The sequence below is a fragment of the Mesoterricola sp. JemC181 genome (assembly GCF_055384585.1).
Genome location: NZ_AP045076.1, coordinates 3,614,547 through 3,837,059, shown reverse-complemented (window position 1 = coordinate 3,837,059; position 222,513 = coordinate 3,614,547). Strand labels below are relative to the sequence as shown.

Sequence of the window (222,513 nt, the reverse complement as noted above, 5' to 3'; positions counted from 1 at the left end):
GGGCGGAGGCGTAGGTGGGGTGCCCCTCCCGCTCGTACTTCTCCCGGATGGGCCCGGCGATGGCCTCGGCGTCGGCGTCGCTGAAGGGGCGGCCCTCGCGGGAGAGCTGGTCCCGCTTGACGGTGGTGAGCACCTGGGCGGCCTGCTCCCCGCCCATGACGGAGATGCGCGAGGTGGGCCAGGTCCAGAGGAAGCGGGGACCGTAGGCGCGCCCGCACATGCCGTAGTTCCCCGCCCCGAAGCTGCCGCCCAGGATGAGCGTGATCTTGGGGACCTGGGCGGTGGCCACGGCGTGGACCATCTTGGCCCCGTCCTTGGCGATGCCGGCCCGCTCCACCTGGGCGCCCACCATGAAGCCCGTGATGTTCTGCAGGAAGACCAGGGGGATCTTCTGGGAGGTGCACAGTTCGATGAAGTGGGCGGCCTTGAGGGCGCTCTCCCCGAAGAGCACCCCGTTGTTGGCCACCAGGCCGCAGGGCATGCCCTCCACGTGGGCGAAGCCCGTCACCAGCGTCGTGGCGTAGCGCTCCTTGAACTCGAAGAGCCGGCTGCCGTCCACCACCCGCGCGATCACCTCCCGCACGTCGCTGCGCCGGCGCAGGTCCCGGGGCCAGGCGCCGAGGATCTCCAGCGGGTCGTAGGCGGGGGGCTCGGGGGTCCGCAGGGCCACGGAGGCCGCGGGAGAGGGGCCCAGGTGGCTCACCAGCTCGCGGAGGATCTGGATGGCCTGCTCGTCGCTCTCGGCGAAGTGGTCGGCCACCCCGGAGAGCTCGGTGTGGACCTTGGCGCCGCCCAGGAACTCCGCGGTCACGTCCTCGCCCGTGGCCGCCTTCACCAGGGGCGGGCCGCCCAGGAAGATGGTGCCGGTGCCGTTGACGATGATGGTCTGGTCGCTCATGGCGGGCACGTAGGCCCCGCCCGCGGTGCAGCTGCCCATGACCGCCGAGATCTGGGGGATGCCCGCGGCCGAGAGCACCGCCTGGTTGTAGAAGATCCGCCCGAAATGGTCCCGGTCCGGGAAGACCTCGGCCTGCAGGGGCAGGAAGGCCCCGCCGCTGTCCACCAGGTAGAGGCAGGGCAGGCGGTTCTCCAGGGCGATCTCCTGGGCGCGCAGATGCTTTTTCACGGTAAGCGGGTAGTATGTCCCGCCCTTCACCGTGGCGTCGTTGGCGATGATCATGCAGGGCCGGCCGTGGACCATGCCCACCCCCGTCACCAGCCCCGCCGCGGGCACCGGGTCGTCGTAGACCCCCGTGGCCGCGAACAGGCCCACCTCCAGGAAGGGCGAGGCCACGTCGCAGAGCAGCGCGATGCGGTCCCGCACGAAGAGCTTGCCCTGCGCGGCGTGGCGGGCACGGGCCTTGTCGTCCCCTCCCCGGCGCAGCCGCTCCTTCTCCTCTAGCAACGCCTCGCAAAGCGCCAGGTTGTGCGCGTGGTTCTGCCGGAAGGCCTCGGAGCCGGTCTTGAGGCGGCTGTGGATGAGCGTCACGCTCAATACTCCTTGACGAGGTGGCGGGCGATGACCATCCGCTGGATCTCGCTGGTGCCTTCCCCGATGGTGCACAGCTTGACGTCCCGGTAGAACTTCTCGACCGGGTAGTCCTTGATGAAGCCGTAGCCGCCGTGGATCTGCACGGCCTCCTCGGCAACCCTGCAGGCGACCTCCGAGGCGTGGAGCTTGGCCATGGCCGCGGCCTTGGCGTAGGGAAGCCCCTGGTCCTTGAGGGTCGCCGCCTTGTACACCAGCAGCCGCGCCGCCTCGATCCCCACCTGCATGTCGGCGAGCTTGAACTGGATGGCCTGGTGGTCGGCCAGGAACTTGCCGAAGGCCTTGCGGATGGTGGCGTACTTCACCGAGGCCTCGAAGGCCCCCTGGGCCATGCCCAGGGCCAGGGCGGCGATGCCGATGCGGCCGCCGTCCAGGGTCCTCATGGCCTGCTTGAAGCCCACGCCCTCCTCCCCCAGGAGGTTGGCCGCGGGGACCTTCACCTCCTCCAGGATGAGTTCCGAGGTGTCGCTTGCGCGCATGCCCAGCTTGTTTTCCTGCTTGCCGGCCCGGAATCCCGGCGTGTCCTTCTCCACGATGAAGGCGCTGATGCCGTCGGCGCCGGTCCCGCCCCGGGTGCGGGCCATGACCACGCAGATGCCGCCCACCGTGCCGTGGGTGGCGAAGTTCTTGGAGCCGTTGAGGACCCAGTGGTCCCCCTCCAGCCGGGCCGTGGTGCGCAGCGCCCCCGCGTCGCTGCCGGCCTCCGCCTCGGTGAGGGCCCAGGCCCCCAGCACCTTGCCCGCCGCCAGGGGCTTCAGGTACCTCTCCAGCTGGTCCGGGCTGCCCTGGGTGTAGATGTGGTTCGAGCACAGGCTGTTGTGGGCGGCCACGCTGAGCCCCACGGAGCCGTCCACCCGGGACAGTTCCTCCACCACCACGGCGTATTCCAGGTAGCCCATGCCCGCCCCGTCGAACTCCTCCGGGAAGAACACCCCCAGCATCCCCATCTCCCCCAGCCTGGCCAGGACCTCCGCCGGGAAGATCCTGTCCTCGTCCCAGGTCATGACGTGGGGACGGATCTCGTTCTGGGCGAACCTGCGCACCTCCTCCCGGAGGGCCTCCACGTGCTCGGGCAGGGTGAAATCCACGGCATCCCTCGCTGGCAATCGGTCGGTGTTGGGAAAACCGGGCATGGCCGATCCCGGTACCTTGGGGAAGGTACAGACACTATACCGACTGGCCGGGAAGGTTCCAGTGCGGATTGCAATCCCGTCTCAAAATCCTCCGGCTACCGCTCGAAGAGGGGCACGTAGTGGTTCAGCGTGGGCCCCTGGTAGACCTGGCGCGGGCGGTAGATGCGGCTGTCGCCGCTCTCGGCCACTTCCCGGTAGTTGGCGATCCACCCCGGCATGCGCCCGATGGCGAAGATGACGGTGAACATCTCGGTGGGGATGCCGATGGCGCGCATGATGATGCCGCTGTAGAAGTCCACGTTGGGGTAGAGCCGGCGCTCGATGAAGTAGGGATCGTTGAGGGCGGTCTCCTCGAGCTTCTTGGCGATGTCCAGCAGGGGGTCGCTGATGCCCATCTTGGAGAGGAGCTCGTCGCACTTGCGCTTGATGATGCGGGCCCGGGGGTCGTAGTTCTTGTACACCCGGTGGCCGAAGCCCATGAGCTTGGCGCCGTGGTTCTTGTGCTTGACCTTGTCCAGGAAGAGGGTGCCGTCGTCCTTGTCGGCCCGGATCTCCTTGAGCATCTCGATGACGGCCTGGTTGGCCCCGCCGTGCAGCGGGCCCCACAGGGCGCAGACGCCCGCGGAGGCCGAGGCGAACAGGTTGGCCTTGCTGGAGGCCACCATGCGCACCGTGGCGGTGGAGCAGTTCTGCTCGTGGTCGGCGTGCAGGAGGAAGATCAGGTCCAGGGCGTCCACCACGGCGGGGTCCAGCTCGTAGTCCTCGTCGGGCTCGGAGAACATCATGTGCAGGAAGTTCTCGGTGAACATGTACTTCTTCTTGGGATAGATGGAGGGCAGGCCCCGGGACTTGCGGAAGGCGTAGGCGGCCAGGGTGCGCACCTGGGAGAGGAGGTGGGCGGCCTGGATCTCGAACCGGTCGGCGTTGTATTCCTCGTTGAGCTCGGGGAGGAAGCACCCGGCGGCGTTGATCATGGCCGAAAGGATGGCCATGGGGTGGGCCGAGGAGGGGAAGCCCTCGAAGTGGAACTTCATGTCCTCGTGGATCATCTGGTACTTGGTCAGGAGGCCCGAGAAGCGCAGGCGCTCGGTCTCCGTGGGGAGCTTGCCGAAGATGATCAGGTAGGCGGCCTGCACGAACGTGGAACCCTCGGCCAGTTCCTCGATGGGGATCCCCCGGTAGCGGAGGATGCCCTTCTCGCCGTCGATGAAGGTGATGCGGCTCTGGCAGCTGCCGGTGTTCCCGTAGGACTCGTCGTAGGTGATATAGCCCGTCTTGGCGCGGAGATCCCGGATGTCGAGCGCCCGTTCGGCTTCTGTTCCCTCGATGACCGGAAGCTCGATCACCTTGCCGTCCAGTTCCAGTTTCGCCGTGTTGGTCATGAATTCCTCGCAGGTGGCTGTAGTGGAGCATTTTATACGGGAGATTGGGATTGCACGCTCCCGAATATTGGGCGGGCCGGATAAGGCAAGGCCCCGCGAGGGCACGGGGCCGGGTTGGCTACCTCCAAACTAGCTGAAGTTGCGCCTCTCTCGCAAGAAATGCTCAATGACTTTGAGATCCCGTCACAATGGAGCCCTGGCGGGCACCCCAATGTCGAGGAGCTGACCATGGGAACGAGGAACGCGGTACTGCTGGGGGTCATCCTTCTGGGCCTGGGCGCCCTGGGGGCCATGGGCCTGACCGGCGGCCGTCAGGTGGAAACCAAGGGAATGGAGGCACGTGTGGAAAGTGGCGGGAAGAAGACCAAGGCCGAGCTCAAGAAGACCCTGACCCCGGAGCAGTACCGGGTCACCCAGGAGGCCGGGACGGAGGCGCCTTTCACCGGGGAGTATTGGAACTCCAAGGGGGACGGCATCTACGTCGACGTGGTGTCCGGGGAGCCCCTCTTCTCCTCCAAGGACAAGTTCGACTCCGGCTGCGGTTGGCCCAGCTTCACCAAGCCCCTGGAACCCGGCGAGGTGGTGGAGCACAGGGACGTCAGCCACGGCATGGTGCGCACCGAGGTGCGCTCGAGGAACGCCGATTCCCACCTGGGCCACGTCTTCGACGACGGTCCGGCGCCCACGGGCCAGCGGTACTGCATCAACAGCGCCTCCCTGCGCTTCGTGCCCGTGGCGGACCTGGAGGCCCGGGGCTATGGCAAGTATCTGGCCCTGTTCGGCATGAAGCCATCCCCCAAGGAGGTGGCCACCCTCGCCGGGGGCTGCTTCTGGGGCATGGAGGACCTGGTCAGGGAGCGCCCCGGGGTCATCAAGACCATCGTGGGCTACACCGGCGGCACCACGCAGCACCCGGTGTACGAGGACGTCCATACCGGAACCACCGGCCACGCCGAGGCCATCGAGGTGACCTTCGACCCCTCGAAGACGACCTACGAGGCCCTCCTCAAATTCTTCTTCACCATCCACGACCCCACCACCGCCAACCGCCAGGGCAATGACATCGGCACCCAGTACCGGTCGGCCATCTTCTACCACGACGAGGCCCAGCGGAAGACCGCCGAAAAGGTCAAGGCCGAGGTGGAGGCCTCCGGGAAGTGGAAGCGCCCCATCACCACCCAGATCGCCGCCGCCGCGACCTTCTGGCCCGCCGAGGACTACCACCAGGACTACCTGAAGAAGCACCCCGGCGGCTACACCTGCCATTTCGTGCGGCCGTTCTCGTTCTAGCCGGGCCCCGCCTGGAGCTTCACCCCTCGATTGGAAAAATTCCTGTCAGTTGCGGCGCCTCCTGGCCCGGCCTGACCGGGAAATGGGTCAGCCTTGTGCAAATCCGGGCTTGTCGAGGGAACCGGAAGCCGACCTCAGCACCAGCAGGGTCAGTTCCTGCGGCACCAGGAACCGGTTGGGCGGGCCCCATACGCCCGTGCCCACACTGGTGTAGACCCACAGGCCGCCCTCCCTGGACAGCCCCTTGCCGTGCCTGTAGAGGGATGGCACCAGGAGGCTCCAGGGGAAGTACTGCCCGCCGTGGGTGTGTCCCGAAAGCTGCAGGCGCACCCCGGCCGCCGCCGCGGCACGGGTGCCGGTGGGCGGATGGAACAGCAGAATGGGGACCGCCTCCGGCGGGATGCCGGCCAAGGCCCGGGCCAAGTCCGGGCCCTGCCCGGTCTGGGCGGCGGTGGGATCGGGCATTCCGGCCACGGCGAGCCGGGCGCCGTCATGCTCCAGCACCGCATGGCCGTTGTCCAGGATCCGCCAACCCATGCCCCGGATCACCTGCAGCCATCGCCCGAGCCCGGAATAGTATTCATGGTTGCCGGTGACGAATGCTGCGCCGTGGCGCGCCCGGATGGCCCCCAGACGTTCCGCCTTGGGCCGCACCCCATCGGCCTCGGCGTCCACCAGGTCGCCGGTGACCGCCAGGAGGTCGGGCCGGAGGGCGTTGGCGGCTTTCACCAGGTGCTCCACCTGGTACCAGGGCGTCGTCGGACTGAGGTGCAGGTCCGAGATCTGGACGATGCGGAAGCCATCCAGGGCCGCCGGCAAGTGCGGGATGGGGATCTCCACCTTGCGGGTGCGCGCCGGCCGCAGGGCCGTGGCCAGGCCCAGCAGGGAGGTGCCCAGGGCCGCCGCCGAGGCCACGCCCAGGGCCCAGGGGCCCACGTGGATGCCCGTGGCCAGGCGTACCAGGGCCTGGACCAGGTCCGCCGCCCCAAGGTAGACCAGGAACGTGGAGACCAGGCCAAAGCAGCCGTGGCTCAGCCAGAGCAGGGCCCCCAGGCGGTGGCCCAGGACCGGGACCCGCTGAAGGAGCGTGATCAGCAACATGCCCGCCAGCATGGACGCGACGGTGAGGCGCACCAGGCCCGCATGGGCCGTCAGGGCCGGCCACAGGGCGATGGAACGTTCAGACAAGTATGTTCCGGCGCCGCCCAGCACCAGGAGCAGCACGGAAAGGAAGATCGCGAACCGTTTGAGCATTTCAATTCCAATCTGAAGGTTTGGGAACGGATTCAGCCGAGGGCGGGCTGCGCGTGCAGGCCGTACCACTCCTGGGTGAAGGGTCTTCGCAAAGGGGTGGATTCCGCCCGCAGGCGGGGCGCGATGAGCCGGGCCGCCTGGTTCGGAACGCAGTCGCGGTGGCGCAGGTAGCAGACCTGCTCCAACGGCTCGGCGCCGAGGGTGCTCTTGATCTCGCTGGCGGTGCGGCCGTAGTGGAGCTGGCGGCAGCCTCGGGCGATGGCGATGTGCAGGTAGTCGCAGAGCAGGCGCGGGTAGATGGACAGTTCGGGGTTGAGGGCGTAGTCCAGACCCACCAGATGGGCTTCCAGGATGCCCCCCCACACGAAACCCGTGAGGAAGCCCACCAGCACGCCTTCATGGAAGTAGCCGCGCAGGATGAATTCCGGCCCCAGGGTCCGGCGCAGGTTCAGGAAGGTGGCGAAGGTGGGCCTGCCGAGGCGGTTTTCAGCCCGCTGGTGGACAGCGTCGAACAGCTCCATCCAGCGATCCTGGAAACGGGGCAGGTCCTCGGCGGCGAGATCCCGCACCTGCAGGGCCTGGGACTTGGCATAGGCGCGCCGGGCCTTCACCCGGTACTTCGAGGCCAGGCAGCCCAGGTAGGCCTCGAAGCAATCCCAGGACGGATCCAGGCGCAGAACCATGGCGGGCTCCGGGCGCAGCCCCGCGAACGCGTGCCGGCCCAGGCTCTCGCCGAAGGGATTGGACGCCGCGTCCAGATCCTTGATGAGGACGCCGTCGAGGGTTCCGGTTCCGTCCAGTTCGCGCTGCACCACGGCCAGTGCGGCCAGGAGGGCTTCCATCGCCCGGCGGGGCTCGATGGCCGGGTCGAACCGGAAGCCGTGTTCCCCGGCCGCCATCGGGCTGCCGCAGACGAGCACCTGGAAGTCCAGGGGACGCTTGGCAAGGCGCAGGTTGCGGGCCAGGAAGGACAGTACGGGGCCCCCCTGGAACCGCTCCCCCAGCGGCCTCCCCTGGAAGCGGGTCCGCTGGAAGCAGGCCACCCCCACCAGCCGTTCGCCCTCGTGGAAGGTGGCGTAGCGCATGGCCTCCCCCGGCGGCAGCCCTCCCTCCACGGCCCGCAGATAGGGGCGCTGAAGGAACGGGCTCGCCGACGCCACCAGGGCGTCCCAGGCGGATCCCGCGGGGGCGTCGATGGAGTCCAGGACGCGGAATGCCAGGGTGGACCCGCTGAGGCAACCCTGCCGGAACAGGCATGCCTTTGGAGCGGTCGGAGGGGATGGGAGGTTGGGCATGGGAAAGGTTCCCTTCTTTGCGGCATCAGGAATGAGTGGGTGTCTAGTCAGTCATAAACTGCGCAAAAAAAAATCAGGCGAGCATCCGCCAGAAGGCCTCGAAGGCCGCCCTGCCGTGCGCGTCGGCATGATCCGGGTCCTGGATCGCAAAGTCGATGGTCGCGTCCGCCAGCGCGTTCATCAGGGATAGGACGAACGCCAGCGGAACCTCGCGCATGGGACCGGCCGCGCGGATCCCCTCCAGCAGGTCCAGGACCTTTGCGAACGACGCCCCGACGATCTGGCGGCTCGCGGGCGTGATCGCGTCCGACACGCACAGGTGCGCGAGCGCCCGGCGCTTCTCGGGGCAGGCTTCCGCCCACTCCAGCCAGTGGGTCCACAGATGCAGCACCTGGGTCCGGGGTTCGCTGCCGGAGGGAAGATCCGCCATCGCCGCGGAAGCCATTTCGACTTTGAGGTCCAGGTAGAGCTGGTCGAGCAGTTCGTGCTTCGTCTCGAAATAGGTGAACAGCGACCCGTTGGAGATCCCGGCCGCCTTGGCGATGGCGGCCGTCGGCGCCCCCAGCCCCTGGGCGGCAATGACCCGGGTGGCCGCCGCCAGGATGGCGCTGCGCTTGTCCTCGCTTTTCGGTCTGGCCATGGCCCCCACACTGTGTCTGGTTAACACGTTATACCTGATTGGCTAGTCAGTCAATCCGGGTTCCGCCGGCCCGGACTGCATGGTGCCAAACGCTGGCCCCCCGAGAGATCGGGTGAGCCAAGCCATCGGCTCGTAACGCAAGAACGCTCGCGTCACGCCGCTGCGACTCGAACCCTCCCAATCCGCAAACGCCAGGAATTGCGCCAGGGGTTTCAAGGGTGGTTTTCCGCACGCTCCTGGTTCTCGTTTTCACCTCTGATGGCTGTTTTGGCCGGCTTCAGGGGCGTTTTCTCACCGGCTGCCGAAACTCCCACCCGCCAGGCGGCGCGCCCACTCCGCCAGGCGTTCCTTGAGGGTCTCCTTCAGGACGAAGGGGGCCAGGTCCCCGGCAAGCACCTCCAGGATCACGTACTCGAAGGCCTCCGCCCCATGGTGGTCCCACGCGGCCTGCAGGCTGCGGTCCAGGTGCCGGCGGTCCTCCAGCACGTGCCAAAGGCCGTTGCGGGTGGTGTCCAGGTCCTTGGCGGCGCCGGCCCAGGCCCGGCCCGAGGCGATGTGCCGGACCGCGTAGATGCCGGGCCTGGGCTTGCGCTCCTTGTAGGCGCGCAGGGCCGCCTTGCGGTCAAATGCCGGATCCATCCTCGCCTCCTTGGGAATCGGGTCCGGGGCGCCCATCCCGGCCGAGGGCCGGTCCGGCCAGGAACAGCACGTGCCGGCGCACATCGGCGGGCCAGGGGGCGCTGTGCTCCCCGAACCGTTCGGCGTCCCCGGCGAACAGGGCCCGGGAGGCCTCCTCGAAGCCCGGTTGGTCGCCAGCCAGGGCCGACATGAACCGGTAGGCAGCCTCCTGGGCGGATCGCAACCGGTCCACGTCCTTGCGGGCGCGCCGGGCCTCCTCCACCAGCCGGCGCAGGGCCACGGAAGCGCCACCGGGCTGCGTGTTCAGCCACTCCCAGTGCCGGGGCAGCAGCGTCACCTCCCGGGGCACCACCCCGAGTCTGGGCCGGCCCCGGCCCCGCGGGGCCTCCGGCGGCGGCGCGAGCCGGGCCAGCAGGTCCGCTTCGGTGCCCCGGAGGTCCAGGTCGATGACCCGGCCGCCGGCGTCGTCGAACACCAGCGCCGACCCTTGGGGATCGGCCTCCAGGGCGCGCTTCACCGCCACGGCCACCGAGGCCAGGGACCCCGCGGCGAGCCGCCGCGAGCCCAGGAAGGCGGTGCATGAAAGGGGGAAGGGGGTTTCCATGGGGTGTCTCCGTTGACCAGAGACTATTTTATCCGGGTAAAAATTTGAGGCTAGTTATTTATCCGGATAAAAATCCCCTAGCGCCAGTGTTCGGCGATGGGGTAGGCGGTCATGACGATCTGAACCTCCTGGTCCTCCACGATGTGCCGCTCCGTGATCACCCGGAACCACCGGGTGGGGTGGACGCCCTGGCAGTCGCGGTAGGTGCCCACGATCTCCTGACTTTCGCAGGCGGTTTCAAAGCCTCCGTCGGGCGCGGTCACCTTGGCGATGGCCCCCGAAGCCAGCATGCCCCGGGCGATGAGGGCGGCCAGCGCCTGCGGGTTCGCGAAGGGCGCGGCCCATCGGCCATTGGCCTCCGAGGCGCCGCAATGGCGGGCCTGGCTGTGCCGGACCGCTCCGGGGGCCAGCAGCACCGCCTGTGTTTCCAACTGGTCCAGCAGGGCGTCCAGCTCGATCGAGGGGACTTCGGGGGCGGGCGTGGGCGGACCGGGGGGCGGTGCCGGCGCCTCCTTGGGCTCGAGGGCCTGGCGCGCCAGCAGGGCCTTCTCGGCGGCCTCCAGCCTGCGCTGGTGCAGGGCGTGGCGTTCCTCCCGGCTCGGGGTCTTCGCGACAGGAACCGGCCTGGGGTGGTAGACCGGAACCTCCCAGGAGGACGTGGTGGTGGAGGACGTGCTGGAGTCGCCGCCTGCTGGAAGGGCGGCGGCCTTGCGAGGGCCCTGCTTGGACTCGGCCGCTTCCCATGCCAGGCGATCGACGGGGCCAGGCGCCAGCCGCGTCGCCGGCCGGAGCGCCGCACGGATCGAGCCGATGGCGCTCCGGCCCTGCAGGGTGAAGAGCATGCGGCCGTCCGGTGCCGGGACGATCTCCTGGGGCCGGCTGCCCCGGGGCAGGGGGAACCAGGTGATCCGGCCGCCGGAAGCGATCCGTCCGATGCGCTCCCCGGCCGTGTCGGTGAACCACATGGAGCCGTCGGGCCCGGGGGCGATCCCGTGCGGCTGGGTGGCCGGGCCGTCCAGGAGGTGGACCTTGCACCCGCTGCCATTCACGCCGATCTCGCCGATCCCCGGCGGCCCGGCCTGTATGAACCAGAGCCGGCCGTCCTGCCCCGGCACCAGGCGCCGCGGCCGGCTTCCGGGGGGCAGGGCGAACGTGGACGGCGGTTGACCCTGTCCCCGGTGGAAGAACACCCTTTCCTGTTCGGGTACGGCGAAGGCGATGCCCGCTTCGTTCGAGCCGGACATCCCAAGGGTGCCGGCCGCCGGCCCCGCGCAACGGAAGGCCAGGTCCCGGAACCCGAACGTGTTGCTGGCAGGATCGTGGCTGATGCGGCAGACCCGTTCCGCCAGCGAGACCCAAAGGTCGCCGTTCGACCCTGCAACCACCTGATTCGGCCGGGCGGGAATTTCCATCTTCCAGGTACTGAATCGAATGGGTTCGCCGCTGATCGCCCGGCTCACGCTCGCCAAGCTGCAAATGCCGATCATGCGGTCGCCCACGCTCCACAGCCGGCCGCGGCTGTCGGCCACCAGGGCGTGAATGCGGGTATCCACCACGGGCGGCATGGCGTGGCGAACCCCGGTGACGGTCATGTTCTCGATGGCCGGATGGTCGCCTTGGGTCCAGAACAGGCGGCCATCGGGACCGGCCGCGAGGTTGCGCACCGGACCCCGCTCCTCGTTCCCGGGCCTGCCCAGGTTGAGCGTCTTGACGTGGCCGACGTCCTCGTCCTCGAGGATCTCGAAGAAGGGATGGAGCCGCGTATCGGACAGATCGAGGCCGATGGCGCCGCCGATGTCGGCGCAGAAAAGGCGGGCGCCTTCCAGCCTGGCGCCGGTGAGGTTGGCGCCCTCCAGCCTGGCCCGGGTGAGGTCCGCGCCGCGCAGATCCGCGCCGGCAAGGTCGAGGCGCCGGAGATCCGCGCCGCGGAGGTCGGCGCCCCGGAGACCGGCGCCGGCCCGCAGGTGCAGACCGCGCAGGGTCAGGTCGTGGAGGATCCCGCCCACGGCCGGAGCCTCCTTCTCCTTCCTGTCGTCAGGAAGGCCGAAGCCCTTCAGCTCGGCCAGCAGGGAGCGCATGAGCGCTTCGGTTTCGCCCCCGCCACCGGTCGCCGGGACGGGAGCTGTCCGGCCGGGCGGGACCGGATCCATGGCGGAAAGGGGCGCCAGCAGGACCGTCGCCAGCGCCGCCCGGCGCCACCGGTGAGCGTTTCCCCGGAGGGTCGAATGGCAAGTGTGCATGTTTTGAAGTCCTCGGGACAGGGCAAGGCCGCGCCCTGCGGGCTGCGGTCCGTGGGGTCCAGCAAGGATATGTGTCGTTCATTTGAATTGGGTTCCCCTGGAAACCGCGGGACTTCCTGAACAGATGAGGGGGGCGGTTCACGACATGAAGATCCCCATCCATCCCCTGGATCCGATTCATTGTATATTGCGGCCGGGGAAATGCAGGACTGGGCCGGCGAAAGCAGGTAGCCTGCGCGCCTTCTCATTCCTGCACCTGCCCTGCTGATACAGGGATGAACCGGATCCAGGGGAAAGGGCAGGAAAAGGTCTCACCGGTCCTTTCCTTGGGTCTCCCCTAGGGGTTCCGGCTGGTCTTGAAATCCTTTCCCAGCCATCCCCGGGCCAGGATCAGCATGACGGTCGTCAGCATGGAAACCATCCCGAAGATCAGCCACATGGTCCCGGTGCGCCCGGGGCCGCCCTCGGGGCACCAGGTGGCGAGGGCCGTGCCGGCGTAGAAGCTCACCAGCATCTTGGTGAGGAACCAGGGGAACTGCGCCACCCCCATGTAGGCGCCGGTGCGGCCCTCGGGGGCGATCTCCGCGGCGTACTGCAGGAACCGGGGCTGCCACATGGCCTCGCCCACGCTCATCAGGACGATGTAGGCCAAAAGGCCCAGGGCGGTGGGCCCCAGGGCCAGGATGAAGGTGGGGCTGGCCATGACGGCGGTGCCCAGGATCATCATGGTGTAGACCTTCACGCGGGTGGTGAGCGCGGCCACCACGGGGCAGAGCACGAAGACCAGGAGGGTGTTCAGGCTGCTGGCGGCCTCGAAGTGGGTGCCCACCCAGGTGCCCGCGAAGGCCCGGCTCACGTACGGTGCGAAGAGCAGCCAGTTGTAGGCGAACAGCGTCTGCACGGGGATCAGGCAGAAGATGAAGAAGGAGAATTTCGGATCGGCCAGGGGGTGGTTGCGCAGCCAGTGCATGAGCCCGCCCGAGGGCGCGGCGTCCGCGGGGGCCGGGGGCGCCTCCTGGGCCGCGAGGCCCGCGGCCAGGGCCTCCCTCTCGGTCTTCCGGCTCAGGAGGAGCATCAGGGCCGCCAGGCTCACGAGGGTGACGGCCGAGTAGAAGACGAAGGCGCCCCGGATGCCCCAGTGGGTGCGCACGGGCGTCATGAAGGTGGGCAGCCACCCGCCCAGGTTCATCACCGCATAGAGCATGGCGTAGCCCATGCCCGCGGTGGCCGGGGTGGTGAACTTGCGGATGGCCGCGTAGCCCGCGGGGTAGCACATGCCGTAGCCCGTCATGACGAACGTGATGGCCAGGGCTCCCGTCAGGGCGAAGGGCGTCAGGAAGCCGCCGCCCCGCAGGCCCAGGTAGGGCGCCAGGGCCAGCAGCGCGCGTCCGGCGAACATGATGCAGAGCGAGATGATGAAGGTCCTGCGCAGGCCCCAGGCGTCGGCGCGGCCCCCGAAGAAGAGCATGGAGATGGTGATGCCCCAGGTGAGGAAGCCCACCATGAGCCCCGCCTTGGGATCCGACAGGCCGCCGTACTGGTTGAAGTACATGTGGAGGTAGATGACCATCCCGAAGTAGACGAACCCCTCGAGGAAGCTCAGCAGGTTCACGGCCCACAGGGCCCTGGGCGCGTGCACCAGGTCGATGAAAGGCTGGACGATCTGGTTCAGGGGGGACTGTTCCACAGGGGGCGTGGCCACGGGCATCTCCGGACAAGGGGGTAGGGAACTGTACCACGCCGGAGAGTTGCGAATTCGACTGCCGGTGAGTCTCAGTCTGGTCTAGACTTGCCCCAGGAGTGCCCATGAAGCTGGTGACCTTTCTGCACAACGGACAGGAGCGCATCGGCGCCGTCACCGGCGGCGGGCGCATCCTCGACTTCCATGCGGGCGACAAGCGCCTGGCCGTGGACATGCTCACCCTCATCCGGAGGCAGGACACCCTCATGCCCCTGGCCCGGGCCCTGGCGGCCAAGGCCCCTGGCGCCGCCTTCCTGGACGCGGGGCAGGTGACGCTCCTGGCCCCCGTGCCCAGGCCCGTGTCCATGCGGGACGGCTACGCCTTCCGCCAGCACGTGGCCACCGCCCGGCGCAACCGCGGGCTGGAGATGATCCCCGAGTTCGACCACTTCCCCGTCACCTACTTCACGAACCACCAGGCGGTGACGGGCCCCGGCCCCGTGGAGGTGCTGGAGCACCACCTCAACCGCCTGGACTACGAGCTGGAGGTGGCCGTGGTCACCGGCCGCCCCCTGAAGAACGCCACCCTGGCCGAGGCCGACGAGGCCATCTTCGGCTTCATGGTCATGAACGACTGGAGCGCCCGCCACCTCCAGATGGAGGAGATGAAGCTCAGCCTGGGCCCCTGCAAGGGCAAGGACTTCGCCACGAGCCTGGGGCCCTGGCTGGTGACCTGCGACGAGCTTCCCCTGGAGCCCAGCCCCCAGGGACGGGTGCTCCGCGCGCGCATGACCGCCTCGGTGAACGGCCGCCTCCTGAGCGACGGCGAGGCCTCCTCCATGAACTGGACCTTCGCGCAGATCCTCCAGCGCACCTCCTACGGCGTGCAGGTGAACCCCGGCGAGGTGGTGGGCAGCGGCACCGTGGGCACCGGCTGCCTCCTGGAGCTCAACGGCTCCAAGGTCACCGAGGACCTGTGGCTGAAGGACGGGGATTTCGTGGTGCTGGAGGTCCAGGGCCTGGGCCGCCTGGAGAACAGCGTGGCCCGGGCCGAGGGCATCGCCCTCCCGCCCGAACTGGTGGCCATGGGGCCCCGGAGTCCGCTGCCGTGAAGACGATCCTGCCGGCGGACCTGGACCCCGCCGCCACCAACGCCCTGCTCACGGGCGGCGTGGGCCCCCGTCCCATCGCCCTGGCCAGCACCGTCTCGGCGAGGGGGGAGAGGAACCTTGCGCCCTTCAGCTTCTTCAACGCCTTCGGGAGCAACCCGCCCATGGTGGCCTTTGCCCCCAACCGCAGGGCCCGGGACGGGACGGTCAAGGACACCTACCTCAACGCCACTTCCACCCGCGAATTCGTCATCGCGGCCGTGAGCTTCGCCATGCTCCAGCAGGTGAACGTGGCCAGCGCCGAGTACCCCGGGGACGTGGACGAGTTCGTGAAGTCCGGCCTCACGCCCCTTCCGGCGCGGTTCGTGGCGCCGGCGCTGGTGGGCGAGTCGCCCTTCCAGATGGAATGCCGCCTGCACCGGGAGGTGGAACTGGGCTCGGGCCCCGGGTCGGGCCTGATGCTCATCGGCGAGGTCCTGGCCTTCCACGTGCGGGAGGACTGCCTGGACCTGCATCCGGACCGCCTGGACCTCGTAGGACGCAATGGCGGGGCCTTCTACACCCGGGCCTCAGGCCACGCGATCCTCCAGGTGGCCAAGCCCACGGGCCGCCCCATCGGCTACGACGCCCTGCCGGAGGCCCTGAAGCGCAGCCGGATCCTCACCGGCAACGACCTGGGGCGCCTGGCCAACTCCGCGGAGCTGCCCGACCCCGCCCAGGCCCCTGCCGTCCGGGACGACCCCGGGGATGCGGAGGGGTTGGAGCGGGCGATCCACGTGGCGCTGCAGCGCGAGGACCTCGCCGAGGCCTGGCGGCTCGCCGGGCGGCGGTCGATGCTTTAGATTCCCGTCAGGAACTGCTTGGCCTGCTGCCCCTGGGGGCTCTCCGGAGCGATCTCGACGATCTTCGCCCAGATCTTCCTCGCGGCGGCCTTGTCGTTGAGGTTCGTGGCGTACACGATGCCCATGTTCAGCATGCTGGGCAGGTGGTTGGGATCGAGCTTCCCGGCCTGCTTGAAGTTGGCCAGGGCCTTGTCGTAGGCCTTCAGCTCGCGGTACATGACGCCCTGGTCCGTGAGGATGTCGGGGGCCTTGGGGTTCTTGGGGTCGAGCGCCAGGGCCTTGGCGTAGGCGTCCACGCTGAGCTGGGGCTGGTGGGTGTCGAAATAGTCGTTGCCCAGCAGCACCAGGGCGTCGAAGTCCTTGGGGTTCTTTTCCAGGGCGGACTTGGTGGCGGCGATGCGGGCGAAGGCGTCCACCTGGCCCATGCCCATGGGGGGCATGCCGGCGGGGGGGGCGGCCGCGGCGGGCGGAGCCGGGGGGTGGTTGTGGCCGCTGGTGGTGGTGAAATAGACGCCCGTCCCGTAGCCCAGCAGGAAGCCTGCCACGAGCCCGGTCCCAAGACCGATCAGGATGTTACGGTTCTCCACGATGCCTCCAACCCGACAGAAATGAACGGATCGGAATTCTCTCATGAAGCGGTGGAACCTGCGAGCGGGTCCTATTTCCAGCTGGACCAGTAGGCCTCGTTCTCCACGGCGGCCGCCGCGGGCGTGGCTTCCAGGGGGTGGTAGGCGTCCACCATGACGGCCACTTCGTCCGTCCGGTCTTTCAGGCGGGAGGCGGGGATGGCCTTGGGGTGGGGGCCGTGGTGGATGCCCTGGGGATGCCAGGTGACCATCCCGGGACCGATCCCCTCCCGGCTGAAGAAGTTGCCGTCGGAGTAGAACAGGACCTCGTCGTAGTCGATGTTCGAGTGGTAGAAGGGCACCCGCATGGCCCCGGGCTCCTCCTCGAAGGGGCGGGGCAGGAAGGTGCAGATGACGAAGTTCCGCCCCAGGAAGGTGCTGTGGGCGCTGGGGGGGAGGTGGTAGCGGGGGCTCACCACCGGGCGGATGTCCTTGACGTTGATCCGCCACACCGTGAGGTCGCCCTTCCAGCCCACCACGTCGTTGGGATTGAAAGGGTAGTAGACGCGGGTGATGACGTTGCGGCGCTTGATGTGCACGGCCCACTCCCTTTCGGGTTCGGCGGGGGGCTCCAGCTCCGGCGTGTCGATCATGGCGGGATCGAAGATGGCGTTGGGACCCAGCTGGTTGCGGTCCGGGATGGTGATCTCCCCGGCGCTCTCGATGAGCAGGTAGGCCTGGGGCCCGGCCGAAGGCAGGAACCGGTAGGTCGTGCCCCGGGGCAGCACCAGGTAGTCGCCCCGGGCGTAGTCCAGCACCCCGAAGGTGGTCTCCAGGCGTCCGCCGCCCGCGTGGATGTAGTAGACGTCGTCCCCGTCGGCGTTGCGGTAGAAGAAATCCATGGTCCCGGCGGCCACCCAGTGCAGGGCCACGTCCTCGTTGCGCAGGAAGCACACCGGCTCGAAGGGGCCCGCGGGAGGGAGCCTGTTCAGGTCGTAGCTGCGGGGCCGCAGGGGCCCCTCGATGCGGGTCCAGGCGGTGGTGGGGTGGGTCCTGTATAAATGACTCGTGCGCCCGAAGAAGCCCTGCCGGGCGAACTCCTCCTCGAAGGTGCCCTCGGGCAGGTCCACGTGCGCCTGGCGGGTGATCCGGCCCTTGCGCAGGGGAAAGAGGCTGGATTCATTGGTCAATTTCATGGTTTCACCTGGGTGGGGGGGAATCGGACCCCAGAAGTGTAGCGCCGAAAAAACTCCGCGGCGAACCTGTCTCAATCTCTGCGCGGGCTGCTATGATCCTGGGTTCCTCCGAACGGAGTCATGAATGCCCAAGACCAGTTTCGCCCTTTCCACCCCCACGGGCCGGGCCGCCACGAACCCCCTGGGGATCGAGCGCATCGACCACTTCCAGATGACCGGGGTCCTGGACCGGCTCGAACCCCTCTACCGGCGCCTGGGCTTTTCACGGGTGGCCTCCGGCAAGGCCCCCTGGGGCCGGCTCGTGCACCTGCGCCAGAACCGCATGGACGTGCTCATCCTGGAGGCCGACGACACCCACTGGGCCGGACGCTATTTCCACACCCACGGCGAGGGCGTCTGCGCCCTGAACTTCCAGGTGGCCGACCTGGACCGCGCCCTGGCCACGGCCCGCCACAACGGCGCCAAGGTCATGCTCGAGCCCGAGACCCACCACCACGGCGGCGGCACCCTGCGCTTCGCGGCCATCAAGGGCGTGGGCGACGTGCTGAACTACCTGGTGGAGCGCTCCGGGGACGTGGAGCCCTTCTGGCCCTTCCTCCACCCCGATCCGGGCCTGCCCCTCTGTGAACCCGGCCTGGTGCGCGTGGACCACCTCACCAACAACGTCGGCCCGGGCGAGCTGGAGCCGCTGGTGGACTTCTACGAGCGGGTCTTCGGGTTCGCCGTGACGCGCACATTCAACATCCGCGGGCACCTGGGCACCGGGCTCAACTCGAAGGTCGTCCAGAGCGCCAACGGCCGGGTCATCATCCCCATCAACGAGCCCACCGACGGGAAGAGCCAGATCCAGGAGTTCGTCAACCGCCACCATGGCCAGGGCGTCCAGCACATCGCCATGTCCACCAACAACATCCAGGAGACCCTGGCCGTGCTCAGGGCCCAGGGCTTCCAGTTCCTCGCCGTTCCGCGCACCTACTACGAGCTCCTGCCCGGGCGCATCGAGAAGGGCGGCTACAAGGTCACCGAGGACCTCGGGGCCATCGAGGCCCTGGGCATCCAGATCGACGGCGACGCCTCCGGCTACCTGCTGCAGATCTTCAGCGAGGACCAGATCGGGCCGCTGTTCTTCGAGATCATCCAGCGCAGGGGGAACATGGGCTTCGGGGAAGGGAACTTCCAGGCCCTGTACGATTCCATCGAGCTGGACCAGCGGCGCCGCGGAGTGCTCTGAGCCCTACTTCCCAGGCTCTCCGCGGCGGGGCGGCGGGGGGCCGCCCAGGTCCTCCATCAGGGACCTCCGTGCTTCCATCTCCTTGCGCATGTTCTCGCGGATGCGGCGGGCCTTGGCCCGCTGTTCCGGGGTCAGGATGGCGTCGAGCTCCACGGCCAGGGCGTGGCGGTCCAGGAGCTCCCGGAGCCGGGCCTCGCCGGCGGCCGCGTGCAGGGCGCGCAGCTGCGCCTCGGTGGCGGCGGGGTCCTCGGCGGCGGCGCGCAGGGCCTCCTCGGCGTCGCGCCCGGCCCTGGGGGGCTTCTGACGCCTGTCCAGGACGGCCTTGACCGCCTTCTCCTGGCCGGGGGTGAGACCCAGGTTCCTGAACATCATCCCGGGGCCGGGGCGCCCCATGCCTTCGCCGCCGTGGAAGTCCTCCATGGGGCCCTGCGGCGGGGGCTGCTGGGCGCAGAGTCCGCCCGCGAGGGCGAGGGTCAGAAGGGTGGTGCGGATCATGGTGCCTCCTCCCATTCAAGGTGCGTCCCTGGAGCCGCCAGGTCACGCGTTCGCGGCCAATGGCGCGGGTCTGCCGCCCTGCGTCCCCGGTGCGCCGCCGGACGGGTCAGAGCCCCAGCCTTTCGCGCAGCCGCGGCGCGCCGCCCCGGCTCGCCTCGAGCTCCCCGCCCCCCGCCAGGCGGATGATGGCCCGCCCTCCCGAGGAGGGGCGCAGGCCGATGACGGCCTCGGGGCGCACCAGCAGGTGGCGGTGGATGCGCAGCATGCCCGCCGACGGGAAGGCCGCCTCCACCTCCCCCAGGCTCGTCCACTGGGTGCGCATGCGGGCGCCGGCATGGGCGTAGACCACCTCGTTGTCCACCTCGAAGTGGGTGGTCTTGCCCAGGTCCACCAGCACGATGCCCTCCCCGGCCTGCACCGGGTAGCGCAGGGGGCCGTGGTGCGGGACGGGGGAGGCCAGGGCGTGCACTTCGGAGCCCTTGCGGGCCTCGATGCGCTTCAGGGCCCGCTCCAGGCGCGAGGCGGTGATGGGCTTCAGGAGGTAGTCGGTGGCCTCGGAATCGAAGGCCTCCACGGCGTGCTCCGGGAAGGCGGTGGTGAGCACCGCGGGGATGCGACCCTCCACGGACCTGAGGATGGCCAGGCCGTCCAGGTTGGGCATGTGGATGTCCAGGAACAGGGCGTCCACGTCCTGGGGGCGCTTCAGCCACTGGGCGAGGCCCCCGCCCTCCGCGAACGTGGCCACCACTTCGCAGCCCGCCTCCTGGAGGAGCCGCACCAGGCGCTTGCTGCTCAGCGCCTCGTCCTCCGCCACGACCACACGCAGTCTGCTCATGCCTTCTCCCTCCACCGGACTTCCGCCACGGTCCATTGTTCGTCCTGGGCAAGGGTGAAGGCGCCGGCGCCCTCCATCCACAGTTCGAGCCGGGCCTCCAGGTTGGCCAGGCCCACGCCCTTGCGGGGCTCCGCGCCCAGGGCCATGCCGGTGTTGGCCACGCTCAGCGCCACGGACCCGCCCTCCCGGGCGCAGGAGATCCGCAGGTCCCCGCCCGCCTCGCAGGGGCTGATGCCGTGCTTGATGGCGTTCTCCACCAGGGGCTGGAGGAGGAGGGGCGGCAGGATCACCACGTCGGCCCAGGCCGGCCACTCCCATTCGACCCTGAGGCGCTCGCCCAGGCGCATCTCCTCCATGGCCAGGTAGGCCTCCACCAGGAGGCGCTCCTTCATGAGCGGCACGAAGTCGGCCTCGGAGTGATGGGTGAGCATGCGGTACAGGTCCGCGAGGCGCGCGATCATCTCCTCCGCCGCCAGGGGGTCCTCGTGCACCAGTTCGGAAAGGCCGTTGAGGGCGTTGTAGAGGACGTGGGGCTCGAGCTGGTTCTGGAGGGCCCGGGACCTCGACTGGCGCAGCAGGCCGGCCATGCTGCGTTCCCGGGCCTCGGTGGCCTCCTTGTCGGCGAAGACCCAGCCGAAGACCAGGGCGAAGGAGACGTTCACCAGGGCCAGGCCGACGATGGGCGAGGTCCTGCGCTCCCTGCCGGGCCCGCCGTGTTCCGGGGGCGGCCCCTCCGGGCCGGTCATGGGGGGAGGCTCGCGGAAGTCCCGGGGCCGCCGCGGGCCCGCCACCTGGGGGACGCTCAGGATGAGGGTCACCCAGAGGACGTTGAAGAGGAGGGACTGCACGATGCCCCGCCCCAGCCCGGTCATGGGCGCGTCGTCGCCGGTCCACTGCCAGGGCAGGGGGGCCAAGGCCAGGTGCCCCAGGAGCAGGACGAAGGGGAAGACGATCTCGGACACCGAGACCCCCGGCGGGCCGAGGGTGAAGCGGAACAGGCAGAACATTCCCCCGACCAGGAGGATGATGGCCAGGTTGGCGCGGCTGGAGACGCGCTTGAGGATGGTCGGGGTGATCAGTTCCTGCCGCATGGGTTTCCCTGGATTCGGGGCGATGGCACAGCATCCATGAAAACAGCGTATCGGGCAAACCGCTCGGCACGGCCGCCCAACGGCCGATCCGCCCCGCCGGATGTCACCCGGGTCCCGATGGGCGTTCCGGCACGGGGGACCCCCGGCGACCCGGCCGCCGGGAACACCCCTGCGGAAAGTGCCCTGTGTGCGTAAGTGTATATTTATAAGATTTTACCTTTTCAATCCCCCCCTCCCCGCCACGGCCCGCCGAAGACCCGCTTCGTTCGCCCCTCCCTGGGCGCGATCCGGCGGCGCGAACCAGCGATTGGCCGGAAACCCTTTCCCCTGGCTCATTTCCGGCCGAAACGTACTGGCGGGAGGATTGCATCGGGACACAACGGACTGTGTCCGCATCCACCAGGAGGGAACCATGAACATCTCCGCAACCGGGACGTCGAGCCTGTCGGCCCTGTACCTCCAGCAGCTGCTGGGTCTGACGGGGTCGTCCCCGGACGACTCCTCCGACACCGGCACCACCGCCACGGACCTCCTGACCCTCTCCGCCGCCGGCCAGCAGGCCGCGGCCTCCAAGGGCACGGATCCCTTCCAGGCCGACCTGACCTCGCTGGAGTCGAGCATCACGTCCGGGGACCTGGCCTCCGCCAGGAAGGCCTACCAGTCCATGGTGGAGAAGATGCAGAGGAACGGCGAGATCCCCGGCGACTTCGCGGCCATCGGCAAGGCCCTGGAGTCCGGCGACCTCACCGCCGCCTCCACCGCCCTGGAGGGAGTCCAGGCCAAGGCCGCCAAGGGCCCCCAGGGCGGCCCGCCCCCGCAGGGCTCCAACCCGCTCGAGGAGGACATGACGACCCTGGGCACCCTGATCCAGTCCGGGGACCTCAGCTCCGCGAAGACGCTCCTCGCCTCCATCCTCGCCAAGGCGAAGGGCCTGGGCACCGACGATTCCACCACGTCGGCCGCGAGCGCCCTCACCACCGCCCTGGACGCCTCGGACAGCTCCGCGTCCAGCAGCGCCTGGGAGGCCCTGCTGGTTAGGCTCCAGGCCGAGCAGGGCAGCACCGCCGCGTCCTATGCGAAGAGCCTGGAGTCCATGGCCGCTGCGGCCTACACCAGCAACGCCTCGGCATTGGGGTAGCTACTTCGCCCACTCCAGGCTGTCGCGCTTGGCGCGCCAGTGCGCGCCCAGGTCCAGGGCGATCGCCATCTCGCACAGCTCCAGGGCCCCATGGAAATCGGCCCGTTCCGTGCGGGCCTGCACGCCCCGCTCCAGGGCCGTGGTGGCCTCCAGGGCCCGGCGGTAGCCGTGGCCCAGGGCCGGCTCCATCTCGGGGAGGTTCTTCAGGAAACCCTGCAGGGCCTCCTCCACGCCCTCCCAGTCCTGCAGCATGGCCCGCGCCTCCGCCAGGAGATCGTAGGTCACGGCCTTGACGGCGTTGGGCAGGGACTGCTGGCCCTCCAGGGTGCGCGCGAGGTACTTCGCGGCGCCCGCGGGCCCGGTGATCGAGGCCTCCCGGTGGCCTTCCACGAGGTCCTCCAGGACCTCCTTCACGGACTTGTTCACGCGTTCGATGCGCTTGGCCATCAGGACCCCAACAGGATGCGTACGAGGGGGATCACCGCGAGGCTGCAGACGATCCCGGAATAGAAGGAGACGAGGGTGTAGGTCCGCCCGGAGTAGCGCTGCACGAAGGGCAGCATGACGTCCATGGAGGTGGCGCCCCCGATGTGGATGGGCAGGTAGGGCGAGATGCGCGCCGCCAGCGGCGCCGAGAGGATCGCGAAGAGCTCGCGGGTGACGTTGTGGATGAAGGCCAGGAGCGACATCACCACCAGGCCCTTCTGGGCGATCAGGACCGAGGAGAGGGAGTACCACCCCAGGCCGGAGTAGAGCAGCAGCCCCTGGCGCAGCGGCATTCCGCGCAGGAGGCTGAAGAGCGAGCCGCAGCCCAGGGACAGGACGATGTTGAGGAAGGGCATGAGCAGGATGGGCCAAGGCAGGTCCCTCAGCTTCAGCCGGTGGAGGTCGGCGCCCAGGTCGAAGCCGATGACCACGGCCAGGATGCGCAGGAGCCAGTCCGCGACGGCATCCAGGGGCAGGGCCGCGGCGGCCCGGTCCGGCAGGAGCAGGAAGGCCGCGGCCCCCAGGGCGATCCAGGCCACGTTCCAGAGCACCGCGGCCAGCTCGTGGCCGCTCCCGGAGGAGGGTCCCTCGGGGGCGCTCGCGGGCCCGCGCCTCACCTTGGATGCCGCCCAGAACACCAGGAAGAAGACCGCCACCAGCAGGAGGCTGCTCCCCACGGCGGCCGCCAGCACGCCCAGGTCCCGGGCGAAGAGCTCCCGGGAGCGGGCGAGGCGGGTCCCCATGATGAAGAGGAGGGATCCGATGGCGTAGCGCGTGGCCGCCCGGTTGAGAAGAATGGCCTTCTCATTGAGGCGTGAGGCATAGCCGGCCAGCGCGCCCGCGAACAGAAGCAACAGCAGGGCGAGCACGTTCATCCGGCCATCCTATCACCCATGGTACGCTTTCCCCATGAGCGACCTGGCTGCCTACGAACGGGACCCCTACCTCACTGAACTGGACACCGCCGTGCTGCGCGCGGGCGAGGACGGGCGCCCCTTCGCGGTGCTGGCGGACACCGTCCTCTATCCCGAGAGCGGCGGCCAGCCCCCGGACCACGGGACCCTGGGCGCGGCCGAAGTCCTGGACGTGCAGAAGCGCGACGGGGAGGTCCGCCACTACCTCTCGGCACCGGTGGCCCCGGGCCCCGTGAAGGTGCGCCTGGACTGGGGGCGCCGCTTCGACCACATGCAGCAGCACACCGGCCAGCACCTGCTCACCGCCGTGGCCCAGGACCGCTTCGGCTGGGAGACCAAGGCGTTCCACCTGGGGGAGGAGGTCTCTGACATCGAGCTGGGCGTGGCCGCCATCGGCGCCGCGGAGTTGCGCGCCCTGGAGGAGGCCGTGGCCGAAAGCATCCGCGCGGCGCGCCCCGTAACCGCCATGCGCGTGAAACCGGAGGACCTGCCGGGGCTCGGCGTGCGCTCCAGGGGCCTGCCCGAAGGCTTCACGGGCGACGTTCGCCTGGTCACCATCGAGGGAGTGGACACCAACACCTGCGGGGGCACCCACGTGCGCTCCACCGCCGAGCTGGAGGTGGTCAAGCTCCTGGGCACCGAGAGCCTGCGCGGGGGGACCCGCCTGTTCTACGTTGCCGGGGGCCGCGCCCGCCGCCGCTTCGAGGCCCATGAACGCCGCAACGGCACCCTGAGGTCCCTCCTGGGCGCGCCGGACCCGGGGCTCGTTCCGGCCCTGGAAGGCAGACTGGAGCAGACCCGGAACCTGGATCGAAAAGTCCGGGCCCTGGAGGAGGAACTGGCCGACCTGCTGGTCGAGGCCCTGGCCGCCCGCCCGGGTTCCCTGGCCGACCATCATTTCGAGGGACGGGACGCCGCATTCCTCCAGAAAACCGGTCGCCTGCTTGCTGCCGCAGCCCCGCACAAGGCCGTGTTCTTCACGTCCACCCTGGAGGGCCAGCACTACTTCCTGCTCACCGCGGGCGAAGCCTCCCCCCTGGATGTCCCCGCCCGCGGCCGGGAGCTGGCGGCCCTCCTGGAAGGGCGGGGCGGCGGTTCCGGCCGCCTCTTCCAGGGCAAGGCTCCCAGCCTGAAGGCCCGGGCCGCAGGCGCCGGCCTTCTGGGCTGATTGACCTGGTTTGTTCAAGTCATGGTTGAAAAGGGATAGACCGGTCCCTGCATGGGCCTGTTTTTGCCTGTTTTCCGGCATTTTCGCGGCGGCAGGAGCCTCCTGAGGCTGTGAGATAACCGCATGCCTCACGAGGTTTTAACGGCAACATTGCCGCCCGGCGCAAGGGCTTTCATGGCTCTTGTGACCAAGAACACTCCCAGGTCACGATTGAAGGACTGATACTTCCCGCATCTGGTTCCCTGATCAGGTCCCGCAGGGCAATCGGATCATTCACCAAAACATTGATGCGCAAACCGACGCATCCACGAACCATGACCCCCCGTTAGCCGGCCTTTGCCGGCGGGACGGGGAGTGGGAGTAATCATGCATGCAACCTTCTTGGCCGGAGGCCTGTACCGGGGCATCACCCGGCTCCGCTCCGCCTCCATCCTCAGCGCGGCCCTCAGCCTGACCCTTGTGGCGGGCGGACTCGTATCGTGCACCTCCACCCCGGCCGCCCAAAAAACGGCTTCCCTCACCCTCAGCCCGGCCGACGCCACCGTCACAGCCGGCGGCACCCTCGACTTCACTGCCACCGCGGATGGCATGGGCCAGGCGATCACCTGGTTCGTGGACGGGGTCGAAATGGGCAACGCCACCCTGGGCACGCTTGAACTCAAAGGCAGCGCCCTGAAGGTCACCTATGCAGCCCCGGCGGCCGCGGGCACTCACACCGTCAAGGTCGTGGGCGTCGACGCCCTCGGCAACCCCGTGACCCGTTCCAATAAGGTCACCGTCACGGGTTCCGCCACAACCCCGCCCCCGACGACGCCTCCCCCGACGACGCCTCCCCCGACGACGCCTCCCCCGACGACGCCTCCCCCGACGACGCCTCCCCCGACGACGCCTCCCCCGACGACGCCGCCCCCGACGACGCCGCCCCCGACGACGCCTCCTCCGACGACGCCTCCCCCGACGACGCCTCCCCCGACGACGCCTCCACCGACGACGCCGCCCCCGACGACGCCTCCTCCGACAACGCCTACCCCGACGGATCCTCCCCCGACTGGCAGCACCGTCGATCCGGGGCCCCTGGCGGCCTTCCCGGGTTGCGAAGGCATGGGCGGCGGCGCCACCGGCGGGCGCGGCGGCGCGGTCTACACCGTCAACACCCTCGAAGACACCGTCCACGCCAATGTCCCGGCCCAGAACGGCCCCAAGGGGGCGGTGTGCTCCCTGCGCGACGCCATGACGAAGACGGGACCGCGGACCATCGTCTTCTCCGTGGGCGGGACGATCACCCTGCACTCCACCATGTGGCCCGTGCCTCCCGGGCTCACCATCGCGGGCCAGACGGCCCCCGGCGGCGGCATCCAGGTCCGCGGCGACGGCACCTTCGGCACCGGCGGCGCCCTGCTCTGGTACAGCGGCAACACCATCATCCGCTACCTCCGGATCCGTCCGGGCAACGCGCCCGCAAACGCCTCCCAGCAGGGCCTCACGGGTCTGGCCACCAACGACGACCGCAGCGCCGACGTGGTGCTCGACCACAACTCCTTCGAATGGGACGGCAACAAGGCCGCGGCGTTCTGGTCGGCCCAGGGCGTGTTCCGCAGCACCTTCTCCTGGAACCTCGTGGCGGAGTGCATGGCGCCGCACAGCACGGGCCTCCTGGTGGGCGGCGATACCATGGGCCAGGCCAACATGAATGAGGCAAGCTGGGACGGGCACCACAACGTCCTCGCCACCATCGACCACCGCCTGCCCCAGACCTGGCTCAAGTACGGCCGCTGGATCAACAACTACGTGTCCGGCTACGGCTACGCCATGCTGATCCGGGGCGGCACCCAGTTCGACATCATCGGCAACGTCTGGGACGGCATCAACACGGGGCTCCCCGCCAACGCCGCCAAGAACGAGGTCCGCTGGGCCGACACCCCCGCCCACAACGAGAACCAGATCGTCTCCTCCGGCACCGCCCAGATCTACATGAGCAACAACTTCGGCCCCAAGAACCCCCTGGGGTCCTACGACAACTTCTCCACCATGCTCAGGCTCGCCAGCAACGAGAACGGCCAGCTCAACGACGCCCAGGTGGACACGAAGTACAAGGCCTCATCGCCGGTCATCCCCTCCGCCCTCAATGCCTGGCCCATCACCATCACGCCGCTGACCCGCAAGGAGGACCTGAAGGCCCTCCTCGCCCCCAAGGTCGGCGCGAACCGCCGGCTGGCCCCCGACGGCTCCTGGGTCGACAACCGGGATCCGGTCGATTCGCGGATCATCAACTACTTCCTGAACCCGGCCTCCAGCCCCACCTCCCTGGTCACCACCGCAGGTCCCTATCCGTCCCTGGCCGCCGGGACCCCCCCGGTGGACACCGATGGCGACGGCATGCCCGACGTCTGGGAGGACGCCCACGGCCTGGACAAGAACGACGCCTCCGACCGCAACGTCAAGAGGCCCAATGCCAGGGGCTACACGAACCTGGAGCTGTACCTCTCGGGGCTGTATCCCAACGGGACGCCCCTGCCTTAAGCCAACTATCGAACGAGCGGGCCCGGGTGAGCGATCACCCGGGCCCGCCCCGTTCTGCAGGACGTGAAATCCTGGTGATACCCACCGCCCGCCTGGAGGGACGGGATGCCCCGCCCCTTCAGGCGGGCGGCCTCGGATCGTGACCCTCCGGGCTGGTGAATAACCGTGTTGAAAAGTAGGATGCGGGTCCTGGTTCCTGCCGGGTTTTCCTCGTTTTCCGGCGTTTCCGCCGCGGGCAGATGCACCAGGGGATGCATTCCAAGTGGCCTGATGAAAGGCCTTAACGGTCATTTTCTCAACACCTGCAAGGGGTTTCCGGGCTCCTGTGATCGAAAACACTCCCCTGGCTCCATCCTGGGACCTATACTTCCCGCATCTGGTTCTCTGATCATTTTTCAGCAGAGCAATCGGGTCGTTCACCACCTCCAGGATGCGCAAGTCGGCGGCTTGATCTTTCCGATCGGCGCATCCACCAGCCATGACCCCTGGGTCCACCGGCATTCACCGGCGGGATCGGGGGACAGGAGCATCCATGCCTGCAACCCTTTTCGCCGGAGGCCTGTACCGGGGCATCACCCGGTTCCGTTCCGCCTCCATCCTCAGTGCGACCCTCGGCCTGACCCTTGTGGCAGGCGGGTTCGCACCCTGCACCCTCGCCGCGGCCACCGTCACGCCCGCCGTCCTCACCCTCAGTCCGGTCGACGCCACCGTCGCCAGCTCCGGCACCATCGCCTATTCCGGCACCGTCTCCAGCAGCGTGAAACAGAGGATCACCTGGTACGTGGACGGCATCACCATGGGTAACACCTCCGTGGGCACCCTCGCCCTCAACGGCAGCCACCTGAAGGTCCTGTACAAGGCCCCCGCGGCCGCTGGCAAGCACGTCGTCAAGATGCTTGCAACGGATCGCGCAGGCAACCGTGTGAGCCGGTCCAATTACGTTACCGTCCAGGCCGTCGTGGCGGCGCCTGCTCCGGTGCCCGGGGTCCTCAGCCTCAACCCCGCCGCCGCCACGGTCGCGGCCGGAAGCTCCCTCGCCTATACCGCCACCGTGAATAGCAGTATGAGCCAGCCCATCACCTGGTTCGTGGACGGTGTCGAAATGGGCAACGCCACCCTTGGCACGCTCGTGCTCAACGGCAGCACCCTGAAGGTCAACTACGCCGCCCCAGCGGCCTCCGGCACCCACATCGTCAAGGCCGTGGGCACCGACGCAGGCGGTAACCAGGTGACCGGCTCCAGCAGCGTCACCGTCACGGCTTCCTCCCCGACCCCGCCCCCCCCGACCGCCGGCACCGTCGACCCGGGGCCCCTGGCGGCCTTCCCGGGTTGCGAAGGCATGGGCGGCGGCGCCACCGGCGGGCGCGGCGGCGCGGTCTACACCGTCAACACCCTCGAAGACACCGTCCACGCCAATGTCCCGGCCCAGAACGGCCCCAAGGGAGCGGTGTGCTCCCTGCGCGACGCCATGACGAAGACGGGACCGCGGACCATCGTCTTCTCCGTGGGTGGGACGATCACCCTGCACTCCACCATGTGGCCCGTGCCTCCCGGGCTCACCATCGCGGGCCAGACGGCCCCCGGCGGCGGCATCCAGGTCCGCGGCGACGGCACCTTCGGCACCGGCGGCGCCCTGCTCTGGTACAGCGGCAACACCATCATCCGCTACCTCCGGATCCGTCCGGGCAACGCGCCCTTGAACGCCTCCCAGCAGGGCCTCACCGGTCTGGCCACCAACGACGACCGCAGCGCCGACGTGGTGCTCGACCACAACTCCTTCGAATGGGACGGCAACAAGGCCGCGTCCTACTGGTCGGCGCAGGGCGTGTTCCGCAGCACCTTCTCCTGGAACCTCGTGGCCGAGTGCATGGCGCCGCACAGCACGGGCCTCCTGGTGGGCGGCGATACCATGGGCCAGGCCAACATGGATGAGGCAAGCTGGGACGGGCACCACAACGTCCTGGCCACCATCGACCACCGCCTGCCCCAGACCTGGCTCAAGTACGGCCGCTGGATCAACAACTACGTATCCGGCTACGGCTACGCCATGCTGATCCGGGGCGGCACCCAGTTCGACATCATCGGCAACGTCTGGGACGGCATCAACACGGGGCTCCCCGCCAACGCCGCCAAGAACGAGGTCCGCTGGGCCGATACCTCCGCCCACAACGAGAACCAGATCGTCTCCTCCGGCACCGCCCAGATCTACATGAGCAACAACTTCGGCCCCAAGAACCCCCTGGGGTCCTACGACAACTTCTCCACCATGCTCAGGCTCGCCAGCAACGAGAACGGCCAGCTCAACGACGCCCAGGTGGACACGAAGTACAAGGCCTCATCGCCGGTCATCCCCTCCGCCCTCAACGCCTGGCCCATCACCATCACGCCGCTGACCCGCAAGGAGGACCTGAAGGCCCTCCTCGCCCCCAAGGTCGGCGCGAACCGCCGGCTGGCCCCCGACGGCTCCTGGGTCGACAACCGCGATCTGGCCGATGAGCGGATCATCAACTACTTCCTGAACCCGGCCTCCAGTCCCACCTCCCTGGTCACCACCGCAGGTCCCTATCCGTCCCTGGCCGCCGGGACCTCCCCGGTGGACACCGATGGCGACGGCATGCCCGACGTCTGGGAGGACGCCCACGGCCTGGACAAGAACGACGCCTCCGACCGCAATGTCAAGAGGCCCAATGCCAGGGGCTACACGAACCTGGAGCTGTACCTCTCGGGGCTGTATCCCAACGGGACGCCCCTGCCTTAAGCCAACTATCGAACGAGCGGGCTCGGGTGAGCGATCACCCGGGCCCGCCCCGTTGCGCGGGAAGCCAGACGTGCCCTTATGGCTTGAAAATTCTGGCATTTGGCACTATAATCCTCCCATCTGGTCCTCCGATAACGTTGGGCGGAGCGCTCGGATCGCCACCAAACCCCATATCGGTTAAGCTTTTCCCCCGCGGGGCCCGGAGTCCGTCCGGGCCGACGTGGCTGAGCCCTACGGTGGCCTTTCCCTGGGATCCCCCATGGCCGAGGAACCGCTTCTCACCAAGACGATCCAGTGCCCCGCCTGCGAGCAGAAGGTGCCCCTGCGCCTGGCCAATCCCAGGCTGTACACCGTGGCCAGCCGCGAGTCGGACCGCCACGTCACCGCCTACCGCTGGCTCCGGGGCCTCGTCACCGACGTGGTGCCCCATCACCACCGGGTCTGGCAGTGCCCGAGATGCCTCTTCGCGGACCTGGCCGAGCGGGTGGACAAGGATCAGCCGGACGGCAGCCACGACGAGGCCCGGTCCCTCTTCATCGACATCTCCATCGAGAAGCGCGTGGTGCTGGATTCCCTGCGCAAGCTGGTCCCCCAGGGGGACCTGGACGCCCGGGGGGCGGTGGCCATCCACCTGGCCGCCCTCCTCATCGCCCTGTTGCCGGGCAAGCGCATGGACCACGGCAAGCTGGCCCGCCTCGCCATCCGGCTCGGCTGGCTTTACCGCGAGATGGACGGCCCCGCCGCGCCCCCGCCCGAGCCCGAAAGCCGCACCGCCCTGGATCTGGCCGAGGCCACCGAACGGCTGGACCGGCTCCTCAAGGAGGCCGCCGCCGCGCTGGAGGCCATCCAGGGCAAGGGCCGCCTCCGGGGCGCGGAACTGCGCCTGCCCTCCGATGCGAACCCCTACCTCGCCCACGGCGAGCTCATCGAGGTGCGGCTCCGCACGGTCCAGGCCGAGGTGTCCACCCTCCAGATGGCCGTCCTCCAGGACCAGCAGGGGCGCCTGGCGCCGCCCCCCCCGCCCGAGGCGGACCCCGGCGGCACCCTGGCCGCCTCCCTCCAGGGCATCCTCCCCCTCTGGCCCACCCTTCCCAGGAACGAGCGGCAGTGCATGCTCCTGGCCCTGGAGGCCCTGGAATACAGCTACCAGCACGAGCGCGGCAGCGAGAGCGAGGACGAGGGCCTGGCCCAGGTGAACCTCATCCTCGACCTGCTGATCCGCCTGGGCTTCCTGGAGCGGGCCCTGGACTGGACCTCCCAGATCTCCAAGTACGCCACCGACAACGTCGAGGAGCTCCAGAACCGCATCGCCAAGGGCCGGGGCACCAAGAACATGACCGCCTTCGACGAGACCGTGATCAACCGGAAGATCGCCGCCATGGGCCTGACGCGGCAGAAAGCGGGCGAACGTAGGCGGGATGTCCTGGAGCTGATGCTGCTGCGGGACCGGGAGGCGATCGACGCCTCCCTGGCCGCTACGGCGGCCAAGCCTACGACGGAGCGGGTGAAGGCTCTCCTGGACCTGGGCATCCACCAAGGCGTGGTGGCCCTGCTCGGCAAGGAACTGGCCGACAAGGCCAAGGACAACCCGGGCTGGTTCAAGAACCTGTTGAACAAGCCATGAGGCGCCGCCTGTCCATCCTGCTTCTCGCCCTGCCCGCGATCCAGTGCGGCCACGGCGTGGCCGAACGGAACGCCCAGGCCCTGGAGCAGGTCCGGGCCCTGCGCACCACCCTGCACGGGATCAACCGCGACGCTTTCGACCGCTTCACGACCCTCCAGGAATATCCTGAAATCAACCGCGCCTTCGGAACCGAATCCCTGGACCCGGGCACCCCCCTGGGCCTTCACTTCAAGGAGAGCCTGGACCTGATGCTCGACCAGATCCTGCAGAAGCTGGGCAGGGAGGAGCGTGACGGCTACTTCATCGGCAAGGCCGCCAAGGAGGTTCGCCGGTTCGGGATCTGGTGGCGGTACCAGGCCACGATGATCCAGAACCGGGTGGACCACCTGAAGGACTATTTCGAAAAGGAGAAGGACCGGTACACCCCCGCCGGCCAGCAGCGGTTCCTGCTGGGCGTCCAGGTGCTCGAGGAGATCGTCACCGTCCTCCGGGACTACGAGCGGAGCGTCGAGGCCTGCGCCCGGCGCATCGAGGCCCTGGATCTCAAGAAGGGGGGCTGGTGAAGGAGGGGACGGATCAGACCGTCACGGTGTCCGCCACGTCCCGGAAGGACGCGATCTGGTCGAAGTTCATGTACCGGTAGATGTCCTTCGCCTTGGTGTTGACGGTCGCCACCTGGGCCAGGTACTCGTCCAGGGTGGGGATCCGGCCCAGCAGGGCGCACACGGCGGAGAGCTCGGCCGAACCCAGGAACACCTGGGTGTCGATGCCCAGGCGGTTGGGGAAGTTGCGCGTGGACGTGGAGATGGCGGTGGCGCCCTTCCTGACCTGGGCCTGGTTGCCCATGCACAGGGAGCAGCCGGGAGTCTCCATGCGGGCGCCGGTGCGGCCCAGGATGCTGTAGTAGCCCTCCTCCATGAGGACGAACTCGTCCATCTTGGTGGGCGGGGCGATCCACAGGCGGGTGGGGATGTCCGTCTGGCCTTCCAGCACCCGGCCGGCCGCCCGGAAGTGGCCGATGTTGGTCATGCAGGAGCCGATGAAGACCTCGTCGATCTTCGTGCCGGCCACCGCGGACAGCGGCTTCACGTCGTCGGGGTCGTTGGGGCAGGCCAGCAGGGGCTCCGTGATGGCGCTCATGTCGATCTCGATGACGGCGGCGTAGTCCGCGTCCTTGTCGGCCTCGAGCAGCTCGGGCTTCGCGATCCAGGCCTCCATGGCCTTGATGCGGCGCTCCAGGGCGTTGCGGTCCTCGTAGCCGTTGGCGATCATCCACTTCATGAGGGTGACGTTGGAGTTCATGTATTCGAGGATCGGTTCCTTGTCCAGCTTCACGGTGCAGCCGGCCGCGGACCGCTCGGCCGAAGCGTCCGTCAGTTCGAAAGCCTGTTCGATCTTGAGCTTGGGCAGCCCCTCGATCTCCAGGATCCGGCCCGAGAACACGTTCTTCTTGCCCTTCTTCTCCACGGTGAGCAGGCCCAGCTTGATGGCCTCGTACGGGATGGCGTTGACCATGTCCCGCAGGGTGATGCCGGGCTGCATCTCGCCCTTGAAGCGCACCAGCACCGATTCCGGCATGTCCAGGGGCATGACGCCCGTGGCGGCGGCGAAGGCCACCAGGCCCGAACCGGCGGGAAAGGAGATGCCGATGGGGAAGCGGGTGTGGGAGTCGCCGCCGGTGCCCACGGTGTCGGGCATCAGGAGGCGGTTCAGCCAGGTGTGGATGACGCCGTCCCCGGGCCGCAGCGACAGGCCGCCGCGGTTGGTGATGAAGGGCGGGAGCGTGTGGTGCACCTGGATGTCGACGGGCTTGGGGTAGGCGGCGGTGTGGCAGAAGGACTGCATGACCATGTCCGCCGAGAAGCTCAGGCAGGCCAGGTCCTTCAGCTCGTCGCGGGTCATGGGGCCCGTGGTGTCCTGGCTGCCGACGGTGGTCATGTGCGGCTCGCAGTAGGCGCCGGGCCGCACGCCCTCGCCCTCGGGCAGGCCGCAGGCGCGCCCCACCATCTTCTGGGCCAGGGTGAAGCCCTTGGTGGACGCGGGGGGCACGGTGTTGGGACGGAAGAGCGCGGACGCGGGGAGGCCCAGGGCCCTGCGGGCCTTGGCCGTGAGGCCCCGGCCGATGATCAGCGGGATGCGGCCGCCGGCGCGCACTTCGTCGAAGAGCACCTCGGACTTCACCTGGAACTCGGCCACCACCTGGCCGCCCTTGAGGACCTTGCCCTCGTAGGGGCGCAGCTCGACCACGTCGCCGGTGTCCAGGCCGGAGACGTCCAGCTCGATGGGCAGGGCGCCGGAGTCCTCCATGGTGTTGTAGAAGATGGGCGCGATCTTCGAGCCCAGGCACACGCCGCCGAAGCGCTTGTTGGGCACGAAGGGCACGTCGGCCCCCGTCCACCACAGCACGGAGTTGGTGGCCGACTTGCGGCTGGAGCCCGTGCCCACCACGTCGCCCACGTAGGCCACCGGGTGGCCCTTGGCGATGAGCTCCTGCAGGAGCTTCATGGGGCCCAGCCTGCCGGGCTCGTCGGGGACGATGCCGGGGCGCGGGTTCTTGAGCATGGCCAGCGCGTGGAGCGGGATGTCGGGGCGGCTCCAGGCGTCCGGGGCCGGGGAGAGGTCGTCGGTGTTGGTCTCGCCGGTGACCTTGAAGACCGTCACCGTGAGGCTCCGGGGCACTTCCGGCCGGCACGTGAACCATTCGGCCCCGGCCCAGGAGGCCAGCACCGCCTTGGCGTTGGCGCTGCCCGCGTCGGCCTTGGCCTTCACCTGGTCGAAGTAGTCGAAGATGAGCAGGGTCTTCTTGAGCCCCTCGGCGGCGATGGCGCCCACCGCGGGCTCGTCCAGAAGAGCGATGAGGGGGGAGATGTTGAAGCCGCCCAGCATGGTCCCCAGCAGCTCCGTGGCCTTCTCCCGGCTCACCAGGGGGCTCGTCTCCTCGCCCCAGGCGACCTTGGCCAGGAAGTCCGCCTTGACCTGCGCGGCGTCGTCCACGCCCGCGGGGACCCGGTGGATGAGCAACTCAAGCAGGGTGGCTTCCTCGCCCTGCGGGGGCCGCTTTAGGAGGCCCACCAGCTCCAGGGTCTGTTCCGGGGTCAGGGGCAGGGGCGGAATGCCGAGGGTGGCGCGTTCGGCGACGTGGGTACGGTAGGCGGCGAGCATGGGACCTCCGGCTTCAAAGATAGCGCCCAAGTGAAAAAACATCTAATGCTGGCAGCATTGAAGATCTAAAGGTCATTTTATAGCGCCTTCCCCGCCCTCCGGCGGGAGCCGGAAGGCGGGGAAGGTTGCTGGAGGCGGTCTAGAACGACCAGCGGGCCTGCAGCGCCCAGATGTCGATGGCGTTCTTGAAGGTGCCGGAGAGGTTCCCCTTGATGTAGTCCGAGGACAGGGGGTTGGTGCCGCCCTTCAGGTTGACGGTGGAGTCCTTGGCGATGATGTGGGTGTAGCCGAAGTCCATCCCGAAGCCCTTGCTGAACTGGTAGCTCGCGCCGCCGGAGATCCAGGTGCGGTCGGCGTCGGGGATTCGGGGGGTGCGGTAGGTGTCGTCCACGGGGGCCGAATCCACGGCCAGGCCCACCCGGAAGGCCCAGCCGTTGCCGGGGCGGATGGTGGCGCCCGCGGAGACGAAGGTGCTGTCCTTCCAGTTCTCGGCGGTGATGTTGTCGGCCTGGGTGGCGGGGTTGCTGAACTTCAGGCGCAGCTCCTGGAACTTCGACCACTGGGTGCGCTCCACTTCGGCGCTCAAAGTGACGGTGGGCGACACCTGGTAGTTCAGGCCGAAGGTGATCACGGCCGGGAGGTTCAGCTCGGCGGTGACGGGGCCGCTGGCGGTGCCGGCGGTGAAGGCCGCGGCCAGGCCGTCCAGGTAGGGCTTCCTGGCGGCGCCGGGGTTGATCTGGTAGAGCCCGGCCAGGCCCAGGGCGACGGTGGGCGGGATCGAGAAGGTGGCGTCGCCCTTGATGTTCTCCTTGATGGCGGACTGGTAGCCCATGCCCACGCTCAGGGCCTTGGTGGGCTCGAAGAGCAGGCCGGCCTTGAAGCCGTAGCCCCAGGAATCGCCCGTCACCGAGACCTTGCCGTCCGCGGCGCCGGGGTAGACCACGGGGCCGCCGGTGAGCGGGTTGGTGTTGGTGATGCCTGCGGGGGCCAGCTGGGCGACGCCCATGTAGGCCTCGTAGCCGAAGTCCACGGCCTGGCTCAGCTCCGCCTTGGCCTTGCGGGCCACGAAGGAGACGCCGCCGCTCCACTTCTCGTTGAAGCGGTAGGCCACGGTGGGGGTGATGTCCATGGTCTCCAGGTGGCTGCGCAGGGCGTGGTAGCGCCCGATCCAGTTGTCGTCGTACTGGGTGGTGAGCCCGTAGGGCACGTTCACCGAGAAGCCCACCTTCAGGTCGGGGCGCAGGGACCACATGGCGTAGATCGTGGGCGTGACCGCGCTCAGGGCGGCGTTGCCCGTGGAGGCGGAACCGGTGATCGCGCTGAAGGGCGAGGCGGCGGGGATCGCGGCCCTGCTGGCGGCGCCGTTGCTGAACTTGGTGGAGGGCAGGATGTTGGTGAAGCCCACCTGGATCTGGGTGCCTTCGAAGCGGTTGAGCACGGCGGGATTGAAGAACATGCCGCTGATGTCGGTGCTGCCGGCGCTGATGCCGGCGTAGGACAGGCCCTGGCCGCTGGCACCCTGTTCCCTCAGCTGGAATCCGGAGGCCATGGCGTGGGGCGCGGCCGCCACGAGCAGGAGGGCCACCGCTGAAGCGGACAGAGAAACGCGGGAATTGTTGGACATGCTTGATGCTCCTTGGTCATTGCTGCGCGGTTTCACGCTTTTTGCCGAACTGGCATGCAGAGTCGTCAACCTTATCAAACCGGAAGGAGCGGGGCGCCTTTTTAATCCATTTGGAACGCAACTTAAATGACCCCGGGTCAGTATCATCAAAGGCGAGGTTCCGATGCGGCGTGCCTACCGACCTGAAGAGAAGGAGCTCCGGCGCAAGGCCATCCTTGCCGCCGCGGCCCAGCTGTTCAGCGTCTGCCGCTACCAGGACCTGCGCATGGCCGATCTGGCCCGGCGCCTGGGCATGGGCAAGGGCACGCTCTACCTCTACTTCCCCACCAAGGAGTCGCTCTTCCTGGCGGTGCTCAAGGCGGAGATGGGCGGGTGGTTCCAGGGCGCGGCGCTGCGCCTGGAGGCCACGCCCCGCGGCGAGGATCCCGAGCGGGTCGCCGCGGGCCTCGTGCGCGAGCTCCTGGACCGGCCCCTGCTGCCCAGCCTCCAGGCCCTGGTCCACGGCGTCCTCGAGCAGAACGTGCCCCGGGAGGAGGCCCTGGCCTTCGCGAGGTTCCTCCAGGACGGCGTGACCCGCGTGGGCGCCAGCCTCGAGCGGGCCATCCCGGACCTGGCTCCGGGCAGGGGAGCCCAGTTCCTGCTGCGCTTCTACGGCCTGGTGGTAGGTTCCCAGCTCATGTCAGGGCGGCCCCCGTCGGTGGCCGAGGCCCTGGAGGACCCAGGACTCCACGTGTTCGACTTCACCTTCGAGGGCATCTTCACGGGCGCGGTGGTGGACCTGCTGAAGGGGATGCTGCAGGGGGAGCTTGCGGCGTCGAGCTAGGGAGGTAGGAGAGGGGCACCCGCAGGGGCGCGTCCTGGCCCTTGAACCGGAGCACCAGGAGGGCCCTGGCGACGGACGTGGCCGTGCGGCGGATGGCGAGGGACTGCTCCGGAGCGGCGCCGGGGAGGGGGCCCAGGGTGAAGCCGCCCCCTTCCACCTTCGCGTCCTCGACGAGGAAGGCCTTGCCGTCCCGCGCCTTCAGGAGGAGCTCCTGGGCGGGCGCCGCGGGGTCGAGGAAGACCACGCGGCTGGGGACCGCCTCGACGGGGTGGTGGAGCTTCCAGTCCAGGTAGAGGGTGAAGGCGGGCTGCATGGGTGCGCTCGTCTCCACCTGCAGGGTCTCCAGGCCCAGGGTGGCCCCGGGCGGGACCCGCGCGGGCCGCAGGGTCACCAGAAGCCGCGACGTCGGTGATCCGGGCACAACTTCCGCATCCAGGTAGGGCGCGATCCCGCCCGCGAGGCGCAGGGCGGTGGGCTGGCCCGTCTCGCGGGTGAAGGCGAAGACGGCCTGGGGGCTCTCGTGCGGGGCGACGATGCCCAGGCTCTTGCGCTGCGCGTCGACGGTCAGGTCCGCGCGCACGTCCAGGGCCACCGGGAGACGGTATTCGCCCTGCAGGGGATCGTCGGTGAGGAGCCGCACGTTGCGGGCCTGGGGTCCCACGAATCCCGTGGGGTCCACCGTCAGGGTCAGCCCGAGGCTCTGGCCGGGCGCGAAGGGACCCTCCAGGGCCGGTCCGCGCACCGTGACGCCGGGGGAGAGGTCCCCGAGGCGGAGCGCGATGGGCCGGGCGCTGACGTTGGTGAAGGTGTAGGCGACGGTCCGGGTCTCGCGTGGACCGGTGCTGCCCAGCAGCACGCGGCCCGCGGGCTTCACGTCGAGGCGGGCCGGGGCCTGCGCCGGCAGCGGGGCGGCGAGGGCGATGAGGGAGAGGAGGCGCATGAACATTGGGTTTCCCGGGAAAAGGAAGAGTCGAATGCATCGGGTTCCGAGGCAGTATCACACAACGCGAGGTACTCATCCAGCGTTCTATCTCGTTCATTTACAATTAAATACGTGTAGGTCGCCAATCGGGATTTCACATTAATTAACACCCCGTGCGCAGGGGATTCCCTGATGATCCTTTCAGGTCACACCCCCACCGTCCAGAACCCATGCGCCGCAGGCCCTCCACGCCTTCGGCCGCATGACCCGTAGCTTCTGGATCCTTCCAACCCATCCGCAAGGGAGTACCGTATGGCCTCGAGCCGTCGTACCTTCACCCTCCTCACCCTCGCCCTGGTCGTCGCCCCGGCTTTCGGCCAGGTGACCCCGCTCAGCCACCTGACGGATCTGCGCGGCGCCCTGGGACTCGACGGACAGCACACCTTCTCCCAGCGCAACGCCATCAAGGACGAGGCGGGCCGGACCCATGCGCGCTTCCAGCAGCACTACCAGGGCATCCCGGTGTTCGGCGGCATGGCGATCACCCACACCGAGGCCTCCGGGCTCCAGCGTCCCATCACCGACCATCTGGTGCGCCACATCGCCATCAACGTCCAGCCCAACCTCGCTCCGGCCGAGGCCGTGGCCGTGGCCCACGGGCATCTCGCCCCTGCCGGCGCCTACGCCGAGGCCCCCACCGCCAGGCTGGTGGTCTACCCCGTCAAGGCGCTCGCCGCCAAGGCGGGCCGCGCCCGGGCCGCCAACGCCGAGGACTTCGAGGAGCAGGTCCTCCGCCACGTCCTGGCCTACCACGTGCACACCTCGCTTCGCAACGAGGGCGAGACGAAGGACACCGACTACCTCGTGGACGCCCACACCGGCGCGATCCTGGACGCCTGGGACGACCTTCACACCACCGCCGCCGTCGGTTCGGGCCAGTCCCAGTTCAGCGGCACCGTGTCCCTGAACACGAACCTCAACGGCGCCTCCTACGAGCTCAAGGACACCGTCCGCGGCATGAACATCGCCACCTACAACCTGAACCACGCCACCAGCGGCACCGGCACCCTCTACACCGACGCCGACAACGCCTGGGGCGACGGCACGAACTACACCGGCTCGACCACCTCCACCACCGGCGCCACGGGCCAGACCGCGGCGGTGGACGCCCACTACGGCGTGGGGATCACCTACGACTTCTACAAGAACCTGCTGGGCCGCAACGGCATCGACGGGGCCGGCAAGGCCACCTACAGCCGCGTGCACTACAGCAAGAGCTACGACAACGCCTTCTGGGACGACACGTGCTTCTGCATGACGTACGGCGACGGCAGCTCCTTCAAGAGCCTCGAGGCCCCCGACGTGGCCGGCCACGAGATGAGCCACGGCGTGTGCGCCGCAACAGCGAACCTCACCTACTCCGGCGAGTCCGGCGGCCTGAACGAGGCCAACTCCGACATGTTCGGCAACATGGTCGAGCTCTACGCCCGCAACGGCTTCTCCATGCCCGCCACGGTGGCCAACACCGACGGCTGCTGGACCGTGGGCGAGCAGCTCTCCTCCACCCCCCTGCGCTACATGTACAAGCCCAGCCTGGACGGCGCCAGCCCCAACGCCTGGTCCTCCACGGTCAAGAACCTCGACGTGCACTACAGCTCGGGCCCCGCGAACCGCATGTTCTTCTTCATGAGCCAGGGCGCCAGCGCCACCAGCACGAGCAACTACTACAGCTCCTACGCCCCCTCGGGCTTCAGCGGCATCGGCCCCGAGAAGGCCATCCGCATCTGGTACAAGGCCCTCACATCCTACATGACCTCCAGCACCAACTATGCGGCGGCCCGCACCGCCGCACTCAATGCGGCCTCGGACCTCTACGGCGCCGCCGGCGCCGAGTATGCCGCCGTGCAGAACGCCTTCGGCGCCATCAACGTGGGCGCCCTGGCCTCCACGGGCGTCTCGGTCGTCCTGACGCCCGGGTCGGCCACCCTGGCCCCCGGCGCGACCCAGCAGTTCACCGCGGCCGTGAGCGGCAGCAGCACCACCACCGTGACCTGGACCTGCACGGGCGGAACGGTGACGACGGCCGGCCTCTACACGGCCCCCGCCACCGTCGGCACCTACACCGTGACGGCCACCTCCACCGCCGACACCAGCAAGTCCGCCTCCGCCACCGTGACCGTCGCCTCCGGCTCGGCCACCTACGCCGAGGTGGAGAGCAACGGCACCATCGCCACCGCCAACGCCGTGGGCAACGCCGTCACGAAGATCACGGGCTTCGTGGGCACGACCACCGACGCCGACTACTTCAAGGTCGCGGTCAACCCCGGCGCCACGCTCACCGTCAACATGACCGGCCCCGCCAAGGACTACGACCTCTACCTGTACAGCGCCTCCGGCACGAAGCTGGCCAGCAGCACGGGCAGTTCGTCCACGGAGTCCGTCACCTACAAGAACACCGGCGCCAGCGCGGTCAACTACTACATCCTCGTGAACGGCTACAAGCGGGCCTACTCCACCACGGCCGGCTACACCCTCACCCTCACGCGCTGATCCGCGCCCTTTCCAGCGCGAGGATCACCCGCTTCCTCCCGGCGCCCCAGTGGTAGCCCCCGAGGGCCCCCGAGCCCTGGATGATGCGGTGGCACGGAATGAGCCAGGCGATGGGGTTCCTGCCCACGGCAGCCCCCACCGCCCGGCTTGCGCCGGGCTCGCCCAGGGTGCGGGCCAGGTCGCCGTAGGAAAGCACCCGGCCCTCCGGAATGGCCAGCAGGGCCTCCCACACCCGGAGCTGGAAGGGAGAGCCCTGGAGCATCAGGGAGAGGGGCCGACCCGGCTCGCCCCGGAAGCGCGCGCCCAGGGCCTCCGCCAGGGGAGCGAGCTCCTCGCGCCGGAATTCCGCCAGGGGCCACCGGGCCCGCAGCTCCTCCAGCGCGGGGCCGGGGTCCTCCCCCTCCAGGAAGGAAAGGCCGCAGAGGCGTCCGTCCAGGGCCGCCAGGAGGGCCGCTCCGAAAGGCGTGGGCACGACCGTCCAGCCCACCTGGACGCCCCGGGCCCGCTCCTTGAACTGCCCAGGCGTCATGCACTCCAGCGACAGGAACAGGTCGTGGAGGCGGCTGGGGCTGGACAGCCCCAGCTCCAGGCTGGCCTCCAGCAGGGAGCGGGATTCCATGAGGAGCCCCTTGGCCTCCTGGAGGGTCAGGTACTGGAGGAACCGCTTGGGGCTGATGCCCGCCCACTGCTGGAACATCCGCTGGAAGTGGAACTCGCTCACCCCGGCCCGGGCGGCCACCTCGGCCAGGCGGGGCTGCTCCTGGACGCTCTCGCAGAGGAACCGGATGGCCCTGGCGCACCGCGCGAAATCGCTCTCGGACATGAAAACCCCCTCCGGACCCCAGATTCGGGCTTCCGGAGGGAGGTCACAATCCGAATCTTGCTACTGGATCTTGAACACGGCCGCGAGGTCGCCGCCGGTGGGGATGATGCGCCCGGCCTTGAGGCAGGTCTCGAAGCCGCCCCGCACCCAGTCCCGCACGCGGTAGAGGGAGGCGAAGTTCCAGACCGGCGTGGCCTCGCCCTGGCCGCCCACGATCTCGCCGCCCCGGCGGACGTTGTCGGACATCCAGGAGGGCAGGGTGAGGTGGTAGGGGTTGCGGACAACTTCGCCCTTGTGGAAGGACGTGGCCGCCACCAGGTCCGCCACTTCCCCGGGGGTGGACTGGATCATGAGGTTGGGATCCGCCATGGGATGCCAGTACTCGGTCTCGACGATGCGGCACTTGAAGGCCGGTCCGAGGGTCTTGAGGGCGTCCACCACCAGGTGGTGGGTGCCCAGGTGGGTGCTGTTCCAGTCCTGGTCGTGGGGGATCACGATGAAGGAGGGGCGGTGGTAGGAGATGATCTGGGCGATGGTCTCCACCGAGGTGGCCCAGCCGTCGGGGTTGCCGCCCCGGGTCTTGGGGTTGACGCTGGCGAGGCCGTTCTGCCGGGTGGTGATGAGCTCGAAGCCCAGGAAGTGGCAGGCTCCGTACATCTCCTGGAGACGGGCTTCCTGCCGGTCCACGCGGCTGCCCTGGGTCACGGCCACCACGCAGACGCGGTAGTTGAGCTCGCGGCGAAGGCGCAGGGTCAGGGCTCCGGTGATGGACTCGTCGTCGGGATGGGGAGCGAAGACCAGCACCCGGGGAGCGTTGTCCATGAGCCTGGGCGCATGGGCGGGAGCCAGGTCGCCCAGGGGCATGGTGCGGGCCTCCTCCTGCAGCTTGACGTATTCCTCAACGTAGTGGGTGTAGGGATGACTCACGGTCCAAACTCCTATGCCAGGCGGATACTCATGAATACCATGATGCCCGAGGCCGGGCACCCTCTAATTGGATGACTAATCAGGGACTCTTTCCAGGGCTTTGTCCACCAGTTCGTTCATTTCCGAACACTGCTTCTGGATGCGCCTGGCGATCCTGGCGGCTTCGGGCGAGCCGCCCGTCTCCTCCAGGAGCTGGGCCATGAGGAGGATGCTGTTGAGCGGGTTCCGCAGGTCGTGGGCCACCTTCCGGAGGGCCTGGCGGTGCTCCTCCCTGGCCTCGGCCAGGGCCTTGGCGCCGGACCAGCAGCGCGCCTGGGTCTTGTGGAGGGTTCTGGGGCTCATAGCACTTTCATGGCCGGGTTTGGGGCAGGTCGAAGCACTTCGACTTTAGGACCATTCACTAATTGTTCAACCCAAACCTGGGCATTCCCCCCCTTCCGCCCGCCCGGGGATCGTTGCGCCGGACCGGCATCTCTGCCTGAATGGCTTGGGAGATCCCTATGAGCTTTGCCGATTTGACCTATCTGGTGGTGGACACCGAGACCACAGGTCTCAGCCCGTCCGCCGACAGGGTCGTGTCCGTGGCCGGGGTCTGGGTCCGGACCGGGGAGGGCATCCTCCGCCGGGAAAGCTTCCTGGTGGACCCGGGCATCCCCATCCCCCCGGAGGCCTCGGCCATCCACCACATCGTGGACCGGCACGTGGCAGGCGCCCCCGCCCTGGGCGAGGTGCTGCCCGTCTTCCAGAAGGGCGATTTCGACGCCTACGCGGCCCACAACGCCGCCTTCGATTTCGGTTTCCTGCCCAGGGCGGGACGCCCGGTCCTTTGCACCATGCGCCTGGCCCGCAAGCTCTGGCCGAAGCTCGGCCGTTATTCCAATCAATACCTCCGGTACTTCCTCCAGCTGGAGGTGGTAGAGGCGGAGGGCCTGCCGGCCCACGAGGCCCTTGCGGACGCGCTGGTGACCAGCCGGCTTCTCCTCCGGGAACTGGCCTGGCTCCAGGAGCATCCCCAGCCCGGCGTGGAGACGGTCCAGGATCTCATCGCCTGGGCCGAGGCCCCCAGCCTCCTGGAGACCTGCCAGTTCGGCAGCAAGCACCGGGGCGTGCCCTGGGCCCAGGTTCCCAAGGACTACCTCGCGTGGATGAAGCGCGAGGTCAAGGACATGGACCCCGACCTCCGGTACACGGTAGAACACTACCTGCAGCGGGTTTGAGCCCCGGGTTGTGCCTTTCATCACCAATTGCAGCGGGGTCTGGTCCCGCCCCCAAGGGCAGGCGCGTGACCTTGGAAATTAAAAATTAGAATTAATGACGTTATGCCAAAAAGTAGAGGCGGCGGGCCATTCGATCCAAGAGCGAGGATTCACCTGTTTTTTCCAGGCTCCCGGATTTCGCCTGCCTCTACAATAGGCGGATCGAGGGCAAGTCGAGTTCAGGTGGAGCCCACGCCTGCAGATGGCGCGGCTCTGCCCCCACTTTACCGGATGCTTGGAGGACGCGGATGGATACCAAGGCAAAGAAGGAGATGCTCGAGAAGCTCCGCAGGGAGGCGCTGCTCGGGGGCGGCCAGGACCGCATCGACGCCCAGCACGCCAAGGGCAAGATGACCGCCCGCGAGCGGGTGGAGACCTTCCTCGACAAGGGCACCTTCCGGGAGCTGGACGCCTTCGTCGCCCACCGCACCCACGACTTCCAGATGGACAAGAAGACCTTCCTGGGCGACAGCGTCGTCACCGGCTGGGGCCAGGTGGAAGGCCGTCCCGTCTACGTCTTCAGCCAGGACTTCACCGTCCTGGGCGGCAGCCTGGGCGAGGTGCACGCCGAGAAGATCTGCAAGGTCATGGACCTGGCCGTGAAGAACGGCGTGCCCGTCGTGGGCCTGAACGACAGCGGGGGCGCCCGGATCCAGGAGGGCGTCGTGAGCCTCGGGGCCTACGCCGACATCTTCCTGCGCAACACCCTGGCCTCGGGCGTCGTTCCCCAGATCAGCGCCATCCTCGGCCCCTGCGCCGGGGGCGCCGTCTACAGCCCCGCCCTCACCGACTTCATCATGATGGTCAAGAAGACCAGCCACATGTTCATCACGGGACCCGACGTGGTGAAGACCGTCACCCACGAGGACGTCTCCATGGACGACCTGGGCGGGGCCGTCATCCACTCCACGAAAAGCGGAGTGGCCCACTTCGTAGCCGAGGACGAGAAGGACGCGCTCGCCAGCCTGCGCAACCTCCTCTCCTATCTCCCGTCCAACAACATGGAGGACGCGCCCCGGGTCGAAACCGGCGACGATCCCAACCGCCGGGAGGAGGCCCTCAACACCATCGTCCCCGACGATCCGCGCAAGGCCTACGACATGCACGAAGTCATCGGCCACGTGGTCGACAACGGCGAGTTCCTGGAGGTCCACGCGACCTTCGCCGGCAACATCATCGTGGGCTTCGCCCGCATGGACGGGCACACCGTGGGCATCGTGGCCAACCAGCCGCTGGTGCTCGCCGGCGTCCTGGACATCGACGCCTCCGTGAAGGGCGCCCGGTTCGTCAGGTTCTGCGACGCCTTCAACATCCCCATCATCACCTTCGAGGACGTCCCCGGCTTCATGCCCGGCGTCGACCAGGAGCACCGCGGCATCATCCTCCACGGCGCCAAGCTGCTCTACGCCTACTGCGAGGCCACCGTCCCGAAGCTCACCGTCATCACCCGCAAGGCCTACGGCGGCGCCTACGACGTGATGAGCTCCAAGCACATCCGGGGCGACTACAACGTCTCCTGGCCCACGGGCGAGATCGCCGTCATGGGCCCCGACGGCGCCGTGAACATCATCTTCCGCAAGGAGATCTCCGAGGCCGGGGATCCCGCGGCCAAGCGCGCCGAGCTCATCGAGCTCTACAAGGACAAGTTCGCCAACCCCTTCGTGGCCGCCGGCCGGGGCTACCTGGACGACGTGATCGACCCCGCCGACACCCGCGCCCGCCTCATCGAGGCCCTGAAGATCTCCCAGAACAAGCGCGACACCAATCCCCCGCGCAAGCACAGCACCATGCCTTTGTGAGGTGAGAGATGGGCAACAAGACCAGCATCAAGGAACTCGCGAAGCATCTCACCACGCCCTACAGCCACCTCGAGCTCGGCCAGGTCAACGACCACGCCGCCTACGTCATGAACTTCAAGGACGTGTATCCCTTCCACCGGCACATCCAGGACGAGCTCTACCTGGTGCTCCAGGGGGAGATCACCATCCGGTTCAAGAACGCGGCCCCCATCCGCCTGCGCAAGGGCGAGAGCACCGTGGTCCGGGCCTACACCACCCACTCCTCCGAATCCCTGGAGGGGGCGCTGGTGCTCATGGTGAAGCCCAAGGAAATGTTCCCCCATCCCTCTGAAGTGGAGTAGCGGACATGGCAGCCACACCCTTGATGATCTGCGAAACCCTCCTTCGGGATGCGCACCAGAGCCTCCTGGCCACGCGCATGCGAACCGAGGACATGCTTCCCCTTTGCGAGGCCCTGGACGAGATCGGCTACTGGTCCCTGGAAGTGTGGGGCGGCGCCACCTTCGACTCCGCCATCCGCTTCCTGGGCGAGGATCCCTGGGAGCGCCTGCGGGCGCTCAGGAAGGCCCTGCCGAGGACCCGCCTGCAGATGCTGCTGCGCGGCCAGAACGTCGTCGGCTACAAGCACTACCCCGACGACATCCTCGAGCACTTCATCCGGCTGGCGAGGAAGAACGGCATCGACGTCTTCCGCATCTTCGACGCCCTGAACGACCTGCGCAACATGGAACCCGCCATGCGGTTCGCCAAGGCCGCCGGGGGCCACGTGCAGGGGACCATCTCATACACCATCAGCCCCTTCCACACGGACAAGGCCTTCGTGCAGATGGGCCGGGACCTCAAGTCCATGGGCGCCGATTCCATCGCCCTCAAGGACATGGCCGGCCTGATCACCCCCTACATCGCCTACGACCTCGTCAAGGCGCTCAAGGAGGAGGTGGGCCTTCCGGTGCAGCTGCACACCCACTACACCTCCGGCTTCGGCACGGCCGCGCTCATCAAGGCGGCGGAAGCCGGCGTGGACGTGGTGGACACCGCCATCTCGTCGATGTCCATGTCCACCTCCCAGCCCCCCACGGAGACCATCGTCGCCGCCCTCAAGGGCCAGCCGCGGGACACGGGGCTGGACCTGGCCAGGCTCGCCGACATCTCCCGCCGCATGGAGAAGATCCGCAAGAAGTACGCGAGCTTCGAGGCCGGCGTGGCCGCGGTGGACGTCAACGTCCTGCAGTTCCAGGTGCCGGGCGGCATGCTCAGCAACCTGGTGGGCCAGCTCCGCTCCCAGGGCGCCATGGACAAGTACTACGAGGTCCTGGACGAGATCCCCAAGGTGCGCAAGGAGATGGGCTATCCGCCCCTGGTGACCCCCTCCAGCCAGATCGTGGGCACCCAGGCCACCCTCAACGTGGTCCTGGGCGAGCGCTACAAGGTGATCCCCGAGGAGGTGAAGCAGTACTTCCGCGGCTGCTACGGCAAGCCCCCCGCGCCCATGGACCCCGACATCCAGAAGCTGGCCATCGGCAGCGAGAAGCCCATCACCTGCCGGCCCGCGGAGCTGCTCGAGCCCGGCTGGGAGGCGGCGAAGAAGGAGATCGGGGACCTGGCGGAGAGCGACGAGGACATCTGCTCCTACGCCCTCTTCCCCCAGATCGCCAAGCCCTTCCTGGCGCGCCGCCGCCAGGGCCTGGGCGGCAAGGAGGAGGTGGCCGCGGCCATCGCCGCCGCGCTGTTCGCGCAGACCGACGCCAAGGCCGCCAAGCCCGCCGCCGGGCCCGTGCAGGCCGGCTCCATGTGGAAGATGGCCGGCAGGACCGGCGCTCAGAGGGGATGGTGATCCGATGCCGACCAAATTCAAGCTGACCCTGGAAGGCAACGCCTACGACGTGGAGCGCCGCGAAGGACTCATGGTGGTCAACGGCGTGGAATTTTCCCTGGCCACCAAGGAGAACCAGATACTCATCGCCGGCACCCCCCACACCGTCAAGCTCGGCGCCGGGGTGGCCGAGGTGGACGGCATCTCCTACACGGTCTCCGCCGAGGGCCTGGAGGAACCCCCCCAGGCCCGGGGACGGCGCGCCGCCAGCTCCAACGCCGCCGCCGAAGCCGGGGCCCTCGTGGCCATCATGCCCGGCCTCATCATCAAGATCCTCAAGAAGGAAGGGGAACGGGTGGAGGCCGGCGAGGTCATCCTCGTCCTGGAGGCCATGAAGATGCAGAACGAGCTCCAGGCCAAGGCCGCCGGCGTCATCCGCCAGATGAACGTCAAGCAGGGCGACAACGTGGAGATGCGGCAGGTGCTCTGCGTCATCGAGTAGGCGGGTAATGGAAGGGGGAGGCACCCTTCAGAAGTTCCGGCCGCCCATGCCCTGGGCGGCCGGAATTTTTAGGGGGCACGGGTCTTGATTCGATTTTTATACACCTATATTGGTCGGTGAGACCCATGCTCTCTAGCGCTCCAGGGATGGGTCCCCTGAATGTTTGAACGTATCCCCTCAGCCACCCCCGTCCATCCGAAAGTGCTGATCTGCAAAAGGATTTTGGGCTTTTCCTCGGCGATCCTCGGTCCCCTCGGCGCCTCGGCGTTAGGTTTTTTGCCGGTTGCCTCGGCGCGAGTAATCTTTGCGTCGGCATAACCTAGGAAAATTTTAACGCCGAGGCGCCGAGGAAACCGAGGATCGCCGAGGAAAAGCAAAAATTGCATTAACCCAATTATCATCAGCGTTGGATACCCGGCTGAGGGGATACGTTTGAACTAGCACTACTGTGTCCTTAAATATCAGACAAGGCAATGGCCTTTGCTCCTTTTGATCCTGCTTTTTCCTGGCCATCCTATTCATCCCCGTTCCAGCAGGGCCAGCGATGGCATGGGTCGAGTCACGTTGCATGTCAACGCCGACCCATCCTGGCGCTGGCCCTGCCGGAACAGGGATAAATTGGATTTTAGGGAAAAGGCAGGATAAAGACTGCCTGTTTGATAATCCGCGTTCCTATGCGGATTTTGCTCTTCCATGGGTTGGGCAACATGCCAGAGTTCGCACCCGGATCCGCTCCAGGCACCGCGACAGGGATTTCGAACCATTCGTGACGTATCTGGGACTTCAGGTCGCCCAAAGGTTGGACCGGAGCGGGGCCGGCAACAACGCCACCGAGCCAAACCCCGGGAAGTGAGTCAAACTGGACATCTTGACTCACCCGGAAGGACTCCATGGCCAAGCTCCCCGTCATCGCCCTCGACGGCCCCTCAGGGGTCGGCAAGTCCACCACGGCCAAGGCCGTGGCCCAGGCCCTGGGGTGGCAGTACCTGGATACCGGGGCCATGTACCGGGCCACGGCCCTGGCGCTGCGGCGCGCGGGGGTGGGACTGGAGGACCGGGAGGGGCTGGAACGGGCCCTGGCGGGGCTGCGCATCCAGCAGAGGGGCACCCGGGAGTTCCTGGGGGACGAAGATGTGAGCGACGCGATCCGCTCGCCGGAGGTGAGCCGCATGGTCACGCCGGTGTCCGCGGACGGACGGGTGCGGGAGGTGCTGGTGGACCAGCAGCGGGCCATCGCGGGCTCGGGGGGCTGGGTGGTGGACGGGCGGGACATCGGGACGGTGGTGTTCCCGGACGCGTGCTGCAAGGTGTTCCTCACGGCCAGCGTGGAGGTGCGGGCCCGCCGCCGGGCGCTGGAGCTGGAGGCCAAGGGGACGCCCCAGCCCCTGGCGGAGGTGGCGGCGGACATCCAGCGCCGGGACCTGGCGGACTCCACCCGGGCCGTCGCTCCCCTCAGGAAGGCCGGGGACGCGGTGGAGCTGGACTCCGGGGGAATGAGCCTGGAGGAGGTGGTCCAGTGGATCGTGGGGCTCCACAGGCGCCACTGAGGGCGGCTCCCGCGTTGATGGGCAGGCGCGTGGGGGAATCCCGGAGCTTCCGGCGTCACACCCGGAATTCGTCGGGGCGCCATTCCTGGATGCGCTTCTTGATGGCCTCGCCGCCCAGCTCCTCCGCCAGGGCCTCCTTGACGCGGGTCTCCAGCTCGGCGTCCGAGGCGAAGCGCAGGGCGACGAACTGGCCGGGCTTCAGGCGGGCGATCTGGGCCTGCAGGGCCTCGGGCAGCAGGGCCCTCATGCGCAGCGTCTCTTCCAGGCGGATGACCCGGTCCTGCACCCGCAGGGCGTAGATCCGCGTCTTGAGGAACAGGATGCCGAGGAAGGCCAGGAGCACGAGCTGGGTGAAGGCCCCGGCGTGGCCGCGGATGGCGCCGTAGGCAGCCAGGACGATGCAGACGACCAGCAGCCCGAAACCCCAGAAGTGGTACCCGGGATCCAGACGGCGGTGGGTGGCGTAGGACTGGGTCATGGGGGGCTCCTCAGCGGGCGGGACGGAAGGCCTTGAGGACGGCGGGGTCCGTCTCCAGGATCGGGCCTCCGGCGAGCTCGATGCAGTAGGGGATGGCGGGGAAGACCGCGTCCAGGCACTCCCGGATGGACTTGGGCCGGCCCGGGAGGTTCACCACGAGGCTGGCGCCCCGCAGGCCGGCCATCTGCCGGCTAAGGATGGCGGTGGGGACGTACTGCAGGGAAACGGCGCGCATGCGCTCCCCGAAGCCGTCCAGGATGCGGGGGCACACGGCCCGGGTGGCCTCGGGCGTGACGTCCCTGGGCGAGGGCCCCGTGCCGCCCGTGGTGAGCACCAGGCAGCAGCCCTCGTCGTCGCACAGGGCCTTGAGCGTCGCCTCGATGACGGGCTGCTCGTCGGGGATGACGTGGTAGCGCTCCTCCCACTCGGTGGTGAGGTAGGCCTTGAGGGTGTCCCGGATGGCGGGGCCGCCCAGGTCCTCGTAGACGCCCTTGCTGGCGCGGTCGGAGATGGTGACGATGCCGATGCGTGGTCTCATGCCATGATCCTACTCCAAAACGCGCGAAGGGCGCCCGGAGGCGCCCTTCAGCGGAGGCGGGAAGGCCTACTTGTGGTCGTGGCCGCAGTCGGGGCCGTGGACGTGCTCGGTCTCGGCGGGCTGGACGGAATCGGGGGACCCGCCCTCCTGGTGCTCCAGCTCGCCGCCCTCGAGGCCGCCCGCGTCGAAACGGGCCGCGGGGATGCCCGCCTCGCGGCGGCGCTCCAGGTCGACCAGGGCCGCGAAGGCCTCCTTGTCCAGGAGCTCCTCGGTGACGGTGGCCGCGGCCACCATCATCTGGAAGATCTTGTCGGTGCGCACCCGGCCCTTGATCTCGGTGGTGGAGCCGCGCTTCTCGAGGCTGGCCTTGAAGGCCTCGAAGGGCTGGGGCACCTTGTGCTCTTCCATGATGGCGCGGATCTCGGCGTCGATCTCCTCGTCGGTGACCTGGAGGTCCTCGGCGTTGCCGATGGCCTGCAGGAGGTAGCCGGAGCGCACGGCGCGCTCGGCGTCCTGCATGCGGCTCTGGCGGTAGCCGGCCCAGTTGATGTTCTTGGGGTCCACGCCCTGGCGCGCGGCCATCTCGGCGAACTCCTGGCAATAGTCGTCGAGCTGGAGGCTCACCATGGAGGAGGGCACCTCGAAGGGGGCGGCGTCCAGCAGGGTGTCGAGGAGGGTGGAGTGGAGGCGGGCCACGGCGTCTCGCTCGGCGGCCTCTTCCAGGTCCTTCTTCACGAAGGCCTTCAGGTCCTCGAGGCTCTCGTGGGCGCCCAGGTCCTTGGCGAAGTCGTCGCCCAGCTCGGGGATCTCCCGGGCGCGCAGGTCCTTGAGGGTGGCCTCGTAGGCCACGGACTTGCCGGCCATGGCGCGGTTGGCGTCCTCGGCGGGGATGGTGATGGAGAACTTCTTCGTCTCGTCGGTCTTCATGCCGAGGATCTCGGCGTCGAAGGGACGGCCCTCGGCCAGCTGGATGACCTGGTCGGTGTAGCTCACGGGCTTCATGCCCTGGGGCTTGACCTTGATGTCCAGGGTGGCGTAGTGGCCGATGGCGGCGGGGGTCTCCTCCACGGGGATGAACTTGGCGTGCTGCTGGCGCAGGGACTCCAGGTGCTCGGCGATGGCCTCCTCGTCGATGGCGCGCTTCTTCTTGGTCACGCTCAGGCCCTTGTAGCCGGGCAGGGCGACCTCGGGGGCCACGTCGAACTGGGCGCGGAAGACACCCTCGGCGCCCTCCTTCAGCTCGATCTTCTCCAGGGCGGGCCGGGAGATGGGGGTGGCGCCGGCCTGCGCGGCGGCGGCCATGAAGTGGCGGGTGACGAGGTTCTCCGCGACCTCGGACTGGATCTCGCGCTCGTAGCGCTTCATGAGCACGTCCTTGGGGGCCTTGCCGGGACGGAAGCCGGGCACCTTGACCTTCGGGGCGATCTTGGCGAGGACCTTGCCGAACTCCTCGTTGACCTCGGCGGCCGGGACCGTGACGTCGATGGACTTCCGGGTGGAGGTGTGGTGCGTGAGGCTGGACTGCATGGGTGCTCCTGGAACAGGTTGAGGTGCTTCGGGCGGGCGGTGGTGCGAATGGCGGGACTCGAACCCGCACGGTGTGAACCGCTGGAACCTAAATCCAGTGCGTCTACCAGTTCCGCCACATTCGCAAAGACTTTGCTGCAGGTTCCTCGTGGTGCGCCCGGAGCGACTCGAACGCCCGACCCTCAGGTTCGAAGCCTGATGCTCTATCCAGCTGAGCTACGGGCGCACAACGAAACCGCTATTTTGCCATGAATCCGGCGGGAATTCACGCTTCAATCGGCAGGGGCAGACAGGCACCACGCGTCGGCCTGGGCGTTCCGGGCCAGCGTTTCCAGGTCCGGGCCGGAAAGGCCCATGTGCTGGGCGGCTTTCCACTCGCCTGGCAGGTCGGTGGGGATGACCCCGGGATCGTCGGTGCCCAGGGCGCAGCGCACGCCCGCCTTGAGCAGGCGGGGCAGGGGATGGACGCCGAGGTCCGGCACCAGGGCGCGGTTGGAGGTGGGGCACACGTCCAGGGGGATCCGCCGGTCCGCCAGCAGTTCCACCAGGGCAGGGTCCGCCGCGGCCCGCACGCCGTGGACGATGCGCTCGACCCCGGCGTCCAGGATGGCGTCGCGGACGTTGCCGCCCGGGCCGTTCTCGCCGGCGTGGGCCGCCAGGCGCAGGCCCGCCTTGCGGGCCCGCTCGAACACCGGGGCCCAGTCGCGGAAGGGGACCCGCTCCAGGCCTCCCGTGGAGAAGCCGACCACCCACGAAGGCCGCTCCGGCAGCACCAGGTCCAGCACCTCGTGGCCGTGGTCCACGCCGAAGTGGTTCACGGCGTCGATGATCACCGCGATGCGGATGCCGGCTCGGCGGGCCTCCCGGATGCCCTCGTCGAGGCCCCTCCACAGCTCGTCCAGCCGCAGGAAGGCCGCCTGCTTCACCAGCAGGTGCGGGGAGACCCAGAGATCCACGCCCCGGGGCGCGCCGCTGTCCCCGGGGAGCCGGGCGGCCGCGGCGCGCACCGCGTCCCGCACGGCCCCCGCGTCGCGCAGGAACCGGCAGCCGAAGAAGAAGGCCTCGATGAAACCCTCAAACGGGACGGCCTCCCCGCGCCACAGGGCTTCCAGGGACGCCGGCGCCGCCAGTCCCCGCTCCCCGGCCCGGTCCCGCACCCACCGGGGATCCAGGCCGCCTTCCAGGTGGGCATGGCGGTCGATCCCGGGGCAGGCGGGCAGGCTTGTCATGCCTATTCGTCGTAGTCGTCCATCTGCAGGTCGCCGGGGTCCACCCCCTCGGCCCGCGCGCCGGAGATGCCGAGGCTCTCCTCGAGGGTGTCCTCGGTGGCGGGGTCCACGTCGCCTTCGGGAATGAAGTCATCGTCGATGGCCAGCGCAACCTTTTCCTTCTTGACGGCCTTGGGCTTGGCCGGCGCCTCCTTCTGGTTCGCGCCGCACTTGGGGCACAGGGGGTCCGGTTTCGTGAAGTCGTAGAACTTCGCTCCGCATCCGAAACAGGTCCATTTCTTTCCAAGATTCGCCATGGCTTCCTCAATCCCGTTTAAGGGTCAAGGATTTACCATGATTCGAGCCCCGTGTCACCAGGAAGAATGGCCTAGTGCGCGCCCCAGGGAGCCGGCCCGAGCCGGGAGGGGTCTCCCGCGCATAGCTGCTGGACAACCGTTTGGTAGAAAATCTGGTGCTGGTTTTCCAGGTCCAGGCCGTATCTTTCCACGAACGAGGCCCGGCTCCGGTCCAGCTCGTCCCGGAGGACGGGGTAGAGGCTGCCTTCCTGCTGGGCCTGGGTGACCTTGGCGGGGAAGTAGAGCTCGATGTCGCCCACCAGCACCCGGGCGCTGCGTTCGGCGTTCATGCGCACGCGGGGGTCCAGGAGGGCCCCCTGGGGCTCCGCGATGGCATCCGGGATGCGCTGGGTGAGGGTGGAGGGGTGGGATTCCACCGGCGCGGACCGCTCCTCCTCCTTGACGCCCGCCAGGTAGGACAGGCGCGCCTCGGCGCAGAGCGCCAGGGCCCGCACGTGGCTGGGGTGGTCGATGGCGTCCTGCAGGCCGCTGTCCACGAGGAGCAGCGCCACGGTCTTCCTGCGCAGGCGCAGGGGGAGGATGAGGATGTCCCGGGCTTGGAAGCGGCTCAGGGGGGCCAGGAGAGCCTGGTAGGCCGGGCCGGGGCCGGCCACGAGGCGGGCGCGGCCGCCGAGCAGCTCCTCCAGGTCCGCGGGGGGGACCACCGGGCTGCCGGCTTTGGGGGATTCGCCGTCGAAGCCCCGGTGGGCGTAGACGGTGGCGATGCCCTGCTTGAGGACGAAAAGGGCGCTGCGCTCCACGAAGAGCTGGGTGGCGTCCAGGAGGTGCTTGAGCACCTCGCCCTGGGTGTGGGCGTCCTCCATGAGGTCCAGCCCGGCGCCCAGGTTCCCGTCGGTCGCCGGGACGGCAGGGGGCGGTTCGGGAGCCACCACCTGCACGGGTTCGGGCACCGGCACGGAGGCCAGGATGGAGGCCACCAGGGCGTCGTCCGGCGCCAGGTGCCCGGTGGCGTCGCTCCAGGCGAGCATCACCTGCTCGAGGAGGGCCTGCTGCCGGGTGTCGACCCATTGCTGCAGCAGATTCTTCAGAGAGGCCTGCACATTCTCGTCCATGTCGTTCCCGATTTGAGGCAATGGTACCCCAAAACCCGCCCGGCCAACCCCCGGCTGGCAATTATTCCGCCGGGGCGATAGGATTCACCCAGGATTCCAGGGCCCCAACAGGGAGTGAACAGGCATGGCCGATCTTTTGATCCAGGTGCGCGAGGTGGACGGTGTCGCGGTGATGCGGCCCGAGGGCTTCATCAACGCCCATACGGTCCGGATGTTCGAGGAAGCCCTCGAAAGGCTCGTGGCCGAAGGACGTTTCACCATCCTCCTGGACTGCCAGGCCCTCAACTACATCAGCTCGGCCGGCCTGGGGGCCATCATGGGCCTCATCGAGACGGTCCGGGACAACGGCGGGGACATCCTCCTCTGCAACCTCCACGAGAACGTCTTCGCGATCTTCGACACCCTCGGGTTCACCCAGCTCTACCGGGTTTTCCCCACCGAAACCGAAGCCTTCCAGGCCATGGGCGGGAAGGGCTGAGTGCGGGCCGCTCCCGATCCCGAGAGCTTCCGGCTGGTCATCCCCAGCCAGACGCGGTACCTGAACCTGGTCACGGGCCTGGCCAAGCGGGCTTCGCTGGTGGCGGGCATGGACGACGCCACCGCCGCCAAGGTCTCCATCGCCGTGGACGAGGCCGTCACCAACGTGATCATCCACGCCTACCGGGGCGAGAGCACCCACCAGGTGGAGATCGAGCTCCGCTTCCGCGAGGAGGCCCTGGAGATCCGCATCTGGAACACCGGCACCGGTCTCCACGACGAGGATGTGGTGTTGCCCGACCCCAAGGAATACGTCAAGCACCCCCGCAAGGGCGGACTGGGCCTCCTGCTCATGAGCCGTTTCATGGATGAGATTCATTTCAAGGACACCGACGGACGCAGCGAGTGCTGCATGATAAAGCGCACTCCCGCCTGATTCGTGGGATTATCAGGGTCTGGATACGCAACCGGCGCACGGCCATGCTCACCAGGGAGGCCAGGCAGTGCTCTCATTCGTCAGGAACCTGAAAATCGTCATCATGTGTCTCGGGTTCCTTGCTGCCCACGCCCAGCCGGGGGAACCCTCGGTCGAGTCCATGAAGGCCGCCCTGCCCACCCTTACCGGCCGGGCGCGGATGGTGGCGCTTCTGGATCTGGCCAACAGCACCGAGTCGGCCTCTCCCCAGGAGGCGCTGGCCTATGCCGTGGAAGGGCTCGCCCTGGCCATCCAGCAGGGGGACCGGGAGAAGGAGGCCGCCTTCCTCACGTCCACCTCCTTCTGTTCGGGCCAGTCCGGCGACTACCCCAAGGCCATCGATTTCGGCAAGCGGGCCCTGGCCCTGAGCACCCAGCTGGGCGACAAGGAGCGCATGGCCAAGGCCCACAACGCCATGGCGATCACCTACACCTTCATCGGGTCCTACAGCCAGGCCCTGGACGAGGCCATCGAATCCCTTCGCCTGCGCGAGGAGCTGGGACTCGAGAAGGCCGTGACCCAGTCCCTGAACCTCATCGGGGTCGTGTACCACAACAGCGGCCAGTACGATCAGGCGATCGAATACTACGAGCAGATCCTCAAGCGGATCGAGCAGCACCCGGACAACAAGAGGCTCATCCTCACCCGGCTCAACATCGGCTTCTCCCAGTTCAAGATGGGCCGGCTGGACGACGCCCTCGCGAACCACCTCGCCGCCTTCGCCCTCTCCCGGGAGACGCGGGACGACAGCTACCTGGCCTACAACTACATGAACCTCGGAATGACCTACTCGGAACTGCGGCAGTTCGACCAGGCCCGGGAGTACCTCCGCCTGGCCCGGGCCCAGTACGGGAAGTTCAACCACCGCCATGGCCTCGTCCAGGTGATGAACGTCACGGCGCGCATGCACCTGCTCTCGGGTTCCTATGCGCAGGGGATCCCCATCGCCCGGGAGGCCGCCGCGCTTGCGAAGGTGATCAACGCCCGGGACGAGCTCAAGCGCAGCTATGAGCTGATCTCCGAGCTGCACGAGAAGAAGGGCGAAACCGCCGAGGCCTTCCGCGCCTTCAAGCAGGCCATGGAGATCAAGGACTCCATCTACACCATCCAGGAGAGCAACAAGATCGCCGAATCGACGATGAAGATCGTGACGATCAAGAAGGACAACGAGATCGAGGCCCTGAAAAAGCAGCGGGTGATCTCCTCGCTCCAGCTGGAGCGGAACCGGTACTTCCTGGCCGTGCTGGTGCTGGGCCTGGGCACCTTGGCCACCGCCATCGTCGCGCTGGCCATCTACAACAAGAACATGCGCCGGAACCGCCGGACGCTGCAGGCGTCCAACGCCGAACTGGCCAAGATCAACCTCGAGCTCCAGGACCGGATGAACGAGATCAAGACCCTCAGCGGCCTGCTTCCCATCTGCGCCCAGTGCAAGAAGATCCGGAACGACCAGGGCTACTGGACCCAGCTGGAGAGCTACGTCTCCGAGCACACGTCGGCCACCTTCTCCCACGGCATCTGCCCCAACTGCGCCGAGGACCTCTACCCCGAGGCCATGGACCGGATGCGCAAGAGGACCGAGACCCGCCCATGACCGATCCGGCCGGCTTCCCCCCCTTCGAGCGCCTGCGGGAGCTGTGCACCCGCATTCCCGAAGGCACCCAGGAACTGCTGCCCATCATCGACTTCCTGGAAACCTTCCCGGCCCAGGCCACCGAGGAGGATCTGATCCACCTGGTGGGGGTGACGGCCCTGGGCATCGCCAAGGCCCCCCAGGGCGGCATCTGGAACGGGACCCGGTGGATCTTCCTGCGGGGCAACGCCTCGCCGTTCCCCACCCACCCGGGCCCGGGGTGGACGAGCCTGCCCTGGGCCTACGGGGAGGAACCCTACGGCTTCCTGGTGGTGCGCACCCCGGAAGTGCCCGCCGCCCTCACCCTCCTGCTGTCCATTTCCGCGCCCCTCCTGGCCTGGCGGCGCCTGGAGGCCAACCGCAGCGACCAGAACCGGGCCCTGGCCCTCCAGCTGTCCCGGCTGAACACCCTGTTCGACCTCACCCGGAACCTCGGGGAGGTGGAGACCCGGGGCGAACTCATCCGCCTCATGGCCAACACGCTGGCCGGGGAGTTCCACATCCAGCGCCTCCTGGTGGTGGGCGCCGACGGCACCGTGATCCACAGCCGGGGCCTGGGCAAGCTGCCGCCGGTCCTGGAGGGGGAGAGCATCAACGGGCTCGTGGAGGAGAAGGGCCTCGTGCACGCCGTGGAGCTCCGCGACCAGGACCACAGCCACGGCTTCGCCTACGCCGCCGAGCCCGCCCAGGGCAAGCTCAACGACGACGACGAGCTGTTCTTCCAGACGCTCCTGAACATCACCTCCACCCAGCTGGGCAGCCTCGAGCTGCGGGAGACGCGGCTCCAGGCGATGAAGCTGGAGAAGGACCTGGAGCTGGCCCGCAACATCCAGCGCCGCATCCTCCCCAAGCGCCTGCCCGAGCCCGAAGGCTGGCAGTGCGCCGCCGCCAACCTGCCCTACCAGGCCGTGGGCGGCGATCTCTACGACCTCTGGATGGCCTCCGACCTGGACCGCAGCCCCCGGCTCCATCTCGCCCTGGCCGACATCTCGGGCAAGGGCCTGCCGGCGTCCCTCATGATGACCCAGCTCTCGGCCTTCCTGCGGGCCATGGCCGACCGGCGCGTGGTGGACTGGGGCGCGCTGGCGCTGCGCCTCAACGAACGCATGAACGAAGTGCGGGACCGGAACCGGTTCGCCACCCTCTTCATGGGCAGCCTCAACCCCGCCACCGGCGATCTGCGCTACGTGAACGCCGGGCACAACCCGCCCCTCCTGGTGCCCGGGGACGGGCGCCCCCTGGAGCATCTGCAGCCCACGGGGCCCATGGTGGGCCTCCTCCCCGGCGCGGTGTTCAGCGAAGGGCGGGCCACCATGCATCCCGGCGATACGCTGGTCATCTTCACGGACGGCGTGTCCGAGGCCGAGAACCTGGCGGGGGAGGACCTGGGTGAGGAACCGCTGGTGGCCACGGTCCTGGAGAACCCCGGCGCCAGCGCCGACGAGCTCTTCGAGCGGCTCCTGACCCGGACCTTCAAGCACCTGGACGGGGCCGGCTTCAAGGACGACGTCACCCTGGTGGTGATCAAGCGCCTCTGAGGGATAATGGGGGCACGGGAGTGACGCATGAATAGTATTAAAACATTCATACTGATCATGATCATGACGGGCGTGCTGGTTTGGGCGGGCGGCCTGCTCTACGGTGACATGGGGATCGTGCTGGCCCTGGGCTTCGCGATCCTGATGAACGGCGTCAGCTATTTCTTCTCGGACAGGATCGTCCTCGCCGCCTACCGGGCCCAGATCGTCGGCCCCGCCGACGCGCCGGAGCTGTACGCCATCGTCGCCAACCTTGCCCAGCGGGCCGGCCTGCCCATGCCCCGGGTCGCCATCATCCCCGACGAGACCCCCAACGCCTTCGCCACCGGACGCAACCCGGACCACGCCGTGGTGGCCGTCACCGAGGGCCTCCTCCGGGCCCTGTCCCGTCCCGAGCTGGAGGGCGTCCTCGCCCACGAGCTGGGCCACGTCAAGCACCGGGACATCCTCATCGGCAGCCTCGCCGCCGTGCTGGCCCAGGCCATCATGCTGCTCTCCCGCATGGCCTTCTGGTTCACCCCCCGGCGGGACGACGACTCCGGCAGCCCCCTGGTGGCCATCCTGGTGATGATCCTGGGCCCCATCGCCGCCCTCCTCCTGCAGATGGCCGTCAGCCGCTCCCGGGAGTACGAGGCGGACGACTACTCCGCCCACATCACGGGCCGCCCCGACCAGCTGGCCTCGGCCCTCGGCCGGCTGGCCGCGTACAACCAGCAGGTGCCCATGCGGGACGCCCAGCCCGCCACGGCGCACATGATGATCGTGAACCCCCTGCGGGGCGGCGGGATCCTGTCGCTCTTCTCGACCCACCCGCCCATGGAGAAGCGCATCGAACGGCTCAATGCCATGGCGATCCAGATGCGGTAGTGTAGGAGCCGATGCGCGAGCGGATCGGCAAGTTCGAGATCGTGAGGATGCTGGGGCACGGCTCCATGGGGGAGGTGTACCTCGCCAAGGACCCCCTCCTGGACCGCGCCGTGGCGGTCAAGACCATCCGCCTGAACGCGAGCTTCGCCCCCGACGCCAACGCGCGCTTCGAGCGGGAGGCCCGGTCCGCGGGATCCCTCAACCATCCCAACATCGTCACGGTCTTCGAATTCGGCGAGGACGAAGGCACGCACTTCCTGGCCATGGAATACGTGGACGGCGAGGACCTGGGGGCGGCCATCCGCTCCGGGGCGCACAGCCGGGAGGACCTGCTGGAGCTGCTGGCCCAGGCCTGCGACGGGCTGGCCTTCGCCCACGAGCACGGCATCATCCACCGCGACATCAAGCCCGCCAACATCCTCGTGAGCCGGCTGGGCCGGAAGGCCCAGGCCAAGCTCATGGACTTCGGCGTGGCCGGGGTGGAGCAGTCGGAGCTCACCCAGAAGGGCAACTGGATGGGCACCGCCAGCTACATGGCCCCGGAGTATCTCGACACCGGCAAGGCCCTGCCCGCCTCGGACCTCTTCGCCATGGGGGTCGTGCTCTACGAGATCCTCACCGGGGGGCGCAGGCCCTTCGCGGGCGAAACCCCCGCCTCCATCCTGGGCGCCATCCTGGGCCGGCCTCCGGCGCCCTTCACCCCGGCGGAGCTGGCCGGACTGAGTCCGGCGCTCCTGGCCGTGGCGGACCGGGCCCTGGCCAAGGCGCCCGGGGAACGATTCCCGTCCGCCGAGGCCCTGGCCGAGGCCATCCGGGAGGCTGCGGCGGCCCCGTTCCCGAAGCCCGCGGACACCGCCGGCCTCCGCACGCTGATGGTGGGCAAGGGCGGGAAGGCGCAGTGCATGAGCCTGCGGGTGGCCTTGCGCCAGGCCGAGCCCGGCACCCGGATCGTCGTCCTGCCGGGCGTGTACCGGGAGTCCCTCGTCGTGGACAAGGACGTGACCATCGAGGGTCAGGGGGAGGCCTCGGAGGTGGTGATCGAGAGCCCCAAGGGCCCCTGTCTGGCCCTGGACGCCGGCGACGTCAGGCTTTGCGGGCTCACGCTGCGCAGCGCGGACTCCGCCGCGGCCCTGCTGGCGCTGCGGGGCCGGATCGTGGCCGAGGGCTGCGCGTTCGACGTGGCCGGGGGCCCCGCCATCCAGATCGCGGGCGGCGCCGTGGACCCGACCTTCCTGAAGTGCTCGGTCCGGGGCGCGGCCCCGGCGGCCGTCCTGGCCGAGGCCAACACGCTGGCGCGCCTGGAGGCCTGCGATCTGGCCGGGGACTTCCTGGCCGCGGTTCGGGTGGGCGCAGGCGCGCGGGTGCTGCTCAACGGCTGCAGGCTGACCAACCCCCCGGGCGTGGGCGTCCACCTCCTGCCCGGCGCCCAGGCCACGCTGGAGGACTGCCAGGTCTCGGGGCAGGCCGCCGGCGGCATCGAGGTCGAGGCCGAGGCCCGGGCCGAACTGCGCCGCTGCCGCGTCATGGACTCCCGCTCCATCGGCGTCCTGGTCCTGGAGCGGGGCCAGGCCACCCTGGACGATTGCGACCTGGGGGGTCATGCCCTGAGCGCCGTGCACGGGGCCTACGGCGCCACGATCACCTTGCGGCGCTGCCGCATGGCGGGCAACTACGGGCTGGGCAGCTCGATCATGGACCAGGGCCTGCTCGCCATGGAGGACTGCGAACTCTCCGGCAACCAGGAACCCGCCGTGGTGGTCCACAACGGCGCCACGGCGCAGCTGAAGTCCTGCAGGATCTTCGACGGCAGGTCCTTCGGGGTCGTCTGCTCCTGGCGGGGCCGCGGGGTTCTGGAAGGCTGCGAGATTTTCGGCAATGCCGGCACCGGCGCCAAGGTCGAGCCCGGGGGCAGCCTCCTCCTGGTGCGCTGTGACCTTCGGGACGGCAAGGACACCGGCATCCTCCTGCTGGAGGACGCCGAGGTGACCCTGGAGGAATGCGTCGTGCACCGCAACGCCCGGGGCGGGATCCTGCTGGCCAAGGACGCCTCCGACCCCATCCTGCGCGGCGGGAACCGGCTGCAGGACGACCTGATCCGCACCACCGCCAGCGGCGAGCCCGTGAAGGTCGCGCCGGTGAGGAAGGCCTGAACCCGGCCGGCGCTTCCTCCGAGGGGGGGTGCAGGCGCCAGGCATCGCCGGTATCCTCGCCTCCCACAAGGTCCGGGGGCGAGGGGCCCAGACGGCATCCGGGACTATTCCGCCGGATCCCGGTCCAGCATGGCGTCCAGGGTCGCCAGGGACTCCGGTCCCACTTCCGTGGACACGAACCGGGTGAGGTCGGCCTGGGCCAGCAGCAGCGTGGGGTCCACGGCATCGCAGAGGATGGCGGTGGGGATGCTCCCGAGGCCCGCGACCTCGGCCTCGATGGAGCGCACGGCCTCCAGGGGCTCGGCGTCACCGGCGTGGGCCACCGCGAGGTCCACGATGCACAGGCGGGGGGCATGGCGGCGGGGCTCCCCGGCGGCCAGGGCGGCCAGCTGGGCCATGGAACCGGCCACCTGCAGACGGAGGAAGCCCGCCTCCCGGAGGCGCAGCTCAAGGGCGTCGCGCTGGGGGCCTTCGGGCATGACCAGGCCCACGGTGGAGGTGCGGCGCCTCAGGCGGCGCAGGATATCGCCCGCGGCCACCTGCGCGTCCGGAGGGGCCCCCTCGCCAGGCAGGAGGGGACGGCCGTCCGGACGAAGGGCCACGGCGCCCCCCTCCGAGCGGGGGCCGCCGCCCCGCTGCAGGCGGTCGCGCACCTCCAGCGCGGCCTGGATGAGGGCCTCCTCCTCGGGCGTCAGGGACGTGAAGGCGAGCCCCAGGACCAGTTCGTTGCCGCGCTCGGTGGCGTGGGTGGAGAGGCCCCGGGCCTCCAGGAGGTGGATCCGGGGGAGGTCCTGCACCCGGATCCGGGGGAAGCCCTTGCCCCGGTCGAAGATGGCGGTGGAGGGCGGGATCCGCACCCCGGTGTCGAGCCGGATGATGCGGTCCACCCTCAGCGCCAGGCCGCCCAGGCCGATGTTCACCAGGGGCCCGGCCACCCCCAGGCCCGGTACGCCGGAATCCTGGAGGATCACGTAGGCGCTCTCCCGGGGCCGGAAGGGGTAGCGCTTGTGGACGCGGCGGTCCGAGAGGAGAAGGTAGGCGGGCCGCTCGAAACGGTACTGGAGGTAGCCCTCCCGCCCCTGGAAAGTGATGAAACCTTCGTAGCGCTGTTCCCCCGACGCGCAGAGGAAGTGGAAGACGGCCCCCACCAGGAGTTCGTGGGGCAGGGGCCGGACCAGCTTGAGGACGAGGCTGCCCTCGTCCCAGTTGAGCTTCAGGATGGAGCAGAAGTAGGGCAGGGTGCTGGTGCCTTCCACCTTGATGGGGAATTCCGCTTCCAGGTCGAAGAGCTGCTGGAACACGTCCCGGAGGATGGCGGGATCCTCGATGCGGGTGCCGGAATCTGCGGGTTTGCCTGCCTTGAGCTTTGCCATCACCTGTTCAGCCTGTGGCCACGCGAACGGTTCGTCAACTTGATGGAACCCATTGTGTTCCCCAGAGTGTAGTTCAAATCCTGAGGGTTCGCTGGGACGCCGGGGAAAGGAAATCCTCAGACGTTGAAGAGGAAGTGCATCACGTCGCCATCCTTGACGATGTATTCCTTGCCCTCGGAACGCATGCGTCCCATTTCCTTGGCGCCCTGCTCGCCCTTGTGGGTGATGAAGTCCTCGAAGGCGATGACCTGGGCCCGGATGAAGCCCTTCTCGAAATCGGTGTGGATCACCGCGGCGGACTGGGGGGCGGTGGCGCCGATGGGAATGGTCCAGGCCCGCACTTCCTTGACGCCGGCGGTGAAGTAGGTCTGGAGGTTGAGCAGCCGGAAGGAGGCCGTGATCAGCCGGTTGAGCCCGGGCTCCTTGAGGCCGGCCTCCTCCAGGAAGAGCGGGCGCTCCTCCGGGCTCAGCTCCTGGATCTCGGCTTCGAGCTTGGAGCAGATGGGGATCACGGGGCACCCGCGCTGGGCCGCCGCGGCCTCCAGGGCCGCATAGTGGGGGTTGGCCCCGGGGTCGGGGATGTCGGCCTCGGAGATGTTGCCGACCAGGAGCATGGGCTTGAGGGTGATGAAGCCGAAGGACTTCACCAGGGCGAGCTCCTCCTTGTACATATCGGCGGTGGAGGCCCACTCCCCGCGGTCCAGGGCGCCGTGGACCTTCTCCAGGGCCGCCACCAGCTGCTGGGATTCCTTGTTGCCGCTCTTGGCGATCTTCCGGTGGCGGTCCAGGGCCTTCTCGGCCCCGTCCAGGTCCTTGATGATCAGCTCGGTGTCGATGATGGAGAGGTCCCGCGCGGGGTCCACGCCGCCCTCGACGTGGGTGACGTCCCCGTCCACGAAGCAGCGCACCACCTGGACGATGGCGTCGGTCTCGCGGATGTTGGCCAGGAAGGCGTTGCCCAGGCCCTCGCCCTTGCTGGCGCCCCGCACGAGCCCGGCGATGTCCACGAACTCCTGGGAGGCGGGGAGGACCCGCTGGGGGACCACGATCTCGGCCAGCCTGTCCAGGCGGGAGTCCGGCACGTCCACGACGCCGGTGTTGGGTTCGATGGTACAGAAGGGATAGTTGGCCGAAGCGGCCCCGGCCCGGGTCAAAGCGTTAAAAAGGGTGGACTTACCCACATTGGGAAGGCCCACGATTCCGCACTGCACTGCCATTCGGTCTCCTTCGACTAATCCTCCAGTGTCCCAGGCTTGGGCTCAGCCGGGAAGCACTCGTACCGAATAGGCCGATGTCGTGGTGGCCCCGGCCCCCACCTGGAAGATACCGGGCTTCTCGCTGAACTCCCCCTCGAAGGCCGCCGGGCTGGCGAAACCCCGCCAGGGCTCGATGCACACGAAGCCGGCTCCCGGCCGGGTCCAGATGCCCAGCTGGGGGAAGCCCTCCCAGCTGACCTCCACCACGGGCGTGCCGGGGGCGGAGTAGCGCAGGAACCGGCTCTCCACCGGGTTGAAGATGAGGGCGTCCTCCTGGAAGACCTCGTCCCGGAGGGCGAGCTCCCGGTTCCTGAGGGGGCTGGGCTGGTTGCCGGCGCCCAGGAGGCCCCGGGCGTCCAGCACGGGCAGGAAGGCCATCTCGGGCTTCTCGAAGACCATGCGGTGGGCTTCCCGGGGGATGTCGGGGTGCAGGGGCCAGCGGAAGGCGGGGTGGGCTCCGAGGCTGGCGAAGAGGGCGCTCCCGCCCGGGTTGTGCAGGTCGTACTGCACCCTCAGCTGGTTCCCGTCGATGCGGAAGGTGACGCACAGCTCGAAGGGGAAGGGGTAGGCGGCCCGGGTGGCCTCGTCGTCGCAGAGGCGCAGGGTGACGGAATGGGCGGTGAGGCGCTTGAGGGCCCACTCCCGGTCGCGGGCGAAGCCGTGCCGGCCCAGGGTGTGGGCCTTGCCCTTGTGCTGGAGCCGGTCGCCCTTGAGCGCGCCGACGATGGGGAAGAGGTTGGGGGCCTGCCGGGCCCACACGGCGGGGTCGCCGTCCCACAGCAGGTCCGTCCCGGCGCCGGTCTGGAGCCGGCAGAGCTCGGCCCCCGCGGTCCGCACCGAGGCGCGGAGCAGGTCACCTGCGATGTGGTAGGTGCCCAAGGAGGCCTCCCGATCGGACATCATAGGCCCGGGAGAGCCTACCGGCAACCGCAGCCGGCGTTGTCCAGCACGGGCGTGGCCGCCGCCCAGAAGGCCTGCATCTCCTCGGGCTTGCCCAGGGTGACCCGCACGTGGTTGGGCAGGTCGTAGGCGTGCATGGGGCGCACGATCACCCCGGCCTTGAGGAGGTCCTTGAACATCTCCATGGCGGGCAGGACGCTCTCGAGGAGGATGAAGTTCCCGGCCATGCCCGTGGCCTTGCACCTGTGGTTGGCGGCCTCGGCGAAGAAGGCCTGGCGGGCCTCGGCGTTGCGGGCGCGGGAGAAGGCCTCGAAGGGATAGTCCTCCACCGCCGTCTCGGCGGCCACCTGGGCCAGCATGTTGGTGTTGAAGGGGCTGCGCACGCGCTCCAGGAGGGCGATGAGCTTGAGGTGGCCGATGCCGTAGCCGATGCGCATGGCGGCCAGGGAGTGGATCTTGGAGAAGGTGTGGAGCACGAGGAGGTTGCTGCGCTCGTCCAGGAAACTCGTGGCGTCGGGGTAGGTCTCCGGATCCTCGTACTCCGAATAGGCCTGGTCGACGACCAGCAGGATGTCGTCCCGGAGCTCGCGCACCAGGCGCGCCAGCCCTTCCCGGCCCAGCATGACGCCGGTGGGGTTGTTGGGGTTGCCCAGGTAGACGATGCGCGTGTCCAGCTGCACGGCGCCGAGGATCGCGTCCGCGTCCACCTCGGTGGGGCTGCAGGGGCACTCGATGAACCGGCCCCCCGCGGTCTGGGTGGCGATGCCGTAGATGGCGAAGGAATGCTTGGGGGCCACGCCGCTGCCGCCGCCCAGGAGCGCGGCCTTGGCGGCCATCTCGATGATCTCGGAGCTGCCGTTGCCCAGCATGATCTGGCCCAGGTTGAAGCCCCGGCGCCTGGCGATGGCCGAGCGCAGGTAGAAGCCGTCCGAGACGGGGTAGAGGCCCAGGCCCTCGTCCCGGCCCCCGGTGACGGCCTTGATGACGCGGGCCTTCACGGCCTCGCTGGGGCCCCAGGGGTTCTCGTTGCTGGCGAGCTTGACGATGGATTCCAGCCCGAGCTCCCGCTGCACCTCCTGGATGGGTTTCCCGGGGACGTAGAGGGGGATCTGGCGGAGTTGCTCGAATGCATGGTTGGACAGCAGAGTCATGGCGTGATCCTGTGGAGTAACCACTACCATGCCTCTACGCAACGGCGTAATGCGTCACAACCCGGAAGATTTTCAGGCCGGGCGTTCGGACAGGACGCGGTCGATGAGCCCATAATCCTGGGCCTCGTCCGCACTCATGAAATAGTCACGATCCATGTCCTTCATGACTTTCTTGAGGTTCTGGCCCGTGTGCTTGGCCAGGGCGGCGGCGAGGTTGTCCTTCAGGCGCTGGATCTCCTTGAAGGTGATCTCGATGTCCGACGCCTGGCCCTGGGCGCCGCCGGAGGGCTGGTGGATCATGATCCGGGCGCTGGGCAGGGCGAAGCGCTTGCCCTTGGTGCCGGCGGCCAGCAGGTGGGCGCCCATGGAGGCGGCCTGGCCGATGCAGTAGGTGACGATGTCGTTCTTCACGAACTGCATGGTGTCGTAGATGGCCAGGCCGGCGGTGACGCTGCCGCCGGGGCTGTTGATGTAGATCTGGATGTCCTTGTCCGGGTCCTCGCTCTCCAGGAAGAGCATCTGGGCCACCACCGCGTTGGCGACGGAATCGTCGATGGCGGTGCCGAGGAAGATGATGTTGTCCTTGAGCAGGCGGGAGTAGATGTCGTAGCTCCGCTCGCCCCGGGGGGTTTCCTCGATGACGATGGGCGGATAGTAGGCGCGTTCCATGGGTGCTCCTTCGGGCTTAGGATACTTGCGTTGGCTTCGGGCTGGATAGTCTTATTGCTAATTTATACATCAGCTTCCTCCCGGACCTCCTCCAGCCAGGCCTTCCAAAGGGCGGGCTGGAAGGGGCCGGCGTGGCAGTGCAGGAGCCGGCGCAGGCTGCGGAACCGGGCCGCGGCGGGGGCCCAGAGGGCCTCGGGCATGCGGGCCGCGGCTTCGGCGCAGGCCAGGGAGGCTTCGGGCGTCTGGCACACCAGGAGGGCCTCGTGGCCCGCCAGGAGGCAGTGGCGCACCTTGTCCTCCCAGCTCCACCCATCGGCGCCGCCCATCTGCAGGTCGTCGGGGATCCACCGGGCCTTCACGCCCCAGGGATTGCCGGCCACGCAGCGCGCGGAGAGGCTCGCGGGGAGGCCCTGGCTCTGGGGCACCTTGAGGTGGGCCACCATCACCAGGAGGTCGGCGTGGGCCAGGGCCCGGAAGGGCGCCAGGTTGGCTTCCAGCCGGGCGGGGTCGCTGGTTTCGGGCAGGCCCACGTGGCTGTCCAGGCGGGTGCCGCCCAGGCCGGGGAAGTGCTTGAGGCAGCCCCTTACGCCTTCGGCTTCGAGGCCCTCCAGGAAGGCGCCGGCGGCGGCGATGGTCTCCTGCGGGTCGGGGCTGGCGCAGCGCCCGCCCAGGGCCGAATCCGGCGCCGGGTCGTAGAGGTCGGCCACCGGCGCGAAGTCCACGTTGAAGCCCAGCATCCGCAGGCCCCGGCCCCACAGGCCCCCCCACCGGCGGCAGCCTTCGGGGCCTCCCGCCTCGAAGACCGCGCGCAGGCCGGGCGTGAGGCCCACCCATTCGCGCAGGCGGCTCACGGCGCCGCCCTCCTGGTCCGCGGCCACCGCCAGGGGTCCCCAGCGCTCCTGGAGGGCCCCGATCAGGGCGTGGCAGCGGGCGGGGCCCGCCACGGGGTGCGGGTCGAGGTTGCGGGCGAAGAGCACGATGCCCCCGGGCTGGAACCCGGGCTGGACCTGGACGGCGTCCAGGCCCGTGAAACCGGTCCAGAGCAGGCGGTGGGCGGGGGACCGGTCCACCTCAGCGCACCCGGGCCGCGTCCACCAGGGCGCGGGCGCGGCGGAGGCCGTGGAGCGCGGCCTCGAGCTGGCGCCGCCAGAGCAGGAAGGCCGGGGCCTCGGGGTGGAAGGAGCTCCGCTCCTCGAAGCCGATGAAGAGCGCGCCCAGCAGGATGCCGTTGGCCCGCAGGGGGATCAGGTGGCCATCGGGGTAGCCGCCCTCCCAGGCCCACTCCCGCCCCTCGTCCAGCTTCGAGGGGGGAGGCAGGCCGTGGGTGCGGGGTCCGCGGGGACCGCCTTCGGCCACCAGCTCCCAGGCGTCGTCGGGGGCGGGCAGGAGGGCCATGTGGCCGCCCGTGTGCCAGCGTTCCTGGAGGTGGTCCAGGAAGGCCCGGAGGATGGGGGCCTCGGAGGCCTCGGCCTGGGAGGCCAGCAGCAGCGCGTTGAGCCGCTCCATCTCCTCGACGAGTTCCCGGTTCTCACGCACCCGCGCCAGGACGCGGCCCTCCAGGTCCCGCTGGTAGTCCTGGAGCTGGCCCACCACCACGGCGTGGTCCAGGGCGCGGTCCAGCACCGCCTCGATCTCGGCCAGGCGGAAGGGCTTCTGCACGAAGTCGTAGGCTCCGAACTTCACGGCCCGGATGGCGGTCTCCAGGGAGGCGTAGCCGGTGATGACCACGCAGAGGGTGCGGGGGTCCCGGGCGTGCACCGCCGAGATGAGGTCGAAGCCCGTGGGGCCGCCGGGCATGTTGAGGTCCGTGAGCACCACGGGGTAGTGCCTGCGGGCGAGGATCGCCAGGGCCGTGTTGGCGTCGGGGGCGTCGTCCACCAGGTAGCCGTCGTGGGTGAGGGCATCCTTCAGGAAGGTCCTGAGATCCTCCTCGTCGTCCACCAGAAGGATCGGTTCGCGGATCATGCCCGCTCCGGCTCGGCCTTGATCTGCGTCATGGTCAGGTCGAAGATCCGGGCCTCCAGGAAGATGCCCAGGGCGTCCCCGTCCAGGAGCCCGGCCTTGGCCTCGTCCTCGAGGATCTCCAGGCTCCGGGGCACGGTGACGGCCACCTTGTAGGGGCGGTCCGCCGCCACCAGGGCGTCGTACACGTCGCAGATGGCCATGAGCTTGGATTGCGGCGGGATGGCCTCGGACTTCAGGGCGCGGGGGTAGCCCATGCCGTTGAGCCTCTCGTGGTGGGCGTAGGCGATGCCGGGCACGTCGGCCAGGGTGCCGGTCCAGGGGATCTGCTTGAGGAAACGGTAGGTCTTGTCCACGTGGCTGTTGATCTCGTCCCGCTCGGCCTTGGAGAGGCTGCCGCGGGGGATCCGCAGGGCGGCGATGTCGGTGGGCTCGAGGACCTTGGCGGGAGCGCCCTCCCAGTGCAGGAAGGCCAGGTCCTCCAGCTCGTCCATGGAGTCCACCACCTCCTGGGTGAGGAGCTTGGGCTCGTTGCAGCGCAGCACCAGGTCCGCGATGCGCTGGCTCTCGGCGCGGTGGGCGGCCATGAGGATCTCGAAGTAGCCCTCCTCGAAGGCCTCGTTGCGCTTCCAGGCCTCCTGGAGGCGCCGGGCCGCGGCTTCCAGGTCCCGCTGGTAGAGGCGCTGGAGGATGCGCTCCAGGCGCTCGGGCTCGAGCTTGCGGGCCTTGACCAGCACCTGCTCGCGCACGCCGACCTTGCCGAAGTCGTGCAGGAGGCTGGCGTAGCGCAGCTCCTTCACCTGGTGCTCGTTGAAGTGGAGGGGCCCGTAGGCGCCGGACGGCGTGCGGTTCACGGCCTCCGCCAGGCCCACGGTGAGGGTGGCGACGCGGTTGGAATGGCCCGAGGTGGAGGGGTCCCGCGCTTCAATGGCGAACACGGCCGCCTGCACGAAGCCCTCGAAGAGCTTCTCGATGTCGTCCTTGAGCTTCACCACTTCGCGTGTGCGCTCGGCCACCCGCTCTTCCAGGCCCGACTGGTAGGCCTCGTTCTGGCGCAGGGCCTTGTAGTGGTTCAGGGCCCGCTGGAGGCTGGCGTCCAGCTCGGCGAGCTTGAAGGGCTTCTGGATGAAGTCGTAGGCCCCGTTCTTGAGCGCCTGGATGGCGCTGTCGGTGGTGGCGTAGCCCGTCATGAGGATGCAGAAGGTCTTGGGGTCGATCTCCTGGATGGCCTGCAGCAGGTCCAGGCCCGAGAGGCCCCCGGGCATGTTCAGGTCCGTGAAGATGATGGCGAAGTGGCGGGTGCGCGCCATGTCCAGGGCGAGCTCGGCCGTCTCCGCGCCTTCGCACAGGTAGCCCATGCTCTCCAGCGCTTCCACAAGAAGCGTCCGGAAGTCCGATTCATCGTCCACGATCAGGATGTTATAGGTGTCCATAGGGGTCCTGGACCCCTATCCTACCCCAAGCTTCATTTCCGGGGGGGAGGGAAGCGGGAAAGCATCGTGTTTACCGCCTGGGAGACCTGCTGTTCGGCATCCTCGGGGTCGGTGAGGCCCGTGAGGGCCCCTTCGGCAACCGCCTGCCAGATGAGCTGGTTGGTCTTGTTGTCGACGATCTCCAGGATGATGCTGCCCTCCCGGTAGCGCCGGGCCTCGGTGAACTGGGTGCCCACCCCGTAGCCCCAGGGCCGCCAGTAGCCGAAGTGGGTGCCCACGGTGGTGGTGGTGTACACCGTGCCCTGGCGGTAGGCCGGGTAGTAGGTCACCAGCACGTCGGGCTCGGCGGATTTCTCCACCTTCAGTCCCTTGGCCGCCAGTTCCCGCTCCACGGCGGCCCGGACCCGGCGGTCCATGATGGGGTTGTTCACGCCGTCGGACTTGCCCTGGGCCTTCTTGCTGGCGGCATACCAGTCCCAGGTCTTGAAGGACGCATAGGAGGCGTGGGCATCGTAGTCGTACCTGACCGTGTAGGGCGTGCAACCGGCCAGCACGGCCAGGGTCAGGGGGAACAGGGCGCTTTTCAAGTTCATGGGAACCTCCGGACTGGACTATAGATGCGCCAAGGGAGTCAGAGGTTTAAGGATTCCCTGCTCCCAGACCATGAAATTACCATCGTGGGCCCAGGGCAGCGCCGTGCCGTTGCCCTCGACCTCATGGGAGTGGAAGTGCCCCGTGATGAAGGTTTTCCCCGCGTGGGCGGCGGCGGCGGCCCGGAAGGCCTCCCGGGGAAAGGCGAGCTTGTAGGCCCGGTTCGTGGTGCGCATGGACCGTTCGAGGCGGGCGGCCAGGGACCGGGCGGTGGAACGCGGCAGGGCCCGGGCCACCAGCCACATGACGCCGCTGCGGGAGACCAGGTTCCAGAGCCGGTACTGCCAGTCGGCGGCGTTGATGAGGTCCCCGTGCTCCCAGGCCAGCGCCTCCGCGGGCAGGCCGCCCCCGATGCCCTCGCCCATGAGGTCGAAGCGCCCGGACAGTCCGTCCAGGAAGTACTCCCGGTTGCCCAGCCAGAGTCCCACCCAGCGGCCCTGACGGCGCCGCTCGTCCACCCAGGCCAGGAAGGCCTCCTGCTGGGGCGACTCCATGCCCGGGATCCCCACCCACACGTCGAAGACGTCCCCCAGGAAGAGCCAGTCGGCCCCCGGATGGGCGGCGGTGGCCTCCCGCAGCCCCGTGAGGTCCCCGCTCCAGTGGGGGTCGGCCACCAGGACCAGGGGCGCCGAGGGGTCGGGCCGGCGGGGTTCGCCCCGGAGCCAGCCGAGGGAGGCCATCCAGCGGCGCCACATGAGCGGCAGGCACGAGAGGCCCAGGCCCAGGACCGCGCCGATGGAATCGGCCGCCCAGTCCAGGATCGACGCGTCCCTCCCCGGGACGAAGATCTGATGGATCTCGTCCGACATGCCGTAGAGGGAGGCCAGGGCGAAGATCGCCAGGTGGCGCCGGTAGGTGGGAACGGTCCCCCAGGTCCAGCGCGCGGCCACTTCCGCGGTCAGTGCCAGGGCCGCGAACTCCGTGGCGTGGGCGAACCAGTCCAGGGGGTGTCCCAGGGACACCGGCAGGGAGCTCCGGCTGCTGAGCCAGAAGGTGTTGAAGGCCAGGGCCAGGGGAAGGAGCCAGATCCAGGAGCGCCGCATGGGTCAATCCTAGCCGAACTTTCCGACCCGCCAGGTCTCACAGATCTGGATGGCCACAGGACGGATCCTGAAGCCGGGCAAGTCGTCTTGAGGAATTACGCGGATCCGGAATTTCGGCTCTTCACGGGTCTGAGTGAAGGCCTCGACCCACACTCACTCTGGCTTGTTTCTGGGGAGGACCCTGGATCGGCCTTTTGAAGGCCGTCATGACCCTCTTCATTCAGACACGTTGAAACGAAAAGCCTATCGCCGAGGCGCCGAGGGGCCGAGGTTCGCCGAGAATAGATCTTTTTTATTCTTCGGCGATCCTCGGCTGCCTCGGCGCCTCGGCGATAGGCTCTTCGTTGGAGTCCTCCGGATTCATCGGGAAACAGTCCGGCAGCAGTGAACTTCTGGCTCCTCAAGCGCATCGCCTACGGTTACCGGGATGAGACCTCCTTCTTCCTAACACTACTGTGTCATAAGTATTGACAGCCTCCCCGCCCTGCCTATCCTATAGGCTAGGGCTACCTATGGTTGAGACTGCCGAAAGCCGTGCGCGTTTCGATGCCTACGCCGGATTACTGGCGAAGGCGGCCGGCCATGCCGATCGCCGTGAGCCAATGGCGCTCTATTGCCAGGGTTTGATCCTGCCCGGGGATCGAAAAAGCGTTGAGCCGATGGCAGCGCGGTTGGACCCGGTGCACGTCCAGGCCCGGCACCAATCCTTGCACCACCTGGTGGCTCAAGCGGGTTGGAGTGATGACGCGGTTCTCCGGGTGGCCCGGGACTATGCTCGCGAAGCCATGGAGATCCAGGGGCCGATTGAAGCCTGGATTGTCGATGACACAGGTTTCCCCAAAAAGGGGACGCACTCGGTTGGCGTGGCCCATCAGTATTGCGGGCCATTCGGAAAGACCTCCAATTGCCAATGCGCCGTGAGCTTGTCCATGGCCTCCCGCTGGAGCAGTGTGCCCGTGGCGTTCCGGTTGTATCTTCCGGAGGCCTGGGCCAAGGACATGGAACGCCGTGCCGAGGCCGGTGTTCCCGAGGCGGTTGTCTTTCAGCCCAAATGGCAAATTGCGCTCGCCCTCATTGATGGTCAGCGCACGGACAAGGAACCTGACCTGCCCGTGCTGGCTGATGCGGGCTACGGCGACATTTTCGGTTTCAGGGAAGGGTTGACGGAACGGCACCTCGTCTACGCAGTGGGGGTCAGCAAAACCACGACCGTCTGGGCGAACGGCAATGGGCCGCTGCCCCCCAGAAAACCCGGCGGAAAGGGACATCCGGCCAAGAGACTGAGGAGGGATGATGAGCATCAGCCCGAGACGGTCAAAGCCCTGGCGGAGGCCCTGCCCAAGGCCGCCTGGGCGAAGGTGCCGTGGGGAGAGGGAACCCGGGGCATCATGGAATCCCGGTTCGCGGCGCTGCGCGTTCGTCCCGCTCATCGAGACAACACTCGAGCGGAAATGCACCCGGAGGAGTGGTTGTTGATTGAGTGGCCCGAATCCGAGCAGGAGCCCACCAAGTATTGGTTTTCGACCCTGCCAGAGGCCACGCCACTCCGGCAATTGGTCCGGGTCACGAAACTGCGCTGGCGGATCGAGCGGGACTACCAGGAGATGAAAGACGAACTCGGCCTGGACCACTATGAGGGCCGTGGATGGCGGGGATTCCACCATCACTTGAGTCTATGCGCCGCCACGTATGCCTTCATTGTGGCGGAACGAAGCCGCCTTTCCCCCCCTACGATCCAATCCATCTTTGGCTTCATTCACGCACCACCCCAGCCCGCCCCCCTTCCCAGAGGACACCGCGCCCTTCCGCCCTGAGCGGCATTCGCCCTATTCCATAACGACGCTACGTCGAAGGCTGGAGCGGATTCTCGTGGGTTCTCTCGCCTACTGTCCGACATGTGGGAAAAACCAAGGCGCCAATGTTATGACACAGTAGTGCTAAAGATCCGTGCGGCTTTCCCCGGTAATCCGTGAAGAACCGAAATTTCCGTTTTTTCATCCCCTGCATCCCGTCCATCCGGTTCATCCCCGTTCCCGAAGGGCCGTGGCCAGAATGGGGCGGCGCTTGCGGGTTGTTTGCGCGCCACCTCACCTCATCGTTGGCCCCGCTGGAACGGGGATGAACCGGATGCAGGGGGGAAGGACGGACCATGGGCTTACCCCGGTAGTGACAGCTGGGGGCGGGCCGGGAAATGGGGCGGCATCCGGCCCGCGTCACCCCTGCTTCCGGGCCATGACGATGGCTTCGCCCAGGTAGCCTGGGGCCGCCTTCCGGCCCACCTCGACGAACCCCTCCCTCAGCCAGAAGGCGTGGGCCCTGGGGTTGACGTCGAGCACCGCCAGGCCCAGGTGGGTGCATCCCCAGCCCGCGGCCAGGTCCTGGATCAGGGCCAGGGCATGGCGTCCCAGCCCCCTGCCCTGGTGGGCCTCGGCGAACAGCAGCAGGCCGATGTGGACGGTGCCGGGCTCCGGATACCCCCGAAGGAGTTCGGCGGCGCCCGCCAGTTCCCCGGCCAGGAAGAAGCCCAGGACCGATTTGTCGGCCAGGGACAGCCCCGGGGGGAGGGACGTGAGGGTCTCCACGGCCTCGCTGCCGTCGGGGTCCCGGCCATGGACGGCGCGGCTGTACCCGGGCGCCCTTTCGTGCAGGGCCTGGAGGGCAGCCACGTCGGCGGCCGCGTCCCGGTCCAGCCAGCGGTGGTCCGGGACGAGCGGGCGGCGGCAGACGGGGGTGGGGTTCATGGCGGGGCCTCACGGGAGCGGGAAGGATGGGCGCCGGATCCTGGCTGGCCCCTTCCGGGCAAGTGGGGGTAGAATCCGGGCACTCTATTCTGACCTTTCCCCACAGGATTTTCATGACCGAGCGGATCGAATGCGTGGTGATCGGCGCGGGCGTCGTGGGCCTCGCCCTGGCGCGCCAGCTGGCCTTGAAGGGCCGGGAGGTGGTGATCCTGGAGCGCGAGGACCGCTTCGGCACCGGCATCAGCTCGCGCAACAGCGAAGTGGTGCACGGCGGCATGCACTATGCCACCGGCAGCCTCAAGGCCCGCCTCTGCGTCGAGGGCAACCCCGAGCTGTACGCCTTCTGCGAGGCCCACGGCGTGGATCACCGGCGCTGCGGGAAGTTCATCGTGGCCACCCGGCCCGGCCAGGTGGAGACCCTGGAGAAGGTCCTGGCCCGCGGCCTCGCCAACGGCGTGCCCGGCCTGCGCATGATCACGGGCGCCCAGGCCGTGGCGGCGGAGCCCCGGCTGACGTGCCTGGCGGCGCTGCAGTCCCCCTCCACCGGCATCGTGGACACCCACGGCCTCATGAAGGCCCTCCTCGCCGACGCCGAGGACCACGGCGCCACCCTGGTGCTCCGCTGCCCCGTGCTGGGCGGCGCGGCCGATCCCGAGGGCGTCCGGATGGAGGTCGGCGGCCCCGAGCCCCTGGCCATCCTGGCCTCGGAGGTGTACAACTGCGCCGGCCTGGGCGCCCGGAAGGTGGCCCGGGGCATCCGCGGGGTGCGCGCGGACGCCCTTCCCCCGGTGTTCCTGGCCAAGGGCAACTACTACGCCCTCAGCGGGCCCGCACCCTTCTCCCGGCTCGTCTACCCCGTGCCCGAAGCGGCCGGCCTGGGCGTGCACCTGACCCTGGACCTGGGCGGCCAGGCCCGGTTCGGTCCCGACGTGGAGTGGGTCGAGGAGGAGAACTACGACGTCGCCCTCTCCCGCGCCGACGCCTTCTACGCCGAGATCCGGCGCTACTGGCCCGGCCTGCCCGACGGGGCCCTCCAGCCCGCCTACGCGGGCATCCGCCCCAAGCTCCAGGGCCCCGGCGATGCCGAGGCCCGGGACTTCGTCATCCAGCGCGCGGCCGACCACGGCGTCCCCGGCCTGGTGAACCTCCTGGGCATCGAGTCCCCGGGGCTCACCGCGTGCATCGCCCTGGCCGGACACGTGCTCGGCGTCTGATCAGGGGATCTCGGGTTCGGCGTACTGGTCGGGGTGCGCCAGCATGATCTCCCGGAACCTCGGCAGGTTGTCGAAGAAGAGCCGGACCAGCGCGGGGTCGAAGAGCTTGCCGCTGTTGTCCTTGAGGTAGGCCAGGACCTCGGGTTCGGTCCAGGGCGTCTTGTACACGCGCCGGTGGATCAGCGCGTCGTAGATGTCGACCAGGCAGGTGATGCGCGCCTCGATGGGGATCCTCTCGCCCGACAGGCCCAGGGGATAGCCGGTGCCGTCCCACTTCTCGTGGTGGCAGGCGGCGATGCTCGCGCCCATGCGGATGAAGGGGACGGTGGAGTCCTTGAGGATGTTGGCGCCCATGGTGGTGTGGGTCTTCATGATGATCCACTCCTCCTCCGTGAGGCGGCCGTCCTTCTGGAGGACGCGGTCCGGGACGCCGATCTTGCCGATGTCGTGCATGGGCGCCGCGGCCTGGACGGTCTCGATGCGCTCCTCGTCCCACCCCAGCAGCCGCCCCATCTCGGCGGCGTAGAGGCCGATGCGGCGCACGTGGGCTCCGGTCTCGTTGTCCCGGTGCTCGGAGGCCGATATCAGGCGCAGGGCCACCTCGTCCCGGGAGGCCTTGATCTCCAGGGTCTGCTCCTGCACCCGGCGGGCCAGGATGGCCTCCCGGTCCCGGTAGTCCAGCTCCAGCATGCGCCGGCGCAGCGCGGCGGCCACCGCGATGAGGATATCGTTGGTCTTGAATGGCTTGAGCACGTAACCGTAGGCGCCGTGGCGCAGGCACTCCATGGCCATCTCGGTGTTGTCCATGGAGCTGACCATCACGACCGCGATGTCGGGTATGCGGTGGGCGACGGCCTTGACCAGCGCGAGCCCGGTCATGCCCGGCATCCGGATGTCGGAGAGCACCAGGTCGATCCTGGCGGAGTCCAGCATCTCGAGCGTCTTGAAGGCGTCGGAGGCCTCGGAGCAGGTGAAGCCATGCTTGCGCAGGGTGCGCAGCAGGGCCATGCGGATGATCTCCTGGTCATCCACCACCAGGATGTGGATGTCCTTGGGGTCGTGGCCCGGCAGGGGCCAGTCGATGGGAAGGGCTGGAGGGCTTCCGTCCATGGCTTCGGACTCCTACCGGGGATGGCGTGTTTCAGGAATGCTTGGCCACCCCGGTGAACGCCTGGAGGGCGACCCCCAGGATGATCAGGGACAGGGCGCCCCAGCGCAGGGGCGGGATGCTCTCGCCCAGCACCGCCTGGCTCAGGAGGGCGTTGACCAGGAACCCGAGGGCCAGGAATGGATAGGCGTAGTTCACCTCCACCAGGTTGAGGGCCCCGGCCCAGAGCACCACGCTCAAGGCGTAGCAGCCCAGGCACGTGAGGGTCCAGGGGTTGAGCCCCAGCCTGAACAGGGACGGCAGGTCCCAGGTCATGCCGCCCACGGCCTGGAGGCCCTTCTTCATGGCGATCTGCGCGAAGGCGTTGAGGAGAACGCCGATGAGAATGAGGGGGAGTGCCTTGACGTAGGGGCTCACTTGGCTTCCTTTCCGGGCTTCCTTCGGATGAGGAGGGCTTCCCCTCCTCCGACGGGCACTCTCAGCATGACCTCGAACCGCTGGCGGTCCAGGCCCCAGTCGTCCATGTCCCATTCCCGGCGCATGGAGACGAGGCGGTCCTCGGGGCCCAGGGCCTCCAGGTCCCGCGCCGTGCGCAGCTCGGGCATGCGGTGGTCGGTGTAGACCATGGCGCCGCTGCGGATGGTCTGCCAGAAGAAGACCCTGCGACCCTGGATGAGGGGCTGGACCGCCTCGGTCCACGCGCGGTAGCCCTTGCGGGCGTCCAGGAGCCGGAAGCCCCAGGTGCCCACCACAAGGAAGGCCAGGCTGATGGTGACGGCGGTGTCCCGCACCACGTGCCGGCCTTCGCCGGCCAGCACCCGGCCCAGGATGGACAGGGCCCCCAGCAGGGCGATGGCCGCGCAGACCCGCAGGGGGCCGAGGTAGGGCAGGATCTCGGCCTGGATCCTGGGGCCCCCCGCGTGCAGGAAGGCCAGGGCGCCCAGGGCCAGGCCCGGCACCGCCAGGGCTCCGGCCAGGATCCCCCCCAGGCGGCGCAGGCGGGTGGGGCCGACGGCCTCCACGGACAGGGGCTGGAGGAGCGCGGCCAGCAGCAGGGCCAGGAACGGGTAGATCATGAGGATGTACTTGCCCTGCTTGCTCTGGGAGCAGCTCAGGAGCACGAACGGCACGACGGCCGCCAGGAGGAGGAACCGCGCCAGGGGGCTGCGCCGGGCCCCGGTGCCCCGGAGGAAGAGGCCCAGGGCCGGCAGCAGCAGGCTCCAGGGGAAGAAGTCCCCGGCCAGGTACTGCGCGTAGCGCCAGAACGGCTGGATGTGGTCCCAGGCCTTCAGGGCCCGCTCGAAGTTCTGGTGGACGATCATCTGATAGGCGTAGCCGGCGCCCCCCCTGACCCCCGCGGCCACGTACCAGGGCGCGATGACCGCGGCCATGACCAGGAGGCCCCACCCGGGCAGCGTGCGCCGCAGCGCCTTGAAATCCCGCTCCCAGACCAGGAAGGCCGCGAGCAGCGCCCCCGACAGCACCAGCGCCAGGGGCCCCTTGGCCAGGAAGGCCAGGCTCATGGAGGCGTAGGCCGACAGGAACCATACCCGTTCCTCAAAGGGGTAGCGCGGGTTGGCCTGGTCGCGGATGAGCAGGTAGCCCCCGATCCAGGCCAGCCAGCTCCACGCCAGGAGCGCCGTGAAGACCATGTCGATCTGGATCAGCTGCGACTGCCAGAGCCAGATGGGCGTCGAGGCGAGTATCAGGGCCGCCAGGTCCCCCATGTCGGCCTGCAGGAACCGCGCCGTCCACCGCCTGAACCCGAACAGGAAGAGGATGGAGGCCAGCACCGAGGGCAGGCGCAGGGCCCAGGCGGAGATGCCGAAGACGAAGCCCCGGCCTCCGGTGGCGGCCTCCCCGGCGATCGCCGAGGCCTTCATGAGCCAGTAGAAGAGGATCGGCTTCTCGGCGTAGGGCTCCCCGTTCAGGTAGGGCAGCAGCCAGGAGCCCCTTTCGCGCATCTCGCGCACGCACTGGGCGAAGTCGGGCTCGTCCGGGCTCCACAGGTCCCGCATGGGCAGGACCAGCAGGAGGGCCAGGGCGAACAGCAGCGGGACCCGGTTCCTCCCGAGCCACGCCAGGAGCCGGTTGCCGGTCTCGGGCGCGGAATGGATGCTGCAGGCGTCACCGGGAGTATCAAATTCACCCATTCCCCTATCCTCCCCTGCCTGGGCGGATCAAGCCAAGGGCTTTCGAGAGGGGATGGGATAATCTGGAAGCGATGAACGGCAACCACGTCCCCCTAGCTGAGCGCATGCGGCCCCACGCCATGGAGGAGGTGGTGGGGCAGGGCCATCTCCTGGGCCCCCGGGGCGCCCTGACGCGGCTGACGGCCGGGGGGCGGCTGCCGTCGCTGGTCTTCTGGGGCCCCCCCGGCACCGGGAAGACCACCCTGGCCCGGCTCCTGGCGCAGGCGACGGGCCACCCCTTCCTGGAGTTCTCCGGGGCCTCGGGCTCCGCCGCCGAGCTGAAGAAGTTCCTCAACGAGCACCGCGAACAGCCCCTATTCCGCACCGTCCCCCCCGTGCTCTTCCTGGACGAGATCCACCGCTACAACCGGGCCCAGCAGGACATCCTCCTGCCCAGCCTGGAGCGGGGCGAGGCCATCCTGGTGGGGGCCACCACGGAGAACCCGGCCTTCTACCTGAACCCCGCCCTCCGCAGCCGCTGCCAGCTCCTGCCGCTCAAGCCCATCGAGCCCGCGGAGATCCTGCGGGTCCTGGCGCGGGCCTGGGCCCTGGAGCGCCCGGAGGCCGAGCCCCCCGCCGAAGTGCTGGCGTGGCTTTCGAACTGGGCCGGCGGCGACCTGCGCTCGGCCCTGGCGGGCCTGGAGACCTGGCTGAACATGCCGGGCGCCGACCTGGAGGGCCTCCGGGAGGCCCTGGGCGGCCGCCTCATGTATGACCGCGCCGACGGCCACTACGACCTGGCCAGCGCCTTCCAGAAGAGCCTGCGGGGCTCCGACCCCGACGCCGCGCTCTACTACCTCTCGCGCATGATCCGCGGGGGGGAGGACCCCCGCTTCATCTGCCGCCGCCTCCTGGTGTGCGCGGCCGAGGACGTGGGCAACGCCGACCCCATGGCCTTCGTCATCGCCGAGGCCGCGAGCCGCGCCGCCGAGCAGATCGGCTGGCCCGAGGCCCGCATCCCCGTGGCCCAGGCCGTCCTCTACGTGGCCAACGCCCCCAAGAGCAACGCCACCGTCCTGGCCATCGACGCCGCCATGGCCGCCCCCGACCTGCCGGTCCCCGACGCCATCGGCGACGCCCACACCGCCACCAGCCGCTCCGCCGGCAAGGGAGAGGGCTACTTCTACTCCCACGCCGACTACGACCGCCCCCAGGCCTTCCTGCCCGCGGCCCTGCGCGGCACGCCCTTCTACCAGCCCAACCGCCCCCAGGAGCGCAACTGGCGGGACCGGACCGAGCCGGACGCCGGCGCCCTGGGCGAGCTCTGGACCGCCTGGCTCGAGAACCGCCCCGAGGGGGGCGAGGTGCCCCTGGACGCCTGGGCGACGGAGCTGCGCTGCAGCCGGGAGGCCCTGGCGCGGGCCCTGGGGAGGCTCGGCGCCGGGAGCTGGAAGCTGGAACGGGTGCTCCGGGTGCGGCCGGAAGGGGCGGAACCCGGGACCTGAGCCCGCCTCCGCCACGGGCCCCGGAGGCCGCGGCAGGATGGATCATCCCATCAAGCTCCGCCGGGCCGGATCCCTTCCCGCGCTCCAGGTCCCGCGCCGGCAAGGTTCCAGGTCAGGGGGCGAGGTCCTGGAGGTAGGAACAGCCTTCGCCGTAGGCTCTCGGACAGAACAGGTTCCGGTCGCAGGCATTGCAGACGCTGGCGATGTATTCCTGCCGGGGGGTGAGGGGCGTGGAGGGGCTTTCGGTCATGGTCTCTTCTTCGGGCGGGGTCGATTGGGATTCTCAAGGGAATGCTCGATTTCACCATGAACCCGGGGCCTGGCGCACCTTATCTCCCTATGCTTGAAGGAATTGCCTGGAGTTCCGTTGAGGAGTGGAGGCGCGGTTGGGAAAAGGTGCGCCCATCCCTCCGCTCCGGTCCGGGCGGGAACAAGGGCGTTCCCGGCGGCACGTATGAAGGACCTATCTGCGATGATTAATTCATCGATTTGATTCCTTCAGGATCCCCATGCTCCCGTTCGCCCTCGTTCGTCCCTCCACCTTCAGGTTCCTGCCGATCGCCCTCGGGCTCGCCCTGGCCCCCGCCTGCAGCCAGGACGGCGGGTACCGGCATGCCGCGAAGCAGGTCAGCATCACGGTCGAACCGCGCACGGCGGAAATGACCGCCGGGACGGAGCTGGCCCTGGGGTTCACCGTGCGGGGGACCACCGACCGCCACGTCCGGTGGAGGGTCATGGAACCCGGGGGCGGGGAGGTCTCCCCCGGGGGCGTGTACAAGGCGCCCCTCCAGGAAGGGTTGTTCCATGTCATGGTCCAGTCCCAGGTGGCCCCCGAAGCCATGGACGTGGCCGAGGCCAGGGTGCACCCCCTGCCGGTGGCCCGGAGCCTGAAGGCGGACCCGGCCCGCATCCGGGCAGGGGCCTCCGTCGTCCTCACCCCCGAATTCACCGGGGGGACCGGACGGATCCTGCCGGGGTCCGTGGCGGTGACCAGCGGTTCCCCCGTCACCGTCACACCCGGGGCGGACACCACCTACACCCTGGTGGTGACGAACGCCCTGGGCGCCACCGCCAGCGCGAAGACCACGGTGGAGGTGGTCCCGGCCACCCACACCCTGCCTGACATAAGCGCACCCGCGGTGGCCCGGGTGGGCAACCTCCACGTGGCCTGGTTCAACCGGGCCAACACCGACGTGGAATGGAGCTCCGGGGAGGTGGAGTTCCTGGGCGCCCGGACCCGGCCCACCGCCCACGTGGTGCTCTTCCGGGCGAAACCCGGGGTCTCCACCTACCGGCTGGAGGTGAAGGCCCGCGGCGTCGCCGGGGAGGCCGCCGCCGAGGCGCGTGTGTTCACCTTCCAGGGGAAGGTCGTGCGGGGCAGCGGCCTGGAGCCGGTCCTCCAGGCCGACCAGGCCTTCCTGACCCGGGGGAAGGCCTGCAAGGTGCGGGTCAACCCCGCGCGCCCGGGGGCGACGTACCGCTGGACGGTGAAGAACGGCACCCTTTCCGGGAGCGGCCCGGAGGTGACGGTCACCGCGGGCGACGCGAACCATCTGCTGGTCACCTGCGAGGACGGTTTGATGAGCACCACCGCCGGCCTGATGATCCTGGATCCTCCCGACCCCCCGCAGCTGAAGGCCGGGGAGACCACCGTGGCCGGCGCCCCCCAGGGCGCCTTCGTCCTCGAGCCGCAGGCCGGGGTGACCTACGACTGGGAGATGGACCCGGCCCAGGGCTCCTTCGCCCAGGACCGGGCCACGGCCGCGGGCCCCCTGGTCACCTTCACCGTGCGCAGGCCCGGCCCCTTCACGCTGCGGTGCCGCGCCGCGAACCTTGCCGGGGACGTGTCCGCGCCCACCGCCCTGACCCTGACCGCCGTTCCCTATTCCCTCGAGCCGCCCAGGCTGGCGGTCCCCGCCCGGGTGCGGGCGGGAGCGGGACCCCACGCCGCCGAGGTGGTGGACCCCGTCCCCGGCCAGACCTACGCCTGGACCGCCCTGGGCGCCGCCCTGGCCTCGGCGGACGGGCCGCAGGTGGCGTTCACGCCCCAGGCCGACCACGTCCTCCTCGCCTGCACCGCCCGGAACCCCGTCACCGGGGCCACCAGCACGGCGGCGGAAACCTGTGCCGTCGTGGCCGCCCCCTCCGTTCCCACCATCCTGGCCCCGGCGACCGTGGCGCCCTCGACCGCGCAGGTGGCGGGACTGCTGCACGGCGGCCGCCCGGGGGAGACCTACGCCTGGACCCTGGCGCCGCAGGGAACCCTCTCCGGAGGCGCCGGGGCCGCCGTGGCCTTCATCTCCGGACCTGCGCCGGGCGCTTTCGTGCTGACCTGCGTGGCCACCAACCTCCTTGGCGACCACGCGTCCGCCACCTTCACCGGAAACGTCGCCGTTCCGCCGGACCCGGATCCGGTTCCGTCCGGAGGCGGGGCTCCCCCGCCGGCCGGCGGCACGCCCGCGCCGGGGCCCGGGAGCACGCCGGCCGCCGGCGGCGGAACGGCGGTGCCTGCCCTGCGCATCGCCTACGCCTCCGGGACGTTGAAGCGAGGCGTTCCGGTCGCCGCCATCGGCCCCATCGTGACCCACGCGGTCCTGCCCCTCGCGCGGTTCGAACTCCGTGGCGCCCTGCCCAGCGGACTCGCCTGGGACTCCGCCACCGGCGTGATCTCGGGGACGCCCGACCGGGTGGAGATCGCCTCCATCTCCGTCGAGGTCGTCGACGGGGGCGGCAACAAGGCGGAGACCGACCCCGTGAGCCTGGTCGTTTCCGACAGTTCCGCGCTCGGCCTGTCCTATCCGGGCACGGGGGTGATCGTCTGCCGCACCCGGGAGCGGCTCACCGAACAGGTCCCCTCCGTCGCCAACGCGGCCCCTCTGTTCGGCCTGGTCTTCACCCGGACCGGCGACCTGCCCCCCGGACTCCACTTCGACACGACCACCGGCGGCATCAGCGGCGTGCCCCGGGTCCCGGGCACCTACCCCTTCCGGATCACCGCGCGCAACTGGGACCGCACCGGCACGGCGGACCTGGTCTATCAGGTGGACCCGGGCCCCGCGATGACCCTTCGCTACGACGACTTCCACTTCGACGACAACCTGCCCATCGGCCGGGACCCGGCCATCGCCAACGACGATCCCGAGGCCGTCTCCCACCGGTACGTCCTGCTGACCCCCTTCACCCCGGGGATGGGCCCGGATCCCGCCACCGGCAGGATCCCCGGACTCCCGCCGGGACTGGACCTGGATCCCGGCACCGGCAGGATCTCGGGGGTCGCCACCCATCCGGGCAGCTACGCCTTCAGCGTCTCCGTGACCGCCATCCTTTCCGACGGCACATCCAACGATTCGGCGCTTTCCCCTTCCACGGCCTACACCGTGGTGCCCTTCGTGCCCCTGGGAGGCCTGACCCTGGCCGCCTCGGTGAACCCCCTGGCCCATGACCAGGACTCCACGCACCTCTCCTGGACGTTCGCGGGCCTGCCCTCGGGCCTGTCGCTCAGGCGCAACCTCCTGGCCAGGCTCGCCGGGGGCGCCCGCGCCTCCTCCCCGGACCTGGATCCCGAGGTGCCCCTCGCGCCGGGCGCCAGCGGGGCGGACGTGACCGTCACCCGCCGGCAGGCCTACACCCTCACCGCGCAGGACCGGCCGGGGTCCCCGGACCAGGTGGCGACGATATCCCTGGCCAGGCGGTCCCTGGAGGTGGTGGCGGGGGACCCCGGGAAGGCCCATCCCGCCCCGGAATACGGGGATTCCCGGACGGGCGGCGCCCCCAGGGAAGGGCGGTGGCGCAACGTGAAGGGCCTGGCCGCCCATGGGGGGGACGTGATCATCTCCGAAGGCCCGGACGCCACCCTGCGCCGCATCGCCGCCGTGGGCGGCGTGGTGGAGCGCCTCGCCGGATCGTACCGGCTGCCGGACCACGGGGCCAGCCCCGACCGCTTCGCCAATCCCGGCCCCATGGCTGTGGCGAATGGGGTGCTGCTCATCTGCGACAACGGCACCCACACCATCAAGGCCATGCCTCCGGACGGGAGCGCCGCGCCCGTCACCCTCGCGGGCACCCCGGGCCCCGCCGCTCCGGCACCCGCCCCCCAGCTCCCCCCGACCGCGCTCCATCCGGGGCTCCCGGCCGAACCCGTCACGACCTTCGGAGGCGCCCGCTTCGGCACGCTCACGGGCATCGCGGAGGCCGGCGGCTTCGCCTTCGTGGCCGACCTGGAGCACGGCGTCCGGGTCCTGGACTTCGTCCACGGGCAGACCCGGCTCCTGGCCCCGGAGAGCGCCCCGTACACCCACCCGCTCTACGGGTCCGTGCTCACGCCCAGGCTGAGGCGCCCGGTCGCGATCGCGGCTGCGCGGCTTCTGCTCCCGCCGCCCATCGGCGCCCACCGCTGGTTCGTCTTCGTCGCCACGGAGAAGGGGCCCCAGTGGGACCTCACGGCCGCGGGGGATTCCAGGGACCAGAACGGGGTGATCCAGGTGCTCGCCTCGGACCGGGACGACCCCGTCAACGCTTTGTGGACGCTGAAGCCCTTCGCCGGCCGGATCAAGTCCGGCTACGAGGACGGCCCCGGCTCCAGCCTCGAGTCCGGAGCCAGGTTCCGGAACCCCGCCGGCCTCCTGGTGGCCAACGGCGAGCTCCTCGTCGCCGACCGCGACAACCACTGCCTGCGCACCGTCGCCATCGTCCCCGACGGGGCCGGGAGCGTCGCCGCCGGCCAGGTCGGGACCGTGGCCGGCGCCCTCGCCAGGGGGCGCGTCAACGCGGGCTTCCAGGATGACCCGGAACCCCTGAAGGCGCGGTTCAACCGGCCCTCGCAGCTCGCAGCGGGCGCCGCCCCGGGAACCTTCTGGGTGGCGGACCAGGACGAGCACATGATCCGCCGGGTCCACCTGGGCCTTCCCGGCGGCGTCACCTCCCTGGGCGCGCCCTGGACCCCGACGCCGGAAAAGCCCTGGGCCGACCACCTCAAGGGGCACGAGGCCCGGTTCCTGGGTCCCAGGGGCATCGCGGTGGAACAGTCCACCGGCGACGCCTACGTGGTGGACGCCGGGAACAACTGCATCCGCCGGGTGGCCCTCCGCGGGCTGGGGTCCGTCCCGTCCGGGGCGGTGGGCACCTTCGCCGGCAGCCCCAAGGTGAAGGAAGCCCAGCTGGGACCGGAACCCCTCGCCGGCGCCCGGTTCAAGAACCCCACCGAAATCGCGATGGACGGTTCGGCCCGGATGTTCGTCCTGGAGGATGGCGGCTCCCGCATCAAGATGATCGACAACGGCCGCGTCCTGAACGTCCTGGACCCCGTCCGCGGGGGCGCGGGGGTCCACATCGCCGCCCGGGGCAGGGGCCCCCTGGCGCGCACGAACCCCCTGGATCCTCCGGACGCGCAGGCCATGGTGGCGTTCTGCAGCAGCCCCGCGGCGCCGGCCCCGACCCCCAGGCCGGGTGCCGCGCCGGCGCCCCTGGCCGAAGGGGCCTACGCGGCCTACCTGGCGGCCAACCCCGGCGGCGGCCCCTGGCGGGTCACCCTGTGCAGGATCACCGGCACCGGACCCGCCCCGGCCTTCGCCATGGAGACGGTGGCCGACGGCCTGCCCCACGGGCCCCAGTCCCTGGCCATCGGCCGGGACAACCGGGTCCACGTCGTCCTGCCCGACCGCGACCAGGACCTCTGCATGATCCACACCTACCGGGAAGGTGCGCCCGGGGGCCCCGCCTGGATTCCGGACGGTCCGCCCTTCGCCTTCGGGCCCGGGGTGGCCGCGAACGTCCCCGGCCTGGCCGGACGGACCGCGGGCGGGTTCCCCGAGATCGAGGCCGCAGCCGTCGATTCCAGGGGGAATCTCTTCCTGGCCGACGCCGCCAACGGGGCCGTCTGGGTCCTGAGGGAGGGCACCCGGACCTTCGAGTGCGCCGCCGGCCTTCCCGGCGTCAACCACCTCACCGGGGCGGAGCCGGGCCAGGCCCTCGCCTCGCCCCTCCTGGCCCCGCGGGGCCTGGCCGTGACCCCCGAGGACGACCTGGCCCTTTCCTGCGGGGACGCCATCGTCCAGGTCACGGCGCCGCTGCTCCCCTACCGGGAGGCGCTCCCGAACCCCGCGTGGACGACCCAGGCCGCCCACAACCCCAGGGCCGGGGGCGGCGCCGGCGCCTCCAGGGGCCCTTCCGGGACCGGATCGATCTCCCAGGCGGAAGCCATCGCCAACACCCACTTCACCAAGGGCCTGGCCCTGGTCGCGTCCCATCCGGCCGGCGCCCTCGAAAGGCTCGAGAAGTACCTGGGCATGGCGGAGAAGCACCCCGAGTGGAAGCACTTCGCAGACGCGATCAAGGCGGCCCTGCCCCTCTGGGCCGGCCTCGGCGACCAGGCGCAGACGGCGGGCAACGCGGACCTGGCCCTGGAGCACTACCGGAAGTACGTCAAGTTTGGCATCGTGAGCAGGATCCCGGTCGATGGGCCGGTCATGGGCCGGATCCGGCCGCTGGCGGCCGACGGCCTGGTGCGCAGAGGCGATCTGGCGCGGTTGGCCGGCGACGTGCCCACGGCCCGGGAGTGCTACGAGGACTTCCTCCGGATTCCGGGCATGGCTTCCGATCCCCGCAGGGTCACCGTGAAATCCAACCTCGACGCGCTTCCCAAGTAGGCTTCAAGCCAGGTCGAACACCAGCACCTCGGCCCGCTCCTTCCCCGTGAGGCGCAGGCCGGGTGCCTCGGTGACCCCGGCCCCGTCCCCGGCGGCCATGGCCACGCCGTCCAGGTCGAGGCTTCCGCCCGCCACCTGCACCCAGGCGGCCCTGCCGGGCCGCAGGGCGAGTTCCAGGCTCGCGCCCGGCTCCAGCACGGCCGTCCACAGGTCGACATCCTGGTTCCAGTGCAGGGACCCCTCCCGGCCGCCCCGGCTCGCCAGGAGCGCGAAGCGGTTGAGCCGCGTCTCCGCGGGGAAGGCCTTCTCCTCGTAGCCGGGGGCCAGGCCGGCCCTTTCCGGCAGCACCCAGATCTGGAGGAAGTGCACCGGCTCGGTGTCCGACCCGTTGAATTCGCTGTGGCGGATGCCTCGGCCGGCGGTCATGCGCTGGGCGGTGCCGGGCGGCAGCGCGTGGCGTCCGCCGGTGCTGTCCTCGTGGGCCAGGGAGCCCGAGAGCACCCAAGTGAGGATCTCCATGTCCCGGTGCCCGTGGGCGCCGAAGCCCTGGCCGGGCTCCACCCGGTCCTCGTTCAGGACCCGCAGGGCCCGGAACTGCTCGTGGGCGGGGTCCTGGTAGTTGCCGAAGGAGAAGCTGTGGTGCGTGTCGAGCCAGCCGAAATTGAAATGTCCGCGTTCGTTCGCGGGTCTCAGGATGATCATGGGACCACCTCCGGGAACCAGTATACATGTTTAAACATCTAATTCAAGGGCCGGCCCCCGACTTCCCTGGCCCGGGCTTGACAGCGGGACTATGTTGGAGGTGTTCCCAGGAGATGCCCCATGATCAATCGGGTGATCGTCGGAGTGGATTTCTCGGATGCCTCCCGGGCCGCCCTGGGCAAGGCCTCCGCGTGGGCCCGGACCTTCGGGGCGCCCCTGGTGGCGGTGCACGTGCTGCAACCGCCCGCGCCCATGCTGCCCGAGGCCCAGATCGCCCTGCCGGACCCGGCCTGGCTGCAGTCCATGGAGGCCCATGCCAAGGACCACCTCGGGCAGTGGGTGGCCGATCTCCCGGGCACGGCCCTGGAGGTGAAGTGGGGCAGCCCCGCCGAGGAGCTGGTGGCCCTGGCCGACGCGGACTCGCTGCTGGTGGTGGCCCAGGTGGGGCATTCGGGCATCGAGCGGCTCCTGTTCGGTTCGACCGCGGCGAGGGTCGTCAAGCACGCGCCCTGCGACGTGCTGGTGGTGAGGCAGGGGAAGGTGCGCTGATGCGGGCCCTGGTCACGGGGGCCAACCGCGGCATCGGCCTCGCCACGGCCCGGGGCCTGGCGGCCCTCGGCCTGGAGGTCGTGCTGGGCTGCCGGGACGCGGCCGAGGGCGAGGCCGCCGCCGCAGGAATCCCCGGCTCCACCTTCCTGCCCCTGGACCTGGCCGACGGGGCCTCGGTGGCCTGGGCCCTGGCGGCCCTGGGTCCGGTGGACGTGCTGGTGAACAACGCCGGCGTGTGCCCGGAGGGTACGGCGCTGCAGGTGGCGCCGGAGGTGGTGCGGCAGGCCTTCGAGGTGCACGTCTTCGGGCCGCTGGCGCTCATCCGGGGGCTGCTGCCGGGGATGGTGGCCCGGGGCTACGGGCGCATCGTGAACCTGAGCTCGGGCTGGGGTTCGTTCGGAGAGGGCCTGACGGGCCCCTTCGCCTACGCCGTCTCCAAGGCCGCGCTGGACGCCCTCACCTTCTCGATCAGCCATGACCTCACCGGCGACGTGAAGATCAACGCCTGCTGCCCGGGCTGGGTGGCCACGCGCATGGGCGGCCCCGGTGCGACGCTCACGCCGGAGAAGGGGGCCGGCACGCCGATCTGGCTCGCCACCCTGCCTCCCGACGGCCCGAACGGGGGCTTTTTCAGGAACCGCAAGCCCATCCCCTGGTAGCACCGGGGGGCCAAGTAAGGCACCCTTTAGGCATGTCCCTACAGGCCCTCTCCGATCCGACCCCATCCAGGCGCTGCGACTGGCTCGACCTCATCCGGGGGTGGGCCGTGATCGTCATGATCGAGGTCCACTGCGTGAACGTCTGGCTCCACAAGGGGCTGATCCCCGACGGCCTCAACTACCTCAACGGGCTGGTGGCGCCCAGCTTCATCCTGGCCGCGGGCTACAGCCTGGCCCTGTCCACCTTCCGTCCCGACGGGACGATCCGGCCCTTCGGTCCCACCGCCAGGCGCCTGGGCTTCATCCTGCTGTGCGCCTACCTCCTCCACGCCCCCGGCCTGACCCTGGCGGAGTGGACGGTCCTGGCCACGCCGCAGAAATACCGTGAGCTCTTCAAGATCGACGTGCTGCAATGCATCGTGTACTCCCTCCTGATCCTCCAGGGGCTGGCGCGGCTCATCCGCAGGCCCATGGTCTACGCGGGGGTGGCCCTGGCGCTGGCGCTGGGGGTCACGCTGGCCTCGCCCCACCTCTGGCGCGTCGGGGTGGCCGACGGGCTCTGGATGCCCATCCGGGGGTTCGTCAACGGCAACACGGACCGGGGGGTCACGGCGCTGTTCCCGCTGTTCCCGTGGTTCGCCTTCGCGGCCTTCGGGTCGGTGCTGGGGGCGCTGTACCGGCACTTCCGGGTGCTGCCCGTGGAAGGCCGGGCGCGCTGGACCGAGGGGCGCTGGCTGACGGTGCTGGCGGCGGCGGGCGTGGTCCTCCTGGCCTGGGGCACCTGGCAGGCGAAGACCTGGCTGTGGAACGGGCCCTGGTCCGACTGGGAGATCGGGCGGCTCCACAACACGACCCTGCCCAGCGTCGCCCAGCGCATGGGGGTGATCTGCCTGGCGGGGGGCTTCCTGGGGTGGTTCGAGGCCGTGCGGGGCCGGTGGCCCGGCGCCAACGTGGTCATGGCGGCCTCCCGCGAGTCCCTGCTGCTCTATCTTCTACATCTGAACATCATCTTTGGGCTCCTTCTGGCCGATCCCATCCGCCTGCGCACGGGATGGGGCTGGTACCAGCTGGGCTGGACCGGGACCCTCGCCCTGACGGCCGCCATCATCGGCCTGAACCTGGCGGCGGGCGTGGCCTGGCAGAACGTGCGCAAGGACCCCGCGCGCACCTGGCGGCTCCAGCGGGCGGGCCTCGTGGCCCTGGGCATCTGGTTCGTGGCGGGGGGCTGGATCTCCTACCACCACTTCCGCCGGAGCCCCGAGCTGGCCACGGAGCCCTACGCCTTCCTCAACGCCGCGCGGGCGCGCAAGGGCCTGCCCCCCACGCCCGACGGGCTCAGCCGCGACCCCATGGAGGCCATCCGCGAGAAGGCCCGGCTCCGCGGGAAGCTCACGCCGGAGGAGAAACGCCTGCTAGAATTGCGTCGTGACTGAACCCCCGAGTATCGCCCCAGGCCCCTGGCTCGTCGCCTTCATCGCCCTCGTTCTCCTGTACCGGGCCGTCATGGCCGGGCTCCTGGAGGCCTTCCACGCGCTGCCTTCCATCCAGCGCCGCCGCATGCTGGAGGGCGAGACCCTCCGCAACCGGCTCCTGGCGCGGCTCCTGGTGGACCCCCACGTGCTGGGCCTGGGCATCTCCCTGCTCAACCAGGCCCTCCTGGTGGTCCTCCTGAGCCTGATCTGGCCCCTGCGCCAGCTGCTGCCGGGGGGGGCCTACACGCTGGCCGCGCTGATCCTCGTCTACCTCTGGGCCATGGACCTGGCGCTGCCCACCCTGGTGGTGGCCAGCGACCCCGGGATCTGGATGGAGCGGCTCTTCCCCTGGTACGCCCCCGCCCACCGGATCCTGGCGCCCCTGGTGGCGCCCCTGGCCCGGGTGGTGCAGCGCCAGCGCGCCGACCACGACCGCTCCCGCATCGACGAGGACGAGGACGTGCCCGAGGAGGCCGTCAACGCCCTGCTGGAGGAGGGCGAGGCCGAGGGCATCCTGGAGGAGGAGGACCGGGAGCTCATCCGCAACGTGGTGGAATTCCGCGACACCGTGGTGCGCGAGGTGATGACGCCCCGCACCCTCATCCAGGGCATCCCGCTCACGGCCACCTTCAAGGAGGCCTGGGCGGCCTTCCGCGGCAGCCGCCACTCCCGCATGCCGCTCTACGACGGCACCATCGACACCATCGTGGGCGTGCTGATCCTCAAGGACCTCATGCAGGTGGGCCGGGACACCACGGTGGACCTGCCGGGCCTGGCCAAGCCCCCCTGCTTCGTCCCCGAGAGCAAGAACATCCTGCAGCTCCTGCGGGAGATGCAGCGCAACCGCCAGCAGCTGGCGGTGGTGGTGGACGAGTTCGGGAGCGTCTCGGGCATCGTGAGCCTGGAGGACCTCCTGGAGGAGGTCTTCGGGGAGATCCACGACGAGCACGAGTTCCAGGCCGAGATCGTCGAGGTGGCCCCGGGCGAGTTCCTGGTGTCGGGCCAGGTGCACGTGGACGACCTGGAGGAGCGCACCGGGCTCGTCTACGAGCGGGACGGCTTCGACACCCTGGGCGGCCTCATCATGGCGCGCCTGGGCCGCATCCCCGTGTCCCAGGAGGTCGTCGAGGTGGAGGGCGCCCGGCTCACGGTGCAGAAGATGGAGGGCCGCAGGATCCTCCAGGTGCTGGTGCAGCGTCAGGACAGGTAGGCCTGGATCTTCCCCAGCAGGCGCGTGAACTCCACGGGCTTGCTCTCGAAATCGGTGCAGCCCGCGGCCATGGCCTTTTCCCGGTCGCTGGTCATGGCGTGGGCGGTGAGGGCGATGATGGGAATGTCCCGCGTGGCTTCGAAGGTGCGCAGGAGCCGCGTGGCCTCGTAGCCGTCCAGCCTGGGCAGGCTGATGTCCATGAGGACCAGGTCGGGCTGGGCGGCCCGGGTCACGGCCACGGCCTCCTCGCCGTCCTCGGCGAAGATGATCTCGTAGCCCCGGCGCGCCAGGAGCCGGGAAAGGGAGTCCCGGTTCATCTCGTTGTCTTCCACGAGCAGGATCTTCGGCATGGGGCGGCCTCAGGCGATGGCCCAGTTTAACCGGGAAATTCTCCCGTCCGCGACTTAAGCTGAATGGGTTGGAGTTTGCATGTTCAAGAAGATCCTGGCCGCCCTGGCCCTCGCCGCGATCCCGGCGACCGTCGCCGTCATCCGGTACAAGTCCGCCCACCGCCTGGTGCCCCAGCCCCGGGGCATGGTGCTGGGGATGTACGCGGGCCTGCCCGACTACGACTACCGGGAGGAGCTGGAGCGCATCGCGGGCACCGGCGCCACCTGCGTGAGCCTCCAGGCCATCTACCGCATGGAGACCGGGACCTCCGACGAGATCGTGCGCCACCCCACCAGCAGCCCCACGGAGCGCGCGCTCCGCCGCACCTTCCGCCAGGCCCGGGACCTGCAGCTGCGGGTGATGTTCTTCCCCACCATCAACCTGCGGGACGAGGCGGAGAACGCCAAGTGGTGGCGGGGCAACATCCGCCCCGCCCACTGGGACCGGTGGTGGGCGGACTACACCGCCTTCAACGTGCACCTGGCCGCGCTGGCCCAGGAGGAGGGCGTGGAGTGGTACAGCGTGGGCACCGAGATGGCCAGCACCCACCCCTTCCCGGACCGCTGGCGGGCCCTCGTCGCCGAGGTGCGCAAGGTCTACAAGGGCAAGATCACCTACAGCGTCAATTTCGACAGCCACGACAGCTTCACCTTCGGGGACTGCCTGGACGTCATCGGGATGAACACCTACGACCCCATCGACAAGTTCGAGGAGTACCCCAGGCCCGAGGCCATCCGGGACGCCTGGTGGTGGATCGTGAACAAGGCCCGCACCCTCCACGCGCGGTTCGGGAAGCCCGTGATGGTCACCGAGGTGGGCTACCCCAGCGTCGCCCACGCCCACGTGGGGCCCTGGGACTTCCGCACCGACAAGCCCCGGGACCTGGAGCTCCAGGACCTGCTGGTGGGCGGGGCCCTGAAGGTGCTGCGCAACTGGAGCGACGGGGAGGCGGTCTTCTACTACCTCTACGGCGAGAACATCAACGTCAAGCCCGTGGGCGGCCCCGAGGACCGGACCTACGCCGTCTGGGGCAAGCCCGTGGAGAAGACCCTGAGGGACTACTTCGCCCTGCCCATCTTCGAGGGCCACATCCCCCCCAAGCCCGGCGACCGCCACGACGCCATGGTCCAGACCCTGGTGAGCGACCTGCGCAAGGAGCGGGACTACGAGGACGGGGCCGTGCCGGCCTGGGCCGAGGCCTGGATGGCCTCCCACCCCGCCGACGCCGCCGAGGCCCGGGCCGTCATCGCCGGCGAGCCCCGTCCCAAACATAAAATCCCCAAGGGCCGGGAGACCGAAACCCACTAAACTGGCAACCGATGATCTCCCCGCCCAGCCCATCCCGCCCCGCCAAGACCGCCCTTCTGGTGGAGGACGAGCAGTCCACCCTCCGGTTCTACCTGGCCGGGCTCAAGGGCCTGCAGGAGTTCACCCTCCTCTCGGCCACCAACGGCCGGGAGGCCCTGGAACTGCTCCAGGAGAAGGCCGTGGACGTGGTGGTCACCGACCTCAACATGCCCGTGCTGGACGGCTACGGCCTCATCGCCGTGCTGGCCCAGCGGTACCCGAGCCTGCCCATCATCGTCATCACCTCCGTGGCCGACCCCTCCCTGCAGAACCAGGCCCTGGACCTGGGGGCCCTGCAGGTCATCCCCAAGCCCCCCAAGCTCTCCGTGCTCATGGAGGCCATCCGCACCGCGGCGAGCCTCACCGCCCCCGGCCTGGTGCGGGGCGTGGGCATCGGCAGCCTCCTGCAGCTCATGAACTGGGAGCGCCGCACCGCCACCTTCACCGTGCGCGGCCCCGACGCCACGGGCTACCTCTACGTGCGGGAGGGCGAGCTGATCCACGCCGCCCTGGGCAAGGACGAGGGCCTGGTGGCCGCGTACCAGCTCCTGAGCTGGGAGGGCGCCCAGGTGGAGTTCGTCTACACCTGCCGGGTGGAGCAGACCATCGACCTGCCCCTGACGGAGGTGCTCATCAACCTGGCCCTCTTCCGGGACATGAAGACCAAGAAGGAACTGCCCCGCAACCCGTTCTACGACGACTCCTGGAACGCCTGACCATGCGCATCATCCTCGCCCGCCATGGCGAAACCCAGTGGAACGTCGAGGGCCGCCACCAGGGCCAGACCTTCGACATCCCCCTGTCCGAGCGGGGAAGGGAGCAGGCCCTGGCCCTGGGCCGGCGCCTGGGGGGCCTGGACATCGCCCGCGCCGTGGCCTCGCCCCTGCTGCGGGCGCGGCAGACGGCGGAGCTGGCCCTGGGCGACCGTCCGCTGACCCTGGACGCCCGTCTGGTCGAATTGTCCCACGGGGCGTGGGAGGGCCGCCTGACCTCCGAGATCCAGGAGGCCCACCCCGACCTGCGCCGGGCCTGGCGGGAGACCCCCCACCTGGTGAGTCCTCCCGGCGGGGAGGGCTTCCGGGACGTGGAGGCCCGGGCCTGGCCCGCCCTGTGCGAGGCCTGCCGGGGCCTGGGTCCGGAGGAGCTGGCGGTGCTGGTCACCCACGACGGCGTGAACCGCGCGCTGCTGGCCCGCATCCTGGGACTGGATCTCAGCCGGGTCTGGTCCTTCCGCCAGGCGCCGACCTGTCTTAACCTGCTTGAAGGAAACGATGTGGATCATCTCCAGGTGGTGCGGCTCAACGACGCGGCCCACCTCCATGACCTGTTCGGCGAAGTGGTCCACCGGAAGCTCTAGGACGGATAGCAAAAAATTTTCACTCACCAGGAAATTTCTTTCTTATCCCCCTCTCTTTTGCCAAAATACCTCATCATCTTTTTAAGCCCTAGATAACCCATCAACCAGGAAGGATCGTATGTCCCAGCTGAAGCCCTTCAAGGCCTACCGTCCCAAGCCCGAACTCGCCGGCCAGGTGGCCGCCGTTCCGTACGACGTCGTGAACACCGACGAGGCGCGGGCCCTGGCCGCCGGCAATCCCCACTCCTTCCTCCACGTGGGGCGCCCGGAGATCGACCTCCCCGCGTCCACCGACATCCACGCCGATGAGGTGTACGCGCAGGGCGTCAAGGCCCTCAAGCACCTCATCAGCGAGGGCGTGCTCCTGCACGAGGACCGGCCCTGCCTGTACGTCTACCAGCAGCGCATGGGCGACCACGTCCAGGCCGGGCTCGTGGGCCTGTGCTCGGTGAAGGAGTACGAGGACGGCCAGATCAAGCGCCACGAGTACACCCGCAAGGACAAGGAGGACGACCGCACCCGCCACGTCACCGAGCAGGAGGCCAACTCCGAGCCCGTGTTCCTGGCCTACCGCGCCGTGCCCTACATCGACTCCCTCGTCGACAAGATCCGCGCCACCGCGCCCCTCTACGACATCACGACCCCCGACGGCATCGGGCACACGGTGTGGCTCATCGACCACGAGACCCACATCTACACCCTCAACCACCTCTTCGACGCCATCCCCGCCCTCTACATCGCCGACGGCCACCACCGCACCGCCGCCGCCATCCGCTACGGCCAGGCCCGCCGCGCCGCCGCCCAGGACCCCTCCGGCGACGAGAACTTCGAGAGCTTCATGGCCGTCGTCTTCCCCCACGACCAGCTCAAGATCATGGACTACAACCGCGTGGTCAAGGACCTCAACGGCCTGACCCCCGAGGCCTTCCTGGCCAAGGTCGGCGAGAAGTTCGCCGTGGCGCCCGCGGCGGACCGCAGCCCCAAGGCCCCCACCTCCTTCGGGATGTACCTGGGCGGGAAGTGGTATTCCCTGACCGCCAGGCCCGGCTCCTTCCCCGCGGACGATCCCGTCCGGAGCCTGGACGTGAGCATCCTGCAGGAGAACCTCCTGGCCCCCGTGCTGGGCATCCAGGATCCCCGCACCGACACGCGCATCGACTTCGTCGGCGGCATCCGCGGCATGGACGAGCTCGAGCGCCGCGTGGCCAACGGCTACGCCGTGGCCTTCTCCATGTTCCCCACGTCCCTGGAGCAGCTGATGGACGTGGCCGACGCCGGCCAGATCATGCCGCCCAAGTCCACCTGGTTCGAGCCCAAGCTTCGGTCCGGGCTGCTGGTGCGCCTCTACGAAGACTAGCGAAATGACGGGGGCCGCCACGGGCGGCCCCCTTTTTATGCCCATTCCCCCATGGAGGTACAGCATGAAGATCCTCATCGCGGACGCGTTCGACGCGACGCTGCCCAAGCGCCTTGAAGCCCTCGGCGAAGTTTCCAGCGACATGGCGGACCTGGGCGGCGCCCATGTCCTCCTCATCCGTTCCAAGACCACCGTCAACCCCGAGCTCATCGGGAAGGCCCCCAACCTCAAGCTCGTCATCCGGGGCGGCGTGGGCCTGGACAACGTGGACAAGGAGGCCTGCAAGGCCAAGGGAATCAAGGTCATGAACACCGCGGCCGCCTCCAGCGTGTCCGTGGCGGAAATGGCCATGGCCTTCATGGTCGCCATCCCGGCCCGCCTCATCGAGGCCCACATGGCCATGAAGGAAGGCAAGTTCCCCAAGAACGAACTGAAGCGCACCGAACTCTTCAAGAAGACCCTGGGCCTCATCGGCGCCGGCGCCATCGCCACCGAAGTCGCCAAGCGCGCGGCGGGCTTCGGCATGAAGGTCATCGCCTACGATCCCTTCCTCTCCACCCACGCCTTCGCCGAGCTGAAGACCCTGGACGAGGTGCTCGCCCAGTCCGACTTCCTCAGCTTCCACACGCCGCTCACCGACCAGACCCGGGGCATGTTCAACGCCGAGACCATCGCCAAGATGAAGGACGGCGTGATCATCATCAACACCGGCCGGGGCAAGGTCGTGGTGGAGAAGGACCTGGCCGCGGCCCTCGAGTCCGGCAAGGTGCGCGCCTACGGCACCGACGTGTGGCCCAGCGATCCCCCGCCCGCGGACTGCCCCCTGCTCACGGCCAAGAACGTGTTCATGGCCCCGCACATCGGCGGCAGCAGCAAGGAGAACCTCGGCCGCATCGGGGACATCGTCGTCGAGACCCTTTCCACGTTCAAGATCTAGGAGATTCCCATGACCAACCGCACCATCAACTTCTACGCCGGTCCCGCCGGCCTGCCCCTGCCCGCCCTGGAAAGGGCCAAGGAGGAGCTCCTGGACTTCGCCGGCACCGGCATGTCCGTCATGGAGGTCAGCCACCGCTCCAAGGAGTACGACGCCGTCCACGAGGAGGCCCTGGCGCTGACCCGCGAGCTCATGGGCATCCCCGCCAACTACAAGGTCATCCTGCTCCAGGGCGGCGCCCACCTCTCCTTCGGCATGATCCCCCTCAACTACCTGCGCGGGAACCACAAGGCCGACTACATCAACACCGGCAACTGGGCCGAGAAGGCCTACAAGGAGGCCAAGCTCGTCGGCGGCGAAGAGCGCGTGCGCCTCGCCGGCTCCACCAAGGCCGAGAACTACGCCCGCCTCCCGAAGAAGTCCGAGCTCACCATCCACCCCGACTCCCTCTTCGTGCACTTCACCTCGAACAACACCGTCGAGGGCACCCAGTGGCAGGAGTTCCCCGAGACCGGCGGGATCCCCTACGTCTGCGACATGTCCTCCGACATCATGTGGCGCCCGTTCGACGTGTCGAAGTTCGGCATGATCTACGCCGGCGCCCAGAAGAACCTCGGACCCTCCGGCGTCACCCTCCACATCGTCTCCGACGAGTTCCTGGCCAAGGCCGAGGCCCAGGACCTGCCCAGCTACCTGCGCTACAAGCTCCACGCCGAGAAGAACAGCCTCTACAACACCCCGCCCACCTTCGGCATCTACATCCTGCGCAACGTGCTGGCCTACAACAAGTCCATCGGCGGCCTCAAGGCCATCGAGGCCAACAACCGCAAGAAGGGCGAGCTCCTCTACGGCTGCATCGACAGGCACGCCGGCTTCTTCAAGCCCTTCGTGACCGAGAAGGCCGACCGGTCCCTGATGAACGTCGACTTCTTCCTCCCCACCGAGGAGCTCACCGACGCTTTCGTCAAGGAAGCCAAGAAGAACAACATGGTCGGCCTCAAGGGCTACCGCGACGTGGGCGGCATCCGCGCCTCCACCTACAACGCCGTGACCGTCGAGAACGTCCAGACCCTCGTCCAGTTCATGGATGAGTTCGTCAAGAAGAACGGCTGATCGGGCTTCACCTGAAAGAAGGACGCCCCCGCGGGGGCGTCCTTCTGGTGTTTGGCGGATTCGAATCTAAATTCTGAATCCATATAGCTTGACCAACAGATGCCTCGGAGGTAGGCCTACAGTTATTGGCAACCTTGTCATGGCATGCAAGGAGCGCCAGCCAAATGGCAAGCTAGCCGCCGTGGAGTGCTTCGCTATCCAGCGCCTGGCCCACGAGGCGTGGGACATGGAGCTGCCCCGGGTGAGAAGTCAGGTGGCATTGATTCCAGGGCTGGACCTGGACGACGCCATCGTCCAGGGCTGCCTGCAGTCCTCCAAGGATCAAACTCCCATCACGGATCCCCAAGTCCGGTTCCTGACCTTTGAGGATGGTACGCGGATCTCGTACGATTCCACCGCCAAGGAACTCGTCATCGCCGCTCCCAAAGGCGTCAAAGGGAGCTGCACGACCTTCACTCTCACGGGAGAATCGGTTCTCCAGGGGGACCTGGACGCCCAAGGCAACATCCATGCTTCCGGGAACATGATCACCCAAGGGAATAACGGTGCGCACCATTCCCATCCCGTCACGACAAGCGGCGCGGCCCAGCCAGTAATGCAACGAAAGGCTACTGGCTTATCTTCCAAATTTCTTTATTTACGATGCGGTCAACATCAGTTTGACGAAGATTCTCTCCGTCAAACTCCACGAATAGACTTCGCAATATATGCCAGGTGGCTTCATTAATCACATCGTGCCCTGCATCGATGTTGATTTTTCTGAACATTTCTTTGCTTTCCGTGACACTCGATTTTGAAGCATTGGGGAAAGCAAAATCGCTTCGCGTTAAGAGCTGTCTTCCGCAAAGGTCCGAAAAATGAAATTTAAAAATCAAGCTCTGAGGCAAGGGGGCGTTTTGATATTCAAACATGGCCGCCACAAGCCTTTGTGCTGTGTACATCGATTCGGCAACCTGCTCCATGAGGACTCCTCGAGTCAGGGCCCGATGCATCCATGGAGGATTGGCCCCTTTTCCCCAGGATGGAATGCCATTCCCCTGTATCCACATTGGAAGGTCATCCCAATACGGCGTCTGGTAGAACAAAAATCCTTTGGGGTCCCACTGCATAAAGTCTAAATGCCCGAACACTTCTCCAGAAGGGAATCTATTCAACAGGGCAATCAGGCCGAGCCAACTTCCCTTCACTTGCCATAATTTAAATATTCTCGATGGGCTTGGATCTTGAAATTGTTCAGGGGTCATCCAGGGCGGCCATCCACTGGCGTGGGGATGACTCATCATCATATGATTAAAGAGCTTTTTTGTCGGCAAAGGATCCGGGAGTTCAGCATCCCAAGTGACACCAACCGAAAAGAAGCCAGGTCTCGGAATTTCAAACAATTTAATTTCTTGTAATGTTAATTCAAAATTTTCACGAGCTTCAACCATTGCCAAATTTAACGCCTGCTCTTTACTTGATTGCAAATGAGAAACCTCACTTGTTAGGTCTGCCCAGTGTCGTCGCACGAATTCGCCAATACCGGCTTCCCGATTACGCATGCATGTCTCCAAAATCTTTTTAATCTCTTGGTGGTTAGCTTGATGGGTGGCAACTTGGCCACTGTGTATAGATCGGCAATAAATAGTATCTTTGACAAGTTTGGTATCCCTAATACCCTTGGTTGACATGACGGGAGTCTGCAGGCCTGGAGAAATATGGAAGGCCGCAACAATGCCACCCTCAATCTCAGGGTAACAAGGCGTGATATCAATAGGGTAGCTTGTATATCCAACAAGCAATTTGGCAATAACGTCCATATCATATGTGTCACGGACATTCGCAGGAGCGGTGGTAGATCGTTTTCCGGTGCCGTTGTCAACGCCAATAATTAGCCACCCGCCATCGTTATTCTTTAGCCCAAGGCAAGACCTTATTAGATTTGCCTGACCCTCATCCGTCCCCAAATCAAGCCAGTTCTTATGCTCCAATCCAAGAGCCTCTCCAACCTTGGAAGCCATGTGCTTCGCCGTCTCTAAAAGCTTCGGGTCGACATCACTCATTGAGCACCTTTTGCCTTATGGTTTGAGAATTTGCCCTGATGGGGACCACGGCTGGAGCTTGAACGGATCCCCAATCATAGCAAGCCAAAGGGCCATCATTCCTGAAGTGTTTTCCCCAGGGCGATTCCTCACAGGCGCACGAGAGTCTCCTCATGGCCTCGGATGTTCCCACCCAATGCAGCCCGGTCACCGCTTCCCGCGATCTCGCTGAGCTCGCTCAGCGGGGCTGCCTGCGCTCCTACCCTTCTCCCCCGGTTCGAACCTTTCCACGGTTCCGACGCGATGCCCTTTCCATCCGCCCAAACGGGCAATAAGCTCCTTGGTAGGCAGCAGCGGCCTCCTCTCATCCTGGTTTCTCGACAACTCCAAGATGCCTGAAGTCCACTGCTGCCGACCTGTTACCCGATGAATCCGGCAATCTCGATCGAAGGGCCTATCGCCGAGGCGCCGAGGAGCCGAGGATCGCCGAGGAATAAAAAGAAGATCTTTTCTCGGCGAACCTCGGCCCCTCGGCGCCTCGGCGATAAGCTTTTCGTTTCAACTTACCTGGATGACGGGCTCAGAACGGCCCCTATCGACCGGACCCGGCCTCCTCGTCAGCACCAAGCTAAAGTGAGTGTGGGTCGACGCCACCCCTCAAATCCGTGAAGAACCTTTTTTTCGGTTCTTCACGGAATTGATTGAAGGCTCCGACCCTCACTCGCTTTGGCCTGCTCTTGAGAAGGGCCCTGGGACGGGTGGTCGTAGACCGTCCTTATCCCATCACTAAGGTTGTTCGAAACGAAAAACTTATCGCCGCCGAGGAGCCGAGGTTCGCCGAGTAATGATCTTCTTTTATTCCTCGGCCATCCTCGGCGATAGGCCCCTCGATGGAGTTCGCCGGACTCATCGGCCGCTGCTACCTACCTTTGCGGTCAGAGCCGGGGCTGGCCGATGACGAGGTTGTCGCCTGCTGAGAGGATGACCTTGGCGCCGGCGGGCAGGGCGACCTTCATGGCTTCCCCTGTCTTTCCGGCGGTGGCCTTCACTTCGATCTGCTTGTAGCCTTCATCCCTGATACGGAAGGCTTGCTTGAGTTTCCCATCGGCGGCGCGGCCGACAAAGATGTTGGCGACCTTCTGGGGAGGCAGCGCCATCTCGTCCCAGGCCTTCAACTCGGTCGACTTTCCGTCGATGAACACGGTGATCTTCCCCGTGCTGCCGTCGTTGTCATTGAGCAGGAGGTAGTACTTGGCCGTGGAGTGGTTGGTCACCCGGATCAGGTCCTCGGCCGCGGGGAGGGTCCCGGTCACGGCGAAGGCGGCGCCCAGGAGGAGCAGGTGGAGGGGGCGAAGGGATGGCATGGGGGTCTCCGTGAGGGACGTTGATGAGGCCCGGAGGTGGAAACGTCGGGCGATGAGATGTGAATGAATAGATAATGTTTTTCTGTCAGCCCGCAAGATCCCGGCACCTTTGACGATAAATTATTTAAATGGGGTCCAAGCCCTTTCCCCGTCCGCAACCCGCAGGCCAGGTTCACGGGTTCCATGGCTTATCATCGAGGGGAACCCTCCTCGGACCCTGGACGCGGCATGCATCACGAGAACCCCAACCCCCTGGGACGCTGGCTCATCGGCCTCGCGATGGCGGCCGTGTGCGTCCCGGCGCTGCTGGCCCTGGCGGGGCGCGGGCCCGGGCCCCAGGCGGTCCTCGTCCTGCTGGGCCTCGCCCTGGCGTCGGCCGGGGCGGGGGCGGTCCTCTGGAACCGTCCCGGCGCGGCTGAGGAGGACCCCGCGAACCGGCTGGAGCTCGCCATCCGGCGGGTGCTGGCGAGGTTCCGCGGATCCCGGGACGAGGTGTGGTACCGCTGGGGTCTCGTGGCCTCCCACCGCGGAACCGCGGTGGCCTTCCTGGAAGAGGCGGCCCGCCTGGGCCACCCGGAGGCGCATTTCGAGCTGGGTCTCTTCTACGAGGAGGGCGGCATGGGCCAGGCCGGGCGGGAGGTGGCGGCGAGGCACTACCGTTCCGCGGCGGAGGCGGGGCACGCGGAGGCCTCCTTCCGCCTGGCCGAACTGTTGCGCTGGGGCATCGGCCCGTCCCGCGACCCCGGGGCCGCGCAGCGGTGGTACCTCCGCAGCGCCAACGACGGGTTCCGGCCCGCCATGGACTGGCTCTCCCGGGCCTACGAATTCGGCGAGGACCTGCCGGAGGATCTGGAAATGGCTGTGTACTGGACCATGAAGGCCCGCGCCGCCGAGCCCGTCGGGCTGCGGATCAGCCACTTCGCGAGGACCCGCCGGTTCGGTCCCCGCGCCAGCGGGGAGATCACCCGGGGATGGGACGCCACCATCGAGGCCATCGCCACCGCCGATCCGGACCGGGGCCAGGCCTGCTTCAGGATGGGCATGAGCTTTCTCGGCGGCACCGGCGGCAAGCCGCGGGACCCGGAGGCCGCGAAGAGGTGGCTCCAGAGGGCCGCGGAGGCCGGCCACGTGGAGGCCATGGCCGAGCTGGGCGAGCTGCTGGCTCCCTCCGGGGACGCCAGGGCCTGGTTCCAGCGGGCCGGCGCGGCGGGGCACCAGGGAGCCCAGATCCGCCTCGGGCAACTCGAGGTGCCGGACTAGTCTCAACCTTTGGGCCTAATCCTCGAACCGTTAGACCTTGGGGATGTCCAGGTAATCGTAGGGGTTGACCTTCCAGTCCTCCGGATCCTCGTTGCCGACGATGGCGTCCATGCCGTTCTCCGGCGCGGCCATGTCCAGATCGAAGGGGTCGATCTTGGAGCGCTTCACGCAGTCGTACATCACCCGGAGCTTCGGGCTGAGCAGGCCCTCCGTGCTCTGTTCCAGGACCACCGCCAGGCGCTGGCTCTCCAGCTGCACCAGGGAGCCCACGGGGTAGATGCCGAGTGCGTGGATGAAGTGCTGGACCAGCTCCTCGTCCATGTGCGGCTCCGTGGTGGCGCCGGGGTCGCTCCACTCGTAGATCTTCTTGAGGGCCAGGGGAGGTTCCATGCCCTTGTGGTAGACCCGGTTGGAGGTGATGGCGTCGTACACGTCCACGATGGCGGCCATGCGCCCGAGGAGCGAGATGTCGAGGCCCTTCTTGCGCAGGGGGTAGCCTGTGCCGCAGAACTTCTCGTGGTGCTCGCCGGCGATCTGGAACACCGTCTCGGAGATGCCCGGGGTCTTGTGCAGCACCTCCAGGCCCAGGTTCACATGGTTCTTCATGATGGTGAACTCGGCGTCGGTGAGCTTGCCGGGCTTGTTCAGGATGTGGTCGGGGACCCGCATCTTGCCGATGTCGTGGAGCATTCCGCCCACGCCGGCCTCGTGGATGATCTCCGGCGGCAGTTCCATGGCCCGGCAGAAGGAGATGAGCAGGGTGGCCACGCTCACCGAGTGCTGGAACGTGTAGGTGTCGCCCTCGCGGATGCGGCAGAGGCTCACCAGCGTGCCGGGATTGCGCAGGATGGAATCGGTGATCTGGTTGATCACCGGCTCCACCCGCTCCACCTGGATGCGCTTGCCCATGCGCACGTCCTCCAGGATGGAGTGGATGACCTTGTTGGCCTCCTTGGTGATCTGCTTGGCGAAGACCAGCTCCTCCTGGTGGGTGGTCCTGACCTCGGCGCCCGGGGCGGTGGCCACGGGGGAGTGGAGGATCTTCTCCTCGATGATCTGCTCCACCGCTTCCTGGCTGGGCGCCTCCACATCCTCCAGGACGTCGATGCCCTTCTGGGTGTCGATGTAGACCTCGGTGATGCCGCTCTTGGCGATCTTCTCCAGATCGGCCTCCTTGCGGAGCATGAAGCTGTTCCTCAGGAAGGAGTGCTCCATCCAGCCGCAGTTGAGGTCGTGGATGAACATTCCCAGTCTGAGGTCCTGCTTCTTCACCTTCTTGATCATCGGTCCGCCTGGAATGGCTTGTGCAAACTAGAGGCTATCGGCGTGCCCAAAGAGTGTCATGTGAAAGTTGCGATGTCATTGTCCAAAGACAATGCCTTATCTCAAAAGGGCAGGGCACCTGTAGGAGGGACTGCGGGGATCCCCTGTCATCGGGTGATGACAACCTGGACGGGGGCGAAGCAGGAAGGCCCGCCGGCCCTTCGGATACGGTCCGGCACGCCGATTGAAACACCCACGGCACGTCCTCAAGGAGCGCCCATGAAAGCCGTCCTCCTCTCCTGCCTCCTCTCCCTTCTGCCGCTCTTCGGCGGCAAGCCCAAGGCGCCCCCGGAACCCGTCGACCTGAACTCCGCCACGGCCACCGAGCTCATGCAGCTCCCCCGGGTGGGGGCCCGGACCGCGGCCCGGATCCTGGACTACCGGAAGACCCACGGCCCCTTCCAGAAGCCCGAGGAGATCATGAACATCAAGGGCATCGGCGAGAAGGCCTTCCTCCGCCTCCGGCCCCACATCCGCACGGCGGACGTGCCGTGAGGGAGCGGGGCCACACCCTCCTGGAGGCCCTGCTTGTCCTAGGCCTCCTGTCGATCCTGGCGGCCGGGGGAAGCCTCGCGCTGGACCACCGGGGGCCGTCCCTGGCCCTTCTGGCGGCGGAGCTGCGGGGCGCGCTGGACCAGGCCTTCCTCCTGGCCCGGGCCCGCGGAAGCGACGTGCGGCTGGCCCTGGGGGGCCCGGGCGGCGACGTGGCGCCGGTGCTCCTGCCCCACGGCGTAAGGTGGGGCCTTCCCCGCACCGGCGTGCCGTTCCCTCCGGGCATGGACCCGCCCCGCAAGGCCCACCTCACCGGCGCCGCGCATCCGTTCGTCACCATCACCCCGCAGGGCACCGCCACCGCCGGAGCCTGGTTCCTCACGGACGGCCGGGACGCCCTGTGCATGCGGCTCTCCGGCCGGGGCGACGTGCACCTGCAGCGCTGGCGACGGGACCTGCGGACCTGGAGCGGGGCGTTCCCCTCACCGGGTGCCCCGTGAGGTTCGCCCCGAGGACCCCAAGGGGTGTGGGAAACCCAAAACGGGCGGGAACCTGCAGGGCACCGCCCCCGGACGGAGCCTCTGACGCGGGTGGCGCCTGCCGACGGCGGATCAGGGCCTGACCGATTCGGCGGCCGCCTGGAAGCCCTGGAGGAGTTCCGTCCGGATGGCAGCATGGAAGCGCTGCCTGGCGAGGGGACCCGCTTCCTCCCCGAGGTCCGCCACGAACAGGTCGGCGCAGGTACGGGCCACGGCCTGGAAGGCCCGGGCCAGGAGATCCTCGGCCATGGCGTCCGGAAAGGCGGTGCGGACCCCAAGCACGGAAGCCTTGAAGGCAGTTTCCATGGCCCGCCAAGGGCGAAGGACCGGGCGGGGCCCAGGGCCCGGCACCAGGGCCCTGAAGGCGCAAAGCCCCGCCTGGGCTTGAATCAGCTGGCTCCATGCCCCGGCTTCCGCTTCCACCACCGTCAGACCCTCCGTGGAAAAGGGCGCCGGGTGCGGCGTCAATCCGAGATGCCCGGCCAGGCTCCCCGCCGCGTCCAGAGCCTGCAGGGCGGCCGCGCGCTGGCGAGGGTCTTCAAGGCGGACGTAGAGTTCGCCCAGGAAGGCGCTCGCCGCCGCTCCCTCTGAAAGCCAGGGAAGCACCTGCCCGCGGAGGTGTCCCCTCGCCTCGGCCCCGGCCGTCATGAGACCTCCGGGGGGACCGGAGGGGGTTCATCCCGCGGGAGCTCCCTGCGCTCCAGGAGCCGGCCCGTGCGGCGGAAGAAGACCCCCGCGAGCAGGATCAGCCCCATCGGCACTGCGGTAAGCACCAGGGCGACCGGCAGGAAGGGCTGGAGGACGGCAAGGAGGGGCAGCCCCACCAGGCAGCCGATGGCAAGTTCAAGGATGAACCGGATCGCGTCGCCAACACCCTTCCCGCTTGGTCTCCCGGTCCGCTCCAGGCCCTCGGCCAGGGCCCTGGCCAGCGTGCGGGTCTGCTGGACCATCCCCGCCAGGAGGGCTGCCCCGATCCCGGCCGCCCCGGCCCAGGCCAGGGCCTTGGCGAAGCCACCGCCGGCCCCGGAGGTGGACAGTGCCGGGCTGCGCCCCAGGAAGGTCCCCAGGACCACCAGCGCCGCCGTCAGGAGGGCGAACAGGAGGAGGAGCCCAAAGGGCCGCCGGAGGCGGCTTCCGGCGGATCGGCTGAAGGGCGCTTCCCGCAGATGGCCCATGGCGGTCCGGTGATGTAGGAGGAAATGCCTCAAGTGGCTGGGCAGGGCCCGCTCGATGCGGTCGGCCAGGGTCTCCGAATGTCCGATCAGCAGGGGGGTGGTGAGCGTCGTCCAGGCGCAGGTGGCCACCAGGACCGGGAACAGGGCCGGTCCAACGACCCCCAGGCTCTGGCCCAGGGCGGCGATGATGAAGCTGAATTCGCCGATCTGCGCGAGGCTGGCGCCGGTGCGCAGGGAGGTCCGCAGGCTGTTCCCGCCCAGCAGGGCCCCGGCCGACGCCGAAGCGAACTTGCCCACGAGGACCAGGAGGCCGAACAGGACCAGAGCCTTCCAATTGGGCATCAACTGGCCGGGATCGAGCGACATGCCGATGGACACGAAGAACACGGCCACGAACAGGTCCCGCAGGGGCGCCAGCAGGGCCTCGACCTTGTGCGACAGCCCGGATTCCGCCACCACCATTCCGCCCAGGAAGGCCCCCAGCGCAACGGAGTAGCCGGCCTTGGCGGCCAGGAGCGAAAAGCTGAAGCACAGGCCGGCCACGGCGATGAGAAGGGTTTCATCATGGCCCAGCGCGGCCACCCGGCGCACCCATCGTGGAAGCAGCCAGAGGCCAAGAGCCAGGACGACCGCAAGGAAGGCCGCCAGCCTCGCCGCGGTCAGCCCCAGGGCGGCGACGTTGAACCCCGCCCCCGAAGCCACCGCGCCCAGGAGGGCCAGAAGCAGGATGGCAAGCAGGTCCTCCACGATCAGCGCAGAAATCACCAGCTCGGACAACGGCCCCTTGATCCCCAGTTCCTCGAAGGCCCGGGCGATGATCATGGTGGAGCTGATGGCCAGGGCGGCTCCCGCGAACAGGCTCTCCACGGCGCTGAAGCCCACCATCCGGCCCGCAAGGTAGCCCATCCAGATCATGAAACCCGCCTGGGTGACGGCCACCAGGGCCGCGGCGGGTCCGGCCCGGGCCACCTTGGCCAGGCTGAACTCGAGCCCGAGGGTGAACATCAGGAGAATGACCCCAAGCTCGGACAGGGTGTGCACGTTGCCCGGGTCGGCCACCATGGGGATGGGGACATGGGGCCCGATGATGAGTCCGGCGATCAGGTAGCCGAGGACCGTGGGCAGCCGGAAGGTGCGGCAGGCGATGGTGGTCAGCGCCGACACGCCGAGGACCTTGGCAAGGTCGGCCAGGATGGCGGGTGAACTGGTCGGGGCGAGGGCGATGAGCACGGGATCCTCCGGAGGGAAGTTCCGGGCGGCGCCGGGCGAAGGCCGGCGCCGCCCGGCGGTTCAGGACGCCGCGAGCCTGTCCTGGCTCGGGACGAAGCGCTGCCACCAGGCCACCACGGGACTGGCGATGTAGATGGAACTGTAGGTTCCCGTCAGCACCCCCACGACCAGCGGGAAGGCCAGGTCGCGCAGGGCCGGACCGCCCCAGAGCCAGAGGCAGACGCTGACGAACAGGACCGAAAGGGAGGTCAGCACGGTCCGGCTCAGGGTCTGGTTGATGGAATCGTTGATGATCCGGGTGAACGGCGCGTGCCGGTATTCGGGCTTGTGGGTGTTCTCCCGGATCCGGTCGAACACGACGATCGTGTCGGCCATGGAATAGCCCATCAGGGTCAGGAAGCTGGCCACCACCGGGACATTGAACTCGTACCCCAGCACCGCGAACAGGGCCAGCGCCATGAGCATGTCGTGCACCAGCGCGATGATGCCGCCCACCGCGAAGGCCGTGGTGAAGCGGAACACCACGTACAGCAGGATTGCGGCCATGGCCCAGGCCACGGCAGCCAGGGTCTTGCGGGTCCACTCGCCGGAGATGGAGGCGGAAAAACTCTCGTCCTTGAGGATCCCGATCTTCCCGGGCCGGTATTCCCGTTCGACCAGGTCCCTGACGGCCGAGGGGAGCTCCGCCGGAAGCTCCGCGAAGCCGCGGTACAGCCCCGCCGGCAGCTTTTCCCGCCGGCCCGTGACCTGCCCCGCGAAACCCTCGTAGGCGGTCCTGACGGCCTGTTCGTCCCCCTTCAGGCCCAGGGGATTGGCGACGGCAAGACGGTCGGCGAGGGCATTGGAACCCTCCAGGTTCAGGGCCGGGAGCGCCGCCTCGTCCCCGTCCATGGCCTTCAGGACGGCCTTGACCCGGTCGGACTGATGGGCGGCGTCACCCTGCTTCTGGGGCTTCACTTTGATCGAAAACTCCCGGATGCCCGGTTCGCCGTGCTCATAGGCGACCACCGTGGCCCCCGGGAACCCCCCCTTTTCCAGGGCCGTGCGCACGTCCTCGGCCTCCACGGGGGCCAGGAACCGCACGGTCATCTCCGTACCCCCCACGAACTGCATGCCCAGCTGGATATGCTCATTGCCCGCCGTGCGCCAGGGCTTCACCACCAGGGTGCAGGCGAGGATGATGCCCCAGGACAGGGCCAAGGCCACCTTCCTGTATTTCATGAAGTCGATGGCGACGCCCTTGAACAGGTCATGCACGCCGATGCTGAGGGTGGCTGCCCTGGGGTTCCTCTCCAGCAGCCAGTCGTAGATGAAGCGGCTGATGTAGATGCTGGTGAACAGGGAGGCCGCCACGCCTACGGTCAGGGAGACCGCGAAGCCCTTCACCGGCCCCGTCCCGAAGATGAACAGCAGCAGCGCCGCGAACAGCTGGGTCACGTGGCTGTCCACGATGGTCCAGAACACCCGGTCGAAGCCGGCGCGGATGGCCTCCGGCACGGCCCTGCCCAGGGCCATCTCCTCCTTGATGCGCTCGAAGATCAGGATGTTGGCGTCCACCGCCATGCCCACCGTCAACGCGAAACCCGCGATCCCGGGCAGGGTCAGGGTGGCCCTGAAGCTGCCCAGCAGCCCGAGCATGACGATGACGTTCACCGCCAGGGCGATCACGGCGTTCACGCCCGACCAGCGGTACCAGAAGACCATGAAGGCCACGATCACGCCGAATCCCAGGGCCGACGACCCCAGGCCCAGCCGGATGGAGTCCTTGCCGAGGCTCGGGCCCACGACCCGCTCCTCGAGGATCTTCATGCTGGCGCGCAGGGCCCCGGACCGCAGCTTCAGGGCCAGGTCCTCCGCCTCCTCCGCCGAGAACTGGCCGGAGATCCGCACCGCCCCGCCCAGGATCTTCTCCCGTGCCGACAGTACGCTGACGACCTTGCGATCCAGGACAAAGGCGAACAGCCTGCCTTCCTCCGCCGCCAGGCCTGTGACGCGGGCATTGGCCTCCGCCCCGGCCTGGTTGAGGCTGAACTGCACTTCATGGAGGCCCATCTCGCTGGTGGCCTGGCGGGCGTCCGTGATGGCCGCCCCGTCGAACTGGGTCCGCTGTTCCAGCAGGACCCACCTTCGGACGGCCCCGGGGCCGGGATCCCTGGCGCTCTGGGAACCCTTCGCGGGACGTTCCGGCTCAGGCTCAGGACACAGGTCAAGGCCGGGGGGCAGTTCGCCGCCGAAGTGGGCCAAGGCTTCCTCCTTCGTGGGGAAGTACGGGCGGTCCGCCTTGGCCAGCATCCGCAACTCCAGGCGGCCCGGGGTGGACAGGAGCCGCTTGATGCGGTCCCGGTCCCCCTCCTCGACCCCGGGAAGCTCCACGATGATCCGGTTGCCTTCGGCCCCGCCCCGGGTGATCTCGGGTTCCACCACGCCGAACTGGTTCACCCGGGTCTCGATGATCTGCAGGGCCCGGTCGTTGGCGGCCTTCTTGAGGGCGCGCTGATGGTCGGGCTTCTGGACCAGGACGATATGCCCAGCCTTGTCCTGGGAGGCATAGCCTGGGGCCTTGGCCAGGACCCGGGAGGCCGCCGGCTGGGAGACGCCCCGGACGTGAAGGGCGCCTTCCTCCAGGGACACGACCGCACCGGGGTGTCCCTTCTCGACGAACTGGTCCTGCAGGAGGGCGCGCGTCTCCTCGAGGTCCATGGCCAGGGCCTCCTGCCCCTGGACTTCGAGCTCATAGTGGACACCTCCCTTCAAGTCCAGACCCAGCCGGACCTTGGAAAAGGGAATGAAAAAATATGCACAGACCAGACAGATGCCAAGCACCCCGGCCGCGCGCAAAAGCGAGCGTCTTCTCACGGCAAACTCCGCCAAATGGGGATGGAACAGGCGCCGGGCTCCGCCCGGCGCATGGAGCTTCAGGCGTTCGCCATTCCGCTCGGCGGACCGTTTTGGCCGCCCTGTTCAGGCTCGAGTCCCTGGTGGACCGTCCATTGGGGACGAGGCTGGTCCATGGGGCCCGGATCCCCGCTGGAGCACGGTTCAATCGGGAAGATCGAGGGCAGGAACGCCGAGCCCTGCCGCCCCTTCGGAGGAGCGCCGTCCCCGTCCGTGGCCCGCTTCTTCTGCAGGGCGAGGTTGCTTCGGCCGGACGAGGCTCCGAAGGGGGCCTTGGCCGAGGCTCGCTCGCCGGGGGGTTCCACCAGGATCGAATGCGGATGGGATGCCCAGCCGTGGATGGCGGTTGGGGCGCCGGAGGGCCAGCTTCCGGCCGTCGGTGTTGAACCGACGCCGAGCATGCTGGCAACCAAGGCCAGCAGCAGCCACAAACTGCCCCAGTGCGCCATCACCCTTCGGATACCCCCTTTTGCATTCTAGCGGGCGGATGGGTGGAACCCAAATCAGGCATCCCTTCGGCCGGCCCCGTCGGCCACGCCGCCATCGGTTGGGGCCCCCGATGCCGGCATCTAACGGGAATGCCCCGGTGGCCAAGGGGTCTTCCCGTGGCCGGGCACGATGCAGCGTGGTGGTTTTCATGAAATTACATGACCTTTCGCAGGACCAGCGGCCCCGCGAACGGCTTTTCGCCGGGTTTGGCGAGCATTTGAGTGATGCCGAGGTGCTGGCCCTGATCTGGGGATCCGGCCTGAAGGGCCGGAGCGCCGTTGAACTGGGCCAGGCCATGCTCACCACGTGCGGGGGGCTGCACGGCTTCCTCGGTCTCGGGCTTGCGGATTGGGCCCGGTTCCCCGGGATCGGGCCCGCCAGGGCCGGTCAGTTATGGGCAAGCCTGGAGCTGGCGCGGCGGGCCCGCCGGAGGCAGGACCCGCCTCGCCTCAATTCGCCCAGGGCAGCGGGGGATTATCTGCTGCCGCGCAGCCAGGGCTGGACGGAGGAACGGTTCGGCCTGCTGGCTCTCAACGGCAGGGGCGCGCTGATCGCGGACCGGATCCTCAGCCACGGCCTGAGCAATGCCACCCTGATTTCCCCGCGCGAGTTCTACCGGGAAGCCCTTCGCTTCGGAGCCGTGTCCGCCATCGGGTACCACAACCACCCGAGCAACGACGTGAACCCGAGCAGCGAGGACCGGATGCTCACCCGCCGCCTGCGGGAAGCCGGCGGAACGCTGGGCGTCCCCCTTTCCGACCATCTGATCCTGGGGATCGACACCTTCTTCAGCTTCCGGACGGCGGAAGGGTGGGGCGCCTAGCCCGGGCGGGATTCCCCGTCACGTCCACTGCGTGTGCACGGCCACCCCCGGCCGGTCGAAGCGCTCGTAGGTGTGCGCCCCGAAGAAGTCCCTCTGCGCCTGGATCATCGACGCGGTGCCGCGCCCCTCCCGCAGGGTGTCGAACCAGGCCAGGGAGGCCGACAGGCCCGGAATGGGCAGGCCCGCGAGCACCCCCGCCGACACCACCCGGCGCCACGCGGGTTCCCGCCGGCGCAGCTCCCCGGCGAAGAAGGGGGCGAAGGCCAGCAGGTCCGGGACGGGGGGCTTCAGGAACGCCTCGCGCACGTCCTCCAGGAACCGGGCGCGGATGATGCAGCCGGCGGTCCAGATGCGGGCCATTTCGGAAAGCTCGGTGCCGTAGCCGCGGCTCGCGCTGGCGGCGCGCAGGAGGTCGAAGCCCTGGGCGTAGCTGGCGATCTTGGAGGCGTAGAGGGCGTCCCGCAGGTCGTCCAGGGAGATCCCGGGCAGGGCTGCGGCCTCGGCGGGGAAGAGGCCGGCCGCGGCCAGGCGGCGCGGGCGGGCGGAGCTGAGGCTCCGGGCCTCCACGGCGGCGGCGATGGTGGGGATGGGGACGCCCGCTTCGGCGGCGGCCAGCACCGTCCAGGCGCCGGTGCCCTTCTGGCCGGCCTGGTCGAGGATGGCGTCCACCAGGAAGCCGGAGCTCTGGGGGTCGGGGGTGCGCAGGATGCGGGCGGTGATCTCCACCAGGTAGCTGTCCAGCTCCCCGCGGTTCCAGTCCTCGAAGACCTGCGCGGCGCCGGGCGCGGTCAGGCCCAGGCCCCGGCGCAGGAGGAAGGCGGTCTCGGCGATGAGCTGCATGTCGCCGTACTCGATGCCGTTGTGGACCATCTTGACGAAGTGGCCCGCGGAGCCCGCGCCGCAGTACGCCACGCAGGGGCCGGAGGCGGAGCGGGCGGCCATGGCCTCCAGGTAGGGGCGAAGGGTCTCGAAGGCCGCATGGTCCCCGCCGGGCATGATGGCCGGGCCCTTCAGGGCGCCCTCCTCGCCGCCGGAGACGCCCATGCCCATGAAGGACCAGGCCCGTTCCGCTCCGATGCGCCGGTCGGTGTCGGTGAAGTGGCTGTTGCCGGCGTCCGCCAGCACGTCGCCGGCCTCCAGCAGGGGGTCCAGCTGGGCGATGACGGCGTCCACGGCGGGGCCGGCGTTCACCATGAGGAGGATCCTCCTGGGGCGCTCCAGGGAGGCCACGAAGGCCTCCGGCGTCTCCGCCACCGCGATGCCGGCCTCGGGGTGGTCCGCGGCCAGCTTCCGGCCCGCTTCGGGGTTGCGGTCGTAGCCGGCCACCGCGTAGCCGCGGCCGGCGAGGTTCCGGGCGAGGTTGGCGCCCATGACGCCCAGTCCGATGACGCCGATTTCGCTATTCATGGGTAACTCCTTGCAGATCTGTGACCACCGTCAGGCCCCGGAAGCCGCTGGCGGGCAGGGCGGGGTCCCCCTGTAGCAGCCTGCGCAGGGCCGGCGCCTTGGCGGCGCCCGACGCCATCAGGATGGCGACGGGGACGGCGGCCAGCAGGTCCCGGCCCAGGGTCATGCGGCCGGGGGGCGGCTTGGGGCTCGCGTCCACGGCGTGGACCCGGTCCGGGGGCCAGGGGCGGCCGGGAAAGAGGGACGCCGAATGGCCGTCCTCCCCCAGGCCCAGGAGCAGCACGTCCAGGCCCCCCCCGAAGTCCGCGTCCAGGGCCGCCTCCACCCGGCGGCAGGCCCCGGGCGCGGTCTCCCCGTCCAGGAACAGGGGCAGTTCCGCGGCCGGCGGATCGGCGGGGTCCAGGAAGCCCAGCCGGTAGGCCTCGCCCCGGTTGGAGTCCGGGTCGGAAAAGGGCACCCGCCGCTCGTCCACCCAGGTCAGGCGCACCTGGCGCCACCGGGGCCCCAGGGCCGCGCGGGCCAGCCCCAGCACCGCCGCGGCGCTGCCGCCCGAGACCCCCAGGCGCGGCCGGGGCAGGGCCTCCAGGGCCTCGCGCAGGAGGGCGGCGGCCTCCGGCAGGGGCGTTCCGGTGCGGACCACGTCAACCATGGGACCAGCCCCCTTCGCAGCCGTGGAAGAGCCGGTCCGCCTCGGCCGGCCCCCAGGTGCCCGCGGGATACTCCAGCAGCGGCTGGGCCCGGATGGTGTCCACGGCGCTCCAGGCGGCCTCCACCTCGTCGTTGCGCAGGAAGAGGGAGGGATCGCCGTTGATGGCGTCCAGGAGCAGGCGCTCGTAGGCCGGGGCGGTCTGCCCCCCGAACCGGTCGTGGTAATCGAAGGCCAGTTCCGCCGGCGTCATGACCATGCCGGGGCCGGGCACCTTCACGCCGAAGCCCAGGGCCATGGCCTCCCGGGGCTGCACGCTGAGCGTGAGGTGGTTGGGACGCAGCTGGCAGGCCATGCCCTCCACCGCGGGGGCCCCGGCGAAGGCGTCGAAGAGCTGGATGGGGGGCACCCTGAACTGCACCTTCACCTCAGTGAAGCGCTTGGGCATGCGCTTGCCGTGGCGCAGGAGGAACGGCACGCCTCCCCAGCGCCAGTTCGCCACTTCCGCGCGCAGGGCCACGAAGGTCTCGGCCTGCGAATCCGGCCCGACCCCCTCCTCCTGGAGGTAGCCCGGGACGGGGCGGCCGTCCGACTCGCCCGCGGTGTAGCGCGCCCTCACGGCGGGGTCGCCGTCGGGGAAGCGCAGGGCCTTGAGGGCGGCCACCTTCTGGTCCCGCAGGGTCTCGGGGTCCAGGGACGAGGGGGGCTCCATGGCGATCAGGGCGAGGATCTGGAGCATGTGGTTCTGCACCATGTCGCGCAGGGCGCCCACCGAGTCGTAGTAGCCGGCCCGGCCCTTCTCCACCCCCAGCTCCTCGGCCACCGTGATCTGCACCAGCTCGATGTGGCGGCGGTTCCACAGGGGCTCGAAGATCGCGTTGTTGAAGCGGAAGGCGAAGAGGTTCTGGACGGTTTCCTTGCCCAGGTAATGATCGATCCGGTAGATCTGCCCCTCCCGGGCCACCCGGTGGAGGGTCCCGTTCAGGGCCCGGGCCGAGGCGAGGTCGTGGCCGAAGGGCTTCTCGACGATCACCCGCCGCCAGGGATCGCCCTCGAGGAGGCCGGTCCGGCCCAGGTTCTCCAGCACCGGCACGAAGAGGTCCGGCTTCAGGGAGAGGTAGAAGATCCGGCCCGCCGGGGCGCCCCCGGCGAGTTCGGCCAGGCGCCTTTCGAGGGGCTGGAGGTCGGCCTCCGCGTCCCCCTGCACGTAGTGGACCCTTTCCGCGAAGGCGTCGAGGGCCGTCTGCTCACCGGGCGCGAGCCGCTCCCGGAGGGTGGCCCGGAACTCGCCGTCGGTGTAGGGCCTGCGGGCCGTGCCCACAAGCTGCAGGTTCGCGGCGCCCTTGGCCGCCAGGGCCAGGAGCGCCGGCACCAGTTTCCGCACCGCCAGGTCTCCGCTGGCCCCGAAGATGACGATCTGGACGAGCTGCTTCATGGCTTCGCTCCTAGGCCGGCACGGTGCCCTGCACCGTGAAGTCCTCACCCGGGTTGATGAACTTGTCCAGCTCGCTGCTCTGCTGGCGGTCGTGGAGCTGGCGGTAGCGCCCGCCCAGGGCCAGGAGCTCGTCGTGGCGGCCGCGCTCCACGATCTCGCCCCCCTCCACCACGAGGATCTGGTCGGCGGTCTCGATGGTGCTCAGGCGGTGGGCGATGACGAAGGTGGTGCGGCCCGTGCGCAGCCGGCGCAGGCCGTCGCGGATCATGGCCTCGCTCTCGCTGTCCAGGCTCGAGGTGGCCTCGTCCAGGATGAGGATCCGCGGGTCGGCCAGGATGGCCCGGGCGATGGCGACCCGCTGGCGCTGGCCGCCGGAGAGCTTGACGCCGCGCTCGCCGACGATGGTGTCGTAGCCTGCCTCGAAGCGCTCCACAAACTCGTCCACGTGGGCGATGGCGCCCACCGCCTCGATCTCCGCGCGCGATGCCCCCGGCTTGGCGAAGCCGATGTTGTCGGCCACGGTGCCGTCGAAGAGGAAGTTGTCCTGCATCACGACGCCCAGCTTCGAGCGGTAGTCCCGCAGGCGCACCGACATGACGTCCCGGCCGTCCACCAGGACCCGGCCCCGCTGGGGGTGGTTGAAGGCCATGAGGAGCCCGATGATGGTGCTCTTGCCCGAGCCGCTGGAACCCACCAGGGCCACGGTGGAGCCCGCGGGCACCTGGAAGGAGATGCCGCGCAGCACGGGGGTGTCCTTCTCGTACTCGAACCAGACGTCGTCCAGCTCCACCCGGCCCTCCATGGCGGGCAGGGGCGCCCGGGCCAGGTCCTCCTGGTCCTCGGTGGGCATGTCGAGGGTCTCCCGGATGCGGTCCAGGCCCGCGAAGGCCTCGCTCACCTGGGTGCCGATGTTGGCGATCTGCACCACGGGCGCGGCCAGCAGCCCCACGAAGAAGGTGTACATGATCAGGTCGCCCAGGGTCATGCGTCCCGCGAAGATCGCGTTGCCGCCCACCACCATGATGAGCACGCCCACCACCCCGATGATGGCCGTGGAGAAGGCCGAGATCGCGCTCATGCCGGTGATGGTGCCCGCCACGTTCCGGAAGAGCTTCTCGGCGCCCTCCGCGAAGATCCGCGACTCCCGGTCCTCGGCCACGTAGATCTTGAGGATCCGCACGCCGCCCACGGACTCGCCCAGCCGCCCCGTGATGTCGGCGGTGAGCTCGCTGCGCTTGCGGAAGAGCGGCCTGAGGTGGTTGAAGGCCAGGGCCATGGCGCCCCCGAAGACCGCCAGGAACACCAGGGTGGCCAGGGTGAGCTTCCAGTTCAGCCAGAACAGGACCCCCAGGGCCAGCACGGCCGTGAGAAGGCCCCCCGCCAGCTGGATGAGGCCCGTGCCCACCAGGTTGCGGATGCCCTCGGCGTCGTTCATGACCCGGGCGATGACGATGCCGCTCTTGGTGGTGTCGAAGTAGCGGATGGGAAGGCGCAGGATGTGGTCCTGAACCCGCTGGCGCATGTCCATGATGGCGCGCTGGGCGGCCACGGACACCACCTGGGAGTTGGCGTAGCCCGCCACCGCCTGCACCAGGGTGGCCGCGCCCGCCGCCAGGGCCAGGGGCAGGAGGAGGTGGCTGTTGTGCTTGCCGATCACTTCGTCGATCAGGTACTTGGTGCTCGCCGGAAGGACCAGGCCCGCGAGCCGGCTGACGACCATCAGGGCCAGGCCGATGGCCAGGGACTTCCGGTGGTGGTAGAGCAGTTCCCGCGCTTCCCTCCAGGCCCTGCGGGTGTTGATCTTGGTGGGGGTCTTCGGGTTCGCCATTCGGTTCTTTCAAGGAAGGTCACATTCCATGTAACCACGAACCAGAAGAGGGGGGAGGCGGAAGGAATTATGGATACCATGGTCGTTTCGCCTTCCCCGGGATCCCCCATGACCCTCAAGTCCCTCATCCGCACCATTCCCGACTACCCCAAGCCGGGGATCCAGTTCCGGGACGTCACGACCCTGATGAAGAACCCCGAGGGGTTCGGCCGCGCCATCGACCTCCTTGCGGAGCGGTACCGGGAGCAGGCCGTCCACCTCGTGGCGGGCATCGAGTCCCGGGGCTTCATCGTCGGCGCCGCCCTGGCCCACCACCTGGGCGCGGGCTTCGTGCCCATCCGCAAGAAGGGCAAGCTCCCCGGGCCCGTGATCCACGAGGACTACGCCCTGGAATACGGCACCGACCGCATCGAGATCCACGAGGACGCCATCGTCCCCGGGGAGCGGGTCCTGCTGGTGGACGACCTCATCGCCACGGGCGGCACCGCCGAGGCCGCCCTGAAGCTGATCGAAAGGCTGGGCGGGGTCGTCGTGGAGACCGCGTTCCTGGTGGATCTGCCCGACCTCGGAGGCCGCCGGCGCCTGGAGGCCATGGGCCACAAGGTCTTCACGCTTACGGAGTTCGAAGGGGACTGAAACAGGGATTTTTTCCTTCATCGCTTTTCCATCCCCGTCCCCCTCCCGTTCATTCCCGGCGAATTAAACGCTTAAATTGCCGGGGATGGACGGGGATGAAAAGCGATAAAAGAAACTATCTGTAGCTCCCTAGCCGCGCCAGGTTCATCACCGGCGCCCCGGCCTTGCGGGAGGCGTCCAGGTCCACCTGGAACTCGGCGACCCAGTCGTTGTCCCCGGCCTCGTCCACCAGCATCTGCTGGACCCGCCAGTCGGGGAGGACGTAGGTGTGGCGCAGGTTGCGGCCCTCGGAATCCAGGCGGGGGCCCTTGTGGTCCATGCGGTACGCTTCCGCCAGGGCCTTGAGGCGGTCGGGGGTCCACGCCTGGCCTTCGGCGTCGGCGGGCTCGCCGTACTCGGCCAGCAGGTTTGCCGCCTCCTCCCAGTCGCCCACCACCAGGCTCCTCATCCACGTGAAGATCCGGTTGCGCACGGCGGCGGTGAAGGCCTTGCGGTCCCTCGTGACGTCCAGGTCGGCCTCCTCGGCGCCGGGGGGGCGCAGCTCCGCGGCTTCCCCGGGGCGGTAGCTCCCGTCGCGCATCTTCTCCCACTCGTCCAGGAGGCTGGAGTCCACCTGGCGGAGCATGGCGCCCAGGTAGAGCTCCATCTCCCTCACTTCCTCGCTCTTGGCGGAATCGGGCACGGTCTGGGCCAGCACCTTGAACACGCTGTTCAGGTGGCGCAGGAGGAGGCCTTCCGAGCGCTGGATGTCGTACTCGCGCACGTAGTCGGAGAAGGAGCGGTAGTCCTCGAACATCTCCCGGGCGATGGACTTGGGGCGGATGTTCTCCTCGCCCACCCATGGGTGCTTGACGGCGAAGGCGTTGAAGGTGCCGTAGATGAAATCGCGCTGGGGCTTGGGGTACTCGAGCTTCTCCAGCTCGGCCATGCGCTCCTCGTACTCGATGCCGGCCATCTTCATCTCGGCCACGCGCCGGCCCTTGAGGCGGTCCAGCTGCTTGCGCAGGATGACCTCGGGGTTCTCCAGGATGGACTCCACCAGGGTGATGAGGTCCAGGGCGTACTCGGGGCTGTCCGGATCCAGGAGCGGGATCGTGTCGAGCAGGTAGAGGCTGAGGGTCTGGTTCATGGAGAAGTCGTCCTGCAGGTCCACGTTCACCCGCAGGTTGTGGCCCTCGCCCGTGAACTCCACGATCTTCCGGTCCAGCAGGGCGCGGAACAGCTGCCAGCCGCGCCTGAAATGGGCCGCCTTCGCGCGCTCGTTGTCGTGGCAGCCCCGGATGAGCCCGCGCATGGCGCCGCAGCCGTCCCCGCGGCGGCTCAGGACGTTGAGCAGCATGCCGTGGGTCACCTGGAACCGCGACACCAGGCGCTCCGGCTGGGCCGCCACGAGCCTCTCGAAGGTCTGCTTGTCCCAGTTCGTGAAGTTCCGCTCCGGCGGCAGGCGCCTGGTGTACTTCCGGCCGCCGGCGGCGGCCTTGGCGGCCAGCTTCATGTTCTCGATCCAGTGCTCGGGGGCCTGGGCCACCACCCAGCCCACGTCGTCGAAGCCCTTGCGCCCCGCCCGGCCCGAGATCTGGTGGAAGTCCCGCGCGCTCAGGATGCCCGTCTTCTGCCCGTCGTACTTGCACAGCTTGGTGAAGAGCACCGTGCGGATCGGCACGTTGATGCCGACCCCCAGGGTGTCCGTGCCGCAGATGACCTTCAGGAGGCCCTTCTGGGCCAGCTGCTCCACCAGGATGCGGTACTTGGGCAGGAGCCCCGCATGGTGCAGCCCGATGCCGTGGCGCAGCCAACGCTTGAGGTCCGGGCCGTAGGGGCTGTTGAACTTGAAGCCCTCCATCTCCTTCTGGATGGCGGCCTTCTCCTCCTTCGTGCAGAGGTTGATGCTGGTGAAGTCCTGGGCGCTGGTGGCCGCCTCCAGCTGGGTGAAGTGCACCAGGTAGATGGGCGCCTTGCCCTCCTCCACCAGGCGCTCCAGGGTGAGCGAGAGCGGGGATTCGGCGTAGGTGAAGCCCAGGGGCACCGGGCGGTCCGTGGATTTCACCGAGACCGTGGGGGTTCCCGTGAGCCGGGTCAGCTCCTCCTCGAAGAAGGCCGTGTCGCCCAGGGTGGCGGACATGAGCAGGAACCGGCACTGGGGCAGCGTGAGCAGCGGCACCTGCCACGCCACGCCCCGCTCCCGGTCGGCGTAGTAGTGGAACTCGTCCATGATCACGTCCCGCACGTCGGCGTCCGCGCCCTCGCGCAGGGCGATGTTGGCCAGGATCTCGGCGGTGCAGCAGAGGATCGGCGCGTCCCGGTTCACCGAGGCGTCGCCCGTGCTGAGCCCCACGTTCTCGGGCCCGAAGTCCCGGCACAGGGCCAGCCACTTCTCGTTGACCAGGGCCTTGATGGGGCAGGTGTAGATGGAGCGCCGCCCCTGGGCCAGGGCCTTGAAGTGCAGCGCCGCCGCCACCAGGGACTTGCCCGACCCCGTGGGCGTGTTGAGGATGACGTTCTTCCCCTCGAACAGTTCGAGGATGGCGGCCTCCTGGGCGGGGTAGAGGGTGAGGCGCCGGCCTTCCACGTACTCCAGGAACCGGCCGAGCAGTTCGTCGCTGCCGGCGCCGGCTGCCTGGGGGAGGAGGTCGTAGAGGGTCGTGTGCATGGGGATTCCGGGTGGGGGCGGTGGAGGGGGCCTTGTCCACCCTAGCCCATTTCCGGCTGGGCGGGTTCCGGTTCCGATCGGTTTTTTTTCGCCTTTGCGCGGAACCCGGCCCTGCGGCACTCTTGTTCTTTGCGGATCCTTGCCAGTTCCATAGCGCGATATCCAGAAAGGTGGAGGGACGGGCCCTGTGAAACCTTGGCAACCTGCTTCCGGGCAAGGTGCCAATTCCTGCCTGCGGCGCAAGCCGGGGGAAGATGGCGAGCTGCAGCGAGCTGACGAATCAGGGATTCCCCACGATCGGGCCGGAACGGCGGCGATCCTCCCACCCGGAGGACCCCATGAGCGACAACCACCTCGACAGCAACGTGCCCGGCAACCCGGCCTACCATTTCACGGTCGTGCCCCCGGGCACGGAGCCCGTGGCGGGCTGGGCCCGGAGGGCGGACCTCCTGGCCGGGGCCGGACCCGGCACCCAGTGCATCCACGCCGGCTCCCAGCCGGACCCCGCCTACGGGGCCGTGACGCCTCCCCTCTACCTCACCAGCACCTTCGCCTTCTCGGACATCGGCAGCAACGGCGGCTTCGACTACACCCGCAGCGGCAACCCCACCCGGGAGCGCCTGGAGACGGCCATCGCCACCCTGGAGGGGGGCTCGGGAGCCACCTGCACCAGCTCGGGCATGAGCGCGGTCCTCGTGGCCCTGAACCTCCTGGAGCACGGCAGCCACGTGCTCTGCACCGTGGACTGCTACGGCGGCACCTTCCGCACCCTGGAGCACGCCCGCAAGGTCTACGGCCTGGAGGTCACCTACCTGGACCTGGCCGACGCCGCGGCGGTGCGGGCGGCGCTGCGCCCCAACACCCGGATGATCTGGGTCGAGACCCCCTCCAACCCCCTCCTGCGCCTCTCGGACCTGGGCGCCCTGGCCGGAATCGCCGCGGGTGCGGGCGCGCTGCTGGTGGTGGACAACACCTTCCTCTCCCCCGTCCTCCAGCGGCCCTTCGACTTCGGGGCGGACCTGGTGGTGCACAGCACCACCAAGTACCTCAACGGCCACAGCGACGTGGTGGGCGGCGCCGTGGTGGCGGGCCCCGGCCGCGAGGCCCTGGCCCAGCGCATCGCCGCCATGAACAACCTCCTGGGCACCAGCCAGAGCCCCCACGACTGCTACCTGGTGCTGCGCGGCCTCAAGACCCTCCGGGTGCGCATGCTGGCCCACGAGGCGGGGGCCCTGGCCGTGGCCCAGGCGCTGGCCGCCCACCCCGCCGTGGCCTCCGTGAACTACCCCGGCCTGCCCACCCACCCCCAGCACGCCCTGGCCCGGGCCCAGCAGAAGGGCTTCGGCGCCATGCTCAGCTTCGAGCTGAAGGACGCCACCCCGGCCGCGGTGAACCGGGTCCTCCTGGCCCTGCACTGGTTCACCCTGGCCGAGAGCCTGGGCGGCGTGGAGAGCCTCGTGGCCCACCCCGCCAGCATGACCCACGCGTCCATGACCCCGGAGGCCCGCAGGAACGCCGGCATCGGCGACGGCCTCATCCGCCTCTCGGTGGGCATCGAGGATCCCGGGGACCTGGTGGAGGATCTCCGGCAGGCGCTTGGATAGACAAAGATAATTATAATAACTTTTAACCTCTTCTTCCGGTGGCAGGGCGCCTGCGCCGGGGAGGGGTGGCTAAAGTATTAAATAAATATTTTTTGGTGTGGCCAGAGTTGATTCAACATCCGTTGGATTGCGTTCCAAACGCTGGGGAATGTGTTGATTTAATGAACTCGCCATGGAAGGATCCTTCTACCCGAGGAGTGCCGGATGTCCAGGTCCACCGTTCTACGAGGAGCGGCCCTTTGCGGCCTTGCGCTGGTGCTGGCCGCCTTCCTGCCGCGCCTCCTCCTGGGACCGGCCCTCGAGGCGGTGCGGGTGGCGCGCCGCGACCTCGTGCGGACGCTGGTGCTCAACGGCCGGGTCCTGGCGCCCCGGCGCGTCTCCCTGGGGGCGCTGCAGGCCAGCGTCGTCTCCCGCAGGCTGGTGGAGGAGGGGGACCGGGTGGAGGCGGGGCAGGTGCTGGCGGAACTGGAGGACTCGGAGCAGCGGGCGGCGCTGGCCCAGGCCCAGGCGAGGCTGGACCAGCTCAAGGAGAGCGCGGCGCCCTCGGCCCGGGCGGCCCTGGACCAGGCCGACAGCGCCCTGGTGCAGGCGCGCCTGGCCTGGGAGCGGGGCCAGCGTCTGGCCCGGGACGGCATCCTCAGCGCCAGCCAGACCGATGAGCTCCGCAAGGCGTTCGAGACGGCCCTGGCGGGCCGGGAGGGGGCCCTGGCCCAGGCCCGCAGCGCCCAGGGCGGTGCCGACCTGCGCGCCGCGGTGGCCGCGGTGGACCTGGCCGGCGCCAAGCTGAGGCAGATGCGGGTCGCCGCCCCGGCCCGGGGCGTGGTGCTCACCCGCGCCGTGGAGGCGGGGGACCTGGTGCAGCCCGGCAAGGTGCTCTACACCCTGAGCCTCGACGAACCGCTCCAGCTCCTGGTGCAGCCCGACGAGAAGCACCTGGGCGCGCTCGCCCTGGGGCAGCAGGCCACGGCCAGCACCGACGCGCGGCCCCTGGAACGGTTCGGCGGGGAGGTCGCCTACATCGCCCCCGCCGTGGACGCCCAGCGCGGCACGGTCGATCTCAAGCTGAAGGTCCCCGCCCCGCCGGCCTTCCTCCGGCCGGACATGACCGTGTCCGTGGAGATCCGCCTGGGGCACCGCTCGGGAGCGGTGGTGCTGCCCCTGGCAGCGGTGCGCGACCTGCAGGTCGCGCCCTACGTTCTGGTGCGCCGCGGGGGGCGGGCCGAGAAGGTCCCGGTGGGGGTCGGCATGCGGGGGGAGACGGACGTGGAGATCCTGCAGGGGCTGAAGGAGGGGGAGGACGTCTTCCTCTCGCCCGCGGCCCGGCCCGGGGGGCGGTACCGCGCGGCCCTGCAGGCCCGCTGAGATGCCCTTCACCTGGACCGTCGCCGTGCGCTTCCTGCGGGAGGGGCGCGCCCAGACCCTGCTCATCCTCGCGGGGCTGGCCACGGGCGTGGGGGTCATCGTCTTCCTGTCGGCGCTGATCACGGGGCTGCAGGAGAGCCTCGTGGACCGGACCCTGGGCACCCAGGCCCACATCGTCCTGCGCCAGCCCGACGACGTGGCCCGGCCCCAGCTGGACCGCGGGGCCGGCCTGGTGCTGGACCGGATCCAGCGCCCGGAGCAGCGCCTGCGCTCCATCCTGGCCTGGCCCCAGAGCCTGGCCCTCCTGCGGGCCACGCCCGGGGTCACCGCGGCCTCGCCCACGGTCGCCGGGGCCGCCTTCGCCCTCAAGGGCGCCGCGAACCGCAGCGTGGCCCTGCGGGGCGTCGACCCGTCCTACCGGGCCATCCTCGACCTGGCGCCCCGCATCACCGAGGGCGCGTTCGACGTGGCCGGGACCAACGCGGTGGTGGGCACGGAGCTGGCCCACGAGCTGGGCCTGACCACCGGAGACAAGGTGCGCCTCCAGACCCCCGCGGGCCAGAACGAGGTGTTCACGGTGACGGGCATCTTCGACGTGGGCAACAAGGACCTGAACCTGAGGTGGGTCTTCCTGAGCCTGCGCAACGCGCAGACCCTCCTGGACCTGGCCGGCGGGGTGAGCACCCTGGAGGTGAAGGTGGACCGCCTCTTCGAGGCCGAGGCCATGGCCCAGAGGCTCGCGGCCCGCACGGGGCTCCAGGCCGACAGCTGGATGAAGCTCAACGCCCAGCTCCTGGTGGGGCTGCGAAGCCAGAACAGCAGCTCCTACATGATCCAGGTCTTCATCATCATCGCCGTGGTGCTCGGCATCGCCTCGGTGCTGGTGGTCTCCGTGGTCCAGAAGTCCCGGGAGATCGGCATTCTCAGGGCCTTCGGCACGTCCAGGGAGCAGGTCATGCGCATCTTCCTCCTGCAGGGCGGGCTGCTGGGCGGGGTGGGGGCGGTGCTGGGCATGGCGCTGGGCATCGTGCTGGGGCTCTTCTTCCAGACCCTCGCCACCAATCCCGACGGGAGCCCCACCTTCCCCGTGAACCTCACGCCGTGGCTGTTCCTGCGCACCGGGCTCATCGCCCTGGGCACGGGGCTCCTGGGGGCCTGGCTCCCGGCGCGGCGCGCGGCGCGCCTTGACCCCGCCGTGGCCATCCGCCATGACTAGCGTCATGCGCCTGCGGGGCGTCCGGAAATCCTACGGCGAAGCGGTCGTCACCGAGGTCCTGCACGGCATCGACCTGGCGCTGGAGCCCGGCGAGTTCACGGCGCTGGTGGGACCCTCGGGCAGCGGCAAGAGCACCCTGCTGAACCTCCTGGGACTCCTGGACCGGCCCACCTCCGGCTCCATCGAGGTGCTGGGGCGGGATGCCGGCGGCCTGGACGACGCGGCCCTGACCCGGCTCAGGGGCCGCTCCCTGGGGTTCGTCTTCCAGTTCCACCACCTCCTGCCGGCCTTCACGGCGCGGGAGAACATCCTCCTGCCCCTCCACGCGCAGCACGGCAGGGTGGATGCGGCCATGGAGGCCCGGGCCGGCGCGCTCCTGGAGCGCATGGGGATCGCGGACAAGGCCGGCCAGCTCACGTCGAGGCTCTCCGGCGGCCAGCAGCAGCGCGTGGCCATCGCCAGGGCCCTCATGCACGCGCCGAGCCTGGTGCTTGCCGACGAGCCCACCGGGAACCTCGACACCCGCGCCGGGGAGGAGGTCTTCGCCCTGATGCGGGAGCTGAACCGGGAGCAGGGCACCGCCTTCCTGATGGTGACCCACGACCCCGCCCTGGCGGACCGGTGTGACCGGATCATCGAACTGGTGGACGGCAGCATCACCCGGGAGCGATGAGCCGTAAATTCAATTATATGAGCCATATGTATATGTGCTCCATCGCGCCCCTGGCGCCAGGAAACTGATACCCTTTCACCTTCGGGGGCGGGGCTTGGGAGGCGACGGGCAGGAGCGGAGGCGATTCACGCGCATGAGCACGTCCGGGGGCCCCTACCAGGTGGTCTTCCACCTGCACGACCGCATGGTGGCCGGCGCGCGGCTCGCCAACATCAGCGCCGGCGGCTGCGGCCTGGAGATCCAGATGGTGGATGCCTGGGACCTGGACACGGGCTCCGTGCTGGAAAACCTCTGCATCCTCCACCCGGACCTTCCCTGCGTGCCCCTGCAGGGCACGGTGGTGCGCCTCCTGGGAAAGGTGCCCGGCAAGACCAGCGGCTACCTCCTGGCGGGGGTCGAGTTCACCATGATCACCCCCTTCGTCCAGGCCCTCATCGACGGCCACGTGGAACCGAATTAGGAAAGGAAGGCATGGCCTCGAAGGCACTGGATCACTTCAGAGCGGTTCTCGATCACCTGGACGGGGAGGACAGGCGGGATCAGCTGGAGTTCTTCAGCTGCGTGCTCGCGGCGGGGCCCGAGGTGGTGCTGGAGCTGGACGGGCGCCTGCCCGGGTCCCGGGCGCCCAGGGCCCTGCGGCAACTGGCCATGGAGGCAGCCTTCTACTTCCCCTGGCCGGACTGGCTGGAGATCCTCGCCCGCATCCTGCGCTATGAATCGGAACTGGCGATCTTCGAAACCGGCGCCCGGGCCCTGGGCCGCATCGGCACGCCCGGCGCCCTGGACGTCCTGAGGGAGCTCAACACCATGCGCCAGGGGGCGGACTTCAAGGAGATCCTGGCGGACGTGCTGACCCAGACGGATCCCCAGGAAGCCTTCGACCATTATCTGGGCCGGCTCCTGGAGGGGTCGGCCAATCCAGGCGCCGCCAACGAGGCCGCCCAGCGGCTGGCGGCGCTGGTGGCCGGCCCCAACCTCGAGGCCCTGCGCATGGTGGCCCAGCACCCGGATCTCCTGGTGTTCCGCCATGGCCTCCTCCTGCTGGCCATGATTCCCACCGCCGAGGCCGCGGAGGTCCTCGCCGACATCTTCGAGGACAGCCACCACGAGGTCCTGTCGGACCGGTTGCTCAAGGAGCGGGTGGCCCAGTTCCGGTCCCTGCAGGCGCCGGACGCCCGGGAGGCGGCCCTGGAGGCCCTCCGGGCCATGGAGGCCGGGGAGGCCCTGGACGCCCCGCCCCTGATCAAGGGCTTTCTCAAGGACATCCTCGCCGCCACGGAGGAAGGCGGCAAGCCGGGTGCCCTCGCGACGGTCTTCACCCAGGCGATGGAGGCCATGCACCAGCGGGCCCGCCGCCTGAGCTTCGCCGTGGATTGCTCGGCCGAGGGCCTGGCGTCGTACGTGAAAAAGGAACTCCTCGACGCGGACCGGATCCTGGACCTCCTGGTGATGGGCTACCAGGAACAGACGGGCAGGGAGGGGCTCGCCCGGGCCCTGGCCAAGCTCGTGCCCGCGGACGCGGGGAAGGTCCATCAGCTCATCCTGGGCGGCCCCGACGGCGCCCAGCGTGCCGCCGCCGTGGAAGTGCTGGGCGGCCGGGAGGAGGCCGCCCTCCTGCCGGTGCTGCTGCAGGCCTGCCGGGACCCGCTCACGGATATCGCGGACCGGGCCCTGTTCCACCTGGGGCGCCTGCCGGGGGCCCTCGAGCTGGCCCGTACCCTCCTGCACAGCCCCACGCCCCAGGACCTGTCCCTGGGCCTCCGGCTGACGGCCCAACGGAGGTTCCCCGAGCTGGTTCCGGACCTCCTGGAGCTGGTGCGGACCAGCACCCGGGAGGAGACCACCCTGCAGGTCATCGAGACCCTGGGCGCCGTGGGGGGAGGCCAGGTCGCCGCCCAGCTCCTGGAGATGCTCCATTCCGGCCAGAGCCTCCGGATCCAGACCATCGTGGGCGAGGCCCTGCTTGGCATGCGGGACCCCGAGGTGGCCCTGGCCCTCTGTGCCAAGGCCGACGCCATCAAGCTGCCGTTCCTGCACTGCATCGCCGTGGAGGCCCTGGGCGCGGCCCACGGCGCATCCGGGCCCGCGATGCCCGCGCAGAACGGCGCGATGCTCCTGCACCAGGTGCGCCGTTCCTGGATGGACCGCAACCCCTGGGCCCTCCGGCTGCGGGTGGTGAACGCCCTGGTGGAGGTCCGGATGGCGCATCCGGAGACCTGGTCGGCCCTGGCGGACCTCATCCGGGATACCCTCGCGGAGAAGCGTCCACCCGGGGCCTGGAGCCCCGATGCCCTGCACGCGGTGCAGGGGGCGGCCAAGGAGTTCATGCGGAGGGCCTCCGGGCGGGAGGAGGGCTGAACCTGGGCCTTACCTTGCCGTACGACCGCAGCTTGCGGTACAGGGTGGCGGAGCCGATGCCCAGCTGCAGGGCGGTGAGCCCCTGGTTGCCCCCGTTGGCCTCCAGGACCGCGAGGATGTAGTCGCGCTCGATGTCGGCCAGGGGCCTGGCGGGGCTGGCCACGAGGGGCGCCGCCACGGGCGGCCGAAGGTCCCCGGGCAGGGCGTCCAGCACGGTGCGGTCCGCCAGGGCCGCGGCGCGTTCCATGGTGTTCTCCAGTTCCCTCACGTTGCCGGGCCAGGGGTAGCGCAGGAGCTGCTCCTCCAGGGCGGGGGCCAGGGTCATCGCCGGAATGCGCAGGCGGGCCGAGGCTTCGGCCAGGAGCTGCCGGGCCAGGGGCAGGATGTCCTCCCGGCGCTCCCGCAGGGGCGGAACGTGCAGCTCCACCACGTTCAGGCGGTAGAAGAGGTCCTTGCGGAAGCGCCCCAGCCGGATGTCGGCGGCCAGGTCGGAATTGGTGGCCGCGATGACCCGCACGTCGATGGGGCGGGAGCGGTTCTCCCCCACCCTCCGCACCTCCCGTTCCTGGAGCACGCGCAGGAGCTTGACCTGCATGGCCGGCGAGATCTCGCCCACCTCGTCCAGGAGGATCGTGCCCCCGCCGGCGGACTCGAAGAGCCCGGCCCGGTCCGACACCGCGCCGGTGTAGGCGCCGCGGGCGTGGCCGAACAGCTCGCTCTCCAGGAGGGTCTCGGTGATGGCCCCGCAGTTCACGGGGATGAAGGGCCCCGCCGCGCGCCGGGAGGCACTGTGCACCAGGCGCGCGATGAGCTCCTTGCCGGTGCCGCTCTCGCCCGTGATGAGCACCGTCGATTCCACCGGGGCGATCCGCTGGGCCAGGTCCAGAAGCCGGCGCATGGGGGCGCTCTGGGCGACCATGGCCTCCGGCCCGGACGGGGCCTGGGGCTCCGGCCCCCAGTCCTCCCGGGAGCGCCCCTGGAACCGGCACCGGGGGGCGCCCTGGGCCGCGCACCGCTCCTCGCGCACCTCCACCTCCCGTCCAAGGCGCCGGCTCAGGTAGCCGCTGGCCAACCCGCAGATCACCCAGCACGCCGGAATCCGGCTCGGCCCCAGGTGGGCCAGGTGCTGCTCGGCCTCGAAGGAATCCAGCTCCAGGAACCGCGCCCCCGCCTGGGTGCCCTGGAGGAAGGCCGGAACCCCGGGTTCCATGCGGAACAGCCCCAGCAGGCCCGGCGTGAAGGGGTCTTCCACCGGCCCGGACCCCAGGCGCCACCCCTGGGCGTATCCCACGCGCGTGAGCAGGGCCCGGGCCTCCTCCAGCCCCGTCTGCTCCGCCAGTTCCTTCCTCAGCACCCCCAGCGTGCTGGCATCCAGGACGACCGCAGGTCTGCCCGCCAAGCGAACCAGACCCACCTCGGTGTCCACTTCCAACTGGTCATTAATATCAAGATGTTCCAAGCTCATCTGACCTCCTTCCCTCCCAAGGCCATTTCCTGCCTTGGGGGATGGAAAATAAATAAATAAAATAAGTAATTAAAATATGTTGGGATGTTGATCAGGTCGATAATGAATCGCCGGATTCCCATCATAGGTGAATGAAAGGGACAAAGCAAATTCGTTTGGCAGGAAAAGAACAATGCTTGTAAAAAAATTGCATTCAAGCCGCGCGTGGCTGGGGTCAGCCCAGGACCATAAATGGGCGGTCGAGCATTAGCTCGGTTTTTCCTGCTCTTGGTTCCAGGGTCCTAGAATCTTATAAAATAGGATCATGATTTCAATCTATCCTCTCCCGTGGTCATGCAGTTAAATGAACGAGTACTGCATCGTGCAAATACCTTGGAATAAGATCCAGGACCGGATGTGCTTTCTTCTGCCGTGCCCAGCGCCCCACCGTTTCACCTTTTCAAGGGAATCCCGCAAGCTGGTCCACTGCCCATTCGCACGGATGCTTCAAAAGACCGGATAAGACGCCGGGGCGCTGGGGTTTTGCAGAGGCGCTGAAAACCGGCACCCCCTCACCCTTTTTCCGATTCGGGCAGGGGGATGCGATTGCAGACTCCTTTTTCCCCTGTTCTGGCCGAATTGTGGCTGTATTATTCATCAAACAACCATGGATGAATGATATGTCAATTTCCGCACCGATGGCCGTATGCCTTTGCGTATCCTTGCATGCGGGAAGCTGGGCGCCGATCCCCCAGAACGTCTGGGACATGAAAGAGGATCCGGCCCAAGGAGTCAAGGGCGCCGTGGTGCTGGAGCGGCGCATGACGTTCACCGGCATGGCGGTCCAGCATCGGGTGAGGGTGCGGGTGCTCTCGGAAGCGGGGCGCGCTGCCGTCGCCTACCTGGGCCTCACGCCGGAATCCTGCGAACTGGAAGGACGCACCGTGCAGCGGGACGGTTCGGTGGTTCTGTATGACAAGGTAGGTGATTTCACAGGCAAGACCCTCAGTGAGGGGGGCGACGCGTACGTGCAGAAGGGACTGGTTCCGCCCGGGGTCACCCCGGATTGCGTGGTCGAAGTGCGCTGGGCGGAACTCGTCGGAGGGGGCGTGGGGCGCCAGCTGCCGACGAGCCTTGGCTATTCGGCGGAATGGAGGCTGGGCGGCCGGTACAAGGTCCTCGAGGACGTGGTGGAATTCGGCAGCGGCTACAAATGGAGCGCCACGGTGCTGCCGGGCCGGGGTGGTCCACAGCCTGAAGTCCGGAACTCGGGCCGGACCCGCACCTTCGTTTTCCGCGACCTGCCCGCCCGGGAGGAGGTGCCCTTCTCCCTGGCCCCCCTTGCCGATCGGCCGGTCGTGATGGCCTGGTACCAGCCGGAGCTGCTGGTGGGGCAGGCCCACGGCAACCTCGAGAACTACTGGCAGATGGCCGCCCGTAACTACTGGGAACAGCACTTCAAGGGCTGGATCAAGACCGGGAGGGCCTTCCGGGCCCTGGCCGAGGAATTGACCGCCGGCCTTCCCGCGGACCCGGCCGAAGCCGCCTCCCTCCTTCTGCGGCGCCTGGACCGGCGGATCCGCAATGTCAGCTTCCCGACCCTTGCCGAGAAATCCAGCCTGGACGTCGTGGCCATACAGGCCGACGACTACGATGCCCGGCACGACCTGGAGCAGATCGTCCGGCGCGGCGCCGCCACGGCCGAAGAAATGGGCTTCCTCTTCATCACCCTGCTGGAAAAGGCGGGCATCCACCCCCGGCTGGCGCTGGTGCAGGACAGGACCCGCAGCCTGCTCCGGCTGGCGGTGCCCAACGTCTTCCAGATGGACGACGTGCTGGTGGGGGTTCCGATGGCCGGGCGCGGCATCCTGTGGCTGGATCCCGGGCTGCGCTTCGCCGCGCCCGGACTGGTCCATCCCGATTACCAGGGCTGGGACGCCCTGCTGCTCGATACAGCCCGATGGCAGCCCGAAAAGGGCATGGTGCCCATCCAGCCGGCTGCCGTCAACGTCTCCAGGTACGCCTTCACCCATGCCTTCCCCGAGGATGCGTGGACGTTCCAGGTGAAGGCGGACTTCACCGGGTATCCGGAATACCGGCAGCGGCGGCGGTTCATGTCCCGGTCGCCGGAGGAACAGGCCAGGACCCTGAAGGAGGCCCTGGAGAAGATCCTCCCGGAGGCCACTGTGACCGCGGCCGTCCAGCACGCCTCCGACCCCGACGCCAATGTCACCTGGAGCGCGGAAGGCGCGCTGGACCGCCCAGGTCCGGGCAGTTTCCACTTCAACCCGTTCCCGGGCATGCCCAGCCCCCTGGCCCAGCCGGCATCCTGGCCGGAGCGGCGCACCGAGCCGGTCGTCCTTGAACACCTCGGGATCCAGGTGGCGACCAGCGAATTCGACCTGCCCGCCGGGTATCGCCTGGCCGCTACCGAGCCGTTCGTGCAGGAAAACAGCTTCGGCAAGGTCGGGTTCTGGGTTTCATCGGCCCCCCAGGGGGAAGCGACGCGGGTCAAGGCGGTATTCAAGGTGGAAGTCCTGCGCCCTTCGGCCCCGCCGGAGGCCTACCGGGAATTCAGGACCTTCATGGACTGGATCGACCAGGCCTGCGGGCGCCGGATCCTGCTGGAGCGGCCATGAGGCCCTGGCTGCTCCTGGGCTGCCTCCTCTTCCTGCCCCTTTCAGGGCAGGATCTTTCGGGGCTGCCGGAATGGGCCCGGGGCCCGGCTGCCGCCGCCCAGGCCGAGGTCCCGCCTGTCGGGGCCGGCGCCTGGGTGCTGTTGAAACGGTATGAGGTCGCCTACGCCGGCGAAGGTGAAATGCGGATCCGCAGCCTTCGCCTGGTGCGGATCCTGGGTGAACGGGGCCTGCCCGAAGGCACGTTCTCCCTGCAAAGCCTGGGCGGCAAGGCGCAGGAGGTGCGCCACCTCCGGGGCTGGAACCTCCGCCCGGACGGCGAAATGGTCCGCCTGTCCCGGGATGGCATCGCCGTGCAGGACAGCGATCCCGGTGATGGATTCAGCAGCGATCACGTCACCGTCGCCGAGATCGCGCGGGTGGCCCCGGGCAGCCTGGTGGCCTTCGAATCGGAAGAAGTGGCCCGGATGCCCATGGGCCCGTGCATGGGTTTCTACCTTCCGGAAGCGGAACCGGTGCGGCGCTTCGAGGTGGCCGTCGCCCGCCGCGGCGGCTTTTTCTCGGACCTCCGGGAGGTGGAGGTGCGTCTGCGGACGCGGCATTGGCAGGGCTGGGGCCTGGCCCAGGAAGCCCTTCCGGACGGTGGGGTGGCGGCCAGCGGCATCTCTGCCTTCCCAAGGGATGAGAGGGTCGCGCCCTACCGGAACAATGTCTGGCCTTCGGTGGAATTGACCTTCCTGGACGCCAACTTCGCCGGGGCCCCCTCCTGCCGGACCTGGGACACCTTGGCGAGCTGGATCCATGCCCGCTACCTGCCGGCCATCACTCCGTCCGGGAGGCTGCCCCTGAAGGGGCTGCCGCCCGGCGACGCCCTGGCCGCGGCCTACCGCTGGATGGCGAAGGAACTGGTGTACAAGGTGGTCTATCTGGCCCCGGAGCGGGGCTGGTTGCCGGAGCCGGGCCCAGAGGTGGTTCGCAAGCGGTATGGGGACTGCAAGGACCATGCGGCCTGCTTCCTGGGGGAGGCCGCCGGGCTCGGGTTCGAGCCCTTCCCTGTGCTGTGCCGCATAGGCCAGGGGGAGATCGAGGCCGGCCAGGAGCCCTTTCCCTACGTCTTCAACCATGCGATCGCGGCGCTGCGCCTGAAGACCTCCCTGGGCCTGGCCGCCGAGGTGACCACCGAGGCTGGTCGCTTCCTGCTGGTGGACGCCACCGACCGCACCTGCCCGTTCGGACTGCTCCCCGCGGATCACCGGGGCCGCCGGCTGCTCATCTGCACGCCCCAGGGAGCCGTATGGGTCACGGTCCCCGCCAGCGCCACGGTCCCGGAGCGGCTTGAGGTGGAACTCACGGGAACCGTCTCCGAGGGCGGGGCGGTGCGGGCGAAGGTGCGCCTCCGGGAGACCGGCAATGCCACAGGCCTGCGGGCCCACCGGCTGATGGCGGGCCTAGGGGCCCTGGAGCCGCTGCTGCTCTCCCAGGGCTTCCGCCTGCCTCCCGCGGGGCGCCTGAGCGAACTGGCCTCCAGCGACCCGCTGGACCTGGACCACCCCTTCGAGGTGACCTTCGTCCTCGACCATCCCAACGGCGCCACCCCGCGGGGATCCAGCCTGGTCCTGGTGGGCTGGGGCCTGCCGCCGGCGCCGGGGATCATCCAGAAGCCGGGGATCCCGCGCCGGTTGCCGGTGGCCGTGCGCGAGGCCATGGTCCGGAGCCTGCGCGCCACCTGGACCTTCCCCCATCCCGTCCGCCCTGCGCTGCCGGAGCGGCGCTCCGATTCGCCGTTCCGCACCGTAGCCTGGCGGGTCCTGGCCGAGGACCGCAGCGTCCGGGTGGAACTTGACGACGAACAGAAGGAGGCGCGCTTCGACGGGGATGCCCGGGCCGGGGCCGTCGCGGCCTGGAAGAAGGACCGGTCCCTGTTCCAGGCCCTGGCGGATCAGGGCCTGACCTTCATCCGGTGACGACGGGAATGGCGGAAGGCGAGGGATTCGAACCCCCGGTGGGCTCATCACCCACGCTCGTTTTCAAGACGAGAGCCATAAACCACTCGGCCAGCCTTCCATCCCAGAATCATGCCACGGCTCACCCGGGGCGTCCATTTGGGGCTCGGGCCTACGCGTTGGCCCGGTAGAGCCCCTCGATCACGTCCTTGAACGCCTCGTTCACCACCCGCCGCTTGAGCTTGAGCGACGGGGTCAGAAGGCCGCTTTCGGGGGTCAGCTCCTTCTCCAGGAGGGCGATCTTGCGCACGCGCTCGTAGGCGGGGAGCTGGGAGTTGGTGTGGTTCACGCGGGTCATGATCTTGGCGTAGACCTTGGGGTTGGCCAGCATCTCCGCGTCGTCCTTGAAGGGCAGCTGCTTGCGCTGGCACCAGTCCCTCAGGGCGGGGAAGTGGGGGACGATGAGGGCGGCCAGGTGGTTGCGGTGGTCGCCCACGACCACGGCCTGCTCGATGTAGGGGTCGTCCCTCAGGGCGTTCTCGATGGGCTGGGGGGCCACGTTCTTGCCGCCGTTGGTGACGATGATCTCCTTCTTGCGGTCGGTGATCTTCACGCGGCCCTGGGGGTCGATCTCGCCCACGTCGCCCGTGCAGAAGTAGCCTTCCGCGTCGAAGACCTCCCGGGTGGCCGCCTCGTCCTTCCAGTAGCCCTGCATGACGTTGGGGCCCTGGCAGAGGATCTCGCCGTCGGGGGCGAGCTTGAGGAAGGGCCGTCCGTTCCAGGACTTGAGGATGGGGTGGCCCACGTAGCCGGGCCGCACCCGGCCGATCTTGTTGAGGGTGAGGATGGGGCTGGTCTCCGTCAGGCCGTAGCCCTCGTAGATGGGCACGCCCATGGCCCAGAAGAATTCCATGATCGTGGGGTTGATGCCGGCGCCGCCGGTGACGCAGAAGCGTAGGCGCCCGCCGGTCTTGGCCCGGACCTTGGACAAAAGGATGCGGTCGGCGAGCCTCCAGGCCAGGTTGGTGAGGCCTCCGGGCTGCTTGTCGAAGTAGAGGTAGCGCACCACCCGGTGGCAGGTGGAGCGGGCCCAGCTGAACACCATGCGCTGGGCGAGGCCGCCCGAGGTCAGGGCGTCCCGCACCTTGGCGTAGATCTTCTCGAAGATCCGGGGCACGGCCATGAGGACGGCGGGCTGGACCTCCAGGAGGTTCTGGGGCAGGGAGATGAGGCTCTCGGCATAGTAGATGCCGATGCCCAGATGGAACATGGTGTAGTGGCCCGCGGTGCGCTCGAAGATGTGGGACAGGGGGAGCACGGACAGGCACCGGTCCCCGCGCTCGGGGCGCAAGGCCACGATGGCCACCTCCACCACGGCCTCGATGTTCGAGGCCAGGTTGCCCTGGGTCAGCATCGCCCCCTTGGGGTCGCCGGTGGTGCCGGAGGTGTAGATGAGGGTGAGGAGATCGCCGGGAACCCGCTGGGCGGCCCAGGCCCGCACTTCGGGACGGCGCGCGTCGAGGGCCTCGCCCTCGGCCATGAGGGTGTCCCAGGGCAGGCAGTCCAGGCCATGCGGCTCGGGCGGGACGCCGTCCAGGACCACCACGGTCTCCAGTTCGGGAAGCCTGTCCGCGGAGGCCTTGATCTTGTTGAACTGCGCGCCGTTGGACGTGAGGATCCAGCGGGAGCCGCTGTGCTGGAGGATGTAGGACGTCTGTTCCGCGGTGAGGGTGTGGTAGATGGGCACGCTCACCAGCCCCAGCAGCGAGCATGCGAAGTCCATGATGGCCCAGGCTGGGCGGTTGTCGCAGAGGATGCCGACCCGGTCCCCCTTGCGGAGACCCCGAGCCTCCATCGCCAGGCAGAGACGCTCGACTTTCGCCTGCAGTTCCTTGTGGGAGATGGGCTTGTAGGCTCCATCGACCTTGGAGGCCAGGGCATCGGGCAAGTCAAACTTCAGACTTTCATAAAACAGCTCTGCAATGGTCTGAACCAAAGGCGGGACTCCAGGGAAATGGCAATGCGCATGTTAGCAGATGCATTTCCGGGTTGCACTGAAGCGCCCCAAAGGCCCTGACACCCTTCCTAGCGTGGTGAAAAAACGGAGTCACCGAGGCCATGCGGGGCCGAGGCTGATGCCGTGGAAGGCGTCCCACACGGCCTTCTCCTCGGGTCCGCCCTCGCCGTACAGATCCCTGGCGGACGTGATGCAGGCCTCCCTGGCCTCCTTGTAGCCGCTGGTGGAGGTGAGGTAGTGGACCATGGCCCGGTTCCAGATCCGCCCCGCGCGGTCGTTGCCGAGGCCTTCCATCCCCTTGGGAAGGGCGCAGGTGTAGAAGTCGGATTTCGGGTTGGAACTGGCCCCCTGGCTCAGGAAGAAGAAGCACCGGTTCATCGGGCCCGAACCCTCGTGCACGTCCATGAACTGGAGCTCCGGTGACCAGGCGTCGGGGCTGGCGCCGTCCTTGCTGGGTTTGTACATGAAGCGCAGCGGCTGGGGATGGCTGGACCGGACCACCGACTCCCCGATGGTCCAGTTTCCGCCCCAGTTCCCGATGAGGTCGCCCGAGCCCCCGCGGGCGTAGAACTCGATGAGGGCCGCGTTGATGTCCGAGTTGGCTTCGTTGAGGCCGCCGCTCTCGCCGAAGTACTCGAGGTGCGCGGTGCTGGAGCAGAAGCCGTGGCTGAGCTCGTGCGCGACCACGTCCAGGGAGGCCAGGTTCTTGAAATAGCGGCCGTCGCCCAGGGTCACGCACATGCAGGTGTCGCCCCAGAACGCGTTGTCGTAGTCGCTGTCGTAGTGCACCCGCATGGTCACGGCCGTGCCCTTGTCGTCGAGGCCCTTGCGGCCCAGGATCCTGGCGAAGTAGTCCCAGGTGACCTGCAGGCCGTAGGCGGCGTCCACCGCCGTGGTCTCCCCGCTGGCGCCCGCCGTGACGCCCCCCTCGTAGTTGCGGCCGTCCCCCCAGGTGTTGGTGGTGCTCGTGAAGATCGTCCCGTCGTCGTCCCCGATCCTGTGGTCGAGGTTGATCGTCATGTTCCCCGTCCTGCCCCGGGTCCAGTCCCGCAGTTCGAAGCCGCCGCCCTTGGCCCGCACCGTGGTGTTGAGGGCCACGGTGCCGTTGTACTGGGAGATCCCGGTGCCGGTCGCGGCCCTGCCGGTGTGCAGGGAGGACCACCGCTTGAGGATGCCCGAGGTGCGGGCGTCCACCAGGAAATCCACGTGGGCCGTCTCCCTCGCGCCGTTCTCCACTTCCAGGTGGACGCGGTAGGCCAGGACATCCCCGGCGGCGAGCCTCGCCACCACCAGCTCGGTGGTGGGCGGGACCCGGCAGCGCCCCCTGGGGGCAAGCGCCGCCATGGCCACGGCCAGGGCCTCCGCCGGGGGCACGCCCGGGTTGGTGTCCAGGTCCAGGTCCTTCACGAAGGCGTCCGTGACCGACCGGGTCCGGGGGCCCGAGAGATGGAGGATGCCCTCGCCGCCGAAGACCTTGACGCCTTTGTAGTACTGGAGGATGCGGGCGTCGCGCCCCTGGGTGAGGGGGTCCGGCACGATGCTGCGGACCCGCACCGCGTCCTCCCGGCCCAGGCCCAGGCCGGGCTTGAGCTCCTGGATCAGCAGCTGCTCCGGGGAGCCGATGAAGGACGCCTCCTGGGCCGGAAGGGTGGAGCAGAGGGCGAGGGCGGCAAGGGTGAGGGGCGGTCGGGGCATGGATCCTCCAGGGCCCGGCGTGGGCCTGATGCGGGTTCCCGTGGATACGGACCCCGGACGGCCGGAGTAGGCTACGGGTTCGTTCCCGCCGGGGTGTGATTGAACGGAACGATAGTCTTCCGGTCTTGCATGTCAATAGAAGTCACGGTATTAGCTGGAAAAAAAATACTTATTCAAATTTAATGTCGAAATAGTATTAATTCCAGCGATGTTTCATTGCCTGCAACCCGGCCGTGGGCGGTGGCTTCGCGGCGACCCAGGATGGTACCTTGCCCGGGGCGTCCCCAACGGTTACGATGGAAAGCCACCTGGAGAGATGCCGGAGTGGCCGATCGGGCTCGCCTGCTAAGCGAGTGTATTGGGTAAACCAGTACCGGGGGTTCGAATCCCCCTCTCTCCGCCAGATAGACTGCTAAGCCCCTGCGAAATCAGGGGCTTAGCTTTTTCTGGCCGTGGGAGGCCGTGCGTCCGGAGGAGGGGCCAGCGGTGCCTCCCCCCGGCCCCATCCGGCGTGCGTCCACCCCTGGCGGGGGTTCCGGGGAAACCTACCACTTCCTTTCGTACCCGATGCCGACGAAAAGGTCGATGAAGGTGCCCAGGCCCCTGCCCGCCGAAGCCAGGACCTGCATCTGCTGGATGTTGAAGGCTCCCGCGCTGGCGTTGGTGTAGAGGCGGACCCGGCCGTCCTTGAACTTGACGGTGAGCTGCCCTTCGCCAAGCTCGTAGGCCTGAATGGCGGATTCTCCGGAACCGTCCGCGTACGGTGTCATCTTTCCTCCCGATGGGTCCCCTTTGCGAGGTGACTCGATCCTGCCCTTCCTGGGGCCGAAACCTCGCGGATTCCCCCGAACCGTCCATTTCCGGGGCCGAACGGGGGGTGGGCGCGGGCTTCGAGGCCGGGTCAGTCCGGGTCCGGGGATCCAGGAAGCCGGAGGGCGGCGCCCAGGCCTTTCCTTTCCCCGCGGTGCCGTTCTTTCGCCTGGGCGGAATCGTACAGCCGGGCGAGGAATTCCATGAGCACCCATTCCTGCGCACGCTGGTGGCTTCGGAGAAGGCGATTGAGGTGCATGTGGGAGAGGCTCGAAGCCAGGTCCTGGATCGTCCCCTGCAGCTGGCCCCGGGCCCCGGCCTCCCTCAGGGCCAGGAGCGCGGGGCTCACGGGATCCGCGGCGGGGCCTTCCGGCGCGGGGACCCGGGTCTCCAGGGCCTCCCTGAACCTTCTGAAGGTCTTCCCCGTCCCGGCCGCTCCCGGATCGCCGAATTCCTTCCGGAAGGCGATTCGTGAATTCACGGCCAGGGCCTTCCTGGCCTGGAGGTCCAGCCCGAGGCCGGTCCAGATCCGGTCGACCTCGGCCAGCCCCCTCTGCCACCGCGTCGCGTGGTCATCCCCCGCAAGGATGGAATCCAGTACCGCCTGGCTGTCCTCATGGAACCAGGCCTCCGCCAGGCGAAGGCCTTCGGGTCCTCCGTAGCGGGCCTGTTCCGGCTCGTAGGTGTCGACCTGGACCTTCCAGAGCAGCCCCTGGCCCCGGAGCCGCTCGAGGTGCTCCGAAAGGCGCGGCAGCCATTCGCCGAGCAGAAGGCCCGGAGCCCCATGGAACCGCAACCTGAGGTGATCGCCCGGGTCCCCGTATCGCAGGAAGAACCACTGGTCCCACCACCCCTCCTCCTTCGCCGCGCGAAACGCCGGGGCGAGCTCGGCCAGGATCCGGTCGGCCGCGGCATGCCCGCAGTAGACCTTCAGGAAGAGCCATTCGGACCCCGGCAGGAAGGAGCGGACCTGGGGCGCCTCGAGCGACTGCAGGAGGCGGGCGGGGCTGGGCGGCGGCGGCGGCTCGGATTCGAACGGGACCACCAGCTCGTGGGCGAAGGTTCCCTCGGGCGCCGACGCCAGTCCCTGGCCGAAGGGGGGAAAGCACTCCGTGAGGGTGAAGGCCTCCCGCCCCGCGACCAGGTGGCAGAGCGTCTCCACCCAGAGCTCCTGGTCGAGGTCGAAGGGGAGGGCGTTGTCCGCGTCGGCGAGCACCACGTGCCGGGGAAGGCCGCGCTGCCTGCGCAGGCGCCCGAAGGCTTCGCAGGCGCTCCGGGAGGCTCCGGCCAAAGCGGCCCGCAGTTCAGGGCCCGACAGCCGCCACCGCGCCTTGCTCAGCACGTGGCGCCCGCAGGTCACCCTGGGCAGGAACGGCAGGTCCGCCAGGGTGCCCCATGACCACCCTCCCGGCGGACATTCCTGGTCCTGGAGGTGCGCCAGGAACCGGTAGGCGGGGGGGCCGAGCCTGAAATTGTGGGCGGTGGAGAGGCGGGGAATCACTTCCTTGCCCAGTCTCGCCGACGCCAGCACCGCGCGGTCGGAAACGACCCGCACCCGCAGGTCCGAAAGCAGGATGGCATGGGACCAGGGGACGCCTGGGGTCGCGAGGACCGGAATCTCGAACGGCCTCAACCGGGGGCGGACCAGGACATTGCCCAGGCGGCCGCCGGGGTTGTGGACCACTTCGGCGAAGACCGCGTCCGGCCTGAGCGCCTCCTCCCGGCGAAGGTCCTCCACCAGCGCGGCCTCGAGTCCGGGTTCGCCGGGGGCGAAACGCCCCAGCAACCGCGCCGAGCTGGGCCCCGAATAGCCTTCCATGAAGAACTGGAAATCCCCCCCGTCCAGCGCGTCCATGGAGGAGGCGGCCAGGACGGCCATGGCGGCGAAGGAGGCCGGCAGGGCCGGAAGGTCCCCCGGCGCCAAGGCGTCCAGGTCCTCCGGGCCCAGGTCCAGGACCCGGGCCCCGTCCAGCCGCTGCAGCCGGCCCGCGAGGAACCGGTCCCTTTCGGGATAGGGGGGAGGCGACGGGCCTTCCCCGGTGGGGATCCCGAGCCCCTCGAGCAGGGGGGAGGCCACCGGGACCTCCCCGTCGAAGCCGATGCCCGACTCCTCGTCCAGGACCTCCAGGAGTGGAACCCACCGATCCCCATAGCGCTCCCGGAAGGCGCTCCGGAACCGCGCCATGGGGCCTCCGGTCCTTGCGGGCGTCACCCGGCGGAGGGTGTCGATCCCCGCCTCCAGCGCGGCGCGGACCGCCCCCGAGAGCATGAGGCCCGGCGCGGGGCGGAACACGTCGACCTGCAGGGGATCCCGCAGGTCCGGCAGTCCGAGCTCCTCCAGCGGCGCCACCACCTGCCGGTACCCTTCCGGGTGGCTCCCGACGGGTGTCCGGCCCAGCTCTCCGATCCCGTTCCGGACCGCCTCCAGGGCGGCCTTCCAGGGGCCGGGCCGGGGACCCTCCCCGGACCGCTCCAACAGCCGGTCGATGGGATCGCCCTGGGTGAGGGGGGGCTGCAGATCCCCGGCCAGGACCTGGGATTCGGCCAGGAGATCCAGGTACGCCCTGGCTTCGTCTTCCCGGGTTCCCATGAAACGGGCCAGCTCCCCGGCCAGCTCCCCGAGCCGGGCGCCCGTGCCGGAACGGTCGATCACCCACCGCAGCGGGCGGGTCTGTTCGACCGCCTCGAGGTGGTAGGCGGCCCCCCTGCCGCCCTCGTGCGAGACCTTCAGATACCGGTACCAGCCCCCGAAGGGGTGCAGGGTCGTGTTGGGCCGGTAGCTTGCGGACGCGACGGCCTGCGGCATGTCCTCCAGAAGGGCCTGCAGCCGCCCCACCACCCCCCAATCCAGCCGCGCATGGCGCCTTGCCTCCTCCCATGGCCCCAGGGCCAGGGAATTGCCATCGCCCCACCCGCCGAGGGAGACGGACGCGAATAGACCGAAGGGCGTGCATCGGGAGGCCATGCGGGCCAGGTACTTCACCAGGCCATGGTCGAGGTTCCGGGCCTCCTTGCTCCGCAGGCCGCCGTCGGCCCAGGCCTGGATCCGGGATGAAAGGTCCGGCGACGCGACCGCCAAGGCTTCCAGGACGGCGTTCTTCTCCAGGCTCGACCGCATCCTCCGGCGGAGGGCCTCACGCGCCTCCTCCCCGTCCCCGGAGGACGGGCCGTCCTGCGCCCAGGCCTGAAGCACCTCGAGGGGCAGGGCGGGGCTCCGGAGCAGGAACCGGGTTGAAGCATGGCAAAGGACGGGTGGGCGCATGGTCGGTCTTCCCAGGATCGGAATGGGATTCCAGGTGGCCACGGCCTGGCCGTGAAGCCATTGAATTCGCGTGAACGGTGTTTTTTTTGCGCCCAACCGTTCGGCCGTGGTTTACATTCCGTTCATGGGAATTTCTATAAAGCCGGGTGGGTGGGAGGTTACACCAAGGCTGCGTCCGGTGACGCGACCTTGGAGTTCGCATGACCAGCCCATTCCCCTTCCGGAAGGAATCCCTCCAGCCCGCCAGCTCCGCAAGCGGAAGCCAGGCCGGCAGGTCCCCCTTGAAGCAGGACACCCGGGGGGGGCGCTCGGCGAATAACCATGGAGAGGCCAGCATCACCATCACCACGACCCTCACCCACACCGATTGGCTGGACTGAGCCCATCGGGCCCGCGGACCTGATCCCCTATGGATTCGGGGCCGCGGGGGCCGGCCGGATCGCCTACTTCCCGATGTGGAAGAGCAGGGTTTCCATCCTGGCCTGCTACCTCCTTTGGGTCCTCGCCGTTCTCGTCGGACACGGCCTGAACGGAAGGCTCGGCAATCCCTGGTTGTGGGGGAACGCGGTCATCTCCCCCTTCACGCACGTCGTGACGTTCGTTTTCCTCGCTCCCCTGCCGTGGCTCCTGACGCAGCGGTTCCGGACTCCCTGGGCCTTCATCCTGGGGCTTCTGCTCTCCCTTGCCGGTTGCGAACTGGTGGCCGCGGCGCTCCCGTTCCCTGATGCCTGGATGCTCGCCAATGGCCGATTCGATTTCAATTTCCGCAAGGTGGTCCTCCTCTACACGTCCCTGGTGGGGCCGGCCCTGATGGTCGTGGGAGGTCTCATCGCCGCCCGGGCCCGTTCCGAAGAACTTCGAGAAGCCTCGATGACCGAAGCCCAGATCGCCAAGACGCGGCTCCTCCAGAGCCAGATCCATCCCCATGTGCTTTTCAACGCACTGAACGGGTTGGCGGAGCTGGTCCACAAGGATCCCGTGTCGGCGGAGCGGGCCATCCATCACCTTTCGGACCTCCTGCGGCGGATCCTGCGGGCCTCGGAACAGGCGACCTTCCCCCTTGGCGAGGAGCGCAGCCTCGTGACGGACTATCTGGCCATCGAATCCATGCGCCTGGGAAGCCGGCTCCGGGTGGCCTGGGAGTGGGACGACCGCCTGGATACCCTGGAAATCCCGCCCCTCCTTCTGCAACCGCTCGTGGAGAACGCCATCAAGCACGGGATTTCCCCGAGTCTCGAGGGCGGCGACCTGATCGTCCGGGCGCAGGGGGCGGACGGCCTGGTCACCTTCCAGATCTGGAATTCCGGTGAGCCCTTCCTCCTGAAACGGCAAAGCCAGGGCGTCGGCGTGAAGAACCTCAGGGCCCGCCTGGCGCTTGCCTACGGGGACGAGGCGCAGTTCTCGCTGGGAGCCTCCGAAGGCGGCACCCTCGCCCGGATCGAACTTAAAATCCTCTAGGGGTCTCTACCCATGCGACGTCTGAATGCCTTGGTCGTGGATGATGAACCTTTGGCCCGGGAACGAATGACGCGGCTCCTCGAGGAGGCCGGCTGCGAAGTGGTCGGCAACCTCGGGAATGGCCTGGCCCTCCTGGAGTGGCTCCAGGGGCCCGCCGAGGCTGACGTGATCTTCCTCGACATCCAGATGCCGGGACCCAATTGCATGGAGGTCCTGGCCGACGCGCGGAATCCCCCCCCGGTCGTATTCGTGACGGCCTTTTCGGAATACGCGGTCCGGGCCTTCGAACTCTCGGCGGTGGACTACCTCCTGAAGCCCGTTTTCGAGGAACGCCTGTTCAAGTGCCTCCAGCGGGTCCGGGAGCGCCTGGTCCGGCGCCTCAGCCCCTCCGAATTGCGCAACCTTCTCCCCACGCTCCCGCGGTTTCCGATCCTTGCGGGGGAAGGGGAGATCTTCATGGAATTGAGCCACGTGACCCATTTCGAGCTCAGCCAGGACCGGGTCTGGGCGTTCCGGGGCCTGAACAGGTACCTGACCCGCTGGACCACGCTTTCCGATGTGGAGGACGCGTTCCCCGAGGAAGGCATGCTGCGCATCCAGCGCCACATCCTCCTGCGCCCCGAAATGGTCAGGGGGTTCCGGCCCCTGGCCACGGGAAGGATCAAGGTGCTGGTCGCGCCCCGGGTGGAACTGACCGTCAGCCGGGCCATGACGCCGACGACCCGGAAACGGATCGACCCGGCCACGAAGTGACCTTCGGTCCGGGCCTTGAAAAAATTAAGGGCCGCTTGTGGATTGCCGATAATCAGCACAAAGCCCTTCTCCGGAGCCTTCCATGGCCAAGCGTGGTCTGGCGTTGAAGTTCTTCCTTCCCGTCGGCGGCGCCCTGGCCCTGGTGGTGGGGGTGGTGGTGCTCTTCATCGGGTCCCTCCAGACCCGGAGGGCGGAGCAGGCCTTCCGGGAGCACCTCACCTCCCTGGCCACCACCTCCCGGTCCATGATGCATTCGGAGGCGGAGGACTACTGCCGCTCCCGGGGCATGAAGTTCCACCGGGTCATCGTGGGGGACAAGGCCGAGGCCGGGGAGGAGGGCGCCTACGAGCAGAGCGTCCTGCGGTCCTTCGGGGGCGACGCGAAGCTGGAGTCGATGGCCCGGGAGTTCACGGACGGCGAAGGCAGACCCAACCTCGTGGCCTTCGCCCCGGCCCGGATCGCCGAATCCTGCGTGACCTGCCACCAGGCCTTCGGCATCGACCGGTTCAAGGGAAGCAAGGTGGGGGACCTGGTGGCGGCCTTCGGGGTCTCCGTCTCCATGGAGCCCCTGCGCCGGGAGGTGCGCAACCTCAGGATCCTGTGCCTGGGGGCTGGGCTCCTGGTGCTCGCGGCGATCAGCGCCCTGATCACCTACTTCGTCCGGCGGGTCATCCTGGCCCCCCTGGCTGAACTGTCCGGGTCGATCCTGAGGATCGCCCAGGGGGATCTCACCGTCCGCACCGAGGTGCGCAGCGACGACGAGATCGGCCAGCTGGGGTCGGCCTTCAACGGGATGGTCCACGACCTCAACGGGGCGCTGCTCAGGGTGGAGAAGGCCTCGGAACAGGTGGCCTCGGGCAGCACCGAACTCGCGGCCAGCGCCGACGAGATGGTCCGGACGGTGGACGACGCGGCCCGGGGGGGCGAGGCCCTGCGGGAGGCCGGACAGCAGGTGATGACGGCCCTGCAGCGCCTCATGGGCAACGTCCAGGCCATGGACGAGCACACCCGGCGCACGGTGGCGGAGACCGGCGTCGCGGTGCGGGACACGGACCAGGGCGCCATTGCCGGCCAGGGCGCGGCACAAGGGATGCAGCAGATCGAACAGGCCACCTCCCGCATCAACCAGGCCATCCGGGTCATCCAGGACATCGCCCGGCAGACCAACCTGCTTTCGCTCAACGCCGCCATCGAGGCCGCCAAGGCCGGGGCCCAGGGCAAGGGCTTCGCCGTGGTGGCCGAGGAGGTCCGCAAGCTGGCCGAACGCAGCGCCCTGGCCGCCCGGGAGATCGAGGAGATCATCGGCCAGACCCAGGACGCCGTGAAGGGCGGGGTGCAGAGCGTCGCCACCACCCTGGAGCGCCTGGACGACATCCGGAGCCGCATCTCCGAGGTGTCCGGCAGCATCCGCGGCATCGAGGGCCTCGCCCGGGAACAGGGGCAGACCGGGGTGGAGGTGAAGGGCCTGATGGAGCACACCTCCACCCGCCTGGAGCAGAACGCCGCGGCCACCGCGGAGCTGTCGGCCACCGTCCACGAGATCACCCGGACCGCCGAGGAACTCTCCGGGGTCGCGGAGGAGATGAAGGACCTGGTGCAGAAGTTCAGGCTATAGGACGTCCAGGTACCGGGTCGGGCCGGCCTCCATTCCGCCCTCGGGCACCCACGCGAAGGCGTCGGCCTGGGCCAGGCGCACCAGGTCCGCGGAGCCCTTGCTTTCCAGGGGATGGAGTTCCTTCCCGTCGCGCCGGCAGGGCTGGAGCAGGGGCCGGTCCCCGGGGTTGCGCACGGCGGCGGCCAGGCGCCCCTCCTTCCACGGGTCGGGGGCGCGCCGGCCCTGGATCCCCGCCATGGCCACGGGCAGGAAGAGCAGGGCGTTCATGTAGGAGGACACCGGGTTGCCGGGGAGGCCCAGGATCACCCGCCCGTCCAGGAGGGCCGTGAGCATGGGCTTGCCGGGCTTGAGGCGGATCTTGTGGAAGAGGATGCGGGCGCCCAGGTCCTCCAGGACCCGGGGGAGGTGGTCCTTGTCCCCGGCCGACACGCCGCCGGAGGTGACCAGTATCTGCAGGGAGCCCAGGCCCTGGAGGAAGTCCCGCACGGCCTCGGGGCGGTCCGGGAGGGGGGGGAGCCGGACCACGTCGGCGCCCAGGGCGTGGGCCAGTGCCTCCAGCATGGGCCCGTTGCTGTCCCGGATCTGGTGGGGGGCGGGGCGGTCGGTGAGCTCGTCGCCGGTGGGGACGATCCCCACGCGGACCCGCGCGAGGGGGGGCGCCGGCATACCCACCTGGGCCAGGAGACCCGCCCGGCCCGCTCCCGCCGCGGCGCCGGCGGCCAGAAGCAGGTCCCCCTTCCGGGCCTGGGAGCCCCGGGGGCGCACATTGGACCCGGGCGGGGGGGGCGCCGCCGGGGTCAGGCCCTCGGGCCCCTGGACGAGGTCCTCCACGGGCACCACGGCGTCGGCCCCGGGGGGCAGGGCGGCCCCGGTCATGATGCGCACGCAGGTGCCGGGTTCCACCCGGAAGGCCGCGGGGTCGTCCCCGGCGAAGAGGGTGCCCAGGACCCGGCGGGGCGCGGCGAGGTCCCGGCTGCTCAGGGCGGCTCCGTCCATGGAGCTCAGGTCCAGGGCCGGATCGTCCCGGTCGGCGCGGATTTCCGGGGTTTCCGGGGGAGGAAAGGCGGCGGCCAGGATCCGGAGGGCATCTTCAAGGGGGAGGAGGGGGGCGGCGCACATGGTATATATCGTAGTCGAGGGGGATTGGGATAGGAGCATGACAACGACGGTCGTGAATGACGCCTCCCCTGGCGGGGGCTCGTGCCTTACTCTCGAAGGGGCCTACGACCAGGTCCGCTCCAAGTTCCTCTTCCACCACCCCGACGGCGACACCGCGCTGCTCGACCGGGCCTTCAAGGTCGGCAAGAAGATGCACGCCACCCAGAAGCGCAAGAGCGGCGAGCCCTACTTCTTCCACCCCCTTGCCGTGGCGGACTCCCTGGCGGAGTGGCGCCTGGACGCGGTGAGCGTGGCCTGCGCCATCCTCCACGACACGGTGGAGGACACCCTCATGACCATCGAGGAGGTCCGCAAGCAGTTCGGGGAGGAGGTGGCCGACATCGTCGACGGCCTCACCAAGATGAGCAAGCTCAGCTTCACGGACCGCACGCTGCTCAACGCCGAGAACGTGCGCAAGCTCCTGGTGGCCATGGGCAAGGACGTGCGCGTGCTGCTGGTCAAGCTCGCCGACCGGCTCCACAACATGCGCACCCTGGCCTCCATGCGGGAGGAGAAGCGCCGCCGCATCGCCCGGGAGACCCTGGAGCTCTACGCGCCGCTGGCCAACCGCCTGGGCATGGGCACCGTGCGCGCCGAGCTGGAGGACCTGGCATTTGCCAACCTCGAGCCCGAGCGGTTCGCGGAGATGCGCAAGGTCATCGACCAGAAGCGCAGCAAGAGCGCGCCCATGGTGGAGGAGATCAAGAAGACGCTCCAGTCCGCCCTGCGGGCGCAGGGCATCCACGCCGAGATCCTCTACCGGGAGAAGCACCTCTACGGCATCTGGAAGAAGATGGGACTCCAGGAGAAGAGCCTGGACGACATCCACGACTGGCTCGCCTACCGCATCCTCTGCCCCGACCGGGCCTCATGCTACACGGCCATGGGCCTGGTGCACGCCCTCTACAAGCCCATCCCGGGCCGGTTCAAGGACTACATCAGCCTGCCCAAGGACAACGGCTACCAGAGCATCCACACCAGCGTGCTCATGCCCGGCGGGGACTCCTTCGAGGTGCAGTTCCGCACCCAGGACATGGACGACCACGCCGAGGCCGGCATCGCCGCCCACTGGACCTACAAGGAAGGCAAGATCGCCAACAAGCAGGAGATCAACCAGGCCTCCTTCCTGCGGCGGATGGTGGAGCTGCACCAGGAGTCCCGGGACAGCCGGGACCTGGTGGCCAACCTCAAGGGCGAGCTCAGCTTCCAGCGCATCCAGGTGTTCACGCCCAAGGGCGACCTGCGCAGCCTGCCGGAGAACTCCACCCCCATCGACTTCGCCTACTCCATCCACACCGAGGTGGGCCACCACTGCGTGGGCGCCAAGGTCAACGGGCGCATGGTGCCGCTGCGCCACCCCCTCCAGAACGGCGACCGCGTGGAGATCTTCACGAGGGCCGACCACAAGCCCAGCCGCGACTGGCTGAGCGTGGTGGTGTCGGCCGGGGCCAAGGCCAAGATCCAGACCTACATCCGCGAGGAGGAGCGGGCCCACGCGATCCTGATCGGCAAGGAGCGCCTGGACCGGGAGGCCCGCACCCTGGGCATCCGCCTGGACGCGCCCGAGTCCCACGTGGCCCTGGAGGCCCGGCTCAAGGAGCTCAAGATCCCCTCCTGGGACGCCTTCTACGCCCAGGTGGGCTTCAACCGCATCACCTGCCGCAAGCTCCTGGAGCCCCTGGTGCCCGAGGCGTCCAAGGCCGCCAAGGAGGAGAAGCCGCCCGAGGTCTTCCACGACACGGTGCTGGTGGACGACAACGTGGGGATCCTCTATTCCCTGGCGGTGTGCTGCAAACCCATCTGGGGCGACGAGATCGTCGGCTACACCACGAGGGGCCGCGGCATCTCCATCCACCGGGCCAACTGCCCCCACCTCAGCTCGTCGGCCCCCAATCCGGAGCGCCTGGTGAGCGTGGCCTGGGGCAAGGCCTCCAAGGGGCTCTTCAACACCGAGCTGGTGGTGACCACCGAGGACCGCCCCGGCATGGTGGCCTCCATCTCCAACGCCATCCAGAAGGCCGGCCACAACATGCAGCGGTTCAGCGGGTCCAGCTCCGAGGAGGGCGGCGGGGTCTTCTACATCGCCCTGAGGGTGAAGGACCGCAACCACATCGTCGAGCTCATGGGCACGATCCGGAAGCTCAAGGGCGTCTTCACCGTCGATCGCGTCAGGGGGTCCTATTTTGGAACCATCAAATAGATGGGTCCCGCCCCCCGGGGGCGAGCCCGTGGCCTGGACCCGGGTGGAGGAGAGCCTGCGCATCGCCCAGCGCTGGCCGAACCCCTTCAAGCTGTCCCCGAGGACGCCCGAGAACCCCCGGCGCGCCGCGGTGGCGGTGCTGCTCTGGGGGGACGCCCGGGGCGCCCGGGAGGTGGTGCTGGTGCAGCGGGGCTCCACCGCGCCCCAGCACGCCGGGGAGCTGGCCTTCCCCGGGGGCATGGCCGAGCCCGGGGACCGGGACCTCACCGCCACGGCCCGCCGCGAACTGGAGGAGGAGCTGGGGGTGAAGGACGGCCTGTGGGAGATGGGGTGCTTCCCCGACGGGGTGGCCAAGGCCCACACCCGGTTCACGCCGCTCTTCCTGCGCTGGGAGGACCCGGAGCCCCGGTTCACGCTCAGCTCGGAGATCCAGGCCGTCCTGCGCCTGCCCCTGGAGCCCCTGATGAGCGCCCCGTGGGGGATGCAGCGCCTTGAGCTGCGGGGCACGGCCCTGGACATCCCCCGGCTGGAACTGCCCACGGCGCCCCTCTGGGGGGCCACCGCCTTCGTCCTCAAGGCCTGGCTGGACGTGCTGCGCAACACCTGACGGGCTGATACCCTGTTGTCCTGGCCCAGAGCCTGCGCCCTCCCACCTCCCGAACCCACAGGTCCCCCCGTGAAATTCCTCAGCAGCCACGTGATCCAGTTCCTCATCATGGGCGTCGGGGTCTCCGTGATCCTGGGCCTGCTCACGCCCACGTCCCGGCCCGAGCGCACCCGCCAGAGCATCCTGAAGTACGCCGGGGGCCTCCTGGGCATCGGCCTCATCCTCGCGTGGGTGATGTACGTCCTGCCCCAGCATCCCATCAGGTTCTAGGGCATGGAACAGTCGCTCCTGGGATTTCGCACGAGCCTGGCGAACCACGCCAGCGGCCTGTACGGCCGGGCCGCGCGGGCCTTCCCCCCCCTGGGGGAGGCGGGATCCTTCATCCGCGAAGTCCTGCGGAAGTACCACCATGACGACTGCCTCTCCTATGCGGCCAGCCTCAGCTTCTTCCTCACCATCTCGCTGATCCCGCTGACGACGCTGTTCTTCAAGCTGCTCGTGCTGATGCTGGGCAGCGGGGCCTACAGCGCCTCCCTGCAGCGGGCCATCGGGACCATGTATCCCTACCTGCCCCAGGGCTTCATCAGCGACAGCATCGCCCACAGCCGGAAGATCGGCGGCATCGGCCTGAGCTGGGTGGTGCTCCTCGTCGGCGCGCACTGGGGCGTGAACCAGCTGGACCGCTCCCTGTCCCACATCTTCGGCCTGCGCATCAAGGTGCACCGCCAGACCCGCAAGCACAACCTGCTGCGGCGCCTGGGCGTGGTGCTCATGGGCCTGGCCTTCCTGGTGATCCTCCTGACGGCGGGCTTCGAGTGGAGCCTGCGCCGCCAGGCCCCGTTCTCCCCCATCCTGATGTACACCTTCCTGCCCCCATGCCTGGGCCTCCTGCTCATCACCCTCATCCTCCAGCACATCCCCCGGCGCCACGTGAAGTTCCGCCACGCCTTCCTGGGCGCGGCGGTCACCACCCTCCTCTGGTGGGTGGCCAAGGTGGGCTTCGGCTACTACCTGATCCACACCCCCACCTGGGGCATCCTGTACGGCTCCCTGGGCAGCCTCATGGCGGCGCTGGTCTTCCTCTACTACAGCTGCGCGATCTTCATGCTGGGGGCGGAGGTGACCGCCGCGTTCTACCGGCACGAGACCGGGACGCACGACATCTTCCGGGGACACTAGGCCTGTCGGCAGACCTGGAGTAATTCCAAACAAAGATAAGTGGCAACTCCCAGGAGAACCCATCCCCTTTTATCCCAAATATCTGCGTTAATCCCTGTTTCGGCAGGGCCAACGCTGGGATGGGTCGCAGCAGGTGTTATCGGACATCCTCCACCTCGAGTATCAAGCCCCCCGTTCCATCCCCAGGCATCATTCCCGGCCAGCGAATCTCGATCTTCGCTTTGCCGGCACGGCCTACCATATCGGGACACCCCAGCGGGTCACCCGAGATCGGAGACACACCCATGACCAGACGGACCCAGCTTTCCGGCACCTTCAAATTCCCCGGCACGACGATCGCGGTCCACCGCATCGGCTACGGCGCCATGCAGCTCGCCGGCCCCCACGTCTTCGGGCCGCCCCGCGACCGCCCCGAAGCCGTCGCCGTCCTGCGCGAGGCGATCGCCTCCGGCGTCGATCACATCGACACCAGCGATTTCTACGGCCCTCACATCACCAACCGGATCATCAGGGAAGCGCTTCATCCCTATCCCGAAGGCCTCACCATCGTCACCAAGGTCGGTGCCCGCCGGGGGGATGACGGCTCGTGGATTCTCGATCGTTCCCGTGAAAACCTGATCGGGAGCGTCCACGACAACCTGCGCAACCTCGGCCTCGAAACCCTCGATATCGTCAACCTGCGCATGGGCGGCATGTTCGCGCCGGAGCCCGGATCCCTTGCGGAACCTCTCAACGTGCTCATCGAACTCAAGCGGCAGGGCCTCGTTCGCCACATCGGCCTCAGCACCGTCACGCCGGACCAGTTCGTCGAGGCCCAATCCCTGACAGACGTCGTCTGCGTTCAGAACTTCTACAATCTGGCCAACCGCGGCGATGATGCGTTCATTGACCACCTCGCCCTGCAGGGCATCGCCTATGTCCCGTACTTCCCCCTCGGCGGTTTCAGCCCGCTGCAGTCCTCCGTCCTGGATTCGGTCGCAGCCTCACTCGGCGTCACACCCATGCAGGTCGCCCAGGCGTGGCTCCTGCATCGCTCCCCCAACATCCTGCTCATCGCTGGAACCTCCAGCCGCATCCACCTGCGTGAAAACCTCGGCGTGGCCAGCCTGAAGCTCGCACCCGAGGTCATCGAGCAGCTTGATTCCGCCGGCCCCGCAAGGTGACGAAGGGAGGGACTAGAGGTCGTCGAACAGGGAAGGCTGGAGGACCTGGGTGGTGTCGGCCAGGGGCGGGTAGTCCTTGAGGGCCGCCCAGGGACGCTCCGGCGTGAACGGGCCGGGGGGCTCCACGTCGGGGGGGAACCAGCGGATGGAGGGGGGGGTCTGAAGCGCGCCCAGGAAGGCCTGGACGGCGCCCTCCAGGGGCACCGCGGGCACCCGCAGGCGCGCCTCGGGCGGCAGGAGCACTTCGGCCAGGGCGCGGGGGAAGGCGCAGCGGGACTCCAGGGAGACCGGGTCCCGCGGGTCGGCGCCCAGGCCGGGGGTGAAGGTGGGGGGCGCGGGGGGCAGGGGCAGGGCGGCGCGCCAGGGCAGGCCCTCGTTCATGGCCTGGCGGCCCAGGTCGGCGGCGGCGCGGTGGCTGGCGCTCACGCCGGCGTGGATGGGGCAGCGCAGGGTCTTCTCCAGGTGGGCGGTGAGGGCCTGCACGGCCTGGGCGGCCCGGTCCCAGTCGGCTCCCGACAGCTGCCACTCCCGGCCGCCCAGGAAGGACACGCGCCAGCCGGTGCGCCGGCGCTGGAAGGGCAGGGCCATGGGCCAGGCGCCGGCCTCCATGCGCAGGCTGATGGCCTTCTCCGAGCGCGCCTGGGCGTCCTCCAGCAACCGTGCCAGCTCCGCCGGGTCCTGGTGCTCCACGGCTCCCAGGGGCAGGATGAGCTCGCCCCAGAGCCAGCCGGGGTTGTCCGTCTCGGCGGCGCCGCCCTTGCCGGGCAGGGACCAGGCTCCGGAATCCTGCGGTACCCAGGCGATCCGGCCCTGGCGCCAGGCCAGGCCCAGCTCGCCCCCGGGCATCCGGGGAGCGTGGAAGGCGATCCGGGCCGGTTCCCGGAACAGGTCGGCGAAGCCCTCGTCCTTCACGTGCAGGGTGAGGCCGGGGGTGTGGGTGAGCAGCTTCCACCAGCCCAGGCGCACCTCGGGGGCGAGCTCCCGGATCCAGTCCACGGGTCCGTCCCACAGGAGCGAGAAGCCCCGGGGCAGGCGCCCCGCCAGGTCCGTCAGCACCCCGAGGCCCTCCCAGGGCGCCGTGGCGACGGACATGGCCGCGTCCAGGGCGCGCACGCCGCCCCAGCCGGCGTAGGGGACGTCGTCGCCGGTATGGAGCAGCCAGCCCCGTCCTTCCTGGCGCCTCACGCCCGCACCGCGGGTGCGAAGCAGGGCCGGCCCTGGCCTCCGGGGCGCGCCCCGGGCTCCCAGGCGTCCCGCAGGAAGCCGGCGGCGGCCGAGGCCGCCTCCGGGCCCTCCAGGCCCCTCAGGCGGAATCCCAGCCAGGCCGCGGCCAGGGTGCACCCGGTGCCGCGGCGGTCCCCGGGAAGCCGGGCCTTGCGGCCGAGGCTGAGGGCGCCCGATGCCGTGATCCAGAAATCCTCCACCGTGTCCCCGGCGCCGTGGCCGCCCTTGAGCCACACGGCCTCTGCGCCCATCTCCAGCAGGGGCCGGCCCAGGCTCGCAGGATCCGCGTCCCGGGGCAGGCCCGCCAGGGCCGCGGCCTCGGGAAGGTTGGGGGAGACCACCCAGGGGCCGGAGCGGAGCAGGAGCCCGGCCATGGCCCGCAGGCCGCCGGCATCGTGGAGGCCCACCCCCGAGGTGGGGGCGAGGATGGGGTCCCAGATGCGCGCCGCGGGCCCCTGGGTCTCGAGGCGGGTGGCCAGGTCCCGCAGGGTGCCCGGCTCCAGGGCGCAGAGCCCCAGCTTCACCCCCCAGGCGCCCCCCAGGTGCGGGACCAGGGCGTCGAAGACGGGCAGCGGGTTCCGGGGGGGCCGGATGGCTAGGCAGACCAGGCCGTTCTGCACCGTGTCGGCCGTGCTCACGGCCATGGGATGGACACCCAGGGCCGCCAAGGTCATGACATCCCGCAGGATCCCGGCACCCGCGGACGGATCCATGCCACCGAGGCAAAGGGCCACGGGGACGGCGGGAGAGGAGGCGTCGGTCACGTTATAGAGGATATTAGACCTTCCGGTGCGGGTCGATGATCTCCACGATCCGCAGGCCCAGCGAGTCCTCCAGCACCGTGACCTCGCCGCGCATGACGGGGCGGCCCTTGCACAGGACCTCCATGGGTTCGCCGGCGCTCTTCTTGAGCTCCACCAGGGAGCCCACGTCCAGGTCCAGGAGCTCCCGGATGGTCATGGTGGCCGTGCCCAGCTGGATCTCCAGCCGGAACCGGGTGTCGATGAACGGCATCAGCTCCCCGATCACCGTCTCGAAGGTGAGGACGCGGTCGGTGTCGAGCCTGTCGCTGCGCTTGGCCATGGGGATCCGGGAAGGGGCGCCCGTCAAGAAACGGACGCATGACTAGGTATCGGCAACCGCTGTGCCAGACTTGCCCCCTATTGCTGGAGGGCCCAGTCCACGATCAGGACGTCCTTGATGGGGGGCTTGACCTTCTTGCCGGACTTCTTGGCCTTGTCCAGCTCCTCCTTGGAGTGCTTGTTCGCGAACTTGGCGTTGAGCTTCTCCTTGATCTCCTGGCGGATGGACTCCCGGGTCTCCATGTCGGAGGCGGCTTCCACCGTCTTGCCGGAGATGGCTTCCAGGACCATGGACCGGATGATGCTGTTTTCCGGGGAGGGCTTGTCGCTGGCGGCCAGCTTGCCCAGTTCGTGGTTCCGGAAGAGGATGTGGATGTCGCACTTGAGGAAGGCGTTCTTGCGTCCCTCGAGGTTCACGATGAGGCGGTTGAGGGTCATGACCGGGGGGCCCGAGGCGCCTTCGCCCTCGCCGCCCTTGGCCGGAGCCTCCTCCTCGTCGTCCTCCTCCTCCTTGGCGGCGCCCTTGGCCTCGCCCTCCTTGGGCGCGGCCCCCTCGTGCTGGGCGGCGTCCCCGGGCAGGGCCGCGGCGACCTTCTTGGCGCTCATGCTCTTCCAGACGAAGAACCCGCCCCCGCCCAGGAGCAGGAGGACCACCAGTCCGATGCCGCCGAATATGATCATCTTCTTCATGAGTGCTCCCGATCCATGGTCCCGAACCTTTTCAAATGGACAAGCCATCTTATCGGAAGGGGGAGCCCTCGCCCTGAATCTTGGCACCGAACCAGCAATTCCAGGGGCGGAGGCCACCCCTGCCAACGGGTCCGGCATTTCCAGGACCCGATTCCCATGAAAGGACGCGGAGCGGGGCATTTGACCCGTTCGGGGCAATGGGGACGATAGCGGTCCCATTTTGCACGCGATCCGGAATCCCGGCCAAAAAACAAGCGGCCCGGTAACCGGGCCGCTTGGGGGGATCGGTAAAGCCTACTTCTTCTTCTTGCCGCCCTTGCCGTTGACGTCGTCAGCGAGCTTCTTGCCGGGCTTGAACTTGGCGACCTTCTTGGCGGCGATCTTGATCTTCGCGCCGTCGCGGGGGTTGCGGCCCGTGCGGGGTCCGCGGGTGGCGACGGAGAAGGTGCCGAAGCCAACGAGGGTGACCTTGTCGCCGGCGCGCAGGGCGGCGGAGACGCTGGCGATGATGGTATCCAGGGCGGCGGCGGCCTTGGACTTGTTGATGTCAGCCTTCTCAGCGACGGCGCTGATCAGTTCGGCCTTGTTCATGAGGAAACCTCCAAAATGGGGACTTGTATCCCCGGTGGAAAGGAAACGGCGGGGGGGGGATTTGGGAAGACCCGCCGGTGCTCAGTTCTAAAGGGAGTAATGCCCTGAAACCCTTATGGATTCTAGTCTTCAACTAAACTACCAGCAGGTTAGGCCTGCGATGTAAAGGTGTCAAGGCTTTCCGGGATTTTTTTTTTGAAGAATGGCGGCAATGGGACGTCTAGGTACCGGGCCACCCCTTCGACTGGCCCATACCAAGGGTCATAACCCAAGCAGGAATTACATATGCTGATTCCACGCGGCTCCAGGGGGGGGCGGTGCCCCGAAGACCGCCCGTATGGGGAATCCGCGCCGTGGGGATAGAATGGACCCATGGCCTACCCTTATTTCCTCCGCTGTGCCTACGTGGGCACGGGCTTTTCCGGGTTCCAGATCCAGTCGACCCTGCGCAGCGTCCAGGGGGATCTGTGGAAGGCCCTGCGCACCTTCGAGCCCGGCGCCCCCATGCCCCAGGGCACGGGGCGCACCGACGCCGGGGTCCACGCCCGGGCCCAGGGCGTGCTGGTGCAGCTCTCGAAACCCTGGGACCCCTACCGGCTCCTGGCCGCATTCAATGCCCACCTGGCCCCGGACGTGCGGATCATGGCGGTCCTCCCCGCCCCCGAAGGGTTCTTCCCCCGGGCCCACGCCGTGGCCAAGCGCTACGTGTACCGCCTGCAGGAGGGCCCCGCCGCGGACCCGTTCCTGCACCAGCGGCGCTGGCACGTGCACGGCGCCCAGCCCCTGGACCGCGGCGCCATGGCCGAGGCCTGCGCGCACCTGGAGGGGGTCCACGACTTCTCCAGCTTCAGGCACCAGGAGTGCGCCGCCCTGTCCCCCGTCAAGGAGATCTACGCCATCCGCATGGAAGGGCGGGGGCCGGCCCTGGACCTCGTCTTCGAGGGGAACCGGTTCCTCATGCACATGGTGCGCATCCTGGCGGGGACCCTCATGGAGGTGGGCAAGGGCCGCTACCGGGCGCAGGACGTGCCCGCCATGCTGGAGGCCCGGGACCGCTCCAGGGCCGGCATCACCGCCCCCCCCCACGGCCTCTACCTTGAAGAAGTCTGGTACCAGAGGAGATGGGGCATCCTCGAGCCCTCCCCCTGGCCGGAGGAGCCGCCCCGGGACTGAACGCGTTATTCTCTAGGGATGCGCATCGCCCTCCTCCAGCTCAACTCCCGCCTGGGCGACCCGGAAGCCAACGGCCGCGCCCTGGAGGACGCCTACCGGGAGGCCCTGTCCCTGGGGGCCGACCTCGTCCTCTCGGCCGAGATGGCCGTGGGCGGCTACCTGGCCGAGGACCGCCTGTGGGAGGCCGGGCTGCGCCGGGCCGTGACCCGGGAATCGGAGCGCCTGGCCGCGCTCGCCGGGGCCGTGCCCCTGGTGTTCGGCACCTGCAGCCCGTCGCCCACGGGCCGCCTCTGGAACGAGCTGTGGTGGTGCGAGGAGGGCCGGGTGCGCACCGTGGCCCGCAAGCGCATCCTGCCCGCCTACGACGTGTTCGACGAGAGCCGGTACTTCGAGGCCGACCACGGGCGCCAGGCGCTGGTGGCGTACCGGGGCGAGCAGGTGGGCCTGTCGGTCTGCGAGGACCTGTGGGCCAACGCCGAGCTCGCCCCGGGTCCCATCCGCTACGCCTTCGACCCCATCGCGGATCTGGCGGAGCAGGGGGCCACCCTCATCCTCAACGCCTCCGCCAGCCCCGGCCACCTGGGCAGCTTCCTGCCCCCGGGCCGCACCGCCCCGTGGGCCGCGCCCTCCAAGCTGGCCCTGCGCAAGAGGCTCCTCCAGGGCCACGCCTCCCGGCACGGGCTCCCCATCGCCTACGCGAGCCGCGTGGGTTCGGAGAGCTGGCTCACCTTCGACGGCGGCTCGGGGCTCGTGCTGCCCGACGGCACCTGGCAGCGGGACGAGTTCTTCAAGGAGGGGGTGGTCATGACCGACACCTCCGTGCCCGGCTCGCCCTGGCCGGCCGAACCCAGCGAGGAGGCCTGGCTGCGCCGGGCCCTGGGCACCGGCCTGCGGGAGAACATGGACAAGCAGGGCCTGGAGGCGGCCGTGGTGGGCCTGTCGGGCGGCATCGACAGCTCCGTGGTGGCCGCGATGGCCGCCGGGAGCCTGGGCCCGGAGCGGGTGCTGGGCATCGCGCTGCCCACGTCCTACACCAGCCAGGAGAGCCTCTCCCTGGCCCGGGAGCAGGCCCGGGTGCTGGGCATCCCCTTCCTGGAGCTGGATGCCGGCCTGCCCTTCACGGGGGCCGCCAAGGCCCTGGAGGCCGCCTTCCCGGACCGGCAGTTCGGCCTCACCGACGAGAACTTCCAGAGCCGCTGCCGGGGCATGCTCCTCATGGGCGCCACCTCGGAACCCGCCGTGCACCGCCTCCTGGGCACCACCCGCGTCGCCGTGCTGAACACCGGCAACAAGAGCGAGGCCGCCACCGGCTACTTCACCCTCTACGGCGACGGCATCGGCGCCTTCGGCATCCTGGGGGACTGCCTCAAGGCGCGGGTCTTCGCGCTGGCCAGGGACCTGGGCGACGCCATCCCCGCGGGCATCCTGAACCGCAGGCCCACCGCCGAGCTCAGGCCGGACCAGACCGACGAGGCCAGCCTGATGCCCTACGCCCAGCTGGACGCGATCCTGGGGATCCTGCTGGAGGCGAGGCGGGAGGAGGAGCTTGTCTTCGAGGACCTGGCCTGCGTGCTGGACGGACCGGCCCTGGACCAGGCCCGGGCGGCGCTTCCCCGGGTCTTCGCCCTGCTGCGGAATTCGGAATTCAAGCGGCGCCAGCTGCCCTTCAGCCTGAAGGTGAGCCCCTGGGCCTTCGGGAGGGGACGGCGGATCCCGCTGACGGCCAAATAGCCTGGGGTGTGACGGCAATCCCAAAGCTATGGAAGGCCCCCATCGACCATGAAGCCTTCCTCCACCAGGCGCGCCAGGCAGTGGAGAATCTGTTCGCCAAAAGGAAGCACACCCGAAATCATGAGGCCATGGTCACGATCGCGTGTCTCGTCATCAGGCCCAGGCTTTGACCAGCCAGTCTTTGCCTAGGTCCGGAAATCCGTCCCGACGATGTAGTTCTCCAGCCCCTTGATGGTGATCTCCCGGTCCGCCACGACCTCGGCCACCACGTCGCGGATCGAGACCACGCCCACCACCATCTTGCCGTCCATCACCGGCACGTGGCGGATGCCCTTCTCGCTCATGAGGCCCATGACCTCGTCCACGGACGTCCGGATGCCGACGTGGTAGACGGAGGTGGTCATCACCTCCTCCACCTTCAGGTCCAGGGCGCCGGGGCCCTTGCGGGCCATGAGCTTGACCACGTCGCGCTCGGAGAAGACGCCTTCCATGCGCTCGCCGTCCATCACCAGCAGGAAGCCCACCTTCTTCTGCTCCAGGAGGCGCACGGCGTCGGCGACCTTGGCCTCGGCCGATATGAAGAAGAAGGTGTAGCCCTTCGCGTCCAGGATGCGCTTCATGTCCGTCATGCCTTGTTCTCCTCAGGATTGGCTCAAGGGTAGACCATTGCGCCGATTCGTCAACGGGCGTGCAGGTGTTTTGGGATCTGTATTTGAGGAGCCGGGCGTCAGGATTGGGCTGCGTCCCTCAGCCTGCGGATCAGCGCGTTGGTGGAGCTGTCGTGGGCCAGGAGGGGCTCCTCCCGGGCCTCCAGCTCGGGGAGGATCCTGCGGGAGAGCTCCTTGCCCAGCTCCACGCCCCACTGGTCGAAGGGGTTCAGATCCCAGATGGCGCCCTGGGTGAAGACCACGTGCTCGTACAGCGCCACGAGGCTGCCCAGGACCGCCGGCGTGAGGCGCGGGGCCAGGAGGACGTTGGAGGGGCGGTTGCCTTCGAAGGTCCGGTGGGGCACGAGCCAGGCGGGGGTGCCTTCCCCGGCCACGGCTTCGGCGGTCTTGCCGAAGGCCAGGGCCTCGGTCTGGGCGAGGACGTTGCTGAGCAGCATCGCGTGGTGGCCGCCCAGCGGGTTGAGGGAGGTCGCGAAGGCGATGAAGTCGCAGGGAATCAGGTGGGTGCCCTGGTGGATGAGCTGGTAGAAGGAGTGCTGGCCGTTGGTGCCGGGTTCGCCCCAGTACACGGGGCTGGTGGCGTGGTCCACCTTCGCGCCGCCCAGGGTGACGGACTTGCCGTTGCTCTCCATGACCAGCTGCTGGAGGTAGGCCGGGAAGCGCCGCAGGTAGTGGTCGTAGGGGAGCACGGCGACGGTCCCGGCCCCGAAGAAGTCGGCGTACCAGACCCCCAGCAGGCCCATGATGACCGGCAGGTTCCGCTCGAAGGGGGCGGTGCGGAAGTGCTCGTCCATGGCGTGGAAGCCGTCCAGGAACTCCCGGAACCGCCCGGGGCCGATGGCGATCATGGTGGAGAGCCCGATGGCGGAGTCCATGGAGTAGCGGCCCCCGACCCAGTCCCAGAACCCGAACATGTTGGCGGTGTCGATGCCGAAGGCCGAGACCCTGGCGGCGTCCGTGGAGACGGCGACGAAGTGGCTGGCGATGGCCGCCTCGTCCTTCAGGGTCTCCAGGCACCAGGCCCGGGCGCTGGCGGCGTTGGCCATGGTCTCCTGGGTCGTGAAGGTCTTGCTGGAGATCACGAAGAGGGTGGTGCGGGGGTCCAGGTCCCTCACCGCCTCGGTGAAGTCGGTGGCGTCCACGTTGGAGACGAACCGGAACTGCAGGTCGCGCGCGGAGTAGGCGCGCAGGGCCTCGTAGGCCATGGCCGGGCCCAGGTCGGAGCCGCCGATGCCGATGTTGACCACCGTGCGGATGGCCTCGCCCGTGAAGCCCTTCCGGGAGCCCGAGCGGATGCCGTCGGCGAAGGCGGCACAACGGTCCAGGACCGCGTGGACCTCCGGGACGACGTTGCGGCCGTCCACCTCGATCACGGCTCCCCTGGGGGCCCGCAGGGCCACGTGGAGGACGGCGCGGTTCTCGGTGATGTTGATGCGGTCCCCCCGGAACATGGCCGCGATGCGTTCGGCCAGCCCCCGCTCCCTGGCCAGGGCCGTGAGCAGGCCCAGGGTCGCGGCCGTGGCCCGGTTCTTGGAGTAGTCCAGGTACAGCCCCGCGGCCTCGCAGGCCATGGCCTCGCCGCGGCCCGGATCCTGGGCGAAGAGGCTGCGCAGGTGGAGGCCCCGGATCTCCTGGTGGTGACTTTGGAGCGCCTTCCAGGCTGGGGATTGGGTGAGCGGAGTCATGGGCGCCTCGAATTCTTCCTCCAGATTAGCGGAACCGCGCCCCGTCTGGGATAATGGGCGCCTGGAGGTCCAGGAATGGCGAATCCGTGGTTCACGCCGGCCTTCTTCCGGTTCCTGACGGAGCTGCGGGAGAACAACACGCGGGAATGGTTCCAGGACAACCGGTCCCGGTACGAGGAGGACGTGCGCGACCCCCTCCTCGCCTTCATCCTGGCCTTCGGCGAGCCCCTCTCGGGCGTCAGCCGCCACTTCCTCGCCGACCCCAGGCCCAGCGGCGGCTCCATGTTCCGCATCTTCCGGGACACGCGCTTCTCCCGGGACAAGTCCCCCTACAAGACCAACGTCGGCGCCCAGTTCCGCCACGGCGCCTGCTCCAGGGACGTGCACTCGCCCGGGTTCTACCTGCACCTGGAGCCCGGCGGCTGCTTCGCCAGCGCGGGCCTGTGGCGTCCCGACGCGGCGGCCCTGAAGGCCGTGCGGGACCGTATCGTCGGCCACCCCCGGGAATGGAAGGCCATCCGCGGGGCCGGCCTGGAGGTCCTGGGGGAGTCCCTGGTGCGCGTGCCCCAGGGCTTCGACGCGGCCCACCCCCTGGCGGAGGACCTGAAGCTCAAGGACTTCTACACCCACCAGCCCCTGACGCAGAAGGAGATATGCGCCGGGGACTTCCTGGAGGCCTACACGGAGATCTGCCGCCGGAACGCCCCGCTGCAGAAGTTCCTGGCCAAGGCGCTGGGGCTGCCCTGGTAGGCGGGCATGCCTACCCGTTGGCCCCGTCCTTCTGCAATAATTGAATTTTCATCTTCTGGTTGTGGTGCCTGTCCAGCGGCCCGCGGGAGGAAATCTTGGGAAGCTCCCCGACGGAGACGCGAAGGCCATTGGATCCCGGGGCCCTGGGATGGACGCCGCTTCTCGACGCGCTGCCCCAGGGGGTGATCCTGGTGGACGACGCCGGCATCTGCATCGAGGCGAACCCGGCGGCGTCGCGGATCCTGGGCGTGGACCGGCGCCTCCTGCTGTCCCGGCCCCTGCCCGGAGTCCTCGACGGGACGGGCGCCCTGGAGTGGCAGGGACCTGACGGCGCCTCCCGCTGGCTGGGGGTGTCCGCGGAATCCGGCGCCGGTTGCGGGACGCTGGTGGTCCTCCAGGACATCACGGAGGCCCGCGCGCAGAAGGCGAGCCTCGAGCGGATGACCCGGCTGTACGCCGCCCTCAGCCAGGTGAACCAGGCCATCGTGTGGTCCCCCACCCGGGAGGGCCTGCTGGCCAGGATCTGCGAAGTGATGGTGGACTTCGGGGCGTTCACCATGGCCTGGATCGGCTGGGACGACCCGCTCACCCGCGAAGTGGCGGTCGTGGCCAGCCATGGGGACACGACGGGCTACCTGGAGGGGCTGGTGGTCCGAAGCGACGACACGCCCCTTGGATACGGGGGAACGGGGACGGCGGTACGCACCGGGCGCACCTGCGTGATCAACGATTTCCTCGGCTCGGCCCTCTCGGGCCCGTGGCATGGGGCCGCCCTCCGCGCCGGTTTCAAGGCCTATGCCGCCTTCCCCATCCGCTTGGGGGGGGTGGTCCGCGGGGCCCTCACCGTCTACGCGCCCGAGCGGGACCTGTTCGGCGTCCACGAGGTGGCCCTGATGGAGGAGGCCGCGGGGGACATCTCCTTCGCCCTCGACCATCTGGCGTTGGAGGAGCGCCGCCTGGAAGCCGAGGCCTCCCTCCGGGACAGCCGCGCGCGGATGCAGCGGGCCGAGAGCGTCGCCGCCTTCGGGAACTGGGAGCTGAACCTGGCCGACGGCTTCATGCGCGCATCCAGGGGCGCCCACCTGATCTACGGCCTCGAGGGGGACGACCTGGCCCTGGCCGAGGTGCAGGCCCGGGTGCTGCCCGGGTTCCGGCCCGTGCTCGACGCCGCCCTGAGGGACCTGGTCGAGCGGGGCGTCCCCTACAACGTCGAGTTCGTCATCCAACGGGCCTGCGACGGCGAGGAGCGGGAGGTCCATTCCCTGGCCGAATACGATCCGGCCAGGCGCGTCGTCTTCGGGGTGCTCCACGACATCACCGACCGCAAGCGCGCCGAGCGGGAGAACGCCCACCTCCACGCCCAGCTCCTCCAGTCCCAGAAGATGGAGAGCCTGGGCCTCCTCGCGGGCGGCGTGGCCCACGACATGAACAACGTGCTGGGGGCGGTGCTGGGGCTGGCCTCGGCCCACCTGACCCTGGAGCCCGAGGGCAGTCCGGCCCGCAAGGCCTTCGGGACCATCCAGGAGGCCGCCACCCGCGGCGGGAACCTGGTCAAGAGCCTTCTGAACTTCGCGCGCAAGAGCCCCGCCGAACGGCGGGCCCTGGACCTGAACGCCCTCCTGCTGGAGGAGGCCCGCCTCCTGGAGCGCACCACCCTGGCCAAGGTCCGCCTGGACCTGGACCTCGCGCCGGACCTGCGCACCGTCAACGGCGACGGCGGCGCCCTGGCCCACGCCATCATGAATCTCTGCGTGAACGCGGTGGACGCCATGCCCGAGGGCGGGACCCTCGCCCTCCGGACCCGCAACGTGGGCGAGGACCTGGCGGAAGTGCAGGTGGAGGACTCGGGCTGCGGGATGGCCCCCGAGGTCCTGGCGCGGGCCCTGGATCCCTTCTTCACGACCAAGGACGTCGGCAAGGGCACCGGCCTGGGCCTGTCCATGGTCTACTCCACCGTCAGGGCCCACCACGGGAAGCTGGACATCGACAGCGCGCCCGGGCGGGGAACGCGGATCAGCCTCCTCCTGCCCGGCGTCCGCCGGGAACTCCCCGTGCAGGCCCCGCCCGCCCCGGGCCCGGAGCCGGCTGGAAGGGTCCTGGCCGCGCTGGTGGTGGATGACGACGAACTGGTCCTCACCTCCACGCGCCTGCTGCTGGAGGTGCAGGGCCACGCCGTGGCGACCGCCGCCTGCGGGGAGGACGCCCTGATCCTGCTGGAGCGGGGCCTCCAGGTCGATGTGGTGATCCTGGACATGAACATGCCCGGCCTGGGGGGGCGGGGCACCCTGCCGCGCCTCCGGGCCCTGCGCCCGGAGGTCCCCGTCCTCCTCGCCACCGGCCGAGCCGACCAGGAGGCCCTGGACGTGGCGGCGGGCCACGCCGGGGTATCCCTCCTGCCCAAACCGTTCGGCCTCGTGGATCTCCGGGAGCGGCTACGGGCGATCGGCTAGTCCCTTCTCCGCTTCGGGAAAGGGGAGGGCCGATCCCCGTACGCTCCCTTGACTGGTGCCCGAACCGGTTGCATATTGGCCGGGCCTTTTCCGCTGAGACGCCGTCTCGATTTCCTGCCCGGCAGGTGCCCTGGATCTGCAACCTGGCCGGGGCTGTGTTCCCATGTGGAGGAATCATGAGAACTGCCCTGCTCACCCTCCTGGTCCTCGGGTCCCCTGCCATGCGCGCGGACGAGGTGACCGAGGCCAATGCGCGGACCTGCGCCATCCTCGCGGCCCGGACGCCGCCGGGCCCCTCCCGCAGAGTGCTGGCCATCACGCAGGTCGCCGTCCATGAAGCCGTGAACGCGGCGACCGGAACCTACAAGGACACCCGGCTGCGGCTGGCGCCCGCACCGGGGGCCTCTCCGGCCGCGGCGGTGGCCGCGGCGACCCGGGGCACGCTCCTCGCGCTCGTGCCGCTCGAGAAGCCGGCCATCGAAGCCTGGTACGCGGAGGCGCTCGCCCGGGTCCCCGGGGGGACCGCCAGGACCGAAGGGATTGCCCTGGGCGAGCGGGCCGCGGCCGGCGTCCTGGCCCTGAAGGCCGACGACGGCGCGTCCGTGCCGGAGACCTACCGGCCCCGCACGGCCCCGGGCGTCTACGTGCCCACCGTGACCCCCGCGTTTTCCCAGTGGCCGGGCCGCAAGCCCTGGCACCTGGAGGCGGCCGCCCAGTTCCGGCCCGGCCCTCCCCCGGCCCTCGCCAGCGCCACCTGGGCCCGTGACCTGAACGAATCCAGGACCCTGGGCGGCAGGGCCAGCCGGGAGCGGACCCCGGAGCAGACCGCCATCGGAAAATTCTGGGAGGACAACACCCCGGGAATCTATTTCGGCGTCCTGCGCTCCGTGGCCGAGGCCCCGGGGCGGGAGCTGGCCGCCAATGCGCGGTGGTTCGCCTTCGCGGCGACCGCGCTGGACGACGCCACCATCGCCGTGTTCGACGCGAAGTACGCCTACCTCTTCTGGCGCCCCCTCACCGCCATCCGCAACGCGGACCAGGACGGGAACGAGGCGACGGAGCGGGATCCCGGCTGGGCGCCCCTCATCGATACGCCCATGCACCCGGAATACCCTTGCGCCCACTGCATCAACGCCGCAGCCTTCGCCGAGGTGCTGGAGGCGGGCCTGTCCGGGAGCGGAGCGGTGAAGCTCTCCGCCACCAGCCTCACCGCGCCCGGGGTAGTCCGCTCGTGGAGCAGCACGTCCGCGATGGTCGAAGAGGTGGCCAACGCCAGGGTCTGGTCCGGCGTCCACTTCCGGAATTCCACCCAGGTGGGGGAGGCCATGGGCCACAAGGTCGGCAGGCTGGTGGCCGCGGCCATGGTGGCTGGGGCCAGGTAGCCAGTCCAGACAGCACCTGCATGGTACCGGGCGGCGGTTCCCGGAAACGCGATCATCTTGATCGACCCGGCGCCTGCCCGGAAGGGAGCTGACAATTTAATTGCAATGATTTGTCTGGTTACCTTCTGGCATCCTACCTGCTTCCTCAGGCCATGCCCATTCCGGGGCAGGCATGCCCCGGCAGAACCCCAGGCCGGCCCCGATGGCAGTAGAACCGCAAGGCACCTCCCGGATCCTCTCCTTCCTGGAGTGGTTCGGCGGCCTGGGCGCCTTCACGGGGCGGCTGGCCAGGGCGGCGTGCTCGCGGCCCTTCCACGGGCGCGAGCTGCTCGACCAGATGCACGAGGTGGGCTCCCGCTCCCTGCCCCTGGTGGTCCTGGCGAGCGTGTCCACCGGGATCGTCCTCAGCCTGCAGACCCGCGAGAGCCTCGTGCGGTTCGGGGCGAAGTCCCTCCTGCCGGTGGTCATCGCCCTGACGATCCTCAAGGAGAGCGGGCCGATCATCACGGCCCTGGTGGTGTGCGGCCGGGTGGGCGCGGGCATCGGCGCCCAGCTGGGCTCCATGAAGGTGACCGAGCAGATCGACGCCATCGAGGCTTCCGGGGTCAACGCCTTCCGGCTGCTGGTGGTGACCCGGGTGCTGGCCTGCCTCCTGATGCTCCCCCTGCTGACCGTCGTGGCGGACGCCTCCGGAATCGTGTCCGGGTGGGCGGCCAACACCCTCATCGAGCACGTCCCCCTGGGCCGCTTCCTGGCCGATGGCCTGAAGGGCATCACTTTCCGGGAACTCGTTCCCGCGACCCTTCGGACGGCGGTGTTCGGGTTCATCATTGGCCTGATCGGCTGCTTCCAGGGCTTCCGGACCTCCGGAGGCACGGAAGGCGTGGCGCGCTCGGCCACCAGCGCCGTCGTGCTTTCCACCCTGTTCGTGATCCTCGCGGACGTGGGCCTCGTGCGCCTCATCCAGATCCTATGAGCGCCCCCGTCATCCAGGTCACGGACCTCCGCACCGCCTTCGGTGACCAGAAGGTCCTGGACGGCGTGAGCCTGGCGGTCGCCCCGGGCGAGACCCTGGTCGTGCTGGGCCGGAGCGGCACCGGCAAGAGCGTCCTGCTCCGGCACCTGATCGGGCTGCGGTGGCCGGATTCCGGCACCCTCCGGGTGCTGGGCCGGGACCTCCGGGAGCTGGCCGAAGGGCCGCTGAACGCGATCCGCAGGCGGGTCGGCTTCGTCTTCCAGAACGCGGCGCTGTACGACTCCCTGACGGTGGTGGAGAACGTCGCGTTCCCGCTGAAGTACCACACCACCCTGACGCCCGCCCAGCGCCGCGAGAAGGCCATGGCGCTCCTGGCCCGGGTGGAGCTGCAGGCCGCGGCCGGCAAGCTGCCCACGGACATCTCCGGAGGCATGAAGAAGCGCGCGGGGCTGGCCCGGGCCCTGGCCCTGGACCCCGAGCTCATGCTCTACGACGAACCCACGGCGGGCCTGGACCCCATCACCTCGGGGGAGATCAGCGACCTGATCCTGGCGCTCCAGGCCGAGCGCGCCATGTCCTCGGTCGTCGTCACCCACGACATGCTCAGCGCCCGGGCGATCTCGAACCGGGTCGCCCTGCTGGACCGCGGCCGGATCGTCTTCGACGGCGCTTTCGAAGGCCTGGCGGCGTGCCCGGATCCCGTGGCCGCCCACTTCCTGGAACCGAGGCAAACCCGATGAACCAAAGGGCACTGCTTGGCTTGTTCATTTCCGGTGCGCTGGCGATCCTCCTGACGGGGGTGTTCGTCATCGGAAGCAAGAACCGGATGTTCACCAGCACCTACCGCCTCCAGGCGCAGTTCCCCACGGTCTCGGGCCTCCTGGCCGGGGCCGAGGTTCGCCTGGGCGGGCTCCGCAAGGGAACCGTGGAGGAGATCCGCCTGCCGGCCGACTCCCGGTCGCAGGTGCGGGTGACCCTTTCTCTGGACGCCGCCGCCGCCCGGCTGGTGAAGACCGACTCCGTGGCCGCCATCGAGACCGAGGGCCTGCTGGGGAACAAGTTCATCGCCCTGACCTTCGGCAGCCCCGGGGCCCCCGAGGTGCGCGACGGGGCCACCCTGGCCAGCGCCCCCCTGCTCGACGTGTCCGACATCATCAGGAAGACCAACGCGATCATGGATTCCACCCAGAGCACCCTGAAGCACCTGGAGGCCTCCTCGGCCGAACTGGCGACCATGACCGCCCGCATCAACCGCGGGGAAGGGAGCGTGGGCGGGCTCCTGCACGAACGGACCCTTTACGACAGCCTGTCCGCGACCGCCTCCGAGGCCCACGAGGCCATGGTCCACGCCCGGTCCGGCGCCGCCGCGTTCGACGACGACATGAAGGCCCTCAAGGCGAACATCCTGTTCCGGGGGTATTTCAAGGACCGGGGCTACGCGGATGCCTCCGAGCTGACGAAGTGGGAGGTTTCCGCGCTGCCCGCCGGCCCCCCGGTCAGGACCTTCACCTTCACCGCCCAGGCCCTGTTCGCCCGGCCCGACGCCGCCCAGCTCAAGGGCCGCAAGGCCCTCAACGAGGTGGGCGCCTACCTGGAGAAGACCCCCTTCAGCCTCGTGGTCGTGCGGGCCTTCTCCGGCGGCAAGGGCGACAGGGACGCCAACCTGATCCTCACCCAGGGCCAGGCCATGGTCGTGCGGTCCTACCTGGCGGAACGCTTCGACCTGGATGACGCCAGGATCCGGACGAAGGCCATGGGCGAAGTGACGACAGGTGAGCCGGGGAGGGAGCGGTGGGTGGAAATACTGGTGTTCCAAGGGCCGTAGGCAGACCCAGGAAAAGGCCTCGCCAGCCCCTATCCTGCCTTTTCCCCTCAATCCGATTCATGGGATGGATGGGGATCTTCCTGCCTTGAACCGCCCCCTGCATCCTGGGTCCGGGGAGCCCAGGGTCTGCTAGAGGATCACGCACCGGTCGCAGGGCTTCCACCTGCCCGTGTCCGCGGGCGCCGCGTCGACGGCCTCGGCGGTCGTGCCGGGCGTGAACACGCCCGTGGCCGGGTCGATCCGGTCCCCCCGGGTGACGTGGCGCAGACCGTTGATGTCGCCCTGGCCCAGGATGGCGGGGTAGGTGCACGCGGCGAACGTGAAGAGCACCTCGTCGCAGAATTTCCCCCAGCCCTCGGGACCGAGGGCCGCGATCGTGGCTTCGGCCCCGTCGCCGATCCCCTTCCTCACGAAGTCCTGGAACGCCGGATCGGCCGTGCCGGAGAACATCCCGCCGCAGGGACGCATCACCTGCCCGCCGCCCTCGTAGGTGCCTTCGAAATGAAACAGGCCGAGAACATGCAATAGCTCGTGGAGAAGGACGTGCGGCAGAAGGGCGCGCCCGTGGGGGGCGTCCAGCAGGCCCCGGTCGATGGCGACGGAACCGCCGTAGGTGGCTTCGTAGATCCATCCGTGCGAACCCCGGGCGTCCGGCAGGGCGTGGCCGCCCACGCCCGGTCTCAGCGTGGCGGGCTCGAAGGTGATCACCCCCGCCCGGCCCTTCAGCGGGGCGGAGGCGGCGAGGGTGGCCGGTGCGAGCACGATCCGGTCCCGGCCGATGTGCGCGTTGACCTTCGCCAGCGTCGCGGGAAGCAGCTCCCGAAGGAGGCTGACGCGGGGTTCATCCGCGGCGGATCCCGCCACGAGGAGGACGGTGAAGGGGATGGAGCCCAGGCGGTCGGCCACGAGGTTGAAGCCGTCCCGGCCCGGCACGAGGTCGGTTGGTGCCACCTTCGCCTCCTTGGTCTCCTCATCCGCGGCCCACGCCGAGGGCGCCAGCCCGAGGGAGCCCAAAAGGCCTACCGCAGCCAGGCCCCTGCCCATCCAACCCAACCCATGACCTGACAAGCGCATCCGATCCCTTTCGCCTCCCTGGACGTAAAGATACGGATAATGAACCATTAGTTCCTGGGCTAGCGGGACCGGCCGCCGGACCCTTCCGCGGCCGCAGGGTGGACGTCCGCAGGAATCCGCTCAACCTCGACCCGCTGCCCGGCGATTCCGGCCGGCATCACGTACCCGACCACCGCAATCACATGGCAGAGACTCCCGCCGAGCACGAACAGGTGCCAGACCGCATGGTGGAACCGGAGCCCCCGCCACGCGAAGAAACCCACCCCGAGCGTGTAGAAGGCCCCGCCCGCCCCGAGCCAGGCCAGGCCGCCGGCGGGCAGGCAGCGGTACAGCGGGAGCGCCGCCACGACGATCATCCAGCTCATGCCCAGGTAGACCACGGTGGACAGCACCTCGTACCGGTCCCCGAAGACCGCCTTGAAGGTCACCCCGAGGACCGCCAGACCCCAGACCACCCCGAAGAGGCTCCAGCCCCAGGCGCCCCGCAGGGCGACCAGGCAGAAGGGCGTGTAGGTCCCGGCGATCAGCACGTAGATGGCGCTGTGGTCCAGGATCTGGAACACCCGCTTGGCGCGGAGGTTCGTCAGGGCGTGATAGAGGGTCGACATGCAGTAGAGGAGCACCAGGGACGTCCCGAAGACCGCCCCGGTCACGACCCGCACGGCGCTGCCCCGCAGCGCCCCGGGCACCACCAGCAGCACGAGGGCGAGCACGCTCAGGAGGGCGCCCAGGCCGTGGGTGATGCTGTTGGCGACTTCCGCCGAGGTTCCCGCGGCGTGCGCGTGCGCATCCATGGCCACTCCAGGGGACCATTGTCGCACGGGGCCGGGGTGCTGGTACCCTGGGGGGCATGAGTCTCGAACTGCTCGCCCCCGCCCGGAACGCGGACCAGGGAATCCTCGCCCTCAAATGCGGGGCGGACGCGGTGTACATGGGCGCCTCCCGGTTCGGCGCTCGCCAGGCCGCTGGCTGCGACCTGGCGGACTTCGAGCGCCTGGCCCGGGAGGCCCGCCTCTGGGGCGCCAAGGTCTACGCAACCCTCAACACGATCCTGTACGACGCGGAACTGGAGGACGCCCGGCGCCTGGCCTGGGACCTGTCCGGGGCCGGGGTCGACGCGCTGATCATCCAGGACATGGCCTACCTGGAGCTGGACCTCCCCCCGCTGCCCCTGCACGCCAGCACCCAGGCCGCCTGCGACAGCCCGGAGAAGGTGGCCTTCCTGGCCGGCCAGGGCCTCACCCGGGCCATCCTCGCCCGGGAGCTGAGCCTCGCCGAGATCCGGGCCATCCACGCGGCCTCGGTCATCGAGCTGGAGGGCTTCGTGTACGGCGCCCTCTGCGTGGGGGAAAGCGGCCAGTGCTACCTGAGCGGGGCCATCTGCGACCGCAGCGGCAACCGCGGCGAGTGCGCCCAGCCCTGCCGCGCCCCCTGGAACCTGGTGGAACCCGGGGGCCGCGTGCTGATGCGGGACGCGCACCTCCTGAGCATCAAGGACCTGGACCTGTCGGACCACCTGGAGGAACTGGCGGAGGCCGGCCTCACCAGCTTCAAGATCGAAGGCCGCCTCAAGGACGCCGACTACGTGAAGAACGTGGTGAGCCACCTCCGCCGCCGGCTCGACGCCGTGCTGGACCGGCGGCCGGAGTGGGCCCGGGCCTCCCTGGGCCGCTCCACCCACGCCTTCGCCCCCGACCCCGCCAAGACCTTCCAGCGCGGCCACTCCACCTACCGCCTGCAGGGCGAACGCCAGCCCATGGGCAACCCCGGGACCGGCAAGCACCTGGGCGAATTCGTCGGCACCGTGCGCTCCATCCAGGCCGACCGCCTCGTGCTGGACCGCAAGGCCGAGCTGCACCCCGGGGACGGCCTCGCCTTCGTGGACGGAGCGGAAGCCGCCGGCACCGTGGTCAACGCCGTGGAAGGCAGCCAAGTCTTCGTGCAGGACCCCTCCCGCATACGTCCCGGCTCGAGGCTCCACCGCAACATGGACCTCCACTGGCTCAAGGCCCTGCGGGGCGCCAAGGTGGAGCGCCGGATCCCCGTGACGGCGAGCCTGGCCTTCACGGAAGGGGCCGTGACGCTGCGCCTGGAGGACGAGGCGGGTTTCGGTGCCGAGGCCCGCGCCGAGGGCGAGTTCGGCCCCGCCCGGGATCCCGGGGCCGCCGCCAGGGCAATCCGCGAGGCCCTGGAACGCATGGGGGACTCGCCCTTCGCCCTGGCCGGGCTGGAGGCCGAGACGCGCTTCGTGCCCGTGAGCCGCCTCAACGCCCTGCGCCGCGAGGCCACGGCGGCGCTGGAGGAACTGCGCCGCGCGCCCCGTCCCCGGCAGGCGCCCCGGCTCGCGTCCGCCCCGGCGCCGCTGCCCGCCACCGACCTCGACCTCACCTGGAACATCTCCAACCGGGCCGCCCGGGCCTTCTACGAGCGCGCCGGGGGCAGGGTCCTGGAACCCGCCGCCGAGCTGCAGTCCGACCTCCGGGGCCGGGTGGTGATGACCACCCGCCACTGCCTGCGCTACGAACTGGGCTGGTGCGCCATCCACCCCAACGCCGAGCCCTGGAAGGAGATGGCCGAACCGGAAGGCCCGCTCTTCCTGGAGAACGGCCCCACCCGCCTGGAGTGCCGCTTCGACTGCGCAAGGTGCCGGATGGAACTGATCCTTCGCGACCCGGCATGAAGCGCGTCTGCGACGTGGTGGTGGTCGGGGCCGGCCCCGCGGGCCTGCTCGCCGCGGGCCGGGCCGCCATGCTGGGCGCGAAGGTGCTGCTCCTGGAGAAGATGGAGAAGCCCGCCCGCAAGCTCCGCATCACCGGCAAGGGCCGCTGCAACATCACCAACATGCGGCCCCTGGAAGAGCAGCTCCAGGAGATCCACCCCGAGCCGCGCTTCCTGCGCCAGGCTTTCGGCGCCTTCTTCAACCGCGACCTCATCGCCCTGCTGGAGGCCAACGGCGTGCCCACCAAGACCGAGCGCGGCGACCGGGTGTTTCCGGCCAGCGACCGCGCCTGGGACGTGGCCGAGGCCCTGGTGGCCTGGGCGAAGGGGCAGGGGGTGGAGATCGTCAGCCGCGCCCGGGTGGAGAGCCTGGTGATCGAGGATGGCGCCTTCTCCGGCCTGATATTCACCCACGCCGACGCCACGCACCGTGTCGAGGCGCGCTGCGGCGTCATCGCCACCGGCGGGCTCAGCTACCCCGCCACCGGCTCCACCGGCGACGGCCACCGCTTCGCCGAGGCCGCCGGCCATTCCATCGCGCCCCTGCGCCCCTCCCTGGTGGCCATCCTCACGGAGCCCGAATGCGAGGCCACGGGCCTGCGCCTGCGCAACGTCCGCCTGACCCTGTGGGTCGACGGGAAGAAGAAGGCCAGCGAGTTCGGCGAGGCCGAGTTCACGGACCGGGGCCTCGACGGCCCCATCGTCCTGAGGCTGAGCCGCCGGATCGTGGACTTCCTCGCCGCCGGGCGCAAGGTGGAGGCGGCCCTGGACCTGAAGCCCGCGCTGGACGTCCCCACCCTGGAGGCCCGGCTGGACCGGGCCTTCGCGCCGGCCGCGCCCCTCCGGGACGTGCTGCGCTCCCTGCTGCCCGCCCAGCTCGTGGAGGCGTTCGCGGCCCGCCTGGGCCCGGCGCCCCGCCGGAAGGAGCTCATCGCGCTGCTCAAGGACCTGCGCTTCCAGGTGACCGGCCACGGCCCCTGGGAGGAGGCCATCGTCACCGCAGGCGGCGTCGCCCTCAAGGGGGTGGATCCCCGCACCCTGGCCTCCCGGGTGGTGGAGAACCTCTTCTTCGCGGGCGAGGTCCTGGACCTGGACGCCAACACCGGCGGCTACAACCTCCAGATCGCCTTCTCCACCGGCTGGCTGGCGGGGGAGTCGGCGGCCAAGCGGCTTGCGCCCGCAACGCCCATCTGATCACTTCGGGGCGGGGGCGGGCGGGGTGTCGGAGTTCCAGGTGTCCCGGATGTAGGTCCACGTGCCGTTCTTCTTCCGGGACACCGACAGGAACTTCCCGGTGTCCACCACGGCGCCGTTGACGGTGACCTTGAAGGTTCCCGATTCCCAGCCCGTGCTGCCCGAGACGCCCACGTCGGTGGCGGGATCCAGGACGAGCACCACGCCCCCGGCCCGGGCGTCGGCGATGTCCTTGGTGAAGTAGGCGAGGATCCCGGCCTTGCCCTTCACCCCCTTGCCTCCGGGAGGCAGCAGCAGCGCGTCCTCGGCGTACTCGGCGGCGACCGCCTGCGCGTCCCCTCCGTTGTAGGCCTTTTCCCATCGGGCGGTCTGGGCCCTGATGGCGGCTTCATCCGATCGCGAGACGGGTGGCGCGCCGAGCGCGTAGGCGGCGGCCAGGAGGAGGCCCACCGCTGCCAAGGAAAACGCGGAGATCCGATTCATGTTCACCCCCCATCAAGGCTTGCTGGAAAGTCAGCGAATTGGGAGAATAGGACACAATCGCAAAATAATCCAGATTTTTCCAACATCCGGACGGCGGCCGGATGACCTGGCCGAATCCTACCGGAGCGTGAACGAGAGCTTGCCGTCATCCTGGAAGATGATGGCCTTGATGCCGTTTGCTGGGCTGGTCAGGCGCCACCGTTCCCAGTTCTTCCAATCGCCGGAATAGATGTTCGTGACGCGTTCCCAGAGGACCAGGGCGCCCCGCGGGTCCAGCTCCAGCCAGGTGTCGTCGCTCGCGTATTCCGGTGGAATGGGGGCCGTCCGGCCCACCCTCCAGTCCACCGCGCCCATGGGATCGCTGATCCAGGCCTTGCCGTCCCGCACCGTGAGGACCCATGGCCTGGTCGCGTTGTTGTTGTAGGAACCCTTGCCCAGGGTTCGGGACAGGGATTCGACGATCAGGGGGCGCTGCCCATGGAGGGCCCCGCCCCCGGCGAGCACCAGGGTCGACAGGAGCAGGGACTTCGCGGAAAGGGACATCGGTTCCTCGTGGTGATGGAGGGGGCCTCCTCGGCCGCGATCCGGGACTCCGTCTCCGGCGGGGCCGCCACCGAATGGGTTGGCGATAATTTAATTATTTATATCCCGCCGTCAAGGGCCCGGCTTCCCGGTCCTACGGGTCACTTGCCTTCCTGAAGATCGAGTACTTGAGCTTGACCCTGCGGCCGGTGTTGTAGGCGCCGGAGGGATCGTATTCCTCGTACTCCATCACCTTCACCTTGGCCAGGCGCTGTTCGCCGGTCTTGATGAGGTAGACGTCCCCGATGTTCGTGGAATCGACCTGGTAGCTGGCGACCGTGTTCAGGTTGGCGGCATAGAGCAGGGCCTCCTGGCTGGTGAGGCTGTCGTAGTCCACGCCGGACGGGAGCTTGCAGCTGGTCACGCCCGTGCGGGGCCGCAGCTCGGCCTTGCCCCGGTAGGCGTTGTAGACCAGCCAGAGTTCCATGGTCGTGTCCTGGCACATGGGGTAGCTGTCGCCCGACACGGAGCCTTCCTCCCAGCCCCAGCCGTAGGTGCTGCTGTCGTCCAGATCCACCGCCCAGCTGGACCAGTCGTCGGTCCAGTACCAGCCGTAGTAGGCGTAGAGGTGCACCTGGCCCACGTGGTAGGGCGAGACCTCCTGGAACCGGGCGCCTCCCAGCGTGGAGTAGAGCCCGTCGCTGGTGAAGGCCACCAGCTCCGAGGACGTGAGGAGGTTGACGGCCTGCGTGGGCAGCTGGACCCGCCAGCGGTTGGGCCGGCGGTAGGCGTCGGGCACGTGGTCCAGGGAGGCCATGGCGTAGGATCCCGAGAAGGGGTAGTAGAGCTCCACCCGCGACAGGACGGTGCGCGGATCGGGCACCACCTCGGCTTCCAGGAAGGAGGTGGAGGCGCCCTCGGCGTCGGTCACCATCTCCACGGTGGCCCACTTGATGTCGGGCGCGGTGGGCACCGGGACCACGTAGACGCCCGAGAGGGTCTGCTCGGCGACGATGCCCTTGACGTTGGTGACGCGGATCTTCTCCTTCCCGGTGAAGCGGTAGCCGTCCGGGTAGCTGGAAAGGTCGGCGAGGGGATAGTACACGTAGAAGTCGGAACCCGGGAGGTCCTGGGCCATGGTCCGGCTGGCGCCCGCGCCGTCGATGAACTCCACCTTCGCCACGCCGTTGTAGTCGCTCACCACCCCGCTCACGCTGCCCAGGGAGCTGTCGTAGAAGGCGTAGTAGATGTCGGGCAGGAGGGGGTACTGGGGATCCGGGTTCACCCGGGGCGCCCGGGCGAAGATCACCGAGTTGGGGTTGAGGCGCAGGTCGAAGATGTTGGTGCCCGCGGGCAGGGCCGCGCCCTTCACCAGGCCGTTGGCGGAATAGGTGCCCCCGTCCATGCACACGGTCCAGTTGGCCAGGTCCATCTGCTGCGAGAGTCCGGCCAGGTCGCGGTAGTTCACGCCGATGCCCTGGCTGGTGAAGCCCCCGATCGCCCACAGGAAGGCGTCGCCCAGGGTCACCCGGGGCGAGGTGGGGGAGTTCCCCGCATAGACCAGGCTGTGGGTGAAGTTCCCGTCGCCGGTGTCGAAGTAGAGGTCGGCGCACACGGCCCGGCAGCGGGCGGCATACTCGTTCCAGTCGCCCATGGACACGTAGGCGCCCGTGGCGGCGTCCTTGCGCATGACGTCGGCGCTCATCTGGGTGAGGGTGAGGGTCACGGGCGCGCCGCTCTCCAGGGCCCGCAGTTCGTCGATGGTGAGGGTGATCTTGCCGCCGCTCTGGTTGGTGTCCACCACCCAGTAGACGCCGGGGGTGGAGGGATAGGTTCCGCCGGGCTCCAGGAGGTTGACCTGGGTCTCCCCGGGCTGGAAGGTGGCCACGTTGTGGCCGCCGATGCGCAGGGTCATGGTGGGCACGACGTTGCTCGCACAGGCCGTGCCGGTGTTGTACACCTTAAGGAAGAGCTTGATGGCGGCGGCTTCCGAGGGCCGGGTGGTCCGGGCCTTGCTCCACTCCTCGGCGTTGGCCACCGAGCCGCCCTTGGAATTGGACGTGCTGGTCTCGTGGGTGTTGGAGATGCTGCCCGAATAGTTGGCGTGGAACGTGACGCTGGCCTCCCAGCCGGGGAAGGAATACCCGGCCGTGGCCTCGTAGCCGACCTCCCAGCCGTGCTCGGTGGTGCGGGAATCCCGGGCCTCCGTCTGGCATTCCCAGGTGGTCTCCCTGGTCACGGACTTGGTCTCGGTGAAGGTGATCTCGTCCAGGGTGGTCACCCGGTAGCCGTCCATGCGCACCACGATCTCCGGCAGGGCCGGGACCATGGGCAGGTTCCCGGGGCTGCGCACGGAGACGTCCATGTTGAGGCCCGAGATCTCGGTGCTGTCGTCGAAGGGGTCCTGGTCCGTGGACCGCTGGTTGGGGTCGGTCTTGTAGTAGGGCACCGAGTGGTCCACGCCGTCCCAGAGCTTGGGCTTGCCGGTGAGGGCCTCGTACGTGTAGCCGTAGAACTCCAGGTAGTCCGGGATGCCGTCGCCGTCGCTGTCCACCAGGTCGCCGTCGTTGGCGCCGTCCCCGTCGTCGTCCTTGTCCAGGGCCGAGATGACGCCGTTCTGGTTCTTGTCCACGAGCAGGTCCGCGGCCTTCCATGCCTTGTTCCCGAAGACCTCGACGTTGTCGGGGATGCCGTCCCCGTCGGTGTCCACCTTGGTGGGGTCGGTGTGGAGGAGGCCCGTCTCGATGTCGTCGGGGATGGTGTCCCCGTCCGTGTCCACGTGGCCCGCCTTCAGGGAGGCGAGGGTCTTCTCGTACACCTCGGCGATGGTGAGCGCCCCCGAGGTGGCCACGGTCTGGGTGGAACCCGACTTGCCGCCGCTGCAGCCCAGCGCGGCCAGAAGAAGGACCAGAAGGGACAGGCTTGCGGGACCAGGGTGTCTCATGGGGACTCCGTGTCGAAACCGTCAGGCTGGAAGGGGTTTGCACCAAATCATGACGGATGCCTGTCAACAGCTTGCAAACGAGCGGATAATGGGATGCAACCGCCCAGCCATGAACAACCCGGCCCCCATCCTGCTCATCGAGGACGATCCCGCCCAGCGTCTGCTGCTGGCGGCCTACCTGCGGCAGACCGGCTTCGCCGTGGAGGAGGCCGGGACCCTCGCCCAGGGCCGCGCCCGGGCGGCCCAGGGGCACCCCTGCCTGGCCCTCCTGGACCTGAACCTGCCCGACGGCGATGGCCTGGACCTGGCGCGGGACCTGATCCGGCGAAGCATCCCCGTGCTCGTGGTGACCAGCCGGCCTTCCGATCGGCTCCGGGCCCTGGAGCTGGGCGCGGACGACTTCATGGACAAGCCCTTCGACCCCCGGGAACTGCTGGCCCGCATCCAGAACCTCCTGAGGCGCTGCGGCGGGTCCGGCGCCCTTGCCGCCGGCCGCTGCCACCTGGATATCCCGGCCCGGCGCCTGCTGGGCTGCGACGGCGCGGAGATCCCCCTCACCCGGGGCGAGTTCGAGCTGCTCGCGGCCCTGGTGGAGGCCCGGGGCCGCGTCCTGTCCCGGGTGGACCTCTCGGAGGTCATCAGCCCGGACGGGGAGACGGTGTGCAGCCGCAGCGTGGACGTGCTGGTGTCGCGCCTGCGCCGCAAGCTGGCCGGCGAGCCCGGCCTGGTGCAGACCGTGCCGGGCGTCGGCTACCGGATCCAGGGCTGACGGGTGGACACGGGACACTTCGCCCTTTCGAGGTGGCTGGCCGTCTTCACGGATCCCGCCACCGAGGCGGATTTCCGGGAGGACCAGAGGCCCCGCCTGGCCGCCCAGCTTCGGCTCCTGGCCTTCCTGCCGGGCCTCTACGTGGCCGCCCTCGTCCTGGACTACCGGACTTTCGGCGCCAGCGGCCCCTTCTGGACCCTGGCCCTCCTGCGCCTGACGGTCTGGGGCCTGGTGGGCGCGGCCGGAGGCCTGGCGGCGCGGCGCCTGGGAACGGCCCAGGCCCTCCTCTGCGCGGGGGTGTCGCTGCTTTTCGTCACCGAGGTGGTGGAGCACCACCTGCTCGTCCTGGCCCGCGGACCCGCCACGGCCCAGGAACTCCCATTCCTGGCCCTCTTCGTGCTGGGCGTGTACCTGATGCTGCCGCTGGCCCTGGGGCTGAGCCTGGGCTCGGCGCTGGGCGGATCGGCCCTCTTCCTGGGCTACCTGGCCGCCACCCGGGCACAGGAAGCCCCCGGACCTGGGCTCACCACCCTCTACCTGCTGTTCGCCAACGGGATCGGCTTCGCCTTCCGGGTGACCTGGAACCGCACCCAGCGCCGGGACTTCGCCCTGAGGACCCGCCTCGGACAGGAGGTGGCCGAGCGCAGGGCGGCCGAGGCGGAAGCCCGGCGCGCCAACGAGGCCAAGAGCCGCTTCCTGGCGGTGATGAGCCACGAGATCCGGACGCCGCTCAACGGGGTGCTGGGGGGCGTGCAGCTCCTTCAGGCGCTGCCCCTCCAGCCGGACCAGCGCCGGCCCCTGGGCCTCCTGGCCCGCAACGGGGACCTTCTGGCGCGGCTCCTGGACGACCTGCTGGATCAGGCCCGCCTGGAAACCGGACACCTGCGGGTGGAGCCGTCCCCCTTCAGCCCCGCGGAGCTGCTCGCCGCCGTGAGCGCGGACATCGAGCCCCTGGCCGGCGCCAAGGGCCTGGCCTTCCGGGTGGAGCAGAGCGGCCCCCTGCCCGCCACCCTGGAGGGGGACGCCCTGCGCCTTCGCCAGGTGCTGGTCAACCTGCTGGGCAACGCGGTGAAGTTCACGGACGAAGGGGACGTGGTCCTGTCCCTGGAGACCGCTCCCGTGGATGGCCGGCGGGTGCGCTGCGCCTTCTGCGCCCGGGACACCGGGCCGGGCCTGGACGCCGAGGCCCAGGTGCGGGTCTTCGCGCCTTTCGAACAGGGGGACGGGTCCATCCAGCGCCGCCACGGCGGGGTGGGCCTCGGCCTGGCCATCAGCCGGCAGCTGGTGGCGGCCATGGGCGGGACCCTGACCCTGACGAGCGCGCCGGGCATGGGGTGCCGGTTCGCCTTCGCCCTCGTCCTGCCCGCCGCGGAGGCCGTTCCTGAGGATCCGGGCACAGGTTTCCTGACCGTCCTGGTGGTGGACGACCTGGAGGCCAACCGCATCGTGGCCGCCGGCCTCCTGGAAACCCTCGGCCACCGGGCCGTGTGCGCCGGCAGCGGGACCGAAGCGCTGGAGATCCTGGGCCGCCGGCCCGTGGATGCCGTCCTGCTGGACGTGCACATGCATGACCTGGAGGGCCGGGAGGTCCTGGAGCGCCTCCGGGCCTGGCCCGATGCCCGGGTGGCGGGCGTGCCGGTCCTCCTTTCCTCGGCGGATACCGAGGGTTCCAGCGCCCTGGCGGCGCTGGACCCGGGGGTGCGCGGGGTGCTGCCCAAGCCCATCCGCAGGGAACGCCTGGCGGCCCTGCTCTCGGGGCTTTCCGCAGGGACCCCGCCGGATAGCCGGGTGGACGGGATCCGGGTGGCCCGGATCCTCGGGGACCTGGGTCCCGATGTCTGGGCGGAGGGCCTCCGGGCCTGCCGGGCTTCGGTCCAGGCCTGCCTGGAGGAACTGGCCCACCCGGACCGCGCCCCCCAGGCCCTCCACCGCCTGGCCGGCCTGGCCTCCACCTACGGCATGGCCGGCCTGCACCGCCTGGTGCGCAGCGCCGAGGCCCAGGTGAGCGCCGGAGGCCCCTGTCCCGTGGAGCAGCTGCGGGCCTGCTGCGGGGCCTCCCTCGCCGGGCTGGCGCAAGCCGGTCCGCACTGACGGAACCTTCCCGTCCCCGTTCGCATCTCCTCGCCAGGACCGCCGGAAAACGGCTCCACCAGGATGTCTGCGCTGGGGCCGGCCGGCGGCCGCAAACCCGCTTCCATGGGAGGGGAACATGGGCACACCGATCACCGCAACCCGGCTGCTCCACGAGGACCATCAACGCATCCGCGAGCTCTACCAGAAGCTCTGCCAGGAATCCCGGCCCGCCGGCCAGGAGGACCTCGCCAGGGAACTCCTTGAGGCCTTGGAGATCCATTCCTGGCTGGAGGAACGCCTGGTCTACCCGCTCCTCGCGACGGCGTGCCAGGACGACAGCCTGACGCAGCGCCTGGGCGGGGCCCATGGCGACATGAAGCGGCTCATCAGCGAATTCAGGCTCAAGGGCGGTTACGGCGGTCCGGAGGGCCGGAAGGTGCTGGGCCGGCTCATGACCGTCCTCCAGGAGCATGTCCTCGAAGAGGAGGAGCAGGCGTTCCCGGTGCTGGCGGCGGGCGCCGCCCCCAACGAGGAACTCGGCGCGGACCTGGCCCGGCTCCGGGGCCGGATGGAGATGTTCCCTCCCTTCGCCCATTCCATCGACCTGGCGGTGCCCCTGCAGGTGGCCTACAACCAGTGGACCCAGTTCGAGGACTTCCCGCGCTTCCTGGCCAACGTGAAGGAGGTGCGCCAGGCCGGCCCCACCCGCGTGGAGTGGCGCGCCGAGGTGGCCGGGAAGGACCTGCGCTGGACCTCAGAGATCTACGAGCAGACCCCCGACGCCCGCATCGCCTGGCGGAGCGTGGAAGGGTCCATGAACGCGGGTTCGGTGAGCTTCCTGGCCCTGGACGAAGGCTCCTCGCGGATCCTGGTGGAGCTGAACTACGAGCCCGAGGGGCTCCTCGAAAACCTCGGGGCCATGGTGGGCGTCCTTCCGCGGTACGTGGCCTCGAACCTCCAGAACTACAAGGAGCACCTGGAGCGCACGCGCGCGGAGAGCGGAGCCTGGCGCGGCAGGGTCGCCGGGAATCCCATGGATGCCCGGAAGAGTGGCGGGGGTGAGGTGCGCCCGGGTCCCTCCTGAACGGCGCCCGCGGGCCGGCGCGCGCCGGCCCGCGGGCGGACGTCCGTCAGGGGGCGACGGTCATCCGGTTCCGGACGCGCCGGACCCCCTTGACGTCCGAGGTGAGGCGCTCGACCAGGATCTTCTCCGCGGAATTCCTGGCTTCGCCCCCGAGGGTGACGACGCCCCGGTCGGTCTTGACGTGGGTGGCGAGCATGCGCGTGCCCCGGTGGGCCAGGAGCACGGCCTTCACCTGGGCGGTGACCGAGGCGTCGTCGATCTTCTCGGCCAGGGTCTTCGCTCCGGGGGGCACGACGCGCAGGGTGTTCCTCACCTCCTTCACCCCGTCCACGTTCTCGGCGATGTCCTGGGCGAGGCCCTTCTGGGCGGCGCTGCCGATGCGGCCCGAGAGCGTCACGACGCCGTCCCGGGCCGCGACGCCCACGGTGGCCTCGTCGACGTTCCGGTGGTAGCGCAGGGCGGTCCGGACCTTCGTGGCCAGCCAGACGTCGGGGGCCGTGGCCGAGGCTTCGGCCTTGAGGACCAGGAGGTTGGTCACGGAGGTCACGCCCGGGAGGTCCTTGACGGTCTCCTCCGCGAGGGTCCGGTGGAACTCGTTGGCCACCGTCCCGCTGAGGGTGACCGCGCCCGAGCGGGAGGCGACCTCGAGGGTGTCGCCCTTGAGGTGGACTCGGAAATTGTAGGAATTCCGGGCCGCCGCGGCGATCCGGGCATCCGTGTCCGGTTGCGAGGCCGCGAGGAGCGCGGGGACGAGCATCAGGGTGGGCAAGGGGACCTTCGGCATGGCTTCTCCTGGATCCGGACGCGCCGGCACTGTCTCTGTGCCGGCGCCGCGGCATTGGTTCAGACCCGGAGTCACGGTGCGCGGCGGTCATGCATTGCTGTTCCTGATGCTGACGGGTGCGCGGTCGGGCGTGGTCCTGTGCGAGACGGCCGAGAATCTTTAACCTGATGAGAAAATGCTCCGCTTCGATGCCAAGGCCCCGGGCCTGAAGGGGTGCCGCGCGGTGTTCATGTGCAACGCCGCCGTCAAGCTCCTACCGGAGACCCCTTACAACATCGACCGGAACGCCCTTTGGCATGCGTGGGAGTATCTGAGGCCGGATGGGTGTGTCGCATCCCTCCATGACCTCCGGCGCACCTTTGCCAGCATCGGGGCAGACCTGGGCCAGGACGAGGCGGTCGTCGATGCGCTCCTGGGGCACTCACGGGGGAAGATCAGGGACACCTATTTCCGCCGGGCGGATCCGACCCTCCTGGCGGTGGCGGAGAGCATCGGGGGGCACATCGCAGAGTTGCTAGGGATCCAGAAGCCCGCCAAGAAGGCCAAGGCGCCTAAGAAGTAGGAGGGTAATGGAACATGACGACGGCCCCCATCACGGGGGCCGTTCTGTATCTCATGGCCACGGTGAAGCACTCCAGGACACGCTTGACCTCCAGCGGGGTGAGGATCACTGGGAGTGGGGCGTCCTTTCGAGGCATGGAGATGAAGGCCACCACCTCGGGCCGGCCTATCGTCTTTTTGAACAGAAAGCTGAGCGCCGAGTAGTGGCAGCGCAGGCGCTCGGGACCGATGGGCTGAGTCTGGAGCCACTCGACCCAACTCCGGACTTCCTCCTGAGTTGCCTGGTCGGCCGATTTCCCGATCCGCTCCTCGAACCGGCGAAGTGAGGCCAGATACTGCTGGCGGGTTCCCAAGGCACGCCCGGCCATCTTAAGATCGGACTCGAGTCGCGCCAAAGCAGAGCGGTGGCTCATGTAGTACCTCCTTGAATGTGGGGCCGGTGCAGCAACACCGCCACATTCAAGGAGCCTGATTTCAGCGATTCCCGCTAGCCAATTCCGAGCGGACCAGGGACCGGCGCGCTCCTCCCCCGCTGCGGAACGCAGCTTCGTTCAACCCACCTGGACGTCGATCCCCTGCGTGAGGCGGTGGAGACTATCGGGACCGTCCTGGCGGCCGCCATGAAGCCCGCAAAATAAAGCGCGGGGGCGCCTAGATGCCCCCGCGGTGGTTCTGCCGATTTGTGAATCCAAATCGGCCACGGCCGGCCGTTCGGGCGGGAACCCGGGGGATTCCCCATCGGGTTACCTGGTAAGTCGATCAATCATCCAGTCCTGGGTGGACGCTATACGTCAACCTTCATCCAGTCAAACCAATTTGTCAGTGCTTTCTTCAGGATAAATACACTATACAAGAGAGTTGTGGCTGCAAAAATCACAAATGCAATACAGATCATTGCTGCCCAATTCTCCTCAACGAGGCCCAGTGAAAATTGAATAAATGATGCACTGAGGCAAGCGACAACAGTCCAGTGAAGCATGGATTTAATATTCCAGAGTGGGTTATAAAGGTCATCTAAAGAACACGCCTTAGCATCAACGAGTTTTTGGAAGTGAAACTTATAAGCCTCACTACCATAAAGCTTTTCTTTGAGGTTCACGACAGTCCATGTAAGTGCTGATAAAGAAAGGCTTCCTGCTGTGATGAATCCAGTAAAGAAGTAGCTGCGTAAATTCTGTTTATAGTAATAGAAGATGTCATAATTCCAGTATTTATAAACGATTAACAAAGAGATGACAATCGTCAAAATGCCTGGCATCCAAAGCAATTTCCAAGGGCCCATTCTTGTATTCACATTGCACCTCGAATAAAGTATAAGTCAGAAGGTTTTTTGGGCAAGCTTTACTAGCTCGTCTGTGATTTTATGATTTTCGAATTCATCAATATTCCCAACCATCATATGCGCAATTTCATCAAATGGCAGTACATCTAAATAATCTATGTTGTCGTCATCGGACTCAAGAACTCGATTTAGTTTGTCACTCATTTTACCATAGAGCCTAATTTTTTCAGGTATAACCATGTCAGAGAATGTCTTAACGGCAGTCAGAATTGCTGCCTTTTTGGTGCCGTCCTTGAAGATATATATGAGTCTTCGCTTTCTGGCAACTGCTGAAATACCAGTCATTTTTTCGAATTCACGAACATCACCTTCTAGATCGACTTCTGCAACATCAATGCTCTTCATGGATTCTGCAATTTTTAAATAATCGGAGTCAGAGACCATCCACACGACTTTGATTGGTTTCGAATGTTTTGATCTGGCACGTAATTCCTTTCTTTCTGTTTCATTTTGTGCAGATTTAATATCGATTTTTAGACCATCTCTTTTGGCTTTTCCATACTGCCAATCCAGAGTATTTCCAAACTCTTTTGGAGAAGTCGAACCAAAATATGCTTGGTATACACCATGACCTGTAACTGGATCAACAACAAAATAATTGGCTCGTACTCGGTTATTCAATATATCTACCTTCCGAATTTCCTTCCCTACAAGTTCGTGTTCCGTTTTGTTGTGAGTGCTATACATGATCAGGCCTTTGAAGTACCCTTCTGAAAGGCTAGATGAAAGCCTTATGAATAGAGTGTAGCTCTTGTGTTTTTTTTCATCAAAAGCTCGGAGCTTATCAAAAAGCGCATTTATGGGGTAATTCGGGTCTCCTTCCAATTTAAAGCCCATCATCTTAACCTGCATGTTTCGTCCTCCTTGCAAACCATCATTTTGGGGGGAATTTGTTCCCTCCATGATCTAGGTCATTGATCAGGGCGACCAAAGGATTTCCCCGAACGGTGGAAAACTGGGGTCTGAGCGGTTGGAAGGGGATCCGTTGCCACCTAGCTCCTCCTGGGAGGGAAGGGGCCCGGTTGAGTTAGTTTTCGCCCCGCGTGGGACTTACCGGGGGAAGTTCTGGCTGAGCGCCACCGGCTTTGGTTCGACGGGCCACAGGTTTGGATTGTCCAGCATCGCCAGGACAGCCTTTACTTTGTCTTCAACGGGCACCCGGCTTCCTGGAATGTGCACAGCTACCTGGAGGACTTGCAGCTTGGTTGCCACGTCCACGGGACCTCCTAGTGATTGGATGAGGCCATGCTACTCCCGGAGAGAATCCCAGGGCGGACAATTTTTACCACCCTCCATGGTCCAGGGTCCGAGTCCCAGGCTGGCAAACGATCAGGATCCCAGTGGAGGCCCGTTGGGTCCGTCTGTTACCAGGCGCAAGATCTCCGACTGCTCCGGCTCCGGGATCCGCTGGACCAGGGCAGAGACGATCCTGGCCAGGGATTCGATCTGGTGCTGCAGCTCCCCGATCTCACGCTCGAGCCGGCGGGCCTCCTATATATCCATGCCTGCCATGCGCTGTTCCTGTCCTTGGTCCACCATCCTACTCCGGACCATGGCCAGAAGATGTTCCAACACCGTTGAGGTGGGCCCATTGAGGGGCACTTGTCTCGCTGAAAAGGGCCTGGGCCATCAGCAGCGCAGAGCACATCTCACAGATGCCGTGGGTGTAGTCGCATGCGGAAAGAGATCTTCGCTCCGGAATCCATGCATTCTCGGCCCGGACGAGCCTGCACCAGGCGCAGCGGGTGGGCATTACGGGCCGTCTCTTATCGGTTCTCTCGCCCATGGCTTGCCCACAATCTTCCTGGCTCCAAGTCTGGCCAGAAACAGAAAGCCCCCATGTATGGGGGCTAGATCTGCGGGACGTTGGCCCGCTGCTTGGACTGCATTGGGAGTATCGGTCCTTGAGACTCTATGTCAATCGGCAGACTCTGTCGCGAGGCCCCGATCATCCTGCCTTGATCTCGCAAGAAGACCGCCATCCCTTCAGCCTGGCCTTCCATTCCTCCAGGTCGGACCTCCGATACTGCGGCGCTCGGAAACCAGGGTCTTTCACAAAGGCCGGCCCCTCCCCGGTTGTTCGCTACTTCCTTAAGGTGGCAATGGACACGTGCAACTCGGCGGCCACCTCCTTCTCCGTCAGCAAGTCCGCCCCGGTGGCCCGGGTGAGTTCCGCCTGGGTGGCGATGACATAGCCCTCCGGCAACAATTCCCGGAGGAGCTCGATGCGGAGGGTGACGGGGAGGGTCATGGTCTACCAGGAAAGGGAGGTTTGGGGGGATGATTGGTCCAGGAGGTTGAGATGGAAAAGTTCGCAGTCGGGCAGACCATCGAACTCAAGGACGGAACCTGGGAACTTCGAGAGCATTGGTCAGACAGCGTGTGGATTGCAAAACGGTCTGATGGAGTTTTCTGGATGGTCCAGTTGTTGGGAGGCCGTTGGGTTTTCATGACCCTTCCTCCTCCAAGCAAGAAGTAGCTTCTGAACCAGATACTTTGAGTGGCGAAAAGAAGGGGCCCCATGGAAAAGACTGGGAAGGTAGAGATTCAGGAGGGGAAAACAAGAGCAAAGGTCGTAATAGATGAAGTTATGGACGCCTATGAGCTCCAAACCCTCATTTCAAGGCTCGCCGTCGCTCGAAGCCAAATGTCCCCTGCTGTTGGGGACACATTCCCTACCCTTGGTTCCACGGCGAGTGATGCGGAAATTCTGATCGAGGATGGAGCCCCCATGATGCTCTATGCCGCTCCAGGCGATTCCAAGCTTCGACTTAGGATCCGAAATCGCGGATTGGGGTGGCTGATCTTTGACCTCCACTACGACAAGGCTATTGAGATGAGGGACTTCCTGAACGCCCTCACTTCGGACGAGCCGAGCACTTTCCTCAAACAAGAGATCCCGGATGGTGGCACTTCGCATTGAGCTACCTAACCTCGTGGTGGTTAATTCCAGAATTTTTCAATTATGGCGCCCTCAGTCCCAGGGTAGAGCCTGGACAGCTACACCCGACCCACGAGGGGATGGGTGGCGTGAGTGATTTTGTTGGCGGACTTCTTGTCGTGCCCGTGGATGTTTTTCAGGTGGTCTCGCAACCCCGTGAAGTAGCCGAAGCCGTCCGAGTCTTGCCACCCCTCCCTGGAAAGAGAACATTCCGGGCACCGGATCACGCCCAGGGTTCTCGGCACATGGATCACCGGGAGTTCTCCCGTGGAGAGGAACCGTTTCCCGGCCTCCAGGACGTTCCGGTCCCGCTCCCCGAAATGCGCGGGGATGGTTTCGACCGTGAAGCAGCCCGATCCGTCGATGGGCTTCTCGTAGCGGCTGGGCTTCATGCCCTCCAGGGCTTCCACCAGGGATTTCACCAGGGCTTTTTCTTGGTCGTTCATCGAGTGGTTCCTTTCGGGGCGAGGCTGGACATGCTTGATATTCAGGGGTAACCTCGTGCTCATAACCCCAGGAGTAGAGATGCCGATTGATATGGCCATTACGGTTGGTGAACTCATCACAGGTGGATCTATCACCGTGAAAATGATTGAAGCGTTGGTTAAACTCGTTAATTTTCTGCGGAAGCGAGGCGCGAGTGACAAGGAAATTGATGTGGCGATTGCTGAGTGCCTAAAGCTCAACCCAGACATGGATCTCATTGAAGACGCGGTACGGCGGGCAAGGACCTCTAATAGAGCGACTCCCAAAAAAGTTCGAATGCTTGAAGAAATGAGTAAGAAACTCAATGCCTTCGAGAAGGCCGTCGCAAAGAAGGCTGCACCCAAGAAGGCCGTCGCAAAGAAGGCTGCACCCAAGAAGGCCGTCGCAAAGAAGGCTGCACCCAAGAAGGTTGTCGCAAAGAAGGCTGCACCCAAGAAGGTTGTCGCCAAGAAGGCTGCTCCCAAGAAGGTTGTCGCCAAGAAGGCTGCTCCCAAGAGGGTTGTCGCTAAGAGGGTGTAAACCTCATTCATCTCCATGGTCACGCCGCTTTCGGGTGCTGGACGTACTGGTACCGCCGGACCGCCCGGGCCGGCCCCAGGGTTCCCGCGCTGTCCTCGCAGTTGGGGTAGTGCTCGGTCCAGCCGGAGTGCTCCAGGCTGGCGCGCTCGGAACGGCCCGCCCCGCTGCCCCCGCACGTGGCGCAGTAGCGGGGCGTGGGGAAGACCGCGGTTTCGCCCTCGATGAGGCGGAGGGGAGGGTGGCCGGGTGTTCCTCCGAGGCTTGATCAAGCCGGGCACCAGCAACGTCCTGATGACCCTGCCGCTCTGGGCCCGGCCCAACACCACCAAGCGATTCCTGACCCAGGGCTACAACGGGGCCACCCAGGCGGCCATCCCTGTCAGCGTCGGGACGGATGGCGTCGTGAGCATCAACGAAATTGCCGGGGGCTATGCCAACGCCAGTTCTTGGCTTTCCCTGAGTGGGCTGTCGTGGACGCTGGTGGATTGATGGAACAACCAGGTAAGGCCTAGTTCGGCCCGGGGCAAAAAAGCGAAAGTGTCCCCTGAGTGTCCCCGCACAAGAAAGGCCCCATCAGTTGATGGGGCCTAGAACTACTGGTGCCGGCGGCCGGGATCGAACCGGCACCCCCGAAGAGAACAGATTTTGAGTCTGTCGCGTCTGCCATTTCGCCACGCCGGCGGGCGTTTCAACCAGGATAGCGGGAAAGGGCGCCGCGGCCCAGGGGCGGCTGAGGTGTTGCGCGGGGAGGGGGGTTGGGGGACGCTGGAAGAAATCAACGCTCCAGTTCGAGGTGTCCCCATGCCCAAGCGGCTCGCGCTTTCCCTGGCCCTTTCCCTGGCGGCGCTGTGGGCGGGGGAACCCCCCGTGGGGGCCCGCGGCGCCCGGGGGGTGAGGGTGGCCACGGGGCAGTGGGTGGAGCCGGCGGGGGACGTGCTGACGTTCCCGGGGCGGGCCATCGACATGGCGTTGTCGGAGGACGGGGCGACCCTGTTCGTGAAGACGGACCGGGGGCTCCTGGTGGTGGACACGGGGGGCTGGCGGGTGCGCCAGAGCCTGGCCTGGGGCAGGGGGGACAGCGCCTCCATGCACGGGCTGGCGGTGGACGGGGGGCGGGTGTGGGTCACGACGGGGAAGGCGGGGCTCCTGGAGGCGGCCCCGGGCGCGGCGGGGGTCTGGGCCTGGGGGCGGCGGATCGCGCTTGCCGCCAGGGACGGGAAGTCGGCGTATCCCTGCGGCGTGGCGCTGGCGGGGACGCGGGCCGTGGTGGCCCTGGGGCGGGAGAATGCGGTGGCTGTTTTGGATCTGGCCGCGGGCAGCGAACTGGCGCGGATCCCGGTGGGCGTGGCGCCCTGCGGAGTGGCCCTGTCGGCGGACGGAGCCACCGCCTTCGTGGCGAACTGGGGCGGCCGAAGGCCCGCGCCGGGGCAGCGGACCATGGCCTCCGCGGGGTCCCCGGTGGCGGTGGACGAGGGGGACCGGCCCCTGGCGGGGACCGTATCCAGGGTGGACCTGGCGCGCGGCGCGGTCACGGGCGAGGCCGAGGTGGGGCTTCATCCCTGCCAGGTGCTGCTGGAGGGCGGCTCTCTTTCGGTGGCCAACGCGAATTCCGATTCCGTCACGGTCCTGGCGGCGGCGGACCTGCGCGTGATCCGCACCGTGCCCGTGACGCCGGATCCGGGACTGCCCTTCGGAAGCATCGTCAACGCCCTGGCCCGGGACCCCCGGGACGGGACGCTCTTCGCCGCCAGCGGGGGCACCAACGCGGTGGGCGTGATCCGGGGCGGGGCCTGCGCGGGGTTCGTCCCCGCGGGATGGTTCCCCTCCTGCGTGGCGGCGGGGGACGGCCGGCTCTACATCGGCAGCGCCAGGGGACTGGGCTCCCGGGAGGGCCGGCCCGGCGCCAAGGGCTGGAGCGTGCGCAGCGAGCAGGGGACGCTCCAGCGCGTCGCGATCCCCGCGGATGGGGCCCTGCGAACCCTCACGCGGCGCGCGACGGACCTGGCCCAGGTGCCCCGCTCCCTGGAGGCCATGCTGCCGGCCCGCAAGGGTTCGCGCGGGCCCGTGCCCGTGCCCCGGCGCGCCGGGGAGCCCTCGGTCTTCCGGCACGTGGTGTACGTGATCAAGGAGAACCGCACCTACGACCAGGTTTTCGGCGACCTGCCCCAGGGCGACGGGGATCCGTCGCTCTGCATCTACCCGCGGGAGGTCACGCCCAACCACCACGCCCTGGCCGAGCAGTTCGTGCTGCTGGACAACTACTACTGCAACGGCGTGGTCTCGGCCGACGGGCACCAGTGGGCCACGCAGGGGATCACCACGGCCTACACCGAGAAGACCGCGGGGGACTGGACGCGCAGCTACGACCTGGGCACGGATCCGCTGGCCTTCGCGCCCACGCCGTTCCTCTGGGACAGCGCCCTGCTGCGGGGGAGGTCCTTCCGGAATTTCGGCGAGTTCGACTTCACCACGCTGGAGCCGCCCCTGGCCACCTGGCAGGACGTGTACGCGGACCACCTCGGGGGCACGCGCAAGGTGGGCTTCCGCCCCTCGATGCCCACGGAATCCCTGCGCCGCCACACGGCCCCGGACTACCCCGGCTGGAATACGCGCATTCCCGACGTGGTGCGCGTGGAGCGCTTCCTGGCCGAATTCCGGGAATGCGAACGCAAGGGCGCCTGGCAGGACCTGGTGGTGGTGTACCTGCCCCAGGACCACACCCGCGGCCTCACGCCGGGCGCGCCCACGCCCAGGGCCCACCTGGCCGACAACGACCTGGCCCTGGGGCGGCTGGTGGAAGCCATCTCCCACAGCCGCTTCTGGAAGGACACCTGCATCTTCGTGAACGAGGACGATCCGCAGGACGGTTTCGACCACGTGGACGGGCACCGCTCCCTGTGCCTGGTGGTGAGCCCCTACACGCTGCGGGGCCGCGTGGTGAGCCGGTTCTACAACCAGGGCTCCGTGCTGCACACCATGGAGCGCATGCTGGGGCTGCCCCCCATGACGCGCCTGGACGGCGCGGCGCCGACGATGGAGGGCTGCTTCACCCGCAGGCCCGACTTCACGCCCTACACCGCGCTGCCCAGCCGTGTGCCCCTGGATGAAGTGAACCCGCGGCGGACGGGCGCGCTCCTGGATTTCTCGCGCCCCGATACCGTGCCCGACGACGAGCTGAACCGGCTCCTGTGGTTCGCCGCCCGGGGCGACGCGCCCTACCCGGCGTGGTTCGCGGGCGCCCACGGGAAGGGGCTCGCGCGGAAGGGGCTGGGCCTGGGGAAGTGAGACGGCCGCCCGTTCGTATACGAAACCTTGACGGCACCTTCAGGGGACAAGGGTTATCCTTTCGCCAGGAGCACCCGCCATGGAGATCATCGCCATCCTCAGCCTCATCGTCAGCATGATTTACACCTTTTCATACCTCTATTTCCAGTTCACCAAGCACTGACGCGCCGCGCCCTGCTTGATTTTCCGAACCGTTGCCCGGTTCAGCAGGGCCCCCTATCGTGGTAGGATCAGGCCATCCACCTGATCGCATTTTTCCACACGAAGGGAAGCCATGCCGCGCCTACGCACCTGGTTGTTCATCGGTATCGGTTCGCTGGGGGTGCTCGCCTCCATCGGATGGGTGGGTCTGCGCGGAGGTCCGGGCACGCCTGAATTCACCACGGAGCCGGTCAAGCGCCAGCCCCTGCGGGACAGCGTGGCGGCCAACGGCGAGGTGCAGGCCAAGACCCGGGTCAACGTCGGCGTGCAGGTGACCGCGGCCATCAAGGAGATCCACGTCTCCGACGGCCAGTGGGTGAAGGCCGGCGACCTGCTGGTGACGCTGGACCAGGAGCGCTACAAGCAGGCCCTGAACCAGTCGGAGATGGGCCTGCGCATGGCGCGCAAGGACCTGGAGATCGCCCAGGCCACCTTCTCCAAGCAGGACCAGACCTTCGTGCGCCAGGAGCGCCTGAACAAGGCCGGGCTGACGTCCCTGGAGGAGTTCCAGCAGGTGAAGCTGGCGCGGGACACCGCGGCCACCACGCTGGAGCGGGCCCGGGTGGCGGTGCAGCAGTCCGAGGCCCAGACCGCCATCGCCCAGGACGACCTCAGCAAGACCGTCATCCGCGCCACCATGTCCGGGCAGGTGACGGGCCTCAAGGCCGAGAAGGGCGAGACCGCCATCGCCGGCACCACCAACCTGGCCGGGGCCGTGATGATGGTCATCTCGGACCTGTCGGAGATGATGGCCGAGATCCGCGTCGGGGAACTGGACGTGGTGAAGGTCGCCGTGGGCCAGCCCGCGGAGGTCACCGTGGACGCCCTGCCCGGCAAGGTCTTCCAGGGCAAGGTGCTCACCGTGGCCAGCAGCACGGACCGGCCCGCGGGGTCGAGCACCTCCAATTCCCAGGAGGCCCAGAGCTACAAGGTGCGCATCATCCTGGACGGTTCCGCCCAGGAGCGCGCCTCGCTGCGTCCCGGCATGAGCGCCCGGGTCGCCGTGCTCACCGCCGAGCACAAGGACGTGCTTTCGGTGTCCCTGGCGGCCATCCAGGACCGCGAGGCCAAGGCGGGGGGCCTGGGGCTTCTCACCGGCAACCGCAGCGTCGTCTTCGTCGTCAGGGACGGCAAGGCCGCCGAACGCAGCATCACCACCGGCCTCACCACCCGGCGCGCCGCCGAAGTGCTCACCGGCCTCCAGGAGGGGGACGTGGTGATCTCCGGCCCCACCAAGCAGCTCGCCACCCTCGCCGACGGCGTGGCCGTGAAGATCAGGAAGGACAAGCCGTGAACGGCTGGACCCGCTTCCAGGAGACCTTCCGCACCGCCGTCGCCAGCATATGGGCGCACCGCATGCGCAGCATGCTCACCACCCTGGGCATCATCATCGGGGTGGGGTCCGTCATCACCGTCGTGAACCTGACCAAGGGCCTGGAAGGCCGCATCATGTCCGACGTGAAGCAGGAGGGGACCCACACCTTCTTCATCGGCTCCTGGGTGCCCTACTCCCGCTTCAAGACCGCCAAGATCCGGCGCATGCCCATGGACCACCAGACCATCCGGGAGCTGCGCGAGCTCATGCCCCAGATCCTGGTGGCCAGCCCCCAGTCCACCATCTTCAGTCCCCAGATGGTGGTCAAGGCCGGCAGCGTCACGCGGCGCGTGACCTACCTCACCGCCGTGGACGAGAACGGCCTGGACCTCTCCAACCGCGAGCTGGCCTGCGGCCGCAACTTCACCGCCACGGACCGCACGACCCGGGCCCCCTTGGCCATCCTGGGCGCCACCATCGCCGAGGACCTGGGCCTGGGCGAGCATTCCGTGGGCAAGCACTTCACCGTCGCGGGCCAGACGGTGGAGCTGGTGGGCATCCTGAAGAAGCACGGGGAGATCCCCTTCATGCCCAGCGGGGGCGAGGACGAGGATTCCGCCATGTGGGGCCCCGACGGCATGTTCTTCGTGCCCTTCGGGAGCCTGCGGGAGCTGGCCCGCCCCGGCGCCTTCGACAGCCCCTTCTGGCGCCTCCAGGTGGATGCGAAGGTTCCCGTGAAGGAGGCCGAGAACACCCTGCGCCAGGGCCTGCGCCGCATCCGCGGCCTGCGGGGGGACGACGCGGACAACTTCATGCTCGAGAGCAACGAGAAGGCCGTGGCCCAGGTGGAGAAGATCGGCAAGACCCTCATGACCGCCAGCGGCGCCATGGTGGGCATCAGCCTCCTGGTGGGCGGCATCGGCGTGATGAACATCATGCTGGTGAGCGTGACGGAGCGCACCCGGGAGATCGGCGTGCGCAAGGCCCTGGGCGCGCGCAGGCGGAACATCCTCTTCCAGTTCCTCATCGAGGCCACGCTGCTGTGCGTGGCCGGCGGCATCATCGGCACGGTGCTGGGCATGGTCTTCGGGGCGGTGCTGAGCCAGGTGCTGATGAAGCACATGGGCGGCGTGCCCGCGTGGGCCTTCCTGTCGGCGCTGCTGGTGCCGGCGGCCGTGGGCATGGGATTCGGGCTCTACCCGGCCAACAAGGCCGCGAAGCTGGATCCCATCGAGGCGCTGCGGTACGAGTGACGGAGGCCCTACGGCGCTACCGCCGCCCCCTGGGCGGCGGCAGCGCGCCCATGCGGAACCGGAAGGGCAGCCTCAGCCTGAACCGCGCCGTCTGCGGCACCCCATTGAGCAGGGCGGGCTCGAACTCCCATTTCAAAGCGTAGCGGATGGCCGTCATGTAGAGCTCCGGAGGGCCGCTGAGCGCTTCGGCCCGGGTCGGCCGGCCTTCGGGGTCGACCGTGATCAGGAGCAGGACGTCCCCATCGATCCCGTTCGCCGAGGCATGCCACGGGTAGGACGGCGGCGCGGGCTGCTGCCGGACCTTGACCTTCGTGAAGTCGACCTCCATCGGGCGGCCCTTGGCGTCGAGGCCGGGGCCCGCAAGGGCGGCGCGGAGGGCCCGGTCCTGTTCCGTTTCCGGGGCCGCCGGGAAGATCAGGAGATCGAACATGGCCTGCCGGACCGTCCTGCAGAGATCCTCCTGGAAGCCGGCGGTGCCCTTCCTGCCGCTCGTGAAATGGCAGTACATGACCTTCTGGGGCCGCCCGGGCTCGTTCTGCACCGTCCCGCGGTCCGCAAGCAGGGACGAACGCAGCGACACGTCATGGCAGGCCAGGCCGTCGTAGGTCCGCTCGGCCTGGAGCGTGAGCTTGATGAAGAGCGTCCTGGCGGGATCGGCGGTGGCCGGATCCACCACCCTCAGGCCGGCCCTGGCGAGGCCAGCGCGGGCTTCCAGTTCGAGGATCCCCAGGTCCATGGGGGCGGCTTCGATGGTCGGGGCCAGGACGCACTGGAGGACCACCTGGTCGATCCCCCTCCCCGGCTCCGGTGCGCCGGCGCCATCGAGGGCGAACGGCACGGCGAAGAGGGTCCGCACCCGGACGGGGCTGCCGCCGACCAGCACGGGGGCGAAGACCCAGCGCACGATATCGGCCTCCGCCGCAGCGCGCAGCAAGGCCGGGCCTTCGATGAAGTCCGTCTGCTCCGGCCGTCCATTGGGCCCGATCGTCACCCCGAGGACCACCGTTCCCTGGACCCGGGCCATCGTGGCGAGGGTCGGGTAGGCCGGGGCCGGGGGCTCGCTGAGAACTCTGAGCGTGGAGAACTCGACCTGGATGGGCGCCGTCTGGGCGGTGGCAAAGGGGCCTGCCAGGACAAACGCCGGCAGGAGGGCAAGCCTGTTCATCAAGGACCTCATCATGGGGGGATGGAATCCATGGTAGCGGCTCCCGGCCTTCTTCTCCTAGAGGGCCCCCAGGCGGAACGGCAGGGTCAGCTTGAAGCGCGCCGCCTGCGGGACCCCGTCGAGCAGGGCCGGATCGAACCGCCACTGGAGGGCGTAGCGGACCGCCGTCATGATGAGTTCGGGGGGGCCGGTCAGGGCCTCCGCCCGGGTCGGCCTTCCGGCAGGATCCACCATGATGTGGACGACGACCACCCCTTCCACCCGGCGCTCCCGCGCCAGGGCGGGGTAGGGCGGCGCGGGCGGCTGGTAGCGGATCTTCATCTGCTTGAATTCGACGGTCCTCGTGTTCGATTCGGGCAGGGGGGCGGGAGCCTCGGGTCCACCGAGGAGCGTGTCGAGGCTCTCCCTGAAGGCCCGGGCGATCTCGTCCTGGAAGTCCACCTTCTCCACCCTTCCGGAGACGTGGCTGTCGAACCAGATCCGCTGGGCCTCCCCGGGTGTGTTCCGCGCGAGGTCCCGGTCCGCGAGCAGGGAGCACCGGGCCTGGAGGTTGAGGAGCTGGATCGCGTCCGGAGTCCGCGCGGCCTGGAGGTTCAGCTGGAGGTGGAGGGCCTCGCCGGGATCGGCGGCGGCCGGATCCGCCACCTGCAGCCCGGCCCGGGTGAGGCGGCCGAGCACTTCCCATTCCAGGGCCGGAAGGTCCACGGGCACGTTGAGCGGCGAGGGGATCAGGCCGAGCTGGACCACGATCCGCCCGCCTCCGGTCTCCCGCGCGGGCTGCGGCGCGTCCTTCAGGGTGTAGGGCATCGCGAAGGTGGTGCGGACCCGCGCGGGCCTTCCCTCGATCTGGACAGGGGCGAAGGTCCACTGCAGGGCGTCGGCCACCGACGCGGCCCGGAGCAGCGCGGGGCCGGAGACGGGTTGAGCCGCCTCGGGAAGGCCGGTGGGGCCGATCGTCACGGAGAGCACGACCCGGCCCTGGACCTGCGCGATCCTGGCGATCGGCGGATAGGGCGGGGACGGCGGCCGGCGCAGGACCGTGAGCTTGTCGAATTCGACCAGGGGCGGGGCCTGCGCGAGGACGGGACCCGCCAGGAGAAGGGCGGACAGGAGGAACCGGAGCATGGATGGACCTCGTTCATTCGGGGATCCGTCCATGATAGCAACCCGGCCTATTTGCCCGGCGCCCGCGTCGCCATGAGATGGCCGATGGCCACGGCCGCGGCGTCGGCGGCATCGGCCTGGAGGGGCTCCTTCAGGCTGAGCAGCACCATGACCATCTTGCCCACCTGGGTCTTGTCGGCCCAGCCGTAGCCGCTGACGGCCTTCTTCACCTGCATGGGGTTGTAGTCCCCCACGGGCAGGCCGTGGAGGCCGGCGGTGAGGAGGATGCCGCCGCGGATCTGGCCCAGCTTGATCGCGGTGGCGGCGTTCTTCTCCACGAAGGGGGACTCCACGGCCATGAAGTGGGGCCGGGTGCGTTCGATGACCTCGGCGAGCTTGAGGTGGATGCCCAGGATCCGCTTGTCGAAGTCGGCGCCCCGCTGGGAGCGGATGACGCCGGCCTCCACCAGCTCCAGGCGGGAACCGCACCGGCTCACCACGGCGAAGCCGCAGGCCAGGGAGCCGGGATCCACGCCGAGGCAGATGGTGGTGGGCACCGCCACGGCCTAGACCTTCTTGCGGCGGGCGGGGCCGCGCACGCTGCCCTTGGGGGCCTTGGGACGGGCCTGGGCGCCGCCGGGGCGGCCCGGGCGCACGTAGGGCTTGGCGCCCTCCGGGCGGGCCTTGCGGTCTGGGACCGCGGCCTGGCGCACCGACTTGGGCGGCCGGCCCCGGGGGGGCGCGGGCTCCCGGACGAAGTCGGCCTCACGCAGGTGGGCGGGGGCGGCGAGGCTGGGCACGAAGGTGACGGCCTTGCCCTTGCCGTCCTTGGCCTTGGCTTCAACAACCCAGGCCGATACCCGGCGCAGGTCCTCGTCCACGCCGGTGATCTCCACCTTCACGGCGTCGCCGATGGTCAGCACGACGCCCGATCCCGCGGTGGAGGCCTTGGTGCGGTTCTCGTCCACGGCGAACGCGCCGCCCAGGGCGCCCAGGGGGACGCCCACCTCCACGAAGGGGCTGTCGAGCCGCACGAAGGCGGCCTTCAGGGAGAAGCCCTGGATCCGGCCCTCGAAGCGCTGTCCGATGCGGGTGCGCATGAGCAGGCAGGTCTTCCACTTGTCGTTCTCGCGCTCGGCCTCGGTGGCGCCCTGCTCGGTGTCGCTGCACTGCTTGGCGACCACGGCCAGGATGCTGTGGAGGCCGTCGGGCAGGGGCTTCTTCTGGAGCACCTTGCGCAGCTCGCGGTGGACGGCGAGGTCGGGGTAGCGGCGGATGGGGCTGGTGAAGTGCAGGTAGTCCTGGAGGGCCAGGCCCGAGTGGCCGATGTTGTCGGCGCTGTACTCGGCCTTCTTGAGGCTGCGCACCAGGAGGGTGTTGAGCATGGCCTCCAGGGGCCCGCCGCGGATCTTGTCCAGCATCGCGTTGAGCACCTCGGGGGTGGCCGGATCGTAGGGGCGCAGCAGCCCGAAGGCCGCGGCCACTTCCTTGAAGGCCTCCAGCTTGAGGGGGTCGGGCACGTCGTGCACGCGGTAGATGGTGGCGATCTTGCGGCGGGTGAAGAACGTCGCAACGGCCTCGTTGGCCAGCAGCATGAACTCCTCGATCATGCGGTGGGCGTCGTGGTGGGCGTAGCGGCGGGCGTCCACGGGGCGGCCGTCCTCCCCGAAGACGAACTCGGTCTCGTCCGTGTCCAGGTTCAGGGCGCCGCGGCCCAGGCGCTTTGCCGTAAGGGAGCGCGACACCCGGAGGGCCTCGTCGAGCATCTCCGCCACGTCCCGGCCCATGTCACGGCGCCGGGCCTGGGCGTTGTCGATGCAGCCCTCCTTGACCTCGTCGTAGGTGAGGCGCTTGCGGGACCGGATGACGGATTCCGTCAGGCGCGTCTCCCGCACCTGGAGGTCCTCGTCCAGGGTGATCCAGGCGGTCATGGTGAGGCGGTCCACGCCTTCCCGCAGGCTGCACAGTTCGCCCGAGAGGCGCTCGGGGAGCATGGGGATGCACTGGTCGGGGAAGTAGACCGAGGTGCCCCGAAGGAGGGCCTCCTTGTCCAGGGGGCCGCCCTCGGCCACGTAGTGGCTCACGTCGGCGATGTGCACGCCCAGGAGCCAGCCCCCGTCCTCGCTGGCCGGCAGGACCTCCAGGCTGATGGCGTCGTCGAAGTCCTTGGCGGTGGGGGGATCCACCGTGACGGTGAGGAGTTCGCGCAGGTCCTCGCGGCCCTGGATCCACGCCTCGGGGATGGAGGTGGGGAAGGGGGCCAGCTCCTCCATCACCTCGTCGGGGAACTCGGTGCGCAGGTTGTAGAGGGCGGCGGTGAGCTTGTTCTCGATGCGCAGGTCGGTGGGGCGGCCCAGGCGGGCCTTCACCACGCCCTTGATCTGCTGGGCGCCGGGGTCCGGATCCAGCAGGACGCTGACCAGGTCGCCGTCGCCGGCCAGGTCCGTGGGGGGGACGCTGACGATCTGGGAGAGGCGGGGCTCGAGGGGGATGGCGCGCCAGCCCCACTCCTGCTTCTGCAGGTGGGCCGGGATGGGATCGGGGTTGCGGGAGATGACGCGCACGACCTTGGCCTTGGGGCGGCCGTCGTAGGTGGTGCCGGTGATCTCGGCCTGGACCTTGTCGCCGTGGATGGCGCCGTGGCCCTCGCGCCAGTCCACGAGCAGGTCGAGGCGCTGGCCGCGGGTGGCGCCGAGGGGGCGCAGGAACCCGCTGGTGCCCTCGGGGTGGCCGAGGTAGGTGGCCTCGAAGGTCTCCGAGAGCCGGGCCGAGGACCCGGGGGCGGGTGGCGTCGGGCGGTCGGGGCGGTTGGGCCGGGGGGGGCGGGGGGAGAAGGAGCGGGGCGGGCCTTGATTTTTGCGATGTGCCATTCCCCAAGACTAACACTTGGGGCCACCCCGGCTGTCACGCCGGGGTGGCCCCAGGGGTCCGGAAGGGCTACTTCTTCTTCTTGGCGGGGGCGGGCTTGTCGGGCAGGGCCCGGCCCAGGGACACGTCGAGGGCGTTCTGGACCTTGCGGTTGTCGGGGGCCAGGACCTTCAGGCGGTGCAGGAAGGCGACCTTGTCGGCCTTCTCGGCGAAGGAGTCCAGGTAGGCCTTGCTGGAGGCCACGGCCTCGGCCCACTTCTCCTTGTCGCCGGGGTGGCCCTTGTAGGTGTCGATGTCGGCCTGCTGGTCCTTGATCTTCTTGGCCTGGAGGTCGACGAACTTCTGGAAGTCGTCCACGTTGCGGGTGGCCAGGTCGAGGTCGTACTGGAAGAACTGGCTCCACTTCTCGCCGTCGGCCTTCTCCTTGTCCCAGGACTTCACGGTGGCCATGGTGCCTTCCTCGTAGTCCTCGAGCTTGGTCTTGGCCTTGAGCAGACGGATGGCGTCCGCGTTCTTGTTCATGAGCTCCTGGTAGGCGTCGGCCTTCTTCTTCCAGTAGTCGCGCTGTTCGGTGAGGCCCTCCTTGCCGGAGGCCACGTTCTCCTTGGCCGTTTCCAGGGCCTTGTTCAGGTAGTCCAGGCCCTTCTCCCACTGGCCGTTGTTGTCGGCCGCCTGGAAGGCCAGGAAGTAGACCTGGCAGAGGTCCGCGTAGGTGCGGGTGCTCGTGTGGAGGTTGTTGACGCTGGACTTGTCGAAGGCGGGCTTGGCGGCGGGGATGAGGGCCTCGGCCCGGGCCTGGGCCTGGCCGTACTCAAAGGCGTCGTTAAGCTTCTTGATTTCAGGCCTTTCCGCTGCGAGGCGCTGGCCGAGGCTCGCCGGGGCGGCGGGCGCCTGGGCGACAAGGACGGGGGTGCTGAGCAGCGTAAGTACCAAGCCGGTGTGGATGCGCATGTGGATGGGCCCTCTCATGGTTCCTTCAATTGTCAGGCCGAGGGGGCCTTTTTGCAAAGGTGGAAAGCTATGACCAAATGCGCAACCCCTCAGCGCCGCACCAGGAGCGCGCGGGCCATGGCTCCGTGGAGCCGGCCCAGGCCCAGGGCCAGGTGCAGCGTGCCGGCCAGCCCCAGGATCCCGCCCAGGGGCAGGAGGGCGAGGGCCCACCCGGGGAGGTCGTATTCCATGGAGCCGCACACCACGATGGGCGACTGCTGGAGGAAGTGGCCCACCGGGGCCGCCACCATGGCCAGGGAGAAGGCGAGCCCCAGCAGGACGAACGTGAAGCTCAGGATGCCCAGGGGCAGGTGCAGGATGAGATAGATGAGGCACTTCCAGGTGTATGAGTCAACGAACAGGCCCTTGAGGCGCTCCCCCCAGGTCTTCCCTTCGGGAAGGAGGGGGGGCCTGCGGGGCATCCTCACGTCCAGCATGGCCTCCACCAGGCGCCCCTCGCCCAGGCCCAGGGCCCGCACCGAGCCCAGGAACAGCACCAGGAGCGGCAGGCCGATGATGAGGATGATGAACCCCAGGGAGATGGAGAGGCCCGTGACGGCCCAGACGAAGTAGAAGATGCCGGTGAACATGGCCATCAGGAGGTAGACCAGGGAGGTGTAGGCCCGGGGGTCCAGGAAGACGCCGAAAAAGGAGGGCCAGGGTCTCGGGGGGGCGGGCTCCTCCCCGGGTTCGGCGGGGGGGGCGTACGGGGCCGGCGCCAGGACCTCGGCCACCACCCGCTCCCGCTGGCGGTAGGTCTCGGCCCGCTCCTCGGGGGATCCCAGGGACGCCAGGATCCGGGCCACGGCCTCGGGCCCCGACAGCATCGGCTCGGCCCAGGCCAGGCGCTCCCGCTCCTTCCGGAACCTCGCCTCGGTCTCCGCCAGGGCGTCCTGCACCAGGGCGGGGTCGCTCCCGGCCAGCGCCAGATGGAGGGACTGGAGGTAGGCTTTGATCTCGGACACGGCGGCTCCCGGAGGGTGTGGATCCAGAGTAAGCCCGGGCTCCTCCGCCGCGTCCAGGGAATCGGCCGGCGGGGAGGTCCCGTCGGCGAGCATCCGCCTGGAGTCGGCAGGTAGTAGAATCGCCACCATGCGCATCGTATTGCTCCGCCTTTCAGCCCTGGGGGACGTGCTCAGGGTCCTGCCCGCCTGGGCGAACCTGGGGAAGGCCTTTCCCGGCGCCCGTTTCCAGGCCGTGATTGAGGACCGCCACGCCTTCCTGCTGACGCCCATGCCCTGGCTGGAGCCGGTGGTGGTGCGCCGGGGGAGGCTGGGCAGCCCCCTGACGGCCCTGGGGGAGCTCAAGCGGGTCGCCGGCGAACTGCGCGGGGCCGACGTGGCCCTGGACTTCCACGGGATCCTGAAGTCGGCCCTGCCGCCCTGGCTGGCGGAGATTCCCGAGCGCTGGGGGGACGGGCTCGCCCGGGAGGGGGCGGGGTTCCTGCAGACGCGGCCCCTGCCGTACCTGCGCCAGACCCGCTACGCCCAGGCGCTGGGCCTCGCCGGGGCCTACGGCGACAGCCGGGGCGTCCCGGGCCTCGGGACCTTCCGCCCGGCCCTGGCCGACGCCGTCCTGCCGGACCCGGGCCCGGTGTGGGCCGCCGACGGCCGGCCCCGGGCCGTGCTGGTGCCCGGAGCCTCCCGCCGCGGCGCCATCAAGCGCTGGCCCTTGCGGCACTGGATCGCCCTGGCGGATCGGCTCAAGGGCCGGTACCAGCTGCGCTGGTCGCTGGGCCCGGAGGAGGAGGATCTGCGGGCCTGGCTTCCGGCGGCCACGGGCGTGGAAGCGCTGCCATCCCTGACGCTGTGGCAGCTGGCCGCCGCCCTGCGCCAGGCGGACCGGGTCGTGGCGCCCGACACGGGGCTGCTGCACCTCGCCGTGGTGCTCGGCGTGCGGTCCGTGGGCGTCTACGGCGGATCGGACCCCGTGGTGGCGGGGCTGCCCGCAGGGGCCGGCACCGTCCTGCGCACGGGGATCGAGTGTTCGCCCTGCCGGGAGCGCCAGTGCCGGCGGCGGCAGTGCCTGGAGGACCTGGAGCCGGACCTGGTGGCGGCGGAACTGGAACGCGCCTGCCGGAATGATGGGCCCCTTCGATCCGTTTGAGTGGGGCGGGCGGCCCGTTCAAGAAGGGCGGCTTCAGGCCCACCGCCAGCCCACCGTGCCGTCCTTGCGGTCCTCCAGGAGGATCCCCAGGGCCTTCAGCTCGTCCCGGACCCGGTCGGACTCGGCCCAGTTCTTCGCGGCCTTGGCCTCCCGGCGGCGCTCGATGAGGGCCTCCACCTCGGCGTCCAGGGACGCCTCCTCCTCGTGGGGCCAGCAGGCGAAGACGGCGTTGGTCTCGTCCAGGAAGGCCAGCACGGCGTCCCGCTCCTCCCGCGTCAGGGCGATCCGGTCGTCCTGGGCGTTGATGTCGGTGATGAGGGTGAAGAGCGCCGCCAGGGCCTCGGGGGCGTTGAGGTCGTCGGCCATGCCGGCCCAGAAGCCCTCCCGGGCGGCCTCCACGCGCGCGGCGGGGTCGATGGCCTCCTTCATGGCGCCCTGGCCGGCCAGGGTCCCGTCGCCCTCCATGCGCTTGCGGAACTGGCGGATCCGCCGCAGGGCGTTCTCGGCGCCCTTGAGCCCCTCGAAGGAGAAGTTCAGGACCTTGCGGTAGTGGTTGGACTGGATGGTGAACCGGAAGGTGGCGGGATCGTAGCCCTTGGCCACCAGGTCCCGCAGCGTGAAGAAGTTGCCCAGGCTCTTGGACATCTTCTCGTTCTCCACCAGGAGGAACTCGCCGTGCACCCAGGTGTTGACCCAGCGGTGGCCCAGGCTGCCCTCGCTCTGGGCGATCTCGTTCTCGTGGTGGGGGAACACCAGGTCCACGCCGCCCGAATGGATGTCCACCCGGGGGCCCAGGAGCTCGATGCCCATGGCCGAGCACTCGATGTGCCAGCCCGGCCTGCCGGGGCCCCAGGGGCTCGGCCACCAGGGCTCGCCTTCCTTGGCGGCCTTCCAGAGCACGAAGTCCTGCACGGAGTCCCGCTCGTACTCGTCGGCGTCCACGGAGGTCCCGGCCTGCATGCCCTCCCGGTCCAGGTGGGCCAGGCACCCGTAGTGGGCCAGGCCCGCGATGCGGTAGTAGACCGAGCCGTCCCGCACGTAGGCGAGGCCGCGCTCCTCCAGGCTCCGGATCAGGCCGACCATCTGGGGGATGTAGTCGGTGGCGCGGGGCGTGTAGGTGGGCTCGATGACCCGCAGCGCCGCGAGGTCCTCCAGGAAGGCCTTCGTGTAGTGGGCGGTGAGCCGGGCCATGGCCGCGTGGCGGGCCTCGTTGTCCGCGCCGGGGGCCAGGTCCTTCTGGGAGTCGCGGATGATCTTGTCCTCGACGTCCGTGATGTTCATGCAGTGGCGCACCTGGTAGCCCGCGGCCAGGAAGGTGCGCTTCATGAGGTCCTGGAAGAGGAAGGTCCTCAGGTTGCCGATGTGGGCGAAATTGTAGACCGTGGGGCCGCAGGTGTACAGCGTGACGACCCCCGGCTCCAGGGGCGCCACCGGTTCCACCTTCCGGGTCAGGGTGTTGTGGAGGGAGATCGGCTTGAGGCTCATGTGCCCAGTTTATAGGGCGGAAGCCACCAGGGCCAGCATCGCGTCGGGGAGGGTGCGGTTCCTGCCGTCGGGGCCCGTGACCAGGTGGGTGGTCTCGCCCTCGGCGAGGCGCACCCCGTCGCGGGTGACCTCGTAGCCGAACACCAGCTTCCTGCGCCCGGCCTCCCTGACCCGCGTGGTGACGGTGACCAGCTCGTCGTACCGGGCCGGGGCCCGGTACGTGAGGCTGATCCCGCTCACCGAGAGGAGCACGCCCTGGGCCTCCCACTGGGCGTAGCCGTCGCCCAGCTGCCGGAGCAGGTCGGAGCGGCCCAGCTCCATCCACACCGGATAGACGGCGTGGTGGACGATGCCCATGGCATCGGTTTCGGCGTAGCGGACGCGGATGAGGGTCTGGGCGGCTATGGGCATCCGGCTATTGTAGGGTGATCTTGACCAGATCGCCCTTGTCGGTGGTGAGCTCCAGGAGGATGTCGCCGGACCTGGCGTTCTCCAGGAGGGCCATCAGCTGGTCGATCTTGATGTCCTTCTTCATCTTGCCGTTGATCTTGACTTCGCTGGAATTGGCCATTTCCAGGACGCCCTTCGCCAGGGAGATGGGCATGCGGGCGTGGACCTCCTTGGGGCCGTCCTCGCGGTGGTGGTTGAGGCTGGACTTGCTGACGACGTCCACGACGATGAACTTGGGGGCCTGGGCGATGGCGGAGCCGGCCAGGAGGGTGGAGAGGGCGAGCGTTGCGAACACACTGTTCATGGGGCCTCCGGGAAGGGGACGGGTGGGTTGTGGCCGGTCGAAGGGGGTTACGGGCGGGTTCCCCTTCCGGTTAGGCGGATGTTGACGTAAGGTGGGACACACCGTAGGAGGTCGCCATGAAGCTGGTCCTGATCCCATTCCTCATCGCAGGCACGCTCATGGCCAAGGGCGTCAAGTGGGAGACCAACCTCGCCGCGGCCCAGGCCCGGGCCCGGAAGGAGCACAAGGTCATCTTCATGGACGTGTGGACGGAGTGGTGCGGCTGGTGCATCAAGCTCCAGCGCGACACCTTCCCCGCCAAGGTGGCCGAGGACGCCCTGGCCAGGGTGGTCCCCCTCAGCGTCAAGACGCAACTCAAGGACGGGTCCCCCACCGCCGATAAGGGCATTGAAAGCACGTACAAGGTGGAGGGCTTCCCAGCCCTCTTCATCCTGGACGAGAACGGCAAGGTCCTCTCCCAGCAGCCCGGGTACCTTCCCGCCGCGCCTTTCGCGGACTGGATCAACAAGTCGGTCGACGCGAAAAAATAGCCAACGGTTGCAGGACGGCATGAATTGCATATCATTTCCGCCATTGACGGAAACGAGTGCTGTTTCCTTTTTTCTGGAGTGGCCATGAAGATTCGGTTGCTGCTGGTTCCGGTGGGGATCGCCGTCCTGCTCGGGTGCGCCACGGAATCCAGGATCGACACGAACAACACGGATACCGAGTCCATCAAGGGCTCGCCCGCGGGCGTCTCGGTCTTCGGATTCATGGATGTCATGACGACCCTCCCCGGGGTCCTGGGCGGCACCTACCCGTCCTGCGTCACGCCCACGGTGAGCGGCACCACCGCCACCCTCGCCCTGGCCGGGTGCAAGTCCGGAAGCGGGGGGACCCTCGCCGGGACCCTGACCCTGGCCGATACCCTGTCGGGCACCACCCACACCTACGTCGAGACCTTCGGCTCCCTCGTCAACACCCGCAGCCAGGCGGTGCAGTGGGTGTACACGGGCAGCCTCGGCGCGGTGGTGAACGGCGCCGCGGCCACCCTGACCTCGAACCCCGGCTTCCACATCACGGTGACGGACACCGCGGTCCCCGCCAACAGCAAGGTCTGGACGTTCACCTGCAGCCTGGCGAGCACCACGACGGCCGCCGGATTCACCCTCTCGGGCACCTTCGCCGTGGCTTCCGCGGCCGGGGACAACGTCAACATCCAGATCGACCCGGCCTCCCCGCTCACCTGGGTGAAGGGCGGCGCCTACCCGGTGACCGGCACGCTGGTCATCCAGGACAACCGGACGACCGGAGCCGCGACCCGGGAATCGGTGACGGCCACCTTCGACCACGGCACGGTGAACATCAACGGCGGCGTCATCACGCTCGGGTAGCTCCCAGGGAGGTCACATGCGGACTCTGGTCCTTACGGCAGCCATCCTGGCGTCGCTGCCCGCCTTTTCCCAGTCCCGGGGGTCCTGGTACCTGGACGTGCATCGCGTGGCCCCCACCCTGGAAGGCAGCTACACCGGCCAGCAGGACGGCAAGCCGGTCAACTTCGACATCATCAAGGACCTGGCCCTGGTCAAGGACACCACCAAGGTGGGCGTGGGCCTGGAATACCAGGGGCCCCGCTTCGGCCTCGAGCTGTCCGCGGAATCCCAGGACTACCTGGGTTCCAACCTCATCTCCCGGGACGTCACCATCTCCGGCGAGACCTGGCACGCCCAGGCCACCGTCGCCACCACGGTGAAGATGACCAACTACACGGGCAACTGGACAATCCGGTTCATGAGGACGCCCGGGTTCTGGATCGGGGTGGACCTGGGGGTGCGGGGCACCGCCCTGGATCTCACCGCCACCGGGAAGAGCTACCTCACGGGCGTCACCTCCACCGCCTCCTTCAAGTCCGGCCTCCCCATGCCGCAGCTGGGGCCTTCGCTGGGCTACTACGGCCTGGATGGCCGCCTGGTCCTGCGGGGCTACTACCACTACCTGGGCTACAAGGGCGCCACCTACCACAACGTCGGGGCGGACGTGCGGTACTTCCCCCTGAGCTGGCTGGGCCTCCGGGCCTTCACGTCGGCGGAGTCCTGGAAGGTGCCCACCGACAGCATCTCCAAGGATCTGGCCATCGCGCTGGACCGCTCCGGGAGCGGGTTCGGCCTCGTCCTGAAGTTCTAGAGGCAATCCTGTCGGTACAGCCTGGCCATTCGAGGGCCCTTCTCGCGCTTGGTTGTACGGTGCCGACAGGTTTGCCCCTAGAAACGGTACTCCAGCCCGCCCTCGAAGGCCGCAAGGGTCACGCCGCTCACGCTGGTGGTGGTGTACCGCAGCGCGAAGGCCAGGGCGTCCGTGAAACGGTAGCCTCCCCCCGCGGCGAAGCCCATCTTCACCGAGGTCTTCTGCTTGTCCCAGCCGATCCCGGACCCGGACGGCACCGGGCCCACCGTCCCGAACTCCACCCGGCTCAGGGTGACCCCGCCCAGCAGGAAGGGCCGCGCGAACCCGGGCACGCCATGGCGCAGCTCCACGCCCACGGAGAACTGGTTGGCGCTGACCTTGACGGCGCGGGGCGCCACCAGGTCGTTCAGGAGGCCGCGGGCCCGGGCCGCGTTCTCCTTGAAGGCTAGGACGTCCAGGCGGGTGCGCACGGTCCAGCCCTGGCCCTGGTCCGTCTCGAAGAAGAGCCCGCCGCCCGTTCCGGTCTGGCCGGTGATCGCCTTCAGATCCTGGAGGGGCCTGGCGGCCGTGACCTGCAGGCCGAAGCGCAGGGGGGAATCCAGGTCGGTGGCGCGGAGGGCGGGGGCGGCGAGCAGGGCGAAGCCCGCCAGGACAAGGGCGGAGGATCTGGACATGGGGTGCTCCGAAACTATTAATTAATAATATGCCCTTGGGTTGGCTTGGCAATGGAAAGGCGGCCAGAAGCCAGCCAAACGCTCAGGGCCTCCCGTCAGGCAATATTAAAAGCCTATGGATCATCCGGAAGGATTCACTCGGGTGGAGGCCGCCAAGGCCATCGCGGCGGCACCATCCCGGCGGGAGCCATCGTCCCCTGGGCCTGAACGTCTTGGCCGTCGCACGCCGGCTCCGGGCGCGGAACGACCTCAACGTCATCGCCGAGGCCCCGGCCAGCCGGCCCTTTCCCGGACGCGACGCCCTGGGGGCAGGCCTGATCGGCCCGGACCTTCGTGGACCGGTTCACGGCGCCCAGTCCGGGAACCGATCGCACCCCGGCCCGGGGCAAGGCAGGGTCCGGCCTGGGCGGGCCGACTGCCCATCAGATATCCTTCACCCCTCCAGGCGGCTTTTTCGGAAGCCGCTGCTTGAGCCCTTCCAGCTCGTCCTGCCTGGCGGCCTGGCTCGGCGGGGGCGGGGGCGGTTTCTTGGGGTTGGGCGGGGGCGGGCCGGGGTCCTTGAGGAGGGTCTGGAGGTTGTGGACGGCCTCCTCGCGACCGGGCTGTTCCGTGAGGACGCGCTCCAGGAGGGTGCGGGCGTCCTCGGGGCGGCCCAGGTCCAGGCTGGCCTTGGCCGCCAGGAGCAGGGCGGGGACGCGCCAGGGGGGCAGGGGGCGGGGGGCGCCCTGGCCGGTGAGGGGCGCCAGGGTCTCCAGGGCGTCCTTGGGGGCCTTGGACTTCAGTTCGATGCGGGCGCGCAGCAGGCGGTGGGTGGGGGCGTCGCCCCGGGGCTTCCACCGCTGGGCGGAGGCGAGGTCCTCGTGGTCCAGGGCGCTCTGGGCCATCCAGGCGCGGATGGACTGGGGCACCGGCACCTCGGCCCGGGCGGGGACCGCTTGGGCGGACCCCGCAAGGACGGCCAGGATCAGGAGGAAGGGGCGCCAGGCCCGCATGGGCTTGCCCGCGGCGGCGAGCCAGATGCAGATGCCGGCCAGGGCCAGCCAGGCCCCGGCCTCGGGGTGGGCGGGCAGGAGGGAGCGGGACATGGGCAGGGGCTCGCGGCCCTGGGCCAGGTCCTGGAACAGCCGGGCCAGGTCGTCGCCCGGGGCCAGGGCGCGGCCGCCGGCGGCCTTGGCCAGGGCGGCCATATAGTCCGGGCGGGCCTGGCTGAACAGGGCCTCGTCCTTGCCGCCGGCGTCCACCGGCTGCTTGGCGGTCTGGCCCACGCAGAGGGTGTAGAGGGGCAGCTTCGCCTTGGCCAGGAGGGCGGAACTGCGCTGCAGGGCCTCCTCCGGCGCCTCCCAGGTCTCCTCGCCGTCGCCGACGAGGAGGATCACTTCGGGGGTGCGGGGGCCGGCCTGGGCCGCCACCTGGGGCAGGCCCCTGCCGATGGAGGTGCCGGGGGAGCCCAGTTCGCCGGGCGTCACGGCGCGGGGGGCGTCCCGGAGGAGCCTGAGGTCGTCCCCGGGCGGCAGGAGCGGGATGGCGTCGCCGGTGAGGAGATCCAGGCTGAACAGGATCCCGGGGTTGGGCTGCGACCAGAGCTTGTCCAGCACGGCCAGGGCCGCCTCCCATCGCGTGCGCGGGACCCCGCCCGGGCCCGGCGCGTCCCGGACGCCCATGGAGCGGCTGGCGTCCAGCACCACCCGCACCGTGAGCCGCGGGGCCTCCGGCGCCCCCCACCGGGGCTCGGCCAGGCCGATGCCCGCTCCCAGCAGGATGAAGGCGAGCCCCAGGCCCTGCGCCAGGGGCAGCTGGGCCACGACGCGGACCCCCAGCCCGGGCCGGCTCTGGGCCCAGAGGCCCAGCACCAGCGCCAGCGCGGCCAGCCCCAGGCCGGGCCAGAGGAGGGCGGGGTGGGAGAAGGTGCCGGGGATCATGGGTCCACCATCCAGGCCGGGGCGGGCCGGCCGCGCTTGCGGCCCAGGTCCAGCACCAGGGGCAGCGCCAGGATGCCCGCGGCCAGGAGGAACCAGCGCGCCAGGGGCCTGCCCTCGGTGGGCGCGTCCACGGGGAGGGCGGTCTTCTCCAGGGCGTCGATGGCGGTCATGCTCCGGGCCAGGCCCGCGGGGTCGCCGGCGCTGAAGGCCTCGCCGCCCGTGGCCTGGGCGATGCGCTTGAGGGTTTCGGGGTCCGTCTCCACCTTGAGGCTGGCGAAGCCGCCGCCCTCCAGGGGGTAGAGGGCGTCCCCGTCGCCGCCGATGGCCACGGTGTGGATGCGGATGCCGTTGCGCCGGGCCTCCTCCGCGGCCTCCAGGGGCTCGACGTGGCCCCGGTTCTGGGCCCCGTCGGTGAGGAGCAGGATGACCCGGGAGCGGGCGGGGCTGTCCGAGAGCCGGCGCACGGCGGTCATCAGGGCGCTGCCGATGGCGGTGCCGTCGTCCCGGCTCTCGATCTCGAGGCGCTCCAGCATGGTCCAGAGCCGGACGTGATCGGCGGTGAGGGGCGTGAGCGTCACCGGGTGGGCGCTGAACAGGACCACCGCGAAGCGGTCGTGGTCCCGCCCGGCGATGAAGAGCTTGAGCAGCCGGCGCGCCGCGTTCCACCGGTCCTCCTTGGCGCCGCCGTCCATGGCCTTCATGGAGCTGGAACCGTCGAGGACCACGGCGAAGTCCACCACCGGGGCGCGCCCCGCCACATCGGTGCGCCTTTCGGGCACCGCGGCCGCCACCACCAGCAGCGCCACGATGAGGGCGGGGATCAGGTGCGACAGCCAGCGCGCCACGCGGCCCGAGGGCCGGGAGCTGGGGATGCCCCACCGGTAGCTGGTGCGCACCGCGATCCAGATGCCCGGCAGGAGGAGCAGCAGGAGCCACGGGTAGCGGAGGGCCAGGGTCATTTCCCCTCCAGCGCGTGCAGGAGGTCGGCCACCGGCGGGAAGGGGGGCTCGGTGCGGGCGAAGCGGGCCGCGTCCAGGCTCAGCACCCAGGTGGCCCAGGCGTCCAGGCCCCGGGCCCGCATCGCCTCGGCGCCCCAGCCCAGGGCGTCGTCGCCGAAGTGGGCCGCCAGGAGGTCCCGGCCTGTGGCGTGGGCCGCGTCCAGCCCCAGGCGTCCGGGTTCGCGGGGCGGGTAGTGGTGCGCGAAGGCCCTGCGGGCGGCGCGGCGCCGGCGCTTGGCGGAGCCCTTGAGGTGGTGGCGGCGCAGCGCCCAGACCGCCCCGGCCAGGGGGATCAGCAGGAGCGTGGCCCATTCCCAGGGAAAGGGGACGAAGGGCAGGAGGTCCTCCCTGCCCCCGCCCACGGCCACCCAGGGCGCCCCGAAGGGCACGGTGCGGGGCACGGTGATCCGCAGCTCCGCCGTCCTGCGGCCGTCGCCGAGGTCGATGGGCCGGACCACCGCGAGCCCGGGGCCCAGGGGCTGGACGGTGATGCGCCAGCCGCGGCCGTCCTTGAGGGGGTCCACGCCCCGCACCGCCAGGGGGCCAAGGCGCTCCTCCCCCGGCCGGGGCAGGGGCGGGGCCGCGGGGTCGTCGTCCCGCAGTTCCAGGGTGCCCAGCCTGCCCATGGGCAGTTCGGCGGGGGCCTTCCACACGGGCGCGCCCATCAGCCGCCTCCGCCCTTGAGCCAGATCCCCAGGCGGGTGACGGGGTCCTCCATGATGTTCCAGTCCTGGCGCTCCACGTTGGGCGGGAAGCCCGGGTCGGGCCAGTTGGGCATGTGGCGGTAGTGGGGCTGCTCGGGCCTGAACCACACCACGCGGTGCCGCGCCGCCAGGGGCTTGAGGAGCGGCGCCAGGCCCTGGAGCCCCGCCCCGTTGCTCAGGATCCACAGCCGGTGGCCGCGTCCGTGGTCGCCCCAGTGGCCCAGCGCCTCCTGCCAGTCCGCGGGGCCCGGGATGGCCGGGCCGCGTCCGGAGAGGGCCTCGAGGAGGTGCAGGCCCTGGACCCGGCCACGCCGGGGGGCGATGCGCAGGGGCGGCGTGCTGGCGTCCCCCGGAACCAGGAGGCCCAGCCGGTCCTTGCCCGCGGCCGTGGTGGCCTGGGCGGCCCCGCAGATCTCCAGGGCCCACCGGATGGGGCTCACGGGGTCGCCCAGGAACATGGAGGGCGAGGGGTCCACCACCAGCCACACGATGAGCTCGCGGCTGGCCTGGAAGATCTTGATGATGGGCTCGCCCGTGCGGGCCGTGAGGGGCCAGTTGATGGCCCGGGGATCGTCCCCGGGCACGTAGGGCCGGTTCTCCACGAAGGTCAGCCCCGCGCCCTTGATCTTGCTGAGGTGCAGCCCTTCCGTGCCCCCGCGCAGGACCTTGCGCAGCCTCAGCGGGAGCCGCCGGAGCCGGGACAGGAATCGCTTCCAGCCTTTGGGAGTCATGGCTTCATCGTAGCCGCTTCCGGGGCCTATTGCGGGCCGCCGAAGCGGTAGCTGAACCCGGCCCCTCCGTTCAGGCTGGACTCCCTGCGGACCAGGGGGCTCCGGCGGGCATCCCCGGGGAAGGTGGTCCCGAACAGGCTGAGGTGATAGGAGACCTTGCGCCCCGGATGGTAGCCCAGCGACAGGAGGCCGCCCAGGTCCCGCAGGCCCGCGCGCGGGGCGAAGGGGCCGGTGTCGCCCGCCCCCAGGCGGGTGTCCCCCGCAGCCACCAGCGCGGCCCGCCGCTGGGCCTGGCCCGCGTCGATGCCGAAATCGTAGGCCATGCCTTCGGTGTCGGCCCAGGTGGCGTGGAGCCCAGCGGTGAGGCTCCAGCGGGGCGCCAGCCGGATGGACCGGCCGAGGGAAAGGGTCGCCCGGTTGCCGGCGCCGTCGGCCAGGCCGTGGGCCACCGCGGCCATGGCGTTCCAGCCCTTGCTGCGCCAAAGAAGGCCCGTTCCGGCCCAGGCGCCCAGGTTCCGGTCGCCCATGCCCGCCAGTTCGGGAGCCCGGTTTTCCGGCCGTCTGTCGCCGACCCCCAGCCCCACCTCCCAGGTCCATTCGGGGGTGCGCCAGAGCTGCACGCCCCCGCCGAATCCGAGGGCGACCCGGGTGGAGCCCAGGAAGAACCGGCCATACTGGGCGCTCATGGTCGGGAGGAGGAGGGTGCGGTTCTTCGAGGCCCCCGGCGCCGCGGGTACGGTGAGGACCATGGCTCCCACGGTGCCCGTCCAGTGATCCGGAGACGGGGTGCCACCGGCCGGTTGCTGGGCCGCGAGGGGCAGGCAGGCGATGAGTACGAGGGGGACCAGGGACATGGAGGCTCCAGGGGCTTTTCGCCGGGTATTGAAAGAATAGCCACTTGACCCTGCAAGGCGCGCACAGGTTGAGCCCTTTCCCCATGGCCCTTTAGCGGGAGGGGATGCCGGGCCATCCTGGTCCTTTTCGGAAGAACCCATGATTGGAAGGCTCATTTCAGAATCCACGTTCCCAACCCACTCCAGGAATCAGGCGGCCTCCTTCGGTCCCATGGCAATCCGTGGCGATGAAGCCCTTGCGCCAGGGAAACATTGCATTACCCTTGGTAATGCAGGAGTGTCCATGCTCATCGCCGTCTCCAAGGTCACCCGGCAAGGCCAGATCTCGGTGCCTGCCGAAGTCCGGCGGGACCTGGGCATCCGGCCCGGGACGCAGCTGATCTGGGACCGCGGGGAGAACGGCGAGTACCGGGTCCGGCCCAAGCGGGCCACCTGGACCGACCTCCACGCGCTGATCGGCCCGCTCGAGGTCCGGCTCACGGACGAGGAGCTGAAGGACGCGAGGCGGGAATTCCTGGCCTCCCGCGCGAAACGCGACGAAGGGGGGCGGTGAGGATGGCCGCCATCGACACCAACGTCCTGGTCCGCCTCGTCACGCGGGATGATCCCGGCCAGTTCGAGAAGGCCCAGGCCTTCGTCAAGCGCAACCATCCGGTCCTCGTGACGCACCTGTCCCTGCTGGAACTGGTCTGGGTGCTCATGAGCCGCTACGGCCTGACCAAGGAGAAGGTCTGCCAGGTGGCCCAGGCCCTCCTGGAGATGGCGGAACTGGAGGTGCAGGAACCGGCCCTCCTGGAGGCCGCGCTGCGGACCTGGGAGGGTTGCCGGGCCGACTTCGCGGACTGCTTCATCCTCGAGACCGTGAAAGCTTCGGGAGGGGTGCCCCTGGGGACCTTCGACGCCACCCTGTCCAGGCTGGAAGGGTGCCGGCGCCTCTGAATAAACCTGGCCGGAGATCCAGGACGGCGTTCCCACGCGCCGCCCCGGATGCTCCGGCCATTCCCGGGATCTTGCGGATCAGGCCTTCGGTGCGGCCTTGTCCTTCTTCAGGTAGCGCTCCAGGATCAGGCTCACCTCGCCCGGGGTCACCGGGCCGTGGACCTGGTCGTCGATCATCACCACGGGCGCCAGGCCGCAGGTGCCCAGGCAGCGGGTGGACTCCAGGCTGAACATGCCGTCCTTGGTGGTCTCCCCGAACTGGATGCCCAGGTTGTCCATGAGGCGCTGGCTGATCTTGTCGGCGCCCTTGACGTAGCAGGCGGTGCCCAGGCACACGTTGATCATGTGCTTGCCGCGGGGCTGGAGGCGGAAGTAGTGGTAGAAGGTGGCGACCCCGGTGACCTTGGCCAGGGGGATCTGGGCCAGCTGGGCCACGGCTCCCATCTGCTCGGTGGAGAGCCAGCCGGTCTCGGCCTGCACCAGGTGCAGGATGGCGATGAGGTGGCTCTCGGAGTGGACGGTGCCGGAGAGCGACGCGATGAACTCCACCACGTTCGCGGGGAGGGCGGCTTCGGCCGCGGCCTTGATCTCGAGCCAGTTGTCGGTGTTCGCGATGGTGCTCACTTGATCCCCCTGGGCATCCGGGCGTGGTAGTGGGTGTGGAGCAGGTGGTGGGCCTTCTCCCCGTTGGGCTCGCCTAGGTACTCGGCATAGAGGTGTTCGATGGCGGGATTCTCATGGCTGCGGCGCAGCTGCTTGTCGTTGTCGATCTTGTAGAGCGCCTTGGCGCGCAGGCGCCCCAGCTCGGGATCCAGCACGTCCATGGAGAAGGGCGGGTAGGGCTGGCCGCCGCCGGCGACGCAGCCTCCGGGGCAGGCCATGATCTCCACCAGGTGGTACTGCTTGGGGCCGTTCTTGATGGCCTCCAGGATCGTCTTGGCGTTGGTGAGGCCGTTGGAGACGGCGATGTTGATCTCCTTGCCCGCGATGGTGATGCTGGCCTCCTTCAGGCCGGTCACGCCGCGGACGTCCTCGAAGACCAGGGGGCCCAGCTCGTCGCCCGTGAGCTTCACGGCCGCGGTGCGCAGGGCCGCCTCCATCACGCCGCCCGTGGCGCCGAAGATGTCGGCGGCGCCCGAGGAGATCCCCAGGGGCCGGTCGAACTCGCCGTCGGGAAGGTTCACGAAGTCGATGCCGTAGGACTTGATCATCCAGGCCAGCTCGCGGGTGGTGAGCACGGCGTCGGTGTAGGGGGTGCCGTCCTCCATGGCGTGCTCGGGGCGGGAGGCCTCGAACTTCTTGGCCACGCAGGGCATGATGGCCACCATGTAGACCTGGTCGGCGGTGAGGCCCTTCTTGTCCGCGTAGTGGGTCTTGGAGAGCGTGCTGAGCATCGACATGGGGGACTTGCAGGTGGAGGTGTGGGGGATCATCTCCGGGTAGAACTTCTCCATGAAGCTGACCCAGCCCGGGGAGCAGGAGGTGAGCAGCGGCAGGGGGCCGTCGCCGCCCATGCGGCGGAGGAACTCGTGGGCCTCCTCGATGATGGTCAGGTCGGCGCCGAAGTTGGTGTCGAAGACCGCGTCGAAGCCCAGGCGGCGCAGGGCCGTGATGAGCTTGCCCGTCACCGGGGTGCCGATGGGCAGGCCGAAGCACTCGCCGATGGCGGCGCGGATGGAGGGGGCGGGCTGCACGACGATGTGCTTCTTGTCGCGGGGCATGGCCAGGGCCTCCCACACGCGCTCGGTGTGGTCCTTCTCCAGGAAGGCGGCGGTGGGGCAGACGTTGATGCACTGGCCGCACTGGATGCAGGCGCTCTCGTCCATGGGGCCGAGGTTGGCCGGGCCCACCACGGTCTCGAAGCCGCGGCCGTGCTGGCTGAGGTTGTGCACGCCCTGGACCTCCTCGCAGACGCGGATGCACCGGCCGCAGAGGATGCACTTCTCGGGGGTGCGCACCACGGACTCGCTGGCGTCGTCGATGGGGAAGCGCTTGCGCTTGCCCTCGAAGTGGCGCTCCCGGACGCCCAGGCGGTAGGCCTGCTTCTGGAGCTCGCACTGGCCGTCGCGGTCGCAGGTCTGGCAATCCATTGGGTGGTTGTCGAGCAGCAGCTCCACGATGTCGCGCCGGGCGAGGCGGATCTCGGGGGAGTTGGTCTGCACGTTCATCCCCTCCCACACCTCGTGGCTGCAGGCGGTGAGGAAGCTGCTGAAGCCCTCCACCTGCACCACGCAGATGCGGCAGGCGCCTTCGAGGCTCAGCTTGGGGTGGTAGCAGAGCCTGGGGATGTGGATCCCCAGCTTCTCGGCGGCCTTGAGGACGGTGGTCCCCTTGGGCACCTGGATGTGCTCGCTGTCGATGGTGAGGTTGATCATGGTCTCGGTCATCGTGGGTTCCTGTGTCAGGGGTGCGATGGATTAGACGCGTTCGACCGCGTCGAACCGGCAGACTTCGAAGCACTGCCCGCACTTCACGCAGCGTTCCTGGTCGATCAGGTGGGCGGTCTTGCGCTGGCCGGAGATGCACTCCACCGGGCAGTTCCTGGCGCAGACGGTGCAGCCGATGCACGTCTCGGGATCGATCTGGTAGCGGATGAGGGCGACGCACTTCTTCGCCTTGCACTTCTTGTCCACGATGTGCTCGCGGTACTCCTCCTTGAAGTTCTTGAGGGAGCTGAGCACGGGGTTGGGCGCGGCGCGCCCCAGGCCGCACAGGGCGGTCTGCTGGCAGAGCCTGGCGAGGCGCTCGAGCTTGTCCAGGTCGGAGAGGACGGCCCGGCCCGAGGTGATCTTCTCGAGGATCTCGAGCATGCGGGTCGTGCCTTCGCGGCACGGCGTGCACTTCCCGCAGGACTCCTCCTGGGTGAAGCTCAGGTAGAACTTGGAGAGGTCCACCATGCAGTCGTCCTCGCTGAGGACGATCATGCCGCCGGAGCCCATGATGGAGCCGGCCCGGGAGAGGGGGCCGAAATCCACCTCCATGTCGGCCTGCGAGGCGGGGATGAAGCCGCCCGCGGGACCGCCGGTCTGGATGGCCTTCAGGGCCTTGTCGTCCTTGACGCCGCCGCCGATGTTGAACACCACCTTGGACAGCGGCGTGCCCAGGGGCACTTCCACGAGGCCCGTGTGCTTGACGTTGCCGGCCAGCGCGAAGACCTTGGTGCCCCCGCTTTCCGCGGTGCCCTGGTTGGCGAACCACTCGCCGCCGTAGTTGATGATGGCGCTGACGTTGGCGAAGGTCTCGACGTTGTTGATGCAGGTGGGCTTGCCCCAGAGGCCGCGCACGGTGGGGTAGGGGGGGCGGACCTTGGGCTGGCCGCGCTCGCCTTCGATGGAGCGGATGAGGGCGGTCTCCTCGCCGCACACGAAGGCGCCGGCGCCCAGGCGCACTTCCATGTCGAAGTCCCAGCCCGAGCCCATGATGTTCTTGCCCAGGAGGCCGGCCTTGCGGCACCGGGCCAGGGCGTTCTGGATGCGCTTGATGGCCAGCGGATACTCGGCGCGGATGTAGTAGAACCCGTGACCGGCGCCGATGGCGAAGGCCGCGATGATCATGCCCTCGACGATGTTGAAGGGGTCGGACTCCAGCATGCCGCGGTCCATGAACGCGCCCGGATCGCCCTCGTCGCCGTTGCAGATGAGGTAGCGGGTCGTCTCGGCCTGGTCATGGGCGATCTTCCACTTCTGGCCGGTGGGGAAGCCGCCGCCGCCCCGGCCCCGCAGGCGGGCCTTGAGCACCTCGTTGATCACCCAGAGGGGGTCGTTCTTGCCGAGGACCGTGGCCAGGGCCTTGAACCCGCCGAACCGGACGTACTCCTCCAGGTTCTCGGGGTCCACGATGCCGCTGTTGCGCATGGCGATGCGGTTCTGGTGGTTGAAGAAGTGGATGTCGCCGTAGAGGGAGTAGAAGTCCTGGGTGATGGGCTTCTCGGGGCAGCGCAGGTGGTCCACCGGCTCGCCGCCGATGGCGTGCTTCTCGAGGATCTCGTCCAGGTCCTTCTCGGTGGAGATGCGGTAGAGGACCTGGTCGGGGTTCACGAGGACGTGCGTGCACTTGCCCTCGGTCTCGTCGCTGCAGGCGCCGAAGCACCGCACGTGGCTGGTCTTGACCCGGCTCGCGGGAACCGCCTGCTCCTTGAGCTTGCGGTCGAAGGCGTGCTTGAGGGTCTGGCCCGTGGTGCAGCGGCGGCCTTCGCAGAAGATGAAGGAGAGCTCGGCCCGGTTGTCCAGGGAGCCGTCCAGGGCGTGCTCCACGAGGGGCTCGCCCTTCTGGATGTGGCTGGAGAAGATCTTGTGCACCAGGGCCCGGTCCACGCGCTCGTACTTGACGGGCATCTTGCCGGGAGCTGTGATGCCCACGATGGGCTCCTTGCTGCAGCGGCCCGTGCAGCCGGTCTTGTGGATGACGATGTCGTCGCGCCCGGAAGCCTGGATGTGCTTCTGGAATTCGTCGAGGGCCTCGAGGGAACCCGCCGCGTGCTCGCAGGTGGCCGAGCCGATCTGGATCTGGATCTTCGCGGAATCGCCGCTTTCAGCCAGGACCGCGTCCGCGTTCTTCCTCAACGAGTCGAAGAAGTCCGCAACCGGGTTTGCCGCGACCGGATTTGCCATGGGGAGCTCCGTGGGAACTGGGCCGGGGAACTGCGGCCAATGTTGAAAAAAGTATCGATACAAAAATATCGAATTGGGCTACACTGTTTGCCATGGTGCCTGGCGTTGCGTTGCAAAACGATGCAAGGTGGGTATCGCACAACCAGGGAGCGTCGAGGACTCGACTCTCGGATCTTGTCGTTCCTTACGGGGCCCAGGAATCCATGGAGAGGGCTCGCGGCAGGTCGACCACAGATCCAAAATAGCCGCACCCGGGGGCCGGCGCGTTGATATTTATCACATCGGTCACCAGCGCATGCGCGCGCGGTAGGTGAGGGTGGCGCTTCCCTCCGCCGGGACCGCCACCTCGAACCGGGCCAGGCCGCTGGTCTCCTTGGTGAAATCGTGGCTCTTCTGGACGATCTCCCAGTCCCCGTAGATCGGCTCCAGCACGGAGACGGTGACGGGTTCCTTCTTGGCGTTGCGCACCTCCACCTGGAAGGCGGCCTCGGTCACGTGCCGGTAGGCGCCCTGGGTGCCCAGGACCTTGAAGTCGGTCTGCTTGCGGGCGGCGGTGACGTCGAAGGCGTCGCCGAGTTTGAGTCTCACCGTCTCGTTCCGGGGAGTGTGGTCCACGGCGTCCTCGCCCACGAACTGCGGCCGGCCCTGCCCGTCGCGCTTGTAGACCCGCACCACGCCCTTGGGCATGGGCATGCCCATGCGGGATTCCTCCCGGTTCCGGAACTCGACGAAGACGCCCACCTTGGGCTTCTCGCCCAGGTCCTCGTAGCGGGCCTGGAAGTACCAGGCGTCCCCGCGCAGGAGGTACTCCTTGCGCACCGGCACGCCCTGGGCGGTGAGCAGGGCCACCTGCTTGGTCTGGTTCTCCTTGAGGGTGGTGGGCCGGTCCAGGGTGTAGAGGTGGTACTCGAAGAGGCTCTCCTCCTTCATCTCGGCCCGGGCGGAGGCCTTGGCCATGGCCATCATCGGGGCGGGGGCCGGGGCCCGGTTCACGGGGGCCCGGTGGACGTCCCCGGCCACCAGCTGGAGGGTGGCGTTGGGGTACGCGGAGCCGCTCTGGTTGGTGAGGGTGACCCAGCCGCTGAGGTCCAGGGTCTTCTCGTCCGGGGCCAGGTTGGCCACGTAGTCCGCGCGCCAGGAGAGGCCGCCGGTGAGGTAGCTGAGCTCGAGCTTCTGGGCGCGGTCCTTCGGGGAGTGGAGGCTGAGCACCAGGGTGGGGCGGGCCCTCAGGTTGGCGGGGACCCCGGGGTAGATGATCCGGCCCGGGATGGACGTCTCGATGCGGTCGGCGAACTTGAGCACGGTTCCGCCGTTGGTGGCCAGCACCTCGGCCTCCTCCCGCGCCTCCCGGGAGCCCGGGCCGTCCGGGTTGGGTTTCTGGGAGACCACGGTGACCTTCCGTCCCACGTACTTCTCCAGGAGCTTCTGGGGGGTGAGCAGGTCGAAGTCGAAGTTCTGCTCGTTGATCCAGAAATCCTTGGATTCGGTCAGGTTGCGTATCAGGGCGGTCTCGGGGCGGATCTGGGCCGAGACCTCCTGGAAGGCCAGGTCCAGGTCCCCCTTGGGCAGCCGCACCTCGCGAAGGTCCTTCACCAGGGCGAGGTTGTCGTTGTAGATGGTCACGGCCAGGCCCTGCTGGTCCTTCAGGGTCGTGGTCTGCTCCGGGCTCTGGGCGGCGAGGATGGCCGGAAGGGAGGCGAGGACGAGGATGCGCATGGGGTCTCCTGGGTGTCCCGTGGATTCGGGTCCCAGTTTAGACAGGTTCGGGAGGCGGAAGGTTCCCGGTCAGGCGGAAATCGCCGACAGTTCGTCCAGGGAGAGGACGTGGTCCACGTCCAGGAGGATGACGAACTCGCCGTCCACCTTCCCGATGCCGGCGAGGAACTCGCTGCGCAGGGCGCTGCCGAAGGCCGGCGGAGGCTCGATGTCGGATGCGCCGATGTCCAGGACCGCGCGCACCTGGTCGACGATGAAGCCCAGCACCAGGTCCTCGTCATGGTGCTCCACCTCGAGCACCACCACGCAGGTGCGCCGCGAGACCTCGCTGGGGGGCCGGCCGAACCGCACGGCCAGGTCGATCACGGGCACGACGGAGCCGCGGAGGTTGATCACGCCCCGGATGAAGTCAGGCATCATCGGGACCTGGGTGAGGGCGCCGTACTGGATCACCTCCTTGATGGAGCGGATCTCCATGGCGAAGGTCTCCCCGCCCAGGACGAAGGCCAGGAACTGGCGGGGCTTCTCCGCGGCGGCGGGAGCCGGGTTGCGGCGTTGGATGGTCATGAGTTCGGACATGGGGGCCATCTCCTTTCAGAACCGCGCGAAGCCGGGTTCGTTGAAGCGGGCCCCCGCGCGGGCCTCGCGGACGGGGCGGGCGGCGGGAGCCGGACGCCTGGGCGCGGCGGCGCCGCCCTTGAGGCTGAAGAAGGCCATGGCGGTCTGGAGCTCGAGGGCATGGCCCGTGACCTCCTCGGCCGTGCTGGCCAGCTCCTCAGAAGCCGCGGCGTTCTGGGCCACGGCCTGGCTGATCTGGGCGATGGCGCCGTTGATCTGGCCCACGCCCGAGTTCTGCTCGGCGCTGGCGGCGGCGATCTCGGTCACCAGGTCCGAGGTCTTCTGGATGGAGGGGACGATGGTGTCCAGCAGCCTGCCGGCGCGTTCGGCCAGGTCCACGCTTCCCGAGGCCAGCCGGCTGATCTCCTCCGCCGCCACCTGGCTCCGCTCGGCCAGCTTGCGCACTTCGGCGGCGACCACCGCGAAGCCCCGGCCGTGCTCCCCGGCCCGCCCCGCCTCGATGGCCGCGTTCAGGGCCAGGAGGTTGGTCTGGTAGGCGATGTCGTCGATGATCCCGATCTTCTGGGCGATCTCCTTCATGGCGCCGACGGTCTGTTTCACGGCCTCGCCGCCTTCCACCGTGTCCTTCGCGGTGCCGGTGGCCAGGTCCCCGGTCATCTTCGCATTTTCATTGTTCTGGGCGATGGAGGCGCTCATCTCCTCCATGGAGGCGCTGGTCTCCTCCACGCTTGCAGCCTGCTCGCTGGCGCCCTGGCTCAGGGACTGGGCCGTGGAGCTGAGCTGCTCTGCGGCGCCGGAAAGGGAGCCCGAGGAGTCCTGCACCTTGCCCACCACGTCCGCCAGCCGCTCGACCATGTCCTTGATGGAGGCCATCATGCTGGTGGTGTCGCCCTGGGCGGTGCGCACGTCCACCGACAGGTCGCCGGAGGCCACGCGCCGCGCCACTTCGGAGGCCTCCGCGAGCTCCCCGCCCACCTGGCTCCGGAGGATCCGGGAGACCCCGAGGCCCAGGGCGATGGCCACCGCGAAGGCCGCGGCGATGAACCCGATGGTCTGGTTCTGGAGGGAGGCGACGGCCTCGAGGCTCTTCTTCTGGGTGGTGGCCGCGTCCTGGAGGTTGACCTCCTCGATGGCCTTGAAGGTCTTGTCCAGCTCCAGGGTCTTCGGGCGCACCTCGGTGAAGAGGAACGTGCTGGCCTGGGCGTGCTTGTTGGCGTCCACCAGCCCGGTGAACTGCTTGCAGGCCTCCTCGTAGGGCCCCCACGCCTTGTCGAAGGCGGCCCAGAGGGCCACTTCCTCGGGCGCCATGCGCGTGGAGCGCTCCTTGGCGATGTGATCGAACAGGTTCGACCGGGTGGCGGCAATCGATTGGCCCACTTCGCGCCTGTGTTCGGCGTCCGGCGCCACGAAGTAGTTGTTCGTGAGCCGGGCATACATGATCCCCGCGCTCCGGGCCTTGCCCACCAGGGCGACCGAGGTCAGGTTGTTCTCGTACAGGTCGGTCATCATCCCGCTCACGGTGCGGGTGTTGGACATGCCCCGGAGTCCGACCAGGACGGCCACCAGGGCCACGAGGAAGAACGAGAGGATGAGCTGGGATGCCAGCCTGAGGTTGCGGAACCACTTCATGGGAGTCTCCTGGGCAGGGCGAGGCCGACCCTCCCGGTGGGGGGTTCGGGAACCTGCCGCTTCCATGCAAGTGTGATTGATTCTCAGGAACAGACCATACGGGCGATTACCTAGTGCCGGCCGCCAGAATTACGCGTAGCGCTTTCTCAGCCCATCGCATCCAGGTACCTGGTGATCATCTTGGCGCAAGTCGGACGTGTTGATCTAACCGTGGAAGAGACGACGCGTCTGGAGGAGATGGCGCGAAGCGCCGTTGATTCCGCGCACTGGAGTCGGGCCTCTATGGCGCAGGCGACAGGAGTGAGCGAAAGCACGGTGGAGCCAATTTGGCGCAGCAACGGCCTCAAGCCACACCGCCCGGTTGGGTTCAAAGTGAGCAATGATCCTCTATTCGAAGAGTAGGGGGGCACGACGTTGCTAAGGTCACACGGGCACGAAAACCGCTGGAAGCCACTCGGATGGCCGCCGTCCTGAAGTGACACCGGAACCTGCAATTGCTTTTTCGGCGATCCTCGGCACCTCGGCGCCCTCGGCGATATGATCTTTCTCGATTCTCGCGGCGCCAACCGTCAATGCGTTGAAGCACCCATGAAACTGCTTATCGCCGAGGGCGCCGAGGTGCCGAGGATCGCCGAAAAGGAAAAGAGATGGGGCTCCTCCTCGGATTGGACGCATCTCCTTTTTCAGCGGAGGACGGGATGGCCCGACACTGGGGGGAGGACTGGGGTGATGATTACCCTCATCGGGATGTAACTGAAGCC

At 68.8% G+C, this 222,513-nt stretch carries 190 protein-coding genes, 5 tRNA genes and 1 riboswitch (1 of these 196 cut by a window edge); of the genes, 88 read left to right on the top strand and 107 right to left on the bottom strand.

From position 1 onward, the window contains the following. From ACZ5MC_RS16950 to ACZ5MC_RS16940, 3 genes are all read right to left on the bottom strand, one after another. Nucleotides 1–1,489 carry the 5' portion of a carboxyl transferase domain-containing protein gene (locus ACZ5MC_RS16950; RefSeq protein WP_306601656.1) on the bottom strand. Its footprint begins 119 nt before the window's first position, so the window shows 1,489 of its 1,608 coding nt (coding positions 1–1,489); its start codon is at nt 1,487–1,489; its stop codon lies beyond the left edge, outside the window. A 2-nt stretch (nt 1,490–1,491) separates the two neighbouring features. Further along, nucleotides 1,492–2,637, bottom strand: a complete 1,146-nt coding sequence (locus ACZ5MC_RS16945; protein ID WP_306601655.1) for an acyl-CoA dehydrogenase family protein — start codon at nt 2,635–2,637, stop codon at nt 1,492–1,494. A gap of 140 nt (nt 2,638–2,777) precedes the next feature. Continuing rightward, complete coding sequence (locus tag ACZ5MC_RS16940; protein WP_306601654.1) at nt 2,778–4,064, bottom strand: citrate synthase; 1,287 nt, start codon at nt 4,062–4,064, stop codon at nt 2,778–2,780. A gap of 330 nt (nt 4,065–4,394) precedes the next feature. On the opposite strand from ACZ5MC_RS16940, the gene ACZ5MC_RS16935 reads away from it, so the two are divergent. Then, the gene (locus ACZ5MC_RS16935; protein ID WP_373432571.1) at nt 4,395–5,354 is read left to right on the top strand and encodes a bifunctional methionine sulfoxide reductase B/A protein; all 960 of its coding nucleotides are present in this window, start codon (nt 4,395–4,397) and stop codon (nt 5,352–5,354) included. An 87-nt stretch (nt 5,355–5,441) separates the two neighbouring features. Here ACZ5MC_RS16935 and ACZ5MC_RS16930 read toward each other — a convergent pair whose 3' ends face one another. From ACZ5MC_RS16930 to ACZ5MC_RS16900, 7 genes are all read right to left on the bottom strand, one after another. Continuing rightward, nucleotides 5,442–6,608, bottom strand: a complete 1,167-nt coding sequence (locus ACZ5MC_RS16930) for a metallophosphoesterase (RefSeq protein ID WP_464516323.1) — start codon at nt 6,606–6,608, stop codon at nt 5,442–5,444. Nucleotides 6,609–6,640: 32 nt separating this feature from the next. Further along, nucleotides 6,641–7,903: a GNAT family N-acetyltransferase gene (locus ACZ5MC_RS16925; protein WP_306601651.1), complete on the bottom strand. Its 1,263-nt coding sequence runs from the start codon at nt 7,901–7,903 to the stop codon at nt 6,641–6,643. Nucleotides 7,904–7,976: 73 nt separating this feature from the next. Next, entirely contained in the window at nt 7,977–8,543 is a 567-nt protein-coding gene (locus ACZ5MC_RS16920; RefSeq protein WP_306601650.1) for a TetR/AcrR family transcriptional regulator, read from the bottom strand. Nucleotides 8,544–8,834: 291 nt separating this feature from the next. Next, nucleotides 8,835–9,182, bottom strand: coding sequence for a GIY-YIG nuclease family protein (locus tag ACZ5MC_RS16915; protein WP_306601649.1), 348 nt, complete (start codon nt 9,180–9,182; stop codon nt 8,835–8,837). Next, nucleotides 9,166–9,786, bottom strand: a complete 621-nt coding sequence (locus tag ACZ5MC_RS16910; protein WP_306601648.1) for a DUF2239 family protein — start codon at nt 9,784–9,786, stop codon at nt 9,166–9,168. The genes ACZ5MC_RS16915 and ACZ5MC_RS16910 overlap by 17 nt, the downstream gene beginning before the upstream one ends. Before the next feature lie 77 nt (nt 9,787–9,863). Then, complete coding sequence (locus ACZ5MC_RS16905; RefSeq protein ID WP_306601647.1) at nt 9,864–11,864, bottom strand: virginiamycin B lyase family protein; 2,001 nt, start codon at nt 11,862–11,864, stop codon at nt 9,864–9,866. A 499-nt stretch (nt 11,865–12,363) separates the two neighbouring features. Continuing rightward, a complete protein-coding gene (locus ACZ5MC_RS16900; RefSeq protein WP_306601646.1) occupies nt 12,364–13,728 on the bottom strand; it encodes an MFS transporter in 1,365 nt (454 codons plus the stop codon). 104 nt (nt 13,729–13,832) lie between these two features. On the opposite strand from ACZ5MC_RS16900, the gene ACZ5MC_RS16895 reads away from it, so the two are divergent. Further along, a complete protein-coding gene (locus ACZ5MC_RS16895) occupies nt 13,833–14,819 on the top strand; it encodes a fumarylacetoacetate hydrolase family protein (protein WP_306601645.1) in 987 nt (328 codons plus the stop codon). Next, complete coding sequence (locus ACZ5MC_RS16890; protein ID WP_306601643.1) at nt 14,816–15,658, top strand: flavin reductase family protein; 843 nt, start codon at nt 14,816–14,818, stop codon at nt 15,656–15,658. Before ACZ5MC_RS16895 ends, ACZ5MC_RS16890 begins: the two co-directional genes overlap by 4 nt. Here the strand turns inward: ACZ5MC_RS16890 and ACZ5MC_RS16885 are convergent. Beyond that, on the bottom strand, nt 15,655–16,245 hold the full coding sequence (locus tag ACZ5MC_RS16885; protein WP_306601642.1) for a tetratricopeptide repeat protein: 591 nt from the start codon (nt 16,243–16,245) through the stop codon (nt 15,655–15,657). The two genes, ACZ5MC_RS16890 and ACZ5MC_RS16885, sit on opposite strands and share 4 nt — an antisense overlap. A 71-nt stretch (nt 16,246–16,316) precedes the next feature. Then, on the bottom strand, nt 16,317–17,420 hold the full coding sequence (locus ACZ5MC_RS16880) for a homogentisate 1,2-dioxygenase (RefSeq protein ID WP_306601641.1): 1,104 nt from the start codon (nt 17,418–17,420) through the stop codon (nt 16,317–16,319). A 124-nt stretch (nt 17,421–17,544) separates the two neighbouring features. On the opposite strand from ACZ5MC_RS16880, the gene hppD reads away from it, so the two are divergent. Beyond that, a complete protein-coding gene (gene hppD / locus ACZ5MC_RS16875) occupies nt 17,545–18,651 on the top strand; it encodes a 4-hydroxyphenylpyruvate dioxygenase (RefSeq protein ID WP_306601640.1) in 1,107 nt (368 codons plus the stop codon). Nucleotides 18,652–18,654: 3 nt separating this feature from the next. On the opposite strand, the gene ACZ5MC_RS16870 is transcribed toward hppD, so the two are convergent. The 3 genes from ACZ5MC_RS16870 to ACZ5MC_RS16860 all read right to left on the bottom strand — a co-directional run bounded on the left by ACZ5MC_RS16870 (nt 18,655) and on the right by ACZ5MC_RS16860 (nt 21,072). Then, nucleotides 18,655–19,146, bottom strand: coding sequence for a Spy/CpxP family protein refolding chaperone (locus ACZ5MC_RS16870; RefSeq protein WP_306601639.1), 492 nt, complete (start codon nt 19,144–19,146; stop codon nt 18,655–18,657). 106 nt (nt 19,147–19,252) lie between these two features. Further along, nucleotides 19,253–19,981: a LytR/AlgR family response regulator transcription factor gene (locus ACZ5MC_RS16865; RefSeq protein ID WP_306601638.1), complete on the bottom strand. Its 729-nt coding sequence runs from the start codon at nt 19,979–19,981 to the stop codon at nt 19,253–19,255. Next, complete coding sequence (locus ACZ5MC_RS16860; RefSeq protein WP_306601637.1) at nt 19,978–21,072, bottom strand: sensor histidine kinase; 1,095 nt, start codon at nt 21,070–21,072, stop codon at nt 19,978–19,980. The genes ACZ5MC_RS16865 and ACZ5MC_RS16860 overlap by 4 nt, the downstream gene beginning before the upstream one ends. Nucleotides 21,073–21,484: 412 nt before the next feature. On the opposite strand from ACZ5MC_RS16860, the gene ACZ5MC_RS16855 reads away from it, so the two are divergent. Further along, nucleotides 21,485–22,210 (top strand): hypothetical protein, encoded by a 726-nt coding sequence (locus ACZ5MC_RS16855; RefSeq protein ID WP_464516322.1) that lies wholly within the window; start codon nt 21,485–21,487, stop codon nt 22,208–22,210. On the opposite strand, the gene ACZ5MC_RS16850 is transcribed toward ACZ5MC_RS16855, so the two are convergent. Both ACZ5MC_RS16850 and ACZ5MC_RS16845 read right to left on the bottom strand, forming a co-directional pair. Next, on the bottom strand, nt 22,211–22,657 hold the full coding sequence (locus tag ACZ5MC_RS16850; RefSeq protein ID WP_464516321.1) for a hypothetical protein: 447 nt from the start codon (nt 22,655–22,657) through the stop codon (nt 22,211–22,213). It abuts the gene before it with no gap. Beyond that, nucleotides 22,657–23,571, bottom strand: coding sequence for a LysO family transporter (locus tag ACZ5MC_RS16845; RefSeq protein WP_306601634.1), 915 nt, complete (start codon nt 23,569–23,571; stop codon nt 22,657–22,659). The genes ACZ5MC_RS16850 and ACZ5MC_RS16845 overlap by 1 nt, the downstream gene beginning before the upstream one ends. Nucleotides 23,572–23,605: 34 nt before the next feature. On the opposite strand from ACZ5MC_RS16845, the gene ACZ5MC_RS16840 reads away from it, so the two are divergent. From ACZ5MC_RS16840 to ACZ5MC_RS16820, 5 genes are all read left to right on the top strand, one after another. Continuing rightward, nucleotides 23,606–24,778 (top strand): alanyl-tRNA editing protein, encoded by a 1,173-nt coding sequence (locus ACZ5MC_RS16840; RefSeq protein ID WP_306601633.1) that lies wholly within the window; start codon nt 23,606–23,608, stop codon nt 24,776–24,778. 366 nt (nt 24,779–25,144) lie between these two features. Further along, a complete protein-coding gene (locus tag ACZ5MC_RS16835; RefSeq protein WP_306601632.1) occupies nt 25,145–27,298 on the top strand; it encodes a hypothetical protein in 2,154 nt (717 codons plus the stop codon). Between the two features lie 532 nt (nt 27,299–27,830). Continuing rightward, nucleotides 27,831–30,056 (top strand): hypothetical protein, encoded by a 2,226-nt coding sequence (locus tag ACZ5MC_RS16830; RefSeq protein ID WP_306601631.1) that lies wholly within the window; start codon nt 27,831–27,833, stop codon nt 30,054–30,056. A 259-nt stretch (nt 30,057–30,315) separates the two neighbouring features. Continuing rightward, nucleotides 30,316–31,680 (top strand): DUF2225 domain-containing protein, encoded by a 1,365-nt coding sequence (locus tag ACZ5MC_RS16825; protein ID WP_306601630.1) that lies wholly within the window; start codon nt 30,316–30,318, stop codon nt 31,678–31,680. After that, complete coding sequence (locus tag ACZ5MC_RS16820) at nt 31,677–32,243, top strand: hypothetical protein (protein WP_306601629.1); 567 nt, start codon at nt 31,677–31,679, stop codon at nt 32,241–32,243. Before ACZ5MC_RS16825 ends, ACZ5MC_RS16820 begins: the two co-directional genes overlap by 4 nt. A gap of 13 nt (nt 32,244–32,256) precedes the next feature. Here the strand turns inward: ACZ5MC_RS16820 and acnB are convergent, their stop codons facing one another. Both acnB and ACZ5MC_RS16810 read right to left on the bottom strand, forming a co-directional pair. Further along, on the bottom strand, nt 32,257–34,842 hold the full coding sequence (gene acnB, locus ACZ5MC_RS16815) for a bifunctional aconitate hydratase 2/2-methylisocitrate dehydratase (protein ID WP_306601628.1): 2,586 nt from the start codon (nt 34,840–34,842) through the stop codon (nt 32,257–32,259). A 139-nt stretch (nt 34,843–34,981) separates the two neighbouring features. Then, nucleotides 34,982–36,466 carry an OmpP1/FadL family transporter gene (locus ACZ5MC_RS16810; RefSeq protein WP_306601627.1) on the bottom strand — a complete coding sequence of 495 codons (1,485 nt, stop codon included), beginning with the start codon at nt 36,464–36,466 and terminating at the stop codon, nt 34,982–34,984. A 163-nt stretch (nt 36,467–36,629) separates the two neighbouring features. On the opposite strand from ACZ5MC_RS16810, the gene ACZ5MC_RS16805 reads away from it, so the two are divergent. Beyond that, on the top strand, nt 36,630–37,289 hold the full coding sequence (locus ACZ5MC_RS16805) for a TetR/AcrR family transcriptional regulator (RefSeq protein ID WP_306601626.1): 660 nt from the start codon (nt 36,630–36,632) through the stop codon (nt 37,287–37,289). Here the strand turns inward: ACZ5MC_RS16805 and ACZ5MC_RS16800 are convergent. Then, a complete protein-coding gene (locus tag ACZ5MC_RS16800) occupies nt 37,225–38,235 on the bottom strand; it encodes a hypothetical protein (RefSeq protein ID WP_464516320.1) in 1,011 nt (336 codons plus the stop codon). The two genes, ACZ5MC_RS16805 and ACZ5MC_RS16800, sit on opposite strands and share 65 nt — an antisense overlap. 288 nt (nt 38,236–38,523) lie before the next feature. Between ACZ5MC_RS16800 and ACZ5MC_RS16795 the strand changes: the two genes are divergently transcribed. Beyond that, entirely contained in the window at nt 38,524–40,761 is a 2,238-nt protein-coding gene (locus ACZ5MC_RS16795) for a M4 family metallopeptidase (RefSeq protein ID WP_464516319.1), read from the top strand. Here the strand turns inward: ACZ5MC_RS16795 and ACZ5MC_RS16790 are convergent. The 3 genes from ACZ5MC_RS16790 to ACZ5MC_RS16780 form a co-directional block, all read right to left on the bottom strand. Next, nucleotides 40,751–41,584, bottom strand: a complete 834-nt coding sequence (locus tag ACZ5MC_RS16790; protein WP_464516318.1) for a methylated-DNA--[protein]-cysteine S-methyltransferase — start codon at nt 41,582–41,584, stop codon at nt 40,751–40,753. The two genes, ACZ5MC_RS16795 and ACZ5MC_RS16790, sit on opposite strands and share 11 nt — an antisense overlap. A gap of 60 nt (nt 41,585–41,644) precedes the next feature. Beyond that, nucleotides 41,645–42,511, bottom strand: coding sequence for a PIG-L deacetylase family protein (locus ACZ5MC_RS16785; RefSeq protein ID WP_306601622.1), 867 nt, complete (start codon nt 42,509–42,511; stop codon nt 41,645–41,647). A 75-nt stretch (nt 42,512–42,586) separates the two neighbouring features. Further along, nucleotides 42,587–42,853: a sensor histidine kinase gene (locus ACZ5MC_RS16780; protein WP_306601621.1), complete on the bottom strand. Its 267-nt coding sequence runs from the start codon at nt 42,851–42,853 to the stop codon at nt 42,587–42,589. A gap of 158 nt (nt 42,854–43,011) precedes the next feature. On the opposite strand from ACZ5MC_RS16780, the gene ACZ5MC_RS16775 reads away from it, so the two are divergent. From ACZ5MC_RS16775 to cmk, 6 genes are all read left to right on the top strand, one after another. Then, nucleotides 43,012–43,728 (top strand): exonuclease domain-containing protein, encoded by a 717-nt coding sequence (locus tag ACZ5MC_RS16775; RefSeq protein WP_306601620.1) that lies wholly within the window; start codon nt 43,012–43,014, stop codon nt 43,726–43,728. A gap of 287 nt (nt 43,729–44,015) precedes the next feature. Further along, nucleotides 44,016–45,566 carry an acyl-CoA carboxylase subunit beta gene (locus ACZ5MC_RS16770; protein ID WP_306601619.1) on the top strand — a complete coding sequence of 517 codons (1,551 nt, stop codon included), beginning with the start codon at nt 44,016–44,018 and terminating at the stop codon, nt 45,564–45,566. A gap of 8 nt (nt 45,567–45,574) precedes the next feature. Next, nucleotides 45,575–45,907, top strand: coding sequence for a cupin domain-containing protein (locus tag ACZ5MC_RS16765; protein ID WP_306601618.1), 333 nt, complete (start codon nt 45,575–45,577; stop codon nt 45,905–45,907). Nucleotides 45,908–45,912: 5 nt separating this feature from the next. After that, complete coding sequence (locus ACZ5MC_RS16760) at nt 45,913–47,400, top strand: pyruvate carboxylase subunit B (RefSeq protein WP_464516317.1); 1,488 nt, start codon at nt 45,913–45,915, stop codon at nt 47,398–47,400. A 4-nt stretch (nt 47,401–47,404) separates the two neighbouring features. Continuing rightward, a complete protein-coding gene (locus tag ACZ5MC_RS16755; RefSeq protein WP_464516316.1) occupies nt 47,405–47,881 on the top strand; it encodes an acyl-CoA carboxylase biotin carboxyl carrier protein subunit in 477 nt (158 codons plus the stop codon). Nucleotides 47,882–48,771: 890 nt separating this feature from the next. Beyond that, nucleotides 48,772–49,428: a (d)CMP kinase gene (cmk, locus tag ACZ5MC_RS16750; RefSeq protein WP_306601615.1), complete on the top strand. Its 657-nt coding sequence runs from the start codon at nt 48,772–48,774 to the stop codon at nt 49,426–49,428. A gap of 55 nt (nt 49,429–49,483) precedes the next feature. On the opposite strand, the gene ACZ5MC_RS16745 is transcribed toward cmk, so the two are convergent. From ACZ5MC_RS16745 to ACZ5MC_RS16710, 8 genes are all read right to left on the bottom strand, one after another. Continuing rightward, a complete protein-coding gene (locus ACZ5MC_RS16745) occupies nt 49,484–49,906 on the bottom strand; it encodes a DUF6526 family protein (RefSeq protein ID WP_464516315.1) in 423 nt (140 codons plus the stop codon). A gap of 10 nt (nt 49,907–49,916) precedes the next feature. Beyond that, a complete protein-coding gene (gene mog / locus ACZ5MC_RS16740) occupies nt 49,917–50,444 on the bottom strand; it encodes a molybdopterin adenylyltransferase (protein ID WP_464516314.1) in 528 nt (175 codons plus the stop codon). 66 nt (nt 50,445–50,510) lie between these two features. Then, nucleotides 50,511–51,971 carry a trigger factor gene (tig, locus tag ACZ5MC_RS16735; protein ID WP_464516313.1) on the bottom strand — a complete coding sequence of 487 codons (1,461 nt, stop codon included), beginning with the start codon at nt 51,969–51,971 and terminating at the stop codon, nt 50,511–50,513. Nucleotides 51,972–52,011: 40 nt separating this feature from the next. Then, nucleotides 52,012–52,096 (bottom strand) — tRNA-Leu (locus ACZ5MC_RS16730). A gap of 24 nt (nt 52,097–52,120) precedes the next feature. Continuing rightward, nucleotides 52,121–52,197: transfer RNA gene (locus ACZ5MC_RS16725), tRNA-Arg, on the bottom strand. Nucleotides 52,198–52,243: 46 nt separating this feature from the next. After that, complete coding sequence (locus ACZ5MC_RS16720; RefSeq protein WP_464516312.1) at nt 52,244–53,200, bottom strand: adenosine deaminase family protein; 957 nt, start codon at nt 53,198–53,200, stop codon at nt 52,244–52,246. Nucleotides 53,201–53,202: 2 nt separating this feature from the next. Beyond that, nucleotides 53,203–53,496, bottom strand: a complete 294-nt coding sequence (locus ACZ5MC_RS16715; protein ID WP_306601610.1) for an FYDLN acid domain-containing protein — start codon at nt 53,494–53,496, stop codon at nt 53,203–53,205. A 71-nt stretch (nt 53,497–53,567) separates the two neighbouring features. Continuing rightward, nucleotides 53,568–54,608 carry a hypothetical protein gene (locus ACZ5MC_RS16710; RefSeq protein WP_306601609.1) on the bottom strand — a complete coding sequence of 347 codons (1,041 nt, stop codon included), beginning with the start codon at nt 54,606–54,608 and terminating at the stop codon, nt 53,568–53,570. Nucleotides 54,609–54,732: 124 nt separating this feature from the next. Between ACZ5MC_RS16710 and ACZ5MC_RS16705 the strand changes: the two genes are divergently transcribed. The 6 genes from ACZ5MC_RS16705 (at nt 54,733) to ACZ5MC_RS16680 (ending at nt 61,748) form a co-directional block, all read left to right on the top strand. Beyond that, nucleotides 54,733–55,086: an STAS domain-containing protein gene (locus tag ACZ5MC_RS16705; RefSeq protein WP_306601608.1), complete on the top strand. Its 354-nt coding sequence runs from the start codon at nt 54,733–54,735 to the stop codon at nt 55,084–55,086. Further along, a complete protein-coding gene (locus ACZ5MC_RS16700; protein ID WP_306601607.1) occupies nt 55,087–55,521 on the top strand; it encodes an ATP-binding protein in 435 nt (144 codons plus the stop codon). Nucleotides 55,522–55,624: 103 nt separating this feature from the next. Next, entirely contained in the window at nt 55,625–57,154 is a 1,530-nt protein-coding gene (locus ACZ5MC_RS16695) for a tetratricopeptide repeat protein (protein ID WP_306601606.1), read from the top strand. Then, on the top strand, nt 57,151–58,731 hold the full coding sequence (locus tag ACZ5MC_RS16690) for a PP2C family protein-serine/threonine phosphatase (RefSeq protein ID WP_306601605.1): 1,581 nt from the start codon (nt 57,151–57,153) through the stop codon (nt 58,729–58,731). Before ACZ5MC_RS16695 ends, ACZ5MC_RS16690 begins: the two co-directional genes overlap by 4 nt. Before the next feature lie 63 nt (nt 58,732–58,794). Further along, nucleotides 58,795–59,598 (top strand): zinc metalloprotease HtpX, encoded by an 804-nt coding sequence (locus ACZ5MC_RS16685; RefSeq protein ID WP_306601604.1) that lies wholly within the window; start codon nt 58,795–58,797, stop codon nt 59,596–59,598. A gap of 11 nt (nt 59,599–59,609) precedes the next feature. Further along, nucleotides 59,610–61,748, top strand: coding sequence for a protein kinase domain-containing protein (locus ACZ5MC_RS16680; RefSeq protein ID WP_464516311.1), 2,139 nt, complete (start codon nt 59,610–59,612; stop codon nt 61,746–61,748). 104 nt (nt 61,749–61,852) lie between these two features. Here ACZ5MC_RS16680 and ACZ5MC_RS16675 read toward each other — a convergent pair whose 3' ends face one another. The 10 genes from ACZ5MC_RS16675 to ACZ5MC_RS16630 all read right to left on the bottom strand — a co-directional run bounded on the left by ACZ5MC_RS16675 (nt 61,853) and on the right by ACZ5MC_RS16630 (nt 72,186). After that, complete coding sequence (locus tag ACZ5MC_RS16675) at nt 61,853–63,121, bottom strand: hypothetical protein (protein WP_464516310.1); 1,269 nt, start codon at nt 63,119–63,121, stop codon at nt 61,853–61,855. A 116-nt stretch (nt 63,122–63,237) separates the two neighbouring features. Beyond that, nucleotides 63,238–64,338: a redox-regulated ATPase YchF gene (gene ychF, locus ACZ5MC_RS16670; protein ID WP_306601601.1), complete on the bottom strand. Its 1,101-nt coding sequence runs from the start codon at nt 64,336–64,338 to the stop codon at nt 63,238–63,240. Nucleotides 64,339–64,380: 42 nt separating this feature from the next. Continuing rightward, nucleotides 64,381–65,256, bottom strand: coding sequence for an aldose 1-epimerase family protein (locus tag ACZ5MC_RS16665; RefSeq protein ID WP_464516309.1), 876 nt, complete (start codon nt 65,254–65,256; stop codon nt 64,381–64,383). A gap of 38 nt (nt 65,257–65,294) precedes the next feature. Then, the gene (locus ACZ5MC_RS16660) at nt 65,295–66,428 is read right to left on the bottom strand and encodes a pyridoxal phosphate-dependent aminotransferase (protein ID WP_306601599.1); all 1,134 of its coding nucleotides are present in this window, start codon (nt 66,426–66,428) and stop codon (nt 65,295–65,297) included. Between the two features lie 72 nt (nt 66,429–66,500). Then, nucleotides 66,501–67,097: an ATP-dependent Clp endopeptidase proteolytic subunit ClpP gene (gene clpP / locus ACZ5MC_RS16655; RefSeq protein WP_306601598.1), complete on the bottom strand. Its 597-nt coding sequence runs from the start codon at nt 67,095–67,097 to the stop codon at nt 66,501–66,503. 62 nt (nt 67,098–67,159) lie between these two features. Continuing rightward, nucleotides 67,160–68,167, bottom strand: a complete 1,008-nt coding sequence (locus ACZ5MC_RS16650) for a glycoside hydrolase family 3 N-terminal domain-containing protein (protein ID WP_464516308.1) — start codon at nt 68,165–68,167, stop codon at nt 67,160–67,162. A gap of 1 nt (nt 68,168) precedes the next feature. Beyond that, nucleotides 68,169–69,062 (bottom strand): response regulator, encoded by an 894-nt coding sequence (locus ACZ5MC_RS16645; RefSeq protein WP_464516307.1) that lies wholly within the window; start codon nt 69,060–69,062, stop codon nt 68,169–68,171. Next, the gene (locus ACZ5MC_RS16640) at nt 69,059–70,492 is read right to left on the bottom strand and encodes an HD domain-containing phosphohydrolase (RefSeq protein WP_306601595.1); all 1,434 of its coding nucleotides are present in this window, start codon (nt 70,490–70,492) and stop codon (nt 69,059–69,061) included. Before ACZ5MC_RS16640 ends, ACZ5MC_RS16645 begins: the two co-directional genes overlap by 4 nt. 32 nt (nt 70,493–70,524) lie before the next feature. Further along, a complete protein-coding gene (locus tag ACZ5MC_RS16635; protein ID WP_306601594.1) occupies nt 70,525–71,085 on the bottom strand; it encodes a DUF4136 domain-containing protein in 561 nt (186 codons plus the stop codon). An 18-nt stretch (nt 71,086–71,103) separates the two neighbouring features. Beyond that, a complete protein-coding gene (locus ACZ5MC_RS16630; RefSeq protein ID WP_464516306.1) occupies nt 71,104–72,186 on the bottom strand; it encodes a VanZ family protein in 1,083 nt (360 codons plus the stop codon). Nucleotides 72,187–72,698: 512 nt separating this feature from the next. Between ACZ5MC_RS16630 and ACZ5MC_RS16625 the strand changes: the two genes are divergently transcribed. Then, nucleotides 72,699–74,000 (top strand): IS701 family transposase, encoded by a 1,302-nt coding sequence (locus tag ACZ5MC_RS16625; RefSeq protein WP_306598195.1) that lies wholly within the window; start codon nt 72,699–72,701, stop codon nt 73,998–74,000. 399 nt (nt 74,001–74,399) lie between these two features. On the opposite strand, the gene ACZ5MC_RS16620 is transcribed toward ACZ5MC_RS16625, so the two are convergent. After that, nucleotides 74,400–74,927 carry a GNAT family N-acetyltransferase gene (locus ACZ5MC_RS16620; RefSeq protein ID WP_464516305.1) on the bottom strand — a complete coding sequence of 176 codons (528 nt, stop codon included), beginning with the start codon at nt 74,925–74,927 and terminating at the stop codon, nt 74,400–74,402. A 113-nt stretch (nt 74,928–75,040) separates the two neighbouring features. Here ACZ5MC_RS16620 and ACZ5MC_RS16615 point away from each other — a divergent pair, with 113 nt between their 5' ends. Beyond that, complete coding sequence (locus ACZ5MC_RS16615) at nt 75,041–76,141, top strand: NAD(P)/FAD-dependent oxidoreductase (protein WP_464516304.1); 1,101 nt, start codon at nt 75,041–75,043, stop codon at nt 76,139–76,141. Here ACZ5MC_RS16615 and ACZ5MC_RS16610 read toward each other — a convergent pair whose 3' ends face one another. The 3 genes from ACZ5MC_RS16610 to ACZ5MC_RS16600 are packed head-to-tail and all read right to left on the bottom strand — an operon-like array spanning nt 76,142 to nt 79,402. After that, nucleotides 76,142–77,251: an HD domain-containing phosphohydrolase gene (locus ACZ5MC_RS16610; RefSeq protein ID WP_464516303.1), complete on the bottom strand. Its 1,110-nt coding sequence runs from the start codon at nt 77,249–77,251 to the stop codon at nt 76,142–76,144. It abuts the gene before it with no gap. Nucleotides 77,252–77,282: 31 nt separating this feature from the next. Next, nucleotides 77,283–77,666, bottom strand: a complete 384-nt coding sequence (locus ACZ5MC_RS16605; protein ID WP_306601590.1) for a DMT family transporter — start codon at nt 77,664–77,666, stop codon at nt 77,283–77,285. Continuing rightward, nucleotides 77,663–79,402, bottom strand: a complete 1,740-nt coding sequence (locus ACZ5MC_RS16600) for an ArnT family glycosyltransferase (protein ID WP_464516302.1) — start codon at nt 79,400–79,402, stop codon at nt 77,663–77,665. The genes ACZ5MC_RS16605 and ACZ5MC_RS16600 overlap by 4 nt, the downstream gene beginning before the upstream one ends. A gap of 71 nt (nt 79,403–79,473) precedes the next feature. Between ACZ5MC_RS16600 and ACZ5MC_RS16595 the strand changes: the two genes are divergently transcribed. Further along, a complete protein-coding gene (locus tag ACZ5MC_RS16595; RefSeq protein WP_306601588.1) occupies nt 79,474–80,886 on the top strand; it encodes a replication-associated recombination protein A in 1,413 nt (470 codons plus the stop codon). 112 nt (nt 80,887–80,998) lie between these two features. Here ACZ5MC_RS16595 and ACZ5MC_RS16590 read toward each other — a convergent pair whose 3' ends face one another. Further along, nucleotides 80,999–81,136 carry a hypothetical protein gene (locus tag ACZ5MC_RS16590; RefSeq protein ID WP_306601587.1) on the bottom strand — a complete coding sequence of 46 codons (138 nt, stop codon included), beginning with the start codon at nt 81,134–81,136 and terminating at the stop codon, nt 80,999–81,001. Between the two features lie 259 nt (nt 81,137–81,395). On the opposite strand from ACZ5MC_RS16590, the gene ACZ5MC_RS16585 reads away from it, so the two are divergent. Next, nucleotides 81,396–87,530, top strand: coding sequence for a putative Ig domain-containing protein (locus ACZ5MC_RS16585; protein WP_464516301.1), 6,135 nt, complete (start codon nt 81,396–81,398; stop codon nt 87,528–87,530). Nucleotides 87,531–87,533: 3 nt separating this feature from the next. Here ACZ5MC_RS16585 and ACZ5MC_RS16580 read toward each other — a convergent pair whose 3' ends face one another. After that, nucleotides 87,534–88,232 (bottom strand): pirin family protein, encoded by a 699-nt coding sequence (locus ACZ5MC_RS16580; RefSeq protein ID WP_306601585.1) that lies wholly within the window; start codon nt 88,230–88,232, stop codon nt 87,534–87,536. A gap of 120 nt (nt 88,233–88,352) precedes the next feature. Here ACZ5MC_RS16580 and ACZ5MC_RS16575 point away from each other — a divergent pair, with 120 nt between their 5' ends. The 4 genes from ACZ5MC_RS16575 to ACZ5MC_RS16560 are packed head-to-tail and all read left to right on the top strand — an operon-like array spanning nt 88,353 to nt 92,122. Next, the gene (locus ACZ5MC_RS16575; RefSeq protein ID WP_306601584.1) at nt 88,353–88,781 is read left to right on the top strand and encodes a universal stress protein; all 429 of its coding nucleotides are present in this window, start codon (nt 88,353–88,355) and stop codon (nt 88,779–88,781) included. Beyond that, nucleotides 88,781–89,440 (top strand): SDR family NAD(P)-dependent oxidoreductase, encoded by a 660-nt coding sequence (locus ACZ5MC_RS16570; RefSeq protein WP_306601583.1) that lies wholly within the window; start codon nt 88,781–88,783, stop codon nt 89,438–89,440. Before ACZ5MC_RS16575 ends, ACZ5MC_RS16570 begins: the two co-directional genes overlap by 1 nt. Nucleotides 89,441–89,472: 32 nt before the next feature. Beyond that, on the top strand, nt 89,473–90,873 hold the full coding sequence (locus tag ACZ5MC_RS16565) for a heparan-alpha-glucosaminide N-acetyltransferase domain-containing protein (protein ID WP_306601582.1): 1,401 nt from the start codon (nt 89,473–89,475) through the stop codon (nt 90,871–90,873). Then, a complete protein-coding gene (locus ACZ5MC_RS16560; RefSeq protein ID WP_306601581.1) occupies nt 90,866–92,122 on the top strand; it encodes a hemolysin family protein in 1,257 nt (418 codons plus the stop codon). Before ACZ5MC_RS16565 ends, ACZ5MC_RS16560 begins: the two co-directional genes overlap by 8 nt. On the opposite strand, the gene ACZ5MC_RS16555 is transcribed toward ACZ5MC_RS16560, so the two are convergent. Next, complete coding sequence (locus ACZ5MC_RS16555; RefSeq protein ID WP_306601580.1) at nt 92,110–92,472, bottom strand: response regulator; 363 nt, start codon at nt 92,470–92,472, stop codon at nt 92,110–92,112. The genes ACZ5MC_RS16560 and ACZ5MC_RS16555 overlap by 13 nt on opposite strands. A 79-nt stretch (nt 92,473–92,551) precedes the next feature. Here ACZ5MC_RS16555 and ACZ5MC_RS16550 point away from each other — a divergent pair, with 79 nt between their 5' ends. The 6 genes from ACZ5MC_RS16550 to serC all read left to right on the top strand — a co-directional run bounded on the left by ACZ5MC_RS16550 (nt 92,552) and on the right by serC (nt 98,623). Then, complete coding sequence (locus ACZ5MC_RS16550) at nt 92,552–93,820, top strand: glycoside hydrolase family 113 (protein ID WP_306601579.1); 1,269 nt, start codon at nt 92,552–92,554, stop codon at nt 93,818–93,820. Between the two features lie 11 nt (nt 93,821–93,831). After that, nucleotides 93,832–94,575 carry a response regulator gene (locus ACZ5MC_RS16545; RefSeq protein ID WP_306601578.1) on the top strand — a complete coding sequence of 248 codons (744 nt, stop codon included), beginning with the start codon at nt 93,832–93,834 and terminating at the stop codon, nt 94,573–94,575. A gap of 2 nt (nt 94,576–94,577) precedes the next feature. Beyond that, entirely contained in the window at nt 94,578–95,216 is a 639-nt protein-coding gene (locus ACZ5MC_RS16540; RefSeq protein WP_306601577.1) for a histidine phosphatase family protein, read from the top strand. A gap of 118 nt (nt 95,217–95,334) precedes the next feature. Then, nucleotides 95,335–96,573 carry a DUF1015 domain-containing protein gene (locus ACZ5MC_RS16535; RefSeq protein WP_306601576.1) on the top strand — a complete coding sequence of 413 codons (1,239 nt, stop codon included), beginning with the start codon at nt 95,335–95,337 and terminating at the stop codon, nt 96,571–96,573. A gap of 64 nt (nt 96,574–96,637) precedes the next feature. Then, nucleotides 96,638–97,510 carry an NAD(P)-dependent oxidoreductase gene (locus tag ACZ5MC_RS16530; protein ID WP_306601575.1) on the top strand — a complete coding sequence of 291 codons (873 nt, stop codon included), beginning with the start codon at nt 96,638–96,640 and terminating at the stop codon, nt 97,508–97,510. A gap of 9 nt (nt 97,511–97,519) precedes the next feature. After that, nucleotides 97,520–98,623, top strand: coding sequence for a 3-phosphoserine/phosphohydroxythreonine transaminase (gene serC / locus ACZ5MC_RS16525; RefSeq protein WP_306601574.1), 1,104 nt, complete (start codon nt 97,520–97,522; stop codon nt 98,621–98,623). Nucleotides 98,624–99,231: 608 nt separating this feature from the next. On the opposite strand, the gene ACZ5MC_RS16520 is transcribed toward serC, so the two are convergent. After that, nucleotides 99,232–100,665 carry an AlbA family DNA-binding domain-containing protein gene (locus ACZ5MC_RS16520; RefSeq protein ID WP_464516300.1) on the bottom strand — a complete coding sequence of 478 codons (1,434 nt, stop codon included), beginning with the start codon at nt 100,663–100,665 and terminating at the stop codon, nt 99,232–99,234. Nucleotides 100,666–101,579: 914 nt separating this feature from the next. Beyond that, nucleotides 101,580–102,008: a hypothetical protein gene (locus ACZ5MC_RS16515; RefSeq protein WP_464516299.1), complete on the bottom strand. Its 429-nt coding sequence runs from the start codon at nt 102,006–102,008 to the stop codon at nt 101,580–101,582. Nucleotides 102,009–102,236: 228 nt separating this feature from the next. Here ACZ5MC_RS16515 and ACZ5MC_RS16510 point away from each other — a divergent pair, with 228 nt between their 5' ends. Beyond that, on the top strand, nt 102,237–103,268 hold the full coding sequence (locus ACZ5MC_RS16510; RefSeq protein WP_464516298.1) for a tetratricopeptide repeat protein: 1,032 nt from the start codon (nt 102,237–102,239) through the stop codon (nt 103,266–103,268). A 30-nt stretch (nt 103,269–103,298) separates the two neighbouring features. Here the strand turns inward: ACZ5MC_RS16510 and ACZ5MC_RS16505 are convergent, their stop codons facing one another. After that, complete coding sequence (locus ACZ5MC_RS16505; protein ID WP_306601570.1) at nt 103,299–104,552, bottom strand: HD-GYP domain-containing protein; 1,254 nt, start codon at nt 104,550–104,552, stop codon at nt 103,299–103,301. A gap of 258 nt (nt 104,553–104,810) precedes the next feature. On the opposite strand from ACZ5MC_RS16505, the gene ACZ5MC_RS16500 reads away from it, so the two are divergent. Both ACZ5MC_RS16500 and ACZ5MC_RS16495 read left to right on the top strand, forming a co-directional pair. Next, entirely contained in the window at nt 104,811–105,086 is a 276-nt protein-coding gene (locus ACZ5MC_RS16500) for a ComEA family DNA-binding protein (protein WP_306601569.1), read from the top strand. Continuing rightward, entirely contained in the window at nt 105,083–105,583 is a 501-nt protein-coding gene (locus ACZ5MC_RS16495; RefSeq protein ID WP_306601568.1) for a prepilin-type N-terminal cleavage/methylation domain-containing protein, read from the top strand. The genes ACZ5MC_RS16500 and ACZ5MC_RS16495 overlap by 4 nt, the downstream gene beginning before the upstream one ends. 111 nt (nt 105,584–105,694) lie before the next feature. Here the strand turns inward: ACZ5MC_RS16495 and ACZ5MC_RS16490 are convergent, their stop codons facing one another. The 3 genes from ACZ5MC_RS16490 to secD are packed head-to-tail and all read right to left on the bottom strand — an operon-like array spanning nt 105,695 to nt 110,850. Next, nucleotides 105,695–106,270, bottom strand: coding sequence for a hypothetical protein (locus ACZ5MC_RS16490; RefSeq protein WP_306601567.1), 576 nt, complete (start codon nt 106,268–106,270; stop codon nt 105,695–105,697). Beyond that, nucleotides 106,267–108,027 (bottom strand): cation:proton antiporter, encoded by a 1,761-nt coding sequence (locus tag ACZ5MC_RS16485; RefSeq protein ID WP_306601565.1) that lies wholly within the window; start codon nt 108,025–108,027, stop codon nt 106,267–106,269. Before ACZ5MC_RS16485 ends, ACZ5MC_RS16490 begins: the two co-directional genes overlap by 4 nt. A gap of 60 nt (nt 108,028–108,087) precedes the next feature. Continuing rightward, complete coding sequence (secD, locus tag ACZ5MC_RS16480; RefSeq protein WP_464517792.1) at nt 108,088–110,850, bottom strand: protein translocase subunit SecD; 2,763 nt, start codon at nt 110,848–110,850, stop codon at nt 108,088–108,090. Between the two features lie 709 nt (nt 110,851–111,559). On the opposite strand from secD, the gene ACZ5MC_RS16475 reads away from it, so the two are divergent. Then, the gene (locus tag ACZ5MC_RS16475; protein WP_464516297.1) at nt 111,560–112,234 is read left to right on the top strand and encodes a JAB domain-containing protein; all 675 of its coding nucleotides are present in this window, start codon (nt 111,560–111,562) and stop codon (nt 112,232–112,234) included. Nucleotides 112,235–112,252: 18 nt separating this feature from the next. On the opposite strand, the gene gndA is transcribed toward ACZ5MC_RS16475, so the two are convergent. From gndA to ACZ5MC_RS16455, 4 genes are read right to left on the bottom strand one after another with little or no spacing between them, the layout of a single operon-like run. Further along, nucleotides 112,253–113,641, bottom strand: coding sequence for an NADP-dependent phosphogluconate dehydrogenase (gene gndA / locus ACZ5MC_RS16470; protein WP_306601563.1), 1,389 nt, complete (start codon nt 113,639–113,641; stop codon nt 112,253–112,255). Beyond that, complete coding sequence (locus ACZ5MC_RS16465) at nt 113,634–114,290, bottom strand: 6-phosphogluconolactonase (protein ID WP_306601562.1); 657 nt, start codon at nt 114,288–114,290, stop codon at nt 113,634–113,636. Before ACZ5MC_RS16465 ends, gndA begins: the two co-directional genes overlap by 8 nt. After that, nucleotides 114,283–115,722, bottom strand: a complete 1,440-nt coding sequence (gene zwf / locus ACZ5MC_RS16460) for a glucose-6-phosphate dehydrogenase (protein ID WP_306601561.1) — start codon at nt 115,720–115,722, stop codon at nt 114,283–114,285. The genes ACZ5MC_RS16465 and zwf overlap by 8 nt, the downstream gene beginning before the upstream one ends. A 10-nt stretch (nt 115,723–115,732) precedes the next feature. Continuing rightward, a complete protein-coding gene (locus ACZ5MC_RS16455) occupies nt 115,733–117,550 on the bottom strand; it encodes an ABC transporter ATP-binding protein (protein WP_306601560.1) in 1,818 nt (605 codons plus the stop codon). A 108-nt stretch (nt 117,551–117,658) separates the two neighbouring features. Here ACZ5MC_RS16455 and ACZ5MC_RS16450 point away from each other — a divergent pair, with 108 nt between their 5' ends. Next, on the top strand, nt 117,659–118,186 hold the full coding sequence (locus ACZ5MC_RS16450; protein ID WP_306601559.1) for an adenine phosphoribosyltransferase: 528 nt from the start codon (nt 117,659–117,661) through the stop codon (nt 118,184–118,186). A gap of 115 nt (nt 118,187–118,301) precedes the next feature. On the opposite strand, the gene ACZ5MC_RS16445 is transcribed toward ACZ5MC_RS16450, so the two are convergent. Continuing rightward, nucleotides 118,302–120,836, bottom strand: a complete 2,535-nt coding sequence (locus ACZ5MC_RS16445; RefSeq protein WP_464516296.1) for a DEAD/DEAH box helicase — start codon at nt 120,834–120,836, stop codon at nt 118,302–118,304. Between the two features lie 155 nt (nt 120,837–120,991). Next, nucleotides 120,992–121,097: riboswitch (SAM riboswitch) on the top strand. Nucleotides 121,098–121,174: 77 nt separating this feature from the next. Between ACZ5MC_RS16445 and ACZ5MC_RS16440 the strand changes: the two genes are divergently transcribed. The 6 genes from ACZ5MC_RS16440 to ACZ5MC_RS16415 all read left to right on the top strand — a co-directional run bounded on the left by ACZ5MC_RS16440 (nt 121,175) and on the right by ACZ5MC_RS16415 (nt 128,049). Further along, a complete protein-coding gene (locus ACZ5MC_RS16440) occupies nt 121,175–122,440 on the top strand; it encodes a trans-sulfuration enzyme family protein (protein WP_306601556.1) in 1,266 nt (421 codons plus the stop codon). Between the two features lie 204 nt (nt 122,441–122,644). Continuing rightward, on the top strand, nt 122,645–123,802 hold the full coding sequence (locus tag ACZ5MC_RS16435; RefSeq protein WP_306601555.1) for an efflux RND transporter periplasmic adaptor subunit: 1,158 nt from the start codon (nt 122,645–122,647) through the stop codon (nt 123,800–123,802). 1 nt (nt 123,803) lies between these two features. After that, entirely contained in the window at nt 123,804–125,018 is a 1,215-nt protein-coding gene (locus ACZ5MC_RS16430) for an ABC transporter permease (protein ID WP_306601554.1), read from the top strand. Beyond that, a complete protein-coding gene (locus tag ACZ5MC_RS16425) occupies nt 125,011–125,691 on the top strand; it encodes an ABC transporter ATP-binding protein (RefSeq protein ID WP_306601553.1) in 681 nt (226 codons plus the stop codon). The genes ACZ5MC_RS16430 and ACZ5MC_RS16425 overlap by 8 nt, the downstream gene beginning before the upstream one ends. Before the next feature lie 34 nt (nt 125,692–125,725). Beyond that, on the top strand, nt 125,726–126,151 hold the full coding sequence (locus ACZ5MC_RS16420) for a PilZ domain-containing protein (protein WP_306601552.1): 426 nt from the start codon (nt 125,726–125,728) through the stop codon (nt 126,149–126,151). Nucleotides 126,152–126,162: 11 nt separating this feature from the next. Further along, nucleotides 126,163–128,049 carry a hypothetical protein gene (locus ACZ5MC_RS16415; protein ID WP_464516295.1) on the top strand — a complete coding sequence of 629 codons (1,887 nt, stop codon included), beginning with the start codon at nt 126,163–126,165 and terminating at the stop codon, nt 128,047–128,049. Here ACZ5MC_RS16415 and ACZ5MC_RS16410 read toward each other — a convergent pair. Continuing rightward, nucleotides 128,015–129,514 carry a sigma 54-interacting transcriptional regulator gene (locus ACZ5MC_RS16410; RefSeq protein ID WP_464516294.1) on the bottom strand — a complete coding sequence of 500 codons (1,500 nt, stop codon included), beginning with the start codon at nt 129,512–129,514 and terminating at the stop codon, nt 128,015–128,017. The two genes, ACZ5MC_RS16415 and ACZ5MC_RS16410, sit on opposite strands and share 35 nt — an antisense overlap. Nucleotides 129,515–130,260: 746 nt before the next feature. On the opposite strand from ACZ5MC_RS16410, the gene ACZ5MC_RS16405 reads away from it, so the two are divergent. Both ACZ5MC_RS16405 and ACZ5MC_RS16400 read left to right on the top strand, forming a co-directional pair. Beyond that, the gene (locus ACZ5MC_RS16405; RefSeq protein ID WP_464516293.1) at nt 130,261–132,132 is read left to right on the top strand and encodes a hypothetical protein; all 1,872 of its coding nucleotides are present in this window, start codon (nt 130,261–130,263) and stop codon (nt 132,130–132,132) included. Then, the gene (locus ACZ5MC_RS16400) at nt 132,129–134,093 is read left to right on the top strand and encodes a hypothetical protein (protein ID WP_464516292.1); all 1,965 of its coding nucleotides are present in this window, start codon (nt 132,129–132,131) and stop codon (nt 134,091–134,093) included. The genes ACZ5MC_RS16405 and ACZ5MC_RS16400 overlap by 4 nt, the downstream gene beginning before the upstream one ends. Nucleotides 134,094–134,102: 9 nt before the next feature. Here ACZ5MC_RS16400 and ACZ5MC_RS16395 read toward each other — a convergent pair. The 3 genes from ACZ5MC_RS16395 to ACZ5MC_RS16385 form a co-directional block, all read right to left on the bottom strand. Then, nucleotides 134,103–134,193, bottom strand: a tRNA-Ser gene (locus tag ACZ5MC_RS16395). Between the two features lie 51 nt (nt 134,194–134,244). Continuing rightward, nucleotides 134,245–136,020, bottom strand: coding sequence for an AMP-dependent synthetase/ligase (locus tag ACZ5MC_RS16390; RefSeq protein ID WP_464516291.1), 1,776 nt, complete (start codon nt 136,018–136,020; stop codon nt 134,245–134,247). Between the two features lie 159 nt (nt 136,021–136,179). Beyond that, complete coding sequence (locus tag ACZ5MC_RS16385; protein ID WP_464516290.1) at nt 136,180–137,784, bottom strand: M4 family metallopeptidase; 1,605 nt, start codon at nt 137,782–137,784, stop codon at nt 136,180–136,182. Between the two features lie 310 nt (nt 137,785–138,094). Here ACZ5MC_RS16385 and ACZ5MC_RS16380 point away from each other — a divergent pair. Then, nucleotides 138,095–138,187: transfer RNA gene (locus ACZ5MC_RS16380), tRNA-Ser, on the top strand. Nucleotides 138,188–138,329: 142 nt separating this feature from the next. Here ACZ5MC_RS16380 and ACZ5MC_RS16375 read toward each other — a convergent pair. Further along, nucleotides 138,330–138,554, bottom strand: coding sequence for a hypothetical protein (locus ACZ5MC_RS16375; protein WP_306601545.1), 225 nt, complete (start codon nt 138,552–138,554; stop codon nt 138,330–138,332). A 131-nt stretch (nt 138,555–138,685) separates the two neighbouring features. After that, nucleotides 138,686–141,856: a lantibiotic dehydratase gene (locus ACZ5MC_RS16370; protein ID WP_464516289.1), complete on the bottom strand. Its 3,171-nt coding sequence runs from the start codon at nt 141,854–141,856 to the stop codon at nt 138,686–138,688. A gap of 200 nt (nt 141,857–142,056) precedes the next feature. On the opposite strand from ACZ5MC_RS16370, the gene ACZ5MC_RS16365 reads away from it, so the two are divergent. From ACZ5MC_RS16365 to ACZ5MC_RS16350, 4 genes are all read left to right on the top strand, one after another. After that, on the top strand, nt 142,057–142,236 hold the full coding sequence (locus ACZ5MC_RS16365) for a hypothetical protein (protein WP_464516288.1): 180 nt from the start codon (nt 142,057–142,059) through the stop codon (nt 142,234–142,236). 73 nt (nt 142,237–142,309) lie between these two features. After that, nucleotides 142,310–143,314, top strand: a complete 1,005-nt coding sequence (locus tag ACZ5MC_RS16360; protein ID WP_306601543.1) for a sensor histidine kinase — start codon at nt 142,310–142,312, stop codon at nt 143,312–143,314. 12 nt (nt 143,315–143,326) lie between these two features. Then, nucleotides 143,327–144,067 carry a LytR/AlgR family response regulator transcription factor gene (locus tag ACZ5MC_RS16355; RefSeq protein ID WP_464516287.1) on the top strand — a complete coding sequence of 247 codons (741 nt, stop codon included), beginning with the start codon at nt 143,327–143,329 and terminating at the stop codon, nt 144,065–144,067. A gap of 82 nt (nt 144,068–144,149) precedes the next feature. Continuing rightward, entirely contained in the window at nt 144,150–145,682 is a 1,533-nt protein-coding gene (locus ACZ5MC_RS16350) for a methyl-accepting chemotaxis protein (protein WP_464516286.1), read from the top strand. On the opposite strand, the gene ACZ5MC_RS16345 is transcribed toward ACZ5MC_RS16350, so the two are convergent. Beyond that, a complete protein-coding gene (locus tag ACZ5MC_RS16345; protein WP_464516285.1) occupies nt 145,677–146,801 on the bottom strand; it encodes a molybdopterin molybdotransferase MoeA in 1,125 nt (374 codons plus the stop codon). The genes ACZ5MC_RS16350 and ACZ5MC_RS16345 overlap by 6 nt on opposite strands. A 37-nt stretch (nt 146,802–146,838) precedes the next feature. On the opposite strand from ACZ5MC_RS16345, the gene ACZ5MC_RS16340 reads away from it, so the two are divergent. The 5 genes from ACZ5MC_RS16340 (at nt 146,839) to ACZ5MC_RS16320 (ending at nt 151,989) form a co-directional block, all read left to right on the top strand. Further along, a complete protein-coding gene (locus ACZ5MC_RS16340; RefSeq protein WP_306601539.1) occupies nt 146,839–149,040 on the top strand; it encodes a RelA/SpoT family protein in 2,202 nt (733 codons plus the stop codon). Between the two features lie 28 nt (nt 149,041–149,068). Continuing rightward, nucleotides 149,069–149,647, top strand: coding sequence for an NUDIX hydrolase (locus tag ACZ5MC_RS16335; protein WP_464516284.1), 579 nt, complete (start codon nt 149,069–149,071; stop codon nt 149,645–149,647). 69 nt (nt 149,648–149,716) lie between these two features. Continuing rightward, nucleotides 149,717–149,917, top strand: coding sequence for a hypothetical protein (locus tag ACZ5MC_RS16330; protein ID WP_306601537.1), 201 nt, complete (start codon nt 149,717–149,719; stop codon nt 149,915–149,917). 3 nt (nt 149,918–149,920) lie between these two features. Continuing rightward, a complete protein-coding gene (locus ACZ5MC_RS16325) occupies nt 149,921–150,826 on the top strand; it encodes a YihY/virulence factor BrkB family protein (RefSeq protein WP_306601536.1) in 906 nt (301 codons plus the stop codon). A gap of 284 nt (nt 150,827–151,110) precedes the next feature. Continuing rightward, complete coding sequence (locus tag ACZ5MC_RS16320; protein WP_464516283.1) at nt 151,111–151,989, top strand: aldo/keto reductase family oxidoreductase; 879 nt, start codon at nt 151,111–151,113, stop codon at nt 151,987–151,989. Between the two features lie 12 nt (nt 151,990–152,001). On the opposite strand, the gene ACZ5MC_RS16315 is transcribed toward ACZ5MC_RS16320, so the two are convergent. From ACZ5MC_RS16315 to ACZ5MC_RS16295, 5 genes are all read right to left on the bottom strand, one after another. After that, nucleotides 152,002–153,174, bottom strand: a complete 1,173-nt coding sequence (locus ACZ5MC_RS16315) for a hypothetical protein (RefSeq protein ID WP_306601534.1) — start codon at nt 153,172–153,174, stop codon at nt 152,002–152,004. Next, nucleotides 153,171–153,926, bottom strand: a complete 756-nt coding sequence (locus tag ACZ5MC_RS16310; protein WP_464516282.1) for a bifunctional hydroxymethylpyrimidine kinase/phosphomethylpyrimidine kinase — start codon at nt 153,924–153,926, stop codon at nt 153,171–153,173. Before ACZ5MC_RS16310 ends, ACZ5MC_RS16315 begins: the two co-directional genes overlap by 4 nt. A 64-nt stretch (nt 153,927–153,990) precedes the next feature. After that, nucleotides 153,991–154,296: a FliM/FliN family flagellar motor switch protein gene (locus tag ACZ5MC_RS16305; protein ID WP_306601532.1), complete on the bottom strand. Its 306-nt coding sequence runs from the start codon at nt 154,294–154,296 to the stop codon at nt 153,991–153,993. A 77-nt stretch (nt 154,297–154,373) separates the two neighbouring features. Further along, a complete protein-coding gene (locus tag ACZ5MC_RS16300) occupies nt 154,374–154,985 on the bottom strand; it encodes a flagellar basal body-associated FliL family protein (RefSeq protein WP_306601531.1) in 612 nt (203 codons plus the stop codon). 294 nt (nt 154,986–155,279) lie between these two features. After that, nucleotides 155,280–155,576 (bottom strand): HU family DNA-binding protein, encoded by a 297-nt coding sequence (locus tag ACZ5MC_RS16295; protein WP_243333269.1) that lies wholly within the window; start codon nt 155,574–155,576, stop codon nt 155,280–155,282. Between the two features lie 372 nt (nt 155,577–155,948). Between ACZ5MC_RS16295 and ACZ5MC_RS16290 the strand changes: the two genes are divergently transcribed. Together ACZ5MC_RS16290 and nadE are read left to right on the top strand one after the other, a co-directional pair. Further along, complete coding sequence (locus ACZ5MC_RS16290; RefSeq protein ID WP_306601530.1) at nt 155,949–156,749, top strand: tRNA pseudouridine synthase A; 801 nt, start codon at nt 155,949–155,951, stop codon at nt 156,747–156,749. Nucleotides 156,750–156,767: 18 nt separating this feature from the next. After that, nucleotides 156,768–158,480, top strand: coding sequence for an NAD(+) synthase (gene nadE / locus ACZ5MC_RS16285; RefSeq protein WP_464516281.1), 1,713 nt, complete (start codon nt 156,768–156,770; stop codon nt 158,478–158,480). Nucleotides 158,481–158,665: 185 nt separating this feature from the next. Here nadE and ACZ5MC_RS16280 read toward each other — a convergent pair whose 3' ends face one another. Continuing rightward, nucleotides 158,666–159,109 carry a CBS domain-containing protein gene (locus ACZ5MC_RS16280; RefSeq protein WP_306601528.1) on the bottom strand — a complete coding sequence of 148 codons (444 nt, stop codon included), beginning with the start codon at nt 159,107–159,109 and terminating at the stop codon, nt 158,666–158,668. 98 nt (nt 159,110–159,207) lie between these two features. Next, nucleotides 159,208–160,833, bottom strand: coding sequence for a glucose-6-phosphate isomerase (pgi, locus tag ACZ5MC_RS16275; protein WP_464516280.1), 1,626 nt, complete (start codon nt 160,831–160,833; stop codon nt 159,208–159,210). A gap of 75 nt (nt 160,834–160,908) precedes the next feature. Here pgi and ACZ5MC_RS16270 point away from each other — a divergent pair, with 75 nt between their 5' ends. From ACZ5MC_RS16270 to ACZ5MC_RS16245, 6 genes are all read left to right on the top strand, one after another. Next, the gene (locus tag ACZ5MC_RS16270; RefSeq protein ID WP_464516279.1) at nt 160,909–161,583 is read left to right on the top strand and encodes a DUF2461 domain-containing protein; all 675 of its coding nucleotides are present in this window, start codon (nt 160,909–160,911) and stop codon (nt 161,581–161,583) included. Nucleotides 161,584–161,711: 128 nt separating this feature from the next. Further along, nucleotides 161,712–164,033, top strand: coding sequence for an ATP-binding protein (locus ACZ5MC_RS16265; protein ID WP_464516278.1), 2,322 nt, complete (start codon nt 161,712–161,714; stop codon nt 164,031–164,033). Nucleotides 164,034–164,209: 176 nt separating this feature from the next. Then, nucleotides 164,210–165,415, top strand: a complete 1,206-nt coding sequence (locus ACZ5MC_RS16260; protein ID WP_464516277.1) for a vanadium-dependent haloperoxidase — start codon at nt 164,210–164,212, stop codon at nt 165,413–165,415. Nucleotides 165,416–165,617: 202 nt separating this feature from the next. Next, nucleotides 165,618–166,391 carry an MlaE family ABC transporter permease gene (locus ACZ5MC_RS16255; protein WP_464516276.1) on the top strand — a complete coding sequence of 258 codons (774 nt, stop codon included), beginning with the start codon at nt 165,618–165,620 and terminating at the stop codon, nt 166,389–166,391. Continuing rightward, on the top strand, nt 166,388–167,131 hold the full coding sequence (locus tag ACZ5MC_RS16250; protein WP_306601522.1) for an ABC transporter ATP-binding protein: 744 nt from the start codon (nt 166,388–166,390) through the stop codon (nt 167,129–167,131). Before ACZ5MC_RS16255 ends, ACZ5MC_RS16250 begins: the two co-directional genes overlap by 4 nt. A gap of 20 nt (nt 167,132–167,151) precedes the next feature. Beyond that, the gene (locus tag ACZ5MC_RS16245) at nt 167,152–168,216 is read left to right on the top strand and encodes an MlaD family protein (protein ID WP_464516275.1); all 1,065 of its coding nucleotides are present in this window, start codon (nt 167,152–167,154) and stop codon (nt 168,214–168,216) included. A gap of 129 nt (nt 168,217–168,345) precedes the next feature. Here ACZ5MC_RS16245 and ACZ5MC_RS16240 read toward each other — a convergent pair whose 3' ends face one another. Both ACZ5MC_RS16240 and trhA read right to left on the bottom strand, forming a co-directional pair. Continuing rightward, nucleotides 168,346–169,167 carry a hypothetical protein gene (locus ACZ5MC_RS16240; protein WP_464516274.1) on the bottom strand — a complete coding sequence of 274 codons (822 nt, stop codon included), beginning with the start codon at nt 169,165–169,167 and terminating at the stop codon, nt 168,346–168,348. 182 nt (nt 169,168–169,349) lie between these two features. Beyond that, a complete protein-coding gene (gene trhA, locus ACZ5MC_RS16235; RefSeq protein ID WP_464516273.1) occupies nt 169,350–170,084 on the bottom strand; it encodes a PAQR family membrane homeostasis protein TrhA in 735 nt (244 codons plus the stop codon). A 56-nt stretch (nt 170,085–170,140) separates the two neighbouring features. Between trhA and ACZ5MC_RS16230 the strand changes: the two genes are divergently transcribed. Both ACZ5MC_RS16230 and ACZ5MC_RS16225 read left to right on the top strand, forming a co-directional pair. Next, entirely contained in the window at nt 170,141–171,970 is a 1,830-nt protein-coding gene (locus tag ACZ5MC_RS16230) for a peptidase U32 family protein (RefSeq protein WP_464516272.1), read from the top strand. Continuing rightward, on the top strand, nt 171,967–173,202 hold the full coding sequence (locus ACZ5MC_RS16225) for a BaiN/RdsA family NAD(P)/FAD-dependent oxidoreductase (protein ID WP_464516271.1): 1,236 nt from the start codon (nt 171,967–171,969) through the stop codon (nt 173,200–173,202). Before ACZ5MC_RS16230 ends, ACZ5MC_RS16225 begins: the two co-directional genes overlap by 4 nt. On the opposite strand, the gene ACZ5MC_RS16220 is transcribed toward ACZ5MC_RS16225, so the two are convergent. From ACZ5MC_RS16220 to ACZ5MC_RS16210, 3 genes are all read right to left on the bottom strand, one after another. Further along, nucleotides 173,203–173,685 (bottom strand): YybH family protein, encoded by a 483-nt coding sequence (locus ACZ5MC_RS16220; protein ID WP_306601514.1) that lies wholly within the window; start codon nt 173,683–173,685, stop codon nt 173,203–173,205. 117 nt (nt 173,686–173,802) lie between these two features. Then, nucleotides 173,803–174,228 (bottom strand): hypothetical protein, encoded by a 426-nt coding sequence (locus ACZ5MC_RS16215; RefSeq protein ID WP_464516270.1) that lies wholly within the window; start codon nt 174,226–174,228, stop codon nt 173,803–173,805. A gap of 133 nt (nt 174,229–174,361) precedes the next feature. Next, on the bottom strand, nt 174,362–177,151 hold the full coding sequence (locus ACZ5MC_RS16210; protein WP_464516269.1) for a binary toxin-like calcium binding domain-containing protein: 2,790 nt from the start codon (nt 177,149–177,151) through the stop codon (nt 174,362–174,364). A gap of 109 nt (nt 177,152–177,260) precedes the next feature. Here ACZ5MC_RS16210 and ACZ5MC_RS16205 point away from each other — a divergent pair, with 109 nt between their 5' ends. The 3 genes from ACZ5MC_RS16205 to ACZ5MC_RS16195 all read left to right on the top strand — a co-directional run bounded on the left by ACZ5MC_RS16205 (nt 177,261) and on the right by ACZ5MC_RS16195 (nt 181,077). Further along, nucleotides 177,261–177,920: a response regulator transcription factor gene (locus ACZ5MC_RS16205; protein WP_306601511.1), complete on the top strand. Its 660-nt coding sequence runs from the start codon at nt 177,261–177,263 to the stop codon at nt 177,918–177,920. Between the two features lie 3 nt (nt 177,921–177,923). Then, the gene (locus ACZ5MC_RS16200) at nt 177,924–180,011 is read left to right on the top strand and encodes an ATP-binding protein (RefSeq protein WP_464516268.1); all 2,088 of its coding nucleotides are present in this window, start codon (nt 177,924–177,926) and stop codon (nt 180,009–180,011) included. Nucleotides 180,012–180,129: 118 nt separating this feature from the next. After that, complete coding sequence (locus ACZ5MC_RS16195) at nt 180,130–181,077, top strand: hemerythrin domain-containing protein (protein WP_464516267.1); 948 nt, start codon at nt 180,130–180,132, stop codon at nt 181,075–181,077. Nucleotides 181,078–181,123: 46 nt separating this feature from the next. Here the strand turns inward: ACZ5MC_RS16195 and ACZ5MC_RS16190 are convergent, their stop codons facing one another. Further along, complete coding sequence (locus ACZ5MC_RS16190) at nt 181,124–181,861, bottom strand: BON domain-containing protein (protein ID WP_464516266.1); 738 nt, start codon at nt 181,859–181,861, stop codon at nt 181,124–181,126. Nucleotides 181,862–182,036: 175 nt separating this feature from the next. On the opposite strand from ACZ5MC_RS16190, the gene ACZ5MC_RS16185 reads away from it, so the two are divergent. Next, nucleotides 182,037–182,423 carry a site-specific integrase gene (locus ACZ5MC_RS16185; RefSeq protein ID WP_464516265.1) on the top strand — a complete coding sequence of 129 codons (387 nt, stop codon included), beginning with the start codon at nt 182,037–182,039 and terminating at the stop codon, nt 182,421–182,423. Here the strand turns inward: ACZ5MC_RS16185 and ACZ5MC_RS16180 are convergent. The 5 genes from ACZ5MC_RS16180 to ACZ5MC_RS16160 all read right to left on the bottom strand — a co-directional run bounded on the left by ACZ5MC_RS16180 (nt 182,413) and on the right by ACZ5MC_RS16160 (nt 186,015). Further along, nucleotides 182,413–182,835: a phage integrase N-terminal SAM-like domain-containing protein gene (locus ACZ5MC_RS16180; RefSeq protein WP_464516264.1), complete on the bottom strand. Its 423-nt coding sequence runs from the start codon at nt 182,833–182,835 to the stop codon at nt 182,413–182,415. The genes ACZ5MC_RS16185 and ACZ5MC_RS16180 overlap by 11 nt on opposite strands. Nucleotides 182,836–183,206: 371 nt before the next feature. After that, nucleotides 183,207–183,704, bottom strand: coding sequence for a hypothetical protein (locus ACZ5MC_RS16175; RefSeq protein ID WP_464516263.1), 498 nt, complete (start codon nt 183,702–183,704; stop codon nt 183,207–183,209). Between the two features lie 36 nt (nt 183,705–183,740). Beyond that, nucleotides 183,741–184,616: a hypothetical protein gene (locus tag ACZ5MC_RS16170; protein WP_464516262.1), complete on the bottom strand. Its 876-nt coding sequence runs from the start codon at nt 184,614–184,616 to the stop codon at nt 183,741–183,743. A 198-nt stretch (nt 184,617–184,814) separates the two neighbouring features. Then, nucleotides 184,815–184,982, bottom strand: coding sequence for a hypothetical protein (locus ACZ5MC_RS16165; protein WP_464516261.1), 168 nt, complete (start codon nt 184,980–184,982; stop codon nt 184,815–184,817). A gap of 865 nt (nt 184,983–185,847) precedes the next feature. Next, nucleotides 185,848–186,015 (bottom strand): hypothetical protein, encoded by a 168-nt coding sequence (locus ACZ5MC_RS16160; protein ID WP_464516260.1) that lies wholly within the window; start codon nt 186,013–186,015, stop codon nt 185,848–185,850. Nucleotides 186,016–186,066: 51 nt separating this feature from the next. Here ACZ5MC_RS16160 and ACZ5MC_RS16155 point away from each other — a divergent pair, with 51 nt between their 5' ends. Then, nucleotides 186,067–186,243, top strand: a complete 177-nt coding sequence (locus ACZ5MC_RS16155; protein ID WP_464516259.1) for a hypothetical protein — start codon at nt 186,067–186,069, stop codon at nt 186,241–186,243. A gap of 42 nt (nt 186,244–186,285) precedes the next feature. Continuing rightward, nucleotides 186,286–186,687: a hypothetical protein gene (locus ACZ5MC_RS16150; RefSeq protein WP_464516258.1), complete on the top strand. Its 402-nt coding sequence runs from the start codon at nt 186,286–186,288 to the stop codon at nt 186,685–186,687. 77 nt (nt 186,688–186,764) lie between these two features. Here ACZ5MC_RS16150 and ACZ5MC_RS16145 read toward each other — a convergent pair whose 3' ends face one another. Then, nucleotides 186,765–187,151, bottom strand: coding sequence for a hypothetical protein (locus ACZ5MC_RS16145; protein WP_464516257.1), 387 nt, complete (start codon nt 187,149–187,151; stop codon nt 186,765–186,767). A gap of 79 nt (nt 187,152–187,230) precedes the next feature. On the opposite strand from ACZ5MC_RS16145, the gene ACZ5MC_RS16140 reads away from it, so the two are divergent. After that, a complete protein-coding gene (locus tag ACZ5MC_RS16140; protein ID WP_464516256.1) occupies nt 187,231–187,710 on the top strand; it encodes a hypothetical protein in 480 nt (159 codons plus the stop codon). Between the two features lie 261 nt (nt 187,711–187,971). Next, complete coding sequence (locus tag ACZ5MC_RS16135) at nt 187,972–188,199, top strand: hypothetical protein (protein WP_464516255.1); 228 nt, start codon at nt 187,972–187,974, stop codon at nt 188,197–188,199. Nucleotides 188,200–188,307: 108 nt separating this feature from the next. On the opposite strand, the gene ACZ5MC_RS16130 is transcribed toward ACZ5MC_RS16135, so the two are convergent. Further along, nucleotides 188,308–188,391: transfer RNA gene (locus tag ACZ5MC_RS16130), tRNA-Leu, on the bottom strand. Nucleotides 188,392–188,511: 120 nt separating this feature from the next. Here ACZ5MC_RS16130 and ACZ5MC_RS16125 point away from each other — a divergent pair. The 3 genes from ACZ5MC_RS16125 to ACZ5MC_RS16115 all read left to right on the top strand — a co-directional run bounded on the left by ACZ5MC_RS16125 (nt 188,512) and on the right by ACZ5MC_RS16115 (nt 193,764). Continuing rightward, on the top strand, nt 188,512–190,995 hold the full coding sequence (locus ACZ5MC_RS16125) for a bifunctional YncE family protein/alkaline phosphatase family protein (protein ID WP_464516254.1): 2,484 nt from the start codon (nt 188,512–188,514) through the stop codon (nt 190,993–190,995). Nucleotides 190,996–191,269: 274 nt separating this feature from the next. After that, nucleotides 191,270–192,490: an efflux RND transporter periplasmic adaptor subunit gene (locus ACZ5MC_RS16120; protein ID WP_464516253.1), complete on the top strand. Its 1,221-nt coding sequence runs from the start codon at nt 191,270–191,272 to the stop codon at nt 192,488–192,490. Next, on the top strand, nt 192,487–193,764 hold the full coding sequence (locus ACZ5MC_RS16115; protein ID WP_306601500.1) for an ABC transporter permease: 1,278 nt from the start codon (nt 192,487–192,489) through the stop codon (nt 193,762–193,764). Before ACZ5MC_RS16120 ends, ACZ5MC_RS16115 begins: the two co-directional genes overlap by 4 nt. Before the next feature lie 16 nt (nt 193,765–193,780). Here the strand turns inward: ACZ5MC_RS16115 and ACZ5MC_RS16110 are convergent, their stop codons facing one another. From ACZ5MC_RS16110 to ACZ5MC_RS16085, 6 genes are all read right to left on the bottom strand, one after another. Beyond that, nucleotides 193,781–194,929 (bottom strand): energy transducer TonB, encoded by a 1,149-nt coding sequence (locus tag ACZ5MC_RS16110; protein ID WP_464516252.1) that lies wholly within the window; start codon nt 194,927–194,929, stop codon nt 193,781–193,783. 57 nt (nt 194,930–194,986) lie between these two features. Then, complete coding sequence (locus ACZ5MC_RS16105; protein ID WP_464516251.1) at nt 194,987–196,054, bottom strand: TonB family protein; 1,068 nt, start codon at nt 196,052–196,054, stop codon at nt 194,987–194,989. 47 nt (nt 196,055–196,101) lie between these two features. Then, on the bottom strand, nt 196,102–196,596 hold the full coding sequence (ruvC, locus tag ACZ5MC_RS16100; protein WP_464516250.1) for a crossover junction endodeoxyribonuclease RuvC: 495 nt from the start codon (nt 196,594–196,596) through the stop codon (nt 196,102–196,104). 3 nt (nt 196,597–196,599) lie between these two features. Further along, nucleotides 196,600–198,903: a ribonuclease R family protein gene (locus ACZ5MC_RS16095; RefSeq protein WP_464516249.1), complete on the bottom strand. Its 2,304-nt coding sequence runs from the start codon at nt 198,901–198,903 to the stop codon at nt 196,600–196,602. Between the two features lie 67 nt (nt 198,904–198,970). Further along, nucleotides 198,971–199,870, bottom strand: a complete 900-nt coding sequence (locus tag ACZ5MC_RS16090; protein WP_306601496.1) for a hypothetical protein — start codon at nt 199,868–199,870, stop codon at nt 198,971–198,973. Nucleotides 199,871–199,941: 71 nt separating this feature from the next. Further along, nucleotides 199,942–200,856, bottom strand: coding sequence for a sensor domain-containing protein (locus ACZ5MC_RS16085; protein ID WP_306601495.1), 915 nt, complete (start codon nt 200,854–200,856; stop codon nt 199,942–199,944). A 127-nt stretch (nt 200,857–200,983) separates the two neighbouring features. On the opposite strand from ACZ5MC_RS16085, the gene ACZ5MC_RS16080 reads away from it, so the two are divergent. Continuing rightward, nucleotides 200,984–201,997 carry a glycosyltransferase family 9 protein gene (locus tag ACZ5MC_RS16080; protein ID WP_464516248.1) on the top strand — a complete coding sequence of 338 codons (1,014 nt, stop codon included), beginning with the start codon at nt 200,984–200,986 and terminating at the stop codon, nt 201,995–201,997. 33 nt (nt 201,998–202,030) lie between these two features. Here ACZ5MC_RS16080 and cysS read toward each other — a convergent pair whose 3' ends face one another. Genes cysS through ACZ5MC_RS16065 form a run of 3 tightly spaced genes read right to left on the bottom strand, consistent with a single transcriptional unit; the run spans nt 202,031 to nt 204,236 of the window. Beyond that, nucleotides 202,031–203,482, bottom strand: coding sequence for a cysteine--tRNA ligase (gene cysS, locus ACZ5MC_RS16075; RefSeq protein ID WP_464516247.1), 1,452 nt, complete (start codon nt 203,480–203,482; stop codon nt 202,031–202,033). A 9-nt stretch (nt 203,483–203,491) separates the two neighbouring features. After that, nucleotides 203,492–203,893, bottom strand: coding sequence for an acyl-CoA thioesterase (locus ACZ5MC_RS16070; RefSeq protein WP_306601492.1), 402 nt, complete (start codon nt 203,891–203,893; stop codon nt 203,492–203,494). 4 nt (nt 203,894–203,897) lie between these two features. Further along, on the bottom strand, nt 203,898–204,236 hold the full coding sequence (locus tag ACZ5MC_RS16065) for a hypothetical protein (protein WP_306601491.1): 339 nt from the start codon (nt 204,234–204,236) through the stop codon (nt 203,898–203,900). A gap of 116 nt (nt 204,237–204,352) precedes the next feature. On the opposite strand from ACZ5MC_RS16065, the gene ACZ5MC_RS16060 reads away from it, so the two are divergent. The 3 genes from ACZ5MC_RS16060 to ACZ5MC_RS16050 all read left to right on the top strand — a co-directional run bounded on the left by ACZ5MC_RS16060 (nt 204,353) and on the right by ACZ5MC_RS16050 (nt 206,399). Continuing rightward, nucleotides 204,353–204,766 (top strand): thioredoxin family protein, encoded by a 414-nt coding sequence (locus ACZ5MC_RS16060; RefSeq protein WP_464516246.1) that lies wholly within the window; start codon nt 204,353–204,355, stop codon nt 204,764–204,766. Nucleotides 204,767–204,850: 84 nt separating this feature from the next. Next, on the top strand, nt 204,851–205,609 hold the full coding sequence (locus tag ACZ5MC_RS16055) for a hypothetical protein (protein WP_464516245.1): 759 nt from the start codon (nt 204,851–204,853) through the stop codon (nt 205,607–205,609). A gap of 16 nt (nt 205,610–205,625) precedes the next feature. Next, the gene (locus tag ACZ5MC_RS16050; RefSeq protein WP_464516244.1) at nt 205,626–206,399 is read left to right on the top strand and encodes a hypothetical protein; all 774 of its coding nucleotides are present in this window, start codon (nt 205,626–205,628) and stop codon (nt 206,397–206,399) included. Nucleotides 206,400–206,476: 77 nt separating this feature from the next. Here the strand turns inward: ACZ5MC_RS16050 and ACZ5MC_RS16045 are convergent, their stop codons facing one another. From ACZ5MC_RS16045 to ACZ5MC_RS16020, 6 genes are all read right to left on the bottom strand, one after another. Continuing rightward, nucleotides 206,477–207,073, bottom strand: coding sequence for an outer membrane beta-barrel protein (locus ACZ5MC_RS16045; protein WP_464516243.1), 597 nt, complete (start codon nt 207,071–207,073; stop codon nt 206,477–206,479). 422 nt (nt 207,074–207,495) lie between these two features. Further along, complete coding sequence (locus ACZ5MC_RS16040) at nt 207,496–208,992, bottom strand: vWA domain-containing protein (RefSeq protein WP_306601486.1); 1,497 nt, start codon at nt 208,990–208,992, stop codon at nt 207,496–207,498. Further along, complete coding sequence (locus ACZ5MC_RS16035) at nt 208,989–209,951, bottom strand: VWA domain-containing protein (protein ID WP_306601485.1); 963 nt, start codon at nt 209,949–209,951, stop codon at nt 208,989–208,991. Before ACZ5MC_RS16035 ends, ACZ5MC_RS16040 begins: the two co-directional genes overlap by 4 nt. Beyond that, nucleotides 209,948–210,655, bottom strand: a complete 708-nt coding sequence (locus tag ACZ5MC_RS16030) for a hypothetical protein (RefSeq protein ID WP_306601484.1) — start codon at nt 210,653–210,655, stop codon at nt 209,948–209,950. The genes ACZ5MC_RS16035 and ACZ5MC_RS16030 overlap by 4 nt, the downstream gene beginning before the upstream one ends. Next, nucleotides 210,655–211,425, bottom strand: a complete 771-nt coding sequence (locus ACZ5MC_RS16025; protein ID WP_306601483.1) for a DUF58 domain-containing protein — start codon at nt 211,423–211,425, stop codon at nt 210,655–210,657. The genes ACZ5MC_RS16030 and ACZ5MC_RS16025 overlap by 1 nt, the downstream gene beginning before the upstream one ends. A gap of 26 nt (nt 211,426–211,451) precedes the next feature. Next, entirely contained in the window at nt 211,452–212,279 is an 828-nt protein-coding gene (locus tag ACZ5MC_RS16020; protein ID WP_464516242.1) for a MipA/OmpV family protein, read from the bottom strand. A 283-nt stretch (nt 212,280–212,562) separates the two neighbouring features. On the opposite strand from ACZ5MC_RS16020, the gene ACZ5MC_RS16015 reads away from it, so the two are divergent. Continuing rightward, entirely contained in the window at nt 212,563–212,832 is a 270-nt protein-coding gene (locus ACZ5MC_RS16015) for an AbrB/MazE/SpoVT family DNA-binding domain-containing protein (protein ID WP_306601481.1), read from the top strand. Nucleotides 212,833–212,834: 2 nt separating this feature from the next. After that, nucleotides 212,835–213,218 carry a PIN domain-containing protein gene (locus ACZ5MC_RS16010; protein WP_306601480.1) on the top strand — a complete coding sequence of 128 codons (384 nt, stop codon included), beginning with the start codon at nt 212,835–212,837 and terminating at the stop codon, nt 213,216–213,218. 78 nt (nt 213,219–213,296) lie between these two features. Here ACZ5MC_RS16010 and nuoE read toward each other — a convergent pair whose 3' ends face one another. The 6 genes from nuoE to ACZ5MC_RS15980 all read right to left on the bottom strand — a co-directional run bounded on the left by nuoE (nt 213,297) and on the right by ACZ5MC_RS15980 (nt 221,752). Beyond that, nucleotides 213,297–213,842 (bottom strand): NADH-quinone oxidoreductase subunit NuoE, encoded by a 546-nt coding sequence (gene nuoE / locus ACZ5MC_RS16005; protein ID WP_306601479.1) that lies wholly within the window; start codon nt 213,840–213,842, stop codon nt 213,297–213,299. Continuing rightward, nucleotides 213,839–215,605, bottom strand: coding sequence for an NADH-dependent [FeFe] hydrogenase, group A6 (locus ACZ5MC_RS16000; protein ID WP_306601478.1), 1,767 nt, complete (start codon nt 215,603–215,605; stop codon nt 213,839–213,841). Before ACZ5MC_RS16000 ends, nuoE begins: the two co-directional genes overlap by 4 nt. Before the next feature lie 30 nt (nt 215,606–215,635). Further along, a complete protein-coding gene (locus ACZ5MC_RS15995; protein WP_306601477.1) occupies nt 215,636–217,828 on the bottom strand; it encodes an NADH-ubiquinone oxidoreductase-F iron-sulfur binding region domain-containing protein in 2,193 nt (730 codons plus the stop codon). Nucleotides 217,829–218,113: 285 nt separating this feature from the next. Then, nucleotides 218,114–219,544: a DUF4139 domain-containing protein gene (locus tag ACZ5MC_RS15990; protein ID WP_306601476.1), complete on the bottom strand. Its 1,431-nt coding sequence runs from the start codon at nt 219,542–219,544 to the stop codon at nt 218,114–218,116. A 69-nt stretch (nt 219,545–219,613) separates the two neighbouring features. Then, nucleotides 219,614–220,123, bottom strand: coding sequence for a chemotaxis protein CheW (locus ACZ5MC_RS15985; RefSeq protein ID WP_306601475.1), 510 nt, complete (start codon nt 220,121–220,123; stop codon nt 219,614–219,616). 15 nt (nt 220,124–220,138) lie between these two features. Beyond that, nucleotides 220,139–221,752 (bottom strand): methyl-accepting chemotaxis protein, encoded by a 1,614-nt coding sequence (locus tag ACZ5MC_RS15980; RefSeq protein WP_464516241.1) that lies wholly within the window; start codon nt 221,750–221,752, stop codon nt 220,139–220,141. Nucleotides 221,753–222,513 lie beyond the last annotated feature (761 nt).

What these genes read in the sequence shown, in the direction of transcription:
- ACZ5MC_RS16090 (WP_306601496.1), bottom strand. Translation starts at nt 199,870, where the DNA reads ATGAGAGGGCCCATCCACATGCGCATCCACACCGGCTTGGTACTTACG.
- ACZ5MC_RS16895 (WP_306601645.1), top strand. Translation starts at nt 13,833, where the DNA reads ATGAAGCTGGTGACCTTTCTGCACAACGGACAGGAGCGCATCGGCGCC.
- ACZ5MC_RS16660 (WP_306601599.1), bottom strand. Translation starts at nt 66,428, where the DNA reads ATGACTCTGCTGTCCAACCATGCATTCGAGCAACTCCGCCAGATCCCC.
- ACZ5MC_RS16250 (WP_306601522.1), top strand. Translation starts at nt 166,388, where the DNA reads ATGAGCGCCCCCGTCATCCAGGTCACGGACCTCCGCACCGCCTTCGGT.
- ACZ5MC_RS16930 (WP_464516323.1), bottom strand. Translation starts at nt 6,608, where the DNA reads ATGCTCAAACGGTTCGCGATCTTCCTTTCCGTGCTGCTCCTGGTGCTG.
- ACZ5MC_RS16640 (WP_306601595.1), bottom strand. Translation starts at nt 70,492, where the DNA reads ATGGACACCTATAACATCCTGATCGTGGACGATGAATCGGACTTCCGG.
- ACZ5MC_RS16795 (WP_464516319.1), top strand. Translation starts at nt 38,524, where the DNA reads ATGGCCTCGAGCCGTCGTACCTTCACCCTCCTCACCCTCGCCCTGGTC.
- ACZ5MC_RS16375 (WP_306601545.1), bottom strand. Translation starts at nt 138,554, where the DNA reads ATGACACCGTACGCGGACGGTTCCGGAGAATCCGCCATTCAGGCCTAC.
- gndA (WP_306601563.1), bottom strand. Translation starts at nt 113,641, where the DNA reads ATGAATAGCGAAATCGGCGTCATCGGACTGGGCGTCATGGGCGCCAAC.
- ACZ5MC_RS16445 (WP_464516296.1), bottom strand. Translation starts at nt 120,836, where the DNA reads ATGCACACGACCCTCTACGACCTCCTCCCCCAGGCAGCCGGCGCCGGC.
- ACZ5MC_RS15980 (WP_464516241.1), bottom strand. Translation starts at nt 221,752, where the DNA reads ATGAAGTGGTTCCGCAACCTCAGGCTGGCATCCCAGCTCATCCTCTCG.
- tig (WP_464516313.1), bottom strand. Translation starts at nt 51,971, where the DNA reads ATGCAGTCCAGCCTCACGCACCACACCTCCACCCGGAAGTCCATCGAC.
- ACZ5MC_RS16050 (WP_464516244.1), top strand. Translation starts at nt 205,626, where the DNA reads ATGCGGACTCTGGTCCTTACGGCAGCCATCCTGGCGTCGCTGCCCGCC.
- ACZ5MC_RS16840 (WP_306601633.1), top strand. Translation starts at nt 23,606, where the DNA reads ATGAGCGACCTGGCTGCCTACGAACGGGACCCCTACCTCACTGAACTG.
- ACZ5MC_RS16695 (WP_306601606.1), top strand. Translation starts at nt 55,625, where the DNA reads ATGTGTCTCGGGTTCCTTGCTGCCCACGCCCAGCCGGGGGAACCCTCG.
- ACZ5MC_RS16180 (WP_464516264.1), bottom strand. Translation starts at nt 182,835, where the DNA reads ATGAGCCACCGCTCTGCTTTGGCGCGACTCGAGTCCGATCTTAAGATG.
- serC (WP_306601574.1), top strand. Translation starts at nt 97,520, where the DNA reads ATGACCAACCGCACCATCAACTTCTACGCCGGTCCCGCCGGCCTGCCC.
- pgi (WP_464516280.1), bottom strand. Translation starts at nt 160,833, where the DNA reads ATGACTCCGCTCACCCAATCCCCAGCCTGGAAGGCGCTCCAAAGTCAC.
- ACZ5MC_RS16775 (WP_306601620.1), top strand. Translation starts at nt 43,012, where the DNA reads ATGAGCTTTGCCGATTTGACCTATCTGGTGGTGGACACCGAGACCACA.
- ACZ5MC_RS16205 (WP_306601511.1), top strand. Translation starts at nt 177,261, where the DNA reads ATGAACAACCCGGCCCCCATCCTGCTCATCGAGGACGATCCCGCCCAG.
- ACZ5MC_RS16430 (WP_306601554.1), top strand. Translation starts at nt 123,804, where the DNA reads ATGCCCTTCACCTGGACCGTCGCCGTGCGCTTCCTGCGGGAGGGGCGC.
- ACZ5MC_RS16270 (WP_464516279.1), top strand. Translation starts at nt 160,909, where the DNA reads ATGGCGAATCCGTGGTTCACGCCGGCCTTCTTCCGGTTCCTGACGGAG.
- ACZ5MC_RS16060 (WP_464516246.1), top strand. Translation starts at nt 204,353, where the DNA reads ATGAAGCTGGTCCTGATCCCATTCCTCATCGCAGGCACGCTCATGGCC.
- ACZ5MC_RS16555 (WP_306601580.1), bottom strand. Translation starts at nt 92,472, where the DNA reads ATGCCGAAGATCCTGCTCGTGGAAGACAACGAGATGAACCGGGACTCC.
- ACZ5MC_RS16300 (WP_306601531.1), bottom strand. Translation starts at nt 154,985, where the DNA reads ATGAAGAAGATGATCATATTCGGCGGCATCGGACTGGTGGTCCTCCTG.
- ACZ5MC_RS16145 (WP_464516257.1), bottom strand. Translation starts at nt 187,151, where the DNA reads ATGAACGACCAAGAAAAAGCCCTGGTGAAATCCCTGGTGGAAGCCCTG.
- ACZ5MC_RS16155 (WP_464516259.1), top strand. Translation starts at nt 186,067, where the DNA reads ATGGAAAAGTTCGCAGTCGGGCAGACCATCGAACTCAAGGACGGAACC.
- ACZ5MC_RS16175 (WP_464516263.1), bottom strand. Translation starts at nt 183,704, where the DNA reads ATGGGCCCTTGGAAATTGCTTTGGATGCCAGGCATTTTGACGATTGTC.
- cmk (WP_306601615.1), top strand. Translation starts at nt 48,772, where the DNA reads ATGGCCAAGCTCCCCGTCATCGCCCTCGACGGCCCCTCAGGGGTCGGC.
- ACZ5MC_RS16615 (WP_464516304.1), top strand. Translation starts at nt 75,041, where the DNA reads ATGACCGAGCGGATCGAATGCGTGGTGATCGGCGCGGGCGTCGTGGGC.
- ACZ5MC_RS16635 (WP_306601594.1), bottom strand. Translation starts at nt 71,085, where the DNA reads ATGAACTTGAAAAGCGCCCTGTTCCCCCTGACCCTGGCCGTGCTGGCC.
- ACZ5MC_RS16870 (WP_306601639.1), bottom strand. Translation starts at nt 19,146, where the DNA reads ATGATCCGCACCACCCTTCTGACCCTCGCCCTCGCGGGCGGACTCTGC.
- ACZ5MC_RS16305 (WP_306601532.1), bottom strand. Translation starts at nt 154,296, where the DNA reads ATGGCCAAGCGCAGCGACAGGCTCGACACCGACCGCGTCCTCACCTTC.
- ACZ5MC_RS16025 (WP_306601483.1), bottom strand. Translation starts at nt 211,425, where the DNA reads ATGACTCCCAAAGGCTGGAAGCGATTCCTGTCCCGGCTCCGGCGGCTC.
- ACZ5MC_RS16595 (WP_306601588.1), top strand. Translation starts at nt 79,474, where the DNA reads ATGAACGGCAACCACGTCCCCCTAGCTGAGCGCATGCGGCCCCACGCC.
- ACZ5MC_RS16370 (WP_464516289.1), bottom strand. Translation starts at nt 141,856, where the DNA reads ATGCGCCCACCCGTCCTTTGCCATGCTTCAACCCGGTTCCTGCTCCGG.
- ACZ5MC_RS16065 (WP_306601491.1), bottom strand. Translation starts at nt 204,236, where the DNA reads ATGAACAGTGTGTTCGCAACGCTCGCCCTCTCCACCCTCCTGGCCGGC.
- ACZ5MC_RS16680 (WP_464516311.1), top strand. Translation starts at nt 59,610, where the DNA reads ATGCGCGAGCGGATCGGCAAGTTCGAGATCGTGAGGATGCTGGGGCAC.
- ACZ5MC_RS16625 (WP_306598195.1), top strand. Translation starts at nt 72,699, where the DNA reads ATGGTTGAGACTGCCGAAAGCCGTGCGCGTTTCGATGCCTACGCCGGA.
- ACZ5MC_RS16400 (WP_464516292.1), top strand. Translation starts at nt 132,129, where the DNA reads ATGAGGCCCTGGCTGCTCCTGGGCTGCCTCCTCTTCCTGCCCCTTTCA.
- ACZ5MC_RS16020 (WP_464516242.1), bottom strand. Translation starts at nt 212,279, where the DNA reads ATGTCCCTGGTCCCCCTCGTACTCATCGCCTGCCTGCCCCTCGCGGCC.
- ACZ5MC_RS16410 (WP_464516294.1), bottom strand. Translation starts at nt 129,514, where the DNA reads ATGAGCTTGGAACATCTTGATATTAATGACCAGTTGGAAGTGGACACC.
- ACZ5MC_RS16610 (WP_464516303.1), bottom strand. Translation starts at nt 77,251, where the DNA reads ATGGACGGAAGCCCTCCAGCCCTTCCCATCGACTGGCCCCTGCCGGGC.
- ACZ5MC_RS16475 (WP_464516297.1), top strand. Translation starts at nt 111,560, where the DNA reads ATGAAATTACATGACCTTTCGCAGGACCAGCGGCCCCGCGAACGGCTT.
- ACZ5MC_RS16880 (WP_306601641.1), bottom strand. Translation starts at nt 17,420, where the DNA reads ATGAAATTGACCAATGAATCCAGCCTCTTTCCCCTGCGCAAGGGCCGG.
- ACZ5MC_RS16465 (WP_306601562.1), bottom strand. Translation starts at nt 114,290, where the DNA reads ATGGTTGACGTGGTCCGCACCGGAACGCCCCTGCCGGAGGCCGCCGCC.
- ACZ5MC_RS16340 (WP_306601539.1), top strand. Translation starts at nt 146,839, where the DNA reads ATGACAACGACGGTCGTGAATGACGCCTCCCCTGGCGGGGGCTCGTGC.
- ACZ5MC_RS16325 (WP_306601536.1), top strand. Translation starts at nt 149,921, where the DNA reads ATGGAACAGTCGCTCCTGGGATTTCGCACGAGCCTGGCGAACCACGCC.
- ACZ5MC_RS16150 (WP_464516258.1), top strand. Translation starts at nt 186,286, where the DNA reads ATGGAAAAGACTGGGAAGGTAGAGATTCAGGAGGGGAAAACAAGAGCA.
- ACZ5MC_RS16590 (WP_306601587.1), bottom strand. Translation starts at nt 81,136, where the DNA reads ATGACCGAAAGCCCCTCCACGCCCCTCACCCCCCGGCAGGAATACATC.
- ACZ5MC_RS16800 (WP_464516320.1), bottom strand. Translation starts at nt 38,235, where the DNA reads ATGTTCATGCGCCTCCTCTCCCTCATCGCCCTCGCCGCCCCGCTGCCG.
- ACZ5MC_RS16765 (WP_306601618.1), top strand. Translation starts at nt 45,575, where the DNA reads ATGGGCAACAAGACCAGCATCAAGGAACTCGCGAAGCATCTCACCACG.
- ACZ5MC_RS16010 (WP_306601480.1), top strand. Translation starts at nt 212,835, where the DNA reads ATGGCCGCCATCGACACCAACGTCCTGGTCCGCCTCGTCACGCGGGAT.
- ACZ5MC_RS16450 (WP_306601559.1), top strand. Translation starts at nt 117,659, where the DNA reads ATGACCCTCAAGTCCCTCATCCGCACCATTCCCGACTACCCCAAGCCG.
- ACZ5MC_RS16790 (WP_464516318.1), bottom strand. Translation starts at nt 41,584, where the DNA reads ATGTCCGAGAGCGATTTCGCGCGGTGCGCCAGGGCCATCCGGTTCCTC.
- ACZ5MC_RS16035 (WP_306601485.1), bottom strand. Translation starts at nt 209,951, where the DNA reads ATGACCCTGGCCCTCCGCTACCCGTGGCTCCTGCTGCTCCTCCTGCCG.
- ACZ5MC_RS16675 (WP_464516310.1), bottom strand. Translation starts at nt 63,121, where the DNA reads ATGGCAAAGCTCAAGGCAGGCAAACCCGCAGATTCCGGCACCCGCATC.
- ACZ5MC_RS15990 (WP_306601476.1), bottom strand. Translation starts at nt 219,544, where the DNA reads ATGCGCATCCTCGTCCTCGCCTCCCTTCCGGCCATCCTCGCCGCCCAG.
- ACZ5MC_RS16685 (WP_306601604.1), top strand. Translation starts at nt 58,795, where the DNA reads ATGACGGGCGTGCTGGTTTGGGCGGGCGGCCTGCTCTACGGTGACATG.
- ACZ5MC_RS16925 (WP_306601651.1), bottom strand. Translation starts at nt 7,903, where the DNA reads ATGCCCAACCTCCCATCCCCTCCGACCGCTCCAAAGGCATGCCTGTTC.
- ACZ5MC_RS16435 (WP_306601555.1), top strand. Translation starts at nt 122,645, where the DNA reads ATGTCCAGGTCCACCGTTCTACGAGGAGCGGCCCTTTGCGGCCTTGCG.
- ACZ5MC_RS16845 (WP_306601634.1), bottom strand. Translation starts at nt 23,571, where the DNA reads ATGAACGTGCTCGCCCTGCTGTTGCTTCTGTTCGCGGGCGCGCTGGCC.
- ACZ5MC_RS16355 (WP_464516287.1), top strand. Translation starts at nt 143,327, where the DNA reads ATGCGACGTCTGAATGCCTTGGTCGTGGATGATGAACCTTTGGCCCGG.
- ACZ5MC_RS16545 (WP_306601578.1), top strand. Translation starts at nt 93,832, where the DNA reads ATGATCTCCCCGCCCAGCCCATCCCGCCCCGCCAAGACCGCCCTTCTG.
- ACZ5MC_RS16405 (WP_464516293.1), top strand. Translation starts at nt 130,261, where the DNA reads ATGAAAGAGGATCCGGCCCAAGGAGTCAAGGGCGCCGTGGTGCTGGAG.
- ACZ5MC_RS16360 (WP_306601543.1), top strand. Translation starts at nt 142,310, where the DNA reads ATGTGGAAGAGCAGGGTTTCCATCCTGGCCTGCTACCTCCTTTGGGTC.
- ACZ5MC_RS16860 (WP_306601637.1), bottom strand. Translation starts at nt 21,072, where the DNA reads ATGCGGCAGGAACTGATCACCCCGACCATCCTCAAGCGCGTCTCCAGC.
- ACZ5MC_RS16570 (WP_306601583.1), top strand. Translation starts at nt 88,781, where the DNA reads ATGCGGGCCCTGGTCACGGGGGCCAACCGCGGCATCGGCCTCGCCACG.
- ACZ5MC_RS16805 (WP_306601626.1), top strand. Translation starts at nt 36,630, where the DNA reads ATGCGGCGTGCCTACCGACCTGAAGAGAAGGAGCTCCGGCGCAAGGCC.
- ACZ5MC_RS16710 (WP_306601609.1), bottom strand. Translation starts at nt 54,608, where the DNA reads ATGGACGAGAATGTGCAGGCCTCTCTGAAGAATCTGCTGCAGCAATGG.
- ACZ5MC_RS16425 (WP_306601553.1), top strand. Translation starts at nt 125,011, where the DNA reads ATGACTAGCGTCATGCGCCTGCGGGGCGTCCGGAAATCCTACGGCGAA.
- ACZ5MC_RS16720 (WP_464516312.1), bottom strand. Translation starts at nt 53,200, where the DNA reads ATGACAAGCCTGCCCGCCTGCCCCGGGATCGACCGCCATGCCCACCTG.
- ACZ5MC_RS16160 (WP_464516260.1), bottom strand. Translation starts at nt 186,015, where the DNA reads ATGACCCTCCCCGTCACCCTCCGCATCGAGCTCCTCCGGGAATTGTTG.
- ACZ5MC_RS16185 (WP_464516265.1), top strand. Translation starts at nt 182,037, where the DNA reads ATGCTCCGCTTCGATGCCAAGGCCCCGGGCCTGAAGGGGTGCCGCGCG.
- ACZ5MC_RS16915 (WP_306601649.1), bottom strand. Translation starts at nt 9,182, where the DNA reads ATGGATCCGGCATTTGACCGCAAGGCGGCCCTGCGCGCCTACAAGGAG.
- ACZ5MC_RS16440 (WP_306601556.1), top strand. Translation starts at nt 121,175, where the DNA reads ATGAGCGACAACCACCTCGACAGCAACGTGCCCGGCAACCCGGCCTAC.
- ACZ5MC_RS16835 (WP_306601632.1), top strand. Translation starts at nt 25,145, where the DNA reads ATGCATGCAACCTTCTTGGCCGGAGGCCTGTACCGGGGCATCACCCGG.
- ACZ5MC_RS16105 (WP_464516251.1), bottom strand. Translation starts at nt 196,054, where the DNA reads ATGCTCCGGTTCCTCCTGTCCGCCCTTCTCCTGGCGGGTCCCGTCCTC.
- zwf (WP_306601561.1), bottom strand. Translation starts at nt 115,722, where the DNA reads ATGAAGCAGCTCGTCCAGATCGTCATCTTCGGGGCCAGCGGAGACCTG.
- ACZ5MC_RS16600 (WP_464516302.1), bottom strand. Translation starts at nt 79,402, where the DNA reads ATGGGTGAATTTGATACTCCCGGTGACGCCTGCAGCATCCATTCCGCG.
- ACZ5MC_RS16040 (WP_306601486.1), bottom strand. Translation starts at nt 208,992, where the DNA reads ATGATCCCCGGCACCTTCTCCCACCCCGCCCTCCTCTGGCCCGGCCTG.
- trhA (WP_464516273.1), bottom strand. Translation starts at nt 170,084, where the DNA reads ATGGATGCGCACGCGCACGCCGCGGGAACCTCGGCGGAAGTCGCCAAC.
- ACZ5MC_RS16550 (WP_306601579.1), top strand. Translation starts at nt 92,552, where the DNA reads ATGTTCAAGAAGATCCTGGCCGCCCTGGCCCTCGCCGCGATCCCGGCG.
- cysS (WP_464516247.1), bottom strand. Translation starts at nt 203,482, where the DNA reads ATGAGCCTCAAGCCGATCTCCCTCCACAACACCCTGACCCGGAAGGTG.
- ACZ5MC_RS16715 (WP_306601610.1), bottom strand. Translation starts at nt 53,496, where the DNA reads ATGGCGAATCTTGGAAAGAAATGGACCTGTTTCGGATGCGGAGCGAAG.
- ACZ5MC_RS16755 (WP_464516316.1), top strand. Translation starts at nt 47,405, where the DNA reads ATGCCGACCAAATTCAAGCTGACCCTGGAAGGCAACGCCTACGACGTG.
- ACZ5MC_RS16455 (WP_306601560.1), bottom strand. Translation starts at nt 117,550, where the DNA reads ATGGCGAACCCGAAGACCCCCACCAAGATCAACACCCGCAGGGCCTGG.
- ACZ5MC_RS16770 (WP_306601619.1), top strand. Translation starts at nt 44,016, where the DNA reads ATGGATACCAAGGCAAAGAAGGAGATGCTCGAGAAGCTCCGCAGGGAG.
- ACZ5MC_RS16935 (WP_373432571.1), top strand. Translation starts at nt 4,395, where the DNA reads ATGGAGGCACGTGTGGAAAGTGGCGGGAAGAAGACCAAGGCCGAGCTC.
- ACZ5MC_RS16120 (WP_464516253.1), top strand. Translation starts at nt 191,270, where the DNA reads ATGCCGCGCCTACGCACCTGGTTGTTCATCGGTATCGGTTCGCTGGGG.
- ACZ5MC_RS16825 (WP_306601630.1), top strand. Translation starts at nt 30,316, where the DNA reads ATGGCCGAGGAACCGCTTCTCACCAAGACGATCCAGTGCCCCGCCTGC.
- ACZ5MC_RS16535 (WP_306601576.1), top strand. Translation starts at nt 95,335, where the DNA reads ATGTCCCAGCTGAAGCCCTTCAAGGCCTACCGTCCCAAGCCCGAACTC.
- ACZ5MC_RS16055 (WP_464516245.1), top strand. Translation starts at nt 204,851, where the DNA reads ATGAAGATTCGGTTGCTGCTGGTTCCGGTGGGGATCGCCGTCCTGCTC.
- ACZ5MC_RS16575 (WP_306601584.1), top strand. Translation starts at nt 88,353, where the DNA reads ATGATCAATCGGGTGATCGTCGGAGTGGATTTCTCGGATGCCTCCCGG.
- ACZ5MC_RS16280 (WP_306601528.1), bottom strand. Translation starts at nt 159,109, where the DNA reads ATGACGGACATGAAGCGCATCCTGGACGCGAAGGGCTACACCTTCTTC.
- ACZ5MC_RS16140 (WP_464516256.1), top strand. Translation starts at nt 187,231, where the DNA reads ATGCCGATTGATATGGCCATTACGGTTGGTGAACTCATCACAGGTGGA.
- ACZ5MC_RS16705 (WP_306601608.1), top strand. Translation starts at nt 54,733, where the DNA reads ATGGCCGATCTTTTGATCCAGGTGCGCGAGGTGGACGGTGTCGCGGTG.
- ACZ5MC_RS16530 (WP_306601575.1), top strand. Translation starts at nt 96,638, where the DNA reads ATGAAGATCCTCATCGCGGACGCGTTCGACGCGACGCTGCCCAAGCGC.
- ACZ5MC_RS16230 (WP_464516272.1), top strand. Translation starts at nt 170,141, where the DNA reads ATGAGTCTCGAACTGCTCGCCCCCGCCCGGAACGCGGACCAGGGAATC.
- ACZ5MC_RS16000 (WP_306601478.1), bottom strand. Translation starts at nt 215,605, where the DNA reads ATGACCGAGACCATGATCAACCTCACCATCGACAGCGAGCACATCCAG.
- ACZ5MC_RS16690 (WP_306601605.1), top strand. Translation starts at nt 57,151, where the DNA reads ATGACCGATCCGGCCGGCTTCCCCCCCTTCGAGCGCCTGCGGGAGCTG.
- ACZ5MC_RS16070 (WP_306601492.1), bottom strand. Translation starts at nt 203,893, where the DNA reads ATGCCCATAGCCGCCCAGACCCTCATCCGCGTCCGCTACGCCGAAACC.
- ACZ5MC_RS16745 (WP_464516315.1), bottom strand. Translation starts at nt 49,906, where the DNA reads ATGACCCAGTCCTACGCCACCCACCGCCGTCTGGATCCCGGGTACCAC.
- ACZ5MC_RS16345 (WP_464516285.1), bottom strand. Translation starts at nt 146,801, where the DNA reads ATGTGCGCCGCCCCCCTCCTCCCCCTTGAAGATGCCCTCCGGATCCTG.
- ACZ5MC_RS16515 (WP_464516299.1), bottom strand. Translation starts at nt 102,008, where the DNA reads ATGCCATCCCTTCGCCCCCTCCACCTGCTCCTCCTGGGCGCCGCCTTC.
- ACZ5MC_RS16225 (WP_464516271.1), top strand. Translation starts at nt 171,967, where the DNA reads ATGAAGCGCGTCTGCGACGTGGTGGTGGTCGGGGCCGGCCCCGCGGGC.
- ACZ5MC_RS16190 (WP_464516266.1), bottom strand. Translation starts at nt 181,861, where the DNA reads ATGCCGAAGGTCCCCTTGCCCACCCTGATGCTCGTCCCCGCGCTCCTC.
- nadE (WP_464516281.1), top strand. Translation starts at nt 156,768, where the DNA reads ATGCGCATCGCCCTCCTCCAGCTCAACTCCCGCCTGGGCGACCCGGAA.
- ACZ5MC_RS16780 (WP_306601621.1), bottom strand. Translation starts at nt 42,853, where the DNA reads ATGAGCCCCAGAACCCTCCACAAGACCCAGGCGCGCTGCTGGTCCGGC.
- ACZ5MC_RS16630 (WP_464516306.1), bottom strand. Translation starts at nt 72,186, where the DNA reads ATGCGGCGCTCCTGGATCTGGCTCCTTCCCCTGGCCCTGGCCTTCAAC.
- ACZ5MC_RS16565 (WP_306601582.1), top strand. Translation starts at nt 89,473, where the DNA reads ATGTCCCTACAGGCCCTCTCCGATCCGACCCCATCCAGGCGCTGCGAC.
- ACZ5MC_RS16365 (WP_464516288.1), top strand. Translation starts at nt 142,057, where the DNA reads ATGACCAGCCCATTCCCCTTCCGGAAGGAATCCCTCCAGCCCGCCAGC.
- ACZ5MC_RS16830 (WP_306601631.1), top strand. Translation starts at nt 27,831, where the DNA reads ATGCCTGCAACCCTTTTCGCCGGAGGCCTGTACCGGGGCATCACCCGG.
- ACZ5MC_RS16645 (WP_464516307.1), bottom strand. Translation starts at nt 69,062, where the DNA reads ATGATCCGCGAACCGATCCTTCTGGTGGACGACGAGGAGGATCTCAGG.
- ACZ5MC_RS16260 (WP_464516277.1), top strand. Translation starts at nt 164,210, where the DNA reads ATGAGAACTGCCCTGCTCACCCTCCTGGTCCTCGGGTCCCCTGCCATG.
- ACZ5MC_RS16125 (WP_464516254.1), top strand. Translation starts at nt 188,512, where the DNA reads ATGCCCAAGCGGCTCGCGCTTTCCCTGGCCCTTTCCCTGGCGGCGCTG.
- ACZ5MC_RS16195 (WP_464516267.1), top strand. Translation starts at nt 180,130, where the DNA reads ATGGGCACACCGATCACCGCAACCCGGCTGCTCCACGAGGACCATCAA.
- mog (WP_464516314.1), bottom strand. Translation starts at nt 50,444, where the DNA reads ATGAGACCACGCATCGGCATCGTCACCATCTCCGACCGCGCCAGCAAG.
- ACZ5MC_RS16015 (WP_306601481.1), top strand. Translation starts at nt 212,563, where the DNA reads ATGCTCATCGCCGTCTCCAAGGTCACCCGGCAAGGCCAGATCTCGGTG.
- ACZ5MC_RS16510 (WP_464516298.1), top strand. Translation starts at nt 102,237, where the DNA reads ATGCATCACGAGAACCCCAACCCCCTGGGACGCTGGCTCATCGGCCTC.
- hppD (WP_306601640.1), top strand. Translation starts at nt 17,545, where the DNA reads ATGCCCAAGACCAGTTTCGCCCTTTCCACCCCCACGGGCCGGGCCGCC.
- ACZ5MC_RS16855 (WP_464516322.1), top strand. Translation starts at nt 21,485, where the DNA reads ATGAACATCTCCGCAACCGGGACGTCGAGCCTGTCGGCCCTGTACCTC.
- ACZ5MC_RS16505 (WP_306601570.1), bottom strand. Translation starts at nt 104,552, where the DNA reads ATGATCAAGAAGGTGAAGAAGCAGGACCTCAGACTGGGAATGTTCATC.
- ACZ5MC_RS16620 (WP_464516305.1), bottom strand. Translation starts at nt 74,927, where the DNA reads ATGAACCCCACCCCCGTCTGCCGCCGCCCGCTCGTCCCGGACCACCGC.
- ACZ5MC_RS16580 (WP_306601585.1), bottom strand. Translation starts at nt 88,232, where the DNA reads ATGATCATCCTGAGACCCGCGAACGAACGCGGACATTTCAATTTCGGC.
- clpP (WP_306601598.1), bottom strand. Translation starts at nt 67,097, where the DNA reads ATGGAACGCGCCTACTATCCGCCCATCGTCATCGAGGAAACCCCCCGG.
- ACZ5MC_RS16500 (WP_306601569.1), top strand. Translation starts at nt 104,811, where the DNA reads ATGAAAGCCGTCCTCCTCTCCTGCCTCCTCTCCCTTCTGCCGCTCTTC.
- ACZ5MC_RS16865 (WP_306601638.1), bottom strand. Translation starts at nt 19,981, where the DNA reads ATGAGCAGACTGCGTGTGGTCGTGGCGGAGGACGAGGCGCTGAGCAGC.
- ACZ5MC_RS16170 (WP_464516262.1), bottom strand. Translation starts at nt 184,616, where the DNA reads ATGCAGGTTAAGATGATGGGCTTTAAATTGGAAGGAGACCCGAATTAC.
- ACZ5MC_RS16760 (WP_464516317.1), top strand. Translation starts at nt 45,913, where the DNA reads ATGGCAGCCACACCCTTGATGATCTGCGAAACCCTCCTTCGGGATGCG.
- ACZ5MC_RS16490 (WP_306601567.1), bottom strand. Translation starts at nt 106,270, where the DNA reads ATGACGGCCGGGGCCGAGGCGAGGGGACACCTCCGCGGGCAGGTGCTT.
- ACZ5MC_RS16910 (WP_306601648.1), bottom strand. Translation starts at nt 9,786, where the DNA reads ATGGAAACCCCCTTCCCCCTTTCATGCACCGCCTTCCTGGGCTCGCGG.
- ACZ5MC_RS16820 (WP_306601629.1), top strand. Translation starts at nt 31,677, where the DNA reads ATGAGGCGCCGCCTGTCCATCCTGCTTCTCGCCCTGCCCGCGATCCAG.
- ACZ5MC_RS16215 (WP_464516270.1), bottom strand. Translation starts at nt 174,228, where the DNA reads ATGTCCCTTTCCGCGAAGTCCCTGCTCCTGTCGACCCTGGTGCTCGCC.
- ACZ5MC_RS16540 (WP_306601577.1), top strand. Translation starts at nt 94,578, where the DNA reads ATGCGCATCATCCTCGCCCGCCATGGCGAAACCCAGTGGAACGTCGAG.
- ACZ5MC_RS16310 (WP_464516282.1), bottom strand. Translation starts at nt 153,926, where the DNA reads ATGGATCCGTCCGCGGGTGCCGGGATCCTGCGGGATGTCATGACCTTG.
- ychF (WP_306601601.1), bottom strand. Translation starts at nt 64,338, where the DNA reads ATGGCAGTGCAGTGCGGAATCGTGGGCCTTCCCAATGTGGGTAAGTCC.
- ACZ5MC_RS16095 (WP_464516249.1), bottom strand. Translation starts at nt 198,903, where the DNA reads ATGGCACATCGCAAAAATCAAGGCCCGCCCCGCTCCTTCTCCCCCCGC.
- ACZ5MC_RS16415 (WP_464516295.1), top strand. Translation starts at nt 126,163, where the DNA reads ATGGCCTCGAAGGCACTGGATCACTTCAGAGCGGTTCTCGATCACCTG.
- ACZ5MC_RS16210 (WP_464516269.1), bottom strand. Translation starts at nt 177,151, where the DNA reads ATGAGACACCCTGGTCCCGCAAGCCTGTCCCTTCTGGTCCTTCTTCTG.
- ACZ5MC_RS16290 (WP_306601530.1), top strand. Translation starts at nt 155,949, where the DNA reads ATGGCCTACCCTTATTTCCTCCGCTGTGCCTACGTGGGCACGGGCTTT.
- ACZ5MC_RS16850 (WP_464516321.1), bottom strand. Translation starts at nt 22,657, where the DNA reads ATGGCCAAGCGCATCGAACGCGTGAACAAGTCCGTGAAGGAGGTCCTG.
- ACZ5MC_RS16585 (WP_464516301.1), top strand. Translation starts at nt 81,396, where the DNA reads ATGCTCCCGTTCGCCCTCGTTCGTCCCTCCACCTTCAGGTTCCTGCCG.
- ACZ5MC_RS16385 (WP_464516290.1), bottom strand. Translation starts at nt 137,784, where the DNA reads ATGCCCCGACCGCCCCTCACCCTTGCCGCCCTCGCCCTCTGCTCCACC.
- ACZ5MC_RS16520 (WP_464516300.1), bottom strand. Translation starts at nt 100,665, where the DNA reads ATGAGTGATGTCGACCCGAAGCTTTTAGAGACGGCGAAGCACATGGCT.
- ACZ5MC_RS16045 (WP_464516243.1), bottom strand. Translation starts at nt 207,073, where the DNA reads ATGTCCAGATCCTCCGCCCTTGTCCTGGCGGGCTTCGCCCTGCTCGCC.
- ACZ5MC_RS16295 (WP_243333269.1), bottom strand. Translation starts at nt 155,576, where the DNA reads ATGAACAAGGCCGAACTGATCAGCGCCGTCGCTGAGAAGGCTGACATC.
- ACZ5MC_RS16920 (WP_306601650.1), bottom strand. Translation starts at nt 8,543, where the DNA reads ATGGCCAGACCGAAAAGCGAGGACAAGCGCAGCGCCATCCTGGCGGCG.
- ACZ5MC_RS16110 (WP_464516252.1), bottom strand. Translation starts at nt 194,929, where the DNA reads ATGAACAGGCTTGCCCTCCTGCCGGCGTTTGTCCTGGCAGGCCCCTTT.
- acnB (WP_306601628.1), bottom strand. Translation starts at nt 34,842, where the DNA reads ATGCTCGCCGCCTACCGTACCCACGTCGCCGAACGCGCCACCCTCGGC.
- ACZ5MC_RS16220 (WP_306601514.1), bottom strand. Translation starts at nt 173,685, where the DNA reads ATGAATCGGATCTCCGCGTTTTCCTTGGCAGCGGTGGGCCTCCTCCTG.
- ACZ5MC_RS16940 (WP_306601654.1), bottom strand. Translation starts at nt 4,064, where the DNA reads ATGACCAACACGGCGAAACTGGAACTGGACGGCAAGGTGATCGAGCTT.
- ACZ5MC_RS16350 (WP_464516286.1), top strand. Translation starts at nt 144,150, where the DNA reads ATGGCCAAGCGTGGTCTGGCGTTGAAGTTCTTCCTTCCCGTCGGCGGC.
- ACZ5MC_RS15985 (WP_306601475.1), bottom strand. Translation starts at nt 220,123, where the DNA reads ATGTCCGAACTCATGACCATCCAACGCCGCAACCCGGCTCCCGCCGCC.
- ACZ5MC_RS16255 (WP_464516276.1), top strand. Translation starts at nt 165,618, where the DNA reads ATGGCAGTAGAACCGCAAGGCACCTCCCGGATCCTCTCCTTCCTGGAG.
- ACZ5MC_RS16080 (WP_464516248.1), top strand. Translation starts at nt 200,984, where the DNA reads ATGCGCATCGTATTGCTCCGCCTTTCAGCCCTGGGGGACGTGCTCAGG.
- ACZ5MC_RS16030 (WP_306601484.1), bottom strand. Translation starts at nt 210,655, where the DNA reads ATGGGCGCGCCCGTGTGGAAGGCCCCCGCCGAACTGCCCATGGGCAGG.
- ACZ5MC_RS16905 (WP_306601647.1), bottom strand. Translation starts at nt 11,864, where the DNA reads ATGCGCTCCCTGCTGGCCGAGCTGAAGGGCTTCGGCCTTCCTGACGAC.
- ACZ5MC_RS16320 (WP_464516283.1), top strand. Translation starts at nt 151,111, where the DNA reads ATGACCAGACGGACCCAGCTTTCCGGCACCTTCAAATTCCCCGGCACG.
- ACZ5MC_RS16810 (WP_306601627.1), bottom strand. Translation starts at nt 36,466, where the DNA reads ATGTCCAACAATTCCCGCGTTTCTCTGTCCGCTTCAGCGGTGGCCCTC.
- ACZ5MC_RS15995 (WP_306601477.1), bottom strand. Translation starts at nt 217,828, where the DNA reads ATGGCAAATCCGGTCGCGGCAAACCCGGTTGCGGACTTCTTCGACTCG.